Source organism: Nocardioides alkalitolerans (assembly GCA_038184435.1).
GTDB classification, from domain to species: Bacteria; Actinomycetota; Actinomycetes; order Propionibacteriales; family Nocardioidaceae; genus Nocardioides; species Nocardioides alkalitolerans_A.
On record CP116227.1, the window covers coordinates 1860969 to 2091654 of the forward strand.

Sequence of the window (230686 nt, forward strand, 5' to 3'; positions counted from 1 at the left end):
TCACCGGGCGGGTCGTCGTGCGCCAGGGCGAGACCGAGGTCGCCTCCGCCGACCTGGTCGACGGACGGGCCAGCCTCCAGGCCGCGCTGCCGCCCGGCCGCCACACCCTGATGGCGACCTACGTCCCGGCGGAGGGCGCGCACGCCGCCGGCTCCTCGTCGACCTCCACGGACGTCACCGTGCTCACGTCGTCGACGACGCTCCTCACCGCGGTGTCCTCCGGCGCCGGCCGGGCCCAGCTGCGGGCCGTGGTCACGCCGCGCACCGAGTCCCCGGTGCTCGGCAACGTCGCCTTCTTCGAGGGCGTCCAGCTCGTCGGCGTCGGCCCGGTGGTCGACGGCCAGGCGACCGCCGACCTCACCGGCGTCAGCGGTGGTGCCCACGCCTACACGGCGATGTACGTCCCCGCGGGCGAGAGCTTCGTGGCCTCCTCGACGTCGGCGGAGGTGGAGCTGGGCGTCGGTGCCGTGACCTCGCTCTACGTCGGAGCGACGCCGGTCGACGCGCCGTACGGCCGCACGCGGACCGTCGGCGTGAAGGTGACCGGCGGCGAGCCGGTCGACGGCGTGGCGCAGGTGCACCTCGGCGGCATCCGCTGGAACGTCACGCTGGTCGACGGCACCGGCCGGATCACCATCCCGGCGGGCCTCGCGGTCGGCACCCACACGGCGCTCGCCGTGTTCGCCGGCGACGAGACCCACGGGGCATCGTCGGGCACGATCGACCTCGTGGTGCGACCCGCGGGGACGCGGATCGACGAGGCGCTGCCCGGCACGATCACGGCCGGCCGGTCGGTGACGAGCTCGTTCTACGTCACGGCGCCCGGGTCGCAGATCCCGGCGCGGGGTGCGCTCCGCATCTACCACGGCGGCCGCCACCTCACCACGGCCGAGGTGCGCAACGGGCGGGCGACGGTGACGCTGCCGGGCCTCGCGCGCGGCACCTACGACCTGCGCGCCGAGTTCGACGGCGGCGGCACGTTCGCCCGGTCGCAGCTCGGGTTCCGCACGGTCGCGCGCTGACCCCCGCGCCCCCCACCCACCCGGGACGTCATGCGGCGCGGTGCCTCGCGCCGGCGGTGCGCATGACGTCCGCGAGGTGGGTGGGTGGGTGGGCGGCGCGCGGACCCACCCGGGACGTCATGCGGTGCGGTGGCCCGAGCCGGCGGCGCGCATGACGTCCGCCGGCTGCGGTGCAGCCACCCCGCTCCTAGGCTGGGCGACGTGGACGCCGCCCCCGCTCCCGCCCCGACGTCGGAACCCGCGCCCGGCCACGCCCTCCTCGACCTCGTCGGCGTGATGGCCCGGCTGCGGCGGGAGTGCCCGTGGAAGGCGGAGCAGACACACCGGTCGCTGGCGCGCTACCTGCTCGAGGAGGCCCACGAGGTGCTGGAGGCCCTCGACACCGACGACCCGGCGCTGCTGCGCGAGGAGCTCGGGGACCTGCTGCTGCAGATCTACTTCCACGCGGCGATCGCCGCCGAGCGGACCGACGCCACCGCCTTCACCATCGACGACGTCGCCGCCGACCTCACGGCGAAGCTGGTGCGCCGGAACCCGCACGTGTTCGCGGCCGATCCGGCCGACGGCACTATCGACGCGGCCGCCGTGAACGAGAGGTGGGAAGCCGTGAAGGCCACGGAGAAGACCCGCACCGACCCCACCGACGGCCTGCCGCCGACGTTGCCGGCGCTGCTGTGGGCCGACAAGGTGCTCGACCGCTCGTCGCGGGCCGGTACGCCGCTGGACCTCGCCCCGCGCCGTACCGGCCCCGCCGCTGACGCGATCGGCGACCGGCTCCTCGGGCTCGTCGCCGAGGCGCACGCGGTCGGTGTCGATCCGGAGCAGGCGTTGCGCGACGCCGTGCGGGTGCGGCTCTGATGGCCGCGTCCCGACCCGTCGGGCCGGTGCGGCGCCTGCTGCCGCGTCCCGGGGTGAGCGAGCGGCACGTGCGGGTGGACGTGCCCCTGGCCGACGCGTGGCGCGTCGTCGCGGCTCCCCCGGCACCGGGCAGCGGGCGCTGGTACGCCGACGCCGCGCCCCTCGTCTTCCGCGGCCGGCTCGACGACGCTGCCCGGACCGTGCTCGGCCCGCCCCCGGCGGCGCCCGTGGCGCCACCGGGCCCGGCCGCCGGCGAGGGCCTGCTGCGGCCCGGCGACGAGGCGGGCTTCTGGACCGTGCTGGAGGCGGACCCCGCGGCGTACCGGCTGCGGCTGCACGCCCGCGTCCACGCCCCGGGGACGGTGCGGATGAGCGCCTGGCTCACCGGCCTGTCGGGGATGCCGGGCGCGTGTCGCGTGCACGTGCGGATCGGGTTCCGGCCGCGGGGCCTCGTGGGTGCCGGCTACCTCGTCGCCGACCTGCCGGCGCGCGAGGTCGTGGTCGAGGGCGTCGCCCGGCGCCTCGCGGCGGACGTGGCGGCGGGCGCGGCCTGACCCCCTCCGCGGGACGTCATGCGGGGCGGCGGCCCCGAGCGCCGCAGCGCATGACGTCCCGAGGGGGTCAGAAGTCGACGACGTCGCCGACGGCGCGGTTGCCCTCCGCGACGCGGACGACGGCGGACTCGCCGACCAGCCAGATGCGGTCGTCGGCGACGAGCACGCGGCGTACGCCGGCGTAGCCGCTCGGCATGCCCGTGGCGTCGATGGTCGGACCGCGCTCGAGCAGCCCGGGCGCGACGTCCACCGACTCGACCGTCGCCTGCGGTCCGCGGCCCCAGCCCTGGGAGGGCAGGTAGGCCCGGTCCTGCCACAGCAGGAACGCGCGGTGGTCGCCCTCGACGGGCGACTGCCGTCCCTCCCACGTCACCGTGGTGACCTGCCGCGGCGTGCTCGGGTCGGTGATGTCGAACAGCGACGCCTGGAGGCCGGTGGTGCGGCCGTCCTCGGTCGCGTGCTGCCCGACGCCGAGGAGCATGCCGTCGTCGAGGGGGTGGAGGTACGCCGAGTAGCCCGGCACCTTCAGCTCCCCCGCCAGCGTCGGGGCCGTCGGGTCGCTCGTGTCCACGAGGTAGAGCGGATCGATCCGGCGGAACGTGACGACCGCGGCCAGGTCGGGTGAGAGGAAGCGCACCGCCTGGATCTGCTCCGTCAGGCCCAGCCCGTCGACGCGTCCGGTCTCGACGAGACCCTCCCCCGGGCGCTCGGCGAGCACGACGAGCGAGGAGCTGGGCGCCTCGCCCTCCTCGTTCCGCGTCACGGCGACCCGCACGACGCCGGCGGCCTCGTCCACCGCGAACTGGTTGACGAGACGCCCACCGACGCGGCCGGAGCCGACGTACGTCGTCGCGCCGGGCTCGCTGATGTCGAAGGCGTGCAGGTCGGACGAGGGCTCGTCGTCGGCGTCGTCGGCGCCGCGCACGGCGGACCACGGCGACGAGGCCACGATCATCCGGTCGGTGGAGGCGTAGACGGTGTCGCCGGAACCGACGACGCCCGCCGACGAGGTCGGCGCGGTGCCGCCGCCGATCTCCAGGCTCGCCACGGAGACGGTGGTGAACCCGCTGAACGCGGTGGGCACGCCGACGTCGCCGCAGCCGAGGAGCGGTTCGACGTCGCCCCCGTCGGTCGAGAGCTGCGGCAGCCAGTCGGCGATGGTGCTGGCCTCGATCAGGTCGCGGTTGGCCTCGAGCGCCGCGTTCTCGTCCGCGAGCGAGCGACCCTCCGGCTCCACCCAGTCCAGGCCGGGGGGTTCGCTCACCATGACGAGCCGCACGGTGTCGCCGACGAGGCGGGCGCTGCGGTACTCGCCCTCGACCCGCGTCGAGCGCACCACCTCCGGTGCGGCCGGGTCCGTGAGGTCGACCTCGGTCAGCACGGTGCGGGCCGGACGCCCAGCCGGGTACGCCGAGTCGCCGACCTCGGTGTCGAGCGGGACGTAGCCCGCTCCCTCCTGCCCCAGGACGAGCAGGGTCGAGTCGCGGAGCAGCAGCTCCGACGGGAGACCGTCGTCGGGAAGGTCGAGGGTGGCCAGCGCCTCCGCCGACGCGACGTCGACCACCCGCACCTCGCCGCCGGCGATCGCGACCAGCACCTCACCGTCGGTCTTGACGATGTCGGCCTCGTCGACGCCGTCCTCCTGGGTGTTGGTCGCCGACGTGCCGTGGTCGGGACCGATGTAGCCGCCGCGCGGGAGGACGCCGGACCGCGGGGCGACGGAGTCGGCGCTGGCCGCGAAGTCCGACTCGAGGCTCGCGCCGAGGGCGGCGTGCTGCCGGAGCATGCCGATGCCCTCCAGCCCCCACGCCGTGACGCGCTCCAGCGCGTTCTCCTGGAAGTACCCGAGCAGGTCGTCGCAGCCCGCGAAGCGGACGAGGCTCGCGACACCCGTCGGGCCCGCGGGGTCCGGTGCGGCGTCGGGCGTCGACGTACAGGCGACGAGGAGCAGCGGGGCGGTCACCACCGCGGCCATGCCACCGCGGCGCAGGGTGTCGGTCGTGCGGTTCATGCCCCGGGGACGCGGGAGGCGGGCTGGTCGGTTCCCCGGCTGACCGGGGAAAGTGTCGCTTTGACCATCAAATTTGATGGTCAAAGCGGCGTGTTCCCCGGCTGACCGGGGAAAGTGCCGCCCGATCGTTCGCTCGGTCTAGAGCACCCAGAGGTCGAGCGCCTGCAGCCCGAAGCCCGCGAACACCGACGCGAACCCGACGACGTGGAGCCGCTTCGACGCCGGCGTCGTGTGCCGCACGGACGGGTGCCGCGGCCACTCGCCCGAGCGCTCCTTGGCGTCGCGGTAGCGGCTGTCGAGCACCTGTCCCCGCCACACCAGCGACCACCCGGTCAGGATGCAGACGAACGCGGTGATCGGGACCAGGGTCGCGGCGCTCACCCCGCGGAGCCGCCGCACCGCTGCGCGGCGGGCAGGGCGGCGACCTCCTCGGGCGTGGGCGGGTCGTCGAGGCTGAAGGTCGCGCCGAGGGCGGTGTCGCTCGCGGCCACGCTCACGCCGTCGCCGCCGGTCGACACGGCGCCGTCGGCGTAGCTGCCCACCGCCGGGTTCACCGTCACGTCGAGGTCGGCGAGGGTCGAGGAGGCCACCTGGCCGACGGTCGGGTCGGACAGCGCGTTCGACACCGTCAGAAGCCGCACGGTGAACGAGGCGACCTCCGCCTCCGCGCCGGCGGCCTGCATCTCGCGGGCGATCTCGTCGGCGGCCGGTGGCCGGTCGAGGGCATCGGGGCCGGCCGCCTCGGTCAGCGCCGCGTCGTAGAGCCACAGCTCCGTCAGCCCGCTCCGCACGATCGCCCGCGGCACCGCCTCAACGCCGACCTGCGCGACGTAGTCGCAGTACGCCGCGGTGGCGGCGTCCAACCGGTCCACCGTCAACGTCGCGTCGCCGGCGGTCGCCGCGGTGCGGGGGTCGCTGTCGCACCCCGCGAGGAGACCCCCGCCGAGGAGCACGACGGCGGTGGCGGCCAGGACGCGGGTGCCGGCACGGGCGCGGGACGAGGTGACCACGCTCACACCGTAGCGGCCCCCTTCCCGCAGGTCACGCGTCCCTCAGGTCACGCGTCCTTCGGGTCGAGCACCGTGTCGATCACCTTGGCCGCCCACTCGAGCAGCGCGAGGCCGGTGATGGGCTTGCCCGCGACCACGGCGGTCTGCGGTCGCGGCACCAGCACGGTGTCCGTCGCCGGCTTGACGAGCGACTTCGGGTAGAGCCGCTGCAGCCGCACCGCGCGAGACTCGGGCAGGGAGACCGGCGCGAACCGCACGTTCTTGCCCGCCGACGTCACCTCCCGGATCCCGGCTGCCCGGGCCCGGGCCCGGAACCGCGCGACGTAGAGGAGGCTCTCGACCTCGACCGGGGGCTCGCCGTACCGGTCGACGAGCTCCTCGCGGATCGTGTCGACGTCCTCGTTGCTGCGCACCTCGGAGAGGCGCTTGTACATCTCCAGCCGCAGGCGCTCGCTCGGCACGTAGTCGTGGGGCAGGTGCGCCTCGACGGGCAGCTCGATGCGCACCTCCTCGAGCTGGTCGTCCGGGGCGCCCTTGAAGTCGGCGACGGCCTCGCCGACGAGCCGCACGTAGAGGTCGAAGCCGACGTCGGCGATGTGACCCGACTGCTCGCCGCCGAGGAGGTTGCCGGCGCCGCGGATCTCGAGGTCCTTCATGGCGATCGCCATGCCGCCGCCGAGGTCGGAGTGCTGCGCCAGGGTGGCGAGCCGCTCGTGGGCTGTCTCCGTGAGCGGCTTCTCGCTCGGGTAGAGGAAGTAGGCGTAGGCCCGCTCCCGCGACCGGCCGACGCGCCCGCGCAGCTGGTGCAGCTGCGAGAGGCCGAGGGTGTCGGAGCGCTCGATGATCATCGTGTTGGCGTTGGACACGTCGAGACCCGACTCGACCAGCGTCGTGCAGACGAGCACGTCGAAGCGCTTCTCCCAGAAGTCGAGCATCACCTGCTCGAGCTGCTTCTCGTTCATCTGGCCGTGGGCCGTGGCCACCCGCGCCTCGGGCACCAGCTCCGTCAGGTGCTGCGCGGCCTTCTCGATCGACTGCACGCGGTTGTGGATGTAGAACACCTGGCCGTCGCGCAGCAGCTCCCGCCGGATGGCGGCGATGACCTGGCGGTCCTCGTACGCGCCGACGTACGTCAGCACCGGGTGCCGCTCCTCCGGGGGCGTGGTGATCGTCGACATCTCGCGGATGCCCGTGACCGCCATCTCGAGCGTGCGCGGGATCGGCGTCGCCGACATGGCGAGCACGTCGACGCTCGTGCGGAGCCGCTTCATCTGCTCCTTGTGCTCCACGCCGAAGCGCTGCTCCTCGTCGACGATGATGAGGCCCAGGTCCTTGAACCGGATGTCGGGGTTGAGCAGGCGGTGGGTGCCGATCACGATGTCGACCTCGCCGGTGGTGAGGCCCTCCAGCACCGCCTTCGCCTCCTTGTCGGACTGGAAGCGGCTCAGCGCCTTCAGCACGACGGGGAACCCGCTCATGCGCTCGGCGAAGGTCGAGAAGTGCTGCGTCACGAGCAGCGTCGTGGGCACGAGCACGGCGACCTGCTTGCCGTCCTGCACCGCCTTGAACGCCGCACGCACCGCGATCTCGGTCTTGCCGTAGCCCACGTCGCCGCAGACCAGGCGGTCCATCGGCACCCGCCGCTCCATGTCGCCCTTGACCTCGTCGACCGTCGACAGCTGGTCGGGCGTCTCGGCGAAGGGGAACGCGTCCTCCAGCTCGCGCTGCCACGGCGTGTCGGGGCCGAAGGCGTGGCCCTGGGTGGCCTGGCGCGCGGCGTACAGCTTGATGAGCTCCGCCGCGATCTCCTTGACCGCCTTGCGGGCGCGCGCCTTGCGCTTGGTCCAGTCGCCGCCGCCCAGCCGGTCGAGCGCGGGCTGCTCGCCGCCGACGTAGCGCGTCACCTGGTCGAGGGCGTCGGCCGGCACGTAGAGCCGGTCCGGCGGGGCGCCGCGCTTGGAGGCGCCGTACTCGAGCACGAGGTACTCCCGCACCGCTCCCTGCACCTCGCGCTGCTTCATCTCGATGAAGCGGCCCACACCGTGCTGCTCGTGCACGACGAAGTCGCCGGCCTTGAGCTCCAGCGGGTCGATCTGGCGCTTGCGGCGGGCGGGCATCTTGCGCATGTCGCGCGTCGATGCCTTCTGGCCGGAGATGTCCTCACCGGTGAGGAGGGCGAGGCGGTTGGGCTCGTCCACGAGCCCGTGGGTGAGCGCGCCGCAGGTGACCGTCACGACGTCGGTCGGCGGCAGGGTGTCGACGGCGTCGACGAGACGGGCCGGTACGTCGCGGTCCGCCAGCGCCTCCACCGTGCGCTGGGCGGGACCGTGGCCGGGGTGCACCACCACGACCCGGTAGCCCTGCGTGAGCCAGCCGCCCACGTCGGCGAGCGCCTTCTCGACGTCGCCGCGGTAGGCCTCGGCGGGCTTCACCGACAGCGGTCGGCTCGGCACACCGGCGATGGCGGCCTCGGTGGCCGGGGCGTCGGCGGGGGCGCCGTCGTCCGCGATGCCGAACGGGCTGACGCTCCACCAGGCCTGCCCACGGGCCAGGGCGTGCTCGCGCACGTCGGCGTAGGAGCGGTACGACGCCGCCCCCAGGTCGATCGGCGCCTGGCCCCCGCCGGCGGCGGCCGCCCAGGAGGCCGCGAGGAACTCCTCGCTCGTCGCGACCAGGTCGGCCGCGCGACGGCGGCCGCGCTCGGGGTCGAGGACCACCACGTGGGCGTCGCTCGGCAGCACGTCGAGGAGCAGCTCCAGCTCGTCGACGAGCACGGGCGCGAGCGACTCCATGCCCTCCACCGCGATGCCCTCGGCGAGCTTCTCGGTGAGCTCGCGCAGCTGCGGGTGCGCCTCCCCGAGCGCCCGGGCACGTTCGCGCACCTCGGGCGTCAGCAGCAGCTCGCGGCACGGCGGCGCCCACAGGCGCTCCACCTTCTCGAGGGTGCGCTGGTCGGCGACCGAGAAGGTGCGGATGTCCTCGACCTCGTCGCCCCAGAACTCGACGCGCAGCGGGTGCTCGTCCGTGGGCGGGAAGACGTCGACGATGCCGCCGCGCACGGCGTACTCCCCGCGCTTCTCGACGAGGTCGACCCGCGAGTACGCCGCACCCTCCAGCCCGCGGACCACACCCTCGAGCGACGCCTCGGCCCCGGGGGTCAGCTCGACCGGGACGAGGTCGCCGAGGCCCTTGACCTGCGGCTGCAGCACGCTGCGCACCGGGGCCACCACGACGGAGAGCGGACCGTTGGCCGTGTCGTCCCCCGGGTGCGCGAGGCGGCGCAGCACGGCGAGCCGGCGGCCGACGGTGTCGCTGCGGGGGCTCAGGCGCTCGTGCGGGAGGGTCTCCCAGCTGGGGAAGTAGCCGACCGTTGCGGGGTCGATCAGGTCGCCCAGCGCGGCGACCAGCTCCTCCGCGTCGCGGGTCGTCGCGGTCACGGCGAGGACGGTGCGACCGAGGTCGGCGAGCCCCTTCACGACGAACGGCCGCACCGCGGCCGGACCGGTCAGGTCGAGGACCCGCTCGGAGCGGTCCCGCGCCCCGGCCAGCGCCTCGTCGAGGGTCGGATCGGCCAGGACGGCGTCGGCGAGCCCGGAGAGTTGCACGAGGAAGGAGCCTAGTCCGGGCCCCAGCACGTCACCATTCGAGGACGGGTGGGGCGGGGCTCGGTCCCGGTCGGGGAAAACGCGGACCGGGTCGAGGACGGGCGAAAGAGAACGCGGACCCGAGCGGCCGGGCCCTCGGCGTGTCGCGGACCCGGGTCCGCGTTTTCCTCCTCCGCGTCGTACGGCCCGCGCACTTTCCTCGCTGTCCGCGTTTTCTTCCCCCGACGGACGCGCCCGCGAGGCGGCTCAGCCGGCGGAGGCGGCGTAGCCGCTGGCGGCCGCGTACACGGCAGCGACGTAGGCGTCGTCGTGGTTGTAGGAGAAGACGGCCTCGGCCCAGCCCTCCCCCGTCGCGAGGTCGTGGCCGTCGTGGCAGAGGTAGCGGGCGGCGGCGTAGGCCGCGTCGTCGAGGTCGTTGGGGTCCATCGCGCCGTCACCGTCACCGTCGGAGCGCCAGCGGTCCCACGTCGACGAGATGAACTGCAGCGGGCCGACGGCGTGGTCCCACGTCGGGTCCCCGTGCCACTCCTCGAGCAGCGGGTCGGACGGGATCGCGGCGAACCCGCCGGTCCCGTCGAGCGCCGGGCCCACGATGGGAGGCTCCGCGCGGCCGTCGAGACCGAGGATGCTGCCGTGGATGGAGCCGTGGTGGGACTCGACCCACCCGATGCCCGCCAGCGTCGACCAGCCCATCGAGCACGACGGCGCCTCGGTGCGCAGGCGCAGCTCGGCCACGGCGTACGCGTTCACCGCCACCGGCGGGATCCCCGTCGCCTCGGCGACCTGGGCCGTCCAGGCGGCGTCGACGACCGGGATGACCGGGCGGCCGGCGGGCACGATCGGCGCAGGGTCGGAGGCCGGCGGCACCACGCCGCCCGGCGCTGACGTCCCGGCCTCGGGCGCCGGCGCCGGAGTGTCCCGGCCGAGCCACCACGCCGTGCCGACGAGGGCGAGCCCGAGGACGGCGACGACGAGGGGTACGGCGAGGCGCCGCGCCCGCTGGCGCCGCTGCGCCGCCCGGCGTCGGCGCTGGGCGGCGGTGGGCGTGCGGCCCGACGCGCGCGGTGCGGCCTTCGTCGCCGGGGCCTTCTTCGCCGGGGCCTTCTTCGCCGCGGTCTTCTTCACCGCGGTCTTCTTCACCGCGGTCTTCCGCGGCGTCGGTCGGCTCCGCGGCGCCGGCCGCCGCGGACCCGGCGGGGTCACCCGAAGCGGCCGTTGACGTAGTCGCTCGTGCGCTGGTCGCGAGGTGTGGTGAACATGGCGTCAGTATCCCCGTGCTCGACGATCACACCGGGAGTGCCCTGCGCGGCGAGGAAGAACGCGCAGGTCTGGGAGACCCGCCGCGCCTGCTGCATGTTGTGGGTGACGATGACGATGGTGATCTCGCGGGCGAGCTCCGTCATCGTCTCCTCGATGACGCGCGTCGAGGTGGGGTCGAGCGCGGAGCACGGCTCGTCCATGAGCAGCACCTCGGGCCGCACCGCGAGCGAGCGCGCGATGCACAGCCGCTGCTGCTGACCGCCCGACAGGCCTCCGCCGGGCGCACCGAGGCGGTCCCGCACCTCGGTCCACAGACCGGCCCGCACGAGCGAGCTCTCGACCAGCTCGTCCTTCTCCGTGCGCGACGCCTTGGTGCCGGTGAGACGCAGCCCGGCGAGCACGTTCTCGCGGATCGACATGGCCGGGAACGGGTTCGGCTTCTGGAACACCATCCCGATCGACCGACGGGCGTCGGTCAGCTTCCGTCGAGGGTCGTAGACGTCCTCGCCGTCGAGGAGCACCTCGCCGGCCAGCGCCGCCGAGGGCACCAGCTCGTGCATGCGGTTGAGGATCCGCAGGAAGGTCGACTTGCCGCACCCGGAGGGTCCGATGAGCGCCGTGACGCTCCGCGCCGGCATCGTGAGCGACACGCGGTCGAGCACCAGGCGCTCGCCGAACCACGCCGACACCTCCCGCGCCTCGAGCTCGCCGCCCGTCGCGACCCGGTACGCCGCGGGCGCACCGCCCGGCACCTCCCCGGGGACGGCCGGGATGACGGTGGTGGCCTGGTCGTCGGCGTACAGGTCGAAGGCCGCCGGGGCGGGGACGACGGAGTCGTGGCGCATGGCTCTGGTTCCTCTCACGGGGGTGGCCCGCCGTCGTCGGAGGTGCTCCGACGACGGCGGGCCGGGATGTGCGGTGGGGCGGTCCGGCGGGTGGGTCAGCGACCGGTGACCGTGAAGGTCTGGCTGCGACCGTTGACGCTGCGGTCGCCGGAGTAGACGGCGCGCAGGGTGTGGGTGCCGCGGCCGACCTTCGGCAGGGTGATGGCGGCGACGCCGCGGCTCACCGTGCCGCGGGCGAAGACCTTGGTGCCGGCGTAGATCGTCACGGTGCCGCTGATGGCCTGCTGCACGCCGGGCACGTTGACGACGAGGGTCCCGCGGGTGCCGGACGCGCTGGTGGAGACGGCCGACGGGAAGGTCTCGCCGATGGCGGGCGTCGCCTTCTGGATGGTGTGGGTGCCCGACGCGGAGGCGGGCACGAGCAGCCCGCTGCCGAGGTACTCCATCTTGATCGCGTAGGCACCGGCCGGCGTCGAGGCGCCGGCGGTCAGCGTCGCCTTGCCGTTGGCGTCGAGGGCCACGGTGGTGCGGGCACCGCCGAAGGTGAAGCGGACCTGGCCGGTGGCCGGTGCGCCGCTCGGCGTGGTGACCACGGCCGACAGCACCCGGGCCTGGCCGAAGCTGCTGCGGGTCGGCGAGACGCCGGCGCGGAGCACGGGCGCGACCCGGACGACGACGGAGGCCGCCGCGGAGGTGGAGCCCTCCTGGAGCACGCCCGACGCGGGCACGTAGCGCGCCGTGTAGGTGTGGCTGCCCGCAGCGACGCCGGTCAGCGTCGTGGCGAAGCGGCCCTGCGCGAAGCGCGCCGTCGCGACCTTCGTCGTGCCCTCGAGGAGCTCGACGGTGCCGGCGGAGACGTCGGCGCCCTTCGCGTCGACCGTCGCGGCGAACGCCACGCTGCCCGCTGCCGGGGAGGACGCCGTGAGCGTCGTGCCGGTCACGACGACCTCGTTGGTGGTGAAGTTGGACGTGGCGCTCTGGGTCGCCTCGCCGCAGACGCCGCCGAACTCGTCACGGGCGAGCTGGTCGAAGCCGGCGGCCTCGATGAGCGGCCGCGCGTCGGTGGAGCACACGAACCCGTCGGCGCCGAAGACACCCGCGAGGCGGGTGCGGTCGGCCGCGCGCACGACGTTGTAGAGAGCGCGCTTGGCGGTGAACCCGCCGACGATGGTGACGGTCCCGGCCAGCTCGGCGCGGCCGGTCGAGAACGGCGCGATCGCGTTCGGGTTCGACTTCACGGTGGCGTCGTCGTGCTCCTGCACGTCCACCACCGTCGAGGCCAGCGTCACGTCGACGCCTCCGTTGAGCTTCTTCAGCTCGGAGGTGAAGAAGGAGCGCGTGCCGGAGCCCGACTGCGGGATCTGCGGGACGATCGTTCCCGCCTTGCCGCCCACCTCGCTCCAGTTCTTGATGGTGCCCTGGTAGATGCCGACGATCTGCGCGGAGGTCAGGGTGGCGGGGGCGTTGGTGGTGCGGGCGGTCGCGAGCCCCAGGCCGTCGACGGCGAACGGGTAGGCGTAGAGCCCCGCGTTGACCTCGGCGTCGTTGAGCGCCGAGGAGGAGCGCGCGAAGTCGATGTTCGGGTTCGAGGGGTTGTAGAGCGTCGCCTTGCCCTGGCCCGAGCCGTTGGGCCGGTTGATCGGCTGCGTTCCCTGGCGCACGACGATCTGCGCGCTGGTGCCGGCCGTGAGGGCGTGGAAGCTGCGGAGCTTCCCGGTGGTGGCGGTGGCGTTGTAGCCCGGCACGACGGACCCGGCGACCGTGGCGCCGTCCGCCAGGTTGTCGAGCACGAACTGGCTGGTGTCGGAGCCGACGCCGACGATGTCGCCGGCGGCGGGCGGGGCGGCGGGGTCGGCGGACGCAGGGGCGAGCGAGCCCAGCGCGAGCGCCGCGGTCGCCAGCGACCCGGCGAGCACGGTGGAGAGGAGCGGACGAGCGAACATCGGGTGGATCTCCTGTCATCGGCTGCGCACCACGGTCGCGGTGCGTCCTTCTCGGGTGGGGTGGAGCGGGAGGAGCGGTGGTGCGGGTGGTGCGGCGGAGTGGTCAGAGGAGGTTGGGGAGGAGTCGCGAGGCGCTGTCGGCGGTCGCCCAGGAGAGCGCGAGCACCACGGGCGAGCTCACGACCCACACGAGGGCGCCCGGCACCCGGCGTCGGAGGAGGGCGATGCCGACGACCGCCGCGCACAGCCCCCCGAGCTGCAGCCCGAGCAGGGGCAGGGCCGCCGTGTCGACGCGCTGCGGCTTCTCCCCCTCCGGTACGGCACTGGGCACGCCGCCCGGCGCGGCGAAGCCCTCGCCGTCGACGGGCACGGTGGACGTGTCGACGTAGAGCACCTCGCCCGTGCTGAGCCGGCCGAGCGCCGTGTCCGTCGCCGCCGTCACGAGCGTGAGCCGCGCCTCGCCGTCGGCGAGCGGCCCGGGCAGCGGGTCCCCCGCCCGGCGGAGCCCGGTCACCGCCAGGCGCTGCCGCCCCTGGGCCCCGACGACCTCGACGGTGTCGCCGACGGCCAGCTCGTCGAGCCGCGCGAAGGGTCCGCCGAACGTCACGGCGCGGCCCTGCACGACGCTCACGCCCACCTGTCCGGGGAGCACGGTGTCCCGCCGGTGTCCGGGGCCGGCCCGCAGGTCGCCCGAGGCGGTGCCCTCCACCACGACCTGGGAGACGTCGATGGCGGGGATCGTCAGCAGCGCGACGGGCGAGCCGACCTCGGCCGTCGGCCCGACGGAGACGAAGCCGCCCGCGACGTCGGCGCGGAACGCGTCGTACAGCACCGCCTGGTCGCGCGCGTGGGAGACGCCGGAGAGCACGAGCAGGTGCAGCAGCAGCGTCAGGCTGAGCAGCGCGAGGGTGAACGCGGCGGACGAGCCGACCTCGAGCCGGCTGCCAGGGCCCCTGCCGGGGCCGCCGCCGGGCGCGCTCCCCGCCGTGGCGCGCTCCGCCACCGTGGCGCTCACGACCGCACCCGTCGGGCGATGAGCACGACCCGTCCGACGGCTCCCCCGAGCGCGCCGACGAGGGTGAGCACCAGGAGGAGCGGGAGCAGGGCGCTCGACGTCCAGGGCGAGCTCACGGGCGCGGTGGCGGCGGTGGTGGCCGTCGTGGGTCCGCCCGCCTGCGGGGTCGCACCCCCGGCGGCAGCGGCGTCCGCCGCCGGGACGGCGCCCGGCGGCGCGCCGGCACCCCCGCCGGGGAAGGACGGTCCTCCCGCGTCGGTCCCGGGGACGACCGGCGGCGCGACCGCCGGCGCCTCCTGGGCCGCGATGAGCTCCGCCGCCCGCTGGGCGCTGCGCCAGAGCGGGGCGGTGGCGCCGGCGTCGGTGATCGGCAGGTACCCCTCCGGCAGCGTGCCGTTGCCGCGGCCGGGCCGCTGGCCCTCGGTCGTCGCCACCTCGAGGAACTGCGCGACGTCGGCCGCCTGCTCGGCCGGCAGGCCGTGGGTGCGCGCCACCGTGTGCACGACGAGGGTCCCCGGGTAGGCGTCGCCCTCCTGCCGCACGGCCGCCTGGTCGACCACGTACGGCGCGACCGCCGCCTCCGCCACACCGACGGTGTCCGTCGCGGGACGGGCCAGGGCGACGGCCTTCGTCAGCCCCTCCGTCGTCGGTCCGACGAACGTGCCGTCCCGGGTCTCGAGCTCGGCGACGGCGAGGCCCAGGCGGGCGGCGTCGCCGAGGCTGACGATGCCGAGCATGAACCGGGTGCCGAGGCCCTGCCGGTTGACGCGTCCCACCCGCCACGGGTCGCTGGCGGAGGACCGCTCGCACCTCGTCTGCACGTTGGGCCAGGCGTCGAGCACGGCCTCGGCCACCCGGCGCAAGGTCGTGACGGGCGCGGCGACCTGGTTGAAGTAGACGGACGGGTTGGCCTTGAGGCAGTCCTGCTCGCTCGTCGGCACGTAGGTGTCGAGCAGCGGGAAGTCGCGCACCGGCAGCGTCATCCCGGCGTAGGACGGGTTCACCCGCATGCCCCAGGGGTCGGGCTCGCCCCGCACGAACGCAGCCGCGTCGGGGTCGGCCGCGACGTACGCGGTCAGGGCCCCGATGACGTCCGAGGACTCCGAGATGGAGAGCACCGTCGCCGCGGCCTCCCGGGCGATCTGGTCCAGGTCGGGGTTGAGGGCGACGAACTCCGGGTCCTGGTTGACCGAGGTCGGGTTGTCCCCCATGCCGGGGTGGCCGCGTCCGAGCTCGGACGCGACGTAGGACTGCGTCAGGAGCTTGGCCACGAGCCGCGCGTTGAGCCGCAGCTCGTCGACGGTCCCGGCGTTGTCGGGGCGGTCGACGACGTACGCGATCCCGAACCCGGTGACCGCGGTCGGCCCGTAGGCCGTCGCGGTGCCGCGGCGCGCGTCGTGCGGACCCGACACCAGCGCCGCCGCGCCCTCGCCGCTCTCCATGAGCGCGAAGCCCGCCTCGTCGCTCATCCGGTTGTGCTGGAACTTGAAGCGGCCGTCCTCGAGGCAGTAGGCCGGCGCCCACTGCAGCGACGCCTGGGCGAGCAGCTCGGAGCCGTAGAACCCGACCGGTGCCCGCGGGTCGAGCACGTCGCACACGTTGGGCGCGAGGCCGAAGGTCAGCGGCACGGAGAACCGGTGCTGCCAGTTCGACGCCGACCACCACAGAGCGGGCGAGACGGCCAGGTCGACGCCCTCCGCGGCGTAGTTGCTCGAGCCCTCGAGCCAGCGGCCGCTGCGTCGGCACTCGGGATCGGTGTCGCAGGACAGGCCCATGATCGGGATGACGACGATCGAGCAGGGTGTCGTCGCGTTGCAGCCGAGGGAGGCGTTCTCGACGTCGGTGCGCACCTCGAGGTCGACCGACCCGCGGCCGTCGGCGTCGGTGAACGCCGCGACCTCGGCCGGCGGGAGCGCGCCGTCGACGGCCGCCTCCGGCGCCATGGACTCCGCGCTGCAGGAGGCGAACCGGTCGCCGTCCGCGGCGGTGAACCCGGTCGCCCATGTCGAGAAGCCGTCGGCGGCGGGGCAGGTCGCCGCGTCCGGCAACGGTGCCGTCCCGGCCCGTGCGGACCGCTCCTCCGCGGTGGCGGCGGTGTCGTGGCGCCAGACGGCGGTGCGGTCGGGCAGGCTCTGCGAGCGCTGGGCCCGGGTCGAGGTCCAGCAGGTGTCGCGCGAGAGCCGCTGCGCGGCGGGCAGGTCGGGGTCGTCGAGGCCCCGGCACTGCAGGACGACGACGGGGTACTCCTGCGCCAGCCCCGTCTCGCCGTAGGGGTCCGCGGCCCGACCGCCGCTCGGGCGCGCGCCCGACCAGCTGACGTGCACCCGCTCGCGCGAGCGCAGCTGCTGCGTCTTGTCGACCGTCACCGTGACCTCGCGGGCGTCCACCACCTCACGCTCGCCGTCGGCGTCGGTGAAGGTGCGCTCGAGCAGCCGGGTCTGCTCGAACCCGCCCGTGGGCGGCGCCGCCTGGGCCGGCGGGACGTCGGCGGACGGCAGACCGACGAGCACCGCCGCGGCGAGCAGCAGGCCGGCCAGCAGCCGAGCGCGGGCGTCCACCGACCGCCGCCTCATCGCGACACCCCGTGGCGACGGCGGAGCCAGACGGTGATCATCGCGGGCAGGAAGACGAGCGCGAGCACCTCGGCCGCCACCAGCCACGCGAACGGGCCCCGGTCCCCCGGCCGGTCGGAGGTCAGCTCGAGCGGGTTGGCGAAGACCGCTCCCCCACCCGTCGCCGCGGCGGCCACCGGCTGACCGGTCGTCGGGTCGAGCTGCACGTCCTGACCGACCGGAGCGGCCCCGGTGCCGGCGCCGGCCGGACCCGCCGCCGTGCCCGCGCCCCCGGCCGCCCCGCCGCTCCCACCCGCGGCGGGATCGTCGGTCGAGGGCTCGCCGGTGCCGGTGTCGGTGCCGCACGGGCCCGCGCCCTGCTTGTCGCAGGCCGCCGGGGCCGGCGCCACGGTCGCGAGCCGGTTCTCGTTGAGGTTGCGACCGTTGAAGGTGGGGTTGTTGCAGGACCGTACGTCGCGGTTGGCGAGCTCGACACCGCTGTCGGCCGTGCCGAGCCGGGCGAGCTGGGTGAAGCCCGCCTGCACCAGGTTGAGCGGGAGCGGCGAGTAGCCGTAGGGGCCGGCCTTCGTCTGGCCCTGGCAGAGCGAGTAGTACATGAAGTCCACGAGCGTCTGGCGCTTCGCGGTCGTCATGCGCCGGTCCTGCGCGCCGACCGGGATGATCATGTAGGAGTACGACGACAGGGGGTAGGCCCGCGGGTCCGTCGCGGTGTAGACGCCCCGCAGGTCCTGGGTCAGGTAGTCGGACGCCGACGGGTCCTCGGTCTTGATCCGGGCCTGCGTCAGCGCCACGGCGACGTTGTACTGGGTCGGCTCGACGTAGTACCCGCCCTCGTTGAGCACCTTGACGACCGGGTAGTCCTCGTTGACGGGGTAGGAGTACTCGACGTACCCGATCGTCCCGTTGCCCGACGAGCTCGCGACCGTGTTCATCACCTGGTCGGACCCGGCCTGGGCGATCGCGCGTCCCTGGCGCGGGAAGTAGGACGTGAGCGTGCCCCGGGGGAACAGGGACTTCCAGGTGCTGCCGTGCCGGGCCGCCAGCCAGGCCGTGAACTGGGCGGTGGTGCCCGAGCCGTCGGCGCGGACCACCGGCGTGATGGGGATCTTCGGGAACGTGCGGCCGTTGTTGTCGGCCTTGATCGCCGGGTCGTCCCAGCTGGTGATCTGGTTGGTGAAGATCTTGGCGATCGTGGCGCCCGACAGCCGCAGGTTGCGCACCTGCTGGTCGCCCACCTTCAGCTGGTAGGTGAAGGCCGTGCCGCCCGCGACGATCGGCAGGTAGGCGAACTGCCGGTTGCCGGCGGTGTCGGCGTTCCCGAACTCGTCGACCCCCTGGTAGGGGATCTCCGAGATGGCGAAGTCGGTGCTGCCCTGGGCGAAGTTCTTGCGGCCGAGGGACGAGCCGCCGCCCGTGTAGGCGACGCGCATGCCGGTGGCCTCGACGTCCGCGATCCACTGCTCGACGATGAGCTGGCTCCAGGTCGAGCCGGTGCCCTCGATCTGGGCGTAGACCACCGCGCGCGCGGCGGCCGCGTTGCCGGACGTCGTGCCCAGGAGCAGCAGGAGGGTGGCCACGAGGGCGGCGAACCGGAGTGCCCGGAGGCGGGGTGGGGCGGGGAGTCGCATCAGGACCTCTTCGAGAGCGGGCCACGGGCCAGGAGCCGGGCGGTGACGAACAGCACGAGCACCAGCACGAGCAGCACGCTCGCCGCGGCGAAACCGCGGGCGATGGCCTGCGGCTCGCCGGAGCGCACGGTGCTGAAGACGTAGAGCGGCAGGGAGTTCATGAACCCCGACGTCGGGTCGAGCGTGAGGAACGGCGCCGCGCCCGAGGTGAGCAGCACGGGCGAGGTCTCCCCGACACCGCGGGCCACGCCGAGGATGAGGGCCGTCGCCAGGCCGGGCCGGGCGGTCGGCAGCACCACGTGCCAGACGACGCGCCAGCGGCTGGCCCCCAGGGCCAGGCCCGCCTCGCGCAGCCCGCTCGGCACGACGCGGAGCACGACGTCGGAGGCCCGGGCGATGATCGGCAGCATCATGACGGCGATCGCCAGGCCGGCCGCCAGGCCGGAGCGGGGGTAGCCGAGCGCGACCACCATCACCGTGTAGACGAACAACCCGGCCACGATGGAGGGCAGCGCGGTCATCGCCTCGACCACGGTGCGCACCACCGTGGCGAAACGTCCGCCGACCTCGGTCATGAACACCGCGGTGCCGATGCCGAGCGGCACCGTGATGGCGATCGCGATGCCCAGCTGGATGAGGGAGCCCGCGACGGCGTGGAGGATGCCGCCCCGGTCGAAGGCGTCGCGCGGGCCGATGCCCGCCATGTCGTCGGTGAAGAAGTTGACGTGCAGGAGCGGACGCCAGCCCTTGGCCAGGGTGAAGACCATGACGCTGACGAGCGCCGCCCCGACGACGAGGGCCCCGACCGTGACCGCGGAGCGCACCAGCTGGTCGGCCACCTCGTTGCGGTTGCCGACGAGAGCCGTCGTGAGGGCGACGAGGCCCATGCCGAGCGCGAACCAGAGCAGGAGCAGCCAGCCGATGGAGTCCAGCGGCACCACCCGCTGGGTCAGCAGCCAGGCCAGGGCGAACCCCGCGACCCACGCACCGGTGCGGGCGACGCGCTCCTCGGCGGTGGCTCGCCCCAGGCCCGTCCGGCGCACGGGGGACGGAGCGGTCGGATCGGCCACGGGCAGCACCGTCCGCGGCGGGACGGCGGCGTGGCGGGCCTCGTCGAGGACGGGGCGCTCGGGAGCCGTGGTCATGCGTCCGTCCCCTGTCCCGAGCGGCTGCGGTTGACGATGATCGCGGCGAGCGTGTTGACCGCCAGCGTGATGAGGAACAGCGCGAACCCGGCGGCCAGCAGGGCCGAGAGCTGGGCGGCGCTGGCGTCGCCGAAGCGGGCGGCGATGAGCGCGGCCACGGTGTTGGTGCCGACCTCGAGGATGTGGGGCTTGATGTCGAACGCGGGGCTGATGATCAGGTAGACCGCGATGGTCTCCCCCAGCGCCCGGCCCAGGCCGAGCATCGTGCCGCCGACGATGCCGCCCCGACCGAAGGGCAGCACGACGGTGCGCACCATGCCCCAGCGCGTCGCGCCGAGCGCGAGCGCCGCCTCCTTCTCCGCCTGGGGGGTCTGGCTGAAGACCTGCCGCATGACCGCGCAGGACATCGGCAGCACCATCATCGCCACGGCGATCGCCGCGCAGAACGCGCTGGCGATGTAGCGGGTCTGGTCCCACACCGCGGCGTCCGGGTCGGCGCTCGGGACGTCGAAGAGCGGGATCCAGCCGAGCGTGCCGTGGAGCCAGCGGGCGATCTCCGCGGCGTACGGCTGCACGAGCAGCGCCCCCCACAGCCCGTACACGATGCTCGGGACGGCGGCCATGAGGTCGACGAGCGAGACGAGCGTGGCGCGGACCGAGTGCGGGGCGTACTCGGAGATGAACAGCGCCGTCAGCAGCGCCAGCGGGAACGCGATGACCAGGGCGACCCCCGCGACGGAGACCGTCCCGACGAGGATGCCGGCGATGCCGACCGTGCCCTGCTCGGGGGCCCACGCCTCCTCGGTGAAGAAGGACAGCCCGTAGTGCCGCAGCGTCGGCACGGCCTGCCAGGCGAGGAAGAGCCCGATGCTGCCGGTGACGACGAGCACCGTCGCCCCGATGGCGCGGAAGCCGTGCGCGAACACCCGGTCGCCGCCGGTCGGGCGTCGGGAGATCGCGCGCGGGAGCGCCTCGATCTCGTCGTGCTGCGTCGGAACCGTCGTCACGGGTCGGTGTCCCCCATCGGGTGCGGGCGGCCACCTGACGGCCGCGGACCGACGGGAAATCTGGGGTCGGTCCGCCAACGGACCGACCGCTTCGGGTGAACGTCCGACCAACGCCGTCGGACCCGTCGGAGCAGCAGCCCGACGGGACTACCCCGGACCCCCGGCAGGGGTCAGGAGGGGTGGTCCCGGCATGGCCCGGACGGGCTAGGACCCGCCTCCGACGACCGGCCCCTGGACTGGACCGGTCTGGACGGGCTGGGCCGGCTGGACCCGCTCAGCCGGCCGCGATCGCCGCGAGCACGGCGTCGGCGAGCTCCGCCCGGCAGACGACGAGGTCGGGCAGGTAGACGTCGGCCGCGTTGTAGCGCAGCGGCGACCCGTCGATCCGGCTCGTGTGCAGGCCCGCGGCCCGCGCGACCGCGACGGGCGCGGCGGAGTCCCACTCGTACTGCCCCCCGGCGTGCACGTAGACGTCCGCCACGCCGCGCACCACCGCCATCACCTTGGCACCGGCCGACCCCATGGGCACCAGGCGGGCGCCGATCGCGGCGGCGACGACGTCGCTCACCTCCGGCGGGCGGCTACGGCTCACCACGAGGCGCGGCGCTCCCGCGGCGTACGGCGGGGGCACCGGCACGTCCGCCGTGCTCCAGGTCTCGCCGAGGGCTGCCTGGGCCACCGCCCCGGCCACGAGGTCACCGACCTCGCCGGCGGCACCGGCACCCCGTTCCCACAGCGCCACGTGCACCGCCCAGTCGTCGCGCGGCGGCTCACCGAACTCGCGGGTGCCGTCGAGCGGGTCGACGATCCACACGCGGTCCGCCTCGAGCCGGGCCGGGTCGTCCGCGCCCTCCTCCGAGAGGACCGCGTCGTCCGGACGCAGCTGGGCCAGCAACCCGGTCAGCAGCACGTGCGCGGCACGGTCGCCCGCGTCCTTGAGGTCGCCCGTGTCCCACGACTCGGCCACCGCCGTCGTGCGCAGCTCGACGAGCCGCTCGCCGGCGAGCGTCGCCAGCCGCTCGGCGAGGCGGTGGTCGTCGAGACCCGTGAGCGCGGCGACCAGCGGATCGCCGGCGCGGGGCTGGGGGCCGGGCCGGGGGCTGGACTGGGGGTGGGGCTGCGGGCTCGGGACGTCGGGCACGCCGCCAGCCTAGAGCGCTACGGAGACGCTCTCAGTGCATGTCCGCGGCGAGCACGTCGAGCAGCGCCGTCGCCGCCTCGGCGGCGCGCTGCTCCCCCGCTGCGGCGAGCAGGGCGCGGCGCACGGCCATGTCGAGGAGCAACAGCCGGGCGGTCAGCGGGCTCGTGCCCAGGGCCGCCGGGGAGTCCGACGCGCTGCGCTCGAGCAGCTCCGCCGCCGCCGTGCCGGCCGCGACGCGGTCGACGCTGGTGGCGCGCGCGAACTGCCAGTTGTGGCGGTCGAGGGCGACCGGCGCTTCCGCCTCGCCGAACTCCCAGTCCCACGCAACGAGCCGGCGTCGCCCGCCCGTGCCCGTCCAGCCGAGGTTCCACGGCGACCAGTCGCCGTGCCGCAGCCCGTGGAGGAGGAAGGTGTCGCCGTGGTGACGGTGGTACTCCGCGGCCACCTCGACCGCCCGGCGACCGAGGTGGGCGACGACCGGCCCCACGGGCATCCCGTGGGGCCCCACGCCGTCGCGCAGTCCGCGCGCGTCGGCGAGCAGGCGCCGCAGCCACGGGGACTCCCCGAGGCGGGGCGCCGTGGTCGGGCCGGCCGCCACGAGCCGGTCCAGCACGCGCCACGTCGCCGCGGGGTCCTGCGTGTCGACCGGCGTCACGTCGTCGGGCAGCGGCGTCATGCCCAGCGCGCTCGCCGCGCCGGCCCGGTGCAGCAGCACGGGGCGGGGCACGACGACGCCGAGGTCGCCGCGGTGGCTGCGCGCCGCCGCCACGGCCGTGGCGGCGTGCTCCCGCTCCAGCGCGGCGCGGCGGGCCGCGCCCGCGCCGACCTTGAGGAACAGGCGGGGGCGCCCGCGGTCGTCGGAGACGAGGACGGTCGGCCGCGCGCTGCCCTCCCGATCGATGACCGCGAAGCTGAGGTGCACCGCGTCCTCCTCGCAACCGAGGGCACCCGCGGCCGCCGTGCGGAGACCGAGCGCGTCGTCGTCGCCGGGCACCGCCACGAGGTCTCCGACGCGGTCGCCCGCCCCGAGGAGGAACCACGAGCCGACGACGCGGCGCGCCCAGCGTCGGGAGGGAGCCCGCAGGTCGTTGCCGTAGCGCAGCACGGCGCGGCGGGCCCGGCGGCCGAGCTCAGCAGCCACCACGAAGCGCACCCGGCCGTCGAAGCGCACGAGCCGGTAGTGCCCGAGCGCCTCCGTCGCGCGGGTCCGGCGGTCGGCGGGCCGGGCCGCCGACCGTCCGGGCTCGTCGACCGACGGCCACACGACCGCGGCCGTGCGCGCCCAGGCAGGGTCGGGGCCGGGGACGTGGCCCCGACCCGCGACCTGCTCGGACGCGAACGGCATGGCGAGCGTCACCGTCCTCAGCGCGCCGTGAAGCGCGTGACGTTGGACTGGCGCTGGTTCTGCACCCAGTCGAAGCCGCCGCCCATGACGACCTGCGACCCGTCGCTCGCCAGCGTGCGGGACAGCAGCAGGGAGTCCTGGTTGGCCGTCGTGCCGGCCGTCGTCACCTGGAACCCACTGCGGACCCGGCCCGTGCTGCGGTCGAGCACGTGCATGGCGACGTAGCGCGTCGGGCTCGTCTCGCCGAAACCGCCGGCGGCGCTGCAGTCGTGGGCGTGGGACGCGACGTACACGTCGCTGCCCTGCACGAGCACGTCGAACGTGTCGCCGTAGCAGCGTGCGAACCACCGCACCTGCCCGGTCGACACGGTGATGGCCTGCACGCCCTCCTTGCGGGCCGTCGAACCGGAGCGGTCGTCGCGGCCACCCATGTAGAGCACCCCGTCGGCCACCTCGAGCGTCGTCGCCCAGTTGGTGGGGGCCAGCAGGTAGCTGCGGCCGAAGCCGCTGGCGTTGGCGCCCGTGGTGCCGTTGACGGCCGCGACGCCCTGGTAGGCCACGCCGTTCATCTGCTGGAAGGTGCCGCCGACGAACACCTTGGCGCCGTCGCCGGACACGGCGAGAGCGGTGGGACGCAGGCCCTCGCCGGGCACCGCGACGCTCATCTTCGGCTGCCACGACGTCAGGCCGCCACTGGTCAGGTCGAACGCGGCGAGGCGGTCGCGCGCGCTCCAGTTGGCGGCGCTGAAGATGCCGCCGACGTAGAGCGTCCTGCCGTCGGGCGATACGTCGAGCGCACGGACGCTGCCGTTGACGCCGTTCCAGCCCACCTGGCCGAGGAAGCGCCCCGTCGCGGTGTCGAACGCGGCGAGGTGCTCCGCCTTCTGGCCGTTGACCTCGTTGAAGTCACCGCCGACGTAGAGCGTCGCCTTGTCGGGCGACAACGCCATCGCGTGCACCGTGCCCGGGGAGCCGTCCCACGTGTTGCGCAGCACCGGCGCGAAGCCGGCGATCCGCTGCCCCGTCGAGGCGTCCATCGCCGCCAGGTGCGCCTGCCCGGACTCGTTCGTGCCCGCCGCGGCGCCCGAGGGCCGCGTGGACGTGAAGGCCCCGCCCACGTAGATGCGGCCACCCGCGATCTCCGAGGCCCACACGGGGCCGTTCGTCTGCTCCATCGGCGCCGGGGTCGTCGACACCAGCGCCTGGGCCGGGGGGGTCACCAGCTGCAGGCCCAGCGCCACGCACAGCGCGGCCAGAGCAGCCCACCCGCGTGTCGCCATCCGTGTCGTCATCCGTGTCGTCATCCGTGTCGTCGTCCGTCTCGTCATCGTGCTCACCACCAGATCTCCGTCCCCAGCAGTCGTGCCAGGTCCTTGTTGTGCGGCTCGTAGTGAGCCCTCAGCTCCTCGGCGACGTCGTCGTCGAGGTCGACCCCGGGCGCACGGTTGCGCCTGGTCGACGAGGGTCCGGCCGCCACCGGGTCCATCCCGGCGAAGTCGGTGACCCGGCGGAGCGTGCCCGTCGGGTCGGCGTAGAGGTCCTCGCTGCGCAGCACGAGCACGCGGCCCTCGCCGTACGCGGCCATCCAGGCCGCGACGGGGCCGGCGTACTCGCCGCGGGCGCGGTAGGCGTACCAGTCCCAGGCCCGGGCGTAGTACGCCGGACGCTCGCGCAACCGGTCCAGCTCACCCGCCGTGCGCCCCGGCTCGGCGGCCAGGGCCTCGCGGAAGCCCAGCCCCTCGACGCCGGCCTTGACCCGCTCGCGGTAGTGCGAGTGCGCCCGGGCGACGGGGTCGCGCAGGAGCACGACGACGCGGGCGTCGGGCAGCACGGCGCGCGCCCGGCCCGCGGCCCGGGGGTCGTGGAGGAGCAACGGGTCGGCCTCCACGGTGAACGCCGCACCGGCGCGGGCGGCATGCCGGCGCCGGGTCTGCTGCGTGGGGAAGTGTCCCCGGTACCAGCTCTCCGGTCGGCCCGAGTGCCGCGTGAACCAGTGCGGGCTCTTGATGTGCTGCGCCGCGGGCACGAGCGGGAGCACCTGCGGGTGCGCGAGGAGCGACGACCAGAGGAAGGTGGTGCCGCTGCGCTTCGCGCCCACGACGAGCAGGTCCGCCCCGGGACGCAGGGGCGCGGTCGCCTGGCCGGCAAGACGCACGAGGCCCGCCACGCCGGCCTTCGCCGGCTCGGGCACCAGGTCCTTCGCGCGGCGGACGAGTCGGGTGTCGTCGAGACTGCTCATCGGTTTCTCCGGTTCGGACGGGGTCGGCGGATCAGGGTGCGGACGTCGGGGAGGTCGAGCGGTCGGCGCAGGAGGTGCAGCAGCACCGCGTAGACGGCGAGCCCGCCCACCACGTGGAGCCCGAGCATCGCCACGGTGGGCGCGGCCAGGAGGTGGAGCGCCAGCCCGGGCGCGCCGAAGGCCACCAGGGCCGCTGCACCGGCGAGGGCGACATCGCGGACGGGCAGGCGCAGGCCCAGCCGACGGCCCCGGACCAGGCAGAGCGCGGAGTCGAGGGTCAGGCAGCTCGCCCAGGCGATCGCCGCCCCCATCAGTCCCAGCCACGGCACGAGGGCGAGGTTGAGCGTGATGTTGAGAGCGAGGGCGACCGCCGTGTTCCCGGCGGTGACGACGCTGCGACCGGCCATGAGGAGGGCGGCGTTGACGTTGCCCATCGCGACGTAGGCCAGCATCCCCAGCGCCATCAGGGTCAGCGCCGGAGCCGCCTCCGCGAACTCCGGGCCCACCAGCCCGAGCACGAGCGGCGACCACGTCGCGAGGCCCAGGAACAGCGGCCAGGAGACGAGCACCAGCCACACCGCCGTCACGCGGTAGACCTCGTCGTACCCCTCCCGGTCGCCCCGCGCCCACGCCGCCGCCATGGCCGGCGCGCTCTGCAGGCGCAGGGCCTCCATCGCCATCGTGCCGGTGGTGACGAACCGGCTCGCGGCCGCCCACGCGCCCGCGGCCGCCGGCCCGAGCAGCACGCCCACGATGATGACGTCGGCCCACACGATGGCCAGCTCGAGGCACGACGCGACGCCCCGCGGCAGGTTGAAGCCCCAGAGCTCGCGCAGCTCGGCGCGCACCGGGACCTCGGCGTCCGCGGGGGCCGTCTCCCCCGCCGTACGGCGCGCCCGCGCCAGGCCGCGCACCAGGAGGGTCGTCGCGACGACGTCGAGGAGCACCAGGGGCAGGGCGTAGCTGAGCAGCAGCCACTCGACCGGCGCGTCGAGCAGCCACAGGAGCGCGACGCCCAGCAGGCGGGTGACGGGGAGCGCCACCTGGTAGAGCCACACGAAGGGCAGCACCGACCCGAGCGCCCGGGTGCCGTTCAGCGCGGCCTGGCCGACCGCCGAGACGACGAGCGTCCCGACGAGCACCCAGAGGAAGGCCGCGACCGCCGGCCGGTCGTCGGCGGGGAAGGTGGCCACGACGTGCTCGACCGAGACGCCGAGCGCCAGCGCCACGACCAGGCTCCACAGGAGCACCGGGGTGAGCGTCCAGCGCATCGCGGAGAACGCGCGGACGTGGTGCCCCACCGCACGGTGGCCGGAGACGGACCGCACGATGCCGGTGTCGCTGCCCGCGAGGGCGACGCCGTTGAGGATCATGAACACCGCGACGGCCTGGTAGTAGAGACCCGCGACGTGGGCACCGAAGAGCCGCCCGACCAGCACCGTCAGCGCGAACCCGCCCGCCGCGGCGAACACGGCACCCACGAGGGAGACCGCGCCGCTGCGCGCGAGGTCGCGACGCCCGCCGGCCGCGACGGGCGCGACCGGCTGGGCACCGGAGAGGACGGACGGGGCGGACATCGGCTCAGATGCCCCGTCCGCGGGCGTGGAGGGCGTCCTGGATGCGGTCCGGCGTGACGCCGGCCAGCACGAGGGCGGTCAGCGCGAGCCGGGGCTCACGACGGTTGTCGCTCCAGGCGCGGCGCATCCACGTGCGTGCCTCGGCACGCTCGCCCGCTGCGGCGTGCGCAAACGCGATCTGGCCGCTGATCCGCGCGCGGCCCCGAGGGGACGCGGCGAACTCGGGGAACGCCCCGAGCAGGGTCGACAGCGCCGCGGAGACGGTGCGCCAGCGGCTGAAGAAGTGGGAGCCCCCGTTCCAGTGGACGTCGGCGACGACGTCGTCCACCAGCCCCAGCGAGCCGCACCGCGCGAGCCGCAGCAGCAGCTCGTAGTCCTCGGCGTAGCCACCCGGGATGTCCTCGTTCCAGCCACCGACGACCCGCAGCGGCCGCGTGCGGTAGAGCAGGGCCGAGGGGTGCAGCTCCATCACGCGGGAGTCGAGCAGGTCCTGGAGGTGCACGCGGTGCCGCGGCGCGCGTCGCACCGTGTGGACGTCGCCGCGCACGATGCGCACGCTGCCGCCCACGGCGAGCAGGGCCGGGTCGGCGTCCAGCGCCCGCACCTGGCAGTCGAGGCGGCCCGGCAGCCAGGCGTCGTCGTCGTCGCACGTCGCCAGCAGCTCGTGCTCGGCGAGGGCGAGCGCCGTGTTCCGCGCGCCCGCGACCCCTTGCCGACGGTCGTTCACCACGACCCGCAGCGTCTGGCGCGACGGGTCCAGCGGAGCGGGCAGGTCGAGGTCGGCCGGCGCCCGCGCGTCGTCGATGACGACGACGACGTCGATGCGTCCGCGGTAGGTCTGCGCCCAGATCGCGTCGACCGCCCGCCGCAGCGTCGCCGTGCGGCCCCGCGTCGCGATGGCGACCGAGACCGGCGGGAGCGGGCGCTCGGAGCGCGCCCCCGCCGGGCGGACGGACGTGGTCGTGGTGGCCTCAGGCATCGGTCGCCACCCGCACCAGTCCGAGCACCTCGACATCGACCGCAGCCAGGTGGAGGCGTGCCACCCGGAGGGCGTCGTTGGACCAGCTGGTCGAGCCGACGAGCACGACGACCGCGTCGCAGGCCTCGAAGTCCACCCGCCAGGAGGGACGGCCGAGGTCGATGGTCTCGACCTGCAACCGGTTCTCGGCGCCCACGACCCGCAGGCCGCGCCGCACGACCTCGGCCGCGTCCTCCGGGAGGTCGGGCGTCACGTAGACACCGAGGCGGAACTCCTCCCCCGGGTCCTCGGCCTCCCGCTCGAGCAGCCACGGCGCGATGGCCACGCCGACGGCGACGACGTCGCTGCCGTCGCTGCGGGTGTCGCGCACCTCGGCCAGCACGGGCAGACCGGTGTCGTCGAGCGGCTCACCGCCGTTGCTGCCCCGCTCGCGGAAGAAGGTCGCCAGGCCGCCCGTCGGACGGCGGGTCGCCGACGTGCCGTCCCGCTCCTCGCGGGGACGGTCGTGGCGGTTGCGGGGGGCGTCCGACGTCGGCTTCGCCGGGAGCGGCGGGGCCGTCGCGACGGCTGCCGCCGCCGGCACCGCCGCGGCGGGGGCGGTGCGGCGCGGGTTGCGCACCTGGGCCAGGTACGCCGAGGCGACGCCGACCAGCAGGCCGCCGGCACCGCCGGCGAGCACGTGGGCGGCGGCGGGCAGCGACGACTTCTCCGCCGTGCCGGCGGCCTCGCTGGCCACGCTGCCCGGGTCGACCACCGTCTCCTCGAGCCGCATGCGCTCCAGCACGAGCTGCTGGCCGCGGTTGCCGTCCGGGTCCGTCTGCTCCTGGAGGCCGGCCAGGCGCGCGTCGTGGGCGCGCCAGCGCTCGACGGCCTGCGCCTCGGCCTCCTCCAGGTAGACCTCGGCCGCCGCCTCGGCCCGCGACTCGGCGCGGTCGGCCGAGTCGTCGGTCCAGGTGAAGACCAGGTAGTTGCTGCTCTCCTCGACCGTGACGGACAGCCGCTCCGCGACGTCGTCGAGGTCGACCCCGTCGCCGATGCGCTCGGCGACGGCGCGACGGACCGGGTCCGTGCGCGTCAGCGCGACCTGGTCGTCGGCCCAGAGGGTGTTGGTCGTGAAGTCGCCCACGGCCACGAGGCCGCCGCCGACGCGGACCGTGGCCTGCGCGTGGTACGCCGGCGCGGAGGTCGCGGCCACGGCGACGCCGAGCAGCAGGCCGACGGCGAGGCCGACGACCACGTGGGTCCAGCGCCTGCGGACGGCGCCGGCCAGGCTCGGTGGACGACGCAGCTCGGAGCCGGGTCGCGTCTCCGAGGCGAGCTCGGTGTCGTCATGCATGGGTGATCACCTTTCTGGTGTGCGAGTGGTCGAGAGCGCGACGCCGGTGCACGCCGGCGACGGCGAGAGCGAGGAGGGTGACAGCCAGCGGCACGGGCAGCACCTCGTAGAACGCGATCTGCACGAGGAGCGCGGCACCGGTGGCGTGGAGCCACACGTCGGGTTCGCGGCCGGAGACCGGTCGGGCGTGCCACCAGATGAGCAGCACGGCACCGACGAACAGCGCGAGACCGGCGATGCCCTGCGAGACCAGGATGGTCCAGAGCTGACCGTGCGTCCCGATGGAGACGTCGTTGCTGTCGGCGAGGCCCGCCGACGACTGCGGTGCGCCCCAGCCGAAGAGGGGCGAGCGGAGCGCCAGCGACCACGACGCCTCGTAGAGGGTCGCGCGCGTGCTCGTGTTGCCGTACTCGAACCGTGCCGTGATGACGCGCCGCACGGGCTCGACGGCGAGCACCGTGCCGACGATCCCGACGACGCCGACCACGACCGCGGCCAGGGCCCGGAAGTCGCCCGCCGCGGCGCGGCGGGCCACCACGTAGGACACCGCCACCCCGATCGTGATCCAGCACCCGCGGTTGAGCGAGACGAGGATCGGCGGGACGGACGCCAGCACGAGACCGCCGAGGAGGAGCCGCTCGGCACGTCCGCGGGCCGTGACCAGCGCGTGGACGGCGACGGGGAAGCCGATGCCGACGGCGGCGCCCCAGTCGTTGGTGTAGGCGAACAGGGGGCTCGGTCGGGGCGAGCCGTAGAGCCCGTCGTACTCCGAGAACTCCGGGTGGGTCAGCGCCGTGACGAAGGGGTCCGAGAGCCCGGCCACGCGGAGCACGGCCTCGAACGGGCTCGTGAACTCGAGGTTGTTGACGAGGATGCCCGGATAGGCCAGCAGCACGGCGGCACCCCACAGGGCCACCACCCACCGCACCACCGTGCGGCCGGGCAGGCCCCGGTCCACCGCGTTCCACACCGCGACCGCGATGACGACGACGGCCGTGTAGAGCACGAGACGGAACCCGTAGGCCGCGAGGTAGCGCGGACCCGAGAGCATCACCGCCGAGATGCCGACCCAGCCGAGGAAGAGCAGGAGCGCGACGTACCCGGGCGGCAGCACCAGGACGCGGCGGTTGAGCAACAGCCACATCCCGACGGGCAGCGCGACCAGCGCCCACGCGGGCACCTGCACCCCCAGCGCCCACCACAGCGGGTAGAGCAGGAAGAGCGCGGCGACCGGGCGCAGGGCGCGGCGCAGCTCGGCGGTGTCGTTCACGGGCGCGCCTTCCCCCCGGTCGTCACGACCTCGGCCGGAGCCGCGGAGGTGGAGCCGTCGACCCGGCGGGCGGGGACGCCCGCGTAGGTGCCGCCGGAGGACAGGCGACCCCGCACGACCGCACCCGCGGCGACGACGGCACCGCGCTCGACGACGGCACCGGGCAGCACGGTGACACGCGCGCCCAGCCAGACCTCGTCCTCGATCCGGGTCGTCAGGTAGTCGGCGACCTTCGCCGCCCGGCCGCCCGCGTCCCGCCCGTGGGTGGCGGTCAGCACCATGACGCCGGGGCCCAGGTGGCAGTCGTCGCCGATCTCGACACGACCGCGCGCCACGTCGAGGTAGCAGTCGTGGTTGACGAAGGTGCGCCGACCGATGCGGAGGCCGCGACCCGTGATGCGGACGCCGCTGAACACGTTGGCGGTGCGGACGTCGAGCCCTGCGGCCCGGTAGACGGCCCAGCGCAGCGGCCGGGGCACGAGGGCGGAGCCCGCCAGCAGGTCGAGCAGCACGTGCCGCAGCGCGATGGCGAGGTCGAGGCGGAGCGCGCCGAGCGCGCGGCCGAGGATCCCGGGGCGCGTCATCGGGTCACCCGCGACAGGAGGGTGCGCCGGACCGAGCGCACACGTCGGACGCGCCGACCGACGACGGGGTCGATCTGGCGCGCGAACCGCTCGGCGGACTCCTCGGCGGCGGTCTCGATCTCCGCCGCGTCCACCTGCGGACCGCTCGCGCTCAGCGCCGCCGAGACCCCGTCGGCGAGCGCGGGGAAGTCGGTGGCGAGCCGGACGACACCGGCGTCGTCGACGACGGCGGCGAACCGCTCCTGGTGACCGTCGACGTGCTCGCCCCGCGAGGGGTCCCGCGGCACGCACACGGGCACGTGCCCGGCCCGGCGGGCGTCCATGATCGTGCCCGGTCCGCCGTGGCACACCACGACCGCCGCACGCCCGAGCAGGTCGGTCAGCTCATCCTGGTCGACGAACTCCACGCCGCGCGCGACCTGCGGCCGCGCGCTGTGGCCGTGCTGCACCACGATCTCCACGCGCGGTCCCAGGGACGCGGCGAGGCGGTCGAGCCAGCCGACGAGACGGTCGAACGGGTGGTGGTCGGTGCCCACCATCGCGACGACGAGCGGCGCGCTCACAGGAGCGGTCCCACGACGACGGCGTCCGGGTAGACGTCGAGCTGCGTGTCCCACTGCACGACGCGGCGCGTGGTGAACGGACCGACGAGCCGTCCCGTCATGGTCGGCGAGTCCACCCGGTCGTAGACCTCGACGAACACCGTCGGGATGCGGAGCACCCAGGCCAGCACGAAGAACGGCACGGCCACGCCCGCCCCGGCGCTGACGACCACCGCGGGCCGCTCGCGCCGCAGCACGCGCCAGGCGAGCACGAGGTTGCGGAGGAGGTTGGGCACGTTGCGCGTGGTCGGCGAGTAGGACGTGACGACCCGCTCGTCGGCCAGGCGGTCGCGCACGTCCGGGGTGTCGGGGCACACCCACACGCGGTCGCGGATCGTCCACCACGGGCGAAGGGCGAGGAGCTGGGCGAGGTGACCGCCCTGGGTGCTCACCAGCAGGGCCTTGCCCCGCGGGCCGTCCTCGGGTCGCGCTCGCGCGGCCTCGGCGAGGAGTTCGGACATCAGTACGCTCCCTTCCCGCGCAGCACCGCGGAGACGGTGCGCGCACAGATCACGAGGTCACCCGCGATGGTGTGGTTGTCGGTGTAGGTCAGGTCGAGGTCGACGCTGGTCGCCCACGAGAGGTCGGAACGGCCGCTCACCTGCCACAGCCCGGTGAGGCCCGGCTTCACCCGCAGGCGGCGGCGCTCGGTCTCGTCGTACGCCGCGACCTCCTCCGGCAGCGCCGGGCGCGGGCCGACGAGCGACATCTCCCCCCGCACGACGTTCCAGAGCTGGGGCAGCTCGTCCAGCGACGTACGGCGCAGGACGCGGCCCACGCGGGTGACGCGGGGGTCGGCACGGATCTTGAAGAGCACGGCGTCGGAGTCGTTGAGGTGCACGACGTCCGCCCGCACGACCTCGGCGTCGACGGTCATCGTGCGGAGCTTCACCATCACGAAGGGCACGCCGTCGCGCCCGACGCGGACCTGCCGGAAGAACGCGGGACCGGGGCTGTCGGCGCGGACGGCGAGAGCGAGGACGAGGAGGACCGGGGCTACGAGGACGAGCGCGACCGCGCCGAGGACGCGGTCGAGCACGCCCTTGGCGACCGCCCGGGCCCGCGACGCCTGGGGCGGCGCGACGGAGACGATGCCGCGGCCGGCCAGTCGGCCGACACCCATCCGGTGCGGCGCGACGGGCGGAGCGGGGAAGCCGAGCGGCACCCCGGTCGGCTGCAGCTCCCAGGTCAGCTGGCGGAGACCGTCGGCCCCCAGCCCCAGGCCGGGGTCGACCAGCACGATGTCGGCGTGCTTCTCGGCGACCTCGTGCGCCAGCGGTGTGTCGGTGAAGCGGGCCGCGCTGCCCATGACCCGGCCGGTGCGGCGCTCGACCGGGAGTCGACCGACGACACGCACGTCACGCTCCGTCGCGGTCACCTCGTCCAGGTCGTCCGGGTCCACCAGGACCAGCGCCCGCGGCCGCCCCCGGAGGACGCCGGCCACGGAGCGCACGACGACCACGACGGCGACCAGCAGCACGAGCGGTGCCCACCGCTCGCTGGTCGGCACGCCGGGCAGGACCGCGTCGGCCAGCACCAGCACCCCGAGCGCCACCAGCCCGGACGTCGCGACGCCCGTCAGGTCCGTGCTCGAGAGCGCCGGGTGCGGACGGGTCACGCCGACGATGCCGCGGGCGACGGCCCAGGCGGCTCCGAGCACGACGGCCGCACGGAGGTCTCCCCCGGTCACCGCCAGCACCAGCAGCACGGCGACCACTGACACCACCTCGGCGCAGCGCGGCAGGGCGACGCGACGTCGCGGCGCGACGGCGGAGGCCCGCCTCGCTCCCGGACGCGCGACGGTCGGGCCCGGCATCGGGCGCGACGACGCGTCGCCGGGCGACGGGGCGAGTGCGCGGGGCACGGCGGCTCCTTCCTCGGGGTGGCGGGTCGGTGGACTAGACCGGTCTAGTGAACAGTGTTCTCCCTAACGACCAGGCGACGCAAACGTGACGTGTGTTTCTTTTACTCTTTCGGGTGGCCCTCCGTCGGCTCGGCGCGGTGCACCGGGCGACCCGAGCCCCGTAGGGTAGGCGCGATGGACACGAGCACGGACCACACGCCCGGAGAGGTGATGTCCGACCCCTCGGCCGCCTCCGACGGCGCGGGGGGTCTGTCGCGTCGGGACCGCCTCCGGCTCGCCACCATCGAGGAGATCAAGTCCGCGGCCCGCGAGCTGCTCCTGCCCCTGCCGGGCGGCGGCGACCTGTCGTTGCGCGCCGTGGCCCGCGAGATCGGCATGACCCCGTCGGCGATCTACCGCTACTTCGAGTCGCGTCAGGACCTCATCGAGGCCCTCGCGCGCGACGCGCTGGAGTCGGCCGGCGCCGCGCTACGGGTGGCCGACGAGGCCGACACGCACCCGAGCGCCTTCGCCCGGGCGGTCGCGCTGGCGTCGGCGTACCGGCGGTGGTGCCTCGACCACCGTGCCGAGTTCGCGCTGGTCTTCCGGGACGGCCAGGGCACCGACGCCGTCCGGGTCGACACCATCGCCTTCTACAGCGTGCCGCTGCAGGTGCTGGCCGAGGAGCTCCAGGCCGATCGCATCCGGATCCCCGAGCACACCGACGTACTGCCGACGGTGCGGGCCGAGGTCCTCGAGCTCGCCGCCAGCCTCGCGCCCCAGGGGGTCGAGCCGGCGACGGTCATCTACCTGGTGTCGGTGTGGGCCGCCGTGCACGGCTTCGTGTGCCTCGAGCTGTTCGGGCACGTGCCGGGCATCCTCGAGGACCCCGGGGACGCCTTCGAGCGCCACGTGCGGCTCGTGCTGCGGTCGGTGCTCGTCTTCGATTCGTGACGGACCCGCGACCGGGCGACCGCGGCCGGCTCAGCCGAGGCGCGGCGCCCGCGGGAAGCCCAGTGCGACCTGCACGGCCGCGGAGAGGCCGACCTGCGCCTGGCGGAGGTCGGGCGACGTCGCGTCGCCGACCAGGGTGAGCATCCACTGCCGTGCGTCGAGGTCGTAGCCACCGGCGGCGACCAGCGTCTCGAGCTCGCCCCAGGACTCCAGGATCCGCGCGACCTCGGAGTCCTCGCCCCGCCACGCCACGACCGAACCGCCCTCGAGGGCCGCTGAGGTCAGGGGCGAGCGCCAGGTGATCTCCGGTCCCACGTCCCTGCCGCGCAGCCATCCCCGGACGCCGGCCACGCTCTCGTTGCGCCGCACGCCGGTCATCACGGTCTCCATCGTCCACTCGCCCGCGCGTCGGCCGAGCCACCAGGCCGACGCGTCGAGCCGCGACGCGAACCGGTTGCCCACCATGGCCAGACGGTCGACGAGCGGTGCGGCCACCATGTCGTCGAGGTCGTGGAGACAGCGCTCCAACGCGTCGACCACGTGACCCTGCGGCAACGGAGCCGGAGGCGGCTGGGCGTCCTCGCGGGCCGCGCGCTCCAGTGCCTCCAGGATGCTGAGGGCGAGCCGCCTCTCCACCGCCGAGAAGTGGCGCCCGACGCGCCGCAGGATCAGCTCGACCGGCCGTCCGATCGGGTCGACGTGGCGCAGCACGAGGATGTCGCCCTCGTGCGTCGCGAGCGGCCCCGCCTCGGCGCCGTCCCGTCCCCCCGGGCCAGCCGCACCGGCCGCGTCGAGCTCGCCGCTGTCGGACGGCGTCAGCACCGCGACGTGGTCGACCTCCAGGGCCCCGCGCAGCGTGCGCTCGACGAGGTCGGTCCACTCGGTGACGCGGCGGTGCGTCGTCCTGCTCTGTCTCACGGTGGTGCTCCTGCCCGTCCTCGCGCCTCCGGCGGTCGTCCCGCCGATCGTCGGCTCCGTGCGAGCTCACGCACCGTGCCGGTGGTAGGGCGCGGTGCCTGGTGCACGCCGAGAATCGAGCCAGCCGTCACCGATCGGGTGACGGCCACCTGTTGAACGAGAGTTCCGTCACCGCGTCACGACCTGGCGGACCGATGCGGTACGGATCACGTTCCGCTCCAGCGTACTCAGCGGTTGAAGCGCTGCTGGGCCTGCTCGAGCCCCTCCGCCACCAGGCACTCCACCGCGTCCGCGGCGTCGCCCACCTGAAACGGCAGCTCTTTCTGCTCCGTGCGGGAGTAGTCCGCGAGCACGAAGTCGGCCACGTCCTGGCGCCCCGGCGGACGGCCGATCCCGGCCCGTACCCGGTGGAAGTCACCCGTGCCGAGCGACGACCGCATCGACTTCAGGCCGTTGTGTCCGTTGTCGCCGCCCCCCAGCTTGAGACGCAGGGTGCCGAACGCGATGTCGAGCTCGTCGTGCACCGCGACGACGCGCTCCGGCGCGATCTTGTAGAAGGTGGCGAGCGCCTTCACCGGGCCGCCGACCTCGTTCATGTAGGACCGCGGCTTCGCGAGCACGACGCGGGGGCCGGGGCTGCCGGGAGCACCGACCCGCCCCTCGACGACGTCGGCGCGGCCCGTCTTGTGCGCCCGGAACCGGCTCCCCCACCGCTGGGCGAGCTCGTCGACCACGAGGTAGCCGACGTTGTGCCGGTTGCCGGCATACGAAGGGCCGGGGTTGCCCAGCCCGACGACCAGCCACACCTCGGTGGACGTGTCGGACATGCGGCAACCCCGGCCTCTCGTGTCGTGCGGGTGCCGGCCCGCGGTTCGCGGGCCGGCGGAGGATCACTCGTCGTCGGAGGAGGCCTCGTCGTCGGAGCCGCCCTCGGCGTCGGCCTCGTCCTCGGGCGCGTCGCGCTCGATGCCGACCTCGGCCTCGGCCTCGGCGAGCTCGGCCTCGACCTCCTCGGCGGTCGCCGCGGCGGTCACGTTGACCACGAGCACGTCCGCCTCGGTGAGGAGGGTGGAGCCCGACGGGATCTCGAGGTCACCGGCGGTGATCTGCGTGCCGGCCTCGGCACCCTCGACGGAGACCTCGATGGCCTCGGGGATGTGCGTGGCCTCGGCCTCGAGCTCGACGGTCGCGTTCTCCGTGACGACCAGCGTCTCGGGAGCGGCCTCGCCGACCACGGTGACGGGCACGTCGACCGTGACCTTCTCGCCGCGCTTCACGGCGACGAAGTCGACGTGCTCGATGACGCGACGCAGCGGGTCGACCTGGATGTGCTTGGTGAGCGCGAGCTGCACCGTGCCGTCGACGTCGAGCTCGAGCAGCGCGTTGGCGCCGCCGTGCTTGAGGGCGAGCATCGTCTGGTGGCCGGGGAGGGTCACGTGGATCGGGTCGATGCCGTTGCCGTAGACCACGGCCGGGATCTTGTTCTCACGACGGATGCGGCGCGCGGCGCCCTTGCCGAACTCGCTGCGGACCTCGGCGGCGATCTTCTCGCTGGACATGCTGTGACTCCTCGTCGGACTTCGTCTGCGGCACCGCGAGGTGCCAGGTCGGTCGCGCCACGGCAGCACAGCGCGGCGAACCAGAGGTCCGGCCGGCCCTGTCGATCACGGAACCCCGGGGGTTCCCTCGCCGAGGCAACCGCAGGAGTGTAGCGACGTCGCCCCCGCAGGGCCAAAACCCCCGGACGGTCCGCGTCCGGGATCCCCGGGGTCGTCGACGCCCGGGCCTACCGATGGTGGCGCCCGAGATGTGCGGCTGCGACAGGCCTCGCGCGACCCCGGCCGCACCAGGCGCACAGTTCCGCTCCCACCCGCGCCCACCCGCCGGACGTCATGCGCCGCGGCGGCCCGGGGCACCGGGCCGCATGACGTCCCGGGACACGCACCGCGCCGGGCCAGGTCGGGGCCGACGGGGCAGGCGCCGCGCCGTACCCCTCAGCGACTGACCGTCACCACGGCCGGCGCGCTCTCGAGGGCACCGAGGACGGCCGACACCTCGCAGCGGGCGGAGGGCTGCTCGGCGAGCAGCCCGCCCGACGCCTGGGGCGTGAGCGCGGCGCAGGCTCGCAGGGTCGGGGGTCCGCCGCCGAGCTGGCGTGCGGCGTCGGTGAGGGAGGCCGTGCCGGTGGCGCCGCTGTCGTAGACGGGCTCCGCGCCCCCCGCGAACACGACGTCCACGAGCACGTCGACCGACTCGCCCTGGGTCACCGCCCCGCGGTCCACGCGCAGCTCGATCCCGCGGGTCTGCTGCAACGGGAACGCCAGCCGGTTGTTCGACGCGTCGGCGAGCGCGGCGTCGAGGTCCGCGCGGGCCTCCTCCTCCCACCGCTGCAGGGCGTCCTCCTCGGTGCCGAGGTCGAGCTCGATCTCCGCCGCGACCGTGGTCTGCGACCCGCTGAGCGGCACCTGCACCCGCCAGGCGCACGGCTGCTGCACCCCGGCGTCGGTGGGCGCGAGATCGGCCTCCACACCGGGATCCCAGGTCACGCCCGCGCGCGGGCACCCGCCGGACGCGGCCGCCGGGAGGAAGGTCAGCAGGGTCACCGCGTCCCGCGACTCCCCCGGCCGGGTCGGCAGCGTCACCGTGAGCTCGACGTCGACGGTGCGGTTCTGGGGGTCGTACGACGCGGCGCGGCTCGTCGTGAGGCCGCTGGGGTACGACGCGGGTGGCGACTGCTCCCGCTGGACGGGCAGCGCGGTGCGGGCCTCTGTGCCGGCGCCCGGGTCGGGATCGCCGCCGCCGCGCACGATCTGGAGGACCAGCCCCGCGACGACGACCAGGGAGACGGCCACGACCAGCACGAGGGCCCAGGTCGGCACCCGGGACCCGGCCGCGTGGGCGCGACGCCCGGCCGTCGGCTCCGCCGGGGGCGGAGGGCCAGCGGTCGGCGGAACCGGAGGAGCCGGAGGAGCCGGAGGAGCCGCGGCCGGAGCAGACGCAGACGCAGCCTCCGGCACCGCAGCAGCCGCCGCCGCGGGCACCGGCCCCGGCAGCACCGGCCGCAGCTCGGTGCCGCCGGTGGGGACCCCGCGCCCGTCGTCGACGACGGCCGGGCCGACGTGGTGCCGCACGACGGTGCGCTGCGCGGTGTTCCACGACACCGGTTCGGACTGGGCGGGCAGCGCGGGGGCGTCGAGCGCGTCGTCCGGGAGGTCGCGGAGCGCCTGGGCGGTCGCGGCGGCCGACAGTCGGGTGGCGGGGTCCTTGGCGAGGGTGATGGCCAGGACGGTCCACAGCAGCGGGTGGACGGGGAGCGCGGGGGGCTCGACCGTGACGTGGCGGTTGCCGATCGTGTGCACGGTGCCCTTGCCGGCGAACGGCGTACGGCCCGCGAGGAGCTCGTAGAGCAGCACGCCCGCGGCGTACACGTCGGAGGCGGGGCTGAACCGGCCGTACTGGAACAGCTCCGGCGGCATGTAGCCCGGGGTGCCGATGAGCCCCGTGGCCTGCACCGTCGACTCCTGCGCGAGCCGGGCGATGCCGAAGTCGGAGAGCCGCACGCCGCTGCCGTCGCCGGGCACGCCGCCCTCGAGGAGGACGTTGTCGGGCTTGATGTCGCGGTGCAGGAAATTGGCGGCGTGGGCGGCGGCGAGCGCGTCCAGCACGGCGCACGTGACGAGCACGGCCTCGCGGGCGGGCAGCGTGCCGACCTCGCGGAGGTGACGCCGCAGGTCGCGACCCTCGACGAGGTCCATGACGATCGCCAGGTCCGTGCCCTCGACCACGAGATCGCGCACCTGCACGATCCGGGGGTGCTTCAGGTTGAGCAGGATCGAGCGCTCCTGGATGAAGCGTCCGACGATGTCCGCGTCGTACACGTAGGTCTCGCGCAGCAGCTTCGCCGCGACGTGCTCCCCCGACGTGCGGTCGACGGCACGCCACACTTCGCCCATGGCTCCCGCGCCGAGCCGTTCGCGCAGCTCGTAGCGGCTGCCCAGAGCCCGCGGGCTCCCCTCCTCCACCGGGGTCACGCCCCCGTGGGGACGGCGAGCCAGTACAGTCGCTGGGCCTCGGGGGCTCCGGTGGCGACGACGCTGCGCACCCCCGGGTCCTGGGTCGTGGACGTCAGGGCCACCACGGCGTCGTCGGGCAGCGCCTGCTGCGTGGCGAACGACAGGGCCGGGCCGGCCAGGCCGTCCCCCGCATCGAGCGCGAGCGCGGGCAGCGCCGCGGCGACGTCGCCGGGGTCGCTGCTGCCGGCGGACTCGACGGCGCGCACGAGGGCGACCACCGCGTCGTGGCTGGCGAGGTCGGCGTCGCCGCCGTTGACGTCGAACGGGCGGCCGAGCACGTCCACCGCGTCGGCGTCGGCGGTCAGCGAGCGGAGCGCGGCGAAGTACGCCGCAGCGCTGTCCCCCGCCGTCCCATCGGCCAGCGTCGTGGCGTCGCCGGCGTCGGGTCCCGCGGTGAGGAACGGGGCGGAGAGCACGCCGCCGCTGTCGGCGAGCACGTCGGCGAAGACCGGGCTCAACGCGTCGGGCGTGAGCACGACGGGCACGTCGGCCACCGTCTGGATGCCCTGGACGAACCGGGCCTGGTCGGCCGCGGCGCCCGCCAGCACGACGCTGTCGATCGCCCGCTCGTCCACGGCGTCCGCGACCGCGGTGACCGCGGCGCCCACGCCGTCCGCCCCGAAGGTGGCGGCGCGGGCGCCCTCCACCTCGGGCTGCTCCGCGGTGCCGATGGTGAGCACGAGGGGACGCGACGCCGCGACGGCGGCGAGGGCATCGGTCATCCCCTCGTCGACCGCGGCCGACGACGGCGCCGTGCTCCAGGTCGTCCCGGGCAGCCCGCTCCCGACGAGGTACGGCGCGACGACCGGCACCCCGGCCTCGGCGGCCCGCTCGAGCGCGGCGCTCGTGTGGGCGCCGGCCGTGCCGAGGACGATCCCGCTGACCCCGGCGTCGACGAGCTCGTCGACGACGGCGACCGCACCCTCGGCGGTGCCGCGGTCGTCGCGCCCCAGGACCTCGACGTCGACACCGCCGTCCGCCAGGCGACGCTGGGCCACCATCGCGCCCTGCGCGAGCGGGAGCACGTCGGTGCCCTCCGCGCCGGAGCCCACCGAGCTGACCACGACGCCGATGCGCACCGGTCCGTCCACGGCGGCCTCGAGCGTGACCTGGGCGGGCGGCACGGGCTCGACCTCGGTCGCGTCGTCGTCGCGCTCGTCCTCGTCGTCGCTGCAGGCCGCCAGCGGCAGCACGAGCAGCGTGGCCGCGAGCGCGGCCACGGCCCGGCGGTGCACCGGTCCGGACCCCACGGACCTCACTGCGGCACCACGTGGAGGGTGTAGACGGTGAGCACGCTGCCGTCGGCGTCGACGCCGCCGGTGTTGAGCTCCTCCTGCCGGTCGACCCCCAGCTCGAACTGCCGCTGCTGACGCGCCACGTCGCGCAGGTCGAGGCGCCGCACGGCGGCGAACCCGGTCGTGCTGCCGAGCTCCTCGAAGACCGTGCGCTGCGACTGGCCCGCCGACGTGGCGTTCGACGAGAGCGCACCGAGGATGCCGCGGCCGGAGTCGGCCGAGCCGAACTGCCGCAGCGCCTCGTCGAGCGAGGCGACGAGGGCGGTGCTGGTGCCCCCGAGGTCGACACCGGTGGCCCCCATGTCGGCCACCAGGGCGTCGCCCGCGGCGCCGAGCCGGCCCTGCAGCAGCTCCGCCGCACCGGTCAGTCGCCGGTCGGCACGGCCCTCGAGGTTGCCCGCGACCTGCGACCCCCAGTCCTCCACGGCACCGCCGTCGGTCTCCAGGCCCGCGGCGTACCGCGCGATGAAGTCCTGCAGCAGGCCGTCCACCGACTCCTGGGCGTCCGCGAGGTCGAGCAGGTTCCCGTCGAGGTCGCCCCCGACCGCGGTGAGGGCGTCGTCCGCGGCCTCGAAGTAGTCCCCGACGTCCTGCGTCAGCGCCAGGTTCTGGCAGTCGAGCGCGGCCCACGCCGCGGCCAGCAGGTCGAGCGCGGTCGAGCCCGCCGACGTGCCGGGCTCGGGCAGGGTGGCGCAGTCCGTCGTCGGTGCCGTGGCGCCGATGCCGCCGGCGGTGCGTGCGGCGTCGATCTCGGTCTGGAGGGCGGTCACCGCGGCGACGACGTCGTCGTCGCCGTCCGTGCCCGCCACGAGCGCCTCGTCGACGGCGTCGAGCGCATCGGCGAGCAGGCCGACCTGCTCGTTGATGCCCGCGAGGGCACCGGGCACGTCGACCTCGACGAGGCCACGCACCTCCGTCCACGCGGCCGCCAGCTCCGCGAGCCGGGTCTCGAGGACTGAGGTCCCCTCGGGCGTCGCCGGGCAGAGGTCGAGGCCCGTGACGCCGCCGAGCACCTCGTCGAGGAGGCCGCCGACACCGCCGCCCGGAGTCCAGGTGCCCTCCCAGAGCGGCGCGCAGACCACCCCGAGGAGGTCGTCGATGCCGGAGCCGAGCGACGCGAGCGTGCTCGGCACGGTGCCGTCGCCGTCGAGCTGCTCGGTGGCGATCTGCTGGATCGTGCTCACGCTGCCGGCCAGCGCCCCGCCGTCCGCGACGAGCGCCTGGAGGTCGACCAGCTCGCCCCGCAGCGCTGCGAGGGCTGCGGCGAGCTGCGTGCGCAGCTCCTCCACCTCGGTCGTGACGCCGGCGGTGCTGAGGGCGGTGAGCAGACCGTTGAGCGCGGCGACGGCGTCCTGCACGTCGCCGAGCTCGGTCGCGACGTCGCCGAACCCGGCAGGACGCACCTCGCCCGCGAGGTCGGTGGCGAGGGTCGCGAGCTCCGCGGCGGTGCCCTCGAGGGCGTCTCCGGTGGCCGCGAGCTGACAGGTGACGGAGCGTGGCGTGCCGGCGGCCACCTGCGCCGGGGTCGGGCAGCTCGTGGCCGGCGACTCGGCCTCCGCCCGCGTGCCCACGAGGGCGGTGAGCGCCTCGGTGGTGACGGCCGCGCACTCCCCCGACGCGTCGGCGTACGCCGCGAGCAGCGCCCCGACGGAGGCGAAGAGGTCGCGGAGGGTCGCGTCGCCGCCGGCGGCCAGCGAGGCGTCGACGGCGCAGCTGCCGGCCACGGGACGCACCGTGATGAGCTCCCGCGGCGCGACGCCGGCCGGGCCGACGAGCGCGCCCAGGTCGCCGAGCGCCGTGTCGAGGTCGATCGCGCCGGAGCGGCCCGCGGCCTCGAGGGTGCGGTCGATCTCGGCGCTCTTGGTGCCGAGGTCGGCGACGATGGTCTCGATCTGCGCGGGGATGTCGCCGCGGGAGCCCTGCAGCTGGCCGACGGCCTCGGCGCCGACGCCGCTCGCGGTGCTCTCCAGGTCGGCGCGGATGTCGGTGAGCACCGTGCTCGCGCCGGTCAGCACCTGGTTCACCGCGTCGATGGTCGTGATCGTGTCCTGCTGGAGACGCCGGGCGCTGCCGGCGCGGTCGACGAACGCCGCCTGCACCAGGCCGTCGATCGACGGGTCGCTCACGAGGCCGGGCTGCACGCTGAGGTCGAAGGTCGGCGGCGCGAAGTCCTGGGCCTCGAGCACGAGTCGGAAGGTCGCGGTCGTCGCGAGACGCGGCGGGGCGAGCATGGCGGCCCACTGCACGACCGGTGCGCCGTCCGCAGCCCGCCCGAGCACGCCGTTGGTCACGTCCTCCCCGTCGGCGGCCGCGGTGACGACACGGGTGTCCTCGTCGAGGGCCACGCCCCCGACCACGGTGAGCGGGCTGCCGACGAGGGCGACCTCGTCGTACTGGCGGCCCTCCGAGGAGTACGCCACCTGCGTGGGACGCACCGTCGTGTTCTGCACGGTGACGTCGATGGTGACGGGCCCGTCGTGCCCGGCGAGGTCCGCCAGGTCGGTGCCCGAGCGGCCGTCCGCCCGGTAGGCGGTCAGCACGCGCACCGGCAGGTCGGCGTCGGCGGGGTCGACGGACTCCTTCGTCGTCGTCACGTCGCCGTCGCCACGGTCGGTGACGAGGCGGTTCGACACCCCGGCCACGCCCCCGTCGCCGGTGAGGGTCACGTCGATGCTGCGGAGGCTGCGCGGCTCGTCCGCGGACGCCGTCTGCGGCGCCGACACGAGACCGGCGGCCAGCAGGGCCACCGAGCCGAGGAGGGCGACCCGTCGCACGGCGGGCGTGACGAGGCGACCGCGCGACGGCGCGCGATGCGTGGGTGCCATGCGGCAACCTCCGAGAGGCTCCGCCCCGGGCGGCGCTCCCCCCGGGGCCGTGGACGTGACGATGACCCCGGCAGCCTAGGACGACCACGGGGCGACGGGGGTACCTTCGCCCAAGTCGGACAGTGGTCCAAACCACTCGGACCCCGGTCTAGACCAGGGGTTCCTGGTCCGGGCCGGGGTCCGGGGCGGGTGGTGCCGCTGGGCCTGCCGCGCTCAGGCGTGGCCGTCGAACATCGACGTCACGGAGCCGTCCTCGAAGACCGCCTGGATGGCCTGCGCCAGCAGCGGCGCGATGGAGAGCACGGTGAGCTTGTCGAAGCTCTTCTCCTCCGCGAGCGGCAGCGTGTTGGTGAGGATGACCTCCACCGCCGGGCTGTTCTTCAGGCGCTCGGCGGCCGGGTCGGACAGGATGCCGTGGGTGGCCGCGATGATGACGGCCTTCGCGCCCTGCTCCATGAGGGCCTCGGCGGCCTTCACGATCGTGCCACCGGTGTCGATCATGTCGTCGACCAGCACGCAGGTGCGGCCCTCGACCTCGCCGACGACGCGGTTCGCGACGCTCTCGTTGGGGCGGTCCGTGCGACGCGTCTTGTGGATGAACGCGAGCGGCACGCCGCCGAGACGGGCCGACCAGCGCTCGGCCACCTTGATGCGACCCGCGTCGGGCGACACGACGGCGAGCTGGGACTCCGCGCCGTACTTGTCGCGGACGTAGTCCGCCAGGATCGGCAGCGCCATCAGGTGGTCGACGGGGCCGTCGAAGTAGCCCTGGATCTGGTCGGCGTGCAGGTCGACCGAGATGAGCCGGTCGGCGCCGGCCGTCTTGAAGAGGTCCGCCACGAGGCGGGCCGAGATGGGCTCGCGGCCCCGGTGCTTCTTGTCCTGGCGGCTGTAGCCGTAGAACGGCATGACCACGGTGATCCGCTTGGCCGAGGCGCGCTTGAGCGCGTCGACCATGATCAGGTGCTCCATGATCCACTCGTTGATCGGCGCCGTGTGGCTCTGCAGCACGAAGGCGTCGCAGCCGCGCACCGACTCCTCGTAGCGCACGTACTTCTCCGAGTTGGCGAAGTCGTACATCGACGAGGGCACCAGGCCCGTGCCGACGAGCTCGGCGACCTCCTCGGCCAGCCGGGGGTGTGCCCGCCCGCTGAAGACCATGAGGTTCTTCTCGCCTGCCAGCTTCATTCCGCTCACGCCGGATGCGCTCCTACCGCTCGATGCCGTCACGGCCGGCTTCCCTGCGTCGGCCCCGGCGATTCTCGCGCACCCCCGCGGCGACGCCAACTCAGGGTCGGCCCCGGCTCACACCGTGGGCACCTCAGCGGTCACCTCACGAGAGCGGGGGCTGCCCGTCCGCGGGCTCGTTCTCGACGTCGGGGGCCGCGTCCGCTCCGCCGGGGTACGCCGCACCCTCCGCGCCCTGCGCTGCCGCAGCCGCCTCGGCCTGCGCCGTACCGGGGCGGCGGCGCGCCACCCAGCCCGCGATGTCGCGCTGCGGGCCGGCCGAGACGGCGAGGGCGCCGGCGGGGACGTCGGAGCGGACGACCGTGCCCGCGCCGGTGCTCGCACCGTCGCCGATCGTGACGGGCGCGACGAAGGTGTTGTTGGACCCGGTGCGCGCGTGCCTGCCGACGACGGTGCGGTGCTTGGCGACCCCGTCGTAGTTCGCGACGATCGTGCCCGCGCCGATGTTGGTGCCGTCGCCGATCTCGGCGTCGCCCACGTAGGACAGGTGGGGCACCTTGGCGCCGTCCCCGATCACGGCGTTCTTGGTCTCCACGAAGGCGCCGATCTTGCCGGCGGCCCCGAGGCGGGTGCCGGGCCGGAGGTAGGAGTACGGCCCCACGGTGGCGCCGCCCCCGATGACGGCCAGCTGGCCGTGGGTGCGCACGACGCGCGCGCCGGCGCCGACCTCGCAGTCCTCGAGCGTCGTGTCGGGGCCGATGACGGCGTCCTCCGCGACGACCGTGGCCCCCAGCAGCTGTGTGCCCGGGAGGATCGTCACGTCGGGGGCGAGCACGACGTCGCTGTCGATCCAGGTGGTGTCCGGGTCCATGATCGTGACCCCGACCTCGGTCATCCAGTGGTCGAGGATGCGGCGGTTGAGGAGCCGGCCGAGCTCCGCCAGCTGGGCGCGGTCGTTCGCGCCCCGGGTCTGGGTCTCGTCGTCGATGCAGTAGGCACCGACGGTGAGGCCGGTGTCGCGGGCGATCCCGACGGCGTCGGTCAGGTAGAACTCGCCCTTCGCGTTGTCGTTGCGGATCGCCGCCAGCGCCTCGACGAGGAACGCGCCGTCGAAGGCCAGGATCCCGGAGTTGATCTCCCGGATCTCGCGCTGGACGTGGTCGGCCTCCTTCTGCTCGACGATGGCGAGCACGTCGCCCTCCTCGTCGCGCACGATGCGGCCGTAGCCCGTCGGGTCGTCGATCTCGGCCGACAGGATGCTGACCGCCCGCTCGGCCGCCTCGTGGTCGGCGACGAACGCCGCCAGGCTCTCGCCGCGCAGCAGCGGCGTGTCGCCGGTGAGCACGACCACCGTGCCCTCGACGCTCCCCCCGAGCGCCTCCACGGCGACCCGCGCCGCGTGCCCCGTGCCGTCCTGCGACTCCTGGACGGCCAGCACCGCGTCGGGCTCGAGCTCGCGCACGTGGGCCCCCACGGCCTCCCGCTGGTGGCCGATCACGGCGACCACCCGGTCGGGCTCGACGGCGCGCGTCGCGGCGAGCACGTGGCCCACCATCGTGCGCCCGCCGACCCGGTGGAGCACCTTCATCGTCTTGGACCGCATGCGGGTGCCGCCACCGGCGGCGAGGACGATGACGGTCACCTGGCTCATGGGGGGACACCCTAGACGGCCCGGAGGACGCCGGGGTCACCTAAGGTGGTGCCTCGCCCCGCCCTGCGCGCGGGCGGTCCCCGGTTGCTCTGCTGGCACGGGCGGGCGGACTTTGAATCCGTCTTTCGTTGGTTCGATTCCAACCCGGGGAGCCCCACGCCGCCCCACGCCGCCGCGCGCTCCGGCGCTGGGGTCCGGTCCCCCGCGCCCCGCGCACCTTCCTCAGCCGAGGATGGCCGCGACCTCGTCGGCGGCGAAGAACGGCGCGAGCCGCGCGCGCACGATCCGCTCGAGCTCGCCGCTCTCGCGGGCCACGGCCAGCAGCCGCGGGCCGGCGGTGGACACGACGGCGGCGATCTCCTCGGGGCCCACGGCGAGGTCGTCGAGCACCTCGGCGAGCGTGTGGGGTCCGTACGTCGCGACGAGGCTCCGCACCACGCCGTCGGCCACCTCCCGCGCGGCCTCGGAGGCGAGCACGCCGATGACGAGGTCCTGGACGGTGCCGGCGACGCGCCGTACCTCCTCGACGTCGCCCGTCGGCCGCGGCAGCGGTCGGTCGGCGTAGGTCTCGAGGACGCCCACGAGCGCGTCGCGCGTGCCGGGGTCGCGCAGCGTGGCGAGCAGGACGGCGTTGAGCCGCCGCATCGCGATGACGGCGCCCTTGCCGGCGGTGCCGCCGACCAGCTGCTCGACCTGGCGGTCCGCGGCGCCCATCACCCTGCCGGCCGCGCTGGCGCCGAACGACACGAGGGAGCCGACGCCGGGGATCTTCTCGGCCACGGCCCGGTTGGCCTGCACGACCTCGGCCACCACCCGGGTGAGGAACGTGGCCGCCAGGCCCGCCGCCTCCGGGCTGCGCGTCAGGTCGTCGAGCAGTGCCTCGAGCTCGTCGGTGCGCGCCAGCAGGGCGTCGAGGATCGCCACCAGCTGCTCGCGGTCCACGAGGTCGTCGAGGGTCACGGGGCCGGACGGACCCGCGTGCACGGCGTCCGCGACCGCCTCGACCACCGTGCTGACGAACGCGCTGCCCGGGGCGGTGGTGAGCAGCGCGTGGACGGCCGCTGCCACCTCCTCGGGCTCGACGACCTGCTCGACCCGCACGACGGCGGCGACGGCGAGCACGTCGTCGACGTACCCGGCCAGACGGCCCGCGGCGTCCGGGCCGGTCAGCTCGTCCAGCACCCACGCGACCTGGGCGTCGAGGAGCCGCTCGGCGACGGTGGGGGTCTGCTTGTCGGTGGCGACCATCCGGGCAGCATAGGGCGGTCGGGCGACGGAGATAGGGTCGTGCCGTGGACCTTCCGGTGATGCCGCCCGTGCGGCCGATGCTGGCCAAGTCGGTCGCCGGCGTCCCCGACCCGGCGCGACACCCCGGCGGCCTGTCGTTCGAGCCCAAGTGGGACGGCTTCCGCTGCCTCGTCTTCAAGGACGGCGACGAGGTCGAGCTGACGTCGCGCAACACGAAGCCCCTGACGCGCTACTTCCCCGACGTCGTCGCCGCGGCCCGCGAGCAGCTCCCGGACCGGTGCGTCCTCGACGGGGAGCTGTACGTCGCGACCCCGGCCGGCGCCGACGGCACCGGTCTGCCCCGGCTCGAGTTCGAGGTGCTCCAGGAGCGCATCCACCCCGCCGACTCGCGCGTGCGCATGCTCGCCGCGACCACGCCCGCGGGCTTCGTGGCGTTCGACCTGCTCGCGCTTGGGGACGAGTCCTACGTCGAGCGCCCGTTCGCGGAGCGCCGGGCCGCCCTCGAGCAGGCGCTGGCCCACCTCGCGGGGCCGTCCGACGCGACGGGCGACGGTCCGGGGCCCGCCCTCACCGGCTGCCACCTCGTCCGCACGACGACCGACCCCGACGAGGCCCGCGCCTGGTTCGAGCAGTTCGAGGGGGCCGGGCTGGACGGGGTCATCGCCAAGCCGCTCGACGCGCCGTACACCGAGAACGGCCGCACGATGTTCAAGATCAAGCACGCGCGCACGGCCGACGTCGTCGTCGCGGGCTACCGGGAGCACAAGACCTCGACGCCGGAGCAGCCGCTGCTCGGGTCGCTGCTGCTGGGCCTGTACGACGCGGACGGCTCCCTGCAGCACATCGGCGTCTCCGCCTCGTTCACCGCCGCCCGGCGGGCCGAGCTCATCGAGGAGCTCGCGCCGCTCGTCTGCCCCCTCGGCGAGCACCCGTGGGGCGCCTGGGAGGAGTGGGCGGTCGCCAACCCCGACCGGGTGCCCGGCACCCAGTCGCGGTGGAGCGCCGGCAAGGACCTCTCCTTCGTGCCGCTGCGGCCCGAGCGCGTGCTCGAGGTGGGCTACGACCACATGGAGGGGCGCCGGTTCCGCCACACCGCGCAGTTCAAGCGGTGGCGCCCCGACCGCGAACCCACGTCCTGCGGCTACGAGCAGCTCGACGAACCGGTGAGCTACGACCTGACCACCGTGCTCACGCCCCGGACCGACCAGTGACCCACCACGCGACCGACGCACCCCAGGAGACGCCATGACCTACCACGTCGTGCTGCTCGTCGAGCAGCCGCTGACCGAGCTGGACGCCCGCCAGGTCACCTCGCTCCACGTGGAGCTCGGCGAGGAGGTGGTCTACGACGTGCTGCTGCCCGTCGACGACGCCGCCGAGCGCATGGCGACCGCCGTCGGCACGCTCGGCTCGGGCGACCTGGTCGGCTCCCCCAGCTACGCCCTCGCGAGCATCGACTTCGACGAGCTCCACGAGCAGAGCGAGGAGGAGGCCCACGAGGGCCTCGCGCAGACGCTCGCGCAGCTGCGGGCCACGGGCGCGAAGGCCCAGGGCGCCGTCGTGGCCGACGACCCGATCGGCGCGCTGCTGTCGACCGTGTCCACCGTCGACGCCAGCGAGGTCATCGTGCTCACCAGCTCGCACGCGGTCGCCGAGTTCTTCGGCGTCGACTGGACGTCGCGCGCGCGGCGCCACCTCGACGTGCCCGTGCTGCACCTGCTCGAGCACGAGACGTTCGCCGAGCAGGCCGACGGCGCGGGCGAGGGCGTCACCGGGCTCTGACCCCCCTCGGCCCCTCACCCCGCACGGGACGTCGTGCGCCGCGGCGGGCGGGGCCGCCGCTCCGCATGACGTCCTCACGGGGTGGGAGGACCCTGCTCAGCCGGGGCGGCGGTTGCCCGCCTCGTCCCAGTGCTCGGCCACCTTCTTGCTGGGCTGCACCCGCGGCGGCTCGCCGGGCATCTTCGGGTGGTCCGGCGGGAAGCTCAGCTCGCCGCCGGGCAGCGTCTCCCACAGCTCGAGCAGCGGCTCGAGGGGGAACGCCTCATCGTCGATCCCGGCCCAGGGGTCGCCGTCGGCGAGCCGCTCGGGGACCGAGAAGAGGTGGAGGTCGCGGGAGTCCTCGAGCTCGGCGAGCTGATCCCAGGTCACCGGGGTGCTCACGGGAGCCCCCGGCCGCGGTCGCAGCGACCAGGCGCCCGCGACTGTCCGGTCGCGGAGGTTCTGGTTGAAGTCCAGGAAGACCGATCCCGCCGGGCGCTCCTCCTTCCACCAGCTCGTCGTGGCACCGACGTCGCGGCGCTCGAGCTCGCGGCCGAGCCCGATGGCCGCGTGCCGGACCTCCTCGAACCCGTAGCGGGGCTCGATCCGCACGTACACGTGGACGCCGCGGTTGCCGCTGGTCTTGACGAAGGGCCGCAGGCCGCGCTCCTCGAGCAGCTCCCGCGTCGCCGCCGCCACGCGCCGCGCGTCGGCGAACGTCGCCCCCTCCTGGGGGTCCAGGTCCACGCGGAGCTCGTCGGGGTGCTCGACGTCGGACGCACGCACGGCCCAGGGGTGGAACGTCAGGGTCCCCATGTGCGCCGCCCAGACGGCGGCGGCCGGCTCGGTGAGGCACAGCTCGTCGATCGGACGTCCGTTCGGCGTGGTGACGCGGCAGGTCTCGACCCAGTCGGGGGCGCCCTTCGGCAGTCGCTTCGAGTAGAAGCCGTCGCCCTGCTGCTGGCCGGCGGGCCCGACCGTCAGGGTCATGCCCTCCCGCCACCCGTCCGGCCACCGCTCGAGCGCGACGGGCCGCTGCCCGTTGGCGTGCATGAAGACGTCGCCGACGGCGGCGAAGTACTCGCACACCTGCAGCTTCGTGACCTCCGGCGTGCGGTCCGTGGCCGCGTAGACCACCCGGTCGGGGCTCGAGACGCGGACCTCCCGCTCTCCTACGACGACGTGCGCGGCGGGCGTCTTGGCCATGGCTCACCGTAACCGCTCCGGCCGCCGGCGCCCGTCTGGCACGATGCGCCCGTGCCGACCTGGTCGATCGTGCTGCTCGTCGTGCTGCAGGTGGCGTCGCTGGCCGCGGCCGTGACGTTCGGCGTGCTGCTGACCGTCAGCCGCCGGCGGGTCCGGCGCCTCGACGCCGAGGTCGCCGCTCTCCGAGACGCCGCCGCCCTGCCGCCCTCGTCGCGCCTGCGGCTGCCCCGTCCCCGCGAGGCCGTGCGCGCGGTGTGGGAGACGGTCGAGCTCGTGCGCGACCGGGGCGTCGGTGGTGCGCTCCGCTCCTCCATCGAGGAGCTCGCGGGCTGGGCGCAGGTGGAACGGCCCGACCTGGTGCGGCTCGCGACGCACGACGGGCGGGTCACCATCCTCTTCTCCGACATCGAGGGGTCGACGACGCTCAACGACCGCCTCGGCGACCGCGCCTGGGTGCGGCTGCTGGCGCGTCACGACGCGCTGGTGCGCCGTGCCGTCGAGGCCCACGCGGGCCAGGTGGTGAAGACGCAGGGCGACGGCTTCATGGTGGCGTTCGGCCCCGCCACCGACGCCGTGGGCGCCGCCCTGGAGGTGCAGCACGCGCTGGCCGGCTGGCGCTCCGAGCCGCGCGTGCGCGTGCGCATCGGGATCCACCGCGGCTCCGTGCTGCACCGCGACAACGACCTCTTCGGCCGGAACGTCGCGTACGCCGCGCGCGTGGCCTCCCTCGCCGACGGGGGCGAGGTGCTCGTCAGCGAGGCCGTCGCCGACGCGCTCGACGCCGACGAGCGCGCCACGCTGCTCGACCCCGAGGGCAGCCGGGAGGTGGAGCTGCGCGGCATCACCGGCACCCAGGTCGTGCACCGCCTCGTCCCGCCCACCGCGGCCGGGTGAGCCTGGACCGCGGCAGTACCATGGGACCCATGGGTCACAAGGTCGAGAGGTCCGACGCGGAGTGGAAGGCGCAGCTCTCCCCGGCGGAGTACGCGGTGCTGCGCCAGGCAGGCACGGAGCGTGCCTTCACGGGTGAGTACACGGACACCGAGACGGTCGGCGTCTACCACTGCAAGGCCTGCGACGCGACGCTGTTCGAGTCGGAGACGAAGTTCCACTCGGGCTGCGGCTGGCCGTCGTTCTACCAGCCGGTGACGGACACGATCGAGTACATCGAGGACAACTCCCACGGCATGAAGCGGGTCGAGGTGCGCTGCGCGAGCTGCGGCTCCCACCTCGGGCACGTCTTCCCGGACGGGTACGGCACGCCCACCGGCGACCGCTACTGCATCAACTCGATCGCCCTCACGCTCGAGCCCCGTCCGGAGTCCTGACCGGCATCCCCTGACGGCGCCAGGCGGCGAAGCCCCCGACCACGTCGGTGGCCGCCGTCAGCCCGAGCCGCTGCAGCGAGTCCGCCGCCAGCGACGACGTGGTGCCCTCGGCGTCCACGACGACGACGGGGAGCTCGTACGACGCGGCCTCGATCCGGCTCGGGCTCCGCGGGTCGAGGCGCCACTCGAGGTCGACGCGCTCGAGGACCAGGGCCCCCAGGCGGGGGTCGATCTCGCCCTGCTCCCGTCGCTGGGCGGCGGGCCGCACGTCGACGAGCAGGGCCCGCCCCCAGAGCACCGCCTGGTAGGCCGCCCGGGGGCTCAGGCGCTGGAGGCGCGCCCGGGCGTCCGCGAGCATGTCGTCGACGCCGTCGAACCACACCTCCTCGAAGCGGCTGCCGACGGGCTCGACGAGCCGGAGGGTGCGCGAGGGGCGGGCCGTCGCGTGCCAGACCTCGATCGCCGCCGCGCTCACAGCTGCACCCCCGCCTGCTCGACGCCGACGACCTCGAGGCGGCCGCGGGACGCGACGTACCGGGTCATCGTGGTGAGCCGCGGCGCGTAGGCGTGCACCGAGAGCGCCGTCGTCGTCGTCTCGTTGCGGACCTCGTGCACGTGGCCCGTCGTGTAGGCGCGGGACTCGCCGCGGCCGACGTACCAGGCCGTCGGGTCCCCCAACGCCCAGGTGCGCTCGGTGAGCCGGCCGCGCAGCGTGGCGTAGGCGCCGCGCGACTCGCCGTGGTCGTGCCAGCCGGTGCTGAAGCCGGGTGGCCAGGTGAGCAGCCAGACCTGGAGGTCGGGCGTCGAGCGGAGCTCGAGCGACTGGCGCTCGGGATGCTCGAGGTCGACGAGCTGGTGCAGGTCGGGGTCCGCGGCGATCTCGCGGAGCGTCTGCAGGAGGGGCAGGAGCGCGAGGCCGGGCGGTACGTCGGCGGTGACGGGCGCGGCGGTCGAGGATGCAGGGCTGTGCGTGGTCATGGCTGGTCCTGGAGGCTGTGTCGTCGCCCGACACGGACGCGGCGGTCCGGGGCGACAGGGGTGTGGTCGGTCAGCGGGGGCGACGACAACAGCGACACAGCGTGAGCACGAGCCAATTCCTACCAGAGGGCTCGACTTGGGACCGGCGCAGCGCCCACATGGTGGGACGCGCGGGCGGGAGGCCCGACGCGGAAAGGGGCACGGACGACGTCTCCGGAGCGATCCGGGATGTCGTCCGTGCCCCTTTCCGGGCAGGTTCCGAGCGGGACCCGAGCCGGGTCAGGCCAGCGTCACGGCAGGCGCTCGACGAGCTCGCGCACGGGGGTCAGCGCGCCGGTGTAGAACGGGATCTCCTCGCGCACGTGGCGCCGGGCGCCGGAGGCCCGCAGCTCGCGCATGAGGTCGACGATGCGACCGAGGTCGTCGGCCTCGAAGGCGAGGAGCCACTCGTAGTCGCCCAGGGCGAACGAGCTCACCGTGTTGGCGCGCACGTCGGGGTAGGGGCGGGCCATCTTGCCGTGCTCGACGAGCAGGGCGCGGCGCTCCTCGTCGGGCAGCAGGTACCACTCGTAGGACCGCACGAACGGGTAGACGCACACGTGCTTCTTGACCGACTCGTCGGCGAGGAACGCCGGCACGTGGCTGCGGTTGAACTCGGCCGGACGGTGGAGGGCCATCTGCGACCAGACGGGCTCGAGCCGGCTGCCGAACGTCGTGCGCCGGAAGCGGTTGTAGGCCGCCTGGAGCTGCTCCGAGGTCTCCGCGTGCCACCACACCATGAGGTCGGCGTCGGCGCGGAGGCCGCTGACGTCGTAGACGCCGCGCACCACGACGTCGTCGCCCGCGAGGTCGGCGAACAGCTTCTCGACCTCCTTCGCCTCACGACGACGCTTCGCGTCGGGGCCGAGCACGCGCGCGAGGCGGAACACCGACCACATCGTGTAGCGCGACATCTCGTTGATCTCGCGCAGCTTGGCCGCGTTCGTCTTGACGTGCTCCTGCGGGTCGGCGGCCGACGCGGCAGCCGTGGTCTCCGTGGTCTCCGTGCTGGTCTCGGCGGGCTCGGTGCTCATGACCGCCATTGTCGCGCAGCGGCTCCCGCGGACGATCCGGGGGCCGGGTCCCCGCGGGGTCAGGCCGGGTCGAGCCCGAGCGCCGCGACCGCCAGGTCCGCCGAGGCCACCACGGCGGGGATCCCGACGCCGTCGTACGACGCGCCCGCGACCGCGAGGCCGGGGACGCGCGCGACGGCGGTGCGCACGCGTCGTACCCGGTCGGTGTGGCCCAGGGCGTACTGGGGCAGCCCGTCGGGCCAGCGCTGCACGTGGTGGGCGACGGGCTCCGCTTCGAGACCGACCGCCGCCGCGAGCTCGGCCCGCGAGTCGGCGACGAGGTCGGCGTCGGGGCGCGCGGCGTCCGTGTCGCCGGCGCGCCCGATGGAGGTCCGCAGGAAGCGCAGGCCGGCGTCGGCACCGGCTGCGGCGACCCAGTCCCACTTGGCCCAGGAGAAGGTCGACGCCTTGATCCGGCGGCCCTCGACGGGCGGCACGAGGAAGCCGGACCCCTCGGCGCGGGAGCCGGCGACGTCGGCGCTGCGGAACGCGAAGGTCACGACGGCGACCGAGGCCGCGGTGAACGAGCGCAGCCCCGCGGCCGCCGCGGGGGCGACCTCCGCCAGCAGGTCAGCCGACGGCCCGGCGGGCGTCGCCACGACGACGGCGTCCGCGCGGAGGTCCTCCGCACCGGGACCGCTGGCGAGCGTCACGACGAGACCGTCGCCGTCGCGCCGCAGGCCGGTCGCCCGCGTGCCGGTGCGCACCGTCCCCCCGGCCGCCATGACGGCGGCGGCGAGCGCGGCCGGGAGCCGTCCCATGCCGCCCGGGATGCCGGCGAACACGGGCGCGTCGTAGGTGCGCGGCAGCGCCGCGGCCTGCTCGAGGATCGACCCCCGGGCGGCCATGGTGAGCAGCTGCGGCATCGCGGCCCGGGCGGAGATGCGGCGCGCGTGCCCGGCGTACACCCCGCCGAGCAGCGGCTCCACGAGCAGGTCGGTGACGGCCGGACCGAACCGGCGGTCGACGAGGTCGCCGATGGTGATGTCCTCCCCCGTCTCGACGGCCTCGGCGGGCAGGGTCGGCTCCGCGGCGACGCGCGCCAGGTCGGCGTCGTCGAGCAGACCGGAGGCCCGGAGCTCCTCGAGGTCGCTCGGCACCCCCATGAGGCTGCGCGGCAGCGGCCGCAGCTCGCCCCGGCTCCAGATGCGGGAGGACGCGAGCGCCGGGTGCACGACGTCGAGCCCGACGTCGCGCGCCAGGTCCACGCCCTCCGGGCGCCGGTTGAGCATGGCCTCCGCGCCGACGTCGACGGTGGTGCCCGCGACCTCCGCCGTGCGCAGCTTGCCCCCGACCCGGTCGTCCGTCTCGAGCACGGTCACGCGGTGGCCCGCGCCGGAGAGCCGGTACGCCGCGGCCAGCCCCGCGATGCCGCCGCCGACCACCACCACGTGCGTGCTGCGCCCGTCGACCGTCATGCCGACCAGCCTGCCAGAGCCCGGCTGCGGCCGAGCCCTGGCCCGGCCCCGACCCGGCCCCGACCCGGCCCCGACCCGGTCCGAGCTCAGACGAGGGCGCTGAACCCGCTCCGGTGGAACACCAGCGGACCCGGGACGACGGCGTCCGCGGGCGCCAGGGTCGGGTCGACGTGCTCGACCGCGTGCAGGCGCAGCAGCACGATCGTGTGGTCGCCGGCGACGACCTCGTTGTAGATCGTGCAGTCGAAGCTGGCCAGGCCGTCGGCCAGGGTCACCGCGCCGGCGTCGGTGACCGTGACGTCCACCCCGTCGAAGCGCGACGCGACCGGCCCGGCGAGCTGACGGCAGACCACCCCGTGGTGCTCGGCCAGGATGGTCACGCCCAGGTGCCGGGCGCGGCGCAGGTCCGGCCAGGTCTTCGAGCCGTTGGCGATGGAGAACGACACCAGCGGCGGGTCGAGGCTCACCGAGGTGAACGAGCTCGCCGCGAGCCCGACGAGCTCGCCGTCGACCTCCGCGGCCACGGCGACGACGCCGCTCGGGAACACCCCGAACGCCTGGCGCAGCCGCGCGGGGTCGAGGTCCTGGTTGGTGGCGAAGGGCGCGAGGAGGGGGGTGAGGCTCACTGGGCCGACACCTCACGCGTGCGACCGGCGGCCGGGGACGGCGCCGGGGCCGCACCCCCGAACGGCACCGACGACAGCACGGGACGGGCACCGAGCGGGTTGGTCCAGAGCCCTCGCCGCTCGAGCACGGGCAGCACGCCCTCGCCGAACCAGTAGGCGCCCTCGAGGTGGGGGTAGGCCGAGAGCACGAACTCGTCGATGCCCACCGAGCGGTACTCCTCGATGCGGTCCGCGATCTCCTCGTAGGAGCCCACGAGCGCCGTGCCCGCGCCGCCCCGCACCAGGCCGACGCCCGCCCAGAGGTTCGGCGAGATCTCGAGGCCGTCCTTCGTGCCCCGGTTGAGGTCGAGCATGCGCTGCTGGCCGACCGACTCGCTGCGCCGCAGGCCCGCCTGCACCCGGGCGATGGTCTCCTCGTCGATGCCGGCCAGCAGGCGGTCGGCCTCGGCCCACGCCTCCTCGGCGGTGTCGCGCGGGATGACGTGGAGCCGGATGCCGAAGCGGATCTCGCGACCGCGACGGTCGGCCAGCTCGCGGATCCAGCGGATCTTCTCGGCGACCGCGGCCGGCGGCTCGCCCCAGGTGAGGTAGACGTCGGCGTGCTCCGCCGCCACCTCGCCGGCGGCGGGCGAGGACCCGCCGAAGTAGATGCTGGGGGTCACCTCGGGGACCGAGGCGAGGGTCGCGCCCTCGACCCGCAGGTGCTTGCCCTGGTAGGTCACCGTCTCCCCCTGCCACAGGCGGCGGACGACCTCGAGGAACTCCCCACCCCGGGCGTACCGCCCGTCCTTGTCGAGGAAGTCGCCGTAGGCCCGCTGTTCGCTGCTCTCGCCGCCGGTGACGACGTTGAGCAGCAGCCGGCCGCCGGTCAGGTTCTGGTAGGTGGCGGCCATCTGGGCCGCCAGCGTCGGCGAGGTCAGCCCGGGGCGGAAGGCGACGAGGAACTTCAGCCGCTCGGTCACGGGCGCGAGCATGGCGGTCGTGATCCACGCGTCCTCGCACCAGGCGCCGGTCGGCGTCAGCGCGGCCTCGAAGCCGAGCTGCTCCGCGCTCCGTGCGACCTGGCCCAGGTAGGCCACCGAGGCCGGCCGGCCCCCGCCGACCACGTCGGCGCCGTGGCCGCCGCCGACGACGTAACGTCCGTCGCCGCCGTTGGTGGGCAGGAACCAGTGGAACTTCAACGACATGGTGCTTCCTCAGATCTGGCCGTGGTTCGGGGGCAGGGTTCCGTCGACGGCGTGGCGGCCCAGGTGCTGGACCTTCCACGCCGCCGGGTCGTGCAGGGTGTGGGTGCGCGCGTTGCGCCAGTGCCGGTCGAGGTTGAGCCGGGCCAGCGCCGACCGGGTGCCGGCCACCTCGAACAGCCGCGTGCCGGCCTCCAGCGACGCGGCGGTGGACGACGCCCGCGCTGCCGCCACCGCGAGGCTGGCGGCGCCCGCCGAGGCCTCGGTGAGGTCGGCCTCCGCGGCCTCGACCGCGCGGGCCGCCTCGCGCAGCAGCGCCTCCGCCGACCGCACGGCGAGCTCCACCTCGCCGAACGCGTGGACCACGAGCGGGTCCTCGGCGGCGCGCTCGACCCCGGCGTCGGGGTACGGGCGGCTCTTCGTGGTCACGAAGGCCGCCGCGTCGCTGACCGCGGCCCGCGCGATCCCGGTGTCGATGGCGGCGTGCAGGAGCTGCGCGAACGCGCCGTACACCTGGGGACCGTCGAAGGTGAGGTGCCAGGGCGTCACGTGCGCGTCGGGGACGCGGACGCCCTCGAGCCGCACGGTCCCGGACGCGGTCGTGCGCTGCCCGAGGCCGTCCCAGTCGTCGACGACGCTGACGCCCGCGGCCTCGCGCTCGACCCACGCGACGTGCAGCGGTCCGGCCGTGCCGTCCTCGCCCACCCCCCGGTGGGCGAGGACGGGGATCCAGTCGGCGAAGAGGGCGCCGGTGGCGTAGCCCTTCTCCCCGTCGAGGCGCCATCCCCCGCCCTCGGCGGCGGGCACCGCGGTCAACGCCGTGCGGAACTCCCGCACGTGGCGCGTGCCGACCTCGGACTGCGCGTTGCCGAAGCGGCGTCCCGCCAGCACCTCGCCGAAGAAGAACGCCCGCTGCGCGTCGGAGGCGGCGTGCCGCAGGGCGTTGACGTAGACGAAGTGGCTGTGCGGGACCTGGGCGACGTTGGGGTCGCCCACCGCGAGCAGCCGGGTGACCTCCGCCGCCGCCACCGCACCGAGCCCCGGGCCGCCGAAGGCGGTCGGGACGGTGATCCCCTGCAGCCCGCTCGCCGCGAGGCGGTCGAGCGGCTCGGCCGGGAGCACCCGCTCGGCGTCGCGCTCGGCCGCCCCCGCGGCCAGGTACGACGCGAGCCCGGCCGCCACCTCGAGCGCCTGGTCGGCGTCGAGGACGGGCGGTCGATGCCCCGCGGGGAGGGAGGAGATCGGTGCGGTGCCGGCGGCGGTCACTCCTCAGCCCACCCGCTCCAGCTCGGCGGCCTCGAGCTCCCGGACGAGCGGCAGGATGCGCTCGCCGAAGTACCGGACGTCCTCGTGGTAGTGCAGGAAGCCCAGGAGGAGCAGGTTGGCGCCCTGCCGCTTGTAGGTGAGGATCCGCTCGGCCACCTGCTCCGGCGTGCCGACGAGCCCCGTGCGGAACCCGTCGTTGTACTGCACCAGGTCGGCGAACTCCGAGTCCTGCCACATGCCCTTGCCGTCGCCCGTCGAGCGGCCGGCCTGCTTGACGGCCTCGCCGAAGCCCTCGACCGCCTCGCGGTCCGCCTTGTCGACGATCTCGCGCAGCACGTCGCGGGCCTCGGCCTCGGTGTCGCGGGCGACGAGGAAGCCGTTGACGCCGAACTTCACCGTGCGGCCGTGGACGTGGGCGACCTCCGACACGTCGCGCACCTGCTCCGCGATGCCCTCGGGCGTGTTGCCGTTGGCGAAGTACCAGTCGGAGACCCGGCCGGCCTGACCGCGGGCGGCCGTCGAGTTGCCGCCCTGGAAGATCTCCGGGTGCGGCCGACCGGGCAGGTCGAGCGGCTTGGGCTTCAGGTCGAAGTCGTGGAGCCGGTAGAAGTCGCCCCGGAGCTCCGCGTGCTCGCTGGTCCAGATCTCGCGGAGGTAGCGGATGAACTCCTCGCTGCGCCGGTAGCGCTCGCCGTGCTCGAGCCACGGCTCGCCCAGCTTGATGAACTCGTCCTTGAACCAGCCCGACACCACGTTGGTGGCGATCCGCCCGCCCGTGAGGTGGTCGGCGGTGGTCAGCCACTTCGCCAGCACGCCGGGCTGCCACAGCCCGGGGTGGACGGCCGCGATGACCTTCAGCCGCTCGGTGGCCAGGGCCAGCGCGAGGCTGAAGCTCGTCGACTCGTGCTGGTACGCCGCGCCGTACGACGCGATGTAGCGCACCTGGCTCAGGGCGTACTCGAACCCGTTGTCCTCGGCCAGCCGGGCGAGGGTCTTGTTGTAGTCGTAGGACCAGTCGGTGCGCTGCTCGATCTTGCTGACCACGAGGCCGCCCGAGACGTTGGGCACCCAGTAGGCGAACTTCAGCGGCTCGGCGTGCGCCCGGCGCACGGCCTCCGCGTGGACGTCGGTCATGAGACCTCCTCACGTGCGTGGTCGACGAACTCGACCGTAATAGTTGACTTTGGGCGGACCACGACGGGTCCGCCATGTGGACGGATGTCCCGATGGTCGGACAGCGCGGGGCTCACCCGACCACCTCCGGCACGGGGACCGCCCGCGGCCTCCAGTCGGCGCGGTCGCGCTCGGTGCGACCGATCGCCCAGGCGTAGGGCGGCGGCGTGCCGTTGACCTCGGCGTCGCCCACGACGCGGGCCTTGAGGATGCGCGGGTTGTGGGAGGCGACCGTGCGCGCGTTGCGCCAGTGCCGGTCGAGCCCCTTGTCCTGCGCGGTCCCCGAGGCGCCCAGCGCGTCGAACAGGTCGGACGTCGCCCGCAGCACCAGGTCGGTGACCACGACCTGCGCGGCCGACGACTCCAGCTCGGCGGCCTCGGCGCGCGACGCCGCCTCGGCCGCCCCGAGGGTCGCCGCCCCGTGGGCCGCGTCGAGCGCGTCCGCCACCCGCAGCGTGACGGCCTCCGCGGCGTACACCGCCGAGGCGATCTCGCCGACCCGCGCCAGCACCTGCGCGTCGTCGCGGACGCGCGGGGCGTTCGCGTGCGAGTACGTGCGCTCGCGACCGCGGACGTGGCGCACCACGTCGCCCAGGGCCGCGCGCCCGATCCCCGCGAGCGTCGCCAGCAGGTTCAGCTGGTAGAGCGCCGTCTGGTAGGGGAACCGCTCCTCGAAGGCCAGCACGTCGGAGGCGGCGACGCGGGCGTCGACGAAGACCGCCGTGCCGGAGCCCGTGCCGACCTGGCCGAAGCCGTTCCAGTCGTCGTGCACGGAGACACCCGCCTGGTCGGTGTCGACGACGGCGATGGCGAACCCGCCGACCTCGTCCCCGCGACGCACGTAGACGTCGGCCCACTCGGCGAAGATCGTGCCGGTCGTGTAGTACTTCGTGCCGTCGAGACGGAACTGGCCGTCGCCCGCCGGGCGGAGCACCGTGCCTTGCGTGTCGATGGCCGTGGCGCCCACCTCCGACCACGCGTTGCCGGCGATCTGGCCCCGCACGAACCGGTCGAACCAGACCTCCTGCCCGCCCTCCCGGGCGTGGTGCCACAGCCGGTCCTCCGCGAACGCGAAGTGACCGCGGAGCACCTGCGCGAGGTTGTTGTCGGCCGCGGCGAGGTCGATCCAGAGCTGGGTCAGGTCGGCGAGCGAGGCCCCGGCGCCCCCGTGCTCCCGGGGCACGCGGACGGCCCCGAAGCCGGACTGCTTCAGCAGCTCGACCTCGTCGACGGGCAGGCGGCGGTCGAGCTCACGCTCCAGCGCGCCGGCGGCGATGGTGGCGAGGACGGGCGCGAACCGGGCGCGCAGCTCCTCCAGTCCCGGCGAGCGCCGGGTGCGATCGAGGGTCATGTCCCGCTCCTCACGTGTACCAGGTCGGCTCGGGCAGCTCGTCGAGCAGCACGTAGCGGCCGACCTCGGCACGCTTGTGCGCCACCGGGTCGTGGAGCGAGTGCGTGCGGACGTTGCGCCAGAAGATGTCGAGGCCGACGTGGTTCGCGCTGGCCCGGGCGCCGGTGACCTCGAAGACCTTCGTGCCGATCTCGAGACCGACGTCGATGGCGACCTGCTTGGAGGCTGCGATGACCACGGCCGCCTCCCCACGCTCCTCCGGCGTCACGGCGTCGGCGTGGTCGTTGATGCGCTCGAGCAGCTCCGCTGCGCGGTCCGCGAGGGCCTCCGCGGCCCAGAGCTTGGCGGTGAGGTCGCCGTAGGTCTCCTGCACGTGGAACTCGTCGACCGCCCGCTCCTTCACGTCCTTGGCGTAGGGCCACGCCCGCGTGGTCCCCCGCGTGTACGTCGCGGCCGTGCGCAGCGCGCCCTGGGCGATGCCGAGGTAGAGGTTGGTGAAGATCGCCTGGATGATCGGCACGTTGAGGGTGTTGTAGACCCGGGGCACGAACTCGTGGCCGGTCTCCGTCGCGACGTACCCCGCGGCCGAGGCCCAGTCGACCCGCACGTCCTCGATCTCCACCGAGCCCGACTCGGTGAGCCGCTGCCCGAGGTTGTCCCAGTCGCCCGCGAAGCGCAGGCCCGGCTGGTCGGTGGGGACGATCGCGAAGACGTGCTGGTCGGTGCCCTCGATGACGCCCTCGAGCACGGTCACGTCGGAGACCCGACCGCCGGTGGAGAACGACTTGCGGCCGTTGAACGACAGCTGCTCGCCGTCGGGACCGCCGACGAGCCGGATCACGAGGTCCTCGTCGCGCGGGTTGACCGCACCGCCGAAGAACCACTCCTGCTCCCCCGCGGCCTGCTCCACCGCGGCGATCTGCTCGGGCGTGCCGACGAGGCGGGCCGCCCACGCCCACAGGTAGTGGTACCCGAGTAGCTGCCCGATCGAGCCGTCGCCCGCGGAGACCGCGCGCACCACCTGCAGGGCCGTCGTCCAGCTCTCGCCGGCGCCGCCGTGGGCGGACGGCGCGAGGAGGGTCACCAGGCCGGACTGCTTGAGCAGCCGCACCTCGGCGTGGGGCGTCGCTCCGCGCCGGTCACGGTCGACCGCGTCCAGGGAGAGACGGTTGGCCACGGCGTGGGCGCGCTCGACCCACCCGGCGGACGTGGTGGGCGTGGGCCCCCACTCCGGGGCGCGGGTCGCGTCCACCGGGGCGGCGGACGTCGTGGGGAGGGACATGGTTGCTCCTTCTCGTCGGGTACGACGGGGGCCCGATCCCCCGCCGTCGTTCAATGTCGAGCAACCTAAGCGAGTTTGTGGAGATGGAGTCGTCGTCCCACATCGCGAACGGGGTTGCGGACGGCCACGGAACCGTCGGGGAACCGTCCGTGCACCACCCGGCAACCACCCGGGAACCACCCGGGGGCGTCCCGCGTCGAAGCCGCATGAACCGCACCGGAACCCTCCTCGCCCTGGCCCTCACCACGACGGTCGCCCTGACCGCCTGCAGCAGCGGTGGCGACAGCGTCACCAGCAACGACGAGTCGTCGAGCTCGGAGCGCCTCGAGGACCGCTCGGGAAGCGCGGGATCGCCCCAGGCGGCCCCGTCGGAGGGCGCCGACGCGGATGCCGGCGGCTCGAGCGAGGCGAGCGGGTCGGCCGAGGGTGCGTCACCACCCGATGCCGCTCCCGAGCCCTCGGCCGTGATCGCGACGGGCACCGTCGACCTGGTCGCCGACGACGTGGCCGAGACCCGCCGCGACGTGCAGCGTCTCGCCGACGAGGCCGGCGGCCGCGTGGCGGGCGAGGAGACCACGACCGACCGCGACGGGGTGATGGACGGCAGCCGGCTGGTGCTCGAGGTGCCCAGCGCCACCTTCGACGACACGATGACCGCCGTCGAGGAGGTGGCCACGACCGCGTCGAGCACCCGCTCGCTCGAGGACGTCGGCACCGACATCGTCGACACCGAAGCCCGGATCCGCGCCCAGGAGCAGAGCCTGACCCGCATCGAGGCCCTCCTCGCCGAGGCGGAGGACCTCACCGAGCTGGTCGCCATCGAGAGCGAGCTGACCTCGCGCCAGGCCGCGCTCGACAGCCTGACCTCGCAGCTCGACTACCTGCAGGACGCGACCGCGTACTCGACCATCACCGTCTACGTGGAGCGGACCGACGAGGCCGCGACGGACACGGAGGACGACGACGAGGGGCGCGACGGCTTCCTCGGCGGGCTCGCAGACGGCTGGGACGGCCTCACCGGCACGTTGGGCGCCGCCGCCGTCGCCGTCGGCCTGCTGCTGCCGTGGCTGCTGCTGCTCACCCTGGTCGGCGTGCCGGTGACCTGGGGCGTGCGGCGCCTGCGTCGTCGCCGGACCCCGGCGGGGGCGGCAGGAGCGACCGGGGCGACCGGACCGTCGGGGCCGTCAGGGATGACCGGGGCGGGCACGGAGCGACCCGACTCGGGCCTGCCCACGCGTCCCGGGCGGCCCTGATCCCCCTGCCCGCCGCGTCCGCGAGCGGAGCGGTCCTCGGAGGGTCCCGAAAGGCTTGGACAGAACCGGCACCAGCGCCGCGCACGATCCAGCCCGGACCGACTCGCACCAGCCTGATCGAGGCTGCACCGGGCTCGATCGGCGCACATCGGGCCGTGCGCGACCGATCACGAGGCGGTCGGCGCGCCGGATCTGTCCAAGCCGATGTCGACCTCCGTGGCCCTGCTCAGGGGGCGGGGTGCACCAGGTCGTTGCGCAGGGCGGCCTCGACGGCGCCGGCGACGCTGGCGGGGTCGTCGCCGGCGTGGGCCACGACCACGACGGTGGCGCCTGCTCCCCCACCCGCTCCCCCGCCCAGGCCCTCGCGGCGGTCGCCGAAGAGCTCGACGACCTTGGTCATGGCGGCGTCGAACTCGGCGACGGGGTCGTCGGCGAGCCCGCGAAGCCACCGCCGGAGCACCACGTTGTGGGCCGTGATGACGCTGCCCGCCATCAGCTCGGCCCGCAGCTCGTCGCCCATCCAGGTGCGGATGTACTCCCGGAACGCCCGCTGGTACTGCTGCATCCCGGCGATCTCGCGCTCGCGCAGGCTGGGCACGGAGCGGGTGAGGTCGTAGCGGCGCTGGGCCAGCTCGCCCTCGTTGAGGTAGTGCTTGAGCACGAGGCGCGACGCCTCGAAGACGGCGACGAGGCTGTGCCGCTCCGAGGCTGCGTCCAACCTTCCTCGCACCTGCTCCAGCAGCTCGTCGTGGTGGGGGAAGATCACCTCCTCCTTCGAGCGGAACGCCCGGAAGAAGGTCGTGCGCCCGACCCCCGCGCGCTCGGCGATGGCGTCGACGGTCGTGCCGTCGTACCCCTGCTCGTCGAAGAGCTCAAAGGCCGCCTGCTGGAGGCGCTCGCGCACCGTCGGCCGCGGCCGTCCGCTCTCGCTCGTCGCCATGCTCCGCATCCTAGGCACCCCTCACCTCAGCCTCGTCCCCTCGCCTCGCGCCTCCGACGGCCTGTGTACGCCGGACCACGTGTACGGTACTCAGTACCGTTACTTCGAGGAGGACCAGGGTGAACCACACCAGTGCCACCAACGTCGGCGTCGTGGGCTGCGGGCTCATGGGCGCGGGCATCGCCGAGGTCGCCGCCCGCAGCGGGCACGACGTCGTCGTCGTCGAGTCGGACGAGGCGCGTGCGAGCGCCGGACGCGACCGCCTGGAGGCGTCGCTCCGGCGCGCCGAGGCCAAGGGCAAGATCCCCAGCGCCGCCGACGTGCTGGCGCGCATCCGCGTCGTCACCGTCATGGAGGAGCTCGCCGACCGCGACCTCGTGGTCGAGGCGATCGTCGAGGACGAGGACGCGAAGACCGCCCTCTTCCGCCAGCTCGACGCCATCGTGACGTCACCCGACGCGATCCTGGCCTCCAACACGTCGTCGATCCCGATCATGAAGCTGGCGGTCGTCACCTCGCGCCCGACCCACGTGCTCGGCATCCACTTCTTCAACCCGGTGCCGGTGCTCAAGCTCGTCGAGATCGTGCCCAGCCTCCTCACCGACCGGGAGACGGTCGCCCGCTCCCGCACGTTCGTCGAGGGCCTCGGCAAGGAGCCCATCGACTGCCAGGACCGCGCGGGCTTCGTCGTCAACGCCCTCCTCATCCCGTTCATCCTCTCGGCGATCCGCATGTTCGAGTCCGGGTTCGCCACGGCCGAGGACATCGACCGCGGTCTCGTGCTCGGCGCAGCCCACCCGCAGGGCCCGCTCGCACTGGCGGACCTCATCGGGCTCGACACGACCAAGGCGGTGGCGGAGTCGCTCTACGAGGAGTTCAAGGAGCAGCTCTACGCCCCGCCGCCGCTGCTCGCGCGCATGGTCGAGGCCGGGCTGCTGGGTCGCAAGACCGGCCGAGGCTTCTACACCTACGACAAGTGAGGAGGCGGCGATGAGCTCGTTCGACCTGTTCCGCACCAACGAGGACCACGAGGAGCTGCGCGCCGCCGTGCGCGACGTGGTCGAGGCCAAGGTCGCGCCCCACGCCGCCGCCGTCGACGAGGAGGCGCGCTACCCGCAGGAGGCGCACGACGCCCTGGTCGCCGCGGACTTCCACGCTCCCCACGTCGGCGAGAAGTACGACGGTGTCGGGGCGGACGCCCTCGCGACCTGCATCGTCATCGAGGAGGTCGCGCGTGCGTGCGTCTCGTCCTCCCTCATCCCGGCGGTCAACAAGCTCGGCTCGATGCCGCTCATCCTGGGCGGGTCGGACGAGCTGAAGCAGCGGTACCTCCCGCCGCTCGCCCGCGGCGAGGGCTTCTTCTCGTACGGCCTGTCGGAGCGCGACGCCGGTTCCGACACGGCGTCCATGAGGACCCGGGCGACGGCGGACGGCGACGACTTCGTGCTCTCGGGCCAGAAGTCGTGGATCACCAACGCCGGCGTCTCGGAGTTCTACACGGTGCTCGCCGTGACCGACCCCGACGCACCCCGCGGCAAGGGCATCAGCGCGTTCGTCGTGGAGAAGTCGGACGCAGGCTTCACGTTCGGCGAGAAGGAGAAGAAGCTCGGCATCAAGGGCTCACCCACCCGGGAGCTGCTCTTCGACCGCGTTCGCATCCCCGGCGACCGGATGATCGGCGAGCCGGGCACCGGGCTCCAGCTCGCGCTCCGCACGCTCGACCACACCCGCGTGACCATCGGCGCCCAGGCCGTGGGCCTCGCCCAGGGAGCCCTCGACTTCGCGGTCGGCTACGTCAAGGAGCGGAGCCAGTTCGGCAAGCACATCGCCGACTTCCAGGGCATCCAGTTCATGCTCGCCGACATGGCGATGGAGCTGGAGGCGGCCCGCCAGATGGTGTACGTCGCGGCCGCCAAGTCGGAGCGGGGCGACGCCGACCTCTCCTTCTTCGGCGCCGCCGCGAAGTGCTTCGCCTCCGACGTGGCGATGAAGGTGACGACGGACGCGGTGCAGCTGCTCGGCGGCTACGGCTACACGAGCGACTTCCCGGTCGAGCGCATGATGCGCGACGCCAAGATCACCCAGATCTACGAGGGCACCAACCAGGTGCAGCGCGTCGTGATGGCACGGCAGCTGCTCGCGTCGCGCTGAGTCCCGCGACTTGAAGACGACGTGCGGTCTCCCCACACTGGAGCACGTGAGGGGAGTACCCCGCTCCACGACGCATCGTCACCACGGTCGCCCCTGAGCGGCCCGGTGCGTCGGCCACCGTCACCGCGGTGGAGGGGGAGACCTCCGGACGACCCGCCTCGTGCGGGTGGACTGGAGGTGTCCGATGGACGTTCCCCTGTGGGCATGGGCCGCTGTGCTGGCCGTCATCCTGGCCATGCTGGCCGTCGACCTGTTCGCGCACCGCGACGCGCACGTCGTGTCGGTGCGCGAGGCCGCCGCCTGGTCGGCCGTGTGGGTCTCGCTGGGCCTCGCCTTCGGCGGCGTGGTCTGGTGGGCGTACGGCGCGCAGGCAGGCGGCGAGTACTTCGCCGGCTACCTCATCGAGAAGTCGCTCGCCGTCGACAACGTGTTCGTCTTCGCCCTGATCTTCACGTACTTCGCGGTGCCCCGGGAGTACCAGCACCGGGTGCTGTTCTACGGCGTCCTCGGGGCGCTCGTGTTCCGCGCCGTGTTCATCGCCGCCGGCTCGGTCCTCATCAGCAGCTTCGCCTGGATCCTCTACCTCTTCGGCGCGTTCCTGGTGGTGACCGGCTGGAAGATGTTCAGGCACCGCGACGGGGAGACCGACCTCTCCCGCAACCGTGCGCTCGCCTGGGCCCGCGCCCGCATCCCGTCGACGGACCAGTACCACGGTCAGCGCTTCTGGGTGAAGGAGGCCGGTCGGTGGGTGGCGACCCCGCTCTTCTTCGTGCTCCTCATGGTGGAGACGACCGACATCATCTTCGCGGTCGACTCGATCCCGGCCATCTTCGCCGTCACCCAGGAGCCGTTCCTGGTCTTCGCGAGCAACGCGTTCGCGATCCTCGGCCTGCGCGCGCTCTACTTCCTGCTGGCCGACCTCATCGACCGCTTCGTCCACCTCAAGGCGGGCCTCGCCGCGATCCTCGTCTTCGTCGGCATCAAGATGCTGCTGCTCGACGTCTACAAGATCCCGCTCTGGCTCTCGCTCGGCGTCATCGGGCTCTGCCTGGCGGTCTCCATCGGGCTCAGCCTCTGGCAGACCCGGGCCGGCGCCGCTGAGCGATCCCCCCGCGCCCGGACGTGACGAACGCCCGCCCCGCTGCTGCAGCGGGGCGGGCGTCCCACGTACGTCGCGGGTCGGCCGTCAGTCGATAACGGCGGGCCCGGTGTGGTCGTCGTCGAGCCACTCGTCCTCGCGCCCGAGGAACGAGCGCGGGTCGTCCTCGTCGCGGTCGCGACGGCGTCCACCGGTGCCCCGGCCGGCCGTCGCTCCCCCGCCGGTCGCACCGCGGCCGCCGGCGCCCCCGGGGCCACCGGCCCCGCGACCACCGCGTCCACCGGCACTACCGCGGGCACCGGCGCCGCCCCGGCCGTTGGCGCCCGCACCGGCCATGCCGCGCCCGGCAGTGGCGCCGCCACCGCGGGCACCGCCAGCAGCCTGGCCGCCGCCCGCCACGAAGGGCCGGCTCGACCCGGCGGCGGAGCCGCTGCTCCCGAGCAGGCCACCACCGCGCATGGCCGCGGACAGGCCGGCGCCGGCGGCCACGCCACCCGCGACGGCGCTCCCGGCGAGGCCACCCCCGCCGCCCGCGCCGACGACGCCCGGTGAGGCCCCGCCGCCCAGGGCGGGCGGGACGCCCGGTCGGGCCTCGAGCAGACCGTTCTCACCCGGGGCGCCGGGCGTGAAGGTGCCCGGGCCGACGGGCTGCACCGGCGTGGTGGGCCATTCCGGGTCGACGGGCGTCGGGCGGACGTCGTCCGGGTCGCGGTCCGGGTCGTCCGGACGATCCGGATCGCGCGGCTCCCAGACGACCAGGTCGACCTCGCCGTGGTCACGGCCACCGGGCCGCGTCGGCCGGTTGATCCCGGGCCCGACCGGACCGTTGCCGCCGCCCTCGTTGCCGGGGCCGGCGGGCGACTGCGCGTTGATCTTGGCGTACTCGTCCGCGGCCGCGTCCAGCTCCGTCTGGAGGCTCTGGTAGATCTGGCGGCACTGCTCCTCGCGCGCCGCGACCTGGGCGGCGTGCTGGCTGGCCGCCTGCTGGTTCGACTGCTCGATCGACGTGCGCTCCTCCGGCGTAGCGAGCGGCAGCGGGGTCTCCGGGGTCGGAGCCGGCGGCACGCTGGAGACGGCCGCGAACTGCGTCCGCGCGGTCGAGAGCGCTCCGGCGGCGGCGGTCGCCGCGCCCTGGCCGATGGCCAGCCGACCCGATCGGTAGTTCAGCGCCTGCTTCATCGAGGCCACCGAGGCGGCCATCGCCTGGCGGGTGTTCTCACCGAGCGCCTCGTCGTCGAGCACGTCCTGCAGCGCCTGCTCCAGGCCCTCGCCCACCGTGACCGCGCCCTCGGCACCGGTCTGCCACACGACGGGGTCGTCGTCCACCGCGACGTCGTCGACGCCCGTCAGGGCCTGGACGAGGCGCGTCTCCCAGTAGCCCGCGCTCATGCCAGCATCGCCCTCAGGCTGCCGCCGGCCCCCGCGACCGCGGCGGCGACGGCGCGCACGGTCGCCTCGGCGTACTCGTCCGTGAGCCGCAGCTCGGCGGCCGCCTGGTCGAAGGCCTCGATGAGCCCCTGGATCTGGCCGAGGTCGCGCTGGATGGCGGTGCCCTGGGTGGAGACGGCGCCCGTGCGCTGCGTCGCCACGCGGGCCGCGGCCGGAGAGCCGCCGAAGCTGATGCTCGGCAGCGCCCCGACGTCCATGAGCTCCAGCTGGCCCTGCTGGCTCATGCTGAGGAGCAGGTTGCGGATGCGCTGGATCGAAGCCTCATCCAGCGTCGTGACGTTTCCCATGACGTCTCGCCCTTCCCGAAGAGTGCGGCGCCCCCCGTAAGGCGCCGCGAGGGGTTGTATCCGTCCCGCCGGGCGGGTAAACCGGCGGGCTCCGCCCGATGGCGGATCGGTCGCGGGTCAGTAGAGCTGCTGCACCGTCTCGTCCACCTTCGCGCCCCAGTAGCGGATCGTGGGCAGGTCGGAGGAGTAGCCGTAGGCCGCGTCGGCGGCGCCGACCGGAGCGGTCACCTCGCAGCCCACGTCGTCCACCGGCAGGAAGTCGGCCGACGAGAAGGGCTCGCCCTCGACGAGCACCTCCGCCGTCGTGGGGTCCACGACCGAGACGACGTAGTCGGCCGACCAGACCTCCCAGGCGTCGGGCTGCAGGTCCGGGTAGACCGGCGCGTCGCACTTCTTGCGGACCTCGACCGAGTCCGGCACGACCGACATGCACACGATGGCGTTCACGTTCGTGAGGTCCGTGGCCCCCGGCACGCTCCAGTCGAAGGAGGTCGTGACGGGCACGAAGGGCTCGTCCGTGGTCGCGTCGGGGAACGGCAGGGTCTCCTGCAGCAGCAGGGCGGAGATCTGCGCGGGATCGTCGGGGAAGGGCTGCGTGCCCGCCAGGGTCGCCTCCCCGCGGCACACTCCCCCGGCGGTGAAGCCGTTGTCCGGGTCGACCTCGGGGAGGTCCTCCGCGGGCTCGTCGCCCCCGGTCTCACCGTCGGTGGGCTCCGCGTCGTCCGTGGGGCCCGAGGACGACGCGGACGACGACGCGTCCTCCGCCTCGTCGCCGTCGCCGTCGCCGCCGCCGTCGCCGCACGCCCCGAGCGTCAGCACCAGCGCCGCCGCCACGGCCGCGGCGGCGCGCGACCGCCGTCCCTGCATCGTCCTGCGCACCTGCACCCTCCCGAGACCTCAGCAAGTCGACCCGCGGGCCCACGCGAGCCCGCGGGCGAGGATAACCACGGCGGGTGACGGTCAAACGGCCTCGATCCGCCTGCACCGGCACCTCGTCGAACGGGCATGATGGGCCGGGTGACCGACCTCACCCGCGCGCACACCGTCGATGCCGTCCTCCACCGCAGCGCCGCCCGGCACCCGCGCCGTACGGCGCTCGTCGTCGGCGCCGACGACCCGACCACGTGGACCTACGCCGAGCTCGACGCCGCCGTCACCGGCGCGGCGCGCGCCCTGCGGGGCCTCGGCCTCCGGCGCGGGGACCGGGTCGCGGCGTACGGGAAGAACTCCGACGCCTACCTCGTCGGCTACCTGGCCTGCGCCCGCGCGGGCCTCGTGCACGTGCCGGTCAACTTCGCGCTGACGGGCGAGGAGCTGCGCTACCTCCTCGACCAGTCGGGAGCGAGCGCGGTGCTGGTGGACCCGGCGCTGCGGCCGGCGTACGACGCGGTGGTGGCCCACCACGGCGTCGACGTCGCCCACGTCGTGCCCCTGCGCGACGCGCCCGGGAGCCTGCTCGACCTGGCGCGCGAGGCGGGTGACGGACCGGTGCTGCCCGACGGGGAGGACCCGGTGGCGGACGACGAGCTGGTGCAGCTGCTCTACACGTCGGGCACCACCTCGCGACCGAAGGGCGCGATGATGACGCACCGGGCGCTCGTGGCGGAGTACCTCTCGGCCATCACGGCGCTCGACCTCGCGGCCGACGACGACCCGCTGCACCCGATGCCGCTCTACCACTCGGCCCAGATGCACGTGTTCCTCCTGCCCTACCTGGCAGTCGGGGCGACCAACCACCTCGTCGAGGCGCCCGACGTTCCCGTGCTGCTGCGCCTCGTCGAGGAGCGCCGGCTCGGCACGCTCTTCCTGGCGCCCACCGTGTGGGTGCCGCTGGCCGGCCACCCCGACCTCGAGCGGCGCGACCTCTCGTCGCTGCGCAAGGCGTTCTACGGCGCCTCGATCATGCCGGTCCCGGTGCTGCAGCGGCTCCAGGAGCGCCTGCCCGACCTCGGGTTCTACAACTGCTTCGGCCAGTCGGAGATCGGCCCCCTGGCCACCGTGCTCCGCCCCGAGGAGCACGCCGCGCGGCCCGACTCCTGCGGCCGGCCGGTGCTGCTCGTCGAGCTGGCGGTCCTCGACGAGGAGGGCCGGCCCGTGGAGCCGGGCGGCCAGGGCGAGGTCGTCTACCGCTCGCCGCAGCTCTGCGTCGGCTACTGGGACAACCCGGAGGCGACGGCCGAGGCCTTCCGCGACGGGTGGTTCCACTCCGGCGACCTGGTGCGGATCGACGAGGAGGGCTACATCACCGTCGTCGACCGCATCAAGGACGTCATCAACACCGGCGGCGTGCTCGTCGCGTCGCGCGAGGTGGAGGACGTCCTCTACACCCACCCCGACGTGGCCGAGGTCGCCGTGATCGGCACCCCCGACGAGCGCTGGATCGAGGCCGTCACCGCGGTGGTCGTGCCGCGGGAGGGCGCCGAGGTGGACGAGGCCGCCCTCGTCGCCCACGCGCGGGAACGCCTCGCAGGCTTCAAGACCCCCAAGCACGTGCGCTTCGTCGAGGCACTCCCCCGCAACGCGTCCGGCAAGCTGCTCAAGCGCGAGCTGCGCGGGGACTGAGGGGTGACGGGGCCGGCCGGGGCGCCCCGGCTCGTGGCGCCCGGCGTCCGCGCCCTCGTGGCCACCACGACGGACGTGCTCACCGCGGCGGGCGGGGCGGAGCCGGCGCGGGCGCTGCTCGCGCCGTACGAGCTCACCCGGGTCGACCGGCTCCGGCGCCCCGGCGACCGTGACGACCACGTGGCGGCCCACGTGCTGGTACGCCGCGTGGCGGCCGCCCTGCTCGCCGACGGCGGCAGCTCCGTCGCGGCCGGTGACCTCGTGCTCGAGCAGCGCTGCCCCGGCTGCGGCGGCGACACCCACGGGCGCCCCGCCATCGTCGGTGTGGACGACCTCCACGTGTCGCTGTCCCACGCCCGCGGCTGGGTGGCGGCCGCGGCCTCCGACCGGTCGTGCGGGATCGACGTCGAGCCGGTCACCCCCGTCGTACCGCTGCGCGGGGTGCTGACCCCGGGCGAGGCCGCCGAGCTCGAGGCGTGCGCACCCGGCGAGCGGAACACCGCGTTCCTCCGGCTGTGGACCCGCAAGGAGGCCGTCGTGAAGACCGGGGCGGCGGGCCTGGAGGACCTGGCCCGGCTCGACGTGCGCGGCGCGGACCCGGTCGCCGGGGTGCGGGTGCTCGACCTCCCCACGCCCCCGGCGGTGGTGGCCGCTATCGCGCTCGGGGCCTGAGCGGACCCGGCGCGGTCGGGGTGCGTCGCGACGACGCCGTGCGCCGCGCGTCGGCCACCGCGAGCCGACCCGCCTTCTCGAGCCACGCGGCGCGGTCGGCGGCGTCGGTCGTGCGGACGCCGGTGAAGCGGGTGACGCGGACGGGACGCATGCCGATGAACGACAGCGTCCCTCTCCGCAGGGCGCGCACCCCGGCGTTGCGTCGGACGAGCGAGAGGTACCAGCCCGGCGAGTCCGACGTGACGAGCACGCGCGCGCTGCGGCCGGCCAGCAGGCCCTGCGGCAGGTTGCCCCGGTAGCGGTAGGCCCAGCCCGACTGGAGCACCCGGTCGAGGAAGCCCTTGAGGAGCGCGGGCGTGGACTCCCACCACAGGGGGGTGGCCACGACGAGGTGGTCGGCAGCCGCGATGCGGGCGGCTGCGTCGACGAGGTCGGGCTCGAGCGGCTGGTCGCTCCGCAGGCCCCGGTGCAGCACGAGGTCGATGTCGAGGTCCCGCACGGCGAGCAGGTCCGCGTCGGGGTGCGCGGCGACGTACGCACGGGCGAGCGCCGCGGTGAGCGAGTCAGGATCGGGGTGGCCGTCGATGACGAGCACGGGCATGGCGGTCTCCTGGTTCCACAGGGAATCTGGACAGTGTCCAGAATGATGACAGCGCCAAGATGGCCTAGAGTCTTGCGGGTGTCAAGATCCAGCGCGGGATACCACCACGGCAACCTCCGGCCGGTGCTGCTCGCGGCCGCCCTCGACCTGCTCGAGACGCAGGCCCCGGGCACCGTGAGCCTGCGCGAGCTCGCGCGACGCGCCGGGGTCAGCCACAACGCGCCCTACCACCACTTCGGCGACCGCGCCGGGCTGCTGGCTGCGGCCGGAGCCGAGGCCATGCGGCGGTTCGTGGACGCGCAGCGCGCCGCGGCCGAGGCGGAGGAGGACCCCGTCGCCTCCCTGGTCGCGCTGGGGACGGCGTACGTCGGGTGGGCCGTCGCGCACCCGGGCGCGTTCGCGGTGGTCTTCGACCCGGAGATCTGCCCGCCCGGCGATCCGTCGCCCACGATGGGGGGGCTCATCGCCGAGAACGAGGAGTTGCTGCGTGCCGCCGTCGCCCGGGCGTGGCCGGACGCGCCGGAGGCCACGCGGAGCGCGCTCGAGACGGCCCTGTGGAGCACGACGCACGGTCTCGCGACGCTCGTCGCGGCCGGCCACGTGCCCGCCTCCGAGGTGCGTCCCGCGCTGGAGGCGATCCTCCGGCGCTAGGGCCGGCGCCGGGGCCGGCGCTCGGCTCAGTCCTCGCGGTCGGCGAGGTCGCGCTGCTCCTGGGCCCAGCGCTCGTCCTCGGCCTCGTCCTCGGCCTGGCGCCGCACCTTGCGGATGTGGCGGGCCATGCTGACGAGCAGCAGCGCCACGGCCACGATGAGGCCGATGAAGACGGCGAACCCGGTCCAGCCGGCCTTCACGTCCTCGGGCTCGGGGCCCTCCTCCCGGTCCGCCGCCAGGCCCAGCACGTCGGCCGGGATCTCGGCGAGCAGGTGGGTGACGTCGTGGACGAGGGCGGTCAGCAGCACCGGCCCATCATGCCACCGGCGTCGGGATCCCCGCGAAGAGGTCGTCCTCCGGCAGCTCGGTGGCGACGTGGGCGACGACGAGCTCGTAGTCCTCCGTCGGCCACGCCTCCCGGGCGATCTCGAGCGGCACCGCGAACCACGCGCCGTCGGGGTCGATCTGGGTCGCGTGGGCCAGCAGGGCCTGGTCCCGCACCCCGAAGTAGTCCGCGCACTCGACCCGCGTCGTGATCCGCGCGTCCCACTCGGGCTCGGGGGTCCAGCTCGCGAGGCGCTCGGCGTAGGGCGACTCCAGGCCCGCGGCCAGCATCGCGTCGTTCAACGCCTGCGTGCGCGGCCGGTTGAAGGTGTGGTGGTAGTAGAGCTTCGCGGGCTGCCACGCCGGGCCGGCGTCCGGGAACCGCTCGGGGTCGCCCGCTGCCGCGAACGCCGCGACCGACACCTCGTGGCACCGCACGTGGTCGGGGTGCGGATAGCCCCCTCGCTCGTCGTACGTCGTCACCACGTGGGGACGCACCGACCGGATGAGGCGCACGAGCCGCTCGACGGCCTCGTCGAGCGGGACCAGGCCGAAGCAGCCCTCGGGCAGCGGCGGCTTCGGGTTGCCCTCCGGCCAGCCGGAGTCGACGAAGCCCAGCCAGTGCTGCGTGATGCCGAGGATCTCGCGGGCCGCGTCCATCTCGGCGCGGCGGATCTCGGTGATGTTCTCCAGCACCTCGGGCCGGTCCATCCGCGGGTTGAGCACCGACCCCCGCTCGCCGCCGGTGCACGTCACGACGTGCACCTCGGCTCCCTCCGCGACGTACCGGGCCGTCGAGGCGGCACCCTTGCTGGACTCGTCATCGGGGTGGGCGTGCACGTGCATCAGGCGCAGACCGGCGCGGTTGGGCATGCGGGGAATCCTAGTGGCGGGCCGGATGGCACCATGGAGGGGTGAGCACGAGCGCCCCCGCCCTGGCCGAGAGGTACGGCAAGAAGCGTCGCTCCCGGCGCGGGCCCGTCGTGGCGGTCGCGCTCGTCCTCGCCCTCGTGGGGGGCGGTTGGTTGGTGTGGACGGCATGGTTCCACGGCTCCCCCGCGGTGTCCTCGCAGCTGCTGCGCTGGGAGGTCGTCGACAGCACCACGGTGCGCATCACCTTCGACGTGTCGCTCGGCGGCGACGAGGTCGCGACCTGTCGGGCCCGGGCGCTCTCCGCGAGCCACGAGGCGGTCGGCGACCTGGTGCTCCAGGTGCCCACCGACGCGGGCGACGCGGACGGCGGCCAGATCACCACCGAGTTCCGCACGATCTCGGAGGCGACCTCCGTCGAGCTGGTCGGGTGCACCACCCCCAGCCAGAACCGCCCGCGCTGAGCCCCCGCTGAGCCCCCCGCCCGTCCCCGCGCCGGGCGGTGACGCCCCGGTCCTCACCGGGTCGTGGTTACACTGAGCGTTCTGATCTGCCCCGCCGCGGGGCGCCGCCCCGAGGGCGGCGCACCGACACCCGGCGGGGCTTCGCACTACACGGATCGGCCGGGTCGGCGAGAGCCCTCCCGGCCGTGCTGCTAGGAGAGGTTATGACGCAGTCCAGCGACACCGATGTCATCTGGCTGACCGCCGATGCCCACGAGAAGCTGGTGGCCGAGCTGGAGCACCTGAAGGGCCCCGCGCGTCAGGAGATCGTCGAGCGCATCTCCGCTGCTCGCGACGAGGGGGACCTCAAGGAGAACGGCGGCTACCACGCGGCGCGCGAGGAGCAGGGCAAGCTCGAGGGACGCATCCGCCAGCTCGAGGACATGCTGGCGAAGGCCCAGGTCGGCGAGACCCCGGCCGACGACGGCATCGTCGAGCCCGGCATGAAGGTCACCTACAAGTTCGTCGGCGACGACGACGAGGCCGAGGAGTTCCTGCTCGGCGCCCGGGAGATCGAGCCCGAGGGCCTCAAGGTCTACTCGCCGCAGTCGCCGCTCGGCGGTGCGATCCTCGGCGCCAAGAAGGGCGACGAGGTCAGCTACGAGGCGCCGAACGGCAAGACCCTCAAGGTCGTCATCCTCGACGCGACGCCCTACACGGGCTGACCCGCACGTCCTCCCCCGGTCCTACCAGGGCTGGGTGACCCGGAGGCCCTGCTCACCGAGCCTGGTGAGCAGGGCCTCCGTGTGTGCGGGGCCCCGCGTCTCCAGCTGCACGCGCACCTGCACCTCGTCGACCCCGAGCGCCGGCGAGGTGCGCTCGTGGGCCACCTCGAGCACGTTGGCCCCGGCGGCCGCCAGCTCGGCCAGCAGCCCGGCGAGACCGCCGGGGCTGTCGCTGAGGGTGACGCGCAGGAAGAGGTAGCGGCCCGCTGCCGCCATGCCGTGCCGGATCACCCGGCCCATGAGCAACGGGTCGATGTTGCCGCCCGAGAGCACGGCGACCGCCGGGGTCGCGAAGCGTCCGGGGTGCTCCAGGAGGGCCGCCACGGCGACCGCACCGGCCGGTTCCACGACGAGCTTGGCGCGCTCGAGCAGACCGACGAGCGCGCGCGAGATGCCCTCCTCGCTCACCGTGACGACGTCGTCCACCTGGGCCTGCACGACGGCGAAGGGGACCTCGCCCGGGCAGCCCACGGCGATGCCGTCGGCCATCGTGGTCATCGCGCCGGCCGGCGTGGGCACGCCGCGGGAGAGCGACGCCGGGAACGCGGCGGCCCCCTCGGCCTGCACCCCCACGACACGTACGTCGGGGCGTCGGCCCTTCACGGCGACCGCGATGCCCGCGACGAGACCGCCGCCGCCGGTGGGCACGAGCACGGTGGCGGCCTCCGGCAGCTGGTCGACGATCTCGAGGCCGCAGGTGCCCTGGCCGGTGACCACGTCGACGTGGTCGAAGGGGTGGATCAGCACCGCCCCGGTGCGCTCCGCGTGCTCGCGGGCCGCGACGAGGGCGTCGTCGACGTAGCGGCCGGCGAAGACGACCTCCGCGCCGTACCCCCGCGTCGCCCGCTCCTTGGGGATGGGGGCGCCCTCGGGCATGTAGACCCGGGCGGAGATCCCCAGCATCCGCGCGGCCAGGGCCACGCCCTGCGCGTGGTTGCCCGCCGAGGCGGCGACGACCCCGGCCGCGCGCTCCTCGGGGGAGAGCCGGGCCATGCGGAGGTAGGCGCCGCGGATCTTGAAGGACCCGGTGCGCTGCAGGTTCTCGGCCTTGAGCCACACCGGGCCGCCGACCAGGTCGGCGAGCCACCGGGACTCCTCCATCGGCGTGCGGGTGACGACGTCGGAGAGCACCGCGTGGGCGGCCTCGACGTCCGCCAGCGTGACGGTCGGGATGGTCATCCCGCGATCATTCCGGACGACCGCCCACGACGTCGAAGTCGCCGACGGTGCCGGGGTCCTCGCCGAGCTCCTCCCCCATGTCGTCGTCACCGGTCGGCGGTGGTGGCGCGGTCTCGTCGGCGAGGTGCAGCACGACGGCGTTGACCGCCGCGGCCAGCGGTACGGCGATGAGGGCGCCGGCCACGCCGGCGACGAGCACGCCGATGCCGATCGCGACGATGACGCCGAGCGGGTGCACGGAGACGAAGCGGCCCATGAGGAACGGCTGGAGGATGTGGCCCTCGATCTGCTGCACGAGGATGACGCCGCCCAGCATGAGGAGGGCGACGAGCGGTCCCTGGTCCACCAGGGCGACGAGCACGGCCACGGAGCCGGCGATGGTCGCCCCGATCATGGGCACGAAGGCACCGATGAAGACGAGCACGCCGATCGCGGCCACGAGCGGCACGTCGAGGACCAGGGCGACGATCATGATGCCGACGGCGTCGACGAGGGCGACGATGACGGTGGCGCGCATGAACTGCGTCAGCGACACCCACGCGACCCGGCCCGAGCTGTCGATCTGCTCGCGCGCGCCCTTGGGGGCCAGCCGCACGCACCACGACCAGATGCGCGGGCCGTCGGCGAGGAAGAAGAACGACGCGAACAGCACGATGAAGAAGCCGGCCGCGATGTGCGTCAGCGTCGTGCCGACCTCGGTCACCTGCCGCACGAGCTGCTGGTTGTCCCCGGACTCCGTGAGGTACTGCTGGGCCTGCTTGATGTAGCCGTCGATCTGGGAGTCGGAGGCGTTGAGCGGCCCGTCCTTCAGCCACGTGCGCACCTCACCGAGCCCCATGACGACCTTGTCGGCGAGGTCGGTCATGCCGTCGATCACCTGCTGGCTCACGAAGGTGATGAGCAGGGCGATGAAGCCGAGGCCGCCGACGACCACGAGGATCGCCGAGAGGCTGGCAGGGACCCGGATCCGGCGGCCCCACCGCACGACGGGGTGGCCGAGCGAGGCGACGAGCAGGGCGATGAGCAGCGGAAGGGTGACGACCCGGACCTGCCAGAACGCGTAGACCAGCACCACGGTGGCGGCCGCGATGACGAGGAAGCGCCACGCCCACGCGGCCGCGAGGTCGAGGCCCCACGGCACCTCGGCGCGGGCGAGGTTGGACTCCCCCGCGGCGATCGGGAGCGGCGCGGCACCGACCGGCCGTCGCTCGGCGCGGGCGGCCGCCCACTGCGCGGTGAGCTGTGCGCGGAGGTCGCGACGCAGCGCCTCCTCGTGCTGGCGCTCCTCGTCGCGGCTGCGCCGTGCGAGCAGCGCCGCGAGACGACGTCGCAGCTCGCCCACCTCGCCGTCGTCCGGCTCCTTCGTCACGGGGTCGCCAGTCGGCTCCCGCCCGTCCTCGACCTGCTCGCCGGCGGTCCTGTCCCCGTCCACCCGCGCCACGTTACGTTGCCGGACCGGCCGCGAGGGAACGGACCAGGGAACGTGCCACCTCCGGGTGGTCCGCGGCCAGCAGACCGACGGCGGCGAGCACGTAGGAGGCGTCGATCCCCATCCGGGGCGCGACGGGCACGAGCCACCCACCGGGCCCCGTCCCGATGTCGCCGGTGGCGGCGCGGAGCACGGCGCGGGACCGGTCGGCGCCGGCGTGCCGCAACACCCCGCCGGACCCGACGAGCAGCGCGGCCTCCCGCAGGTCGGTGCCCCCGCCGTCGGTGCGGTCGCGGTCCACGAAGCGCCCGGCGTGGCGCCGTACGGCTGTGCGCACGGCGACCTCCGCGATGCGCAGGTCCAGGGCCTGGTCCTCGGGGATCGCGGGCAGCAGTGCGGGGTCGTCGGCACGGCGCTGCGCGGCCGCGACCAGCGCCGGGTCGTGGGTCACCCCCGGGTCGTCCGCCGCCGCGACGGTCGACGGCGCGGACCACCGCATGCCGAGGTCGCCCTCGACCGTGCGGTTGAGCCGCGTGCGGGCGACGACCTCGCGGCTCGCGTGCTCCGGGTCGACCTCGGTGGCGGAGTAGACGTCGGTCGTCGCGCCGCCGACGTCCACGACGACGACGTCGCCCACGACGTCGGCGAGCAGGGCCACGCCGTCGAGCACGAGGTCGGGGGTGGCGCCGCGGAGCAGCCGCGGGAGCTCGGGCCGGCGGCTCAGGCGACGTCCGCCGATGACGTGCGCGAGGAAGAGCTCGCGCACGCGGGCCCGCGCGGAGGCGGGCGCGAGCACGCCGATGCGCGGCACGACGTTGCCCGCCGTGCGGTGCGCCAGCCCGGCCTCCTCGAGCACCGCGGCCGCGGCCGGCGCCGCGTCGACGTTGCCGGCCACGACGACCGCTCCGTCCCACCCCTGACGTGCCAGCGCGGCGAGCACCCGCGCGCCCTCGACGAGGGGCGTCGGGTTGCCGCCGTCCGTGCCGCCGGTGAGCAGCACGACGTCCGGACGGGCCGCGGCCAGCGCACGGGCGTCCGCGCCGTCCTGGGCCAGCGCGTGCACGGCGACGACGCGGCCGCCGCTGGAGAGCGCCACCCGGCGACCGGCCTCGGCCGTCACCAGCGCCTCGTTGCCGAGCACGCCGATCCGGAGGCCACCGCCGGCCGACGAGCAGGCGAGCACGACGACGTCGTCCGCCCCCGGGTCGAAGGCGTGCTGCGTGCGGAGGGCGGCCAGGCACGCGTCGTACCCGTCGAGGAGGTCGCCGCGGCCCGACGCGTCGGGGAGCGTCGTGGGGTGGCTCGCGCTCGCGAGGACCGTGCCGGCGGGCCCGGCGCCGCCGTCGGCCAGCGCGACGAGCAGCGCCTTGGTGAAGGTGGAGCCGAGGTCGACGCAGACCGCCAGGTTCACCCGGCGACCCGCTCCAGGGCCTGGTCGAGGTCGGCGATCAGGTCGGCGCCGGTCTCGATGCCCACGGAGAGGCGTACGAGGTCGCCCGGCACCTCGAGCTCCGTGCCGGCGACCGACGCGTGCGTCATGCGGCCCGGGTGCTCGACGAGGGACTCGACGCCGCCGAGCGACTCCCCGAGGGTGAACAGCTCGGTGGCGGCGCAGAGGTCGAGCGCGGCCTGCTCGCCCGCGGCGACGCGGAAGGAGACGATGCCGCCGAAGCGCTTCATCTGGCGGGCGGCCACGGCGTGGCCGGGGTGAGACTCCAGGCCCGGGTAGATCACCTCGGCCACGGCCGGGTGGGCCGCCAGGTGCGCGGCGACGAGCTCGGCGTTGTCGCAGTGCCGCTCCATGCGCAGCGCCAGCGTGCGGAGGCCCCGCAGCACCAGCCACGAGTCGAACGGCCCGGCGACGCCGCCGATGGAGTTCTGGAAGAACGCCAGCTGCTCGGCGACCTCGAGGTCGCGCACGACGAGGGCGCCGCCGACGACGTCGGAGTGACCGCCGGCGTACTTCGTCGTCGAGTGCACGACCACGTCGGCACCCAGGGTCAGGGGCTGCTGCAGGTACGACGAGGCGAAGGTGTTGTCGACGACGAGGAGCGCACCGGCCTCGTGGGCCACGCCCGCCAGCGCCTCGATGTCGCCGATGGAGAGCAGCGGGTTGGTCGGCGTCTCGACCCACACGAGCTTGGTGGCACCCGGCCGGACGGCCGCGCGGACGGCGTCGACGTCCGAGACGGGCGCCGGCGTGTGCTCGAGGCCCCACGGGCGGGCGACCTTGTCGACGAGACGGTAGGTGCCGCCGTACGCGTCGTCGGGGATGACCACGTGGTCGCCGGGCCGGGCGAGGGCACGCAGGAGCGTGTCCTCCGCCGCCAGCCCGGACGCGAACGCAAAGCCCCGCTCCCCCTCCTCGAGGGCGGCGAGGTTGGCCTCCAGCGCGGTGCGGGTCGGGTTGCCGGAGCGGCTGTACTCATAGCCGTTCCGCATCCCGCCCACGCCGTCCTGCTTGTAGGTCGAGGTCGCGTAGATGGGCGGGATCACCGCACCGGTCGTCGGGTCGGGCTCGTAGCCCGCGTGGATGGCGCGGGTCTCGAAGCCGTGCTTGCCGCTCTGCTCGCTGCTCACCCGCCCGAGCCTACGACGGGAAGGTCCGCGGGCCTCGCGGTGTTGGGCATCATTGGACGACACCGTCGAGACCCGGGAGGACCCGTTGTTGTTCGGATCCAGCACCAAGACCACGCTCCCCACGCCCGACAAGGCCCTCGCGGGTCGGGACGAGCCGTGGTTCACGCTCGGCGAGCACGTCGTGCTCGGCACCCCGGTCGTGACCGACGACGTGCCCGACGGGCTCGAGGTCGCCGTGTTCGGCCTCGGGTGCTTCTGGGGCGCCGAGGAGATCTACTGGCAGAAGGACGGCGTGTGGTCCACGTCGGTCGGCTACGCCGGTGGCTACACGCCGCACCCGTCCTACGAGGAGGTCTGCAGCGGGCGGACGGGCCACACCGAGGCCGTCCGGATCGTGTTCGACCCGGCCCGCATCTCGTTCGCCGACCTCGTGAAGACCTTCTTCGAGGTCCATGACCCCACGCAGGGCATGCGGCAGGGCAACGACGTCGGCACGCAGTACCGCTCGGCGATCTACTACACGACGCCGGAGCAGGAGACGACCGCGCGCGAGCTCACCGACGTGTACGCCGCGGAGCTGCGCCGCCAGCGCCTCGGGGACGTGACCACGGAGATCAAGCCGGCGGGCGACTACTACTACGCGGAGCCGGTGCACCAGCAGTACCTGGCGAAGAACCCGAACGGCTACCGCTGCCACGCCAACACGGGTGTGCGGTTCCCTCAGGTGTGAGCCTGTCCCGGGACGGGCTGTCCCGGGCCGGCGGGCGTAGTCCCTGACGTTTCTGACCGTTGGATCGATCCAGAACGACCGAAAGGTCAGGGACTACCCACGGACGGCCGGAACCGCGCGACCGTCAGCGCGCGATGACGGTCTCGCCGGCCCGCACGCGGATGCCCTCGGCGACGGCCGGCTCCACGCCCTCCGGCAGGAGCAGGTCGACGCGGGAGCCGAAGCGGATCAGCCCGATGCGGTCACCGCGCGCGACCTCGGCGCCTGCACCGACGTAGGGCACGATGCGGCGCGCGGCGGCGCCGGAGAACTGCACCATCTCGAGCTCCCCGTGGGGGGTGTCGAGGGTCCACTCCATCCGCTCGTTGACGTGCGCGTCGTCGGCGAAGGCGAGCTTGTGGGGTCCCTCGACGTGGGTCTGCGTCACCACGGTCGCGTCGCAGGGCATCCGCGTGACGTGCACGTTGTAGAGCGCGAGGTAGGTCGAGACGAACCAGCGGCCGTCCCGGAGCTCGACCTGCCGGACCAAGCCGTCGGCCGGGGCCAGCAGGCCCTGTCCCTCCGCCGCGCGCTCGGGGTCGCGGAAGAACGCGGTCATGCCCGTGGCGAGCGCGAGCGCGCCGACCCGGGGCAGCCCCCGCAGGACGAGCGGCGGGAGCCAGGAGAGGCCGATCCACCAGGGTGTGCCGCGGGCGGGTGCGAGAGCCATGCGGCTCAGTCTCCCAGGCGGCGACCTCAGCGCTGCTGGTGGGCCAGCCGCAGCCGAAGGCGACGCCGGGCCTCGCGGTCGGCGTCGACGTCCTCGTCGTCGTCGGCGCGCCCGCGCGAGCGGGCGGCCAGCACGGGGAGCACGAGCAGCACGAGCACCCACGTGGCGGCGACGACCAGGGTCGGCTGCACGGCGTCGAACGCGGCCAGCGCGGCGAGCACCCAGCCGCCGATCGCGAGCGGCAGCATGTCGCGCCCCTGGTGGGGGAACCGCAGCCGCGACACCATGAGGGCGCCGACCAGCAGCAGCACGAGCCCGAGCAGCAGCGGGTCGACCGTGGTGTACGCCGCGGAGACGGCCAGCAGCGCCGCCAGCGGCGAGGGCAGTCCGACGAAGTCGGTGTCCTCGTCGCGCACCGCGCAGAAGTCCGCCAGGCGCAGGAGCGCCGCGGAGAGGTAGACGAGGAAGCCGGCCACGGCGACCGCCACCTCGAGGTCGCTGCCACCGCCGGCGAGGGCGATGGTGACGAGCAGGGCGGCGGGCACGAGACCGAAGGTGATGCCGTCGCTCAAGGAGTCGAGCTGGCCGCCCAGCGACGAGCCGCCGAACCTGCGCGCCGTGGCGCCGTCGAGGCTGTCGAAGACGGTGCCGAGCACGAGCAGCAGCGACACCAGCTGCAGCGTCGACAGGCCCGCCCAGACGTCCTCGGCGTAGCCCGCGCAGACCAGCGTCAGCAGTGCGATCGCGCCGCAGGACGCGTTGCCGAGCGTGAAGGCATCGGGAACGCAGGGCCGGGTGATCCCCCACATCCTCATCGTCGTTCCCCTCCTGGTGGCGCGTGCATCGGGGCAACGGTAGGTGCAGAAGGCGTCCAGTGCGCGATCCGCGACACTTCTCACCCCCGTTCTCACCCGCCCGGGGCCGTGGGCGGGGCCCGTCGTTCGGTGCCGTGGTCCACCATGGAGGGGTGGACGAGAAGCCCCGCGACACCCGAGGTCTGCCCCGCCGCACGGCCGCCCGCACGGCTCGGCTCGCCGCGCTCCCGCTCGGCTACGCCGGGCGCAGCGCGCTGGGCCTCGGCAAGCGGCTCGGAGGTCGCACCGCCGAGCAGGTCAGCGCCGAGGTGCAGCAGCGCACGGCCGAGCAGGTGTTCCGCACCCTGGGCCAGCTCAAGGGTGGCGCCATGAAGTTCGGGCAGATGCTCTCCGTGCTGGAGGCGGCCCTGCCCGAGGAGTCGATGGCCGGCTACCGCGCCGAGCTCACCCGCCTGCAGGACGCCGCTCCCCCCATGCCGACGGCGGAGGTACGCCGCGTGCTCGACGAGGAGCTCGGCGGCGCCGGCATCGCCTGGCGGGAGCACCTCGTCAGCTTCGACGGCGGCCCGACGGCCGCCGCCTCCATCGGTCAGGTCCACCGCGGCCGCTGGCGCGACGACCCCGCCGACCCGGCGACGGAGCGGGACGTCGCCGTCAAGGTGCAGTACCCCGGTGCGGGCGACGCCATCGCCTCCGACCTGCGGCAACTGGGGCGGCTCGCCCGCACCCTGGCGCCGATCCTCCCCGGCATCGACGTGCGGGCCCTCGTGGCGGAGCTGCAGGACCGCATGGCCGAGGAGCTGGACTACCGCCTCGAGGCGGAGGCGCAGCGGACGTTTGCCGCGGCGTACCGCGACGACGAGCGGTACGTCGTGCCCGACGTCGTCGCCGGCACCGAGAAGGTGCTGGTCTCGGAGTGGCTCGAGAGCACCGGGTCGCTGGCGAACGTGATCTCCTCGGGCTCGCCCGAGGAGCGGGACCACTACGGCCAGCTGCTCGTGCGGTTCCTGTTCGACGGGCCGGAGCGCACCGGCATGCTCCACGCCGACCCGCACCCCGGGAACTTCCGCACCATCCCCGGGCCCGACGGCGAGCCCGGGCGGCTCGGCGTGCTCGACTTCGGCGCCGTCGCGCGCCTCCCCGAGGGCGGACTGCCGGAGGCGATGGGCCGACTGCTCCGCGTCGCCGGGCAGTCCGACCTCGACGGCCTCGAGGCGGGGCTGCGAGCCGAGGGGTTCATCCGCGACAAGGTGCGGATCGACCCGCAGCTGCTGCTGACCTTCCTCGGCCCGTTCGTCGAGCCGACGCTCGTCGAGGAGTTCACGTTCACGCGGGAGTGGATGCGGGAGCAGTACGACCGGCTCAGCGACCCGCGCGATCCCGTCGCCGCCGTGGGCCTGCGGCTGAACCTGCCCCCGTCGTACCTGCTCATCCACCGCACCTGGCTCGCGGGGGTCGGCGTGCTGAGCCAGCTCGGCGCCACGGCACCGTTCCGCCGGATCCTGTCCGAGTCGCTGCCCGGCTTCGCCGCGGACTGACTTCCCGACCCCCCGGCGCCTGTGCCAGAGTTCCGCGCATGGGCACCTGGGGAACCGGCCCCTTCGACAACGACGGGGCGGCCGACCTGCTCGGCGAGATCGAGGACGGCACGTTCTCGTTCGACGCGGTCGAGTGGGCGTTCGACGACGGCCACCTGACGACGGACGGCGGCGAGTTCGCGGGCGCGCTCATCGAGCTCGCGCTGATCGCGCTCGAGGCCCGCGACCCGTCGGAGGAGGTCGCCGACCTCGACCTCGACGACTTCCGGTCGGCGCTCACGCCGGACCGCCTCCGCTGGTTGGTGCAGCAGGGCGAGCGCGCCCTGTCCGAGGAGTCCTCGGAGGTCTACGAGCTGTGGGCGGAGGCCGGCGAGGACGAGCTGGAGGAGTGGCGCGCCGCGATCGCGCGCAGCCTCACCGAGCTGCGCGAGCTGGTCTGAGCCCCTCCCGGCCTCAGCCCTCCAGCCGCGACGCGAGGAACGTCCACTCCAGCGCCGCCTTGTGCGCCGCCTGCGCGTTGGTGGACGCGCCGCCGTGGCCGCCCTCCACGTTCTCCCAGTAGGTGACGTCGGCGCCCACCTCGCGGAGCCGGGCCGCCATCTTCCGCGCGTGGCCGGGGTGCACCCGGTCGTCGCGGGTGGACGTCGTCAGCAGCACCGGCGGGTAGGTCACGTCGTGGGCCACCCGGTGGTAGGCCGAGATCTCCTCGACGAACGGCCGGTCCGCGGGGTCGTCGGGGTCGCCGTACTCCGCGATCCACGACGCGCCGGCGAGCAGCTGCGGGTAGCGCAGCATGTCGAGCAGCGGCACCGTGCACACGACCGCGCCGAGGATCTCGGGGTAGCGCACGAGCATGTTGCCGACCAGCAGGCCGCCGTTGGAGCCGCCCATGATGCCCAGCTGCCCGACCGTCGTCGTGCCGCTCGTGACGAGCGCGCGGGCGACCGCGGCGAAGTCCTCGTAGGCGCGGTGCCGGTTCTCCCGGAGCGCCGCCTGGTGCCACGCGGGGCCGTACTCCCCGCCGCCGCGGATGTTCGCCACGACGTACGCGTTGCCCCGCGCGAGCCAGGCCCGCCCGATGCTCCCCGAGTAGGACGGCGTCAGGGAGATCTCGAAGCCGCCGTAGCCGTAGAGCAGCGTCGGCACCGGGCCGTCCTGCCCGCGCGGCGCCACCACGAAGTAGGGCACCTGCGTGCCGTCGTCGGAGATCGCGAACCGCTGCGTGACCTCGTGGGTGGAGGCGTCGAACCGCGCGGGGCTCTCCTTGAGCACGGTCGGCTCGCCGGGCGCGCCGCTGGCGTGGAGGTCGACCAGGGCGAGGCTCGGCGACGTCAGGTAGCCGGAGACGTCGAGCCACGCGAGGTCGCCCTCGGGGCCGTCGTCGGTCGCGTCGACAGCGCGCACCCCGACGGTCGTGTACGGCGGGAGCCCGGTCAGCGGGTACCGCTCCCAGTCCCCGTCGCGCGCCGTCGGCGGCGTCAGCACCTCGACCTGCTGCACGACGTCGGAGAGCGTCACCAGCACCACGCGGTGGCGCGTGCGGGTCCACCCGGCCAGCGACGTGCTGGCGGTCGGCGTGAACAGCGGCGTGAAGCGGGGACGACCCGCGTCGTACGCCGCGAGGTCGGTGACGAGCAGCGAGCCGGCCGGGTACGTCGCGGTGCCGTCGCCCCCGGGCGTCCAGTCGTCGCGGAGGTGGACGAGCAGGTGGTCGCGCCACACGGCGGGCTCGGCGGAGTCGGGGACCGCGACGCGGTGGAGAGCCGTGCCCGTGCGGGCGTCGTCGAGCAGCAGCGTCTCCGAGGTGTAGAAGCCCATCATCCGGAAGACGTAGCCGCGCTCGTGGCCGGGCGTCGCGTCGTACCCCACCCCGACGGCCATGTCCTCGGGCCCGGCCTCGAAGAGCACCTCGGACTCCGTCAGCGGGGTGCCGCGCCGCCACCGGCGGGCGATGCGGGCGTAGCCCGACGTGGTGAGCGACCCGGGCCCCGTGTCGGTGGCGACGAGGACGGTGTCCTCGTCGACCCAGGCCATGCTGCCCTTGCCCTCGGGGCGCAGGAAGCCCCCGTCCTCGGGCGCCACGAAGCTGCGCGTCTCGAGGTCGAGCTCGCGGGTCAGGTCGGCGTCGGAGCCGCCGGGCGACAGCGACACCAGCGCGCGGCGGAACGCCAGCGGTCCGGTGCGGAGCACCTGCGCGCCGTGCCAGACCCACAGCGTGCCGTCGGCCGCGCTGAGGGCGTCGAGGTCGAGCAGCACGTCCCAGGCGGGCGTGTCCGAGCGGTAGGACTCCATGGTCGTGCGTCGCCACAGACCGCGCTCGTTGGTCGCGTCGCGCCAGAAGTTGTAGACCCAGTCGCCGGCGCGGCTCACCAGGGGGATGCGGTCGTCGGCGTCGAGCACCTCGCGGATCGCCTGCTCGGTGGCGGCGAAGCCGTCGACGGCGCCGATCGCGGCCTCGGCCTCGGCGTTGCGCTCCCCCACCCACTCCAGGGCCTCGTCGCCGGTGACGTCCTCGAGCCAGAGGTGGGGATCGACCATGCTGCGAGGCTACCGTCGGGGCCGTGCGCATCGTCTCCCTGCTCCCGTCGACCACCGAGATCCTCTTCGCCCTCGGCGCGGGCGACGACGTGGTCGGGGTGACGTTCGAGTGCGACCACCCGGCCGAGGCCCGCTCGAAGCGGATCGTGTCGACGTCGGCGATGCCGGCCGGGCTCGCCCCGGCCGAGATCGACGCCTTCGTCGCGGCGGCGCTCGGGCGGGGCGAGGACCTCTACCGGCTGGACGCCGGGGCCCTGGCCGACCTCGACGCCGATCTCGTGGTGACGCAGGACCTGTGCGCCGTGTGCGCCGTCGACGTCAGCGTCGTCGACGACGCCCTGGCCCACCTCGGCTGCCGCGCCGACGTGCTGACCTGCGACCCGCACACCGTCGCGGAGGTGCTCGACTCGGTCCGCCGGATCGGTACGGCGGTGGGTCGCGTCGCCGAGGCCGACGCACTCGTCGCCGGGCTCGAGGCCCGGCTCGCGGCGGTGGCGGCCGAGGTCGCGGCCGGGGTCGCCGCCCGGCCCGGCCCCCGGCCGCGCGTGGTCGTGCTCGAGTGGACCGACCCGCCCTTCGCCCCCGGCCACTGGATCCCCGAGATGGTCGAGCTCGCCGGCGGTGACTGCGTCCTGGGCACGACCGGGGAGAAGTCCGTCCGGGTGCGCTGGGAGGACGTGCACGCGGCCCGACCGGACGTCGTCGTCGTGGCGCCGTGCGGCTACGACCGCGCGGGGGCGCAGGCGCAGGCGGACGGGCTGGTGGCGGCAGGGCTCCTGCCCGCCGGCGTGCTCGTCCACCCGGTCGACGCCGACGCGCACTGGGCGCGCCCCGGCCCGCGGATCGTCGAGGGGGTCGAGGAGCTGGCGGGGGTGCTCGCGACCCTTCGCCCGGTCGTGGTGTGAGGCCACGGGTTTCCGCCGGCCTGGCACCACGACCCGGGAGGGAGGATCAGCCCACCCAGCCGCCGCGGCCCCAGCCGCCGCCCCAGCGGCCGAAGGTCTCGCCGACGGAGCCCGACCCGCCGTACGGCGAGCGTGATGCCCGGTCGCCGAGGTAGGAACCGACGACGGCGGCGCCGAGGTCGTCGAGCTCGGGCGCGATGACGCGGCCGCCCGCGCGCTTCGCCAGGGCGTCGAGGAACCGGGCCAGGCCGGGGTCCTCCCCCAGCCGGAAGAACGTCGTCTGCGCGCCCATGCGGGTCGTCCCGTCGAGCTCGCTGACGGTGCGGGCGAGGGTGACGGGGTGCGGCGGGTACTCGAACCAGACGTCGCCGCTGGACTCGAGGTGGGCCGTGGGCTCGCCGTCGGTGACGACGAGGAGCACCGGCTGCATGCCCGGGTGGCGGCGGAAGTGCCGCTGCGCGAGCAGCAGCCCGTGGTGGAGGTTGGTGCCCTTCTGCCAGATCGCGTCGAGGCCCGTCAGCTCCTCGATGGCGAGCGTCTCCGCCAGGCGACCGAACCCGATGAGCTCGAGGCGGTCGCCGCGGAAGCGCGTCGAGATCAGCTGGTGCAGGGCGAGCGCCGTCCGCTTCATCGGCACCCACCGGCCGTCCATGGCCATCGAGAACGACGTGTCGACGAGCAACGCGACCGCCGCCTGGGTGCGCTGCTCCGACTCGACCACCTCGACATCGGCGATCTCCAGGCGCACGCCGCGCGCGCCCGGGGCGCGGCCACCGGAGGCGACCTCGCGGCGTACGGCGTTGAGGACCGTGCGGGGCAGGTCCCACGGCTCGGTGTCGCCGAAGGCCCACTCCCGCGTGCCGCCGGTCGCGTCCGCGGAGCCGCCGCCGGCCTGGAGCTCCCGCGCCCCCTGGCGGCCCGACAGCCGCTCGGCGGCGTCGCGGAGCAGGGCGCGGCCGAGCTGGCGCATGGCCTTCGGCGACAGCCGGAGCTGGCCGTCGGAGCCCCGCTGCAGGTAGCCCGAGGAGCGCAGCGCGCGCTCGATCTCCGCCAGGGTGCGGGCGTCGACGGCGGCCTCGTCGCCGAGCTGGCGGGCCAGGGCGTCGAGGTCGACGTCGTCGAGGCGGGCCCCGTTGTAGGACTGCTGCAGCTGCTCGGCCAGCGCGTCGAGCTCGGCGATGTCCTGGAGCACGCCGGTGCCGTCGCCGAGGCCCAGCCCCTCGCCGTCGCCGAACTGCTCGGAGCCCGCCCAGTCCTCGCCGGGCCGCAGGCCCTGGAGGTTGCCGTCGAGCCGCGCCAGCTGGTCCATGAGCGCCGGGGACCCGAAGGCCTGCTGCGAGAGCTCCATGAGCTCCGCCCGCTGCTCCGGCGTCATCGAGTTCATCATCCGCTGGGCGGCGGCGGCCCGCTGCGCGAGAGCGTCGATGAGCTCGTCGACGTCGCGCGGCCCCTCCGGGAAGAAGTCACCGTGCTTCGCCATGAAGTCGGCGAAGTCCTCGGGCGTGTCCTCGCCGCGCGCGTGCTTCTCCAGAAGCTCGTTGAGGTCGGCGAGCATCGCCGCGATCGCGGCCCGGTCCTCCTCGGTCGCCCCCTCGAGCGCCTGCTTCATGCCCGCGAAGCGCTGCTCCAGCAGCTCCCGCCCGAGCAGGTCCTTGATCTGCTCGAACGTCTCCCGGGCCTCGCTCGAGGCCCACTCGTAGGACGACAGCTCGCTCACCGCCGCTGCGGGCGAGGGCGGCAGGTTGTCGAGCTGCATCTCGCGGAGCGCGCGGTCGCCGTCGTCCATCTCGACGTCGCGGGCGAGCTGGCCGCGCTCGGCAAGCACGGCCTTCTCCAGCAGCTCCTGCACCTCGCGCAGCGTGCCGTCGAGGTCGTGGCGCTCGAGCAGCTCCCGGCGGCGCTCGGCGATGCGCCGGGCCAGGTCGTCGAGACCGCGGCGGTCGGCGTCACCGCGCCGCAGGTACTCCCGCATCGCGCGCTCCGGCGAGTAGCCGGCCATGACGTCCTCACCGATGGCGTCGAGCGCCTCGGCGAGGTCGACGGGCGGGGCCAGCGGATCCCCGCCCTCGTAGCGCTGGTACCGGGATCCGCGGGCCATCAGTCGATGCCGTACGTCGTGACGCCGGTGGCACTGTCCTTGCCGACCTTGCGGGCGAGGAAGAGACCCTCGAGCGCCAGCTCGACGGCGGCCGCCCGCGTGCCCGGCGTCGTCGCGCCGAGCCGGGCCGCGACCGCGTCGTACAGGTCGCCCTCGCCGGCCTGGTCGGGCGGCAGTGCCGGGAGCCCGTCGAGCAGCTCGGCCGCGCTCACCTGCTCGCCCGTCGTCACCGAGCCACCCTCCTCGAGCGCCGCGACGAGCGGCGCGAGGTCGAGCCCGCGGAGGTGCCGGCGCACGGTCTCGGCGGTCGAGGTGCGCAGGAGGTGCTCGAGCACGGCGCGCTCGCGGCCCTCCTCGCCCGACTCGAACTCGACCTTGCCGCCGAGCACGTCGACGGCGGTCTCGAGGTCGACGACGCGTGCCACCGCCTCATCCTCGCCCTGGCGCGTCGCGCGGTGCAGCGCGGCGGCGGCGATGGTCTCGGCGCCGGCGATGGCGAAGCGGGCGGAGACGCCCGAGCGCTGGTCGACCGACGACGACTCGCGCAGGGCGCGGGTGAAGCGGGCGAGCACCTCGAGCAGGTAGTCCGGCACCTCGGCGACCAGCTCCGCCTCCTGGCGGACGACGGCGATCTCGTCGTCGAGCTCGGTCGGGTAGTGCGTGCGGATCTCGGCGCCGAAGCGGTCCTTGAGCGGCGTGATGATGCGGCCGCGGTTGGTGTAGTCCTCCGGGTTGGCGGAGGCGACGACCAGCACGTCGAGGTCGAGGCGCACCACGTAGCCCCGGATCTGGACGTCGCGCTCCTCCATCACGTTGAGCATCGCGACCTGGATGCGCTCGGCGAGGTCGGGCAGCTCGTTGATGGCGACGATGCCGCGGTGGCTGCGCGGGATGAGCCCGTAGTGGATCGTCTCGGGGTCGCCCAGGAGGCGTCCCTCGGCGACCTTCATCGGGTCGACGTCACCGATCAGGTCGGCGACCGAGGTGTCGGGGGTGGCGAGCTTCTCGGCGTACCGCTCGCTGCGGTGCACCCAGGCGACCGGCAACGCGTCGCCGTGGGTCTCGACGAGGCGGACGGAGGCGGCGGTGACCGGCGCCAGCGGGTCCTCGCCGAGCTCGGAGCCCGCGATGACCGGGGTCCACTCGTCGAGCAGCCCGACGAGCGTGCGCAGCAGGCGGGTCTTGCCCTGGCCGCGCTCGCCGAGCAGCACGATGTCGTGCCCGGCGATGAGGGCGCGCTCGAGCTGCGGCAGCACCGTGTCGTCGAGGCCGTGCAGGCCGGGCCACGGGTTCTCCCCCGCCGCCAGCAGCGCGAGCAGGTTGGTGCGGATCTCCGCCTTCACCGAGCGCGGCCGGTAGTCGGTCGCCCGGAGCTCCCCGAGGGTGGCGACGGCGGGCGGTGTGGCAGTCGGTCGGGTCACGTTCACACGCTAGACCCGGAGGCAAGCACCCGCGACGGCGCGACCGTGCGCCGCGACACCGGCACCGTGCGCGGCGTCGGCGCCGCCGGGCCCCGGGTGTCGGGGATCGCGCACGCCGCGACGGCCGCGAGCACCATGCCGCCGGCGATGAGGGCGAACCCGATCACGTAGCCGCTCTCCTCCGGGAGACCGCCCAGGCCGACGTGGGCGGTGACGACGCCCGCCATGACGGCCGAGCCGATCGAGCCGCCGATGGTGCGGATGTTGGCGTTCATGCCCGAGGCGACGCCGGTCTGGGACGCCGGCACCGAGGCGATGACGACGCCCGCCAGGGAGCCGAAGACGAGACCGTTGCCCACGCCCTGGAGGCTCGTGGCCGCGACGATCTGCCAGACCGCGTCGTGCCAGAGCGCGATCGAGGCGAAGGCGACGGCGGTCATGAGCGTGCCGCTGACGATGACGACGCGCGCCCCGACGCGCTTGACGAGCGGTGCGGTGACGAAGCCGATGAGGAAGCTCGCGATCGCCGACGGCACCAGAATCTGCCCGGACTCCGCGATGCTCGCCCCGAACCCGTAGCCCGCCGCCTCCGGCGTCTGCAGGAACTGGGGCAGGAAGCCGAAGCTGGAGAACATGCCGAAGCCGACGAACCCGCCCACGAGGTTGGTCGTCCAGATGCCGCGGCGGCGCATCATCTGCATGTCGATCATCGGCACGCGGGCGCGGTTCTCGACCGCGATCCAGCCGGCGGCCAGCACCACCGAGCCGGTGAGGAGCGCGAGCACGATCGGCGAGCCCCAGCCCCACTCGTTGCCGCGGCTGATGCCGAGCAGGAGGGCGACGAGCCACGACGCCAGCAGCACGGCGGGCATGAGCGGGAGCCGCGAGCGGTCGGCGACGGGCGACTCGGGCACGAAGAGCGCGGTCGCGACGGCGGCGAGACCGGTGGCGATCATCGGGAACCAGAACAGCCAGTGGTAGCTGAGCCCCTCGACGATCGGCCCCGCGACGACGATGCCCACCGCGAAGCCGACGGAGGCGAGCGCCGCGATGATGCTGAGCGCGCTGGCCCGGTGCCGCTCGGGGAACTCGTCGCGGATGATGCCGAAGGCCAGCGGGAGCACGCCACCGCCGGCGCCCTGCAGCACGCGCGCGAGGATCAGCACCCAGATGTTGCCGGCGAGCGCGGCGACGAGGGAACCCAGGGTCAGGGCCAGCATGGTGACGACCAGCATCTTCTGCTTGCCGACCACGTCGCCGACGCGCCCGAGCAGCGGCGTGCAGATCGAGGCCGAGAGCAGGTAGGCCGTCAGCACCCACGTCGCCGTGGACATGTCGGTGTCCATCTCGTCGGCGATGAGGCCGAGCACCGGCACCACCATCGACTGCAGCAGCGTGAACGAGGAGACCGCCACCGTCAGCACCGTGAACGTCACCGCCCAGTGCCCACGAACCGTCCTCCGCTGCTGCTCCGCCACCACGTCCTGGTCCTGCCCTTCGTCCACGCCACAGTTGGTTGCTCTCGACAACCGTTGCCGTGGGCAACGATATTCCCCCGCACCAGCGCGGGACCACCACAGCGAGGTGACGGTCGACACCCGTCCCTGCGCCGTGTGACGCGGTGTCCGGGTCACCGTGCACGTGGTCTACCCCTTCCACAGTGACCCGGACACCGCGTTACAGCTCGGGAGGACCCCCGCTACCGTCGGCCCGTGCAGCTCGAGCGCCCCTGTCCCTGCGGCCTCCCCGCGACCTACGACGCGTGCTGCGGCCGCCTCCACCGCGGCGCCGCACCCGCGACCACGGCCGAGGAGCTGATGCGGTCGCGCTACGCGGCGTACGCGGTCGGAGGCCGGACCGGCGCCGACCACCTGTTCCGCACCTGGCACCCGCGGACCCGCCCCGACGACACGACACCCGACCCCGACCTCACGTGGACGGGCCTGACCGTCGAGGCCATCGAGGCCGGCGGCGCCGACGACACGACCGGCGTCGTCGTGTTCACGGCCCGCTTCGCCGACCGGGACGGCCGCGCCGGGCAGCTGCACGAGCGCAGCCGGTTCACGCGACGCGCGGGCCGCTGGGTGTACGTCGACGGCGACGTCGACGACTGAACCTCCTGCTCAGGCGTCGACCCAGGCCTCGCCGACGACGACGGGCCGCGCCGCACCACCCGTCAACGCCGCGACGGTCGCCGTGAGCCCGGCGACCTCCGCGGGCGGTACGGCGAGGCGCAGCGTCACCTCCGCGCCGTACTCGGCGCCGCGCACCCCGACGCCCCGTGCGCGCAGCTCGCTCTCGACGCGGCCGGCGTCGGCGTGGTCCACGTCGACGGCCACCTCCGCCACCCGCGCCCGTGGGCGCAGGCCGACGGCGTCGAGCCCCGCCCGGGTCGCGTCGCCGTAGGCGCGGACCAGACCGCCGGCCCCCAGCAGGACGCCGCCGAACCAGCGCGTCACGACGACCACGACGTCCGCCACCTCGCGACCGCGGAGCACCTCGAGCATCGGGGCGCCGGCGGTGCCCGACGGCTCGCCGTCGTCGCTGGAGCGCTGCACGGCGCCCGGGCCGCCCCACGGGCCGAGCGCGAAGGCGGAGCAGTGGTGCCGCGCGTCCCAGTGGCGGCGGCGCAGCTCCTCGACCACGGCGCGCGCCGCGGTCTCGTCCTCGACGCGACGCACGGTCGCGAGGAACCGCGAGCGCCGCACCTCGATCTCGGCCGCGCCGTCGGCGGCCGGCACGAGGTACCGGGTCACCGCTCCCCCGTCTCCCCCGGCAGCTCCTCGGCGCGCAGGGTCGTCATCGCGACGGTGTCCGCGTCGTCGCGCTCGACCGGCTTGAAGACGACGGTGACCTCCTCGAACCCCTTGTGGCGCTGTGCCCGCGCGTAGGCCGTGTAGGCCCGCTTGTCGGCGTCGGTCAGGTCGACGTCGTCGGTGAACGGGGTGAGCAGCGCGCGGGGGTAGAGCCGGCGGGCCAGCACGACGTTGACCTCGATCGCGAGCACCACGACGATCGAGGCCACGTAGATGAGGCCCATCAGCCCGAGCACCAACCCGAAGGTCTGGTTCATCTGCGAGGTGCGACCCAGCACGTGGGTCACGTAGGCAGCGCCGGCGTACTGCAGCCCGTGCCACGTCGCCGCGGCGAACAGCCCACCGGGCAGGGCGGCGAGGAGGCTGTGGCTCCGTGCCGCGGAGAGCCGGAAGAGCACGCTGAGCACGAGCCCGGTGGCGAGGATGGTGGCCAGGCTGATGAGCAGGCGGCCGACCAGCCCGAGGGCGCCGAACACCTCGGTGTTGTTGCCGATGACGGACACGGCCGTCACGGCGAGCACCGAGATGCCGCCGGCGGCCAGCAGCACCAGGCTCTTGAAGCGGAGCAGGAACGGGTTGGGGCGGCTGTTGCGCGGCACGGCCCAGGCGATGTTCATCGCGTTCTGCAGCGCGAGGCCGAGGCCCATCGAGCCGTAGAGCGCGGCGATCGAGCCGACCACGATGGCCGACACCGAGCCCTGGATGCCCTCCGGGCGGCCGAGCTGGTCGCCCACGATCGGGAAGTTGCTGAGCGCCGAGTTCAGCACCTCGGCCCGCAGGTCGGGCTGGTCCTGCAGCACGAAGCCGAGGATCGAGGTCGCCAGGAGCAGCAGCGGGAAGATGCCGATGAAGGCGTAGAACGAGATGATCGCGGCCAGGTAGGCGCCCTGGTCGTCGCCGTACTTGTAGATCGTCGCCAGGGGCATGGAGACGGGCGGGAAACGCCGCTGGAAGCGGTCGATACCCCCCACGATGCTCACGCCGCGACCCTAGGACACCGCGCCAGCGCTCATCCCCAGAACCCCAGGACCTCGCCGCCGATGCGCACGACGAAGCCGCTGACGATGACGACGAAGAAGACGCGCACGAAGCCGGCGCCCCTGCTCACCGCGGTGCGCGCGCCGAGGTAGCTCCCGACGATGTTGGCCGCACCGACGGCCAGCCCGACGCCCCACAGCACCGCGCCCTGCGGGATGAAGACGACGAGCGCCGCGATGTTGGTCGCCCAGTTCGCGAGACGGGCGTTCGCCGAGGCGGTGAGGAAGTCGTAGCCCACGAGACCGACGAGGGCCAGCACGAAGAACGAGCCCGTGCCGGGGCCGAGCGCGCCGTCGTAGAAGCCCACCAGCAGGCCCACGAGGACGGCCGCGACGAGGTGGCCGCGACGCTCCCACCGCAGCCGCGTCTCCGCGCCCAGGTCCGGGCGGAGGAGCACGTAGGCACCCACGCCGACGAGCACCACCAGGATGATCGGCTGGAAGGCCTCGCGCGGGATGAAGGACGCGACGGCCGCGCCCCCCATCGACCCCAGGAACGCCATGAGCATGAGCGGCCCGAACGTCGCCGGGTCGGGCCGCACCCGCCGGAAGTACGTCGTCGCGCTGACCGTGACCCCGAGCGCGGACGCCAGCTTGTTGGTCGCCAGCACCTGCACGGGCGTGGCGCCGGGCAGCGCCAGCAGCAGGCTCGGCAGCTGCACGAGCCCGCCGCCACCGACCACCGCGTCGACGTAGCCGGCCGCGAACCCGGCGACGACCAGCAGGGCGAGGACCTGACCGGAGACGCCGAGATCGATCACCGGCCGCGCACGCGGCGGTGCAGCACGTCGGGCGAGAAGCCCTTGTCGAGCGCCCAGAGCACCGCCTGGCTGCGACGGTTGACGTCCGCCTTGCGGTAGGCGTGGCGGAGGTAGGTCTTCACCGAGTTGATGCTCACGTGGAGCAGCTCGGCGATCTCCTGGTTGCTGTGGCCGACCGCGAGCAGGGCCATCACCTCCGACTCCCGCTCGGTGAGGCCCTCGGCACGACCGGGCCAGTCGCGCACCGCCTCTCCCGACCGCACGCTGTCGACCGCCGCCGGCGCCGCGTGCCCGGGATCCGGGGCGTCACCGCGGTGGATCGCCTCGAGGGCCGCCACGAGCCGCGCGGCGGACAGCGTCTTCGACAGGCACGCCACGGCGCCCCAGTCGAGCGCGCGCTGCCAGACGTCGGCCTCGCTCTCCCACGTGTAGGCCACCACCGGGACGCCGGCCGGGGCCACGTCCTCGACCTTCACGTTGTCCATCGACTGCGCGAAGGTGTCGAACAGGACGAGGTCGGCGTGGTCGCTCACCGGGATGTTGGCGGCGATCTCGACGACGCGCACCTGCGCGGCGTACGGCGCGAGCATGCGCGTCAGCCCGGCGACCACGACCTCGTAGTCGTTGACGAGCGCGAGCCGCAGCGGGCCGCGCATCAGGCACCCGCCAGCTGGGCCAGGAGGTCCTGCCGCGTGACGACACCGACGGGCTTGCCGTCCTCGTGCACGAGCAGGGCGTCCGCACCCTCGAGCAGGGTCACGGCGTCGCTCGCCGCGGCCGAGGAGCCGATCGTGGGGAGGGCCGGCGACATGTGGTCCTCCACGCGGTCGGTGAGGCGCGCACGACCCGTGAAGAGGGCGTCGAGCAGATCGCGCTCGGAGACCGAGCCGGCCACCTCGGCCGCCACCACGGGCGGCTCGGCGCGCACGACGGGCATCTGGCTCACGCCGTACTCCTGCAGGATGTGGACCGCCTCGGCGATCGTCTCGCTGGGGTGCGTGTGCACCAGGTCGGGCAGCTGTCCGCTCTTGCCGCGCAGCACGTCCCCCACGGTGCGGTCGGAGCTGGGGGCGAGGAAGCCGTACTGGCCGAGCCACTCGTCGTTGAACACCTTCGTGAGGTACCCACGACCCGAGTCCGGTAGCAGCACGACGATGATGGCGTCGCGCCCCTCCGGCGTCCCCTCCAGCTCGGCGGCCACCTGGGCGGCCGCGAAGGCGGCCATGCCGCTGGAGCCGCCGACGAGCAGCGCCTCCTCGCGGGCCATGCGACGGGTGAAGGCGAACGAGTCGGCGTCGGAGACCTCGATGACGCGGTCGGCGACGGAGCGGTCGTAGGTCTCGGGCCAGAAGTCCTCGCCCACGCCCTCGACCAGGTACGGCCGTCCCGTGCCCCCCGAGTAGACCGAGCCGGCCGGGTCGGCGCCGATGACCTGGACGTCCCGGCCCCCACGTTCGGCGGAGCGCTCCTTGAGGTAGCGGCCGACGCCGCTGATCGTGCCGCCCGTGCCCATGCCGGTCACGAAGTGGGTGATCCGCCCCTCGGTCTGCCGCCAGATCTCGGGGCCGGTGGTCTCGTAGTGCGAGCGCGGGTTGTGCTGGTTGGCGTACTGGTTCGGCTTCCAGGCGCCCGGCTGGGAGGAGAGGCGGTCGGACACGTTGTAGTAGGAGTCCGGGTGTTCCGGCGCGACCGCGGTGGGGCAGACGACGACCTCCGCGCCGTACGCCCGCAGCACGTTCCGCTTGTCCTCGCTCACCTTGTCGGGGCAGACGAAGACGCACTTGTAGCCGCGCTGCTGGGCGACCATCGCCAGCCCGACGCCGGTGTTGCCGGACGTCGGCTCCACGATGGTGCCGCCGGGCTGCAGCTCCCCCGACGCCTCCGCGGCGTCGATCATCCGGGTCGCGATGCGGTCCTTCACGGACCCGCCGGGGTTGAGGTACTCGACCTTCGCGAGCACCACCGGGCCCTCGCCCGGGACCGCCGGCGGGCGGTCGAGCACTCGGGAGAGCTGCACCAACGGGGTGTCGCCCACGAGATCGAGGACAGAGGTCACGAACTCCATGGGTGCAATCTACTGTCGCCGGGTCCGTAGAGTGGCGGGGTGGGGAAAGCAGCAGCAGCCAGGAAGCTCGCGGCCGCCGCTGCCTACGGGGGCGGTGGGCTCTCCGTGGTGGGCGCGGGACTCTACGGACTCCTGCGCGCCGAGGCGACGATCGCGCGCAAGACCATCGGGGAGCCGCGGCAGGATCCCCCTCCCGACGCGACCGGTTGGTACGGCCGCGGACGCCCCGGCCCCGCCTTCAAGGTGGTGCTGCTGGGCGACTCGCTCGCGGCCGGGTACGGCGTGGAGCGGGTCGAGCAGACCCCCGGCGCCCTGCTGGCCTCGGGCCTGGCCCACCACGCCGACCGCCGGGTCTACCTGCGCAAGCTCGCCGTCGTCGGCGCGCAGTCGAGCGGGCTCGCGCCCCAGGTGGACCGCGCCCTGCCCATCGAGCCGGACGTCGCGATCATCGTCATCGGCGGCAACGACGTGACCCACACGGTCAAGCCGTCCGACTCCGTGCAGCACCTCGCCGAGGCCGTGCGCCGGTTCCGGGCCGCCGGCTGCGAGGTGGTCGTCGGCACCTGCCCCGACCTCGGCACCATCAAGCCGATCCCCCCGCCGCTCAAGCAGATCGCCCGGTCCTGGTCGCGCCGCCTCGCAGCCGCCCAGACGGTCGCCACCGTCGAGGAGGAGGGTCGCTCCGTGTCGCTGGGCTCCGTGCTCGGTCCGGAGTTCGCCTCGGCCCCGGCGCTCCTGTTCGGCCCGGACCAGTTCCACCCGTCGGCCGACGGCTACCAGCAGATGGCGGCGCTCATGCTGCCCTCGCTGCTCGCCAGCCTCGGCCAGGAGCCCGACGACGAGCGCCTGCCCGAGGCCTTCCGCGGCGAGCGCGTGCTGCCGATCGCGCAGGCCGCGATCGAGGCCGTCCGCACGCCCGGCACCGAGCTGGGCGGCACGGAGGTCGCGGGCAACCGCCGTGGCACCCGCGGGCGCTGGGTCGAGCTGCGCCACCGCCGCCGCCGGGCCGACGGCCCGTCCGACGGGCCCGACGAGCGCGAGCACGACCCCGTGCCGGTGGACGGGCAGGCGGCCGGCGCCTAGCGCTCGGGGTGGTCGGCTCGCCTCCGGCCGGCTGTCCGGCCGGCTGTCCGGCCGGCTCTCGAGCCGGTGAGAGGAAAACGCGGACCCGACGGGCCCGGCCTCGGCGTGTCGTGGCCTCGGAGTCCGCGCGTTCTTTCCCCCGAGCGGAGCGCGCCGCCCGCCGGACGTCATGCGCCGCGGTCGCCCGGGGCGCCGGACCGCATGACGTCGCGGGTACGGCGGCGGTCCACCAGCGCCGTACCCCAGCCCGGAGCTGGGCCGACGGCCCCGGGGCCGCGGTCCCCCGATGTTCGGCTGGGGAAGGTCCCGCGCGATCCGGGCCGCACCAGCCGCACAGTTCCGGCGCCCCCGCTGCACCACCCGCCGGACGTCATGCGTAACGGTCGCCCCGGGCGCCGGACCGCATGACGTCCCCGGGGCACGACGAGCGAACCGCCCCCGCACGCGACGACGGCGCCGACCCCGCGGGGTCGACGCCGTCGTGGTGCTGCGGGTGGGTCAGTCCTGGCTGAAGATCGCCAGGAGGCGGAGCAGGTTGGTGTAGATCCAGACCAGGCTCACCGTCATGGCGAACGCCGCACGCCACGACTCGCGCTCGTCGATGCCGAAGCGGATGCCCTGCTCGACGTAGTCGAAGTCGAGGATCAGCATGAAGACACCGAGCACGAGGCCGGCGACGGCGAACAGGATGCCGAGGCCACCGAAGCCGAAGAGGCCGAGCTGCGCGCCGAAGGCGGAGAGCAGCAGCTCCATCAGGCCGAGGCCGAGCATGCCGAACATGGCCGCGACGACGAACTTGCGGAACTTGTCGCCGACCTGGATGTTCAGCACCTTGTAGGCCGCCAGCGTGCCGGCGAAGGCTGCGAACGTGCCGATCACGGCGCCGGTGACGACGCCGCCACCCGCGAAGCTGTCGAACACCTTGCTGATCGCACCCATCGCGACGCCCTCGGCGACCGCGAAGACGAGGACCAGCGCGGGGCTGACCGTGCGCTTGAACGAGTTGACCAGCGACAGGCCGAACGCCGCGATGCCGCCGACGAAGGCGAGCATCATCGCGCGGGAGGCGCCGACGTTGGTCGCCACGTCCCCGATCACGATCCAGGTCGCGAGGGCGCTGAGGATGACCACGCCGAGCGTGATCGCGGCGCTCTGCACGACCGAGTCGATGGTCATGCGGCGCGTGGGCGTCGAACCAGGGCCCGTGGCGCGGGACATGTCCCACGTCGACGGGTCACCGTTGCCGTACTGCCCCTGGCCGTAGCCGTAGCCGGCACCGCCGGCGTAGGTCTGCTGTCCGTGGGCGTTGGCGGCCGACCCGTTGAACTCGGCCGAACGCCTGAACACCGGGTTGTTGCTCTGCATGGGGAGTCACTCCTTCATAGGGGCTCGTGCCTTCATCAACGCACGAGTCGTCTCCGACGTTCCCGAGAACGCCGGACGGTCAGGTCCTCAGCCGCCCGCCTTCGCGCTGCGGCGCACGCTCAGGTAGCCGAGGAGGACGAAGACGGCGGTGAGGCCGCCCAGGACGAACAGGTCGAGCACCCACTGGTCGACGTCGCCGGCCCAGAGCGCGTCACGCGACTCACCGTCGAGCAGGGTGCCCTCGGTCGTCTCCTTGGCGCGGTTGAGGTCGACGGTGGAGGCCGCCGCGGCGTACCCCCACCGGGCGGGCGCGAGCCACGACAGCTGCTCGAGGACGGCGCGACCGTTGACCGCGATGATCGCCCCGGAGAACACCAGCTGCGTCATGACGACGCCGATCACGGCGGGCATGCCCTGCTCGGAGCTCGACAGCAGTCCGGAGATGGCGAGACCGAGGATGGCCACCGAGGCGCACGTCATGCCGACGGCGATGGCGATCTCGAACCACCCCAGGCCGACCACACCGCCGCCGTCGGGGCCGGGGAGCCCCACCGTGCCGACGAACGCGGTGATGACGCCCTGCCCGAAGCAGAGCACGCCGTAGACGCTCACCTTGCTGAGGAGGTACGTGCCGGGCGAGAGCCCGACGGCGTACTCCCGTTGGAAGACCGCCTTCTCGTTGACCAGCGCCCAGATGGTCATCACCGCCCCGATGAGCGCCGCCGCCACGATGAGCACCGTCAGGCGTTGCGTCACCTCGGCCGGCACGTAGACCCCGCGGTCGGCGTCCGCCGTGGCGTCGAGGCCGAAGCCGGCGTCCCCCACCGCGAGCCGGCTCAGTGCGCCGATGATCGGCGGCGTGAGCAGCAGCATCGCGAGCAGCATCTTGTCGGAGGCGATGACCGAGAGCGTCCGCTTCACGAGGGTCGCGAACTGGCGCGCGAACGACTGCCGCGGCGGGGCCGGCAGCGGCGCGTTGGCAAGCGCCGGCATCGCCCCCGTCCCGGCCCGTCCGCCGGGCGGCGGCGGGATCCGGCGCCACAGGTCGGGCTCGTCGAGGAGGTCGAACACCTGCGGGTAGTCCGCGCAGCCGAAGTGCGGCAGCACCCCGCTCGGCGGGCCGAAGTAGGCCACCCGACCGCCGGGCGCGAGCACGAGCACGTTGTCGCAGACGTCGAGCGCGAGCACCGAGTGCGTCACCACGACGACGACGCGACCCTCGTCGGCGAGGCCGCGCAGCAGGTGCATGACGTCGCGGTCCAGGCCCGGGTCGAGGCCCGAGGTGGGCTCGTCGAGGAAGAGCAGCGGAGGCGCGGTCAGCAGCTCGGTCGCGATGGAGACGCGCTTCTTCTGCCCGCCGGAGAGCTGGGTGCCGATCCGGTTGTCGACCTGCCGCTGCAGCTGCATCTGCGCCACCACGTGGTCGACCCGCTGGGCCCGCTCCTCCTTGGTCGTGTCGGGCGGCAGCCGCAGCCGTGCCGCGTACCCGAGGCCCTGCCGCACCGTCAGCTGCGGGTGCTGGATGTCCTGCTGCGGGACGAGCCCGATCTGGTGGCGCAGCTGGTCGTAGTGGGTGTAGAGGTCGTGGCCCTGCCAGATGACGTTGCCGTACGTCGCGGGGCGGGTGCCCGTCAGGGCCCCGAGCGTCGTCGACTTGCCCGAGCCCGAGGGCCCGATGACCGCGGTCAGCGACGCGGGACCGAGCTCGATCGAGACGTTGTCGAGGAGGCGTCGGCCGCCCTTGACCACCGTCGTGAGGTTCTCGACGACGAGCGTGCGGTCGGAGGTCGAGTTGCGGGCCAGCAGGTTGTCGCCCGTGAACGTGAAGGTCTGGTTGCCGAGGATGACCTCGTCGCCGGGATGGAGCAGCACGCCGCCCTCGAGGCGCCGACCGTTGACGAACGTGCCGTTGAAGGCCCCGAGGTCGCGGAGCACGACCCCGGCCGGGGCCACCTCCACCTGGACGTGGCGGCGCGAGACCAGCGGGTCGTCGATGACGATGTCGCAGGCGTGGTTGCGGCCGATGACCAGCGGCTGCCCGTGCCGGGGACCGCGCGGGAGCAGGGGCTGGCCGTGGGCGAGCTGGCCGGGCGCCGTGCGGGCCGCGGCGCGTCCCCCGCCGGGGGCGGGCGCGTTGGCGGCCATCGTGCGGTCGGCGGGGGGCGGCGGGGGCGGACCCGGGCGCGGGGGCCCGGCGGGACCACCCGGCCGCTGCGTGACCGGGGGTCCGGTGGGCGGCCCCGCAGGCGGCCCGGACCGCGGACCGGACGGCGGTCCCTTCGGCCCGGTCGGACGCCCGCCGGGCGCCACGGGCGCCGTCATCGGCGGCGGCCCGGCGGGCCCCGGCCGGGGCGCGGCACCCGGGGCCGTCGCCACCTGCACCTGCACCGCCACGCCGCGGTTGCCGCCCACCATGACGTGGAGCGGCTCGCCGGGCGCCAACGGGATGGACGCGATGCGCTGCCCGTCGACGAGCGTGCCGTTGGTGCTGCCGAGGTCCGTCAACCACCACGAGGCACCGTCGTGGTGGAGCTCGCAGTGGTGGCGCGAGATGTCGCCGTGCGCGAGCACGAGGCTGGACGCCTGGTCCCGCCCGATCGTCACGACGGTCCCGGGAGCGAAGGAGCGGAACTCACCCCCGACCCCGAGCCGCAGGGTCGGACCACCTGGTCCAGCCGTCAACGTGACCAGTCCCCTCTGAGCGCCGGAGCCCCGACGAACCGGCTCGGGGCAGGTGGGACTGCCTCGACGCGGCTCAGGGGGCGGTGTCGGACGACACGGTAGTCCACGCCGAACCGCCGTGGGTGCGCGCACGCGCCCACCCGTCGAAGGTCGCCACGATCTCCGCCGCGGCGCGACCGCCGGCGGAGGCGGTCACGACGAGGTCCGGGGTGGTCCAGCCCTGGTCGTCGAGCTCGCCGTGCGCCGGCCGCACGGCATGGTCGGCCGCGGCCAGCATCCCGGCGTCGAGCCACGAGTCCCCCGCCGCGGCGACGGCGCCGGCGCCGACCCGTCGGGCGACCTCCGCGACGGCCGCCTCCTTCGTGAGGCCCGGCGGGATGACGTAGACCTTGCGGCCCTGCACCGACACCACCCACCCGAGGTCGCGGGCGGCGCCGTGCACCTCGTCGTACCACTCCGCCGGCGTCTCCGCCGGCTCGACCACGGCGTAGCAGAAGCGCTCCTCCGCGTCGCGCACCTTCCGCACCCACGGCTGGTCCCAGACCGGCGCGAGCCCGCGCAGCGCCTCGGCGAACGACGCGCCGTCCGCGCAGCGTCGGCGCACCTCGGCGTCCCAGTCGCCGCAGGGACGGCCGTCGACGAGCACGACGGCGCCGTTGGTGGTGACGGCGTGCTCCACCCGCACCCCGGGCAGCACGATCCGGCCGTACTGCTCCTGCGTCCGCGTCGTCACGGGCACGAACGGCACGGCGGCAGCGAGCTCGGCGAGCGCCGCGAGCGCGGCAGGGTCGATGAAGCTCGTGGGCGCGTCCGCGTAGATCTCGACGCAGACCGGGTCGGTCACCGCGCGGCCCAGCCGCATCGCGGCGGCCGAGTAGATGAGCGTCCGGTCGAGGTCGGACGCCACGAGCAGCGGGGCGCTCACGAGCCGTCCTGCTCGGTCGGCCGGATGATCCCCACACAGCTGTAGGGCAACGACGGGTCCTCCACCACCGGTACGCCGCGGTCGGCCGCCAGCAGCCGCACGTGGCGGAGGTCCTGCTCACGACCGGGCGCCACCACCACCCGCCACGGCACGCGACGGAGCAGCACGCGGGTCGTCTCGCCCACACCCGGCTTCACCAGGTTGACGCTGGGGAGCCCGAGCTCGACCTGCAGCTTCTCGGCGGACGCCCAGCCCGACCACGTCGGGGTGCGGTCCGTGCTCCGGAGCCGCTCGGCGTCGGCGACCGCCGCCTCCTCGACGTCGTCGAAGCGGGCGCTGACGGCGTCCAGGTACGCCGCGGAGACGTCCTCGTCGGCCAGCTCGGCGTAGAACTTGGCGCCGTGCAGCTGGTGCGGGCCGATCAGCTCGTCGTTGAGCACCGTGCGGGAGACGAGACCCGACACGGTGCTGTTGAGGCAGGCCGACGGGATGAGGAAGTCGTCGCGGGTGCCGTGCAGCGGCACGCACTCGCCCGGGTCGGCGAGCACCGCGAGGTCCGCGGAGAACCCGGCGCCCACGCCCGATCCCGCCGCGCCGAGGCGCAGCACGTCGTTGGCGCCGCCCTCCCCCTCGATCGCCGCGAGGAGCTCGCGGGCGATCGCGCCCTTGCCGGTCCACCCGTCCACGACGAGCACGCGGGCCGGGTCGTAGCGGTCCGCGATCCAGCGCAGCGCCACGAGGTCGATGCCCCGGTCGCGCACGATCGAGACGGCGTGGTGCGGCCAGTCCCAGCCCTGCCGCGCCGCCCAGCGGCGCATCAGGATGCCGATGGGCGTGCCCGCCCGCGCCAGCGACACGAGCACGAGGTCGTCGCGGCCGCGCTCGCGCCGGGCGAGGTCGCTCACCGTCACGACGGCCGCCGCGACGCGGTCGGCCACGGCGACGACCTGCTCGTCGTAGAGCTCGCGGTACGCCGCGTCCGGCCGGTACTCCGTCGGCAGCGACTCCGCGTAGTGCGCCTCCCCCGACTGGATGCGCCGCTCACGCTCCTCACGGTCGCCCTCGAGGCGCACGTGGGAGAGGTCCTGCAGCAGCCAGGCCACCTCGTCGGCGGCGTAGGACCCGAACTCCGGGCCGCGCAGCGGACGGGCACCGGGCGGGTCGACGGGCAGCACCACCGGGAGCACGTGCAGCGCGTGGGGTGCCAGGGCGGCGAGCATCCCGCCGGGGCCGGCGAGCGCGGCGGTCGCCGTCGGGCGGTCGAGCACGACGACGATCGCCGCCCAGTCCCGGGCGGCCACGTTGTAGGCGAAGCGGTCGGCCTCGCCGTACCCGTCCGCGTCGCGGTCGTGCGCGAGGAAGCGCACGCCCGAGCGCACCGCGTACCCGGGCACGTCCCGCACCTGGACGGGGCTGCGGGTCGTGGTGGAGAAGTACGTCGCGCGTCCGGCCCGGCGCAGCGCCTCGGCCACGGCGAGCGGTGCGTACATCAGCTCCTCGGTGCCGAGCACGAGGACGTCCCCGGCGGCTTCCACTCCCGCCGAGTCGAGGCGCTCCCCGACGCGTGCCGCCACCGCGGCAGCGGCGTCGGCGAGGGGGGCTTCGTCGGAGGGGACGAAGCCGTGACGGCCCGACGTGCGCACCCCGACCGGCCACGCGTCGCCCGGGTCGGCGCCCGGGACGAGCGCACCCGACGGGCGGGCATCGACCACGGCGTCGTGCTCCGGCTGCGACTGCGGCTGCGGCTCCGGCTCCGGGGCGACGGCGGCCTCGGGCACCCGCACCTCGCCCTCCGCCAGAGCGACGACGGAGATCCGCGCGCCGAGCTCGTCGGCGACCCGCGCGATGTGCTCGCGGTCGGCCGCGCGACGGGCGTCGACGAGCGCCGCCACGACGTACTCCGCCCGTGGCGCGTGGGCGTGCAGCGCCCGGATCGTCGCGAGCGCCGTGCGCCCGGTGCTCAGCTCGTCGTCGACGAGCACGGCGGGACCGGGGGTCGCCAGGAGCGCGGGGTCCTCCGCGAGCACGAGGTGCGTCGTGGCGTGGGAGTGCGACTCCTCGAAGCCCAGCACGCTGGGCACGCCGGGCACGACGCGCCGGGTCGAGTGCACCGACGGGAGCCGCAGGGCCCGCCCGACGAGGTGGCCCAGCGCGGTCGCGGTCTCGGCGTAGCCGAGCACGACCCCGTCGCCGGGCTCGACCGCGGCCAGTGCCGCGTCCGTCGCGGTGGCGAGACCGTCGAGGTCGGCCGCGGGCTCCTCGGCGCCGACGGCCAGCGCCGACCGCAACCGGGCGGCGACGTCGGCGCTGCCGTCCGCCTCGAGGCGACTGAGGTGCTCGGCGACGCGGAGGCCGAGCAGGTGGCCGGCCGCCCGCACGAGGCGGGGGTCGGTCGGCACGTGCTTGGCCAGCACGGTCGACACGAGCAGGTGCGGCCGCTTCGGGTTCACCCGGAGGGCGAGCCCGACGAGGTCGGCGAGCGCCAGCGGCGCCCGGCCCGGCGCGTCCTCGAGCTCGATGCCGAGCCGGTCCGCGACCCAGGTGCCGTTCCAGCCGCTCACAGGCACAGTCCGGCCTCGAGCAGGTCGACGAAGGTGACGTCCTCCGCCGCGACGCCGAACGCGCGGGCGCGCAGGAGCGTCGCCTCGGCCCAGGCGAGGTGGGGGGCGGACTCGTTCATCTTGTTGCCGTACTGCGACGCGGCGACGCCGCCGCCGCGCTGCGCCCGGACGATGTCGAGCGCGTCGGTGTGGTCCTCGCGGGTCACGACGCTCAGCGCGTGCACCGCGGCCACGTGGGTGGGGTGGATGACGGTCTTGCCGAGCATCCCGTTGGCGTGGTCGAGCGCGACCTCGCGGATGAGGCCGTCGAGACCGCGTCGGATCAGCCGACGGCGGAGGACCTGCTCGGCGGGCGCCGTGAACGGCGTCTCGCGGAGCTGGGGCTTGAACATGCGCTCACCGTTCTCGAAGTGCTCCCACACGGGGCCGGTGACGACGAACCCCGTGCCGTCGCGGCGGCCCATGACGTTGACGATGTCGCCGATGACCGAGGCGATGGGCGCGACGTCGTACACCGTGATGTCCGCCGGGCGACGCAGGCCCAGCATCGAGGACAGGTCGGTCGCCCCGATCCGGACGGCGAGGACCGGCGCCTCGTGGCTCTGCAGGAGGTCGCGCGCCGCCAGCAGGGCCTCGAGGCGCGTCTCGAGGCGGAACACCTCGGGCGACTCGATGACGGGCATGACCCACAGCCGGTGGTCGAGCCGCGCGGACGCGGCGGTGACCGCGTCGAGGTAGGGCCGCGAGGCGGCGGTGAACTTGGGCACCACGAACCCGTCGAGGTGTCGCGCGAGGTCGCCGAGGCCGTCGACGACCCGCTCCACCTGCTCGGGCTCGCGCACGCGCACGAAGACGAGGGGACGGGGCGCCCCGCTCTCGATCGACGCCGTCAGCTGGTGCACGAGGTTCTTCTCGGCGAAGGCGACGTCCGCGTCGGCGATCGCGTCCTCGAGGCAGAGCACGGAGCAGACCACGCCCCGCTCGCGCGCCTTGCGCAGGTCGACGTCGATCGCGGGACGGGTGGCCGGCGTGTAGAGCGTCGCGCCGAGCGCGACCGCGAGCAGGTCGCGGTCGGCCGAGCGGTCGAACGACTCCGGCTCGACGCTGAACAACCCCTCCCGCTGGCTCGGGTCGAGGTGGTCGAAGTGGCGCACGTGCCCTCCCTTGGGCGCAGGAGGAAACGCTCCCCGCAGCGTGCTGGGCAGGATACGGGTGCCGCGGAAACGCCCGATGACGCACGGATGTCCATCGGAGGCGTCAGGCCGCGCTCTCTACGCTCGGGGCCATGACGATCTCGTTGCAGAAGGGTCAGACGGTCTCGCTGGCGAAGCGCGGAGGGGGCACCCTGACGCGCGTCCGGATGGGTCTCGGGTGGGACGCGGTCACGAAGAAGGGCTTCTTCCGCTCCAAGCAGGCCGAGATCGACCTCGACGCCACCGCGGTCCTGTACGACGCGCGGGGCGCCGACGTCGACCAGGTCTGGTTCCAGCAGCTGCGGAGCAAGGACGGCTCCGTCGTGCACACCGGTGACAACCGCACCGGGGCGGGCGACGGCGACGACGAGTCCATCGTCGTGGAGCTCGGGCAGCTGCCCTCGCAGGTCACCACCATGGTCTTCGTCGTCAACTCGTTCACCGGGCAGGACTTCACCCAGATCGAGAACGCGTTCTGCCGGCTCGTGGACGAGACGAACGGCGAGGAGCTGGCGCGCTACGACCTGACCGGCTCGGGCACCCACACGGCCCAGATCATGGCCAAGGTGACCCGCGACGGTGCCGGCTGGTCGATGACCGCCATCGGGGCGACGGCGACCGGCCGCACGTTCCGCGACCTGCTGCCGGCGATCGCGCCCCACGTCTGAGGGTCGTCGGGCGGCGCGGCTCAGCCGGCCGCGCCCGCTCGGCTCGCCCGGAAGTCCGCCACCAGGCGGTCGACGCCCTCGTGCAGGCGGTCGATCCTCGTCAGCAGCGCCCAGTAGTCCGGGTGCGTGGCCTCGAGCAGCGCCTCGAGGGCGATGAGCTCGCGGGCGAAGGCGTCGAGACGGCCGCCCCACGGCTGCGGCGGGCCCGAGCGCAGCAGCAGCCGGGTGTCCCGCAGCACGAACCGGGCCCGGTCGAACAGCGCCCCCGGATCGCGCTTGACGTCGCGCAGCCGCTCGAGCCGGCGGCGGGGTGCGTCGACCAGGTCGGAGGCGGCCGCGACCGCGGCCTCGACCTCCTCCAGCGCGACGAGCGCGGCGGGCTGGTCGCCGGCCGCGTGCAGGGCGCGGAGCCGGTCGAGGGCGCTCCGTGCCTCCGCGACGTGGGCCTCCAGCCGCCCCTCGGCGTCCGCGATGTCCTTCCAGCTCTCGTAGGAGAACTCGCGCCGCAGCCCCGACATGAACTCCGCGGTGCGCTCCGAGCGCGTCACCACCGCGTCGATCCGGGTGGCCAGCGACGGGATGCGGTTGCCGACGGCCGCTGCGCGACGCGGCAGCTCGACGGCCAGCTCGCGGGCCTCCGCGGCGAGCCGCTCGACGACGGCCGCGGGCTCGTCCACGTCGTCGGGACCGAGGCGGTCCCCCACCTCGGCGAGCTTCCGACCGGCGACGCGGGCCCGCACGACGGCCTCGTCGGCCGCGGGGAAGGAGCCGCCGTCGGCGGTCATGGCCCGCCACGCGGCCTCGGCGGCGGCCACCGCCTCCTGGGCCTGCTCCAACCGCCGCGCGACCCGCGCCCGCACCTCGCCGACGCGCCCGAGCTCCGCGCCGTACGACGAGGTGAAGCGCTCCATGTCGTCGGCGAGCGTCCGCAGCGAGGGGACGCCGCGCTCGAAGGCCGCCGTCGCGGCGGCCACCTGGTAGGGGTCGAGGTCCTCGACGGGGTCGTGCTGGTCGAGGATGCCCAGGTACTCCAGCACCGCGGCCTGGGCCCGCTCGTCGAGGTGCCGCCAGGACGGCACCACCCCGGTCGATCGGGCGCGGTCGGGCAGGAGGGCCGCGTAGGAGGCCACCGTCTCCCCCACGTCGCGCTGGAGCTGGTCGACCCGGAAGAACTGCTCCTGCAGCTGGCCGCGGACGTCGAGCGCCCGCTCCAGCGCTCCGCCGTCCCCGCGCCGACGGCGGCGGTCGGGACGCGAGGAGCTCATGCGCTCATCGTAGGAGCCACGCCCCCGCGACGACGGAGGGGCGTCAGCTCGCGTTCACCCCGAAGTCCTGCACGATGCCGAGCAGGCCCGACGCGTAGCCCTGGCCGATGGCGCGGAACTTCCAGTCGCCGTCGCGCAGGTACAGCTCCCCGAAGACCATCGCGGTCTCGGTGCTCGCGTCCTCGGTGAGGTCGAAGCGGGCGACCTCGCTGCCGCGCACGGCGTCGACGACGCGGATGAACGCGTTCGTCACCTGCCCGAAGCTCTGGCCCCGCGCGTGCGCGTCGTGGATGGAGACCGGGAAGACGATGCGCTGCACCTCCGCCGGCACCAGGGTCAGGTCGACCTCGATGACCTCGTCGTCGCCGTCGCCCTCCCCCGTGAGGTTGTCGCCGGTGTGGTGCACGGAGCCGTCCGGGGAGGTCAGGTTGTTGTAGAAGACGAAGTGCTGGTCGCTCAGCACCTTGCCGGACCCACCGAGCAGCAGCGCCGACGCGTCGAGGTCGAAGTCCGCGCCCGTCGTCGAGCGCACGTCCCAGCCCAGCCCGATGCTCAGCTTCGTGAGCGGCGCCCCCGCAGCCTTCGCCAGCGAGACGTTGCCGCCCTTCTGCAGCGTGATCCCCACGGTGCTCGTCGCCCCTCTCCCTCGTCGACCAGGTCCGTCCACGAGCCTAGTGGGGGCGACGAAGCACTCAGACGAGGACGTCGTGCTTCTCCTCCGGGTGCAGGCGGTTCTCGCGCACGCTCCACCCGACGGCGGACAGGATGATGACGACGCCGATCAAGCCGGTGACGACCTCGGGGATCTCGACACCCATGGTGACGAAGAGCAGGATCGCCAGCGCGCCGATCGCCCAGTGGGCGCCGTGCTCGAGGTAGCGGTACTCCGACAGCGTGCCCTTGCGCACCAGGTAGACCGTGATCGACCGGACGTAGAGCGCGCCCACACCGAGACCGATCGCGATGACGATGGGATCGGTCGTGATGGCGAACGCGCCGATGACGCCGTCGAACGAGAAGCTGGCGTCGAGCACCTCGAGGTAGAGGAACATGAAGAACGCCGCCTTGCCGGTGGCCAGCACGACCTCGCCGGTGCCGACCTCGCGCTGCGGGCCCATGTCCTCGTCGTCCGCCAGGCCCGACGACCCCTCGAACGCCTCGCCCAGGCCACCGACCACGAGGTAGGTCAGCAGGCCGAGGATGCCGGCGAGCAGCACCGAGCCGAACTTGTCGTCCGGGAGCTTGTCGGGGGCGATGTTGCGGAACAGCTCGGCCACCAGCACGAGGGAGCCCAGGGCGATCGCCACGGAGACACCACCGACGGCGCTGAGCCGCTGGAAGGGCCGCTCGATCGGGCCGAGCCAGTGGTGCTCCTTCTCGTCGTCGATGAAGAAGTCGAGGAAGATCATCATGAGGAACATGCCGCCGAAGGCCGCGATGATCGGGTGGGCGTCGTGGAGGATGTGGGCGTAGGTCTCCTGCCCCTCGGGCACGTCGTTGCCCTGCATCGCCAGGTCCCAGGCGTGCACGGGATCGAGCCCGGCCGAGGCCCACACGACGATGAACGGGAACACCAGCCGCATGCCGAAGACGGCGATGAGGATGCCGACGGTGAGGAACATCTTCTGCCAGAACGGCGACATCCGGCTGAGCACCTTGGCGTTGACCACGGCGTTGTCGAAGGACAGCGACACCTCGAGCACGATGAGGATCGCGGCCACCGTCATGGCGGCCAGGGCGGCGGAAGCGCCGTCCTTCCAGCCGTAGAGGAACGCACCGGCGAGGCCGGCGACGGTGATCGCGAACGACCACCCGAAGGTCTTGAGGATCACGGGTCACGCCTTTGCTGGAGGAGCCGACGCCCGGGGGCCGTCCGCCACCCGAGCGGCGACACGCTACCTCCCGCCGTACGCGATCCCGGCATCGGCCAGCGCGGCGCGACCCCCGTCGACGGCGGTCAGCACCCAGAGACCGTCCGGCGTCGCGGTCACCGTGTGCTCGAAGTGCGCGGCGACCTGGTGGTCCCGCGTCACGACCGTCCAGTCGTCGTCGAGGGTGTCGTTCGCCTGGTCCCCCAGCGTCACCATGGGCTCGATGGCCAGCACGAGACCCTCCGTGATGCGGAGGCCGCGCCCGGGCCGCCCGAGGTTCGGTACGTCGGGAGGCTGGTGCAGCGCCGTACCGATGCCGTGGCCGGTGAAGTCCTCCACGATGCCGAAGTCGCTGCGGCCCCGGACGTGGGACTCGACCGCGTGGGAGATGTCGCCCACGCGACCCCCGAGCCGGTACGCCGCGATCCCGGCCCACAGCGCACCCTCGGTCACCTCGAGGAGCTCGCTGACGCGCGCGGGAACGTCCCCGAGGGCGACCGTGACCGCCGCGTCGCCGTGGTAGCCCTCCACGATCGCGCCGCAGTCGATGGAGACCACGTCACCCTCGCGCAGCACGCGCTCCCCCGGGATCCCGTGCACCACCTCGTCGTTCACCGACACGCAGAGCGTGCCGGGGAACCCGTGGTAGCCCAGGAACGACGGCGTGGCGCCGTGACCACGGATGTGGTCCTCGGCGATGCGGTCGAGGTCGCGCGTCGTCATGCCCGGCGCGACGCGCTCCGCGAGCAGCTCGAGCGTCAGGCCGACCACGAGGCCGGCCTGACGCATGAGGTCGAGCTGTTCCGGCGTCTTCAGCTCCGCACCGCGGCGCAGCAGACCCACGACGTCGGGACCCGGCGGGTCAGGCGCGGACGTCGTCGAGCTCGGCGGCGATGCGCTTCGCCACGTCGTCGACCTCGCCCATGCCGTCGACGGTGCGGAGCAGCCCGCGGTCGGCGTAGACCTTGATGAGCGGGGCCGTCTGCTCGTTGTAGACGTCCTGCCGGTGGCGGATGACGTCCTCGGTGTCATCGGTGCGGCCGTCGGTCTGCGCGCGACGCACGAGGCGCTGCACGAGCTCCTCGTCGTCCACCGTCAGCACGAGCACCGCGTCGAGGGAGACACCGGCCGCCTGCAGCATGCCGTCGAGCTCGTCGACCTGGGCCAGCGTGCGCGGGTAGCCGTCGAGCAGGAACCCGTCGGTGGCGTCGGCCTCGGCGAGGCGGTCGCGCACCATGTTGTTGGTGACCGAGTCGGGCACGTAGTCGCCGGCGTCCATGTAGCGCTTCGCCTCGACCCCGAGCGGCGTGCCCTGCGAGACGTTGGCCCGGAAGATGTCGCCCGTCGAGATCGCGGGGATCTCGTAGCGCGCGGCGATCCCGGCAGCCTGGGTGCCCTTGCCGGCCCCGGGGGGGCCCATGATGATGAGACGCATCAGCGGAGGAATCCTTCGTAGTTGCGCTGCTGGAGCTGGCTCTCGATCTGCTTCACCGTGTCGAGCGCGACACCCACCATGATGAGGATCGACGTGCCGCCGAACGGGAAGTTCTGGTTCGCACCGATGGCGGCGAACGCCATGAGCGGCACGAGCGAGATGAGACCGAGGTAGAGGGCTCCCGGCAGCGTGATGCGGGACAGGACGTAGGACAGGTAGTCCTCGGTCGGCTTGCCCGCCCGGATCCCGGGGATGAAGCCGCCGTACTTCTTCATGTTGTCCGCGACTTCCTTCGGGTTGAAGGTGATCGAGACGTAGAAGTACGTGAAGAAGATGATGAGCGCGAAGTAGACCGCCATGTAGAGCGGGTGGTCTCCGCGGACGAAGTGGTCGTTGATCCAGTTCACCCACCCGGAGTCGGAGCTCTGGTTGAACTGGGCGGCCATGGCCGGGAGGTAGAGCAACGAGCTGGCAAAGATGACCGGGATGATGCCGGCCTGGTTCACCTTGAGCGGGATGTAGGTCGAGCTGCCGCCGAACATGCGGCGCCCCACCATGCGGCGCGCGTACTGCACCGGGATGCGGCGCTGCGCCTGCTCGATGAAGATGACCGCCGCGACGAGCGCCAAGCCCACCACCATCACGATGGCGAAGGTGCCCCAGCCCTGCGACTGGCGGACCGCCCAGAGCGAGCCCGGGAACGTGGCGACGACCTGGCAGAAGATGAGGATCGACATGCCGTTGCCGATGCCGCGGTCGGTGATGAGCTCGCCGAGCCACATGATGACGGCCGTGCCGGCGGTCATGGTCACGACCATCACCAGGAACGTGAGCTTGCTGTCCTGGTTGTGGAGCAGCGGCTCCGTGCAGCCCTGGAGGAGCTGCTGGCTGCGCGCCAGGGCGACGATGCCGGTGGCCTGCAGGACCGCGAGCGCCAGGGTGAGGTAGCGCGTGTACTGCGTGATCTTGGCCTGGCCGGACTGGCCCTCCTTCTTGAGGGCCTCCAGCCGCGGGATCACCACCACCAGCAGCTGCAGGATGATGCTCGCCGTGATGTACGGCATGATCCCGAGCGCGAAGATGGTGAGCTGCAGGAGCGCTCCACCGGAGAAGAGGTTGATCAGGGTGTAGAGCCCGTCGTCCTCGACGCGGTTGAGGCAGGTCTGCACGTTGTCCACGTGCACACCGGGCGACGGGATCTGCGAGCCGAGCCGGAAGATCACGACGACGCCCAGGACGAAGAGCAGCTTGCGTCGCAGGTCCGGCGTCCGGAAGGCGTTGGCGAAGGCGCCGAGCACAGGGTCCTCTTTCTTCAGGGGCGGCACACGGCCGCTGGCCAGCCTCCCCCCTCAGGAGAGCCGCGGCTGAGCCTAACAGGCTGTTTGTTGCACTCAGGTTGGAGTACGACGAGAGGGCGCCGTCGGGCTCATCGCCCGACGACGCCCTCGTCGATCAGTCCTTCGTGGTCACGCACCGACGACGGTGACGCTGCCGCCGGCCGCCTCGATCTTCTCCTTGGCGGACGCCGAGACGGCGTCCGCGGAGACCTGGACCGCCACGGAGATGTCTCCCGTGCCCAGCACCTTCACGGGCTGGTTCTTGCGCACCGCACCCCGGGCGACGAGCGCCTCCTTGGAGACCTCGCCCCCCTCGGGGAACAGCTCGCCGATACGGTCGAGGTTGACGACCTGGAACTCCACCTTGAACGGGTTCTTGAAGCCCTTGAGCTTCGGGAGCCGCATGTGGATCGGCATCTGGCCACCCTCGAAGGCGACCGGAACCTGGTAGCGAGCCTTGGTGCCCTTGGTACCGCGGCCCGCGGTCTTGCCCTTCGAGCCCTCACCGCGACCCACACGGGTCTTCGCGGTCTTGGCGCCCTTGGCGGGACGCAGGTTGTGGATCTTCAGCGTCATGTCAGTCGACCTCCTCGACGGTCACGAGGTGACGGACCGCGTTGACCATCCCGCGGATCTCGGGACGGTCCTCCTTGACGACGACGTCGCCGATCCGCTTGAGACCCAGCGAGCGCAGGGTGTCGCGCTGGTTCTGCTTGCGGCCGATCCCCGACTTCTTCTGCTCGACCTTGAGGTGCGCCATCAGTCCGACACCCCCGCCGTGGCCGGCGCCTCGGCGCGGGCCTTGAGCAGTGCGGCCGGAGCGACGTCCTCGACCGGCAGGCCGCGACGAGCGGCCACCGACTCGGGCTCCTCGAGGAGGCGCAGCGCCTCCACCGTGGCGTGCACGATGTTGATCTGGTTGGACGAGCCGAGCGACTTGCTCAGCACGTCGTGGATGCCCGCGCACTCGAGCACCGCGCGCACCGGGCCGCCGGCGATGACACCGGTACCGGGGGCCGCCGGGCGCAGGAAGACGACGCCAGCCGCCTTCTCGCCCTGGACCGGGTGAGGGATCGTGCCCTGCACTCGGGGGACGCGGAAGAAGCTCTTCTTCGCCTCCTCGACGCCCTTCGCGATGGCGGCGGGCACCTCCTTGGCCTTGCCGTAGCCGACGCCGACCAGGCCGTCGCCGTCACCGACGATCACGAGGGCGGTGAAGCTGAAGCGACGACCACCCTTCACGACCTTGGCGACACGGTTGATCGCGACGACGCGCTCGATGTAGGCGGTCTTGTCGGCGCCGCCACCACGACGATCGTCGCGGCCGCGACGGTCACCGCCCTGGCGCTCGCCGCCGGCGCGTCCGCGCTGGGGTCCGCTCATGAGACTTTCCTCTTCTCTCTCTGGCTTGTCTTCGCGATCAGAAGGTCAGGCCACCCTCGCGGGCACCGTCCGCGAGGGCCGCGACGCGACCGTGGTACTTGTTGCCGGCCCGGTCGAACACGACCGAGTCGACACCGTTCGACTTCGCGCGCTCGGCGACGAGCTCGCCGACCCGCTTGGCCTTCGCCGTCTTGTCGCCGTCGAGCGAGCGGAGCTCGGTCTCGAGGGACGACGCGGAGACGAGGGTCTTGCCGACCACGTCGTCGACGACCTGCACCGAGATGTGCTTGGCGCTGCGGGTCACGACCAGACGAGGACGCTCCGCCGTGCCCGAGACGCGCTTGCGTCCGCGGGCCTGGCGACGCAGGCGCGCCTTGACGCGCGCCGCGGTGTGCTTGTTGTTGGCAAGGGAGATGGCCATCGTCACTTACCTGCCTTTCCGACCTTGCGGCGGACCTGCTCGCCCGCGTAGCGAACGCCCTTGCCCTTGTAGGGCTCGGGCTTGCGGAGCTTGCGGATCTTGGCCGCGGTCTCACCGACGAGCTGCTTGTCGATGCCCTGGACACCGAGCTTCGTCGGGCCCTCGACCGCGAACGTGATGCCCTCGGGAGCGTTGACCGTGATCGAGTGGCTGTAGCCGAGCTGGAACTCCAGCTGGGTCGGGCCCTTCGACAGGACGCGGTAACCGACGCCCACGATCTCGAGCTTCTTCTCGTAGCCCTCCGTCACACCCGTCACCATGTTGGCGACCAGCGTGCGGGTGAGGCCGTGCAGCGAGCGGCTCTCGCGCTCGTCGTTCGGGCGCTTCACCTCCAGCGTGCCGTCGGCCTTCTCGACGGTGATCGGCGCGGGAACCGTGTGGGTCAGGGTGCCCTTGGGGCCCTTGACCGTCACCAGGCTCGCGTCGATCGCGACGTCGACTCCGGACGGGACCGGGATGGGGAGCTTGCCAATGCGCGACATGCTTCGTGTCTCCTCTCTCGGTCTCTCGTCACCAGACGTAGGCGAGGACTTCCCCACCCACGCCCTTCTTGTTGGCCTGACGGTCGGTCAGGAGGCCCTGGCTCGTCGAGATGATCGCGACGCCCAGGCCACCGAGGACCTTCGGCAGGTTGGTGTGCTTGGCGTACACCCGCAGACCGGGCTTGCTGATGCGCCGGACACCGGCGATCGAGCGCTCGCGGTTGCGGCCGTACTTGAGCGTGATGCGCAGCGTCTTGCCGACGGCCGGCTCGCCGGTCTTCGGGTCGAGGTTGTCGGTCACCTCGAAGGAGGTCACGTAGCCCTCCTGCTTCAGGATGGCGGCGACGCCCTCCTTCAGCTTGCTGTACGGCATCTCGACAGCATCGTGGTACGCCTGGTTGGCGTTGCGCAGACGCGTGAGCATGTCTGCGATCGGGTCAGTCATCGTCATGGCCACAAGGCCTTTCTCCACCGTGGTTTCCCACCGCCGTCACGGCGGTGGGACCTACAGCGACTCGTGCTGGAACGGAAACGGCTGGTGCGGGAGGGGCTGGGTCACCAGCTCGACTTGGTCACGCCGGGCAGCTCGCCCCGGTGCGCCATCTCGCGCAGGCAGATGCGGCAGAGGCCGAACTTGCGGTAGACCGCCTTCGGCCGGCCGCAGCGCTGGCAGCGGGTGTAGCCACGAACCGCGAACTTCGGCTTGCGCGCGGCCTTGACCTTCAGCGACGTCTTCGCCATGTCAGTTCTCCTTGAAGGGGAAGCCGAGCTGCTTCAGCAGCGCCCGACCCTGCTCGTCGTTCGTGGCGGTCGTCACCACGGTGATGTCCATGCCGCGCGAGCGGTCGACCTTGTCCTGGTCGATCTCGTGGAACATGACCTGCTCGGTCAGACCGAACGTGTAGTTGCCACGACCGTCGAACTGCTTGGGCGAGAGGCCCCGGAAGTCGCGGATGCGCGGGAGGGCGAGCGACAGCAGCCGGTCGAGGAACTCCCACATGCGGTCGCCGCGCAGCGTGACGTGCGCACCGATCGGCATGCCCTCGCGCAGCTTGAACTGCGCGATGGACTTGCGGGCCTTCGTGACCTGCGGCTTCTGCCCCGTGATCGCGGTGAGGTCGCGGATGGCGCCCTCGATCAGCTTCGAGTCGCGGGCAGCCTCGCCGACACCCATGTTGACCACGATCTTCGTCAGACCGGGGACCTGCATGACGTTGGCGATGTCGAACTCCGACTTCAGCGCGGGGAGGATCTCCTCGCGGTACCGCGTCTTCAGACGCGGCGTCGGCACGGCGACGGTGGTCTCGGTCATGTCAGATCTCCTCGCCGGTCTTGCGCGACACGCGCACGCTGCGGCCCGCGGCGTACTCCGAGCCGTCGGCGCGACGCTTGGTCGCCTCGACGCGCTTGAAGCCCGCGCGGGTCACGCCGTCGCCCTCGACCAGCATCACGTTCGAGATGTGGATCGGGGCCTCGGTGGTGATGATGCCGCCGGTCGCGTCGCCGCCCTGCGGCGCCGCCTTCGTGTGCTTCTTGACGCGGTTGACACCCTCGACGATCACGCGGTCCTCCTCGCGGAGGACGTTGATGACCTTGCCCTGGGCACCCTTGTCCTTGCCGGCGATCACCTTGACGGTGTCACCCTTCTTGATCTTGAGCTTCGCCATGTCAGAGCACCTCCGGCGCGAGCGAGATGATCTTCATGAACTTCTTCTCGCGCAGCTCGCGGCCCACGGGGCCGAAGATGCGCGTGCCGCGCGGCTCGCCGTCGTTCTTGAGGATCACGGCGGCGTTCTCGTCGAAACGGATGTAGGAACCGTCCGGACGGCGGCGCTCCTTGACGGTGCGCACGACGACCGCCTTGACGACGTCACCCTTCTTCACGTTGCCACCGGGGATCGCGTCCTTCACGGTGGCGACGATGACATCGCCGATTCCGGCGTAGCGCCGACCCGAGCCACCGAGAACGCGGATGCAGAGGATCTCCTTCGCACCCGTGTTGTCGGCGACCTTGAGTCGCGACTCCTGCTGGATCATCTTCTCTCCTGGATGTCGTGCCGGTTCTCCCCCTCACGAGGAGGGGGAGCCTGGCCGAACTAGTGGGGTTTCTGGCTCGCCGTGAGGCGAGAGGTCACTTCGCCTTCTCGAGGACCTCGACCACGCGCCACCGCTTGGTGGCGGACAGCGGGCGGGTCTCCATGATCAGGACGCGGTCGCCGGTGCCGCACTCGTTGGGCTCGTCGTGAGCCTTGAGCTTGCTCGTGCGCCGCATGACCTTGCCGTAGAGCGCGTGCTTCACGCGGTCCTCGACCTCGACCACGACGGTCTTGTCCATCTTGTCGCTGACCACGATGCCCTCGCGGACCTTGCGCGCGCCCCGAGCGGGAACGTCCTGGTTCGTCTCGGTGCTCATGCAGCGCCGTCCTTCGTGATCTCGTCGGAGCCCGGCGCGGTGCGGATCCCGAGCTCGCGCTCACGGAGCACCGTGTAGATCCGGGCGATGTCCTTCTTCACCGTGCGGAGACGGCTGTTGTTCTCGAGCTGGCCGGTGGCCGCCTGGAACCGGAGGTTGAACAGCTCCTCCTTGGCCTCCCGCAGCTTCTCCGCGAGATCCGCACCCTCGAGCTCGTCGAGCTCGAAAGCCTTGCTGACCTTCTGCGACATCAGAATTCACCTGCCTCGCGGGAGATGAAGCGGCACTTCATCGGGAGCTTGTGGATCGCGCGGCGCATGGCCTCGCGGGCAACGTCCTCCGACACACCGGAGAGTTCGAACATGACACGACCAGCCTTGACGTTGGCCACCCACCACTCGGGCGAGCCCTTGCCGGAACCCATGCGGGTCTCGGCGGGCTTCTTCGTGAGCGGACGGTCCGGGTAGATGTTGATCCAGACCTTGCCGCCACGCTTGATGTGACGGGTCATCGCGATACGGGCCGACTCGATCTGGCGGTTGGTCACGTAGTGCGACTCGATCGCCTGGATACCGAAGTCGCCGAAGTTCAGCGACGTACCGCCCTTGGCGGCACCGGTCCGCTTCGGGTGGTGCTGCTTGCGGTGCTTGACGCGACGGGGCATCAGCATGGGGATCAGCCCTCCGTGGCTGCCGGAGCGGCAGCGGTCTCGGCGGCAGCCGGGGCCGGAGCCTCGGTCGCCGCAGCCTCGGCGGTGCCGGCGTCGCGGCCCGCACGCGTCGGACGGTCGCCGCGCGAGCCACGGCCCGGACGCTCCCCGCCACGCGCCGGACGGCCACCGCGGCCGGGCGCACCGGCACGGGCCGCAGCCTGCGCCTCACGCTCGGCGCGGGTGCCCGCGACCTCGCCCTTGTAGATCCAGACCTTCACGCCGATGCGGCCGAAGGTCGTGCGGGCCTCGTAGAAGCCGTAGTCGATGTCGGCGCGGAGCGTGTGCAGGGGCACGCGGCCCTCGCGGTAGAACTCCGTGCGCGACATCTCGGCGCCGTTGAGGCGGCCCGAGCACTGGATCCGGATGCCCTTGGCACCGGAGCGCATCGAGGTCTGGATCGCCTTCTTCATGGCGCGACGGAACTGCACGCGACCGGAGAGCTGCTCGGCGACGCCCTGGGCGACCAGCTGCGCGTCGATCTCGGGGTTCTTGACCTCGAGGATGTTCAGCTGCACCTGCTTGCCCGTGAGCTTCTCGAGCTCGCCACGGATGCGGTCGGCCTCGGCGCCACGGCGACCGATGACGATGCCCGGGCGCGCGGTGTGGATGTCGACGCGGACGCGGTCACGCGTGCGCTCGATCTCCACCTTCGAGATGCCGGCCCGCTCCATGCCCTTGCTGAGCAGCTTGCGGATGGCGACGTCCTCGCCGACGTACGACTTGTAGAGCTTGTCGGCGTACCAACGGCTCCGGTGGTCGGTCGAGACGCCGAGGCGGAAGCCGTTCGGGTTGATCTTCTGACCCATCAGGCGGACCGTCCCTTCTTCTTCGTGCCGGCCACCACGTCGGCGGGCTGAACGGCGAGGGTGATGTGGCTGGTGCGCTTGTTGATGCGCGTGGCCCGGCCCTGGGCCCGCGGCCGCCACCGCTTCATCGTGGGGCCCTCGTCGACCTGCGCGACCGAGATGACCAGGTCGGCGGCCTTGAGGCCCTCCGTGGTCTCGGCGTTGGCGATGGCCGACTCGAGCACCTTGGCGACGGTCTCGGAGGCCGCCTGCGGGGCGAAGGCCAGGATGGCCTGCGCCTCGGCGACGGGGAGACCGCGCACCATGTCGACGACGCGACGCACCTTCAGCGGGGTGATGCGGACGAAACGGGCGCTGGCGAACGCACCCGGCTGGTCGCCGAGGAGGGACTCCCGGCGCGCGCTCGTGCGCTGACGCTCGGTGGTGCTCATCGACGACGCCCCTTCCGGTCTTCCTTCACGTGCCCGCGGTAGGTGCGGGTCGGGGCGAACTCGCCCAGCTTGTGACCGACCATCGAGTCGGTGACGAACACGGGGACGTGCTTGCGACCGTCGTGCACGGCGATCGTGTGACCGATCATGTCCGGCACGATCATCGAGCGGCGCGACCACGTCTTGATGACGTTGTGGGTGCCCTTCTCGTTCTCGGCGTCCACCTTCTTGGTGAGGTGGCCGTCGACGAAGGGGCCCTTCTTCAGGCTGCGAGGCATCTCGTTACTTCCCTATCAGCGCTTCTTGCCGGACTTGCGACGACGGATGATCTGGGCGTCGCTGGCCTTGCGCTTGCGCGTGCGGCCCTCGGGCTTGCCCCAGGGCGAGACGGGGTGGCGACCACCGGACGTCTTGCCCTCACCACCACCGTGCGGGTGGTCGACCGGGTTCATGACGACACCACGGACGGTGGGGCGACGGCCCTTCCAGCGCATGCGGCCGGCCTTGCCCCAGTTGATGTTCGACTGCTCGGCGTTGCCGACCTCGCCGATCGTGGCGCGGCAGCGCACGTCGACGAAGCGCATCTCTCCCGAGGGCAGACGCAGCGTGGCGCGCGAGCCCTCACGAGCGACCAGCTGGGCCGAGTTGCCCGCGGAGCGGGCCATCTTGGCGCCGCCGCCGGGACGCAGCTCGATGCAGTGGATCGTCGTGCCGACCGGGATGTTGCGCAGCGGCAGGTTGTTGCCGGTCTTGATGTCGGAGTTGGGACCCGACTCGACGACCGTGCCCTGCGTCAGGCCCTTCGGCGCCACGATGTAGCGCTTCTCGCCGTCGACGTAGTGCAGCAGCGCGATGCGCGCGGTGCGGTTCGGGTCGTACTCGATGTGCGCGACCTTGGCCGGCACGCCGTCCTTGTCGTAGCGACGGAAGTCGATGATGCGGTAGGCGCGCTTGTGACCGCCACCCTGGTGCCGGGTGGTGATCCGGCCCTGGTTGTTGCGGCCGCCCTTCTTGGGCAGCGGGCGCGTCAGCGACTTCTCGGGCGTCGTGCGGGTGATCTCGACGAAGTCGGCGACCGACGAACCGCGACGACCGGGCGTGGTCGGCTTGTACTTACGGATAGCCATAGTGTCTGTCCTTGTCTTAGGCAGCCCCGGTCAGGAGACCGAGCCCCCGAAGATGTCGATGGAGTCACCCTCGGCGAGGCTCACGATGGCCCGCTTCGTGCTCTTCCGCTTGCCGATGCCGTTGCGCGTGCGACGCGTCTTGCCCGCGCGGTTCAGCGTGTTGACCGAGGTCACCGTGACGCCGAAGACCTTCTGCACCGCGATCTTGATCTCGGTCTTGTTCGCGTCCGGGTGCACGAGGAACGTGTACTTGTTCGCGTCGAGCAGGCCGTAGCTCTTCTCGGAGACCACGGGCGCGAGCAGGATGTCGCGCGGGTCCTTGTTCAGGGCGCTCACTTGGCATCCTCCTTCTGACCGGCGAGGCGTGCGACGAGCTGGTCGTAGGCCGCCGACGTGAAGACCACGTCGTCGGACACGAGCACGTCGTAGGTGTTGATCTGGTCCTGGGCGACCACGTGGACGGTCGGCAGGTTGCGCAGCGAGAGCCAGGTGACGGTCTCGTCGCGGTCCAGCACCACGAGCACGCGGCGACGGTCGGAGAGCGACGCGAGCGCCGTCTTCGCGGCCTTCGTCGAGGGCGTCTCGCCCGTGACGAGGCTCTCGACCACGTGCACGCGACCGTTGGCAGCCCGGTCGGACAGCGCACCCTTGAGGGCGGCGGCCTTCATCTTCTTGGGCGTGCGCTGGTCGTAGCTGCGCGGCTGCGGGCCGTGCACGACGCCACCGCCGACGAACTGCGGCGCGCGGGTCGAGCCCTGGCGGGCGCGGCCGGTGCCCTTCTGCTTGTAGGGCTTGCGGCCACCACCGCGGACCTCGGCCCGCGTCTTCGTGGCGTGCGTGCCCTGGCGGGCCGCAGCCTGCTGGGCCACGACGACCTGGTGGATCAGCGGGATGTTGACCGCGACGCCGAAGACCTCGGCGGGCAGGTCAACGGCGACCTTCTTGACGTCGCTCACTTGCTCGCCTCCTGCTTCTTGGCGGCCGAGCGGAGCACGACGACGCTGCCCTTGGGGCCAGGGACGGCACCCTTCAGGAGCACGAGGCCCTTCTCGGCGTCCACCGCGTGGACGGTGATGTTCTGCGTGGTGACGGTCGCGCCACCCATGCGGCCCGACATGCGCGTGCCCTTGAAGACACGGCCCGGCGTGGCGCAGGCGCCGATGGAGCCCGGCTTGCGGTGGTTGCGGTGCGCACCGTGCGAGGCGCCCACACCCGAGAAGCCGTGGCGCTTCATCGTGCCCGCGAAGCCCTTGCCCTTGCTCGTGCCCGTCACGTCGATCTCGTCACCGGGGGTGAAGACATCGGCGGGGCTGAGCTCCTGGCCGACCGAGTAGGTCGTGGCGTCGGCGGTGCGGATCTCGACGACGTGACGACGGGGTGTGACGCCCGCCTTCGCGAACTGGCCGGCCTCCGGCTTGTTGACCTTGCGGCCCTCGATCTCGCCGAAGCCGACCTGGATGGCGTTGTAGCCGTCCACGTCGGGGGTGCGGATGCCGGCGACGACGTTGGTCGACGCGGCGATCACCGTGATGGGGACGATGCGGTTGTTCTCGTCCCAGGTCTGGGTCATGCCGAGCTTCGTGCCCAGCAGGCCCTTGACGTTGCGTTCGATGGTCATGGCTCTGTTGTCTCCGTCCTGCCCGAACTCAGAGCTTGATCTCGATGTCGACACCCGCGGGGAGGTCGAGTCGCATGAGCGAGTCCACCGTCTTCGGGGTCGGGTCGATGATGTCGATGAGGCGCTTGTGGGTGCGCATCTCGAAGTGCTCGCGGCTGTCCTTGTACTTGTGGGGCGAACGGATGACGCAGTAGACGTTCTTCTCCGTCGGCAGCGGCACCGGGCCGGCGACCTTCGCGCCCGTGCGGGTGACCGTGTCCACGATCTTGCGCGCCGAGGTGTCGATGACCTCGTGGTCGTAGGCCTTGAGCCTGATGCGGATCTTCTGTCCCGCCATAGGTCTCTCTCGTCCTTACTCGTTCGTACCCGCGCTGGGGCACCGCGTGCTGTCCTGTCACGATGCCTCCCCGGGTGGGGCCGCACCGCCGGTCGCTCACCGTGACATCTCCGACCCACGCGGTCGGGCGTGTCGCAGGCTTGGCACAGAACTCTGCGCCAGGCGCGACAGGACCGGGGTCCTGCGATGTCGTTGTCGGCACCCGACCGGTTCGTCGGGCTGATCGGGTCCCCAGGTGCGGTGCGGCTTCACGCTCGAGCACCGGACGCACGCCAGGGCGAGCCCGGCAGGAGACGCGATTCAGTGATCAAGATGGAGCCACACGTGCCCGACGACCCGTCGAAGCAACCGGGCTATCTTGGCAGACACCTGCAGGTGACGCCAAATCGGGTCCGTCCCCGCGTGCGCGAGGCGTTCCCGAGCCACCCGGTAGCATGCCGCACGACCACGGGGGAGGCCAGACGGCGCTGCCCGCACCGAGCGACGGGGGCACGATGACGGGGACCCAGGGCGCGCCCGGTGCCGTGCCCGGTGTCGGCCCGGGTGTCGCGCCGGGAAGCGCCGGCCCCGCGTCGCGCCGCCCCTCGCCGTACGCCGCGGAGCTGGCCCACCTGCTGGGCCCCGAGGCTCCGGGACGCGCCGGGGCGCCCGACCGTCGTCCGGTGCTCGACCCGCAACCCGGTCCGGTCCCCCTCCGCCCGCTCGGGCTCGGTGACGTGCTCGACACGGCGCTCACGATCGTGCGGCGCGCGCCCGGCCCCACCCTCGGTCCCGGCTTCGTCGTCGCGGCGCTCGCCCTCCTGGTGCCGACCGCGGTCGTGGCGCTCGTCGACGGCCTCGGGGGACGGCTCCCCCGCGGCGACGGTGCGTCGGCCTCGATCGTCGCGCTGCTGGAGTCGAGCGTCGTCGTCGTGGCCAACGGCGCGCTGTCCTTCATCGGCACGGTGCTCCTCACCGGCGTCGTCGCCCACGTGGTGCACGCGGCCGCGACGGGACACCTGCTCAGCCTCGAGGAGGCGTGGCGCCGCACGCGAGGACGCCGCTGGGCCATGCTCGGCGCCTCGCTCGGCCTCACCCTCGCCCTCGGCGTGCTGCTCGCCGCGGCCGTGGCGCTCGCCGTCGCGGTCGGGACGGTCGTGGACGTCGGCCTCTTCCTGCTGCTCTGCCTGCTGGGTGCTCCCCTCCTCTTCGTGGCCGCCTCCTGGTTCACCGTGCGGCTGACCGTCTACGTGGTGCCGGCCATCGTGGTGGAGCGGACCGGCGTCGTGGCAGGCGTCCGCCGCGGGTTCCGCCTGAGCCGGGGCGGGTTCCTGCGCACCTGGGGCGTCCTCGTCCTCGCCAGCATCGTCGCGGCCGTCGCGACCACGCTCCTCGCCGTCCCGCCCCTCCTCGTCGCGGAGCTGGCGCCCGGCGCCGGCGGCGGTGCGGGCGAGGTGGTCGCCACGGTGGCGCTCGTCGTGGCCACCGTCGTGCCGCCAGCGCTCGCCGCGCCGTACCTCGCCGCGGTCATCGCCGTGCTCTACCTCGACCGCCGCATCCGCACGGAGGGCTACGACGTCACCCTCCGCGCCGAGGGCGCCCGGTGACCGGGTCCCCGCGGTGGGACCCGCCGCTCGAGCCCACGCCCGAGGAGGCGCGCGACGCGCTGCGCGAGGAGCTGCTGCGCCCCGAGTACCGGGAGAGCGACCTCCTCCAGCGCATCCGTGACTGGCTCGCGGAGCGGTTCACCGGCCCGACCCGCACCCCGGACGCCGGCGGGTTCGCCGTCGCCCAGTCCATCGCCTCGTGGGTCGTGCTCATCGTGCTGGTCCTCGTGCTGGCCTGGCTGATCAGCCGCGCGCGCTGGTCGCGCTCGGAGCACGTGGCCCGCCGCCGCTCGCTCTTCGGCGAGGAGGTCGTCTCGGCGGCCGACCTGCGTCGTCGGGCCGAGCGGGCCCTCGCGGAGGGCCGGTACGCCGACGCGGTCGTCGACGGCTACCGCGCGCTCGCCCTGCGTCAGATCGAGGTCGGCGTGATCGAGGACGTGCCCGGGGCCACCGCGGGCGAGGTGGCCCGCGCCCTGGCCGCCGAGCTCCCGGCGCGCGGCGCCGAGGTGCTGGCCGTGGCCCACCTCTTCGACGAGGTCATGTACGGCGAGCGTCCGGCCGACGCGGACCGCGCGCGCGGCGTGCTGGCGCTCGACGACGACCTGGCGGGGGTCCGATGAGCACGACGACCCCGGCCGCGCCCACGGCGGCGGGAGCCACGGCGGGGGCGTCGGGCGGCCGCCGTCGACGCCGGCCCCGCCTGACCACCATCGTGGTGCTGGTCGCGCTCGTCGCCCTGCTCGTGGGCGGCCTGCTCGTCGGCACCCAGGAGCCCGGCGAGGGCCGTCTGGACCCCGACGAGGCCGGTCCCGACGGTGGGCGGGCCCTCGCCCGCGTGCTCGCCGACCAGGGCGTGGAGGTCGAGGTCGTGCGCGACGCCGAGGCGCTGGCCGACGCCGACGTCGACCAGGACACGACCCTCCTCGTGAGCGACCCCGCGGCCCTGGGACGCGCGGCCGCCGAGGACCTCGCCAACGGCCACGGGGCGGCGCGGCTCCTCGTGGCCGACCCGCGCCGCGGCGTGGCCGAGCTGTTCGGGTTCACCGACGGTCGCCGGGTCGGCGCCGCCGACGGCGTCACCGCGAGCTGCGACGGCGACGGCGACGGCGACGGCGCCGCCGGGGTCGACCTCGACGGCCTCGAGGTCGCCGTGGAGGCCGGCGTCGCGTTCGACGACGTCGCCGGTTGCTTCCCCACCGACGACGGCGTGCTCCTCGCCGTGGACGGCGACGTCGTGCTGCTCGGCCTCGACGAGGTGCTGACCAACGACCAGGTGCTCGAGGCGGACAACGCCGCGGTGGCCCTCCGCCTGCTCGGCGCGGAGGACCGGCTGGTCTGGTACGTGCCCGACCCCGCCGACATCTCCGACGACGAGGGCGCCTCGATCGGCTCGTTCCTCCCCGACTGGGTCGTGCCGGCCGTCTGGCTCGCCGCCCTCACCGTCGTGGCCGCCATGGTGTGGCGCGGACGCCGCTTCGGGCCGCTCGCGACCGAGCCGCTGCCGGTCGTCGTGCGCGCCATCGAGACCACCGAGAGCCGTGGCCGCCTCTACCGCCGCAGCGGGGACCGCGAGCACGCCGCGCGGGCGCTGCGCGACGCGACCCGCGAGCGGCTCGCGCAGCAGGTCGGCTCCACCCGCGGCGCCCCGGCCGCCGCCGTCGTGCACGAGGTTGCCCGCCGTTCCGGCTGGCCCGTAGGGCTCGTCGGGCTCCTGCTCGACCCCGCCGCCCCGGTCCCCACCGACGACCAGCAGCTCCTGCAGTTCGCCCACCAGCTCAGAGACCTGGAGAGAGAGGTACGTCGCGCATGAGCGAGACGCCCCCGCCCCCGCCCTTCACCCTCGGCAAGCCCGGCGGCGACGCCCGCGAGCGGCTCGCCGCCGTGCGGCGCGAGGTCGCCAAGACCGTGGTCGGACAGGACGCTGCCGTCTCCGGCCTCCTGGTCGCCCTCCTCTGCGGGGGCCACGTGCTCATGGAGGGCGTGCCCGGTGTTGCGAAGACGCTCCTGGTCCGCACCCTGGCCGCGTCGCTCGAGGTGGACACCCGGCGGGTGCAGTTCACGCCGGACCTGATGCCCGGCGACATCACCGGCTCCATGGTGATCGAGTCCGGTGGCGGCGAGCTGGTCTTCCGCGAGGGGCCGGTCTTCACCAACCTCCTGCTCGCCGACGAGATCAACCGCACGCCCCCCAAGACGCAGTCCGCGCTCCTCGAGGCGATGGAGGAGGGCCAGGTCTCTGTCGACGGCGTGTCGCGTCGTCTGCCCGCCCCGTTCCTCGTCGCGGCCACGCAGAACCCCGTCGAGTACGAGGGCACCTACCCGCTGCCCGAGGCCCAGCTCGACCGCTTCCTCCTCAAGGTCGTGCTCCCCGTGCCCGACCGCGGCTCCGAGATCGAGGTGCTGCGGCGGCACGCGGGCGGGTTCGACCCCCGCGACGTCGCCGGCGCCGGGGTGGCCGCGGTCGCGGGCCCCGCGGACATCGTCGCGGGGCAGGAAGCCGTGCGCTCGGTGCAGGTGCGGGACGAGGTGCTCGGCTACGTCGTCGACATCGCCCGCGCCACGCGGGAGTCGCCGTCGCTCGACCTCGGCGTCAGCCCCCGTGGCGCCACCGCCCTGCTGCGCACCTCGCGGGCGTGGGCGTGGCTCCAGGGCCGCGACTACGTGACGCCCGACGACGTCAAGGCGCTCGCCCACGCGACGCTCGCCCACCGGCTCACCCTGCGGCCCGAGGCCGAGCTCGAGGGCGTGCAGGTCGGCCAGGTGCTGGCGACGGCCCTCGCCAGCGTGCCCGTCCCCCGCTGAGGCTCGCGTGACGATCACCGGCCGCGTCCTCGTCCTGCTCGCCCTGGGCATCGTGCCCGTGGTGCTGCAGCCGGACCCCGTCACGCCCTGGGCCTGGGCGCTGGTGGTCGCGGTCGTGGTCGCCGTGGACGTGGCGCTCGCCCCGTCCCTGCGCGACCTCGAGGTCACCCGCTCCCCCGTCGGCAGCATCCGCCTCGGCACCGGGGCGACCAGTCGCCTCCTCGTCCGCAACCGCGGGAACCGCGCCGTACGGCTCGCGCTGCGCGACGCCTGGCAGCCCACCGCGGGCGCCTCCGACAACCGGCACCGGCTGAAGGTCGCCGCCGGGGGCGGCGCCCGGGCCGTGACGCCCCTGCTCCCCCGCCGCCGGGGCGACCTCCGGGCTGCCGGGGTGACCTTGCGGGTGCGCGGCCCCCTCGGCCTCGGCGTCCGCCAGCGCACGCTCGACGTGCCCGGCTCGGTGCGCGCGCTGCCGGCCTTCGACTCGCGCAAGCACCTCCCCAGCCGGCTCGCCCGGCTGCGCGAGCTCGACGGTCGCTCTGCGCTGCGGGTGCGCGGCCAGGGCACGGAGTTCGACTCGTTGCGCGAGTACGTGCGGGGCGACGACGTGCGCTCGATCGATTGGCGCGCCAGCGCCCGCACCCGCAACGTGGTCGTGCGCACCTGGCAGCCGGAGCGCGACCGGCGGGTCGTGGTCGTGCTCGACACCTCCCGCACCTCGGCCGGCCGCGTGGACGACGTGCCCCGCCTCGACTCGGCCATGGACGCCGCCCTGCTGCTGGCCGCCCTCGCGTCGAGGGCGGGCGACCGCATCGACTTCCTGGCCGGCGACCGCGTCGTGCGGCGCCGCCTGCGCACGGGCGGCGGCACCAGCGTGGTGCACCCGCTGTCCGAGGCGATGGCCGACCTCGGCCCCGTCATCGCGGAGGCCGACTGGCGCACCCTGGCAGGGGGCGTGCAGGAGCTCGGCCGCCGCCGTGCCCTGGTCGTGCTGCTCACCCCGCTCGAGCCCGCCTCCATCGAGGAGGGCCTGCTGCCGGTGCTGCCCACGTTGACCCGCCACCACCGGGTCGTCGTCGCCTCGGTGCGCGACCCCGCGCTCGACGCGCTGGCGGCGGACCGCTCCGACGTCGACGCCGTGTACGCCGCGGTGGCGGCCGAGCAGACCGCGGCGCGCCGCCGGGCCACGGCCGACCTGCTCCGCGCGCTCGGGGCGGACGTCCTCGACACGGACGCCGAGCGGCTGCCACCGGTGCTGGCCGACCACTACCTCGCGCTCAAGGCCCGCGGGCAGCTCTGACGCGTCAGGCCGTCAGGCCGTCAGGCGGCCGTGGCCAGGCGGTCGCCCGCCACGCTCTCCGCGACGTCCCCGTCGTGGCCCTGCGCCGCCGCGCGGCGACCGAGCACGAACACGTACGCCAGGAACGTCAGCTCCGCGAGCACGCCGATGCCCACGCGGATCGGCGTGGGTAGCGGCGAGGGCGTCACGACGGCCTCCAGCACACCGGAGACGAAGAGGACGACGACGAGCCCGAGGGCCACGGTCATCGCGGTGCGTCCCTCCCGCGCCATCGACTGCCCGCGCGTGCGGGCACCCGGTTCCACCCACGACCAGAAGAGCCGCAGGCCCACGCCGCCCGCGACGAAGATGGCGGTCAGCTCCAGCAACCCGTGGGGCAGGATCAGGCCCCAGAACTCGGCGCCCGCGTCGTACCGGGTCATCAGCGCCGCGGCGAGCGCGACGTTGGCGACGTTGAGGAAGAGCAGCAGGACGACGGGCACGCCGAGCACGCCGAGGGCGAGGCAGAGGCCGGCCACCCAGGAGTTGTTGATCCAGACGAGGCTGCCGAAGCTGGTCGGGGCGTGCTCGCTGTAGTAGTCGGCGAAGTCCTCGTCGACGTACTGCTGCACCTGCGCAGGGTCGAGCAGCGACCGCTCCACCTCGGGGTTGGCGAGCAGCCAGAGAAAGCAGACGAGGAACAGCACGACGTTGGCCGCGATGGTGCCGCCCCACCACCAGCGCAGGCGGTAGAGCGCGGCCGGGAAGCGGTGGGTGAAGAAGCCCGCGACGGCCTGCCAGGTGGTCGTGCGGGTGCCCACCGCCCGGTTGCGGGAGCGGGCGAGGAGGGTGGAGAGGAAGCCCACGACCTCGGCGTCCGGCGCGGCGGCGCGCACCACGCTCAGCTGGGTGCTGACCCGGTCGTAGAGCTCCATCAGCTCGTCGACCTCGGCGCCCGAGAGCCGCCCGGCGCGCGACAGCTGGTCGAGGCGGTACCACTCCCCCGCGTGCATCACGGCATAGGCGTCCAGGTCCACGGCGCCCACCCTATGCTGGGCCGCGATGAGCGCACCGACCGCGAACCCCCCGACCTCCCCGCGCCGGGCGGGCGTGCGTCCCTGGCCGCGGTCGGGCCGCGTCGGCGACGCCGGCACGCTGTCCGCCCTCGGCGACGACGACCTCGTCACCGGCGAGGCGGTGGCCCTGCAGCTGCGACCGGCGACCATCGGGTCCCGCGTGCTCGCCGGGTTCATCGACGTGGCCTGCGTGGGCGCCGCCTACGTCGCGATCTCGACGGTGCTCGCGCTCGCGACGATCGCGACCGACCCGGCGCTGTTCGAGGCCGCCACGATCCTGTCGCTCGTCCTCGCCGTGATCGTGACGCCCGCGACGATCGAGACGCTGACCCGCGGGCGCTCCGTCGGCAAGATCGCCCTCGGCCTGCGGGTCGTGCGGGACGACGGCGGGCCGATCGTCTTCCACCACGCGTTCACGCGGTCCCTGATCGGCGTGGTCGAGCTCTACGGGCTCGTCGCGGCCCCCGCCTTCCTGACGGCGCTCCTGCACCCCCGCGGCAAGCGTCTGGGCGACCTGGCGGCCGGCACCTACGTCATCTCCGACCGCGCCAGCCTGCGTCTCGCGCTCCCCGCGCCCATGCCGCCGCCGCTCGCCCCGTGGGCCGCGACCGCGGACATCGCCCCGCCCCCGCCGCACCTCGTGCTCGCCGCCCGGCAGTTCCTCGCCCGGGCCCACACGCTGGAGCCGCGCTCCCGCCACGTGCTGGCGCTGCAGCTCGCCGACCAGCTCCACGCGTACGTCGCTCCCCCGCCCCCGCCGGGCACGCCGCCCGAGGCGTTCCTCTGCGGCGTGCTGGCCGCCCGACGCGAGCGGGACCTCCAACGGCTGCAACGCGAGACCCGCCTGCGGCTGCGGTTGCTGCAGCGCAGGCGGGCCTGACGATCCCGAGGAGCGCGTCGCTCAGCGGACCGAGACGTCGTCCACCAGGAACGAGGTCGCCAGCGACGAGTCCTCCGTGCCGGTGAACGTCAGCGGCACGGTGCCCGAGACGCCGGTCAGCGTGACGGTCCGCGTGACGTAGCCCGTGGAGGCGTCGGCGTTGCTGAAGCTGGCCACCCGCGTGCCCCCGACGGAGACGCGCAGGTAGTCGTACGGCGTGCGTCCCTCCTGGGTGGTGACCCGCAGCTTGAAGGTCAGCGTCGCGGTGCGCCCCGAGGGGATCGTGACGGACTGGGTCAGCGACTCGGTCGAGCTCGCGCCGTACCCGCCGAACCAGGCCTTCCAACTGCCGGTCGCGGCGGCGGCACCCGAGGTCGTGACGACGTCGGTGTTGCCGGACCAGCCGGACGGACCCGACTCGAAGCCACCGTTGGTCACGAGCTCGCCGCCGGGCTCGGGCTCCGGCTCGGGGTCGGTGCCGCCACCGCCGGCACCGGTCTGCAGGAGCAGGTTCGGCGAACCCTTCGGGTCGGCGATCTTGCCCGGCACCGCCGCGCCGAGGAGGCCGCTGGTCACGCTGGCCGGGCTGGCGCCGGGGTGGTCCTCGAGGTAGAGCGCCGCGGCACCGGCCACGTGCGGGGAGGCCATCGACGTGCCGCTGATGGTGCGGGTGCCGCCACCGGTCCAGGCCGACGTGATGTCGACACCCGGAGCGAAGACGTCGACGCAGCTGCCGAAGTTGGAGAACGACGCGATGCGGTCGGAGCGGTCGCTCGCCGCGACGGTGATCGCCGAGGCCGCCCGCGCCGGCGAGACGTTGCAGGCGTCCTGAGTCTCGTTGCCCGCCGCGACCACCGTGGTCACGCCCGCGGCCACCATGCGGTTCACGGCGGCGTCGGACGCGGAGTCCGCACCGCCGCCGAGGCTCATGTTGGCGACGCTGCCGGCCGGGGCGTTCTGCGCGACCCAGTCCATGCCCGCGATCACGCCGCTGTTGGAGCCCGAGCCCTGGCAGTTCAGCACCCGGACCGCGACGAGGTCGACGTCCTTCGCCACGCCGTACGTCGTGCCGCCCACGGTGCCCGCCACGTGCGTGCCGTGGCCCTGGCAGTCCTCCGTGCCCCGCCCGTCGTTGATCGACGTGAACCCGGAGGTCACCCGCCCGCCCAGGTCCGGGTGGTCGGAGTCGATGCCGGTGTCGATGACGTACGCCGTCACCCCCGCACCCGTCGCGTCGTAGGTGTAGCTCCCGTCCAGGGGCAGGCTCGGCTGGTCGATCCGGTCGAGACCCCAGGTGGCGCCGGACTGCGTCGCCGCGGCGTCCACCTCCGAGGTCGTCACCACCGAGTCCTCCTGCACGAACGCGACCGACGGGTCGTTCCGCACGGCGGCGAGCTCGGAAGCGGTCAGGTCCGCGACGTACCCCCCGAGCGCGTCGTACCGGGCGACGACCTCGCCTCCCGCCGCCTGCGCCCGCGAGCCGGCCTGCGATGCCGTGGCGCCGTCGGCGAGGAACACGATGTAGCGGCCCGCCACGGCGTCCTGCGCCGTGTAGAGCGGGGCGGTGTCGTCGGCCGCCGCGGTGGCCGCCGGTGTGACGGCGAGCGCCGCCGTGCTGAGCCCGACGGACGCCACGACGGCACCCGCGAGACCCGTGCGCGTGATGGAGCGCATGAATGGTCCTCGATCCTCTGCGAGACGCGCCCGTGGGGCGGGCGCGCGAGCCGGACCGTCCCGAGAACGGACAGTCACCGACGGTCGCTGCTCGGACCGCGGTGCGAGGAGGCTAGCGAGGCGGTACGCCGCGGGGAACGGCGCCGGAGCGTTCACATTTGACGCAGCGAAACGGCGCCGTCACCCGCCCGGTCACGAGGACCGGGCGGACGACGGCGCCGGAGGATCGACGGCGCTCGCAGGCGCTGTCAGGTGCTCACCGGGTCACGGCACCTGCAGGAGCAGGTTCGGCGACCCCGCGGGGTCGGCGATCCGGCCCGAGGCGGCCGAGCCCAGCAGACCGCTGGTCACGCTCGCCGGGCTGGCGCCCGGGTTGCCCTCGAGGTAGAGCGCCGCGGCACCGGCCACGTGCGGGGAGGCCATCGACGTGCCGCTGATGGTGCGGGTGCCGCCACCGGTCCAGGCCGAGGTGATGTCCTCGCCCGGGGCGATGATGTCGACGCAGTCACCGAAGTTGGAGAAGTAGGCCAGCTCGTCGTCGATGGTGCTCGCGGCGACCGTGATGGCCTCCGGGGCCGCCGCCGGCGAGCTGCTGCACGCGTCCGTGGACTCGTTGCCCGCGGCCACGACGGTAGTGACACCGGCGTCGACGAGACGGGTGACGGCCTCGTCCGTCGCCGAGTCGGCCGGACCGCCGAGGCTCATGTTGGCGACGCTGCCGGCCGGGGCGTTCTGCGCGACCCAGTCCATGCCCGCGATCACGCCGCTGTTGGAGCCCGAGCCCTGGCAGTTCAGCACCCGGACCGCGACGAGGTCGACGTCCTTCGCCACGCCGTACGTCGTGCCGCCCACGGTGCCCGCCACGTGCGTGCCGTGGCCCTGGCAGTCCTCCGTGCCCCGCCCGTCGTTGATCGACGTGAACCCGGAGGTCACCCGCCCGCCCAGGTCCGGGTGGTCGGAGTCGATGCCGGTGTCGATGACGTACGCCGTCACCCCCGCACCCGTCGCGTCGTAGGTGTAGCTGCCGTCCAGGGGCAGGTCCGGCTGGTCGATCCGGTCCAGGCCCCAGGTGGCGCCGGTCTGCGTCGCGGTGGCGTCCAGGTCGGCGGTGGTCACGATGCCGTCCTGCTGGACCAGCGCGACCGACGGGTCGTTCCGCACGGCGGCGAGCTCCGTCGCGGTCAGGTCCGCGACGTACCCGCCGAGCTCGTCGTACGTGGCGACGACGTCGCCGCCCGTGGCGGTGGCGGTGCGCTGGGCGCCGGCCGCCGAGGCGCCGTCCTCCAGCATGACGATGTAGCGGCCGGCGATGGCGTCGCCCTCGGCCAGGTAGAGCGGGGCGACCTCGTCGCCCGTCGTCGTGGCAGCCCCCGCGGGGGCTGCGGCCAGTGCTCCGGCGGCTCCGGTGGCGGTGGCCGCCAGGATGCCCGCCAGCGTGGCGCGCGTGGTGGTGCGCATGTGTCCTCGATCCTCCCTGCGGCCGCGTCGAGCGGCCGTCGTTCGGCACCGTCCCGAGATGGACAGCGGGTGACCTCCGAGCAGGTCACTGCCAGGAGGCTGGCACGAGGAGCCGGACCGGGGGAACCCTCCCGGCGCCTTCCACTTTTGACGGGAGCACGTCGCTCCAGGTCAGCGGCGCCGGTAGGCGAGGTCGGCGATGTCGCGCCCGACCGCGAGGCCCTTGCGCTCGAACTTCGTCACCGGGCGGTCCGCCCAGCGCTCGACCCGGCCACCGACGAGGGCGGGCTCGGCGTCGAGCACCTCCTGCATCCGCTCGGCGTACTCGGCCCAGTCGGTCGCGAGGCGCCACGTGCCGCCGGGCACCAGGCGGGACGCGACGAGCGCCGCGTGCGGCGGGGTCACGAGCCGACGCTTGTGGTGGCGCGTCTTCGGCCACGGGTCGGGGAAGAACGTCCACACCTCGCTCAGCGTCCCCGGAGCGACGACGTGCTCCAGGAACCACACGGCGTCGACACTGCAGAACCGCACGTTCGCGGCGCCGGCCGCGGAGACGAGGCCGAGGCTGTGGGCGACGCCCGGGCGCCAGACCTCGAGGGCGAGCACGTCGTAGGTCGGGCGGGCGGCGGCGAGGGCCGCGGTGGCCTCGCCGATGCCGGACCCGATCTCGATGATCAGGCCGTCACGCTCCGCCGCTCCACGACCGAACCAGTCGTCGAGGCGGAACTCGCCGTCCACCGCGTCGTCGGGGATCACCCACGCCTCGTGGTGGGCGTCCCACGACTCCTGCTGGCTGGGGGTGAAGCGGCTGCCGCGGCGGGAGTAGGTGAGCACCTCGCGCAGTCGGCGTCCGTCGGGCGTCGTCTTGAGGTGGGGCCGCGCGGGCGGCAGGTGCGGCTCGGCGCCGGTCATGCGGGTCCTCCGGGGGTCGGCACGGCGAAGGCCCCGCTCCCTGGTGGGAGCGGGGCCTCTCTGTGGTGCAGGTGCCGTCAGGTGACGGCCAGGATCACTTGGTGATCTTGGTGACGCGACCGGCGCCGACGGTGCGGCCACCCTCGCGGATCGCGAACCGCAGACCCTCGTCCATGGCGATGGGCTGGATCAGCTCGACGGCCATCTCGGTGTTGTCGCCGGGCATGACCATCTCGGTGCCCTCGGGCAGCGTGACGACGCCGGTGACGTCCGTGGTGCGGAAGTAGAACTGCGGGCGGTAGTTGTTGAAGAACGGCGTGTGACGGCCGCCCTCCTCCTTGGAGAGGATGTAGACCGACGCCTCGAAGTTCGTGTGCGGGGTGGTCGTGCCCGGCTTGATCACGACCATGCCGCGCTCGACGTCCTCGCGCTTCGTGCCGCGGAGGAGCAGACCGACGTTCTCGCCCGCCTGGCCCTCGTCGAGCAGCTTGCGGAACATCTCGACGCCCGTGACGGTCGACTTCTGCGAGCCCTCGCGGATGCCGACGATCTCGACCTCCTCGCCGACCTTCACGATGCCGCGCTCGATGCGACCCGTGATGACGGTGCCACGACCGGTGATCGTGAAGACGTCCTCGACGGGCATGAGGAACGGCTTGTCCGTGTCACGCTCGGGGGTCGGGATGGCCTCGTCGACGGCGGCCATGAGCTCGGCCACCGACTCGCCCCACTTGGCGTCGCCGTTGAGGGCCGGGAAGGCCGCCACGCGCACGACGGGGATGTCGTCGCCCGGGAACTCGTACTCGGAGAGGAGCTCGCGCACCTCCATCTCGACGAGCTCGATGAGCTCCTCGTCGTCGACCATGTCGCACTTGTTGAGCGCCACGACCAGGGCCGGCACGCCGACCTGGCGGGCGAGCAGCACGTGCTCACGCGTCTGGGGCATCGGACCGTCCGTCGCCGCCACGACCAGGATGGCGCCGTCCATCTGCGCCGCACCCGTGATCATGTTCTTGATGTAGTCGGCGTGACCGGGGCAGTCGACGTGCGCGTAGTGGCGCGCCTCGGTCTGGTACTCGACGTGCGCGATCGAGATCGTGATGCCGCGCTGACGCTCCTCCGGAGCCTTGTCGATCTCGTCGAACGGCGTGAAGGGGTTCAGGTCCGGGTACTTGTCGTGCAGGACCTTCGTGATGGCCGCCGTCAGCGTCGTCTTGCCGTGGTCGATGTGACCGATGGTGCCGATGTTGACGTGCGGCTTGGTCCGCTCGAACTTCGCCTTAGCCACTGGGGGCTCCTCCTGGTGTGGTTGTTACTTGACTCGTGGATGGTGCTGCGGTGTGCCGAGGATCCGGGCTGGGACTTACTCGCCCCGGACCTTCTTGATGATCTCGTCGGCGACGTTCGTGGGAACCTCGGCGTACGAGTCGAACTCCATCGAGTACGACGCCTGGCCGGAGGTCTTGGACCTCAGGTCGCCAACGTACCCGAACATCTCGGAGAGCGGGACGAGGGCCGTCACGACCATGTCGCCGTGACGCTCCTCCTGCGTCTGGATCTGCCCACGACGCGAGTTGATGTCGCCGATGACGGTGCCCAGGAACGTGTCCGGGGTCGTCACCTCCACGGCGAACATGGGCTCGAGCAGGACCGGCTTGGCCTGCCGCGCGGCCTCCTTGAACGCCTGGATGCCGGCGATCTTGAACGCGAGCTCGGACGAGTCGACGTCGTGGTAGGCGCCGTCCTCGAGCGACATCTTCACGTCGACCATGGGGTAGCCGGCCAGGACGCCGAACTGCATGGCCTCCTGCGCACCCTGGTCGACCGAGGGGATGTACTCGCGGGGCACGCGACCGCCGCTGACGTTGTTCGCGAACTCGTAGCCCGCACCGGTGCCCGTCTCGGGGTCGATGTTGGGCTCGATCGAGATGACGACCTTGGCGAACTGACCCGAACCACCGGTCTGCTTCTTGTGGGTGTAGCTGTGGTTCGCGACCTTGCGACGGATGGTCTCGCGGTAGGCCACCTGCGGCTTGCCGACGGTCGCCTCGACGCGGAACTCGCGCTTCATGCGGTCGACGAGCACGTCGAGGTGGAGCTCGCCCATGCCGGCGATGATCGTCTGACCGGTCTCCTCGTCCGTCTTGACGGTGAAGGTGGGGTCCTCCTCCGACAGACGCTGGATGGCGACGCCCAGCTTCTCCTGGTCGCTCTTCGTCTTCGGCTCGATGGCGACCTCGATCACCGGGGCCGGGAACGTCATCGACTCGAGGACGACCTGGTTGGCCGGGTCGGACAGCGTCTCACCCGTGGTCGTGTCCTTGAGGCCCATGACGGCCACGATCTGGCCGGCGCCGACCGACGCGATCTCCTCACGCTTGTTGGCGTGCATCTGGTAGACCTTGCCGATCCGCTCCTTGCGGCCCTTGACCGAGTTGATCACGGTCGCGCCGGCCTCGAGCTTGCCCGAGTAGACGCGCACGAAGGTCAGCTTGCCGAGGTGCGGGTCCGAGGCGATCTTGAACGCCAGGCCGGCGAACGGCTCGCTGTCGGCGGGCTTGCGCAGGATCGCGGTGTCCTCGTCGCCGGGCTTGTGGCCCTCGATGGCGTCGATGTCCAGCGGCGACGGCAGGTACTTGATGACCGCGTCGAGCAGGGGCTGCACGCCCTTGTTCTTGAACGCCGTGCCGGTGAGGACCGGGTTGAGCTTGTCGGCCAGCGTGGCGCGACGGATGGCGACCTCGAGCTCCTCGACGCTGAAGACGTCGCCCTCCTCGAGGTAGCGCTCCATGATCTCGTCGTCGGCCTCGGCCAGCGTCTCGACCAGCTTCTCGCGCCACTCGGCGGCCTGGTCGGCCAGCTCGGCCGGGATCTCCTCGACCGTGTAGTCCTCACCGATCGTGGTCTCGCCGCGCCACGTGAGCGCGCGCATGCCGACGAGGTCGACGACACCGAGGAAGTCCGACTCCGCGCCGATCGGGATCTGCAGGACCAGCGGGGTGGAGTTGAGGCGCTCGACGATCATGTCGACGCAGCGGAAGAAGTCCGCACCGGTGCGGTCGAGCTTGTTGACGAAGCACATGCGGGGCACCGAGTACTTGTTCGCCTGGCGCCACACCGTCATGGACTGGGGCTCGACACCGGCGACGCCGTCGAACACCGCGACCGCACCGTCGAGGACGCGCAGCGAGCGCTCGACCTCGACCGTGAAGTCCACGTGGCCCGGGGTGTCGATGATGTTGATCTGGTGGTCCTTCCACCAGCAGGTCGTCGCGGCCGACGTGATCGTGATGCCGCGCTCCTGCTCCTGCTCCATCCAGTCCATCGTGGCGGCGCCGTCGTGGACCTCACCGATCTTGTAGCTGATGCCGGTGTAGAACAGGATCCGCTCGGTGGTGGTGGTCTTGCCGGCGTCGATGTGCGCCATGATGCCGATGTTGCGGACCTTGGTGAGGTCCGTGGTGATGTCGACAGCCACTGAAGTCAGTTCCTAACGAAGTGTGGGCTGGATGGTGCAGGGCGTTGGTGGGCGTCGGCGCCCCGGCAGACCGGGGCACCGACGCGCGATCACCAGCGGTAGTGCGCGAAGGCCTTGTTGGACTCGGCCATCTTGTGCGTGTCCTCGCGCTTCTTCACAGCGGCGCCGAGGCCGTTGCTCGCGTCGAGGATCTCGTTCATGAGGCGCTCGGACATCGTCTTCTCGCGACGGTCCTTCGCGTAGCCCACGAGCCAGCGGAGGGCCAGCGTCGTGCTGCGGCCCGGCTTGACCTCGATCGGCACCTGGTAGGTCGCACCGCCGACGCGGCGGGACTTGACCTCGATGGCCGGCTTCACGTTGTCGAGCGCGCGCTTCAGCGTGACGACCGGGTCGGTGCCGGTCTTCTCACGAGCACCCTCGAGGGCGCTGTAGACGATGCGCTGGGCGACCTGCTTCTTGCCGTCGATGAGCACCTTGCTCACGAGCTGCGAGACCAGGGGCGACCCATAGACCGGGTCGACGTCGATCGGACGCTTCGGGGCGGGACCCTTGCGCGGCATCAGCCCTTCTCCTTCTTCGCGCCGTAGCGGCTGCGCGCCTGCTTGCGGTTCTTGACGGCCTGGGTGTCGAGCGCACCACGGATGACCTTGTAGCGGACACCCGGGAGGTCCTTCACACGACCACCACGGACGAGCACGATCGAGTGCTCCTGGAGGTTGTGGCCCTCACCGGGGATGTAGGCGGTGACCTCGACCTGCGAGCTCAGACGCACACGCGCGACCTTGCGCAGCGCGGAGTTCGGCTTCTTGGGGGTCGTGGTGTAGACGCGGGTGCACACACCGCGTCGCTGGGGCGATCCCTTCAGGGCAGGCGTCTTGTTCTTCGACACCTTGTCCTGGCGGCCCTTGCGGACCAACTGCTGAATGGTGGGCACCTGGTGGTTCCCTCTCTTGTTCGCTCTCAGTGCCCGACACTCTGCCGGGCACGACGGTGATGCGTGATGGTGCGTCGCCCGGCGCCACCGAACCGTCCCCTCGCGGAGTCGCCCCCGCGGTCGGGCGTGTCGGATGAGTTCACGGCACGCTGGACGGCCTGGTCGTCCCAGACACGAGGACCGAGGCTACCGGCTCGCCGGAGAGGGGTCAAAACGCGTCCCCCCACCCCCCGGAGGTGCCCGAGGAGGGCCAGCGAGAGCAGCACGCCGAGCACCGTGGCGGACCCGCCGACGACGAGCGTCCAGCGAGCGCCGTACTCGCTCCCGATCCACCCGATGACCGGCGCGCCCAGGGGCGTGCCCCCCATGAAGATCATCATGTAGAGGGCCATGACGCGACCGCGCAGCGGGGCGTCGGTGGCGATCTGCATGCGGGCGTTGGCCGCGGTGATCATGGTCAGCGCGGTCAGGCCGACGACGGGCGCGAAGACCACGTAGGTCCAGTACGTCGGGAGCAGGCCCGACAGGATGACGGTCGTGCCGAAGACCAGCGCGGCTCCGACCACCAGGCGCAGCCGCACCGTCGTGCGGCTCGCGGCGAGCAGGGCGCCGGACAGCGAGCCGACGGCGACGGCCGAGCCGACGATGCCGTAGGCGGCCGAGTCGCGCCCGTAGACCTCGGTGACCATGAGCGCCGAGGTGATGGAGAAGTTGAGCCCGAAGGTGCCCGCGAAGAAGACGACGGCGAGCACGAGCATGAGGTCGGGCCGACGGCGCACGTAGCGCAGGCCCTCCCGCACCGCCCCCGGGCCGCGCGGGGTGCGCTCCGGGCTGTGCAGCGCGGCGACGTCGAGGCGCTGGAGCACGGCGACCACCGGCAGGTAGGTGAGCGCGTTGACGAGGATGACCCAGCCGGTGCCCTCCACTCCCCCGCCCAGGGCGGCGATCAGCACGCCGGCCAGCGCGGGCCCCACGAGGCGCGCGGCGTTGAACGACGCGGAGTTGAGCCCCACGGCGTTGGTGAGGTCGTCCTCGTCCACGATCTCGCTGACGAACGACTGGCGGGCCGGCGCGTCGAACGCCGTGCCGATGCCGAAGACGAAGGCCAGCACGTAGACGTGCCACACCTCGACCGTGCCCGTCACCGCCAGCACGCCGAGCGCCAGGGACGGCGCCGCCATCATGATCTGGGTGACCTGCAGCAGCCGGCGCTTGGGGAAGCGGTCGGCGACCACGCCGGCGTACGGCGAGAGCAGCAGGATCGGGAGGAACTGGAGCGCCGTCGTGATGCCGAGGGCCGTGGCCCCGTTCGCCGCCACGGCGAGCACCAACCAGTCCTGCGCGATCCGCTGCATCCAGGTGCCGGTGTTGGAGACGATGCCGCCGGCGGCGTACAGGCGGTAGTTCGGGTTGCGCAGGGAACGGAAGGTCGGGCTCACTCGGTGGGGGCTCCTCGCAGGTCGGTGACGGCGTTCGTGGTGATCAGTCCTCGGCAGCCAGGCGGTCGAGGATCGGGGCGGCGGCGCGCAGGGTGGCGCGCTCCTCGGGTGTCAGCGCGCGGAGCCGGCTCGCGAGCCACTCGTCGCGACGGCGGCGGTCGGCGAGCACGAGCGCCCGCCCCTCCTCCGTCAGGGAGACGAGCACGAGGCGGCCGTCGGTCTCGTGGGACCGGCGCGCGACGTACCCCTTCTCCTCGAGCTTGCGGACCGCCCGGGTCATCGACGGCGGCTGCACCCGCTCGAAGGCGGCGAGCTCGCCGACGCTCAGCTCCCCGTTGCGGAGCAGGCAGCCCAGCACGGCCATGACCCCGATGCCGAGGTCGTTCCCCGGCTCCCGCTCGTTGGCGAGCCGCCGGCGCAGGCGCATCACCGAGACGCGGAGCTCGGCGGCGAGACCCGCGTCGGTGCGCGCGACACGTTGGATGGTGGGAGGCATGACGATGAGCCTAACTCATTACCTTGGGCAACTATTCCTCGGCACTCGTCCATGTCCTACGCTGGCGGACGTGGAACTGCGCGACGAACAGCCGGCCCAGCACGAGATCGGGCGGCGCACCTACATCGTGGCCGACGTCGAGCCCCTCGACGTCGACGGCGTGTGGACGGTGCAGATCGGCTGCGCGCTCTGGGGCCTGGCCTTCGTGGGCCTGCTCCCCTTCTACTCCCGGCTCGCCGAGTCGGACGACGTCTGGGTGCTGTGGACGTGCCTCACCGGGCTGGGCCTCGGGCTGCTCGGCCTCGAGTACTGCCGGCGCCGGCGACGCACGCGGGCAGACGCCGACGGCATCGACGGCGCCGACGGCGCGGACGCGGTCGGGGCCCCGGCGACGGGCGACTGAGCCCCGGTCAGAAGCGCTCGAGGTCGTCGAGCGTCAGCTCGTCGACCACCGGGTCCGGCAGGGGGGCCGGCAGGTTCTTGCGCGCGATCCGCACCTCGGAGTGGGCGCCGCAGCCGTGGTCGAGGGACACCACACGTCCGTCGTCGTTGGCGTTGCCGTTGGCGCAGACACCGAACATGGTCGACAGCGGACCCGCGAGACGGACGAGGAAGCCGCACGACGTGCACGCGTCGGGCGCCGCCTTCGCGATGGGGGCCTCCGGCCCGCCGTCGCCCTGGTACCAGCGCTCCGCCGCGAGGTCCCGACCCTCGACCGACAGGGTGCGCACGCGCCCGAGGCCGAGCTCCTTCGCCACCCGCCGCACCTGGCCGCGGTCGTCCTCGTCGAGCGTGGCGTCGAGGGTCTCGTCGACGTCGTCGCCGAAGGCGTAGGTCGGCACGAGGCGCGGGTCGTCCTCGTCCACCGGGAGGAGCACGCCGGGGGTGAGGTCGCCGGGGCGGACCCGCTCGTTCCAGGGCACCCACGCCGGAGCCACGATGGCCTCGTCACCGGGGAGGAGGACGACCTCGTCCACGGTGGCGGTGCGCTGGCGGGAGGCGCGGGCGATGGTCACGGACCAGCGCCAGCCCCGGTAGCCCGCACGGCGGCAGGAGAAGGAGTGCGTCACGACGCGGTCGCCCTCGGGCACGGCACCGAGGTGGTCCCCGACGTCCGCCGCCGGGACCTGCTCGAGCAGCGCGGCACGGGCGACGTCGACGGCACGCGCCAGCGCGCCGTCCACCGACCGCGAGCGGGCGGGCTCGTGCGACGCGTCGTGGGACGGCTCGTGCTCCAGGGCCTGCGAAGGTGCGGTCGTGCTCACGGGTCCGATCATGACGCATCCCGCGTGACCGTGTCCCGTCGGGGCCGCAGGACCGGCCGCCCCACCCGACCAGGTGGCAGGATGGGGCGCCAAGACGCGCACCCGTCGCGGCTGCCGGTCGTGGCGGTCCGACGGCCCCTGACGAGGAGGGCTCCGCCATGAGCACGCCGTACGGCGACCCGCCCCCGCCCGGTCAGCAGCCCGGTCAGCAGCCCGGTCAGCAGCCCGGTCCCGAGCTCCCCCCGGTCCCCGCGGACCCGGGGGCCGGGACGTCCGGGGGGTCCGGGCCAGCCGGGACCGCGGGCTCGGGCGAGGCAGCACGCCCGGCCGAGATCGCCGCGCGCACCGCCAAGGCGACCGGCCACGGAGTGGCGGTCGTCGCGCGGGCCACCGGCCGGTTCGGACGGTTCACGTTCCTCCAGGCGCGGCGCGCGTCGCACGCCGAGGGCGCGGGCGACAGCGGGCTCTCGCGGCTCATCGAGCTGCACGCGGTCAACGCCGCCGGTGACGCGGCGGTCGCGATCTCGCTCGCGGGCACGCTGTTCTTCCAGGTGCCCACCGGGGAGGCCCGCGGCCAGGTGGCCCTGTTCCTCGGGCTCACCATGCTCCCGTTCGCGATCGTCGCTCCCCTGATCGGCCCGTTCCTCGACCGGTTCAGCCACGGACGGCGCTGGGCCATCGGCGGCACGATGGCGATCCGTGCCTTCCTCTGCTGGGTGCTGGCCGGGGCGGTGGCGACCGAGTCGACGTGGCTCTTCGCCGCGGCGCTGGGCGTGCTGGTGTCGTCCAAGGCCTACGGCGTCGCCCGCAACGCCGCCGTCCCCCGCCTCGTGCCGACCGGGCTCACGCTCGTGAGGTCGAACGGACGGGTGTCGCTGGCGGGCGTGGTCGGCGCCGCCGTCTCGGCCCCCTTCGCCGGTCTGGCGTCGCTGGCGGGCGCCGAGTGGTCGCTGCGCTACGCCTTCGTCGTGTTCGTCCTCGCGACCGTGCTGGCCATCCTGCTGCCCGCGCGGGTCGACTCCGACGCGGGCGAGACCCGGCTCTCGCTGCGGACCGACGAGTCGACGCAGAGCATGGCCAAGGACCCGGGCAACCGCCGCCGCGCGGCGCTGCGGATGCCCGCCTCGGTCGCCTTCGCGCTGCGCGCGAACTGCGGACCCCGCTGGCTGTCGGGCTTCCTCACCATGTTCATGGCGTTCCTGCTGACGACCAACCCCTTCGAGGGGTGGCGCACGGAGGTGCTCTTCGCGCTCGTCGTCGGCGCGGCCGGCCTCGGCAACACGCTCGGCATCGCCCTGGCGTCGCTGCTGAAGAAGGTGAACCCGGCCATCACCGTCGTGATCGCGCTCGTCGCGGCGGCGACGATGGCGACGACGGCGGCACTCTTCTACAGCGTGCTGACCCTCTCGATGCTCGGTCTGACCGCCGGGCTCGCGCAATCCCTGTCGAAGCTGTCCCTGGACTCGACCATCCAGCACGACGTGCACGAGCGCGTGCGCACGAGCGCGCTCGCCCGGTCCGACACGACGCTCCAGTTCGCGTGGGTGATCGGCGGCTTCGTCGGCATCGCCGTGCCGCTCGACCCCGGCGCCCTCGGGCTCTGGATCGCCGCGGCGGTGCTCATCGCCTGGGCGGTCTTCGTGCTCGGCACGCGCGCCCTCGACGCCTCGAACCGCCGTCCGGGGCGCGTCGACCAGGCGGCCGCTGCGCCTGGTCCGGCTCCGGCACCGGCTCCGGCACCGGGCCCCGCCCCTGCTCCGCGACCGGCGCCGACCGCGCCGTACGAGACCGACGTGCCGACGCAGCCGTACGACGCGCGCTGAGCCCGCGTCGTACGGCTGCGTGAGCGGCGGGTCAGGCGCTGCGGTCGAGCTCGTCGGCGAGCGCGCGCAGCAGCTTCGCCGTGGGCGCGGCGGTGCGCGCGTCGGGGTGACGACCGTGGCGGTAGGTCTCGCCGACCCGGTCGAGCAGCGTGATGAGGTCCTCGACGATCGTCGTCATCTCGTCGGGCTTCTTGCGGGCGGCGCGGGCGACGTTGCGGGACACCGAGGCGGGGGCGTCGAGGAGCCGCACCTGCAGCGCCTGGTCACCGCGGCGACCCTGCGCGATGCCGAACTCGACGCGGGTGCCGGCCTTGAGCGTGGTGACCCCGGCCGGCAGCGCCTCGGCACGGACGTGGACGTCCTGCCCGGCGTCGGTCGACAGGAACCCGAAGCCCTTCGCCGCGTCGTACCACTTCACCTTGCCGGTCGGCACCGTCCTCCACCCCTCTCGAGCTCACCCGGACCGCCCGGGACGCACAGCAGCCGGGCACACGAGCCCGGCCGCAACCCGAGCCTATCCGGTGAGGCCGAGGACGTGCTCGTCCAGCCAGGCGGGGAACGCCCGCAGGTCGGGGAGCACCACGTCGGTGCCCGCGGCGCGGAGCTCGGCCTCGTCGCAGCCGCCGGTGAGCACGGAGACGCTGGTGACGCCGGCGGCGTGGGCGCCCTCGACGTCGTGGACGTGGTCGCCGACGTACACCTGCGCCCCGTGCTCGCGGAGCGCGCGCCCCTTGAGGACGCCCCAGACCCAGCCCTCGAGGTGGTCGACGTCGAGCCCGAGGTGGTCGACGTGGCGCTGGGCGTTGGGCGCGTACTTGCCGGTGACGAGGAGGGTGCGGCCGCCGTGGCGGCGCACGGCGGCGAGCGCCTCGTGCGCGCCGGGCAGCACGGGGACGCTGGTCACGGCGAGGTCGGGGTAGAGCGCCCGGAACCGGTCGCCGGCCTCCGCGAGCCGGTCGGCGGGCAGGTAGGGGCCGAGGATGACGTCGAGGGGCGGACCGAGCCGCTCGGTGAGCTCGGCGATCGGCAGCTCGACGCCCAGCTCGGCCCCGAGGGCCTCGAGGGTCGCGGCGAAGCCGGGAACGGTGTCGATGAGGGTCATGTCGAGGTCGAAGCCGACGACGAGAGGGGCAGCCACGCCGCCAGCCTAGGGACGCTCCCCCGCCGTCGAGGACGGGGTAGCGTGCGCTGTCCCCGCCACCGGCCCCCTCGGGAGTGACCATGTCGACGTCGACCGCCGCCCCTCCGTCCCGCTCGTCCCGACCATCACCCGCGAGCATCGCCGTCTGGGTGCTCGTCGCCGTCGTCGGCGCCGCCTGCTGGACGGTGCTCGCCCTCAGCCGTGACGAGGAGGTGTCCGCGCTCTGGATCCTGTTCGCGGCGCTGGCCTCCTACGCGATCGCCTACCGGTTCTACGCGCGCTTCATCGGGCGCAAGGTGCTCAAGCTCGACGACACCCGGGCCACGCCCGCGGAGCGGCTCGAGAACGGCGCCGACTTCGAGGTGACCGACCGCCGCGTGCTCTTCGGGCACCACTTCGCGGCGATCGCCGGCGCCGGTCCCCTGGTAGGCCCCGTGCTGGCCGCGCAGATGGGCTACCTGCCCGGCACGATCTGGATCATCGTCGGCGTCATCTTCGCCGGTGCCGTGCAGGACATGGTGGTGCTGTTCTTCTCCATGCGGCGCGACGGCAAGAGCCTCGGCCAGATGATCCGCGAGGAGATCGGCGTCATCGGCGGCACCGCGGCGCTCATCGCGGTGTTCGCCATCATGATCATCATCCTGGCGGTGCTCTCGCTGGTCGTGGTCAACGCGCTCGCCGAGTCGCCCTGGGGCGTCTTCTCGATCGGCCTGACGATCCCGATCGCGCTCTTCATGGGCTTCTACCTGCGCTACCTGCGGCCCGGACGGGTGCTCGAGACGACGGGCATCGGCGTCGTGCTGCTGCTGCTCGCGATCATCGGCGGCGGGTACGTCGAGACGTGGGGCCTCGGCGAGGCGCTGACGCTCGACAAGGAGACGCTGACGCTGCTGCTCGTCGGCTACGGCTTCGTCGCCTCGATCCTCCCGGTGTGGATGCTGCTGACGCCCCGCGACTACCTGTCCACCTTCATGAAGGTCGGCGTCATCGTGCTCCTCGCCGTCGGGCTCGTGCTGGCCAACCCGGTGCTGTCGACCGACGCCGTGACGCCGTTCGCGTCGTCGGGCGAGGGTCCGGTCTTCGCGGGCAAGCTGTTCCCGTTCCTCTTCATCACCATCGCCTGCGGCGCACTGTCGGGGTTCCACGCCCTCATCTCGTCGGGCACGACGCCGAAGCTCGTCGCCAAGGAGCGGCAGGTCAAGATGATCGGCTACGGCGGCATGCTCATGGAGTCGTTCGTGGCGATCTCGGCGCTCATCGCCGCGTGCGTCATCGACCCGGGCCTCTACTTCGCGATGAACTCCCCCGTCGGTGCGACCGGCGGCGACGCCGCGTCGGCCTCGGAGTTCGTGGCGACGCTGGGCTTCTCGATCACGCCCGAGGCGCTCAACGCCGCGGCCGCCTCCGTCGAGGAGGAGCTGATCTCCCGCACCGGTGGCGCGCCGACGCTGGCGTTCGGCATCTCGCAGATCTTCGACACCGCGTTCGGTGGCGGGCTGGCCGCGTTCTGGTACCACTTCGCGATCATGTTCGAGGCCCTCTTCATCCTCACCGCCGTCGACGCCGGCACGCGGGTGGGCCGCTTCATGCTGCAGGACACGATCGGCAACGTGTGGCCGAAGTTCGGCGACACGTCGTGGAAGCCCGCCGCCTGGGGCGCCTCGGCCGTCGTCGTCGCCTGCTGGGGCTACATGCTGTACGTCGGCGTCACCGACCCGCTCGGCGGCATCAACCAGCTGTTCCCGCTGTTCGGCATCGCCAACCAGCTGCTCGCGGCCATCGCGCTCACCCTGTGCGTGACGCTCTTCCTCAAGCACGGCTGGCTGAAGTGGGTCTGGGTGCCCGGCATCCCGCTGGCCTGGGACCTCGTGGTGACGATGACCGCGTCGTACCAGAAGGTCTTCTCGGACAACCCGGCGATCGGGTACTTCGCGCAGGCCGACGCGACCCGCACCGCCCGCGACGCCGGCGAGCTCCGGGGCGCGGCGACGAACGCCGACCAGATGGACGTCATCATCCGGAACTCGACGACGAACGGCGTGCTGCAGGCGACCTTCGCCCTGCTGGTCATCGTCATCGTCGCCAACGCGGTCGTCGTCTGGGTGAAGGCCGTGCGCGCCGGCTCGCTGCCGACCACCGAGGTGCCGGCCGTGCCGTCGGAGATCGTGGCGCCCGCCGACTTCGTGGCGACGAAGGAGGAGAAGGCGGAGCTCGCCGCGTGGGAGGCCGAGCGCTCGACGACGGTCGGGACACGGTCGTGAGCGCGCTGCGTCGCGCCGTGGCGGGGGTGCGCTGGTACCTCCGGGAGTTCAGCGGCGAGTCGCGCTGGGACGCGTACGTCGCGGGCTGCGCCGCCGACGGCACCGCGCCGATGTCGCGCCGGGAGTTCGAGCGGCACCGCGACCACCTGCGCGAGCACTCCGCGCAGGGGCGGTGCTGCTGACGTCCCTGCTCGCTCTCCTGGTCGTGGCCCCAGCGCGCGGGTGTCCGTGGCGCTGGGGCCACGGCTGCGTCAGGCGGCGGTGAGCGCTCCGACGCCGACGGTCGCGACGAGCACCGGCACGGCGAAGCCCCGCGGGACGAGGCGGGTGTCCCAGGGCTCCTCGGCGCCGTCCAGCTGACGCAGGATCTGCGCGGACCGCAGGTCGGTCCACCGCGACCAGTGGCGGTCGAAGGACAGCGGGTGCACCACCCGCCCGCGGGCCTGCTGCCCGGCGATCGCCTCGTCACGCGTGGCGTCGACGAGCAGCAGGGTGGGGCGCCAGCCGCGCCGTACGGCCGCCCGGAGGAGCAGGCGGCGACGGGTGTGGCGGGTCGCCGTCTCGTGGACGAGGAGCACGCGGGCCGCTCGCCCCGGCCAGTGCCGGAGCAGGCGCGGACCCACCAGCACGACCGCCCAGGCGAGGACCGTGTGCACGGTGTGGACGGCCCAGCGGTAGGCGCGGTACGGCAGTGCGGGCCACCGCCGTGCCACCGGTGCGCGGAGGTGGTCGGGATCGAGCGCCGCGACGCCCGGCGCCTGGGCGACGCTCGCGATCACCGTCGACTTGCCGGCGCCGGGGACGCCGCCGACGACGACGAGGTCGCTGTGGTCGCTGTGGTCGGCCTGGCGCGCGGCGGGGTCGGGCGGGGCGGGGAACGACGTCATCGGGGCTCCTCGGTCAGCGGGGTCGGGTGCCCTCGACGGTGCCGGGTGATCCTTCAGGTCCGCTGAGACGGGCGTCGGGGTGTGCTGTGAAGTGCTGCGCCGCCGGATCCCGAAAGGGTCACGGACGACAGTCGCTGGGGCTGATCCGACGTCGTTCGTGACCCTTTCGCGGAGCCTCCGACCGTCACACCGACCAGAGATAGACGGTGTGCGCCTCGAGATCGAACAGGTCCTCGGGCAACGTCACCCCGGTCCAGCGCAGGAGCATGGCCACTGCCGTGCCCTCCCAGGACGGACCGACGTCGGGGTCGATCCACGGACCCTCCTCCGGCGGCTCGGGCAGCGTGCGGAACGGGGCCAGCAGGTCGTCGAGCTCCGCGGCCTCCGGTGGCGTGGGCTCTCCGTAGCGCACCTCCTCCGACGGGACGACCGTGCGTCCTCCCTCCGCCGCCCCGAACCTGACCACCGCGTTGACGTTCCAGAAGGCCGATGCCACGCGCGCGCCGCCCGACTCCGCGCTGAGGCGCGCCAACAGCTCGTCCTCGTCGCCCCGGAAGCCGTTCTCCTCGACGACGAGAGTGTGGTCCCCGGCCCGGATGAACCAGAGATACCCGTGCAAGGTCCGCCCGGAGGGGTCGTACGGGGGGCCGTCAGCGGTGACCTCGACCGGCGCGTCGAGGTCGATCCTCCAGTGCGCTGCCAGCGCTGGGACACCCAGCGAGGCGGGTACGACGGTCAGGCACGCCGCGTCGCACTGGCTCTTGAGCTCACCGAGACGTTCGACCTCGTCGGTCCCTCGTGTCCGCATCGCGTCTCCTCCCGTCGGGCCGGTCCGCACAGCATCCCGCACCGACGCGCTGAGTCCTGCGGAACGGATGCAGTCCAGGGCGCCTTCGCACGGCATCCGTTCCGCAGGATCCATCACCCGTGACGGCCGGCGGTCCCGATCAGCTCCACCACGCCGGCCCGGCGACCGTCCGCCACCGCCGACGGCCCGTGCGCGCGGCCTCCGCCCGGTCGGCGTCGGCACGGTCAGGGTTGGACGTGGACCACCCCTCGAGGGTCACCGTCCTCGACCACCCGTCGCCGGACTCGTGGACCAGCACGCCCGCCACCACCGAGCCGATGACACCGTCGATCGCGTCGAGCAGGCCCTCCGACCCGCCGTCGCAGGCGTCGCAGCCGCAGTGCGGGACCACCGCCACCTCCACCGCCGGCTCACCGACCCCGATCCGCACCTGGTCGCCCTGCACGTCGGTCGAGCCGACGTCGAGCAGGAGCGGCAGGGCGCCGTCGACGACGGGGCGCAACCGGGTGAGGTCCTCGGGCCCGTTCGTGGGCGACCAGCCCCACGGCGCGACCGCCGGGTCCCGCACGGCGAGACCCGCGTCCACGAGCACCCGGCACCAGGCCGCGACCCGCGCGGCGATGGTCCGGTAGCGCTCGGGTCGCGTGACCCGGCGATAGGCGTCGTCGGGCGGCGGACCGTCCCACGGCTCCGGCCACGTCGCGAAGCGCGGGTCCGCGGCGTGCACGGCATCGACGGCCGCCAGCAGCACGTCGAGCTCGGCCGGTCCTTCGGGCCCGTCCCTCACCCGTCCGCCCCCGGCGCCCGCAGCAGGTAGGCGTCCATGACCCACCCCGCCTCGGCCTTCGCCGCCGCGCGCGCGGCGAGCACCTCGTCGAGCACGTCGCCGACCCGTCCCGCGACCAGCCGCTCGCTGGGCGCGGACAGGTTGGCGGCCCACCAGATCGTCCAGTCCTCGAGCCCGGCCAGGTCGAGCGAGGCGTTGAGCATGACGAGCACGTTGTCGGCGCCGGCGTCCACCGCCTCGCGCAGGCGCCGCCCCGTGGTGACGGTGATCGGCTGCCCCACCTCGTGCAGCACGATGCGGTGGGCCGCGGCCAGCAGCTGCAGGCTCGAGATGCCCGGCACCACCACGACCTCCGCCGTCACCGCACCCCGCGCCAGCACCGCGTCGACGATCCGCAGCGTCGAGTCGTAGAACGCCGGGTCCCCCCACACCAGCAGCGCCACGTCGCCGGGCCGCTCGAGGAGCACCCGCTCGTAGGCCGCCGTCCGCGCCGCGTGCCAGTCCGCCACCGCACCCCGGTACGCCGCGGCGTCACCCGCGACGCGCGCCGACCGGTCGCGCTCGGGGTCGGCGACCTCGACCACCTCCAGGCCGGGGGCGACCTCGGCGAGGAGGGCGCGCCGTACGGCGAGGAGCGGGTCGCCGCCGTCCCCGCGGTCCTTGCGCGGCGCGAGCGCGTAGGCCGCCCCGCGCAGCGCCGCGACCGCCTGCCCGGTCAGCTGTGCGGGGTCGCCGCAGCCGAGGCCGACGACGTGGAGGCGGCGCGGGCTCACGACGGGCTCACCGGTCCTCGATCTCGCCCTCGACCTCGAGGTAGACCTTCTGCATCGCCGCCACGACCTCGGGGTCCGGCTCGGCCCACATGCCGCGGTCGGCCGCCTCGGAGAGCCGCTCGACCATGCCGCGCAGCGCCCACGGGTTCGACTGGCGCAGGAACGCCTGCACGTCCTCGTCGAGCACGTAGGCGCGGGCAAGCGACTCGTACATGTCGTCGCGCACCACGCCGGCCGTCGCGTCGAAGCCGAAGAGGTAGTCCACCGTCGCCGCGAGCTCGAAGGCGCCCTTGTAGCCGTGGCGCTGCATCGCGGAGATCCAGCGCGGGTTGACGACGCGGGCCCGGAAGACGCGGGCCGTCTCCTCGGCGAGCGAGCGGGTGCGGACGGCGTCGGGCGAGGTCGAGTCGCCGACGTACGCCCGCGGTGCGGTGCCCGTCAGCGCGCGGACGGTGGCGACCATGCCGCCGTGGTACTCGAAGTAGTCGCCCGAGTCCGCGATGTCGTGCTCGCGGGTGTCGAGGTTCTTCGCCGCGACGGCGATGCGCTTGTAGTTCTCCTGCATGTCCTCCGTCGCCGCGACGCCGCCGAGGTCGCGGCCGTAGGCGAAGCCGCCCCACGCCGTGTAGACCTCCGCCAGGTCGTCGTCGGTGCGCCAGTTGCCCGACTCGATGGCCTGCAGCACGCCGGCGCCGTAGGCACCCGGCGCGGAGCCGAAGATGCGGGTCGTGGCCCGGCGCTTGTCGCCGTGGCGGGCGAGGTCGGCCTGGGCGTGGGCCCGCACGAAGTTGAGCTCGGCCGGTTCGTCGAGCTCGGCCACCATGCGCACCGCGTCGTCGAGCATCTCCACCACGTGCGGGAACGCGTCGCGGAAGAACCCGGAGATGCGCAGCGTGACGTCGATGCGCGGGCGGCCCAGCTCGTCGAGCGGGACGGCCTCGAGGCCGTTGACGCGGCGCGACATCTCGTCCCAGGTGGGACGCACGCCGAGGAGCGCGAGCACCTCGGCCACGTCGTCGCCGCTCGTGCGCATCGCCGAGGTGCCCCACGCGGAGAGTCCGACGGAGGCCGGCCACTCCCCCGTGTCCTCGCGGTGGCGGGCCAGCAGCGACTCCGCCATCGCGGCGCCGGTTTGGTAGGCCAGGCGCGACGGCACGGCGCGCGGGTCGACCGTGTAGAAGTTGCGGCCGGTCGGCAGCACGTTGACGAGGCCCCGCAGGGGCGAGCCCGACGGACCCGCGTGCACGTACCCGCCGCCGAGCGCGTGCAGCACCGCCGTCAGCTCGTCGGTGGTGCGCGCCAGGCGCGGCACGACCTCGGTCGCGGCGAACGTCAGCACCTGCGCGACCGCCGGGTCGGCGTCGCCCTCGAGCGCCGCGACGACCTCCGGCACGGCGGCCGGGTCCCAGCCCCGCTCCTCCAGGCCGAGCACGAGGGCCCGGGCCCGCGTCTCGACAGCGTCCACCTCCGCGGTGGTCGGCTCCTTGCCGGCCCCCGTCGGGAGGCCGAGGGCCGCCCGCAGGCCCGGTACGGCGCCCGCCTGGCCACCCCACACCTGGGTGGCCCGCAGGATCGCCAGCACGAGGTTGACCCGCGCCTCGCCCTCGGGGGCGCCACCGAGCACGTGGAGGCCGTCGCGGATCTGGGCGTCCTTCACCTCGCAGAGCCAGCCGTCGACGTGGAGGATGAAGTCGTCGAAGTCGTCGTCCTCGGGACGCTCGTCGAGCCCGAGGTCGCGGTGCATCTGGGCGGCCTGCATGAGCGTCCAGATCTCGCCGCGGATCGCGGGCAGCTTGCCCGGGTCCATCGCGGCGATGTTGCCGTACTCGTCGAGCAGCTGCTCGAGGCGGGCGATGTCGCCGTACGCCTCGGCCCGCGCCATCGGCGGCACGAGGTGGTCGACGATCGTCGCGTGGGCGCGGCGCTTGGCCTGCGCACCCTCGCCCGGGTCGTTGACGAGGAACGGGTAGATCAGCGGCAGGTCGCCCGCGACCGCGTCGGTCGCGCAGTCGGCCGACAGCGCGGCGTTCTTGCCCGGCAGCCACTCCATCGAGCCGTGCTTGCCGAGGTGCACCACCGCGTGCGCCCCGAACCCGCCGTCCGCCTGCGCGGCCGCGATCCAGCGGTACGCCGCCAGGTAGTGGTGGCTCGGCGCCATCTCCGGGTCGTGGTAGATCGCCACCGGGTTCTCGCCGAACCCCCGAGGCGGCTGGATCATGACCACGACGTTGCCGGCCCGCAGCGTGGCGAGCACGACGTGGCCCTCGTCGTTGACGAAGAGCTTGCCGGGCGCGGGGCCCCAGGCCCCCTCGATCTCCTCGCGCAGCGTGGGGCTCAGGTCGGCCGTCCACGCGGCGTACTGCTCCGGCGTGATCCGCACGTGCGCGTCCGTCAGGTCCGCGTTGGTCAGCCACTCCTCGTCCTGGCCGCCGGCCGCGATGAGGGCGTGGATGAGCGCGTCGCCCGCCGCGGTCTCGTCGGGCAGGTCGAGCAGCCGGGTGATCTCGCCGTCCGCCGGGCCCAGGTCGTAGCCCTCGGCCCGCAGGGCGCGCAGCAGCCGGATCGCGGAGACCGGGGTGTCGAGACCGACGGCGTTGCCGATCCGGGAGTGCTTGGTCGGGTACGCCGAGAGCATGAGCACCAGCCGCTTCTCGGCGGCCTCGGTGCGCCGGAGGCGGGCGTGGGCGGTCGCGATGCCGGCGACACGGCGGCAGCGCTCGGCGTCCGCGACGTACCGCGGCAGCCCGTCCGCGTCGACCTCCTTGAAGGAGAACGGCGCCGTGATGATGCGGCCGTCGAACTCGGGGATGGCGATCTGGGTGGCGGAGTCGAGCGGGGTGACGCCGTCGTCCGACTCCTCCCACTCGGCGCGGCTGCTCGTGAGGGCCAGGGCCTGCAGCACCGGGATGTCGAGCGCGGCGATCCGCTCGACGTCCCACGACTCGTCGGCGCCGCCGGCGCTGGCACCGGCCGGCGTCGACCCGCCCGCCGCCAGGACGGTGACGATCAGCGCGTCGAGGGAGCCGAGCGCGTCGTACAGGGCGTCGGGAGCGGTGCGCAGCGACGAGGAGAAGATCGGCAGGCCGACGCCGCCCGCGGCGTCGACCGCGTCGGCCAGGTCGTGCACGAAGGCCGTGTTCCCCGACGCGTGGTGGGCGCGGTAGTAGAGGATGCCGACCCGCGGACCGTCCGTGGTCGGCGCGGCGTCCGGGCGCTCGGCCCAGCCCCAGGCGGGCAGCACGACGGGCGGCTCGAAGCCCTCGCCGGTGAGCAGCACCGTGTCGGAGAGGAACGCGTGCAGCTGCGCGAGGTTCTCCGGCCCGCCCTCCGCGAGGTAGCGGTGGGCCTCGGCGGCCACGCCGACGGGCACCGTGGAGCGCTCCATCAGGGCGGCGTTGGGCACCTGCTCGCCGCCGAGGACGACGGTCGGCACCCCGGTGCCGACCACGCGGCGGAAGCCGCTGCAGAGGTCGTCGGGGCCGCCGAGGATGCGGGCGACGACGAGGTCGGCGGCGGCCAGCTCCTCCCCCATGCCCTCGTGGGCGGGGCGCGAGGGGTTGGCGACGACGAAGTCGACGCCGCTCGCGCGGGCCGAGAGCAGGTCGGTGTCGGACGTGGAGACGAGCGCGATACGCGGCACGGCGGAGCTCCTCCTCGGGGTTCTCGCCCCGTCGGATCGGACCGCCGTCGGTCAGTGTCTGGCTGGACGCCGCGCGTCGCGGCGTCGTTCACAGTGGCGGAACCGCCCCGGAGTCACACCGGGTTCCTGGGTCCGTCGGCGGAAGGTCGGAGGCAGCCTAGGCCACCGTGCCGGGACCCTCGTCGCCCGATAGGGTCAGGACCCGTGGTGACCCTCGCCGACCTGCAGGTCAAGACACTCGGTGCGCCGAGGTTCGACTCCCCCCTCGCCTCGTACGTCGAGGGTCGGGCGACGAACCAGTACTACGTCGCCGAGAGCGACCGCATCCTCATGGACGACACGGTCGAGCTCGTGCAGGGCCGGGACGTGCCCTGGGAGGAGATCGCGACCTTCGAGGCCGGCGGCCCGCGGGCCCGGCTGTTCTTCCCGCCCCGCACGACCCGCGCCGCGATCGTCACCTGCGGCGGGCTCTGCCCCGGCCTCAACAACGTCATCCGCGCCGTCGTCCGCGCGCTCGACGACCACTACGGCGTTCCCGAGGTGCTCGGGTTCCGCAACGGCTACGCGGGCCTCGACCCGGCGGCCGGGCTCGAGCCGGTGGTGCTCACCCGCGAGTCGGTGGCCGACATCCACGAGCGCGGCGGCACGATCCTCGGTTCCTCCCGGGGGGCACGTGACCCGGGCGTCATGGTCGACACCCTCGTGCGTCACGGCATCGACATCCTCTTCGTGGTCGGCGGCGACGGCTCCATGCGCGGCGCCCACGTCATCCACGAGGAGGTCGAGCGCCGCGGTCTCGAGATCGCGGTCGTGGGCGTGCCCAAGACCATCGACAACGACATCCCCCACATCGGTCAGAGCTTCGGCTTCCAGACCGCCTTCGCCAAGGCCGCCGAGTCCATCACCGCGGCGAAGGTCGAGGCACAGGGGGCGCTCAACGGCGTCAGCATCGTCAAGACGATGGGGCGCCACGCCGGCTTCATCGCCTGCTACGCGGCCTTGGCCTCGCAGACCGCGAGCTTCGTGCTCATCCCCGAGGTGCCGTTCGCGATGGACGGGCCCAACGGCCTGCTCGCGCACCTGCGGCGCCGCGTCGCGGACCGCGGGTACGCCGTCATCGTCGTCGCGGAGGGCGCCGCGCAGGAGCTGCTGGCCGAGGCCGGCGCGGGCGGCACCGACGCGTCGGGCAACGCGGTGCTGGCCGACCCGGCGCGCTACGTGCTCGAGCGGATCAAGGCCGACTACGCGGCGCGCGACGAGGTCGTCACGCTGCGCTACTTCGACCCCGGCTACACGATCCGCTCCGTGCCGGCCGACCCCGCCGACGCGGTCTACTGCGCGCGCCTGGCCCAGACCGCCGTGCACGCCGCCATGTCGGGACGCACCGACATGGTGGTCGGGCGCCGGCGGCACCGGTTCGTCAACGTGCCGATCCCGGCCGTCACGAAGCGGGCGCACAACGTCTCCCCCGACGGCGACCTGTGGCTCAGCGTGCTGGAGTCGACGGCCCAGCCGCTGTCGATGACCTGACCCGCGGCAGCCGCAGGCGGTCCACCGGACGGTCGGCGAGCAGGTGCTCCGCGACCAGCTCCGGTACGTCGTCCGGCTGGACCGCGCCGTACCAGACGTCGTCGGGCTGGACCGTCACCAGCGGTGCCTGGTTGCAGGGGAACTGGCACGCCGTGCCCGTGACGAGGACCATGTCGTCCCCGATGCCCTCGCGCTTGAGGTGGGCCGACAGCACCTCGGCGAGCCGGTCGGCGCCGCGGGCGCTGCAGCGCGGTCCCCGGCAGACGAGCACGTGGTGGCGGTGGGTGGGCACGTCCTCCCAGGCGTCGGAGGTCAGGCCCACCTCGTTGCCGTGGATCGGGCGGGTGACGTCGAGCGGACCGCGCTCGAGGTCGGACTCGTCCCGCACCAGCGTCGTCGCGACCGCCACCTCCGGACGGTGCTCGCCGGCCTCCCCCCGCTCGCGCCACCAGTGGGCGGCGACGCGGCGCAGCCAGGAGTTCGCCGGCGCCAGCGTGCCGAGGCTCGCACCGAGCAGCACGACCCGGGTGGCGCCGGCGTCCGCCAGCCGGGTCAGCGCCGCCGACAGCGACGGGTCGCCCACCTGGAGGTGCGCCACCTCCGCTCCCAGCGTGGCGGCGATCGCCCCCATCCGGTCCGCTGCGGCGGCCTCGCGGGCGGACATGCCGACGAGCAGGACCGGGTCGGTCGTCGGTTCGGTCATCGTGGGCTCTCCTGGGGGTCGACGACGAGGTGCCAGCGTCCCGTGACCGGGTGCTGGAGCCGCACTGCGGCCACGCCGAAGACGTCGGCGAGCAGGGCGGGAGTGAGGACGTCCGCGGCCGGTGCCGGCGCCGACACGGTGCCGGCGTCCACGACGGCCACGTCGTCGAAGTAGCGACCGGCGAGGTCGAGGTCGTGGATCGCGGCCACCACCGTGACCCCCAGGTCGCGCACCGCGGCGAGCAGCTCGTGCTGGTGGCGCAGGTCGAGGTGGTTGGTCGGCTCGTCGAGGAGGAGCACGTCCGCCTCCTGGGCCAGGGCGCGCGCGACGAGCACCCGGCGCAGCTCACCACCGGACAGGTGGTCGACGGCCCGCCCGGCGAGGTGGGCGAGCCCGAGCCGCTCGAGCGCCGCGTCCGCGTGCCCGTCACCGTCGTCGGACCGCCACGGCGAGCGGTGCGGCAACCGGCCGAGCGCGACGAGCTCGCGCACCAGCAGGTCCGCCGGGGGCAGCTCGTGCTGGGCGACGACGGCCAGCCGCCGGGCACGCTCCCGGGCGGGTACGGCGCGCAGCGGGCGCCCGTCGAGCTCGACGACCCCCGCGTGCGGCGCGTCGAGCCCGGCGAGCACGCGCAGCAGCGTCGACTTGCCCGCTCCGTTGGGGCCCACGAGCGCGAGGCTGCCGCCGCGGCGTACCGGCAGGTGGACGTCGGCCAGGACCGGGCGTCGTCCCCGCCCGCACGCGACGCCGCGGGCCGTCAGGACGGGGGCGTTCACGACTCGCCCCCGAACCGGTAGCGGCGACGCCCGAGCAGGAGCAGGAACACGGGTGCCCCCACGATGCCGGTCACCACGCCCAGCGGGATCTCCTGCGGGGGCGCCAGCACGCGCGCGGCCACGTCGACCCAGACGAGGAACAGGGCCCCGAGCACCGCGGCGACCGGCAGCACCCTCCCGTGCAGGGGACCGACGAGCATGCGGGCGAGGTGCGGCACCACGAGCCCCACGAAACCGATCCCCCCGGCGACCGCGACCGTCACCCCGACCAGAAGGGCCTGCAGGACGAAGAGCACCACGCGGAGCCGGCGCACCGGCACCCCGAGCGCCCGGGCGACGTCGGCCCCGGCGAGCAACCCGTCGAGCCAGCCGCGCACGGCCACGAGGACGACGACGGCCAGGACGAGCGCGACCGCCGGGAGCAGCAGCTGGTCCCACGCCGCCCGCGCGAGCGAGCCGAGCAGCCAGAACAGCACGCCCTGCGCGACCTGCGGCTCCTCGCTGCGGAACACCAGGTAGCTCGCCGTCGCGGAGAACGCGGACGCCAGCACCGTGCCCGTCAGCACGAGCCGGAGCGGTGTCAGCCCGCCCTGCGCGAGCGTGACCCCGAAGACCACGACGGCGGCGAGCACCGCGCCGGTCATCGCGCCCGCGGTGAGCGCCCACGTGCCCAGAACGCTGAGGACACCGAGGGTGAGCACCGCGGTCGCCCCGACGCTCGCCCCGGCGGAGACGCCCAGGAGGTAGGGGTCCGCGAGCGGGTTGCGCACGAGGGTCTGCACCACCGTCCCGGACACCGCCAGGGCGGCACCGACGAGGGCGGCGAGCACCACCCGAGGCGCCCGGATGTTCCAGACGATCGTGTCCGCCGACGACGCCAGCGGGGCGCCGCCGAGCCGGGCCCGCCACACGTCCACCACCACGCCGAGGTCGAGGGTCGTCGTGCCCCACACCGTCGCGACCGGCAGGCTGACGAGCAGCGCCGTACCGGCGACGAGCAGGAGCGGCGCGGTGGGGACGCGGCGGGCGACCTCGGTCGCCGCCCCCGTCACGGGAGGGCGTCGAGGTCGATCGTGCCCGTGATCCCGGAGTCGGGGAGCAGGCCGAGCCGCTCGAGGCCGGCCCGCAGCTGCTCCGCCGCCTCGACGTTGCCGTAGCCGCTCGTGAACAGCGCCAGCGGGAGCACGATGATGCGGTCCTCCGCGACCGCGGCCGAACCGGCGAGCGCCGCCTGGTCCCGGATCGTCACGATCTTCTGCTCGACCTCGTCGGCCGCGTCGCTGCGGTAGTCCATGACCACGACGACGTCGGGCTCGCGCTCGGCGACCGCCTCCCACGAAGCGCGGAACCACGTCGTGTCCTCGTCGTCGAAGACGTTGGTCGCGCCGGCCGCCTCGATGATCCCCTGGGGCGGGCCGTTGCGACCCGACGTGTAGAGGTCCGTCTCGCCGGAGTCGAAGAGCAGGACGCTCGGCGGGGCGTCGCCACGCGGGGCGTCGGCCAGGGCGGCGAGGCGCTCGTCGAGCTCCGCCCGGGCCGCGGCGGCCTCGTCCTCGTGGCCGGTGAGCGCGCCGTAGTTCGCGAGGTCCGCGCGCACGGCGTCCCAGGGATCCATCGTGCCGAGGGCCGAGGAGGCGCCCGCCGCGGGGTCCTGGCGGCAGGAGTCGGAGATGACGTAGGTCGGGATGCCGCGCTCCGCGGCGTCCTCGCGGGTGACACCGGACGAGCCCGAGAAGAGGCCCGAGTAGGACCCGACGAGCAGGTCGGGCTCCGCGCCCACGACCGCCTCCATCGAGATCGGGCTGACGAGCCGCGGCACGTCGCCGACCTCGACGTCGAAGAGGGCGTCCATGAGCGCGTCGTTGCCGGCACCGAGCGACATCGCTGCGATCCGGTCGATCGCTCCGACGCGGAGGAGGGTCCCGACGTTGGCGGAGTTGCTCGTCGCCACGATCCGCTCGACGGGCGCGTCGTAGGACGCCTCCTCGCCGCAGTTCTCCAGGGTCACCGAGCCGGCCGCGTCCTCGGCCTCCGAGGCCGCGCACCCGGTGAGGACGAGCGGGGCGGCGACGAGGGTCGCGACGAGCGCCGGCAGGGCGCGGGTGGGCAGGGTGCGGGCAGGGGTGGGCATGGCCATCCTTCGTGTCGTGGCTCGGTCGCGGAGCCAGGCGGACAGGTGACGCGACGGCCCGCTCGGAACGCGGACGCCGCGGCCAGCAGGTCTTCGGACTCGGGCTCGTCCGGACGGGACGCCTTCCCAGGCCGGGGCCCAGTGGCGTGTGTCCCGCCCGTCACCCTCACCGCTGCGCGTCAGTCCCGGATTCGCACCGGGTTCCCTGGCTCTGCGTGAGCACGACTGGCGCTCCGGAACCTAGCAGCACGCGACCGCCCCGGGTCGTGTGGCGTACGTCGCACGAGCGCCAGCGGCTAGCCTCGCCCGCCGTGACGCCCTCGGACCCCACCCCCGCACCGGCGCCGGTCTCGCCCCACGCCTTCACCGCCGACGAGCGCGCGGCGGTCTACCGGGCCATCGGCGAGCGGCGCGACATGCGCCGGTTCCTGCCCGGGGCGACGGTGCCCGCGGACGTGCTCGCCCGCCTGCTGGCCGCCGCGCACGCCGGGCCGAGCGTCGGCCTCATGCAGCCGTGGCGGTTCGTGCGCATCACCTCGCCGGAGCTGCGGAGCGGCATCCACGCCCTCGTGGACGAGGAGCGCCGCGCCACGGCCGCGGCCCTGGACGAGCGCGCGGCGGAGTTCCTGCGGCTCAAGGTCGAGGGAGTCCGGGAGTGCGCGGAGCTGCTCGTCGTGGCGCTGCGCGAGGGCCGCGAGCCGCACGTGTTCGGCCGGCGCACCATGCCCCACATGGACCTCGCGTCGGTCGCCTGCGCGATCCAGAACCTGTGGCTCGCCGCCCGTGCCGAGGGTCTCGGCATGGGGTGGGTCTCGCTGTTCGAGCCCGACGCCCTGGCGGAGCTGGTCGGCATGCCCGCCGGGGCCGAGCCGGTGGCGGTGCTGTGCCTCGGTCCGGTGCCCGCGTTCCCCGACCGCCCGGCGCTCGAGCTCGACGGATGGACCACCGCGCGACCTCTCGCCGACTTCGTCACCGAGGACGGTTGGTAAGGTCACCGCCGCCAGTCGACCCCCGCGAGGGGGCAGGGAACCCGGTGGGAGTCCGGGACTGACGCGCAGCGGTGTGGGCGACGGGCGGGGCACGCAGCCACTGGAGGGCCCTCCGGGAAGGCGCTCCGCTCGGACGACCCCGAGTCCGAAGACCTGCTGGCACCGGGCGGCAGCCGCCACCCGGTCGAGGACGACGGGCTTCGCGAACGGGCCCGCTGACCAGCGAGGACCCGCATGACCACGCGCACCCGCACCGACCTGTGTCCCGGCGTCTCCCGTCCCTGGCCCGCCGAGGACGGCGGGCTGGTGCGCCTGCGCCTCGTGGGCGGGGCCGTGACCGTCGGGCAGCTGCGTGCACTGGCGGCGGTCTCCGCGACGTACGGCGACGGGGACCTCCACCTGACCCGCCGCGCCAACGTGCAGGTGCGGGCGCTGCCGCTGGTCGGCGACGTGCTGCCCGCCGACGTGGTGGCTGCGCTCGCGGCGACCGGGCTGCTGCCCTCGCCCAGCCACGAGCTGGTCCGCAACATCCTGGTCTCGCCCCTCACCGGGCTCGTCGGTGGACGCGCCGACCTCCGCGGGGTGGCGGCCGACCTCGACGCCGCCGTCCGCGCCGACGCCGACCTCGCCGACCTCTCGGCGCGCTTCCTCTTCGTGCTCGACGACGGCCGGGGGGACGTGCTCACCCGCGGCGCCGACGTCGGCCTCGTGGCCCTCGGGGGCGACACCGTCCAGCTGCGCTGGGGCACGACCTGGGGCCCGGTGGTTCCCGTCGGCGACGCGGTGCCCGCGATGGTCCGGGTGGCCCACGCGTTCCGCGCCGCGCGCGCCGCGCTCGACCTCGGCGCCGAGGCGCCGTGGCACGTCGACGAGCTGCCCGCGGCCCTCGTCGTGCCGGGGCTCCCGGCATCCCCGCCCGACCCGCGGCTCCCGGCGGCGACGGAACCGCCGGCGTACGGCGAGCTCGACACCCCCGCCGGTCTCCACCGGCACGTCGAGGTGCCCGACGGGCGCCTCGAGCCGGGCACCCTCGCGATCCTGCTCGACGGCCTGGCCGACGACGCCCGCGTCGTCGTGACGCCGTGGCGCTCGCTGCTCCTGCCCGGCGCGGGCGCGCCCGTCGTGCCGGACGCGGACGAGCCCGAGGAGCCGGTGCGGCCCACGCGTCGCTATCCCTACGAGGGCGACGGGCAGGCGATCTACGTCGACTCGTTCGCCACGATCCGCGCCGAGGCCGACCTGTCCCACGTGCCGTCCGACGCCGAGCGCGTCGTCGTGCGCATGGTGCACGGCACGGGCCAGACCGACCTCGCCCCGATGGTCGTGGTCTCCCCCGACCTCGTCGGGTCCGCCCGCCGCGCCCTCGCCGCCGGCGCGCCCATCGTCGCGGACGCCCACATGGTCGCCTCCGGCGTCACCCGTCGCCGCCTGCCGGCCGACAACGAGGTGCTGTGCGCGCTGCACGACCCGCGGGTGCCGGGCCTGGCCCGTGCCTGGGGGACGACGCGCTCGGCTGCCGCGCTCTCCGTGCTCGCCGACCGCATCCCGGGCTCCGTCGTCGCGATCGGCAACGCACCGACGGCGCTGTTCCACCTGCTGGAGATGCTGGCCGACGGCTGCGCTCCCCCGGCCGCGATCGTCGGCTGCCCCGTCGGCTTCATCGGCGCGGCGGAGTCGAAGGAGGCGCTGGCGGAGTACGCCGCGGCCCACGGCATCCCGTTCCTCACCGTCCACGGCCGGCGCGGTGGCTCCGCGATGACCGCGTCGGCCCTCAACGCGATCGCCCAGGAGGCGGAGTGAGCACCCCGGCCCCCACCCCCGGTCGCTTCTACGGCGTCGGCGTCGGTCCCGGCGACCCCGAGCTGGTCACCCTCAAGGCCGCCCGGCTCATCGGCGCGGCCGACGTCGTCGCCTTCCACGCGGGCCGCGGCAAGCAGTCCAACGCGCGGCGCATCGCCGCGGGGCTGATCCCGCCGACCGCCGTCGAGGAGGAGCTCGTCTACCCGGTGACGACGGGCGGCACCGACCACCCGGGCGGGTACGCCGGGGCGATGGCCGACTTCTACCTGGAGTCGGCCGCGCGCCTGGCCGCCCACCTCGAGGCCGGTCGCGACGTCGTGCTCCTCGCCGAGGGCGACCCGATGTTCTACGGGTCGTACATGTACATGCACGACGCCCTGTCGGAGCGCTTCGAGACCGAGGTCGTCGCCGGCGTGCCGGCCTTCGCCGCCGCCACGGCGACGATCGCCTCGCCCCTGGTGCGGCAGACCGACGTGCTGACGATCCTCCCAGGCACGCTGCCCGAGACGGAGCTCGCGCGGCGCCTGGCCGACACCGACGGGGCGATCATCATGAAGCTCGGTCGGCGCTTCCCCACGGTGCGGCGGGCGCTGGCGACGGCGGGGCGGCTGGAGCACGCGGTCTACGTCGAGCGGGCCTCGATGGACACCGAGCGCCACCTCCGGGTCGCGGACGTCGACCCCGACAGCGTGCCGTACTTCTCGCTCATCGTCGTCGCGGGCGACTCCCTGCAGGGGGTCGGACGGCGCACGGGCGAGGCGGCGACGGCCTCGCCGTCGGCGGAGGCGGTCCCGGTGGACGCTCCCGCCGAGATCGTCGTCGTCGGCCTCGGTCCCGGCCCCGCGCACTGGCTGACGCCCGAGGCCTCCGCGGTGCTCGCCGAGGTGGACCACGTGGTCGGGTACGCGCCGTACGTCAAGCGGGTCCCCCACCGCGAGGGCCTCACCCGGCACGCGAGCGGCAACACCGTCGAGGTCGACCGCGGCCGGCTCGCGCTGGACCTGGCGCGCCGCGGCGAGCGCGTCGCCGTCGTCTCGGGCGGGGACGCCGGGGTCTTCGGCATGGCGACCGCCGTGCTCGAGGCGCAGGTCGCGGCGGCGGCCGAGGACGCGACGTACGCCGCGGTGCCCGTCCGCGTCGTCCCGGGGGTCTCGGCGGTGCAGGCCGTGGCGGCCCGCGCGGGGGCGCCGATCGGCGGAGACTTCGCCGTCGTCAGCCTGTCGGACCGGCTGAAGCCGTGGGAGGTGCTGGAGCGGCGCCTGCGCGCGGTCGCGGAGGCGGACCTGGTGCTCGGGATCTACAACCCGCGCTCGGCCAGCCGTCCCGACCAGCTGGGCGACGCGCTCAAGGTGCTGCTCGAGGTGCGCGACGCCGCCACCGTCGTCGTCGTCGGCCGCGACGTCGGCCGCGACGAGGAGGAGCTGCGCGTGACGACGCTCGGCGAGCTCGACCCGACGACCGTCGACATGAAGTGCCTGCTCATCGTCGGAGCGACGTCGACCCGGGTCGACCACGGCCGCGTCTGGACGCCGCGGACGGTGGGCTGAGCCGGTCCGGCCTCAGCGGATGCCCCACGACTCCTCGAACGTCGGGGCGTCGAGGTGGTGCAGGTGGTCGTGGACGTGCTGCAGCAGCCGCTCCGCCTCGGGGTCGGCGCCGGCGTCCATCCGCAGCGCCTCGCTGCCGTCGTCGCGGCGTCGCACGACGATGTCGCCGCGGCTCTGCAGGGGCGTCTCGCCGAGCAGGCCGCCGAGGACCGCGTAGAGGACGAAGCCCAGGCGGTAGCGCCACGAGCGGCGCACCGCGACGAGCTCGAGGGTGTAGACGTCAGCGGCCAGCACCGGCGTTCCCGAGGACATGCGCGGCAGCGTAGTGGGCGTGCCCGTCGCTCAGGCGTCTCGCGTCGGGTCGAGGACCGCAACGCCGAAGCGCGTGAACCCGCGGTCAGCCGTCACCATCGTCGCCCCCACCTCGAGCGCGATCGCGGCGAGATAGGCGTCGGGGACGTCGTTGCCACGGAGCCGGTGGGTCGAGACGAGGTCGGCGAAGATCGTCCAGTGCCGCGGACCGGGTCTCACGACGGACACCGCAGGTGAGCCGAGCAGCGCGTCGGCGAACTCGGCCGCGTGGGCGGGCGCGGACGGGGAGACGAAGACGCGGGGGTTGGTGACGATGCGGACCATCGACGCGAGGACCTGCTCGGCGACGCCGACTGCTTCGTGGCCACGGAGCGCGCCGTCCAGCCAGCGTCGCATGGCGCGGGCATGGGGGCTGTCGTCGTTGCGCTGAGCGCCGACGACGACGTTGACGTCAAGAAAGAGCATGGCGGTCGTCGTCGTGGAGGAGCGTCGCCATGACCTCGCGGTCGTACAGGTCCACGCCCGGCTGCAGTCCTCCCTCGTAGTCGAAGTCAGGCAGGACGGTGGTCTCCTGCGTGGCGCCGTCCTCGGAGAGGTGGCGACGCAGAGCCTCCTCGAGCACGGACCCGATCGTGCGGTGCGAGCGGGCCGCCAGCTCCTTCGCCCGACCCAGCAGCTCGGCGTCGATGTTCACCGTCGTGCGCATGCCGTGCATCATAACATCACGCACCTGTCATCACGGTGCGCGCTCAGCGGACGCGGCCACCGACCAGACGAACGCCCGCCCGCGCCACCGAGGGGGTGGCGGGGGCGGGCGCTGGGTGACGCCGGGTGACGCCGGGTGACGGCGGACGCCGTCGGGCGTCGTCAGGCGTCGTCAGGCCGGCGAGGTCAGGCGACCTCGACCTCGGTGACGACGTCGACGTTGCCCTTGGTGGCGTGGGTGTAGGGGCAGATCGAGTGGCCGACCTCGACCGCCTTCTCCGCGTCCTCCTGCGAGACGCCGCCGCCGAACTCGGCGATGAGCTTCACCGCCAGGCCGAAGCCGTTGTCCTCACGCGGGCCGATGCCGACCTCGGCGGTGATGGCGACGTCCTGGAGCTCGATGCCGTGCTGCTTGGCGCCGGCCTTGAGCGCGCCGAGGAAGCACGCGGCGTAGCCCGTCGCGAAGAGCTGCTCGGGGTTGGTGCCGCCGCCCGCGCCGCCCATCTCCTTCGGCACGACGAGCTCGACGTCGATCTGGCCGTCCGAGGTGCGCGCGTGGCCGTTGCGGCCGTCGCCGGTGGCCGTGGCAGAAGCGGTGTACGCGATCGAGGTGGGCATCGCGATCTCCTTCCGGGAGAGGTAGAGTGACTAGTACGTCTACATCAGGTTGACAGGTCCGGGCCCCAGACACAAGCCCCGGTTCGAGGAAGGACGAGATCGATGGAGGACACGGCGACGACGACGGTGCGACCCAGCGCCGTCCGGCAGCGGATCCTCGGCGCCGCGCGTCGCCGCTTCTACCGCGACGGCATCCGCACGGTGAGCGCCGACCGGCTCATCGCGGACGCCGAGGTCTCGAAGATGACCTTCTACCGGCACTTCCGGAGCAAGGACGACCTCGTGGTCGCCTACCTCAACGAGGTCGTCGCGGAGGAGCGCGCCGCCCTGGCGGAGGCGCACCGCACCCACCCGGACGACCCCGCACAGGTCCTGCGGGCCTACGCGCGCCGGGTGGGCGCCCTCACCTGCACGGAGGGCTTCCGCGGGTGCGCGTTCCTCAACGCCGCCGCGGAGTACGCCGACCCCGCCCATCCGGTGCGCACCGTGGTCGCGACCCACCGCGCGTGGCTGCGGGGCGAGCTGGCCCGGATCCTCACCGACCTGGGCGTGACGCCGGCGCGGGTGGACGAGGCGGCCGTGCAGCTGCAGATGCTGCGCGACGGCGCGATGGTGGCCGGCACGCTGGACACGGAGCCCGTGCGCGTCGCCCAGCGGCTGGTGGACGCGGGCGCGTCGGTCGTCCGCGACGCGCTGCGGGACTGACCAGGTCCCTCAGGCCCCACCCGCGGACGCCGGCCGCGCCGTCGCGCGGTTCGCGAGCACGGCCCCCATGTTGTCCTGGGCCCAGGCGCGCAGCGACCGCGTCAGCCCGTGGAGGGAGGACCCGAGGTCCGTGAGGGCGTAGCTGACGGTCACGGGCACGGTCGCGACCACCGTCCTCGTCACGAGACCGTCCTCCTCGAGGGCCCGGAGCGTCTGCGTCAGCATCTTGGGGCTGACCCCGGCGATGCGGCGCGCGAGCTCGGAGTAGCGCAACGTGCGCGGCGCCCCGTCCTCACCCCCCTCCCCCAGGGCGCACAGCACGAGCACCACCCACTTGTCGGAGATGCGGTCGAGCAGCTGGCGGCTCGGGCAGGCGGCGAAGAACGCGTTGTAGGCCGCCTTCTCCTCCGCACGACGTTGCGCTGCGGTCCTCGTCATCGCTGCCTCCTCGTCCCTGTCTGGTCCCCCGTGGTGACCAACGCACTTCCAGGTGCCTACTTCCCAACAGAGAGCACCGCTCCCAGCATGGAGCACGGCGGTCGCGACCGCCAGCCCGTCCCCGCGAGAGATTGGAGCAGCACCATGACCACCGCCCCCACCCCGCCCGGCGGCACCTGGACCCTGGGCGACACCCGGGTCACCCGCTTCGGCTACGGCGCCATGCAGCTCGCCGGGCCCGGCGTCATGGGTCCGCCGGCCGACCGCGACGGCGCGCTCGCCGTGCTGCGCGCTGCGGTCGACGCCGGCATCACCCACATCGACACGAGCGACGCCTACGGACCGGGCGTGACCAACGCCCTGATCCGCGAGGCCCTGCACCCCTACGGCCCCGACCTGCTCATCGCCACCAAGGTCGGCGCCCACCGCGACGCGTCGGGCGGCTGGCCCACCGCACGCCGGCCCGAGGACATCCGTCGGCAGGTCGAGGCCAACCTCGAGGGCCTCGGCGTCGACACGTTGGGGCTGGTCAACCTGCGGATGGGGGACGCCACCGGGCCGCAGGCCGAGCCACTCGGCGAGGCGTTCGAGGCGCTGGCCGGCCTGCAGCAGGAGGGCCTGGTCCGCCACCTCGGCGTCTCGAACGTGACGGCGGACCAGGTCGACGAGGCGCGCCGCATCGCCCCCGTGGTGTGCGTGCAGAACCTCTACAACCTCGCGCACCGGTACGACGACGCGCTCGTCGACCGGCTCGCGGAGGACGGCATCGCCTACGTGCCGTTCTTCCCGCTCGGGGGGTTCAGCCCGCTGCAGTCGACCGCGCTCGCCCGGGTGGCGGCGCGTCTCGGCCGGACGCCCATGGCGGTGGCGCTGGCCTGGCTCCTCCAGCGCTCCCCTAACATCCTGCTCATCCCGGGGACCTCGTCGGTCGCGCACCTGCACGAGAACCTCGCGGGGGCGGCCGTCGCCCTCACGCCCGCAGACGTCGCCGAGCTCGACGACATCGGCGGTGCCGCTACGCCCCCGGTCCCGTCCGCTTGAGCGACCGGTCGCGCTCCGCGTCGTAGAGGTACGACTCCCCCGCGCCCGTCGCCGTCGGCCCGGCGAGCGCACGCCCGACGAGGATGACGGCAGCCTGACGCAGGCCCGCCGCCTCGACCGCGTCGGCGATGTCGCCGAGCGTGCCGGTGAGCACCTGCTCCCCCGGCTGCGAGGCGCGGTAGACCACCGCGACGGGACAGTCCGCGCCGTACGACGCGCTCAGGTCCGCCGCCAGCGCGCGGGTGCGCGTCACCGCGAGGTGGAGGACGAGCGTGGCGCCGGTCGCCGCGAAGGCCTCCAGCCGCTCGCCGTCGGGCATGGCCGTCGACCGCGCCTGCGTGCGGGTCAGCACGACGGACTGGGCGACGAGGGGCACCGTCAGCTCGCGCCCGACGCGGGCGGCGGCGGCGGCGTACGCCGGGACCCCGGGCGTCACGTCCCACGCCACGCCCGCCGCGTCGAGCCGTCGGGTCTGCTCGAAGAGCGCCGAGTAGAGCGACGGGTCGCCGGAGGTCAGGCGCACGACGTCCGCGCCGTCGCGGTCGGCCTCCACGAGCGCGGTGGTGATGGCGTCGAGGTCGAGGTCCTGGGTGTCGACGAGGCGCGCGCCCGCGCGGCAGTGGCCGAGCACGGCGGCGTCGAGGTAGGTGCCCGGGTAGAGCACGACGTCCGCCGCCTCCAGCATCCGCGCGGCGCGGAGCGTGAGGAGGTCGGCCGCGCCGGGCCCGGCGCCGACGAAGTGGACGGTCACGAGGACTCCTCCCGGGTCGTGGTCCAGGCCCACTGGGTCACGGCGCGGGCGGGGGTGAAGCCGCGGAACGAGCCGATGGGGGTGGCGGTCTCGACGCTGGTGCGGGTCAGCTCGCCCCCGAGCGCGCCGTACCACCGGGCGAGGAGCGCCTCGGTCTCCACCGTCACGCCGTGGACGACGAGCCTCCCGCCCGGTCGCAGGGCCGCCACGCACGCCTCCAGCACGCCGGGACGGGTGGCACCGCCGCCGACGAAGACCGCATCGGGTGCCGGCAGGTCGACGAGGGCGTCGGGGGCACGGCCGGTGACGACGCGGAGGTCGGGCACGCCGAGGCGGCCCGCGTTGCGCCGCACCCGGGCGGCGCGGGTGGGGTCCGACTCGACGGCGACCGTGCGACAGGTGGGGTGGGCCCGCATCCACTCGATGCCCACGCTGCCGGCGCCGGCACCGACGTCCCAGAGCAGGCCCCCCGGCGCGGGGGCCAGGCGAGCGAGCGCCGCGGCTCGCAGGTCGCGCTTGGTGAGCTGGCCGTCGTTCTCGAACGCCTCGTCGGGCAGGCCGGGCGCCCAGCTCACGACGGCTCCCTCGCCGTCGGCCCGGGCCTCGACGGCGACCACGGTGAGGGCCGGGAACGCCGGCGGATCGTCGGCCCACGCCGCGGCCGTGGCCTCGAGCCGCGACTCGTCGTCGGCCCCGAGGTCACCGAGCACCGTCATCCGCGACGGGCCCCAGCCGCTCATCGTCAGCAGGGCGGCGAGGTCCGCGGGCGTGCCCGCGTCCGACGACAGCACCACGACACGACGGCCGGGGGCCAGCTCCCGCAGCACACGGCGTACGTCGCGGGCGACGGCGCTCACGACGACGGTGCTCTCGGTGGCCCAGCCGAGCCGGGCGTGCGCGAGGGCGACGGAGGACACGGCGGGCTCGATCCGCACCGCGTCGGCGCCGAGGTGGTCGACCAGCGTCGTACCGATCCCGGAGACGAGCGGGTCGCCGGAGGCGAGCGCGACGACACGCCGACCGGCGTGCTCGTCGAGGAGCCCGGGCAGCCCGGCGCGCAGGGGCCGTGGCCACGCCGCGCGCACCTGGCCGGCGACCGGCGGCACGAGCGCGAGGTGTCGCTCCCCGCCCAGCAGGACCTCGGCGGACGCGACGAGCGAGCGCAGCCGCTCGGGCACGCCGGGCCAGCCGTCGGCACCGACCCCGACGACGGTGACGACGGGACGGGAGTGGTTCACGGTGCTGAAGGCTAGGCCAACGACGGGCTAGGGTCGCGAGCACCACCGTCCCCGACGACGCAACGGAGGCCTCGTGCCTGCTCTCGGACCACGCTCGCTCCGCATCCTGGGGACGGGCGCCGCCCTGCCGGCCGACGCGGTGACCAGTGCCGAGCTCGACGACCGTCTCGGCCTCGCGCCGGGAACGGTGGAGTCGACGACGGGCGTGCGGGTGAGGTACGTCGAGAAGGGCTCGGCCGCCGCCCTCGGCGCGCGGGCGGCCCGGCAGGCGCTGGCCGCCGCGGAGCTGACGCTCGACGACATCGACCTCGTGGTGGCAGCCAGCGGCACGCCCGACCAGCCGCTGCCGTACAACGCGGCGCTGCTGCACGAGGAGCTCGCTCCCCCGCGGCCCCTGCCCTCGTTCGACATCGGCGCCAGCTGCCTCAGCTTCCTCACCGCCGTCGACCTCGTCGCGACGCTCGTCGACGCCGGGCGCTACGAGCGGGTGCTCGTCGTCTCCAGCGACCTCGCCTCCGCCGGGCTCGACTTCGCCGACCTGGGCGCGTCGGGCATCTTCGGCGACGGTGCCGCGGCAGCCGTGCTCGGCCCGGCCGGCGCCACCGGCTCGGCCGTGCTGGCCGCCGGGTTCGAGACCCACAGCTCCGGCGCGCACGCCTGCGAGATCAAGGGCGGCGGCTCGCGCTTCGCCCCCGACCGGGTGGCGGGCGAGGGCGACTACGCCGACTGGTGCCGCTTCCGCATGGACGGCGGCGCGGCGCTGCGCCTCGCCGTACGGCACCTGCCGCCGCTCGTCGCGCGCCTCACGGCCGAGGCGGGCGTGGCCGTCGCGGACACCGTCGTCGTGCCCCACCAGGCCAGCCACCTCGGGCTCGCGTGGCTGCGCCAGGCCCTCGCGCTGGGCGAGGACCAGCTCGTCGACGTCTACGCCGAGCACGGCAACCAGGTCGGGGCCTCCCTGCCGTTCGCCCTGCACACCGCGGTCGCGACGGGGCGGCTTCAGCGCGGCGACCACGCGCTGCTGCTGGGCACGGGCGCCGGGATCAGCATGGGCGGCGTGCTGCTGTGCTACTGACGGACCTGCTCGCCGGCCAGCCGCGGGTCGAGCTGCACCTCCTGCGCGTCGGGCACTGCCGCCAGCTCGACGCGCTCGCGCACCGCGACGGGCGCCGGCGGATGATCGAGTTCCCGTCCTACGCGGCCCTCATCCGTCACGTGGACTGCCCGGAGCTGGGGTGGACCCTCGTCGACACCGGCTACGCATCGCACTTCCGCACTGCGACGGCGCGGCTCCCCGAGAAGCTGTACGGCGCGCTCCTGCCCGTCACGCTGCCGCCCGAGGAGGAGCTCCCCGGCCAGCTCGCCGCCCGCGGGATCGACCCCGGCGACGTCCGCCGGGTCGTCGTGACCCACTTCCACGGCGACCACGTGGCCGGCCTCCGCGACTATCCCGCCGCGCGCATCCACTGCGGGGCGGCCGGCTTCCGGCAGGTGCGGTCCCTCTCGCGACTGGCGGCGACCCGGCACGGCCTGCTGCCCGGGCTCCTGCCCGACGACGCCGACTCCCGCGTCGCGACGGTCGAGTCGGCGACGCCGCTGCTGCTCGAGGGCGCCGCGACCCTGCGCGGCTGGGACCTCCTCGGCGACCGCAGCCTCGTCGCGGTCGACCTGCCCGGCCACATGCCGGGGCACGTCGGGGTGCTCCTGACGGCGCAGGACGGCTCCCCGGTGCTGCTGGCGGGCGACGCCGCGTGGTCCACCCGCGCCGTGGTCGAGGACGTGCCGCCGTCGCGGCTCGCGGGCGTCGCGTTCGACGACTGGACCGCCGCGCTCGGCACGCTCGGCGACCTGCACCGGCTGCACCGCGCCCACGCCGACGCCGGGCTGCTGGTGCTCCCGGCGCACTGCGCGGACGGGTACGCCGCGTGGCAGGCCCGCGCCGACGGGAGCGCCGGCTAGGTGGGGGCGTCGCCGACGACCCTCGCCGCCCTGGCGCGCGAGCGCTGGTGGCTGCCCCGCCACCACGACGCGGCCCGGGCGCGCGGCCTGGAGACCTTCCTGCGACGCGACCTGCCCCGGGCGGCGTTCTACCGGGACCGGGCGGGTCGGCCGCTCGCCGACCTGCCCGTGGTCACCAAGGCCGACGTGCTCGCCGACTTCGCGGCGTTCAACCGGTACGGGATCACCCTGGACGAGGCCCTCTCCGTGGCCGAGGCCGCCGAGCGCTCGCGCGACTTCGCCCCGACCCTGCCGCACGACGTCACCGTGGGGCTGTCCTCGGGGACCTCCGGCACGCGCGGGGTCTTCCTCGTCTCCCCGGCCGAGCGGAAGCTGTGGGCGGGCATCCTCATGGGGCAGGTCCTCGCGCCGGCCTCCCTGCGCGCGATCGCGCGGCGCCCGCTGCGGGTGGCGCTGTTCCTGCGGGCGGACTCGAACCTCTACCAGACCCTCGCCAGCCGCAGGGTCCACTTCTCCTGGCACGACCTGCGCGCGCCACTGGAGGAGCACCTGCCGCGCCTCGTCGGCGTCGACGTGCTCGTCGCGCCGGCCAGCGTGCTGCGGGCGATCGCCGAGCGGACGGGCCCGACCGAGGGCGTCGCGCCCCTGCAGGTCGTCTCCGTCGCCGAGACGCTCGACCCGCAGGACGAGGCCGTCGTGCGCGCGACCTTCGGACGGCCGGTCGAGCAGATCTACCAGGCGACGGAGGGCCTGCTGGCCACGAGCTGCGGTGCCGGCCGGCTCCACCTCAACGAGGGACACGTGCACGTCGAGCCGGAGTGGCTCGACCACCGGCTGTTCCACCCGGTCGTCACCGACTTCACGCGCACGACGCAGCTCGTGGTGCGTCACCGCCTCGACGACGTGCTCGTGGCCGCACCCGGGCCCTGCTCGTGCGGCCGCCCGGGACGCACGATCAGCGAGGTGCTCGGCCGGGCTGACGACGTGCTCTCGCTCCGCGCGGCCGACGGGTCCGACGGGGCCGGGCGCAGCGACGTACCGGTGCATCCGGACGTGCTGCGGCACGCGCTCGCCCTGGCGGGCGACCTCGGCGACCACCGGGTGGAGCAGCACGGACGGCAGTGGCGGGTGGCGCTCGGGCGGCCGGAGCGGCTGCCGGCGGTGGCGGCCGAGGTCGGACGGCTCGCGGAGCGGCTCGGTGCTCGGCCACCGGAGGTCGTGGCGATGCCGTGGCCGACCGAGGACCCGACGGCGAAGCGGCGACGGATCAGGCGTGTGAGCGAGGGGGACGGATGAGGATCGTGGTGACCGGGGCCTCGGGCTTCGTCGGCCGACGGCTGGTGGAGCTCGCTCGCGCGGCGGGGCACGACGTGGTCGGGATCGGCCGACGCCGGCTCGACGCGGAGGGCTACCTGAGCGTCGACCTCGGACGCGCCCACGGCGAGGAGCCTCCGCCCCTGCCGTGGCGGCCGGAGGCCGTGGTGCACTGCGCGGCGCGGGCCACGCCGTACGCCCGCCGTCGGGAGTTCGAGGCCGACAACATCACCGCGACCCGCACGGTCGTCGACTGGTGCGCCCGCTCCTGGGGGCGTCCTCGGCTCGTGCACGTGTCGTCGAGCTCGGTGCTCTACCACGACGGCGACCAGCTGGACCTCACCGAGGAGTCCCCGGTCGGTCCGCCCTTCGCGAACGACTACGCGCGCACGAAGGCGGCGTCGGAGGAGGTCGTGGCGGAGTACGAGGGGTCGTGGGTGGTTGCCCGCCCCCGCGCGGTCTTCGGGCCGGGCGACACGGTGCTGTTCCCCCGCATCCTCGCGGCGGCGAAGGCCGGGCGGCTGCCGCTGCTGACCGGCCGCGCGACCCCCGCGGTCGGTGACGTGATCTACGTCGACAACCTCGCCGACTACCTCCTCCTGCTCGCCGAGCGCGACGACCTGGGGGGCGTCTACCACCTGACGAACGCGGAGCCGGTCGAGATACAGGCGGTGCTCACCGAGGTCGTCGAGCGGCTCGGGCTCGAGCCGCCGACGCGCCGCGTCAGCATCCGGTCCGCGATGCGCGCCGCCCGCGTGCTCGAGGCGCTCTGGAGGGTGGCGCGGCTTCCCGGCGAGCCCCCGATCACGCCGTACGGCGTCGGGGTGCTCACCTGGTCGAAGACGTTCGTGCCCGACAGGATGCTGCGTGACCTCGGCCCGCCGACGGTGTCGGTGGCCGAGGGCATCGAGGAGTTCGTCGCGTGGCAGCGCGCGGAGTGGGAACGGGAGGGCGCGTGAGGGTCGGGACGGCGGCGGCCGTCGGCTACGTCGCGCTCCAGGGCGGCAAGGCCGCGTGGGCCCTGCGGACGGCGCGCGTCGTGCCGGGACCGCGGGCGCCGCGGCCCGAGGAGACGGCCCGGGTCGTGGTGGCGCAGCCGATCCTGTCGGGCGACCCCGGGCTCGAGGACGCACTGCGGGACAACCTCCTGGCGCTCGAGGGCGTGCGGTTCGTCTGGCTCGTCGACGAGGACGACCCGGAGGGACGGGCCGTGGCGGAGCGGCTGGCGGCGCAGGCGGCGGCCTCGGTGCGTCCCGGCACCGCGCGCGTCGACGTAGTGACGTGCCCGGTCACGCCCGAGGGCACCAACCCCAAGCTCGCCAAGCTGCAGGTCGCGCTCGACGGGTGCGCCGACGACGAGGTGCTGCTCGCCCTCGACGACGACACCCGGCTGCCGGCCACCAGCCTCGGGGCGCTCCTCGACGGGCTCGAGCGGGCGACGATCGCGACGGGGCTGCCGGGCTACCTGCGCGGGGCGACGCCGTGGGCGGCCCTCGTCGACCAGTTCGTCGACGCCAACGCCGCGACGACCTACCTGACGCTGGCGCCGGTCACGATCAACGGGATGACGTGGGCGATGCGCGCCGGCGACCTGCGGGCGCTCGGCGGGTTCGCGCCCATCGCCCACGCGCTCACCGACGACCTCGCCCTGGCCCGGCTCGTGCTGGGCAGCGGCGGCTCGATCTGCCAGACGGCCGCGCCGCAGTGGATCACGACGACGGTCGACGGCCCGCGGCACTACGTGGCACTGATGCACCGCTGGATGCTGTTCGCCACGCTCCTGCTGCGCCGCCAGCCACCGTCGACGGCCGCGGCGATCACGGTGCTCCACGGGCTGCACCCGACGCTGCTGGCGATCGTGCTCGGTGACGCGGTGCGGCGTCGTCGGCCGCTCGCGGCGCTGGCGGTGCTCGCGGGGCGGGGGTTCCTGCTGCGCCGCCTCCAGCGGAGGATCCACGGACGGGTGCTCCACCGGCCCGTCGCGTCCGTCGTCGCCGAGCTCGTGCAGCCGCTCCACCTCGTGCACGGTGCGGTGCGGCCCACGATCCGGTGGCGCACGCGCACCTACCGGGTGCGCGCCGACGACGACTTCCGCGACGCATGACCTCGCCGTCCGCCTCGTCCGCGCTGCAGGTCCTGTTCTGCACGGGGCAGAGCGACCCGCGCAGCTGCGCGCTGTCGCCCGAGCAGCAGGCGTTCCTCGACGCGCTCGACCTGCCGGACGGGGTGGGGGTGCCGTTGAACTTCCCGTACGACGCGGGACTGGCGCCGCACCGCGCCGTACCGCTGTGGCTGGCGAGCCTGCGCCACCTGGTGCTGGCGGTGCGGATCCGGCTGCCGGGGTGGGCGTCTGCTCATCGGGCTCAGGTGGAGGCGCAGCTGCGGCAGGCGGACCGGACGCTGGTGCTCGCGGGGAGCATCGGGCTGGACCTGCTGGGTCGGCTGGACCTCCCCCGCGAGGTGCGGGAGCGCCTCGTGGTGGTGGCCTACGGGGCCGTTGCCACGAAGCCGCCCGGCTGCCGGACCGTGCGCGTGGCGAGCCGCCACGACTGGCTGGCGCGCTGGTGGGCCGCCGACGTCGAGGTGGAGGCGGGGCACCTCGACTACCTCGCGGCGCCGGAGCTGCTCGCCGTCTGCCGCGAAGTGGTGGCGGAGCTGCTGCCGCGCTCCGGGGGTGCACGGTGAGCGCGCGGGTGGACCTGGTCGCGCCACCCATGGCCGGACACCTGCACCCCGTGCTGGGCATCGCGGCGCGGCTCGTGCAGGAGCCGGACCTCGCGGTGCGGGTGCTGAGCACGGCGGCGGCGCTGCCGGCGATCGCCGGGACAGGAGCGGTCGCGGTCGAGCTCCTGGCCGGCGCGGACGCCGTGGTCGCGGAGGTCGTCGACCCGCCGTACCGCGTCGGGAGCGACCCCCGCCTCCTCGTCCGCCAGCTGCGGGCGACGGCCGCGTTGCAGGTGCGGCTCGCGGCCGAGCTGCGGGAGGTGTGGCGCGACGACCCGCCCGACCTCGTGCTCGCCGATTTCACGATGGCCGCGGTCGGGCCGACCGCGGACGCCCTCGGACTGCCGTGGTGGACCACGCACCCCTCCCCCTGCGCGATCGAGGCGCGGAGCGGCCCGCCGTCGTACGTCGGCGGGTGGCGCCCCGGGCGCGGACCGCTCGGCCTTCTGCGGGACGCGGGTGGCCGGCGGTTCGTGCGGGGGTTCAAGTCGGTGGCGCCACGGCTGGCCGGGGCGCGGCTCGACGACGTGGGCCTGTCGTCGTTGTACCGGGCGGACGGGTCGGAGGCCATCTACTCCACCGAGCGGATCCTGGCGCTGGTGCCGGCGGCGATCGAGTACCCGCGGGCGCTACCTGCTGCCGTGCGCTACGTGGGGCCGGTGCTGTTCACGCCGCCGTCCTCGGTCCGTCGTCCCGGGTTGGCGCCGGGCCGGCGGCACGTCCTCGTCACCGCCGGGACGCACGTGGCGTGGCACCGGGAGGCGTTGGTGGCGGCGGCTGCGCGGGCGGCGTCGGTGCTGGCCCCGCGAGGGGTGGAGCTGCACCTCAGCCTGGGGCGGGCGGGGGCGGCGCTCCCGTCCGGGATGTCGGTGCCCGACGGGCTGGTCGTGCACGACCTCGTCGACTACGCGCGGGACCTCGCGCGCTTCGACGCGGTCGTCCACCACGGCGGCTCCGGGGTGCTCGGCCACACCCTGGCCGCCGGGCTGCCGGCGGTCGTGTGGCCGGTGGACTACGACCAGCCGGACCACGCCGTGCGGCTCGTCGACGCGGGCGTGGCGGTGCGGCTCGAGCGGCCCGAGGGCCTGGCCGAGGCCGTGCTGCGGGTGCTGGCGGAGCCGGGGTTCCGGGACGCCGCGCAGGCGATCGCCGCCGACATCGCCGCGCGCCCCGCGATCGAGACCATCACCGCCGCCGTGCGCACGCGGTTGGGGGTGTGAGGGCGTCGAGTTGGGTTGGACGGCGCGGCGGGCGCGTCGAGTTTGGTCGGACCGTTTCACCAAACTCGACGCGAGAACCGGTCATCCACAGATCACCACCAAGAGGTGGTGATCGCACGTCTGTTCGACTAGAGTCAGAGGCATGGATCGGGGGACCCAGACGACGGCGACCGCGTTGATCGACGCGCTCCGCGAGCGCACTGTTGCCGCTCGTGTGGCGGAGGCGGCTGCGTTCGTCGCGGTGGGCGATTGGGCGGCTGCGCACACCTCGGATGCGGTGGTCGGGGATCCGATCACGGTGCTGGGTGAGTGGCACGGAGCCGAGCACGCCGAGGCGTTGGCGGGCGATCAGTTCCTCGAGCTGGGTGGTCCTGGTTCGCCGGTGGTGGCGGAGTTCTGCATCGGTGAGGTCGCGGCCGCCCGTGGGTGTTCGTTCGATGCTGCGCGGCGGCTGGTGGGGGATGCGGTCGAGCTGCGCTGGCGGCTGCCGCGGGTGCATGCGCGGGTCGCGGCGGGTGAGGTCGATGTGTGGCGGGGCCGGCGGATCGCGCAGGCCACGCGAACGCTGACGTTCGAGGGCGCGGGGTTCGTCGACCGGCACGTCGCGTACGTCGCGGGCAAGGCCACCGGTCCCGAGGTCGACCGGCTGGTGGCCGAGGCGGCAGCTCGGTTCGACCCCGAGACCACCGAAGCCGAACGCCACGCGGCTGACGGCGACCGCTACCTGGCGATCGACCTCGGCGACCTGGCCTACGCCGACCCGCTGACCGGGACCCTGCGCGGCACCGTGAACGTCCACGGCTCCCTCGACCTCGCCGACGCGCTCGACCTCGAACGGACCGTCGCCCACATCGCGCGTCAACTGGGTGAACTGGGGTGCGACCCGAACCTCGACGTACGCCGCTCCATCGCCCTGGGCGAGATCGCCCGACGGTGCGACGGGGTCGCGACGTTGGAGTTCGACGCCGGCGAGCCGGCCACTCCGACGCGAACGCGCCGCGAGGTGGTGCTGTTCGTCCACCTCGACCGAGCCGCCATCACGGGTGTCACGACCGGCGCCGGCCCCGGCATCGACGCCTGCACCGGCATGACGGGCATCGACCTCGCCCGGCTCGACACCCCGGGCGCGCCTCGGGGGGCCGTGACGGTCGAGCAGGTCCGGGCCTGGTGCGGATCGCCCGACACCCGCGTGACGGTCAAGCCGATCATCGACCTCAACCACGACGACGCCGTCGATGGCTACACCCCACCCGCCCGCATCGCCGAGCACGTCCGTGCGCGTTGGCCCAGGTGCGTCTTCCCCTACTGCACCCGCTCCTCGCGGACCGCCGACCTCGACCACTGCGACGCCTACGAACAAGACGGCCCACCCGGCCAGACCTCGACGCGGAACCTGTTCCCTCTCTGCCGACGCCACCACCGCATGAAGACCCACCGCGAGATGATCACCGGCAACAGATGGACCTACCGCCCCACCGACCCCACCCAGAACGAACCACCAAACGCCCTCCTCTGGACCAGCCCCCTGGGCCTGCGCTACCTCGTCGACCGCGACGGCACCCACCCCTGGCCCGACGACCCGGAACCCGGCTGACAGCAGGCATCAACCATCCCGCCGCCCGCCCACACACCCGTGGCCGGGCGGCGCAGCATGCCCCCACCACGCATGCAGCAGAGGTCAGACCGCGGGCGGCCGCCCCAACAACACCGGTACGACCTGGTGCTCGAGCAGCGGTGCCAGCGGCAGGTCCGCAGGCAGGTCCTCGGGGTCCACCCACCGCACCTCGGCGATCTCGGCGCACGCAACGGGCTCCCCCAGTGCGCGGGCGGTGAACACGGTCGACTCGAGCGTCGCCCCCGGCTCGTTGGCGGCTGCACCGCGGAACTCCCCGAGCAGCTCGACGTCAGCGAGCTCGACGCCGACCTCCTCGCGGATCTCCCGGATGGCGGCGTCACGCGCCGACTCACCGGGCTCCAGCTTGCCGCCGGGCAGCATGAACCGCGCCGTACCTTCCTTGCGCACACTCAGCAGCCGACCGCGGTCGTCGCGGAGGCAGACGGCCGCGACGACGAAGTGGAGGGTCTGCTCGGGCACGACCGGCAGGCTACCGGGCCTGGCCGCGCCCAGGAGGGTCGGTGCCCCGCACCACGACGACAGCACTGGCGGCCGCGACGGCCGCCCCGACGAGCGCGAGGAGGGCGGGCCACCACCACGCCCGCGAGGGGACCAGGGTGGCCGGGTCCTCGGGGTCCATCCATACGGTGACGGACCGGTCGGGGTCGCGTGCCAGGCAGGAGGCCCGTGGTGGCAGCAGTGAGACGGTCCGCTCGACGCCGTCCGGCGTCAGCACCCGCGCGGACGTCACGCACCCCGGCTCGCCCACCGTCACCCCGGTCAGGGGGACGTCGGCGCGGACGCGGTCCACGGCGTCCTGGCCGAACAGCACCGCGGCGGAGCCGAGGACCAACCCCATCGCCAGTGCGAGCAGCCGGACGACGACGCCGCGCGACGTACGCCCGCCCCTCTCGTCCACGCCGCAACGATGACAGAGCCACCTCGACCACCACGACCGCCGACGGACCGACCCGACTAGGGTGAAACCGATCGTGAGGTGCCCCGCGAGCGCGGTCCGGAGAGACAACCGGGACGCGCGGGGAGAATCTGGGAAGCCGGTGAGAGTCCGGCACAGGGCCCGCTGCGGTGACCGTCGCCTGCTCGCGCAGGACGGCGGAAGTCCGAAGACCGGCCTCGCGACGCATCCATCCGATGGCAGAGCGAGCGGGAGCCCCACATGCCACAGCACTATCCCTTCACGGCCGTCGTCGGCTCCGACGACATGACCCTCGCGCTGCTGTTGACGACGGTCAGTCCCGAGATCGGCGGCGTCCTCGTCCGCGGCGAGAAGGGCACGGCGAAGTCGACCGCGGTCCGCGCGCTCGCCGCCGTCCTGCCCCCGATCGACGTGGTGGCCGGCGACCGCTTCTCCTCGGACCCGACCGACCCGAGCCCCCTGTCGCCCGACGCCCCGTTCGCGCCCGACGCCGGCGTCGAGACCCGCCCTGTGCGGCTCGTCGAGCTGCCCGTCGGCGCCACCGAGGACCGCCTCCTCGGCTCCCTGCACCTGGAGAAGGCGCTGTCGGCGGGCGTGGCGGAGTACGAGCCCGGCCTCCTCGCCCGCGCCCACCGCGGCATCCTCTACGTCGACGAGGTCAACCTCCTCCACGACCACCTGGTCGACCTGCTGCTCGACGCCGCCGCGATGGGCCGCGCGACCGTCGAGCGCGACGGCGTCTCCGTCGTGCACGCCGCACGGTTCGTGCTCGTCGGCACCATGAACCCCGAGGAGGGCGAGCTCCGCCCCCAGCTCCTCGACCGCTTCGGCCTCACCGTGGAGGTCGCCGCGCCGCGGGAGCCCGCGCTGCGCACGGAGGTCGTACGGCGCCGCCTCGCCTTCGACGCGGACCCCGCCGCCTTCGCGGAGCGGTACGACGCGAGCGAGGCCGCCCTGCGTGACCGCATCGCCGCCGCCCAGGTGCTGGTGACCGAGGTGGCGCTGGGCGACGGTGCCCTGGCGAAGATCGCCGAGGTGTGCGCCGCGTTCGACGTCGACGGGCTGCGCGCCGACATCGTCACCGCGCGCACCGCCATCGCGCACGCCGCGTGGAACGGCCGCCGCCACGTGCTCCGCGAGGACATCCGGGCGGCCGCCCTGCTGGCGCTGCCGCACCGTCGCCGCCGCAACCCCTTCGACGCGCCCGGCATCGACGAGGAGCTGCTCGACCGCATCCTGGGCGACGACGAGCCCGACCCCGACCCCGAGCCCGAGCCCGAGCCACCCACCGAGCCCGAGCAGCCGCACCAGCCCGACCAGCCCGGCCCCGAGGACGGCCCGTCCGAGGGGGGACCGGAAACCCCGGGCGACACAGCCCCACCGCCCACCGACGGTGGCCCCTCGCGCGAGGCCCCGCAGGACACGAGCACCCCGGCGGAGGCCTCGGACAGCGCGGACAGCGCCGACCGCCCCGACAGCGGGACCACCCCGGGCAGCGCCGAGGTCACGATGGTGGGAGCGGGCGCGCCGTACCGTCCCCGTCTGCTCCGCGTCGCAGGCACCGGCGAGGGCGAGGCGGGGCGCCGCTCCCGGGCGATCACGTCCAACGGCCGCCGGATCGGCAGCACGCCGGGCACGGGCGCGGGCGGGATCGACCTGCCGGGCACCGTCCGCGCGGCGGCTCCCCACCAGCACGGCCGCGGCCGGCGGAGCGGCGCCCTCGTGCTGCGGCCCAGCGACCTGCGCGGCGCGGTGCGCGAGGGCCGGGAGTCGAACCTCGTGCTGTTCTGCGTCGACGCGTCCGGCTCGATGGCCGCGCGCAAGCGCATGCAGCAGGTGAAGACGGCGATCCTGTCGCTGCTGATGGACGCCTACCAGCGGCGCGACAAGGTCGGGTTGGTGACGTTCCGCGGGCTGGAGGCCGCGCTGGTCCTCCCGCCGACCGGCTCCGTCGAGGCGGCTGCCCGCCGGCTCGAGGACCTGCCCGCGGGCGGGCGCACCCCGCTCGCCGAGGGCCTCCTGGTCGCTGCGGACGTGCTCCGACGTGAGCGGATCCGCGACCCGCGCCGCCGTCCGCTGCTCGTGCTCGTGACCGACGGCCGCGCCACGGCGGGCGCCGACCCGGTGGCGCGCTCCCGCCAGGTCGCCGCCTGGCTGGCCGACCAGGGCATCGAGACGGTGGTGGTCGACTGCGAGGCCGGTCCGTTCCGCCTCGGGCTCGCCGCCCGCCTCGCGGTCGAGCTGCGCGCGACCCACCTGCCCGTCGACGAGGTCAGCGCAGAGGCCCTGGCGGGCGTCGCCCGCGCCGCCACGGCGGCGTCCGGAAGCGGCCAGCGGGGGGTGGCCTGATGCCGAAGGGTGTCCCGCTGACCGTCCCCGACGACGGCCTCACCACCGCGCAGCGCCGCAACCTGCCGCTGCTCATGGTCAACACCGGCGACGGCAAGGGGAAGTCGACGGCCGCGTTCGGGCTCGCCATGCGCGCCTGGAACCAGGGCTGGGACCTGGGGGTCTTCCAGTTCGTGAAGTCCGCCAAGTGGCGCATCGGCGAGCAGACGGTGCTCGAGCGCCTCGGCCGGCTCCACGAGGAGACCGGCGAGGGCGGTCCCGTCGACTGGCAGAAGATGGGCTCCGGCTGGTCGTGGAGCCGCAAGGAGGGCTCCGCCGAGGACCACGCGCGCGACGCCGCCGAGGGCTGGCAGGAGATCAAGCGCCGGCTCGCCGAGGAGCGCCACGACCTCTACGTGCTCGACGAGTTCACCTACGTCATGGAGTGGGGCTGGGTGGACGTCGACGACGTCGTCGAGACCCTCGCGAACCGGCCCGGCCGGCAGTTCGTCGTCGTCACCGGCCGCCGCGCCCACCCGCGCCTCGTCGAGATCGCCGACACCGTGACCGACATGGGCAAGGTGAAGCACCAGATGGACCGCGGCCAGAAGGGCCAGCGAGGGATCGAGTGGTGAGCACCGGCAGCACCGGGAGCACCACGCTCCCCCGCCTCGTCGTCGCCGCGCCCGCCTCGGGCCACGGCAAGACGACCGTCACCGCCGGCCTCATGGCGGCCCTGTCCCGCCGCGGGCTCGAGGTGTCGGGCCACAAGGTCGGGCCGGACTACATCGACCCCGGCTACCACGCGCTCGCCACGGGCCGCGTCGGCCGCAACCTCGACCCCCACCTCGTGGGCGAGCACCGCATCGTGCCGCTCCTCCTCCACGGCGCGCGCACCCCGCGGCCCGCGGACGTCGCCGTCATCGAGGGCGTGATGGGGCTCTTCGACGGCCAGATCGGCGGCGACGGCTTCTCCTCGACCGCGCACGTCGCCGGGCTCGTGCAGGCGCCCGTCGTGCTCGTCACCGACATCTCGTCGGCCTCGCGGACCGTGGGTGCGGTGCTGGCCGGGCTCGCGTCGTACGACCCCGGCGTCCGCGTCGCGGGCGTCGTGCTCAACAAGGCGGGCTCGCCGCGGCACGCGGAGGAGGTACGGCGCGCGGTCACCGGCGTCGGCATCCCGGTGCTCGGCGTGCTGGGCCGCGACGACGCCATCGTCGCACCGAGCCGCCACCTGGGCCTCGTGCCCGCCGCCGAGCGGGGCGACGCGGCCACGGCCCTCGACCGGCTCGCCGCGCAGGTGGCCGAGCGGATCGACCTCGACGCGGTGCTGGAGATCGCGCGGAGCGCCCCCGACCTCGACGCGGAGCCCTGGGACCCGCGCGCGGAGGTCACGGCCCCGAGCGGCCCGCCGACCACCGAGCGCCCCCGCATCGCCGTCGCCGGCGGCCGGGCGTTCACGTTCACCTACGCGGAGACGACCGAGCTGCTCGAGGCCGCCGGGTGCGAGGTCGTCGTCGTCGACCCCACGAGCGACAGGGCGCTGCCGGAGGGCGTGCAGGGCATCTACCTCGGCGGCGGCTTCCCCGAGATGCACGCCGCCGCGATCAGCCGCAACGCCGCCCTGCGCGACGACCTGCGGTCCGCCGTCGCCGCCGGCGTGCCGACGGTCGCGGAGTGCGCGGGGCTGCTCTACCTGGCCGACCGCCTCGACCACGCGCCCATGGTCGGCGCGCTGCCCGCGACCGCGGCCATGACGGGCCGGCTGTCGCTGGCCTACCGCAGCGCGACGTCCGCGACGCCGACCCTGCTCGGTCGTCCCGGCGAGACCGTGACGGGCCACGAGTTCCACCGCACCCGCGTCGATCCGCCGGCCGGCACGGGCGACACGCACGACCCGGCCTGGACCCTCGAGCCCACGGCGGCCCACCCCCGCACGGACGACGGCTACGCGACGGCGACGCTGCACGCGTCGTACCTGCACGTCCACTGGGCCGGCCACCCCCACCTGGCCCAGCGGTTCGTCGACGCGGTGCGGGCGGCGCAGCCCCACCGGGGCGACCGTGCGGGCGCGGCGCCCCGCGGACCCGCGCCCGTCGTGACGGCACCCACCGACGCGCCGCGCGACCCGCTCCGCCACCACGGCGACGTGGAGACCTCGGCCCCGGACGGGACGCCGCTCGTCGACTTCGCGGTCAACACCTACGACGCGCCCCCGCCACCGTGGCTGCTCGACGCGCTGCGGGCGTCGCTGGAGGACGTGGGGGCCTACCCCGACGTACGCCGCGTGCGCGCCGTCGAGGCCGCCATCGCCCGGCGGCACGGTCGCGACCCCGCCGAGGTGCTCGCCGTCGCCGGGGTCGCGGAGGCGTTCACGCTCGTGGCGCGCGCCCGCGCCTGGCAGCACCCGCTCGTCGTGCACCCGCAGTTCACGGAGCCCGACGTCGCGCTCGCCGCGGCCGGCACCTCGGCGCGCCACCTCGTGACGCGGGCGGAGGACGGGTTCGCGCTCGATCCGAGCCGGGTGTCCGAGCAGGCCGACCTCGTCGTCGTCGGCAACCCGACCAATCCCACCGGTCGGCTGCACCCCGCGGCGACGCTGCGCTCCCTGACCCGGCCGCAGCGGCTCGTCGTGGTCGACGAGGCGTTCATGGACGCCGTACCGGACCAGCGGCACGCCCTCGCCGACGCCCCCGTGCCCGGCCTGCTCGTGCTGCGGAGCCTCACGAAGCTGTGGGGCATCCCGGGGGTGCGGGCGGGCTACGTGCTCGGAGAGCCCGCCGTGCTGGACGCCCTCCGCGCCGTGCAGACCCCCTGGTCGGTGTCGTCGGCCGCCCTCGCCGTGCTGCGCGCCACGACGGAGCCGGAGGCGCTGGCGGAGGCCGCGGCCCGGGTACGCCGCCTGGCCACCTGGCGCGGCGTCCTCACCTCCGGCCTCGACGACCTCGGCATCCCCCACCTGCCGGGCGCGGCGCCGTTCGTGCTGGCCCGGCCGGGCGCCGGGGTGCGCGAGGCGCTCCGCGTCGACGGGTTCGCGCTGCGTCGCGCCGACACCTTCCCGGGTCTCGACGCGAGCTGGGTGCGGATCGCCGTGCGGCCCCCCGAGCGGACCCGGCCGATGCTCACGGCGCTGGGGGCGCTGACGAGCGGCGTACCGATGCTCTAGGGTGCGCGTGCGGGCCCGATGAAGCCGGTGTGATTCCGGCGCAGTCGCGCTACTGTGACGCCCCTCCTCGCAGCACCAGGACGATCCCTGGCGGCGGAGGTGGGACGGAGCCAGACCTGACGGCCCGCTTCCATCCCCACGACCAGGGACGCACGTATCCCTGAGGAGGAACGACCATGTCGATCTCTGCTCCCCTGCCCGCCTCCACCGACGTCGAGGCGCCCTCGATCCCGCTCCGCGCGCTCGCGCCCTGGGCCCTGTTCTTCGGCCTCCTGGCCCTGCTGGCCCTCTTCTTCGTCTCCGCCGACCAGGGCGCGGTGTCGATCCCGGCCGGCACGGCGATCCACGAGTGGGTCCACGACGGCCGGCACCTGCTCGGCTTCCCCTGCCACTGAGGGCGGGTCGACGATGACGACGATCCAGGGGACCCGTGCGCCCTCGTCCGGGCGCACCCTGCTGACCCCGCGTGCCCTGCTGGTGCGCGGACTGCTCGCCGGCCTCGTGGCCGGCCTGCTCGCCTTCGCCGTGGGCTTCGCCGTCGGCGAGCCGGCCATCGACGACGCGATCGCGCTGGAGGAGTCCGCCTCCGCCGGCGCTCCGGTCGACGAGCCCGCCGCGGACCACGACCACGCCGAGGGCACGGCGGCGCACTCCCACTCCGACGCCGGCGCCGACGGAGCCGCGGACGAGGGCCACGCGCACGGTGAGTCCGGCCCGAGCCGCACCACGCAGAAGACCGCCGGGCTGCTGACCGCCACGGTGGTCGTCGGCACTGCGCTGGGCGGCCTCGTCGCCCTCGTCGCGGCGGGCGTCATGGGTCGCCTCGGTCGGCCCGGGCGACGCATCCGTCCCGTCGAGGCGGTCGCGCTGGCCAGCGTCCTCGGCTTCGTGGCGGTGGCGCTCGTGCCGTGGATGAAGTACCCGGCCGCTCCCCCCGCCGTCGGCTCCGGCGACACGATCGGCGAGCGCACCGGGCTCTACTTCGCGTTCCTGCTGGTGTCGGTGCTCGCGGCGATCGGCGCGACGTACCTGGGCCAGCGGCTGTGGGGCAGCGTCTCGCCGTTCGCGGGCGTGGTCGGCGGTGGGCTGGCGTACGTCGCGGTGGTCGGCGTCGCGGCCGCCGTCATGGCGCCGGTCAACGAGCTCGGGGACTTCCCGGCCGACGTGCTGTGGGAGTTCCGGCTCTCGTCGCTGCTGACGCTGGCGGCGCTGTGGGCCGGCATCGCCGTGGTGCTCGGTGCGCTCGTGGGTCGTCTCGTGGCGGCCGACGACGCCGACCGGGCCCGTCGGGACCTCGCGGCCTCGCTCTGATGCCCCGACCGTCCCGCGGTGCGGCACGGGCCGCGGGGCTCGCGCTGGGGGTCGCGCTCGACCGGCTCCTCGGTGACCCCCGTCGCGGTCACCCCGTCGCCGGCTTCGGCCGGGTGGCGGGGGCCCTCGAGCAGCGGATGCACGCCGACTCCCGGGCCCGAGGCGCGGCGTACTCCCTGCTCCTCGTCGGCTCCACGACCGTGCTCGGGGCGGCCGTGGAGTCGCGGGCCCGCCGTGGCGTGCCCGCGCTGGAGACCGTCGCCGTCGCGGTGGCGACGTGGGCGGTGCTCGGCGCGCGGTCGCTGGACCGGGAGGCGGCGGCGGTGCAGGAGCTGCTGGTGGCCGGTGACCTGGCGGGGGCGCGGCAGCGGCTGACGCACCTCGTGGGGCGACGGACCGCCGAGCTGTCCCCCGAGGAGGTCGCCCGCGCCGTCGCGGAATCGGTCGCGGAGAACACCTCCGACGCGGTCGTCGCGCCGCTCGTCTGGGGCGCGGTGGCCGGGGTGCCGGGGCTCGTCGGCTACCGCGCCGCGAACACGCTCGACGCCATGGTCGGGCACCGCAACGCCCGGTTCGAGCGCTTCGGCTGGGCGTCGGCGCGGCTCGACGACGTGCTCAACGTTCCGGGCGCGCGGTTGGCGTCGCTGCTGGCGGCGGCGTGCGCCCCGCTCGTGGGCGGGCGGCCCGGGGACGCCCTCCGGGCCTGGCGCCGCGACGCTGGCGCGCACCCCTCCCCCAACGCCGGTCCGGTCGAGGCGTCGTTCGCCGGCGCGCTGGGGGTCAGGCTCGGCGGGCGGACGGTGTACGGCGCTGCCGGTGCGCCCGCGCGCGTCGAGGACCGCCCGGTGCTCGGCGACGGCCGCCCGGTCGAGGTCCGCGACATCGCCCGCGCCCGCCACCTCGCCCGCCTCGTCGACCTCGGCGCTGCGGGGGTGGCGGTGGTGGCGGCGTCGAGTTGTCACGTACGCCGCGTCTGAACACGCCGAGTTGTCACGTACGCAGCGTTCGGTCCCGCTGCGACGCTGCGTACGTGACAACTCGGCGCGCCGAACCCGACGCGCCTCAACCGGAGGGACGCGCAAGCCAGGCGAGGGCGGAGGGGACGTCGGGGGCGAGGGGGCCGGGGTGGTGGGCGCTCGGGCGGCGCACCACGACCACCGGCAGGTCCAGCTCCCGGGCCGCGTCGAGCTTCGCCCGGGTCAGCGGGCCGCCGGAGTCCTTCGTCACCAGCACGTTCGCGCCGTGCTCCGCCAGCAGCGCCCGCTCGCCCTCGAGCGTGTACGGCCCCCGGTCGAGCAGCACGCGCCACGTGGCCGGCACCGCGATCTCCGGCGGGTCCACCACCCGCGCCAGCACCGCCGCCGCGCGCAACGGCTCCACGCACTCGTCCAGCCCCTGCCGGCCGATCGTCAGGAACGGCCGCTCGCCGATCCCCGCCGCGGCCCGCGCCGCGCCCGCCACGTCGTCCACCCAGGTCCACCCGTCCGCCCCCGGCAGCGCCGCCCACCCGGGCCGCTCCAGCCGCAGGAGCGGTACGCCGCGGGCGGCGCAGGCCGCGACCGCGTTCGCCGAGATGACCCGGGCGAAGGGGTGCGTCGCGTCGACGACCGCCGCGACCTGGTGCTCCTCGAGCCACCGGCCGAGGCCCTCGACGCCCCCGAACCCCCCGACCCGGACCTCGCCCACGGGCAGCCGCGGACGGGCGACCCGACCGGCGAGCGACGACACCACGGTGCGGCCGTCCGCGACCAGCCGGGCGGCGAGGTCCCGGGCCTCGGCGGTGCCGCCGAGCACGAGGATCACCGCTCGCTCCCCGGGGGCAGCAGCCGCAGGTCGGCGGGCGGACCGGACGCGACCAGGTCCAGCAGCGCGTCGACGTCGAGGTGCTCCTCGACGAGGTCGCCGAGCAGGTCGAAGCGACGCTCGCGCGCGGCCGCGAACGACACGTCCGACGGAGTCCACGCGACACCGACCGCGGCGCCCACCTCCCGCAGCAGCGCCCGCCGCAGGCCGTCGGACTCCAACGACCCGTGCCACATCGTGCCAAGGACCGCCCCGGACCGAGCGCCGCCGAGGAACTCCTCATCACCGCCCCGGGTGATGCGTCCGTGGTGGATCTCGTAGCCCGACGCGGGCTCGCCCAGCGCCGTACCGGTCGGGAGCCGCAGTGTCTTCTCGGCGTGGAAGGTGGTGGTGACGTCGAGCAGGCCCAGGCCCGCGACGTCCGCCCCGGGTGCGCCCTCGACGCCCTCGGGGTCGTGCACCCGCGTGCCGAGCATCTGGAATCCGCCGCAGATGCCGAGCACCGGCCGGCCCTCCGCGGCGTGCGTGGCGATCGCCCGGTCGAGCCCACGCTCGCGGAGCCAGGCGAGGTCCTCGATGGTCGCGCGCGTGCCGGGCAGCACGACCAGGTCCGCGTCGGCCAGCGCCGCCGCCGACGACGCGAAGACGACGTCGACGCCGGGCTCCAGCCCGAGCGCGTCGACGTCGGTGAAGTTGCTGATCCGCGGCAGCCGCACCACCGCGACCCGCAGGGCGGCGCGACCGTCGCCCGCGCGCCGGCCGGCCAGGTCGAGCGCGTCCTCCGAGTCGAGCCAGACGTCGGGCCGCCAGGGCAGCACGCCGTACGTCGGTCGCCCGCTCAGGCGCTCCAGCTCGGTCAGTCCCGGCGCGAGGAGGACGGGGTCGCCCCGGAACTTGTTGACGACGAACCCCGCCACCAGCGCTTGGTCGGCCGCCTCCAGCAGGGCGACCGTGCCGTGGAACGCCGCGAAGACACCCCCGCGGTCGATGTCGCCCACCACCACGACGGGCATGCCCGCGTGGCGGGCCAGGCCCATGTTGACGTAGTCCCCCGCCCGCAGGTTGATCTCGGCGGGGCTGCCCGCCCCCTCCGCGACCACGACGTCGTAGCGGGACGCGAGGTCGTCGTACGCCGCGTGCGCCGCCTCCGCCAGGTGCCGCCGACCGGTCTCCCAGTCGGCCGAGGAGACCGTGCCGCCGGGGCGCCCCATGACGACGACGTGGCTGCGCCGCTCACCGCCCGGCTTGAGGAGCACCGGGTTCATCGCGGCCTCGGGCTCGGCCCGCGCCGCGAGCGCCTGCGTCCACTGCGCGCGCCCGATCTCGGCGGTCTCCGCGCCGCCCGGCACGCGGGCGCACACCATCGAGTTGTTCGACATGTTCTGCGCCTTGAAGGGCGCGACCCGCAGGCCGCGGCGCGCGAACGCACGGCACAGCCCGGTGGTGACGACCGACTTCCCGGCGTCCGACGTCGTCCCGGCGACCAGCAGCGACCCTCGCACCGGGCGAGGCTATCGGCCCCCGTCGGAGGTCAGCCCTCGCGGGTCACCCGCATCTCGCGGTCGCCGAACCGCACCACGTCGCCGTCGACGAGCGTCGCCGCCCGGCCCGCGGTCAGCTCGCGCGCGACGCCGCCGCGGTTGATGAACGACCCGTTCGTCGAGCCGCGGTCCATGACGACGAGGGACCCCTCCGGCGACAGGTGGAACTGCGCGTGGGTCTTCGACAGCGACATGTCCGTGGACTGCAGCGGCACCAGGTGCGCGACCTGCTCCCCCGGCCGTGCGTCCGGCTTGCGGCCGACGAGGCCGAGACCCGCGACCACGAAGCTCTCGCCGCTGTCGAACGTGACCCGCCAGCGCGTCATCGCCTTCCCCGCCCGCGTCGAGTCGCCGTCGACGGACGGCCGCTGCGGTGCCGGGGGTGCCTGCGGTGCGCGCGGCGGCGCGGTGTCCTCGGGTACGTCGCGGCGACGCCGCCCCTGCTGCTCAGGCCGCTGCGGGCCCGGTGCCCCGGCGAGGCCCGGCTGCGGCGAGGCCGGCGGACGCTGCTCGAGCGGGCGCCGCCCGCCGGGCTGCTGCGGCGCGGGCGACTGCTGCGGGGGTCGCTGCTGGACGGGCGGCCGCTGGACGGGGGGCTGCTGCTGGACGGGTGGCTGCTGCTGGGCCGGCGGCCGCTGGACGGGCTGCTGCGCAGGCGGGCGGACCGTGGCCGAGGCCGCCGGGGCGGGGTCCGCCGCACCGGGGCGCTGGCCCGACTGGCCGGCCGGTGCGGCGGGGCGGCTGGGCGGCGCCGTGACAGGGGCCGGCCGCAGCCGCATCGCGGTGAGGTTGACGACGTGGCGCGGCCCGTCGTCGGCGTCGGGCTCCTCCTCGATGGCGCGCGGACGCACGTCGAGCACGACGGAGCTCGCGATCACGTCGTGGAAGCCCCGTCGCTGGCGACCGGGATCGGTGACCACGGTCCAGGCCAGCGTGACGAGGCCGAAGCCGAGCGGCACCGTTCCGGCGGCCACGATGAGGGACCGCATGATGGCCGGGCCGATGCCGATCGGCGTGCCCGTGCCGTGGTGCACGACGCGGAGCCCGAGGAGTGCCTTGCCGGGCGTGAGGCCCCGCAGTCCGGTGAGCACGGCGAAGAGCAGACCGACGAGCAGCACGCCGAGCACGACGACGATCCAGCCGAGGACGGCCTGGCCGGCGTCGATGAGGAAGAACCACGACGCCACGCCGATGCCGGCCATGAGACCCCAGCCGAGCAGCCGGTCGACGGCCAGAGCGAGGAACCGGCGGTCGATCTCGGCCGCGGGGGCCGAGGTGCCGTCGGAGGAGGCAGTCGTCATCAGGGATTGGCCACCTGGATCGTGAGTCCGTCACCGAGGTCGATGATCGCGCCGGGGATGAGCTGCACGGCGATGCCCGGCTGGAGGTCCTCCGGCGGGAGGCCCGGCTGCACCAGCACGGTGCCGTTGGTGGAGCCCATGTCGGTGACGATCGCGCTGCCGTGGTCGACACCGGAGCCGGGACGCACCTCGAGGTGGGTCGAGGAGATCTCCTGCTGCGGGCTCGGCACGGTCACCAGGCGCGGCTGCTCCGCGGAGGTGAAGCGTCGCGCCTCGGGGGCGCGACCGACGAGGATCGCCCGGTCGACGTCGACCGTCTCGCCGCTGGAGAAGACGAGCCGCGCGACCGGACGCGCGGTCACGCTGGGCGCGGGCGGCTGGCCCGGGATGCCGCGCGGCGGGGCGAGCTGGCCGGGGTCGAACCCGGCACCGCCACCTCGCGTCATGCCGTCGTGGGTCTGGGCGTCCTCGTCCCGCTCGCCGGCCGGCGCAGGAGGCGCAGGGGCCCAGCTCGGCGGCGCGGGCGGAGGCGGGGTCGCGGCGGCCCACGACGGCGGCGCCGGCAGCGCGCCGGTGTCGGAGTCGTCCGGCTCCGGCTGCGCGGGACCGACCCCGAGCGGGTCGTCACCGGAGTAGTCCGGCGCCGACGGCACGTCCTCGGACTGCATGCCCGGTCGCGACGACAGGTGGAACCCCGCCATCGTGCGGTCGTCCTCGTCCGCGTCGGGCAGCCCGAAGGGCGGCGCCGGCGGTGCGGGCGGTGCGGGCGGTGCCGGCGGTGTGGGCCGGGCGTCGGGCAGGACCGGCGAGAAGGAGGTCGCGCCGTCGTCCGGCTCCGCAGCAGGCGCCTCGGACAGCACCGGCGAGAACGACGTCGCGCCGTCGTCCGGCTCCACCAGGGGGGCCTCGGGCTCGGCAGGCTCGGCGTCACCGGGCACGCCGAAGGGAGCCGCCGGCGCCTCCGGCGCGATGAGGGGCGGGGACACGATGGTGGCGTCCTCGGCGGGCCCGTCGACGAACGGGTACGGCGGGGGCTCCGGCGCCGGCTCCCCCTGCGGCTCGGCGATCAGCTCGGCCGCGGGCTCAGCGGGCTCGGCGGGCTCGGCCTCGGACTCAGCGGCGGGCTTGTCGAACGACAGCGGCTCCGGCTCCACCACGGGCTCCGGCTCCGCCACGGGCTCCGGCTCGGCCAGCGCGGCCTCGTCGGTGGCGGCGCCCTCCGCGGGGGTGTCGCCGAGCGGCCCCACGGCGGCGGGCACGGCGGGGGCGGCGGCCAGGGAGGCGGCGGCCGCGCCGTACGCCCCGTCCTTGCGCGCCTCGTCCACCTCGTCGAGGGCCGCGTCGTCCGCCGGGGCCTCCGCGGGCGCCTCCGCGGGGGCGTCGACCGGCACGGCGGGGGCCGCGTCGTCGACGGCGGCCGGGGCGACCACGGCGGGGGAATCGACCCGCGACACCCGGACGAGGCCGGAGCCGATCGGCAGGTCGGCGGACGCCTCGAGGCCCTCGGGCTGCTCGACCGTCACGGTGACGGCGGTGACGGAGGAGACGGTGCGCTCGACCCAGGTGCCGCCCGCCGTGCCGGACACCTCCGACTCGTCGTCGCCCTGGCGCAGCAGCACGGTCGCGGCGCCGCGCACGACGACGCGCACCTCGCCGTCGTCGCCGTCGCTGAGCAGCACGAACGCCGGCAGGTCGCGCAACCCCGACGCGATGAGGGCGTCGAGCACCTCGTCGAACGCGGCGCCGTCGTCGACGAGCTCCCAGAGGGCGGCGACGCGGTGCTTGTGGGTGGGCGGGAGGAGCACGCTGGCGCCGGTCCCGAACACGGCGAACCAGGCACCGGGACGGTAGGACCGTGCGGCGCCGGCGGTGACGACGTCTGTCATGGAAGTGCTCCCAGCTTCTCCTCGAGACTCATCCGCTGCTGCTCAGAGTCGTAGACCTGCCCGGCCCTCGCCAATCCCACCACATCGACCACCACGGCCGTGGCGTTGTCCTCGCCACCTGCCTCCACGGCGGCCTGGACGACCCGCTCGGCCGCGTCGCGGGGATCGGGGGCGTCGCGCAGGATCCGCCCGATCTCGGCGTCGTCGATCATCCCGTTCACCCCGTCGCTGCACAGCACGATCCGCTCGGCGGAGGTGAGCGGCAGGAGGAAGAAGTCGGGCTGGGCGAAGCTCGCGCCCCCGAGCGCCCGGGTGATCACGTTGCGCCGCGGGTGGGTGCGCATCTCGGCCGCGGAGATCTCCCCGGCGTCGTGGAGCTCCTGCACGAGGGAGTGGTCGGTGCTTACCTGGTCGAGCTCGCCGTCGCTCAGCTTGTAGATCCGGGAGTCGCCGAGGTTGGCGAGCAGCCACTTCGGGCCGCCCTCGTCCTCGACGACGAGCGCGACGACCGCGGTCGTGCCCGAGAACCAGTCGGGCTCGCCGGCGGCCCGCTTGGCCTGCGCCAGCTCGAGCAGGCGGTCGTGGCAGGCGCGGAGGGTCGCGATGACGAGCTCGGCCCCCTCGCGCGAGCTGCAGCTCGGGCTGCCGAGCCGCGTGAACTCCTCGATGACGAGACGGCTGGCGACGTCGCCGTCCTCGTGGCCGCCCATGCCGTCGGCGACGACGAAGACCGGTGGCTGCGCCAGGAAGGCGTCCTGGTTCTGCGACCGGACCCGACCGACGTCGGAGGCGGAACCGTGGTGGAGCTCGACTTCGTTCACGCCTCGGATCCGTCCTTCGACCGTGCTGCGCGGGGGCAGACCAGTAGCGTGGAGGGGATGTCCTCGCAGACCGCACCCCCGGCGTACCGCAGCCTCGCCGACCAGCTCCGCGCCTGGTCGGACGACCGGCTGGGTCGGCTGCTGCGTGAGCGCCCTGACCTCGCCACTCCTGCTCCCCACGACTCCCGGCAGCTCGCCTCCCGAGCCGCTACCCGTGCCTCCGTGCTGCGCGCGCTCGACCGGCTGGACGCGGCCGAGCTGCGGGTGCTGCATTCCCAGGCGCTCGTGACACAAACCCCGCACTGGACGGCGGCCGACGTGCTCGGCGCCGACCCGGCCGACGTGGCCCCGGTGCTGGACCGCCTGGTCGACCTCGCCCTGGTCTGGCAGGCGCCCGACGGGCTGCGTCCGGTGACCACGGTCCCCGACGCGTTGTCGGTGGGTCCGCCCGAGACACGGGTGCCGATCGAGCCCTTGACGGCCGAGGCGTGGGACCGCGCCAAGGTCGAGGAGCGGCTGGCCGGTCTCTCCGGCCCCGCCGGGGCCCTGCTCGACCACGTCCACGCCCACGGCGGGCGCGGCACCACCAAGGAGGACCCCACCACGGCGTCCCGCTCCGACAGCCCCATCGGGGAGCTCGTCGCCGCCGGCCTGCTGGTGCCCAAGGGTCGCGGCGAGGTGCGCGTGCCGGGCGAGGTCGGGATCGTGCTCGGCGTCGACGCCGGTCCGGCCGCGGCGCCGGAGCTCCTCACCTCCGAGCGCGCCGCGGCCGTCGTCGACCGCGCGGGCGCCGGCGCGGCGTTCGAGCTGGTACGGCGCGCGGAGCTGCTCCTCGACACCTGGGGCACGCGGCCGCCGGGCCTCCTGCGGGGCGGCGGGCTCGGCGTGCGCGACCTGCGCAACGTCGCCGGTCTCCTCGGCGTCGCCGAGGGCGAGGCCGCGCTCCTCGTCGAGACCGTCCACGCCGCCGGCCTGCTCGCGGAGGGGGCCGACGGCGACGGCGATCCCGTGTGGGTCCCGACGGACGCGTACGACGCGTGGTCGACCCGGTCCGTCGCGGAGCGCTGGCGCGGGCTCGTCGAGGCGTGGCTCGGCTCGCCCCGGCTCGTGGGCCTCGTCGGCCGCCGGGACGAGCGGTCGAAGAAGGCCACCAACGCGCTCGAGCCCGACCTCACCCACCCGGTGGCGGTGGAGACGCGCCGCACGACGCTGGAGGTGCTCGGCTCCCTGCCCGACGGCGCGGTCCTGGCCACCGGCACCGGCGTGCCGTCCCTGGTCGCCCACGTCGCGTGGCTCCGGCCGCGCCGTCCCTCGCTGCGGGACGACGTCGTCGCCTGGACCCTGGAGGAGGCGGCGGTGCTCGGCGTCGTCGCGCTCGGCGGGCTCACGCGCGCCGGCCGCGCGCTGCTGGCCGGCGACCCCGCCCGGGCCGTGGCGGCCCTCGACGAGCTGCTGCCCGACCCGGTCGACAAGGTGCTGCTGCAGGCGGACCTCACGGCGGTCGCGCCGGGCCCGCTCGAGGCGGAGGTCGCCCGGAGGCTGCAGCTGGTCGCCGACCTGGAGTCGGCGGGCGGGGCGGGGGTCTACCGGTTCACCAAGGGATCGGTGCGGCGGGCCTTCGACGTCGGCTGGTCGGCCGCCGAGGTGCACGCCTTCGTCGCGGACGTCTCGGCGACGCCGGTCCCGCAGCCGCTGAGCTACCTCGTCGACGACGTCGCGCGCACCTTCGGCACGCTGCGGGTCGGGCACGCGGAGGCGTTCATCCGCACCGACGACGAGGCCGCCCTCACGGCGCTGGAGCGTGACCCGCGGGCGGCCTCCCTGGGCCTGCGGCGCATCGCACCGACCGTGCTCATCAGCACGACGCCGCTCGACGTGCTGCTCCCCCGCCTGCGCGAGCTCGGCACCGCACCCGTCGTCGAGGCACCCGACGGGACCGTGCGCGTCGCCCGCCCGGACGTGCTGCGGGCGCGGACGGCTCGCGCGCGTCGTACCGCCGCCGGGGCGACCGCCGCCCGCGAGGCCGCGCAGGTCAGTGCCGTCGTCACCGCCGTGCGGGCCGGGGACCGGGCCGCGGACTCACGGCACGCGCCCGCCCCCGGCGAGCGGGCCGCGCCGTCCAACGGCCCCACCAACCCCGCCGCCGCGCTGACGACGCTGCGCGAGGCGGTGGAGGCGCGGGCGACGGTGCGGATCGCCTACGTCGACAACCACGGCAGCTACCTCGAGCGGGTCGTCGACCCCGTCCGCGTCGAGGGCGGGCAGCTCACCGCGTGGGACCACCGCAGCGAGGAGCAGCGGCTCTTCGCGGTGCACCGCATCACCGCGGTCGACGCGGTCTGAGGAGGGCCTCCGTACCCTTGTCGGGTGAACGGCCCCCTGATCGTCCAGTCCGACAAGACGCTGCTCCTCGAGGTCGACCACGAGCAGGCGGCCGAGTGTCGCAAGGCGATCGCCCCCTTCGCCGAGCTCGAGCGCAGCCCGGAGCACATCCACACCTACCGCCTCACGCCTCTCGGCCTGTGGAACGCCCGCGCCGCCGGCCACGACGCGGAGCAGGTGGTCGACACGCTCCTGACCTACAGCCGCTACCCGGTGCCCCACGCCCTGCTCGTCGACGTCGCGGAGACCATGGCGCGCTACGGCCGCCTCCGCCTCGACAAGCACCCCGTGCACGGACTCGTCCTCGCGACCACCGACCGGCCCGTGCTCGAGGAGGTGCTGCGCGCGAAGCGGGTGCAGGGCATGCTCGGCGAGCGCGTCGACCCCGACACCGTCGCCGTGCACCCCTCCGAGCGCGGCAACCTGAAGCAGGCGCTCCTCAAGATCGGCTGGCCGGCGGAGGACTACGCGGGGTACGTCGACGGCGAGGCCCACCCCATCAGCCTCGTCACCGACGGGTGGGAGCTGCGGCCCTACCAGCAGGAGGCGGCCGAGTCGTTCTGGCACGGCGGCTCCGGGGTCGTCGTGCTTCCGTGCGGCGCCGGCAAGACCCTGGTGGGCGCCGCCTCGATGGCGCAGGCGCAGGCCACGACGCTCATCCTCGTCACCAACACCGTCAGCGCCCGGCAGTGGAAGGACGAGCTCGTCAAGCGCACGTCGTTGACGGAGGACGAGATCGGCGAGTACTCCGGATCCACCAAGGAGGTCCGCCCCGTCACGATCGCGACCTACCAGGTGCTCACGACGAAGCGGAAGGGCGTCTACCCCCACCTCGAGCTGCTCGACGCCCGCGACTGGGGCCTCATCGTGTACGACGAGGTGCACCTGCTCCCCGCCCCGATCTTCCGGATGACCGCGAACCTGCAGGCGCGGCGCCGCATCGGGCTCACGGCCACCCTCGTGCGCGAGGACGGGCGTGAGGGCGACGTCTTCTCGCTCATCGGGCCGAAGCGGTACGACGCGCCCTGGAAGGACATCGAGTCGCAGGGCTGGATCGCGCCCGCGGACTGCGTCGAGGTGCGGGTGACCCTGCCCGAGGACGAGCGGCTGGTCTACGCGACGGCCGAGCCGGAGGAGCGCTACCGCCTCGCGGCCTGCACCTCGCGGAAGACCGCCGTCGTCCGAGACCTCGTCGCGCAGCACGAGGGCCAGCCGCTGCTGGTCATCGGGCAGTACATCGACCAGCTCGACGAGCTCGCCGCCGCCCTCGACGCCCCCGTCATCAAGGGCGAGACGTCGGTGAAGGAGCGCCAGCGGCTCTTCGAGGCGTTCCGCAGCGGCGAGATCAGCCGACTCGTCGTCTCCAAGGTCGCCAACTTCTCCATCGACCTGCCGTCCGCGGAGGTCGCGATCCAGGTGTCGGGGTCGTTCGGCTCCCGCCAGGAGGAGGCCCAGCGCCTCGGCCGCCTGCTCCGCCCCGGTACGCCGCGGCCCGGCGAGGACCGCAAGGTCGCGCGCTTCTACACGGTCGTCTCGCGCGACACGGTCGACGCCGACTTCGCCGCGAACCGCCAGCGGTTCCTGGCGGAGCAGGGGTACGCGTACCGGATCGTCGACGCGGACGAGCTGGGGGTCTGAGGTCAGGCCGCGCCACGCAGCGGCACACTCGACCGACTGACGAGCCGCGGCGTACCCGTTGAGCAGGATCTGCCAACGGGTACGCCGCGGCCGTCACGCGATGGTGACGGAGCGGGCCGGAGAGTGCGTCCGCGACAACGTGGCCGCAACGAGCGTGAAACGCACGTCGCAGAGGGTGAGGACCTCCCCGACCCCCGTTTCAGGAGCCCTCGATGCCCCTCCGGATCCCCGCCCGCCTCGGGACCACCGCCGCCCTCGTCGCGCTGCTCGGCAGCACCGTCGCCTGCACGTCGACCGGCGGCGGTGACGACGACGAGGTCACCACCGTCACCATCGGCACCCTTCGCGGCCAGCCGCACTTCTACGCGCCGTTCCTCTACGAGGACCACGCCACGGGCGACATCGACTACGAGGTCGTCACCCTCGACACCGCGCCCGCCCTCAACGACGCCCTCCTCAGCGGCACCGTCGACATGGCGGTCGGCTCCATCACCGCCACCGTCGCCGGCGCCGCCCAGGGCCGTGAGGTCAAGGTCGTGGCGGCGGCGTCCGACGGCGGCAGCGGCTTCGTCGCCACGGAGGGCATCGACGACATCACCGACCTCGAGGGGCGGCCGGTGGGCTACCTGGAGTCGAGCTCGCAGTACGTCGTGCTCCAGCTCCTCCTCGAGGAGGCCGGGATGACCACCGACGACGTCGAGCTCGTCTCGCTCTCCGCACCCGACTTCTTCAACGCGTTCAGCACCGGTCAGGTGGACGCGTTCCTCGCGCCCGAGATCGGCGTCTCCCTCGCGCTCGGCGCCGGCGGTGTGGAGCTGGCCTCGCCGTACGAGACCGAGATCGGCCGCGTCAACATCGGCCTCCTGGCGAGCCAGGAGTTCATCGACGAGCACCCCGAGGCGGTGCAGGAGGTCGTCGACACCCACGCCGCGACCACGGACTACATGGTCGACAACCAGGACGAGTGGCTGCCGGAGCTGGTGGAGGAGTACGGCGGCGACGAGGACGTCTTCGCCACCGCGCTCGACAACTTCTGGCTGCGCTCCGACCTCTCCCCCACCTACGAGGAGCAGATCGCGAACCTCGCCGCCCAGATGGAGCGGCTCGGCATGATCGACCAGGCGCCTGCGATCGAGGACGTCGTCGACACCTCCTTCGCCTCGCGTGACGAGCCGGAGGACTCGTGAGGGCCGCGCTCTGGCGGCGCCGGATCGGCCACACCGCGCTCGGCCTCGGCTTCGTCGCCCTGCTCCTACTGCTGTGGGACCTCGGCGTCCGCGGTGAGTGGGTGCTGCTCTTCGACATCAAGATGGGGTTCCTGCCGGCTCCGGACGTCGTCGCGCGGCTGCTGTGGGACTTCGCCTTCGGCGGCCTGTACGACGACGCCTACTCCGGCACGCTCCTGGAGCACCTCACGGCGAGCGCGCTGCGGGTGCTCGCCGGGTTCGGGCTGGCGGCGGCGCTCGCCGTCCCCATCGGGGTGCTGATGGGCCGCTTCCCGCTCGTGAACGCGGCGCTGGACCCGGCCGTCAACCTGTTCCGGCCCGTGCCCGCCACGGCGTGGGTGCCGCTGGTGCTGCTCATCATCGGGTTCGGCAGCCAGGCCACGATCTTCCTCATCACGCTGTCCGCGTTCTTCCCCATCCTGCTCAACACGATCGCGGCCACCCGGGAGGTGCCGCCGCGGCTCGTCGAGGCGGCGCGCATGCTCGGCACGACGCGCGTCGGCGTGCTGATGAAGGTGGTGGTGCCCGCGGCGACGCCCGGCATCGTCAGCGGGCTGCGGATCGGGCTCGGCCTCGGCTGGGTGATCCTCGTGCTCGGCGAGGCCAACGGCATCGACACCGGCCTCGGCAGCATGATCATGCTGGCCCGCGAGCAGGTGCGCACGGACCGCGTGGTCGTCGGCATGATCGTCATCGGGCTCGCCGGCTTCCTGTCCGACCGCATCCTCGTGCTCGGGTTCAAGGGACTGTTCGGCCGTCGGCCGCTGGTGCGGGCATGAGCGCCGTGCGCGGGTCGGTCACGGCCGACCGGACCGCCGCCCCTCCCGTGGTCGACGAGTCCGGTCGCGTGTCGCTGGCCGGGGTCGGGAAGCGCTACGAGACCAGGCGGGGGCCGGTCGACGCCGTCGCCGACGTCGACCTCGAGGTCGCCCCCGGCGAGTTCGTCGCCATCGTCGGCGCGAGCGGCTGCGGCAAGTCGACGCTGCTCCGAATCCTCGCGGGCTTCGAGGGCCACACCTCGGGCATCGTCGAGGTCGGCGGGTCCCCCGTACGCGGGCCCGGGCCGGCACGCGGCGTCGTGTTCCAGGACTACGGCCTGTTCCCCTGGCTGACCGTCGCCGAGAACGTCCGCTTCGGCCTGCGCCAGCAGCGCTGGTCCCGGGCGCGAGCCAAGCGCCGCGCCGCCGAGATGATCGAGGTCGTCGGGCTGACCCGGTTCTCCGACCGGTTCCCCGGCGAGCTGTCGGGCGGCATGCAGCAGCGGGTCGCCATCGCCCGGGTGCTCGCCGCCGACCCGGCGCTGCTGCTCATGGACGAGCCGTTCGGGGCGCTCGACGCCCTGACCCGCACGACCATGCAGCACGAGCTGAAGCGGCTGCGGGCCGAGAGCGGCGCGACGGTGCTGTTCGTGACGCACTCGATCGAGGAGGCGGTCTACCTGGCGGACCGCGTCGTGGTCATGGCCGGCGGCGCCTCCCACGGCAAGCCCGGGCACATCGCCGCGATCGTGCCCGTCGACCTCGGCGACGAGCGGGACGTCAACGGGCCGGCGTTCAACGACCTCGAGCGTCGGATCGGGGCTCTCGTGCACGGGAGCTGAGCCCCGGCGGGTGGCCGGCGCCGCGGCGTACGGCGTCGGCCACCCACCCCCCTGGCACAGTCGCTGCATGGCCATCACCACCACCGGGTTCAGCCACGTGCGGCTCACCGTGCGGGACATCGAGGCGTCGCGACGCTTCTACGACGCGGTCTTCGGCTGGGAGGTGGCCTACGAGCTGCCCGCCGACGCCGACGAGGAGACGCGCGAGCAGCTCTGGTTCCTGTTCGGCGGCGTCATCTACTCCGTTCCCGGGGGTCTCCTCGGCCTCCGTCCCGTCGCCCCCGGCGACGACACCTTCTCGGAGAACCGGGTCGGTCTCGACCACGTGGCGTTTGCCGTGCCGACCCGGGCCGAGCTCGACCGCGCGATCGAGGTGCTCGACGAGCTGGGGGCCTCCCGGGAGGACGTCAAGGACGCGGGCGCGATGTGGATCCTCGAGTTCCGCGACCCCGACGGGATCGCGCTGGAGCTGTCCGCGCCGAAGTGAGGGAGGAACATCGATGGTCGATCTGACGAAGCGCACCGAGACGGCGACCGCGTCGCTCGTCAGCCTCATGAAGAAGGCCCAGGACGACGGCGTCGACCTGGGCGAGGTGTCCGCGGCCTGCGTCCTGGTGATGGACCACTCCGGGTCGATGCGGAAGCTCTACAAGAGCGGCCACGTGCAGGACATCGCCGAGCGGGTGCTCGCCCTGTCGCTGACCGGGCTCGACGACGACGGCGACATCCAGGTCGTCTTCTTCGACCACCAGCCCTTCCCGGCGGAGACGGTGAACGCCGACAACTACGCGGGGTTCGTCGACCGGTGGGACCGGGGGCGGCACTACGGCACGACGAACTACGGGGACACCATCGCGACGGTGCTGACCGACGTCCCTTCGGGTGGGTCGCCCGCGCGCGGTCTCTCGCGGTTCTTCAAGAAGGCAGCTGCCTCGGGGCCGGCCGCGATGCCGACCCTCGTCTTCTTCGTAACGGACGGTGCTCCCGACTCCGGTACCAAGCAGCGCGTCAAGCAGCTGCTCGTCGACGCCGCCGACAAGCCCGTGTTCTGGCAGTTCATCGGGGTCAACGGCTTCAAGCCCACGTTCCTCGAGGAGCTCGACGAGATGCCCGGCCGGGTGGTCGACAACGTCGGGCTGACGGCGTTCGACGGCGAGACGGCCACCGACGAGGCGTGGTTCGGCGAGGTGCTGCGGGAGTTCGTGACGTCGTGGCTGCCGGCCGCGCGTCGCGCCGGGGTCGTCGCGCCGGGCGCCTGATGGACCCGTTCGTGCTGCTCGCCGGCTTCGCGGTCGCGTGCGTGCTGTTCCTCGTCGTGGTGGTCGCCGTGCTGCTGGCGTTCGGGTTCCGGCCCCAGCGCGGACGACGGTCACGCTCGCACTTCGGCCACAACGGCGGGGTGGGCGACGGCTCGGGGGGTACGACGCCCTGAGGGCGTTGCGCTGCCCGGACGTCATGCGGGGCGGTCGTCGGAGGCGCCGCTCTGCATGACGTTGTGGGATCCAGGCGGGTGCCCGCCCGAATCGGGCCCGGAAATGTGAGGCTGGGGCGGTCCCCCGGCCCGGGGACCAGTCCCAGCCGCACAGTTCCGGCCCGTCCTCCGCCGACGCCAGCAGCTCGCGCGGGCGTCGGCGGCCTGGTGCTGACCGGTTACGAGCACGTGCCGATCTGCGAGGCGCGATGTGGGACTCGCCGCGGGCGGCCCAGCACTGCGCGGGCCGGGGCGAGGAGTCTGCCTTCGCCGCAGAGTGCTTCGGGGCACCGTGCGATCGCGCACCTGTGTCAGCCGTGCTGGCTCGGAGCAACGCTCCGTCGGGACCTGCACCCGCTGCGAGTAAGGCCGGACGTTGGCACCGCGGATGGTGTGGCGCATCCGTTGGGCGATTTGGTCCGCCGGCTGTGGGCGACCACAGAACCCTTCATTTGAGTGCGACTGCATCCACAGATCACCATCGGGAGATGGTCATCGCACGTCTGTTCGACTAGAGTGGGCGGCATGGATCGGGGGACCCAGCACACGGCGACCGCGTTGATCGACGCGGTCCGCGAGCGCACGACGGCGGCTCGTGTCGCGGAGGCGGCCGCATTCGTCGCGGTGGGTGACTGGGCGTCGGCTCACACCTCCGATGCGGTGGTCGGGGATCCGATCACGGTGCTGGGTGAGTGGCACGGAGCCGAGCACGCCGAGGCGTTGGCGGGCGATCAGTTCCTCGAGCTGGGTGGTCCGGGGGCGCCGGTGGTGGCGGAGTTCTGCATCGGCGAGGTCGCGGCCGCCCGCGGGTGTTCGTTCGATGCGGCGCGCCGGTTGGTCGGGGATGCGGTGGAGCTGCGCTACCGGCTCCCGCGCGTCCACGCCCGCATCGCTGCGGGCGAGGTCGACGTCTGGCGCGGACGGCGGATCGCGCAAGCCACTCGCACCCTGACCTTCGAGGGCGCGGGGTTCGTCGACCGGCACATCGCGTACGTCGCGGGCAAGGCCACCGGACCCGAGGTCGACCGACTCGTCGCCGAGGCCGCCGCGCGGTTCGACCCCGAGACCACCGAAGCCGAACGGCACGCGGCTGACGGCGACCGGTACCTGGCCATCGACCTCGACGACCTCGGCTACGCCGACCCACTGACCGGCACCCTGCGCGGCACCGTGAACGTCCACGGCACGCTCGACCTGGCCGATGCGCTCGACCTGGAACGGACCGTCGCGCACGTGGCCCGTCAGCTGGGCGAGCTGGGCTGCGACCCGGACCTCGACGTCCGCCGCTCCATGGCCCTTGGCGAGATTGCGCGGCGCTGCGACGGCGTGACCACGCTGGAGTACGACGCTGGTGACGGGCCAGCCGGCACCGAGCCGCGACGGGTGCAGCGGGCGCGGCGTGAAGTGGTGCTGTTCGTCCACCTCGACCAGGCCGCGATCACCAACAACCTGAACGGGTTCGGGCCGGGCATCGACGCCTGCACCGGCATGACGGGGATCGACCTGGCCCGGCTCGACACTCCGGGCGCGCCCCGTGGCGCAGTGACGGTCGAGCAGGTCCAGACGTGGTGCGCGAGCCCGGACACGACGGTGACCGTCAAGCCGATCATCGATCTCAACCGCGACGACGCCGTGAACGGCTACAGCCCGCCCGATCGGATCGCCGACCACGTCCGTGCCCGCTGGCCGAAGTGCGTCTTCCCGTACTGCACCCGTTCCTCGCGGACCGCAGACCTCGACCACTGCGAGCGATACGACGAGAACGGCCCACCCGGCCAGACTTCCACTCGCAACCTGTTCCCGCTGTGCCGACACCACCACCGCATGAAGACCCACCGCGAGATGACCACCGGCAACAGATGGACCTACCGCCCCACCAACCCCACACGAGGCGAACCACCCAACGCCCTCATCTGGACCAGCCCCCTGGGCCTGCGCTACCTCGTCGACCGCGACGGCACCCGCCCCTGGCCCGACGACCCAGAACCCGGCTGACAGCAGGCATCAACCATCCCGCCGCCCGCCCACACCCCTGGTCGGGCGGCGAAGCATGCCCCGAAGATCTCAGCTGCTCTCCCGTCGCGCCGATGGACGGCGCATGATCACCCGGGGGCAGCAGGCTGCGATCACCACGCTCAGATGTCCGGTGTGCCGGTCGGACGTGGCGCCGACCTCGGCCGCTTGCCGGTCGTGCCACCTCCCGATCCGCGACGTTGTCGCCAACCAGCGGACGGGCCGGTCCCGCACCAACCGTCAGGTCCTCACACGCCTCTGGGGCATCCCGATCTACGGCGGCATCCTCGCGTGGTGCCTGCTGCAGCTGCCGACGGCGGCCGTGTTCGTCGTACCGGCGGTCGTCGTCGGGGCCGTGCTGCACGTCCTGCGCGGGCGGCCGTACCTCGGCGCCCTCGCCTTCCTCGTCATCGTCGTCGTGGCGCCGGCCCTCTTCTGGCCGTCCATCGCGACGGATGCGTTCGACGGCCTGACGTCGCGGCTCTGAGCCTCACATCGACAGGTACGGCGCGAACAGCCGCACGGGGCCCTCGCTCATCCGCGCCCGCAGCTCGTCGCTCGGGCGACCGAGGGTCTCGCCCTCGACCGTGGTGGCCGTGGCCAGCACCTCCTGCATCAGCTGCGGCCCGATGTTCTCGAGGTGCTCGATGAGCGCGGCGGAGTCACGGTAGCGCTCCACCACCACGGCGCCGGTCTCGTCGTCGTCGAGGTAGACGTCGTACTGCAGCGTGCCCGAGTCCTGCGTCCGCACGATCTCCATGCACCGCGCGGACAGCCGCTTGAAGGTGGCCGCACCGCCCTCGACGAACGTGAAGCGCGCGATGCCGAGGAGCTGGTCGTGGCGGTCGGTCGAGAAGTCCTGCACGGCGTTCCTCCTTGAGGTGATTTCGTTCAAGCCTGCCTCAAGTCGGCCGAAAGAGAGGCAGAATCCCCCCGCAGCATCACTCCCCCGTGCACCTCGCCTCCCCCGCAGCCGCACGGCCCACCGAGAGGTCGTCGCCGTGTCCTACCCTGTCTCCCCGCCTCCCCGCACCGTGTCCCGCCGCGCCCTGCTCGGCGCCGCCGGCCTCGCGGCCGCTGCGCTCGCCGTACCCGCCCTCGCCGCACCCGCTCGTGCCGCGTCGGGGACCACGGACCGCGGCTACGGCGTCTTCCTGCCGGCCTACCCCGGCAACCTCGACGCCGTCCGCACCGCCGGCGCTGCGGTCGGGCGGATGCCGGAGCTCGTGACCTGGTACGTCGCATGGTCCACCAAGGCGGCGTTCCCCCTGGCCCAGGTGCAGGAGGTCACCGGCCTGGGTGCGCTGCCGGAGATCACCTGGGAGCCCTGGGACCCCGCGCGCGGGACCGCCCCGTCGACGTACTCCATGGCCTCCATCGCCGCCGGCCGCCACGACTCCTACATCCGCTCGTGGGCGCGCGCCGCCGCAGCGTGGGGTCGGCCGGTGCGGCTGCGCTTCGCGCACGAGTCGAACGGGTCGTGGTACCCCTGGGCCGTCGGCGTCAACGGCACCACCGCGAGCCAGTACGCCGCGGCCTGGCGCCGCGTCGTGACCCTGTTCCGCTCGGCGGGCGCGCGCAACGTGCAGTTCGTGTGGTGCCCCAACATCCCCTTCGCGGGCACGCCCGCGCTCGCCTCCATCTACCCGGGCGACGCGTACGTCGACGTGGTCGGCCTCGACGGCTACAACTGGGGCACCAGCCAGGACTGGTCGCAGTGGGGCACCTTCACCGACGTGTTCGGCGCCGGTGTGAACGAGCTGCGGTCGTTCACCGCCAAGCCCCTCGTGCTGGGTGAGGTGGGCTGTGCCGAGGCCGGTGGCGACAAGGCCGCCTGGATCGCCGACATGTTCGCCGTGCTCGACGCCCACCCCGAGGTCCGGGGGTTCACCTGGTTCAACGCGGCCAAGGAGACCGACTGGCGCGTCGAGTCGACGCAGGCCTCGCTCGACGCCTTCCGCACCGGCGTCGCCTGAGGCACGAGCGGTCGGATCAGTCGCGCCGACGCGTCAGGAAGAGACCGCCACCGCCGACGATGGCCAGACCGGCACCGCCGAACGCGAGCACCTTCCACGTCGTACCGGCGTCCTGGATGCGCGTGTGGAAGTACTGTCGCCCCGAGGCGTCGATGCCGACCAGGCGGCTGCCGTCGTAGAGACCGTCGACACGCTTGCCGTCGACCAGCTCACGCCGGTCGGAGTCGCTGAGACCGTTGATGCGCTCCTTCTCCCCGTCGTCCCACGGTACGAAGTTGCGCGTCTTGCTGTTGCGGGTGGGCTTCTCGATCTCGCCCTCGACCGCGACGAGGCAGCCGGAGGTCTCCCCCGGGCCACAGATCGGGGTGTTCCTGAGGACGCGCTCCTGGAGGAACGAGGCGCCGAGGAAACCGGTCAGGCCGAGGACCAGCCCGCCGACCAGCGTTGCTGCGGCGACCCATTGGAGGGGTGAGGTGAAGGTGCGAGGGTCGAGCATCGTGACAGCTTTGAACCGGGCCATGGGAGGGGTCCTCGGAGCTGGGGAGCGGGACGGCACCCGATCTGCCCAGCCGCCGTCCTAGCCAAACCGCTGCGCCGACCGGTAGACGTCAGGCGACCCGAACCGCTTGTGGTCGCTGCGCTCGTGGCGGCGCTTCTGGACGGCGGAGACCCCGACGGCGGCGGCCCACGAGACGATGATCCCGCCGATGACCAGGATGCGTGCGTCGGCGCCATCACCATCGAGCGTCGAGCTCATCGATAGCCCGACGGCGACAGGGACCATCCCGTGGACGAAGTGCTCGCTCCAGGTCCACGGCCGCTCGCCACGTCGATAGCCGAGCGCCGCGCGCAGCACCCGGGTCTGCTGGCGGGTCTCCGCCATGAGCCGGTAGGCGGTGGCGGAGAGGACGGCGGCGAGCCCGGCCGCCACCGTCACCACCAGGTATCGATGCGGCATCGGCTCGAAGATCAGCGCCAGCCATGCCACCCCGCCCGCCGCGTAACCGGCGATGCGCGGCACCGCGGCCCGACGCGGGATCGGTACCCCGTGGTCCGTCTTCATCCTGTTGCGCCCGTCCGGGTCCGCGTCACGCCCCTGCGTTCACGGCGCCACTTCTGCGTCGCCGACCACGCGATGCTGACGAGCATCGTGGCGAACAGGACCGAGCCCGCCGAGAAGTACCAGCTCCACGCCTCGGAGCGGATCGCGTTCATGATCTGCAGAGGAAGCATGACCGCGAAGAGCGCCCCGTACCCGGCGTGGGCCCACCACGACCACGGCTGCTCGCCCACCAGGTAGCCACGGTCGCGGCGCGCCTGCTTCACCCGTCGGCGGGTCTCGGACCCCGCGCGCCAGGCGAAGAGGTAGAGAAGCACCACGACCACGGCGAGCACAGCCGCCACGATCCAGCGGGTCGACCCCGTGACCACGTCGGTGACGAGCACAGCCACGAGCAGACCGGCGACGAGGATCGATGCTATCGCCAGCGGAGCAGCACGCGCCGGCGCCTCGACCTCGTAGGGGGCCAGCACCTCCCCCTGGATGACGGCGACGAACTCACGCACGCCCACGACGACGAGCACGATCGCGACGAGGGTGATCAGGCCGAGGGCCGCGACGAGGCCCCACAGCGGGACGCGGTCGTCGGAGTACAGGTCAGACGCAACAGCAGCCAGCACCACCAGTACGACGCCGCCGATGCTCGCCAGCAGCATGAACCGGATCTTGCGCCGTCGGGCGGCTCGGACCTCGGGCGTCATGCGGTCTCCTCGTGCAGAGGGGGCACGGGTGCGGTCCGCTCACGGCGCCACTTCTGCACACCCGACCAGACGACGCTGCCGCCGAAGCCGAGACCGGTCGCGGCTCCCACGCCGTACACCCAGACCTCCGGACCATCGGCGCCGAGCGCGGCTCCGAGATTGCCCAGGCCGACGACGGCGACGATGACGGCGAAGGTCACGTGGGTCGCCCACGACCACGGCTGCTCACCGAGGCGGTATCCACGCTCCCTGCGCACCTCGCGCACCCGGCGTCGTTGCGCTCGCCCGGCCGGCCACGCGATCCCGGCGAACGCCACGAAGACGACGACGATGAAGCCGCCGATCGCCCACCGCGTCCGGCTCGAGAGGTCGAGCGCGATGAGGGGCTGCAGCAGGCTCATCGTCACGACGAAGAACGCCCCACCCGCGCGCGCCAGCCCCCGGTGCTCCGGGAGACCGTAGGGGTTCGCGGCGTTGCTCGTCAGCCACCAACGAGCCAGCCCGCCCGCCAGCAGCGCGAGCAGCACCACCGCAGCGGCGAACAGCGCGACGGCCAGCAGGAGGCCCCACATCGGGAGATCGCCCCGGTCGGCTGCCGCGACCACCTGGGACGTCGTAGCGGCGACGACCGCGAAGCCCACGACGAACAGGACCAGCCCACCGATCCGCCGCGTCGCCGTCACTTCACCCACCTGGGCAACCTAGCCAAGTCGTTCAATGTCCCACCCCTACGCACCGCGGAGAGGCTTCGGAGGAAGCGCCCGGACGACAGGCGGAACGGAGGGCGGGGCCGCGCGCGGCTCGACGGGACCAGGTGCCCTGCGTACACGGCGTTCTCGGCGCCACTTCCCTCTGGTGGACAGCACTGCCACCGTTCCCAGAACGAGCACGTTGAGGATCGCGCGCACCATGACTTCGACGCTGCCGTCATCCAGCGCGAACCACAGCTGGACCACGGCGACGTAGACGACCGCAGCGGTCCATACGCCGTGCCACCGCCACGAGCGCGGCCGTTCTCCCCAGCGGTAGTGCAGGGAGCCACGGACCACCGCTGTCTGTCGCCGTGATTCCGCGGCCGCGAGGTACGCGCAGCCGAGGAGGACGCTGGTCGCCGCCACGATCGGGATGACGACCAGTAGGACGCCTGTCGAGAACTCACTCACCGTCGCGGCGATCGCCGCAAGGACGACGACGCCCCAGCCGGTCCACGATGCGACGACGGTCCATCCGGGCACGGGGACGCCGAGCTCGTTCTTCACGAGGCCGGCGCCTCGGACGTGAGCGGCACGGGCGCGAGGTCGGGGCACTCCGGGGCGGCGCGTCCCTCGCGCTCGCGACGCCGCCCCTGCAACACGGCCACGACGTCCTTCACCAGGGTCCAGCCGCTGCCGGCGAGAGCGATCGCCGTCACTGCCCAGGGCACACCCGATGAGAAGCTCACCACCGCGAGGAAGAGGAGGAAGCTGTGGCGGACGACCTCGATCGTGTGCTCCTTCAGCGGATGCATCGTCTCGCCCCACCGCATGCCGAGGTGGGCCCGCACGACCTTCGTCTGGCGCGACGCCTCCCGGTCGAGCACCCAGGCCACCGCCGACGACCCCAGTCCGCCGGCGATGGCACCGAGCACCCACGGCGAACGCCACGCCGCGACCTCGATCACGATGAGGAAGAGCGGCACGCCGATCAGCCCGAACCCCGCGAGCGACGGCACCCACGACCACGGGTGCACCGGCACGCCGTACTCGTTCGTGACCGCCACGCGAGCAAGGTAGCGAAACGCCGGACCCCACGGGTCCGGTTCGCGTCGACTGGTCCGGTGACCGCTCAGTCCCGCACGAGCCGGTAGCCGTGCTCGTCGAGCTCGATCCACCGACGGCCGGCGTCGACGCCGCGCAGCGTGTGGGTGAGCCCGCGCATCAGCAGCTCGACGCGGGACAGGTCGGCGACGCGGGCCGGGTCGTCGTGGATGGCGATCGAGAGGTCGGCCGCGGTGCGGGGGTGGCCGTCGGCGTACAACAGCACCTCGAGCAGGTCGAACGCCCGCGGGTTCAGCGCGACGGGGCGGGTGTCCACGACGGCGACGGCGTCGTCGGGGTGGACGCGCAGGGGTCCGAACACGACCCAGCCGTCCTCGTAGCCGACGCCGGCCGGCTCCACAGGCACCACCGGCGCCGCCGGAGCCGGCGCGGGAGCCGGTGCCGGTGCCGGATCCGCTGCCGGTCCCGGAGCCGCGGGAGCAGCAGGAGCAGCCGCGGCCGGGGCCGTCGGAACGCCGTCCACCGCAGGACGCACGAACCGGTCGGCGGGCCGCCGCATGACGGCGGCGATCCGCACCTTGAGCTCGCGGCCGCTCAGCGGCCGCAGCAGGAAGGCATCGGCTCCGGCGGCGAGCCCGCGCACGATGTCCAGCTCGTCGTCGCGCTCGGAGTGGAGCACGATGAACGTGGTGCTGCGGGCCCGGAGCCGACGCGCGACCTCGACCCCGTCGGCACCGGCGCCCAGCTGGGCGTCGACCATGACGAGGTCGGGCGCGTGCGCCTCGGCCACGACGAGCGCGGACACCGCGTCGTCGGCGCGCAGCACCTCGAACCCGGACGCCTGGAGCACGCCGGCCACCCACAGCGCGTCCTCGACGTCGGGATCGACGACGAGGGCGACGGGTGTCCGCACCTGCTCCGGGGCTGTCTCATCCACAGGGCACATCGCTCAGCTCCCCGCTCCTCACCTGTTGTCCGCACGCGACCGTCGACCCGCCGTCCCGAGCCGCGCCCACGACCTCCACCGCCGGGTCGGCGGCACCGTCGAAGACGTTGGCGCGCACCGTCGCGCGCCGCCCCCAACCGTCCACGACCTGGTGCACCTGCACGGCGACACCGTCCGCCGCGAACGTGTTGCCCTCCACCACCCAGTCGTTGCCCTTCACGTCGACGAGCGCGTCCACGGCCGCGCCGACCGGACCCTCGAACGTGTTGCCGGAGACACGCCCGCCGCTCGTGCCCTCCTTCACGTCGACCGCCTCGGCGGTCGTCGCACGGATGACGTTGCCCTCGATGACGTTGCCGTCGCTGCGGTCGGGCGCGCAGTCGGTGAGGTCGCACCAGTTGCTCTCGGCACTCCCCACGTAGACCCCCTCCCCGAAGTCCGCCTCCCGGAGCCCGGTGTCGAAGACGGTGCTCCCGCTCAGCGTGTTGCGCGACGACCCCTGCCGCAGGTGGACGGCCTCGTCCCCGGTGCCGTGCACCGTGATCCCGCGGAGGGTGTTGTCAGTGGCGCCGCTCAGCATGACGCCCTTCTTGCCGCCCGTCACCGTCACGCCGCTCACGGCCCACCACGACGCGCCGTCCAGGTGCAGGGTGTAGCCCTCGTCCACGCTCCCCCCGTCGAGCACCGTCGCCGCGCTGCCGCAGAGGGTGATCGGGGCGTCCGCCGACCCGGAGGCCGTCGCCGTGAAGGTGCCCGTGTAGGTGCCGTCGGCCAGCGCGAACGTGTCCCCGGGGCGCGCCGCGGCGAGCGCGTCGCGCAGCTCGTCGGCGGTGCCCACCACCTCGGCGTCGGCGGGACACCCCTCCGTCGCCGTGGACGAGCCGCCGTCGCCGCCCACCAGGCCGCATCCCGCGAGCACCGACGACGCCCCCAGCACCCCCACCAGCGACCGCGCGACGACGACGCTCAGGCGCGCGCGGCCGGTCAGCGCGGTCGGCATCTCAAGAAACCCTCCAGATCGGCCCACCGAGCCGGGCAAGGTTGCGCGGCAGCGCCCTCCTCGGGGCTCCGCCGCGCCGTACCCTACCCACGTCCGAGCGCCGCGTCCGTTGCGCGGCTCACCGGGGTCGGGCACCTCACGAGGAGAGATCGCGGTGCCGTTCGACGTGCCCTGGCTGCTGCCGTTCGGCCTCGTCGGCATCGCCTCGTGGGGCGTGTGGCTGGTACGTCGCGTGCTGTCCGCCATCACCCGTCCGGTCGTCAACGACTTCCGCACGACCACGACGGTCGTGGTGCCGTCCTACCGCGAGGACCCCGACGTCCTGATGCGGTGCCTGGAGACCTGGCGCCGCCAGGGACCGTCGCGGATCATCGTCGTGCTCGACCTCGCCGACACGGAGGCGTTCGAGCGGATCCAGGCCCTAGGCGACCCCGCGGTCGAGGCGCTGCTCTTCAAGCACACCGGCAAGCGCTCCGCCCTCGGCGCCGGTCTCCGCCTCGTCGACACCGAGCTGGTGCTGCTCGTCGACTCGGACACCTCGTGGGAGGCCGGGCTCCACGAGGCCATCCAGATGCCGTTCGTCGACCCCGCCGTGGGCGCCGTCAGCACCCGGCAGAACGTCTACCTGCCGAAGTCGAGCATCTGGCGCCGGGTGGCCGACTGGATCATCGACCTGCGCTACCACGACTACGCCCCGGCGATGGGCCGGTACGGCGGCGTCATCTGCGCGTCGGGCCGCACCGCGGCGTACCGGATGTCCGTGATCGGGCACCGGATCCACGACCTCGAGCACGAGATCTTCCTCGGCCGGCAGTGCGTGGCGGGCGACGACGGACGGCTCACCTGGCTCGTCCTGTCGCAGGGGTTCCGCGTCGCGCACCAGGACAGCGCCCGGGCGCTGTCGATGTTTCCCGACACGTTCCGCGCCTTCGTGAAGCAGCGGGTGCGGTGGAGCCGCAACTCCTACCGCTGCTACCTGACCGCGGTCGCCCGCGGCTGGGTGTTCCGGGCCCCGCTGATCTCGCAGGTCACGATCATGCAGATCCTGCTGACCCCGGTCACGATGGGCACCGCGATCATCTTCATCGGGCTGACCCTGCGGTCCAGCGACCCGGCGACGGCGCTCGTGCTGGCGGTGGTCTGGTTCGTCGTGGGCCGCGGGATCCGCGGAATCTCCCACCTGCAGCGGCGTCCCGAGGACCTCTGGCTGCTGCCCCTGGTGACCGCGGTGGTCGTGCTCGTGGCGTGGCCCATCAAGACCTACGCGTTCTTCACGATGAACAAGCAGGGCTGGCTGACGCGCTCCGCCGACTCGATCGGCGGCGAGGGCCAGACGGAGAAGAGCCTGCGCGCGGAGGCGAGCGCGTGAGCACCGGCGACGACCTGTTCTCCGCCGAGGAGCGCGGCGACACGGTGCCGCGGTGGGTGCGCGTGGCACTGCGGCTCGTCGTCCTCGTCATGCTGCTCGGCGCGACGGCCGGCGTCGTGTGGGGCAACGACTCGCTGCGCGAGCGCATCGGATCGGGTACCGAAGCCGCGGCCGCCGCCCCCGCGGACGACGAGGACACCGGCACCGACACCGCGGCCGCCGCGTCCCAGGTGGAGGCCCTGCGCCGGGAGGACACCCGGCTCCGGTCGGCGGCCGACCTCGCTCCGCCGGCCGGGACGGTGGTGCTGACCGCGCGAGCCGCGCCGTACACGCTCGACGACCTCATCGCCATCGGGTCCGTGACCGGCGGCGTGCTGGTGCCGACGCTCGTGGACTCCATCGTCGTCACCCGCGGCGCCCGCCTCGACATCGTCGCCCCCGGACGCACGCTGCGGATGCGCAGCGACGCCGACGGGTTCGTCAGCATCGTCGCCTGGGCCGGCGACCTGCGCCTGGCCGGCACCGCCGGCCAGCCGCTCCGCATCGTCGGCTGGGACTCGACCACGACGACCCCGGACAGCACGACCGCCGACGGCCGGGCCTACATCCGGGTCAAGGACGGCCGGCTCGACGTCGCCCACGTCGCGGCCAACCACCTCGGCTTCTGGAGCGGTCGCACCGGCGGGATCGCCCTCACCGGCACCTCGGAGACCCTCACCCGGGCCTTCGTCACCGGCCTCGCCGTGAGCGACACCCACCTCGGGCTCTTCCTGTCGGGCGTCAGCGAGGCCGTCGTGGACGGCAGCTCGTTCGCCCGCACGCAGCAGGACGGCGTCGAGGTGACGAGCGGGTCCACCGACGTGCTGCTCCGCTCCGTCCGCCTCGCCGACGTCGGACGCGACGCCCTGGTCGTCTCCCGCGGCAGCTCCACCGTCACCGCGGAGGACGTCACGGTGGACGGTGCGGGGGGGTACGGCGCGCGTGTCGACGGCGCCCCCCTCGCCGACGGACCGAACTCGGCCGGCTGGAGCACCGACCACCACGCGGGCCTCGACGTCGACGGGCTCAGCGTGCGCGGCACGACCCGCGGCGGGGTGCGGATCGACGGCATGGACGACGTCGCGCTGGCGCACCTCGACATCGATTCCCCCGGCACCGCGCTCGACCTCCGCGGCGGCTCCAGCGGTACCACCGTCTCCGACTCCGACCTCGTCGGCGAGGCCCGGGCGCTCCGCGTGGCCGCCGCCACCGCCGTGCGGGTCACCGACGTGGCCGCGTCGGCCCCGGCCACGGCGGTCCTCGTCGAGCAGGGCGCCGAGGTGGAGGTCGACGGCACGGCCATGACCGTCGACGAGGGCCACGCCGCCGTCGCGCAGGGCGCGGGCACGACGCTCGCGGTCGAGGGGGGTTCCGTCGTCGGGCTCGGACCCGGCGCCGTCGTCGCCCGGTCCGGCGCCGAGGCGACCGACACGGACGTCGAGGCGACCGACTGGTCCTACCGACCCGTGCTCGTGTCGTGGGCCCTCGGCAACGTGCACGCGCTCCTGCTGCTCCTGCTGCTGCCCGTCCCGCTCCTGGGGCTCCTCTTCGTCGTGCGGCGACGACGCAGCCAGCGCGAGCTGCGCCGGCTGTTCGCCGACGAGATGACCCGCCTCGGGCGGGCCCGCCTGACGGAGTACGCCGAGGAGCAGCCCGCGAAGCCGGCGAGCCCCGCGGAGCCGGCGCCGCAGCCCGTGCTCGTGCCCGACGGGCCGCCGGTCCCGGCCTGGGCGGTCGAGTCCGCCCCGTCCTACGGGCCCGTGCCCGCTGCCGTCGAGGACCGGCCCGTCCAGCCCGTCGAGCCCGTCACCGCCGCGCCGATGGAGCCGGCGGAGCCGACGACCGTCGAGGCGGCTCCCGCGGAGCCCGACCCCGTCCCGGCGGCGGAGCCCGTCGTCCGGGTCCCCGTGCCGGCCGGGCCGGCGGCGAGCATGCAGGAGCTGGCGATCAACGCCGTGGTCCAGCAGGGCTACCGTGCCAGCGACGTGGCCCGGTCCCTCGGCGTACCGACGTCGCGGGTGCGCGGCTGGGTCGCCGACCACCTGCGCGGCCTCTGAGGCTTCCCGCAGCGGAGAGGCTCAGCCGAGCAGCTCCTCCGCCGCGGCGAGCAGCACGCAGGTGGCGACACCGTCCATCGCGGCCTCGACCTCGGCGAGGGGCGGCAGGGTCGGCGCCAGCCGGATGTTGCGGTTGCGCGGGTCCTCGCCGTACGGGAACGCCGACCCGGCCGGGGTGAGCGCGATGCCCGCCTCCTTGGCCAGCGCCACGACCCGCTTGGCGGTGCCGTCGAGCACGTCGAGGTTGACGAAGTAGCCACCCGCCGGGTCGGTCCACTCCGCGATGCCGTGCTCGGCGAGACGCTCGGTGAGCACGCGCTGGACGGCGGCGAACTTCGGCGCGATGAGCTCGCGGTGCTTCGCCATGTGGGCGCGCACGCCGGCGGCGTCGCCGAAGAACTCGACGTGGCGGAGCTGGTTCACCTTGTCGGGGCCGATCGAGTAGTAGCCGAGGCCCTCGAGGTACGCCGCGACCGTCGCCTCGGAGCCCGCGAGGAACGCCACACCCGCACCGGCGAAGGTGATCTTCGAGGTCGAGGCGAACACGACGACGCGGTCCGGGTTACCGGCCTCCGCGGCGAGCGTGATGATGTCGGGGGTGGTCGTCTCGACCTCGGTCAGGTGGTGCACCGCGTAGGCGTTGTCCCACATGATCGTGAAGTCGCGCGCCGCCGTCGGCATCGACGCCAGCGTGCGCGCCACCTCGTCGGAGCAGACCGAGCCGGTGGGGTTCGCGTAGGTCGGCACGAGCCACATGCCCTTGATGGTGGGGTCGTCCGCGACGAGCGAGGTCACCACGTCGACGTCCGGACCGTCGTCCGACATCGGCACCGGGATCAGCTCGATGCCCAGGCGGTCGGCGAGGGCGAAGTGCCGGTCGTAGCCCGGCGTCGGGCACAGGAACCGCACGACGTCCTCGACGCCCCACGGCTCGACGCTGTTGGGACGGCCGTAGAGCAGGGCCTGCACCAGCGTGTCGTGCATGAGGGTCAGGCTCGACGACCCGGCCGCCACGACGTTGCCGACGGACGTGCCGAGCAGCTCGGCGAAGATCGCCCGCAGCTCGGGCAGGCCCGCGAGCCCGCCGTAGTTGCGCACGTCCGTGCCGTCCGCCGCCGTGTGGCCGGTCGGGAGGCTGAGCAGCCGCTCCGAGAGGTCGAGCTGCTCCGGCGACGGCTTGCCCCGCGTCAGGTCCAGCTTGAGGCCCTTCGCCTTGAGCTCGGCGTACGCCGCGCGCTGGGCGTCGGCGAAGGCGGCGAGGTCGGTGCGGGCGAGGTCGGCCAGGGCCATCGTGGGGCTCACTCTCTCGGGGTAGCAGCAGTGCCGGGGAACGCGGCGGGCCGATTCTCTCAGGCGACCACACCGGGCGGGCAAACGCGTTCCCGCGTCACCATCCCTCGGCGATGCGCGCGGTCGCCCCGGCTCCCGTGAGCGCCTCGCACGCGGCCGCCGCACTGGCCGCCGAGAGCCCGGCGACGAGCACGACGCCCTGCGTGGTGGTGCCCGCAGGAGCCTGGACCGGCGCGGCGTCGACCGCGTGCTTCGCGCGCACCAGGTCCCAGCCGGTCACGCGCCGTACCTCCCGGATCACCGCCACCGGCCGCTCCCCCACCGCGTCGAGCACGACCGCGTGGGTGCCGATCTCCGTGAACGCCGCCTCGGGCCACGGCCGCGTGACCCGACGCCACCAACCGCGCAGGCCGCCGGGCTCGTCGGACGGGTCGGACTGCTGCTGGCGGGACGTCGGCATGGCTTCCATGGTGCCGACCCGCCGCGCCCGACCCCAGCTCGTACGGCGTCACCCCGGTCACGCTGCGCGGCTGCGGCTTGGCGCCGGCCCGGGGCACGGAAATGTGCGGCTGGGACACCCCCGGTCGAGCCAGACCGCCCCCAACCGCACATTTCCCGGCCCCGCCGCCCGCGGCGCGCTCGTGCCCTGAGGGAGGAGCGGCCGCGTCGGAGGAGCGCAGCGGAGGAGACGTGGTCGGGATCGACCGAAGGGCAGGAGCTCGTGGCGCCGCGGGCACGGCCGAGCGGAGCGAGGCCCAAGGGCACCGCGGCCTGATCTGCGGAACGCATGCACCCGGACCACCGTTCAGATCGCATCCGTTCCGCAGAACACGAACCGGTACGCCGCTGGCCCCACCCCGCCGCCCGCGGCGCGCTCGTGCCCTGAGGGAGGAGCGGCCGCGTCGGAGGAGCGCAGCGGAGGAGACGTGGTCGGGATCGACCGAAGGGCAGGAGCTCGTGGCGCCGCGGGCACCGGCCGAGCGGAGCGAGGCCCAAGGGCACAGCACGGCCGAGCGGAGCGAGGCCCAAAAGACATGGCGCAACCCGTTTTCGGGTCCCTACCGTCACCCCGTCCGACCGGCACGGTGCCGGTCGCACGACAGAAAGGACCCACAGGCTCCACGACGATGGACACGATCACCCCGACGCTCCTCAGCTGGGCGTCGATCCTCGAGGACTCCACCCGCGAGCAGGCCCGCACGACGGCCACGATGCCGTTCGTCTTCCCGCACGTCGCCCTGATGCCGGACGCCCACCTGGGTCTCGGCGCCACGGTCGGCTCCGTCATCCCGACGCTGGGCGCGATCATGCCGGCGGCGGTGGGGGTCGACATCGGCTGCGGCATGATCGCGGTCCGCACGACGTACGTGCGGGACGACCTGCCGGCCGACCGGCGCCCGCTGCGGGAGGCGATCGAGCGCGCCGTACCGCTCTCGGCCGGCGCCGCCAACCGCAGCATCGAGCGGGAGCACACGCGAGCGCGACTGCAGGAGCTCACCGAGCTGGCGGAGCAGGCGGGGTTCGAGCCGGGCGACCACGCGGCGCGCTGGGAGCTGCAGCTGGGGACGCTGGGTTCGGGCAACCACTTCATCGAGGTGACGGTCGACGAGGAGGACCGGGTGTGGCTGTTCCTGCACTCGGGCTCGCGGGGTGTCGGCAACCGGATCGCGCAGGCGCACATCAAGGTCGCGCAGCAGCTGGCCGAGCAGTGGTGGATCCCGCTCCCCCACAAGGACCTCGCCTACCTCGTGGAGGGCACGGACGAGTTCGACGCGTACGTCGCGCAGATGCGCTGGGCGCAGCACTACGCGCTGCTCAACCGCGAGGAGATGATGGACCGGGTCGCGGCCGAGTTCGCTGCCTGGGTCGGGGCGACCGGCAACGTGGAGCGGGTGGAGGAGATCAACTGCCACCACAACTACACGGAGCAGGAGCGCCACTTCGGTCGGCAGGTCTGGCTCTCGCGGAAGGGCGCGATCAACGCCGAGGAGGGCCGGCCGGGCCTCATCCCGGGGTCGATGGGCACGGCGTCGTACGTGGTGACGGGCCGCGGGAACCGGGTGGCGCTGAACTCGGCGCCGCACGGCGCGGGGCGGGAGTACTCGCGGGCGGCGGCCCGGCGCACCTTCACCCGTGAGCAGCTGCGGGAGGCGATGGCGGGGATCGAGTACCGCGACACCGACGCGTTCCTCGACGAGATCCCCGCGGCGTACAAGCCGATCGACCGGGTGATGGCGGACGCCGCCGACCTGGTCGAGGTGCGGCACGTGCTGCGCCAGGTGGTGAACGTCAAGGGCGACTGAGCGGTCCTGGAGCAGGCGCCTGGAGCAGGCGCCCGGGAGCGGGCGTCAGGCCGGCGCCTGCTCCAGGAACGTCGCGATGCTGTCCATCGACGCGTCGAACTGGGGGCCGAAGGCGTGGCCCTCGCCCTCGTACCAGTCGAGGCGCACGTCGGCCCCGGCCTCGAGCAGGAGGCCGTGGGTCTCCTCGGCCCAGGCGGGCGGGCAGGTGTCGTCGGCGGTGCCGTGCACGATGAGGACGGGCTCGGTGATCCGGTCGACGTGCGGCCCCGTCGAGGCCGCCGCGTAGTAGGCCGGGTTCTCCTCGGGCGTGCCGACCCGGGCCGCGAGGTCGTCCCAGAAGCCGCCGCCGTCGCTGAACTGCCGCTGGTTGTCGGCGGCGTCGCTGGCGACGGAGGCGTAGATGACCGCGGCCTGGGCGTGGCCGGGCGCCATCTCGAGCGCCTCGAGCACGGCGCCACCGCCCATCGAACGCCCGAACAACGACACCCGGTCGTCGTCGACGGGCACGTCGGCGCTGTCGCGGAGCGCCGTGACGGCGTTGATGACGTCCACCGCGTAGCCGAACCTCTGCGTCTCGTCGAGCGCCGGGTCGTCGTCGGAGCCGGCGTGGTTGCGGTAGTCGACGTGGAACGCGACGTACCCCGCCTCCGCGAGCCGCCCGCGCTCCCGCGTCATGCCCTGGCCCGACACGTAGACCGCCGGGTCGATGTAGCCGTGGGCGAGCACGACCGCGGGGAACGGACCCTCGCCCGCCGGGACGTTGAGCACGCCGGTGACGAGGAACCCCTCGCTGCGGTAGCTCGCGTCGTACGAGGTGTAGCCGCCCGTCGACTCCCGCACCGCCCCGACCTGCAGGTCGCCGCCGGTGAACTCGGCGTCGAACCAGCGCGCGAGCTCCGCGGGTCCCGACGTCGGGGGCGGCGAGGGCTCCACCGTTGGCTCCGGTACGTCGGCGCTGGCGGTCGCGTCGTCGTCGGCAGCCCCGGCGGCGCTCGAGGTCGGGGACGCCGGGTCGGCGGTGTCGTCCCGCTCCCCGTCGGGGGAGCCCGACGAGCACGCCGCCCCCACGAGGAGGAGCGCTCCGGTGGCGGCCACCCGGCCCAGGCGCGTCATGCCCCCAGCATGGCAGCGGTCCCCTACCGACCGAGGTGCATCATGGGCAGCATGGCTCTGCCCGTGGTCAGCACCGCTCGCCAGCGGCTCGGCGAGGCGCTCTTCGCCCGCGTCGCCGGCCCGGACGGCCCGCGCCTGCGGGAGCGGATCCACGGCACCCCGGGCCCGCGCCGGTTCGGCCTGGACGACCCGATCGCGCGCGTGCACGGGGACGCGTCGATGTTCGTCGGCGGCATCCGGGCCCTGATGCTGCAGGCGCTGCACCCGGCGGCGATGGCCGGGGTCGCGGAGCACTCCGACTACCGCACCGACATGTGGGGCCGGCTCAACCGCACGGCGACCTTCATCGCCGCGACCACCTTCGCGACCGACGACCACGCCGACGCGGCGATCGCCGCGGTGCGCCGCATCCACGAGCGCGTGGTCGGCACGCTGCCGGACGGCACGCCGTACTCCGCCTCCGACCCCCACCTCCTCCGCTGGGTCCACGTGGCGGAGATCGACAGCTTCCTCACGGCGCACCAGCGGTACGGCGCGCGGCCCCTCTCCCCCGCCGAGACCGACACGTACGTCGCGCAGACGGCCCACGTCGCGGAGGCGCTGGGCGCGCGCGACGTGCCGTGCACCAAGGCGGAGCTCGACGACGTGCTCGCTGCGTACCGGCCCGAGCTGAGGGGCACGCCCGAGGCCCGCGAGGCGATCCGCTACCTGCTGCTGAAGCCGCCGCTGCCGCTGCTCGCGCGGGCGCCGTACGGCACGCTGACGGCCGCCGCGGTCGGCCTGATGCCGGCGTGGACGCGGGTGCCGCTGCGGCTGCCGTGGCTGCCCGTCGTCGAGGGCACGGTCGTGCGGGCCCTCGGGCAGGTGTCGACCTCGACGATCCGCTGGGCGATGTCGGTGGACCGCGCGGAGGCCGACCGGCTCCGCGCTGGGGTGATCTCCGCCTGACGTTGGGGCGTTCTTGAGGCCCCGTGCGGTTTCGCGCACTAGCGTTGGCGCTGTCGCGGATTCGGCCGCCCTGACCCTCCCGGAGCCTCCCATGCACCCCACCTCGTCCGTCCCCGTCCGTCATGGACGGCACGTCGCCGCCGCGCTGGTCGCGCTCCTCCTCGTGCTGGCCGGCGCTGCCGTCGCCGTGACGGGTGCGAGCACGACGCCCCGCGCCGACGCCGCCACCGCTGCCGCTCCCGCGAAGGGCCGCCTGGTCGGCGCGATCCGCGTCGGCAGCTCGCTCTACGGGGGCACGGTCAAGGTGACGATCTTCGACATGAACTGGAAGGTGCTGGGCTCCACCACGGCACGCTCGACCTACCAGCTCTCGGTCGCCCCGGGCAGCTACCGCATCCAGGTCACCGACACCCGCCCGACCTACGACGTCAACCGGTTCGCCCCGACCGACCTCACCGCGACGGTGAAGTCGGCGCAGACGATCCAGCGCGACGCGTCGATGCGCAAGGGCGCCAGCATCACCGGCACGGTCCGCACGAACGGCGCGATCGCGTCGGGCGCCCGCGTGGTGGCCGCCAACCCCTACGGCCAGTCGTTCGAGACCATCGCCAACCGTCAGGGCCAGTTCGCGATCGCCGGTTTGCCCACCGCGAACTACTCCGTCTTCACCTACGACGCCCGCGGCCAGTGGGCGGACGTCAGCACCTTCCTGCGCAACCGCAAGGTCGGCACGAACACCAACATCGCCATCAACCTCAAGCGCCGCGCCGGCTCGCTCGTCGTCAACATCGTCGGCGGCAACCAGCAGCTGCCCGCCAACGGCTACGTCACGGCGCGCAACAGCGCCACCGGGCAGTGGTACGTCGCCAAGGCGAAGAACGGCAACGTCTCCTTCGCCGGCGTCATGCCCGGCCCCTACGAGCTCACCGTGCCCGACTCCGGCAACTACCTCGGCCGCACCGGCAAGGTCCCCGGCGGCCGCCAGGTGCCTGCCGGCAACGTGCTCTTCACCGCCTTCGAGCTGCTCCAGCGCGGCGGCAGCGTCTCCGGCACGGTCGTCGACGCCCGTGTGCCCACCCGCACGCTCAAGGGCGTGCAGGTGCAGCTCTTCAACAAGTACGGCACGAAGGTCGGCTCCGCCTGGACCACCCCGTCGGGCCGCTTCCTGATCGAGGGTCCCCTGCGCACCGACTCGGGCTACAAGGTCGTGCTCAGCCGTCCCGACGGTGGCTGGATCACCTTCGGCCCCGGCGGCAACGACACCTGCCAGTACGGCACCTTCACCTCGAGCGCGTTCAGCATCAGCGTCGGCAACAACCGGGCCCTCGGCAACGTGCCGCTGAAGGCCATCGGGCACGCGCAGAACCCGCAGTGCATCCCGCAGACGACGTCGCCCACGGCGACCCCGACCACGTCGGCTCCCACCTCGGCCCCCACCTCGGCCCCCACGTCGGCTCCCACCTCGGCGCCCACGTCGGCTGCGACCTCGCCGGCGACCAGCCAGCCGACGTCGCAGCCGACCTCCACCGTGACGGTGACCGTCACGGCGACGCCCACGCCCTGAGGCCGGTTCCGGCCTGGGCCGCTGCGCAACAATGGCCCTCATGACCGACGCCGCGCTGATCGCCGCCCGCGCGACCGTCCTGGCCGACCTCGACGCCCGGGGGTGCGCCGACGCCGAGGGCGTCTCGCTCCTCGAGCACGCGCTCTCCGAGCGCCGGTGGTGGGTCGAGCAGTGGCCCGCCGGGGCCACGTACGTCGCGGGCCTCGTCGCCACCGACGTCCAGGACGCGCTCTTCGACCGAGGCCAGCGCTGGCCGCTCTGCTCGACGTGCGCGTCGCTGGAGGAGCACGCCCTGCGGGTCGATCCCGAGCTCGGCGGACCCGACCCGGTGTGGGTGTGCGAGACCTCGGGCCAGGCGATCGCGCGGCTCGGCGCGCTCACGTCCAGCTAGGGGGCGCGGGTCCGCTCGGCGGTCGGAAATGTGCGGCTGGGACATCCTGGTCGATCCTGACCGTCCCCAACCGCACAGTTCCGGGCCCCGCCGCCAGCTCCGACCCGGGGCCAGCGCCGCGCCGCGGGCACCGGCCGCGCCGAGCGAGGCCCGAGAGCCCGTCAGCCCACGCCGAGGCAGGCCGTGACGAGCGTGGTCTCGGTGATCGGGTCGGTCTCCACCGACCACTCCTCGCAGATCGCGTCGACCATGAACAGACCGCGGCCGCGGATGGACTCGGGCGCGCCCAGTCCGGGCGGGCCGTCGGCGAACTCGGGGTCGTAGCCGGCGTCGAGGACCCGCAAATACACCCGGTCGTCCACGCACCGCCACGACAGGCGCACGGTGCCGAGCATGCCCGGGCGGCCGTGGTCGACGGCGTTGAGCACGAGCTCGCCGGCGACGATGAGGATGTCCTGGAGGAGGCCCTGGGCGGCGTCCATGCCCATCGGGCAGTCGGACGGCAGCCCCTGGTCGTCCCGGGGCCCGTCCCAGGCGTCCATCGCCTCGGTCATCGCCTCCTCGAACGCAGTCCGCAGCGCGTGCCGCGCCTGCGGTCCGGCCTCCGGTCCGTGGGGCAGGTCGAGCTCGGACCAGTCGGCCCCGCGGGACTCGGTGGCACCCCGGGCCGCGGTCACGAGACGCCCTCGGCCCTGGCGGCGGTGGCCGTCTCGAACGGGATGCCGCACACGTGCAGCACCCGGTGGGGCACGGTGCGCTCGCGCACGAGGAGCGTCACGGCCGTCCCGTTGCGCACGGCGTCGGCTCGTGCGCGCGCCAGCGCTCCGATGACGAGGCTGGGGAGGAACGTGACCTCGGTGAGGTCGACCAGCAGGTCGAGACGGTGGTCGTCGCTGGCGGTCGTGAGAACCGCGAGCAGGTCGTCGACGTCGAACGCGTCGATGTCGCCGCGCAGCACCACCCGCCCCGGTTCGGCGGAGGCGACGAACGTGGGAGCGGACATGCGGGAAGCCTACGCGGGTCACCTACCGCCGGCAGCACGCCGCACCCGCGGCGGTGTCGGGACCGCGGGCCGCTCAGCGGTGGTCGACGTCGCGCCCGGAGGCGAGGTCGGCGCAGTCGACGAGGCGTACGTCGCGGTCCGCCAGGTAGCGGCGCGCGCCCCGGTCCCCCGCGGCCGAGGCCCGCACGCCCGCGACGTGCGCCGCGCCGAGGAGGACGGGGTGGCCGGGCTCGGCCGCGCCCGGTGGACCGTAGGCGGCGCGGGCGAGCGTCGTCGGGCCCACCCAGGCGCCGAGCACGCGCCGTACGACGGCGGCGCCCACGTCGGGGAGGTCGACGAGGTGGACGAGCACCCCCGGGCTGTGGTCGGGCAGCCCGGCCAGGCCGGCACGCAGGGAGGCACCCATGCCGTCCGCCCAGTCGTCGGCCACGACGACCGTCGCGTCGGCGGGGACGAGGGGGCGGACGTCGTCGGCCGCCGCGCCGAGGACGACCGTCAGGCGCGCGCACCCGCCCTCGCGGAGCGCACCCAGCGACCGCGGGAGCCAGTCGTCGACGAGCGCCTTCGGACGTCCCATGCGACGGCCGGCGCCGGCGGCGAGGAGGAGGCCGTCGACCTCGGGGAGGACGTCGGGACCGGGGAGCGGAGCGATCAGCTGTCGCCGAGCTGGACGTAGAGCGTGAACCGGTCGCTGCGGTAGACCGAGCGCGACACCTCGACGACCCGGTCGTCGGCGACGGCCCGGCGGGCGACGCGCAACACGGGGGTGCCCATCGCGATCTCCAGCGCCTGGGCCTCCTCGGCGGTGGGGACGTCGGCCGTGATGGAGTCCTCGGCCCAGGTCGGACGCAGGCCACGCATCGCCAGCGCCTGGTAGAGGCTGGTCGGCATGCCGCTCTGCAGGAAGCCCGGCAGCAGCACCTCGTTGAGGTAGGCGTCCTCGACGCACATGGGCTGGCCGTCGGCCCGCCGCAGGCGCTTCCAGTGGATGACCGCGTCGCCCTCGGTGAGCTCGAGGGCACGGGCGACGCCCGGCCCCGCCTGCTCGCGGCGGGCGAGGATCGTCTGCGACTCGGCGTGGAGGCCGCGGCGCTGCATCTCCCCCGTGTAGCTGAGGAGCCGCCCGACCTCGTTGCGCGGCTTGGCGACGAACGTGCCGCGGCCGGGGATGCGCTCGAGCAGGCCCTCGGCGACGAGGGTGTCCATGGCCTGGCGCACGGTCATCCGCGCGACGCCGAACACCTGCACGAGCTCGCGCTCGGAGGGGGCCGGGGTGCCGGGTTCCGCGTCGCGCACGAGCTCACGGACGTACTCCCGCACCTGCACGTGCTTCAGGGGTTCGCGAACGATCGCGACGGAGTTCTCCACGAGAAACACCGTAGGGAATGCGGGGTTCGGTTGTCTCGGACTTGCGGAGAACTTTCCCCTACCAGACGGAAGGGCGTCCGGCCACCGGCGAGCCCTGCGGACCAGACCAGTGCCGGCTCACTCCGTGCTGACCGCGGCGAGCACGTCGAGCCGGGCCGCGCGGCGGGCGGGCAGGGCGGCGGCGAGCACGCCGACCACGAGCGCCGCCGCGGCGAACCCGGCCAGCTGCCCGACCGGCACGCTGATCACCTCCAGCCCCTCCTCGCGCAGGGTGCGCATGAGGGCGAGCCCGAAGGTGGTGCCGAGCACGAGGCCGAGGACCGTCCCGAGGGCCGCGATCACGACCGACTCCAGCGTGATCATCCACCGCAGCTGGCCCCGCCCGAGCCCGACCGCCCGGAGCAGCCCGACCTCCCGCGTGCGCTCGACGACCGAGAGCGCGAGCGTGTTGACGATGCCGAGGACGGCGATCACGAGCGCCAGGCCCAGCAGGGCGAAGACGACCAGCACCAGACGGTCGATGGGGGCGCGTTGCTCCGCGGCGTACTCCGCCTGGTCCTTCACCGTGACCAGCGGGTTGTCGCCCGCCGCCTGCTCGAGCCGGTCCTGCAGCCCGTCGAGCCCGCCGGGCGGGTCCGCGACGGCCTCGACGACGAGCGTGTTGTCGAGGTCGCGGTAGCCCGCGTCGAGCAGCGTGGCCGTCGTCGTGGTGATCGACGGCAGGACCGATCCCGGGTCCACCACGGCCACCACGGGCAGGCGCTGCTCGCCGTCGACCGTGGTGACGACGAGGTCGTCCCCGACCCCGATGCCGGCGTCGTCGGCGTAGTCCTCGTCGACGACCGCCGTGCCGTCCACCAGGTCGGTGACGTCGCCGGCCACCGTCCCGACGCCGAGGTCGCGGAAGGTCGACGGGTCGACGCCGCCCAGCCGGCGGGGGCGGTCACCCGTCTCGGCCAGCCCGTAGCGCACCCGCACCACCGACGCCACGCCCTCGACCTCGCCCATCGCGTCGCCGATGCCGGTCGAGAACCCCTCCCCCACCTGGTTGCTGACCACGAAGTCACCGGGGAAGGTCTGCTCGATGGTGCGGTCGACCGACGCCTTGGCCGAGTCGCCCAGGATCGCCATGGTGGTCGCGAGCGTCAGGCCGATCATGAGGGCGGACGCGGTCGCCGCCGTGCGCCGCGGGTTGCGCAGGGCGTTGAGCCCGGCGAGGTTGCCGACGGTGCCGAAGAGACGCCGGTACGCCGCGTGCGCCGCCACGAGGACCGGACGGCCGATCACGGGACTGGCCGCCGCGACGCCGAGCAGGACCGCGAGGACACCCAGGCCGACCCACCAGCCGGCCCGCGGGACGTCGGCGACGAGCCCGGCCGCGAGCGCGCCCGCGCCACCCACGACGAGCGCGGCGCCGACGACCATGCGTCGCCGGATCGTGGTCTCCGGGAGCGCCACGTCGTCGCGCAGGGCCTCGACGGGCGCGATGCGCGTCGTGCGCCGGGCCGGCCCCCACGCCGCGACCATCGTGACCACGATCCCCACGGCGAAGGCGGCGACGACCGTGCGCGGCTCGAGCACGAGCGGCTGGGAGTCGAGGTCGAGACCCACGCGCGCGAAGACAGCACGGATGGCGAGGGCGAGGAGCACGCCCAGCCCCAGGCCCAGGACGGAGCCGACGAGACCGACCACGAAGGCCTCGAGCTGCACCGAGCGCACGACCTGGCGGCGGGAGGCGCCCAGCGCGCGCAGCAGTGCCAGCTCGCGGCTGCGCTGGGCGACGAGCATCGAGAACGTGTTGACGATGAGGAAGCCGCCCACCACGAGGGCGATGCCGGCGAAGATGAGGAGGAAGGTCGTGAGGAACGAGATGGCCTCCAGCAGGAGCGAGGCCGACTCGTCGGCGGCGTCGTCGCCCGTCACGGCCTCGACCCCGTCGGGCAGGAGGGGCGCGACGGCGTCGCGCAGCTCCTCCTGCGAGACCCCGTCGGCGGCGCGCACCCAGACGTCGGTGTAGGCGTCCTCCCCCTGCAGGAACACCTGCTGCCCCGTCGCCATGTCGACCACGGTGAGGGTGGCGCCGTTGAGCGAGGCGTCCCCGCCGAGGGCCACGAGCCCCACGAGCGTGGGCGTCAGCTCCCCGTCGGCGACGGGGCTGACGAGCCGGACGGCGTCGCCGATCTCGTAGCCCGCCCGCTCCGCGGTCTTCTCGTCGAGCGCCACCTCGGTGAACCCGGAGGGCGCGCGGCCCTCGACGACGTGGAGGCCCTCGGCCCCTCCCGCGGCCGGGGCGTCGTTGAACCCCTGCAGCAGGCCCGGTGCGCCCTGTCCGCCCACGACCTTGCCGTCGTCGCCGATGACGAAGACACCCGGGGCGCTCACGTTGCCGTCCGCCCGCGCCGCCTCGGGCAGGGCGGCCAGCTCCTCGACGAGGGAGGCCGGCACGGTGCGCGACGACCCCTCGGCGGCGCCGAAGGACGTGCCGATCTCCGGACGCACGACGACGTCGCCGACCGTCGCGGAGAACAGCGAGGTGAAGGACCGCTCGAGGGTGTCGGAGAACATCAGCGAGCCGCACACGAAGGCGACGCCGAGCACGATCGCGAACGTGCTCATCACGAGGCGCACCTTGCGCCCCGGCAGGCTCTTCCAGGTCGCGCGCAGCATCAGGGGGCGCCGTCCGGCAGCGCGGACGCCGTCATGCGCGTCATCACCGCGAGCACCTGCTCGCGGTCGGGACGGCGCAGCTCGTCGACGACGCGCCCGTCGGCGAGGAAGACCACGCGGTCGGTGTACGCCGCCGCCACCGGGTCGTGGGTGACCATCACGACGGTCTGGCCGATCTCGTCGACGCTGCGCCGCAGCAGGGTGAGCACCTCGGCACCGGACCGGGAGTCGAGGTTGCCCGTGGGCTCGTCCGCGAACACGATGTCGGGCCGGCTCACGAGCGCCCGCGCGACCGCGACGCGTTGCTGCTGCCCGCCGGAGAGCTCGTTGGGGCGGTGCGACAGGCGGGGCCCCAGGCCCACCGTCTCGACGACCGACTCGAAGACCCCCGGCTCGGCCCGCCGCCCGGCGATGGAGAGCGGCAGCCGGATGTTCTCCTCCGCGGTCAGGGTCGGCACCAGGTTGAAGGACTGGAACACGAAGCCGATCCGGTCGCGCCGCAGGCGCGTGAGCTCCTTGTCCTTGAGCCGGGACAGCTCGGTCTCACCGATCCGCACCGACCCGCTGTCCGCCGTGTCGAGCCCCGCGCAGCAGTGCATCAGCGTCGACTTGCCGGAGCCGCTGGGACCCATGACGGCGGTGAACTCGCCCTGGCCGAGGTCGAGGCTCACGCCGTCCAGGGCGCGGACGCGGGCCTGCCCCGCGCCGTACGTCTTCACGAGGTCGCGCACGCTGGCCGCCGCAGGGGCGGCGACAGCAGGGTCGTCGGTCATGCCACGACTGTGGCACCCCGCACCCACAGTCCACCACCGGGGACGTCCCCGGTCCCCACCCTGGGGAGAACCCCTGGCGGTCGCACACGTGTTCGACTACGGTGGCGGGGTGGACTTCCAGGGCACCCTCTTCGCGACGGACCCGGGGCCGGACGCGGATCGGCTGGCCCCGTTGGCGCCGGGCATCGAACGGCGCCTGCTCGCCCACGGCGCCTGGATCGACGTGCGCCGCGACTGGCTCGGGGCGCTCTCCGACGACGTGATGGAGGCGCTCGTCCACCGCGTGCCGTGGCGGGCGGAGCGGCGGCAG

The 230686-nt window shown here is 74.0% G+C and carries 224 protein-coding genes, 1 tRNA gene, 1 pseudogene and 4 riboswitches (2 of these 230 only partly in view); of the genes and pseudogenes, 74 read left to right on the plus strand and 152 right to left on the minus strand.

Features of this window, described 5'->3' with window-relative positions; all coding sequences use genetic code 11:
* The 3 genes from PIR53_08930 to PIR53_08940 form a co-directional block, all read left to right on the plus strand.
* Positions 1-1022, plus strand: partial view of an esterase-like activity of phytase family protein gene (locus PIR53_08930; GenBank protein WZH54098.1) — the end only. 2731 nt of this gene lie to the left of the window's left edge; 1022 of the gene's 3753 nt are visible here — the last part of the coding sequence; the start codon falls outside the window, past its left edge; the stop codon is at positions 1020-1022.
* Positions 1023-1223: 201 nt separating this feature from the next.
* A complete protein-coding gene (locus tag PIR53_08935) occupies positions 1224-1880 on the plus strand; it encodes a MazG family protein (GenBank protein WZH54099.1) in 657 nt (218 codons plus the stop codon).
* Complete coding sequence (locus PIR53_08940) at positions 1880-2434, plus strand: DUF2867 domain-containing protein (GenBank protein WZH54100.1); 555 nt, start codon at positions 1880-1882, stop codon at positions 2432-2434. The genes PIR53_08935 and PIR53_08940 overlap by 1 nt, the downstream gene beginning before the upstream one ends.
* A 67-nt stretch (positions 2435-2501) precedes the next feature.
* On the opposite strand, the gene PIR53_08945 is transcribed toward PIR53_08940, so the two are convergent.
* From PIR53_08945 to PIR53_09060, 24 genes are all read right to left on the minus strand, one after another.
* Complete coding sequence (locus tag PIR53_08945) at positions 2502-4445, minus strand: beta-propeller domain-containing protein (protein WZH54101.1); 1944 nt, start codon at positions 4443-4445, stop codon at positions 2502-2504.
* Between the two features lie 138 nt (positions 4446-4583).
* Positions 4584-4826, minus strand: a complete 243-nt coding sequence (locus tag PIR53_08950) for a hypothetical protein (GenBank protein WZH54102.1) — start codon at positions 4824-4826, stop codon at positions 4584-4586.
* Positions 4823-5455, minus strand: coding sequence for a hypothetical protein (locus PIR53_08955; protein WZH54103.1), 633 nt, complete (start codon positions 5453-5455; stop codon positions 4823-4825). The genes PIR53_08950 and PIR53_08955 overlap by 4 nt, the downstream gene beginning before the upstream one ends.
* Before the next feature lie 47 nt (positions 5456-5502).
* Positions 5503-9060: a transcription-repair coupling factor gene (gene mfd, locus PIR53_08960; GenBank protein WZH54104.1), complete on the minus strand. Its 3558-nt coding sequence runs from the start codon at positions 9058-9060 to the stop codon at positions 5503-5505.
* Between the two features lie 246 nt (positions 9061-9306).
* Positions 9307-10200 carry a lytic murein transglycosylase gene (locus tag PIR53_08965; protein ID WZH54105.1) on the minus strand — a complete coding sequence of 298 codons (894 nt, stop codon included), beginning with the start codon at positions 10198-10200 and terminating at the stop codon, positions 9307-9309.
* A 59-nt stretch (positions 10201-10259) separates the two neighbouring features.
* Positions 10260-11165, minus strand: a complete 906-nt coding sequence (locus tag PIR53_08970) for a phosphate ABC transporter ATP-binding protein (GenBank protein WZH54106.1) — start codon at positions 11163-11165, stop codon at positions 10260-10262.
* Between the two features lie 95 nt (positions 11166-11260).
* Positions 11261-13108, minus strand: coding sequence for an Ig-like domain repeat protein (locus PIR53_08975; GenBank protein ID WZH54107.1), 1848 nt, complete (start codon positions 13106-13108; stop codon positions 11261-11263).
* 103 nt (positions 13109-13211) lie between these two features.
* A complete protein-coding gene (locus PIR53_08980; GenBank protein ID WZH54108.1) occupies positions 13212-14123 on the minus strand; it encodes a sortase in 912 nt (303 codons plus the stop codon).
* Positions 14120-16681 (minus strand): hypothetical protein, encoded by a 2562-nt coding sequence (locus tag PIR53_08985; GenBank protein ID WZH54109.1) that lies wholly within the window; start codon positions 16679-16681, stop codon positions 14120-14122. Before PIR53_08985 ends, PIR53_08980 begins: the two co-directional genes overlap by 4 nt.
* An 11-nt stretch (positions 16682-16692) precedes the next feature.
* The gene (locus PIR53_08990; GenBank protein ID WZH54110.1) at positions 16693-18324 is read right to left on the minus strand and encodes a phosphate ABC transporter substrate-binding protein PstS; all 1632 of its coding nucleotides are present in this window, start codon (positions 18322-18324) and stop codon (positions 16693-16695) included.
* The gene (gene pstA, locus PIR53_08995; protein WZH54111.1) at positions 18324-19469 is read right to left on the minus strand and encodes a phosphate ABC transporter permease PstA; all 1146 of its coding nucleotides are present in this window, start codon (positions 19467-19469) and stop codon (positions 18324-18326) included. The genes PIR53_08990 and pstA overlap by 1 nt, the downstream gene beginning before the upstream one ends.
* Positions 19466-20476, minus strand: coding sequence for a phosphate ABC transporter permease subunit PstC (gene pstC, locus PIR53_09000; GenBank protein ID WZH54112.1), 1011 nt, complete (start codon positions 20474-20476; stop codon positions 19466-19468). Before pstC ends, pstA begins: the two co-directional genes overlap by 4 nt.
* Before the next feature lie 274 nt (positions 20477-20750).
* A complete protein-coding gene (locus tag PIR53_09005) occupies positions 20751-21617 on the minus strand; it encodes a 3'(2'),5'-bisphosphate nucleotidase CysQ (GenBank protein WZH54113.1) in 867 nt (288 codons plus the stop codon).
* Between the two features lie 31 nt (positions 21618-21648).
* Complete coding sequence (locus tag PIR53_09010; GenBank protein WZH54114.1) at positions 21649-22962, minus strand: hypothetical protein; 1314 nt, start codon at positions 22960-22962, stop codon at positions 21649-21651.
* Positions 22963-22979: 17 nt separating this feature from the next.
* Positions 22980-24242 carry a hypothetical protein gene (locus tag PIR53_09015; protein ID WZH54115.1) on the minus strand — a complete coding sequence of 421 codons (1263 nt, stop codon included), beginning with the start codon at positions 24240-24242 and terminating at the stop codon, positions 22980-22982.
* A 53-nt stretch (positions 24243-24295) separates the two neighbouring features.
* Positions 24296-25201 (minus strand): sulfotransferase, encoded by a 906-nt coding sequence (locus tag PIR53_09020; protein ID WZH54116.1) that lies wholly within the window; start codon positions 25199-25201, stop codon positions 24296-24298.
* On the minus strand, positions 25198-26778 hold the full coding sequence (locus tag PIR53_09025; GenBank protein WZH54117.1) for a polysaccharide biosynthesis C-terminal domain-containing protein: 1581 nt from the start codon (positions 26776-26778) through the stop codon (positions 25198-25200). The genes PIR53_09020 and PIR53_09025 overlap by 4 nt, the downstream gene beginning before the upstream one ends.
* Positions 26779-26782: 4 nt before the next feature.
* Positions 26783-27757: a glycosyltransferase family A protein gene (locus PIR53_09030; GenBank protein WZH54118.1), complete on the minus strand. Its 975-nt coding sequence runs from the start codon at positions 27755-27757 to the stop codon at positions 26783-26785.
* Positions 27750-29093 (minus strand): hypothetical protein, encoded by a 1344-nt coding sequence (locus PIR53_09035; GenBank protein WZH54119.1) that lies wholly within the window; start codon positions 29091-29093, stop codon positions 27750-27752. The genes PIR53_09030 and PIR53_09035 overlap by 8 nt, the downstream gene beginning before the upstream one ends.
* Complete coding sequence (locus PIR53_09040) at positions 29086-30363, minus strand: O-antigen ligase family protein (GenBank protein WZH54120.1); 1278 nt, start codon at positions 30361-30363, stop codon at positions 29086-29088. The genes PIR53_09035 and PIR53_09040 overlap by 8 nt, the downstream gene beginning before the upstream one ends.
* The gene (locus tag PIR53_09045; protein ID WZH54121.1) at positions 30360-30947 is read right to left on the minus strand and encodes a DapH/DapD/GlmU-related protein; all 588 of its coding nucleotides are present in this window, start codon (positions 30945-30947) and stop codon (positions 30360-30362) included. The genes PIR53_09040 and PIR53_09045 overlap by 4 nt, the downstream gene beginning before the upstream one ends.
* Positions 30944-31510, minus strand: coding sequence for a glycosyltransferase (locus tag PIR53_09050; GenBank protein WZH54122.1), 567 nt, complete (start codon positions 31508-31510; stop codon positions 30944-30946). Before PIR53_09050 ends, PIR53_09045 begins: the two co-directional genes overlap by 4 nt.
* Positions 31507-32010 (minus strand): UDP-N-acetylglucosamine--LPS N-acetylglucosamine transferase, encoded by a 504-nt coding sequence (locus tag PIR53_09055; GenBank protein ID WZH54123.1) that lies wholly within the window; start codon positions 32008-32010, stop codon positions 31507-31509. Before PIR53_09055 ends, PIR53_09050 begins: the two co-directional genes overlap by 4 nt.
* Entirely contained in the window at positions 32010-33413 is a 1404-nt protein-coding gene (locus PIR53_09060; protein ID WZH54124.1) for a sugar transferase, read from the minus strand. Before PIR53_09060 ends, PIR53_09055 begins: the two co-directional genes overlap by 1 nt.
* Positions 33414-33587: 174 nt before the next feature.
* Here PIR53_09060 and PIR53_09065 point away from each other — a divergent pair, with 174 nt between their 5' ends.
* The gene (locus PIR53_09065; GenBank protein WZH54125.1) at positions 33588-34346 is read left to right on the plus strand and encodes a TetR/AcrR family transcriptional regulator; all 759 of its coding nucleotides are present in this window, start codon (positions 33588-33590) and stop codon (positions 34344-34346) included.
* Between the two features lie 30 nt (positions 34347-34376).
* Here the strand turns inward: PIR53_09065 and PIR53_09070 are convergent, their stop codons facing one another.
* The 8 genes from PIR53_09070 to glmU all read right to left on the minus strand — a co-directional run bounded on the left by PIR53_09070 (position 34377) and on the right by glmU (position 46296).
* Positions 34377-35264 carry a hypothetical protein gene (locus PIR53_09070; GenBank protein ID WZH54126.1) on the minus strand — a complete coding sequence of 296 codons (888 nt, stop codon included), beginning with the start codon at positions 35262-35264 and terminating at the stop codon, positions 34377-34379.
* 227 nt (positions 35265-35491) lie between these two features.
* Positions 35492-36091, minus strand: coding sequence for an aminoacyl-tRNA hydrolase (gene pth / locus PIR53_09075; GenBank protein ID WZH54127.1), 600 nt, complete (start codon positions 36089-36091; stop codon positions 35492-35494).
* 63 nt (positions 36092-36154) lie between these two features.
* Complete coding sequence (locus PIR53_09080; GenBank protein ID WZH54128.1) at positions 36155-36823, minus strand: 50S ribosomal protein L25/general stress protein Ctc; 669 nt, start codon at positions 36821-36823, stop codon at positions 36155-36157.
* A 435-nt stretch (positions 36824-37258) separates the two neighbouring features.
* Complete coding sequence (locus tag PIR53_09085) at positions 37259-39295, minus strand: serine/threonine-protein kinase (GenBank protein ID WZH54129.1); 2037 nt, start codon at positions 39293-39295, stop codon at positions 37259-37261.
* A complete protein-coding gene (locus tag PIR53_09090; protein ID WZH54130.1) occupies positions 39292-40587 on the minus strand; it encodes a hypothetical protein in 1296 nt (431 codons plus the stop codon). Before PIR53_09090 ends, PIR53_09085 begins: the two co-directional genes overlap by 4 nt.
* A gap of 5 nt (positions 40588-40592) precedes the next feature.
* Positions 40593-43457, minus strand: coding sequence for a hypothetical protein (locus PIR53_09095; protein ID WZH54131.1), 2865 nt, complete (start codon positions 43455-43457; stop codon positions 40593-40595).
* A gap of 213 nt (positions 43458-43670) precedes the next feature.
* Complete coding sequence (locus PIR53_09100) at positions 43671-44654, minus strand: ribose-phosphate diphosphokinase (protein ID WZH54132.1); 984 nt, start codon at positions 44652-44654, stop codon at positions 43671-43673.
* A gap of 136 nt (positions 44655-44790) precedes the next feature.
* The gene (gene glmU / locus PIR53_09105) at positions 44791-46296 is read right to left on the minus strand and encodes a bifunctional UDP-N-acetylglucosamine diphosphorylase/glucosamine-1-phosphate N-acetyltransferase GlmU (GenBank protein ID WZH54133.1); all 1506 of its coding nucleotides are present in this window, start codon (positions 46294-46296) and stop codon (positions 44791-44793) included.
* Between the two features lie 77 nt (positions 46297-46373).
* On the opposite strand from glmU, the gene PIR53_09110 reads away from it, so the two are divergent.
* Positions 46374-46448, plus strand: a tRNA-Gln gene (locus PIR53_09110).
* A gap of 70 nt (positions 46449-46518) precedes the next feature.
* Here the strand turns inward: PIR53_09110 and PIR53_09115 are convergent.
* Complete coding sequence (locus PIR53_09115) at positions 46519-47544, minus strand: hypothetical protein (protein ID WZH54134.1); 1026 nt, start codon at positions 47542-47544, stop codon at positions 46519-46521.
* Positions 47545-47588: 44 nt separating this feature from the next.
* Between PIR53_09115 and PIR53_09120 the strand changes: the two genes are divergently transcribed.
* Entirely contained in the window at positions 47589-48755 is a 1167-nt protein-coding gene (locus PIR53_09120) for an ATP-dependent DNA ligase (GenBank protein ID WZH54135.1), read from the plus strand.
* 34 nt (positions 48756-48789) lie between these two features.
* Entirely contained in the window at positions 48790-49326 is a 537-nt protein-coding gene (locus PIR53_09125; protein ID WZH54136.1) for a hypothetical protein, read from the plus strand.
* A gap of 96 nt (positions 49327-49422) precedes the next feature.
* Here the strand turns inward: PIR53_09125 and PIR53_09130 are convergent, their stop codons facing one another.
* A complete protein-coding gene (locus PIR53_09130) occupies positions 49423-50511 on the minus strand; it encodes an ATP-dependent DNA ligase (GenBank protein ID WZH54137.1) in 1089 nt (362 codons plus the stop codon).
* Positions 50512-50562: 51 nt separating this feature from the next.
* On the opposite strand from PIR53_09130, the gene PIR53_09135 reads away from it, so the two are divergent.
* The gene (locus PIR53_09135) at positions 50563-51405 is read left to right on the plus strand and encodes an adenylate/guanylate cyclase domain-containing protein (GenBank protein ID WZH54138.1); all 843 of its coding nucleotides are present in this window, start codon (positions 50563-50565) and stop codon (positions 51403-51405) included.
* A gap of 29 nt (positions 51406-51434) precedes the next feature.
* On the plus strand, positions 51435-51839 hold the full coding sequence (msrB, locus tag PIR53_09140) for a peptide-methionine (R)-S-oxide reductase MsrB (protein WZH54139.1): 405 nt from the start codon (positions 51435-51437) through the stop codon (positions 51837-51839).
* Here the strand turns inward: msrB and PIR53_09145 are convergent.
* The 10 genes from PIR53_09145 to PIR53_09190 form a co-directional block, all read right to left on the minus strand.
* The gene (locus PIR53_09145) at positions 51811-52314 is read right to left on the minus strand and encodes a rhodanese-like domain-containing protein (protein WZH54140.1); all 504 of its coding nucleotides are present in this window, start codon (positions 52312-52314) and stop codon (positions 51811-51813) included. The two genes, msrB and PIR53_09145, sit on opposite strands and share 29 nt — an antisense overlap.
* Entirely contained in the window at positions 52311-52817 is a 507-nt protein-coding gene (locus PIR53_09150) for a cysteine dioxygenase family protein (GenBank protein WZH54141.1), read from the minus strand. The genes PIR53_09145 and PIR53_09150 overlap by 4 nt, the downstream gene beginning before the upstream one ends.
* Before the next feature lie 290 nt (positions 52818-53107).
* Positions 53108-53770, minus strand: coding sequence for a chlorite dismutase family protein (locus PIR53_09155; protein ID WZH54430.1), 663 nt, complete (start codon positions 53768-53770; stop codon positions 53108-53110).
* Between the two features lie 179 nt (positions 53771-53949).
* The gene (gene hemG / locus PIR53_09160) at positions 53950-55437 is read right to left on the minus strand and encodes a protoporphyrinogen oxidase (protein ID WZH54431.1); all 1488 of its coding nucleotides are present in this window, start codon (positions 55435-55437) and stop codon (positions 53950-53952) included.
* Positions 55434-55973, minus strand: a complete 540-nt coding sequence (locus PIR53_09165; protein WZH54142.1) for a flavin reductase family protein — start codon at positions 55971-55973, stop codon at positions 55434-55436. Before PIR53_09165 ends, hemG begins: the two co-directional genes overlap by 4 nt.
* Positions 55970-57160, minus strand: a complete 1191-nt coding sequence (locus tag PIR53_09170) for an LLM class flavin-dependent oxidoreductase (protein WZH54143.1) — start codon at positions 57158-57160, stop codon at positions 55970-55972. Before PIR53_09170 ends, PIR53_09165 begins: the two co-directional genes overlap by 4 nt.
* Before the next feature lie 9 nt (positions 57161-57169).
* Positions 57170-58423, minus strand: coding sequence for an SfnB family sulfur acquisition oxidoreductase (locus tag PIR53_09175; GenBank protein ID WZH54144.1), 1254 nt, complete (start codon positions 58421-58423; stop codon positions 57170-57172).
* Positions 58424-58426: 3 nt separating this feature from the next.
* Positions 58427-59557: a dimethyl sulfone monooxygenase SfnG gene (sfnG, locus tag PIR53_09180; protein WZH54145.1), complete on the minus strand. Its 1131-nt coding sequence runs from the start codon at positions 59555-59557 to the stop codon at positions 58427-58429.
* A gap of 112 nt (positions 59558-59669) precedes the next feature.
* Positions 59670-60947 (minus strand): acyl-CoA dehydrogenase family protein, encoded by a 1278-nt coding sequence (locus tag PIR53_09185; GenBank protein ID WZH54146.1) that lies wholly within the window; start codon positions 60945-60947, stop codon positions 59670-59672.
* 10 nt (positions 60948-60957) lie between these two features.
* Positions 60958-62229, minus strand: a complete 1272-nt coding sequence (locus PIR53_09190; GenBank protein ID WZH54147.1) for an acyl-CoA dehydrogenase family protein — start codon at positions 62227-62229, stop codon at positions 60958-60960.
* A 206-nt stretch (positions 62230-62435) separates the two neighbouring features.
* Here PIR53_09190 and PIR53_09195 point away from each other — a divergent pair, with 206 nt between their 5' ends.
* On the plus strand, positions 62436-63482 hold the full coding sequence (locus PIR53_09195; protein WZH54148.1) for a DUF4349 domain-containing protein: 1047 nt from the start codon (positions 62436-62438) through the stop codon (positions 63480-63482).
* Positions 63483-63708: 226 nt separating this feature from the next.
* Here the strand turns inward: PIR53_09195 and PIR53_09200 are convergent, their stop codons facing one another.
* Positions 63709-64422 (minus strand): helix-turn-helix domain containing protein, encoded by a 714-nt coding sequence (locus PIR53_09200; GenBank protein ID WZH54149.1) that lies wholly within the window; start codon positions 64420-64422, stop codon positions 63709-63711.
* 119 nt (positions 64423-64541) lie between these two features.
* Between PIR53_09200 and PIR53_09205 the strand changes: the two genes are divergently transcribed.
* From PIR53_09205 to PIR53_09215, 3 genes are all read left to right on the plus strand, one after another.
* Complete coding sequence (locus PIR53_09205) at positions 64542-65402, plus strand: 3-hydroxybutyryl-CoA dehydrogenase (GenBank protein WZH54150.1); 861 nt, start codon at positions 64542-64544, stop codon at positions 65400-65402.
* A gap of 10 nt (positions 65403-65412) precedes the next feature.
* Positions 65413-66573 carry an acyl-CoA dehydrogenase family protein gene (locus tag PIR53_09210; protein ID WZH54151.1) on the plus strand — a complete coding sequence of 387 codons (1161 nt, stop codon included), beginning with the start codon at positions 65413-65415 and terminating at the stop codon, positions 66571-66573.
* A gap of 184 nt (positions 66574-66757) precedes the next feature.
* Positions 66758-67699 carry a TerC family protein gene (locus PIR53_09215; GenBank protein WZH54152.1) on the plus strand — a complete coding sequence of 314 codons (942 nt, stop codon included), beginning with the start codon at positions 66758-66760 and terminating at the stop codon, positions 67697-67699.
* A gap of 60 nt (positions 67700-67759) precedes the next feature.
* Here the strand turns inward: PIR53_09215 and PIR53_09220 are convergent, their stop codons facing one another.
* From PIR53_09220 to PIR53_09230, 3 genes are all read right to left on the minus strand, one after another.
* Positions 67760-69061: a hypothetical protein gene (locus PIR53_09220; protein ID WZH54153.1), complete on the minus strand. Its 1302-nt coding sequence runs from the start codon at positions 69059-69061 to the stop codon at positions 67760-67762.
* On the minus strand, positions 69058-69408 hold the full coding sequence (locus PIR53_09225) for a hypothetical protein (protein WZH54154.1): 351 nt from the start codon (positions 69406-69408) through the stop codon (positions 69058-69060). Before PIR53_09225 ends, PIR53_09220 begins: the two co-directional genes overlap by 4 nt.
* 117 nt (positions 69409-69525) lie before the next feature.
* Positions 69526-70287, minus strand: coding sequence for a hypothetical protein (locus PIR53_09230; GenBank protein WZH54155.1), 762 nt, complete (start codon positions 70285-70287; stop codon positions 69526-69528).
* 138 nt (positions 70288-70425) lie between these two features.
* Here PIR53_09230 and PIR53_09235 point away from each other — a divergent pair, with 138 nt between their 5' ends.
* Entirely contained in the window at positions 70426-71970 is a 1545-nt protein-coding gene (locus PIR53_09235) for an acyl-CoA synthetase (protein ID WZH54156.1), read from the plus strand.
* A gap of 3 nt (positions 71971-71973) precedes the next feature.
* Positions 71974-72642: a 4'-phosphopantetheinyl transferase superfamily protein gene (locus PIR53_09240; GenBank protein WZH54157.1), complete on the plus strand. Its 669-nt coding sequence runs from the start codon at positions 71974-71976 to the stop codon at positions 72640-72642.
* On the opposite strand, the gene PIR53_09245 is transcribed toward PIR53_09240, so the two are convergent.
* A complete protein-coding gene (locus tag PIR53_09245) occupies positions 72623-73243 on the minus strand; it encodes an NAD(P)H-dependent oxidoreductase (GenBank protein ID WZH54158.1) in 621 nt (206 codons plus the stop codon). The genes PIR53_09240 and PIR53_09245 overlap by 20 nt on opposite strands.
* Positions 73244-73321: 78 nt before the next feature.
* Between PIR53_09245 and PIR53_09250 the strand changes: the two genes are divergently transcribed.
* Positions 73322-73894 carry a WHG domain-containing protein gene (locus PIR53_09250; protein ID WZH54159.1) on the plus strand — a complete coding sequence of 191 codons (573 nt, stop codon included), beginning with the start codon at positions 73322-73324 and terminating at the stop codon, positions 73892-73894.
* Positions 73895-73920: 26 nt separating this feature from the next.
* Here PIR53_09250 and PIR53_09255 read toward each other — a convergent pair whose 3' ends face one another.
* A complete protein-coding gene (locus tag PIR53_09255) occupies positions 73921-74202 on the minus strand; it encodes a hypothetical protein (protein WZH54160.1) in 282 nt (93 codons plus the stop codon).
* Between the two features lie 7 nt (positions 74203-74209).
* Entirely contained in the window at positions 74210-75091 is an 882-nt protein-coding gene (gene mca / locus PIR53_09260) for a mycothiol conjugate amidase Mca (GenBank protein ID WZH54161.1), read from the minus strand.
* 41 nt (positions 75092-75132) lie between these two features.
* On the opposite strand from mca, the gene PIR53_09265 reads away from it, so the two are divergent.
* Positions 75133-75552: a DUF4307 domain-containing protein gene (locus PIR53_09265; protein WZH54162.1), complete on the plus strand. Its 420-nt coding sequence runs from the start codon at positions 75133-75135 to the stop codon at positions 75550-75552.
* Between the two features lie 203 nt (positions 75553-75755).
* Positions 75756-76256: a transcription elongation factor GreA gene (greA, locus tag PIR53_09270; protein ID WZH54163.1), complete on the plus strand. Its 501-nt coding sequence runs from the start codon at positions 75756-75758 to the stop codon at positions 76254-76256.
* Between the two features lie 21 nt (positions 76257-76277).
* Here greA and ilvA read toward each other — a convergent pair whose 3' ends face one another.
* Genes ilvA through PIR53_09290 form a run of 4 tightly spaced genes read right to left on the minus strand, consistent with a single transcriptional unit; the run spans position 76278 to position 81504 of the window.
* On the minus strand, positions 76278-77495 hold the full coding sequence (gene ilvA, locus PIR53_09275; GenBank protein ID WZH54164.1) for a threonine ammonia-lyase: 1218 nt from the start codon (positions 77493-77495) through the stop codon (positions 76278-76280).
* A gap of 7 nt (positions 77496-77502) precedes the next feature.
* Positions 77503-78927, minus strand: a complete 1425-nt coding sequence (locus PIR53_09280) for an AI-2E family transporter (protein WZH54165.1) — start codon at positions 78925-78927, stop codon at positions 77503-77505.
* Between the two features lie 10 nt (positions 78928-78937).
* Positions 78938-80335, minus strand: coding sequence for a glutamate mutase L (locus PIR53_09285; GenBank protein WZH54166.1), 1398 nt, complete (start codon positions 80333-80335; stop codon positions 78938-78940).
* Complete coding sequence (locus PIR53_09290) at positions 80332-81504, minus strand: cystathionine gamma-synthase (protein WZH54167.1); 1173 nt, start codon at positions 81502-81504, stop codon at positions 80332-80334. Before PIR53_09290 ends, PIR53_09285 begins: the two co-directional genes overlap by 4 nt.
* Positions 81505-81589: 85 nt before the next feature.
* Between PIR53_09290 and msrA the strand changes: the two genes are divergently transcribed.
* The gene (msrA, locus tag PIR53_09295; protein ID WZH54432.1) at positions 81590-82234 is read left to right on the plus strand and encodes a peptide-methionine (S)-S-oxide reductase MsrA; all 645 of its coding nucleotides are present in this window, start codon (positions 81590-81592) and stop codon (positions 82232-82234) included.
* A gap of 124 nt (positions 82235-82358) precedes the next feature.
* On the opposite strand, the gene PIR53_09300 is transcribed toward msrA, so the two are convergent.
* Both PIR53_09300 and PIR53_09305 read right to left on the minus strand, forming a co-directional pair.
* Positions 82359-82943: a phosphatidylserine decarboxylase gene (locus tag PIR53_09300; GenBank protein WZH54168.1), complete on the minus strand. Its 585-nt coding sequence runs from the start codon at positions 82941-82943 to the stop codon at positions 82359-82361.
* 26 nt (positions 82944-82969) lie between these two features.
* Complete coding sequence (locus PIR53_09305) at positions 82970-83758, minus strand: CDP-alcohol phosphatidyltransferase family protein (GenBank protein WZH54169.1); 789 nt, start codon at positions 83756-83758, stop codon at positions 82970-82972.
* Positions 83759-83910: 152 nt separating this feature from the next.
* Here PIR53_09305 and PIR53_09310 point away from each other — a divergent pair, with 152 nt between their 5' ends.
* Both PIR53_09310 and PIR53_09315 read left to right on the plus strand, forming a co-directional pair.
* A complete protein-coding gene (locus PIR53_09310) occupies positions 83911-85296 on the plus strand; it encodes an AarF/ABC1/UbiB kinase family protein (GenBank protein WZH54170.1) in 1386 nt (461 codons plus the stop codon).
* Positions 85297-85334: 38 nt separating this feature from the next.
* On the plus strand, positions 85335-85736 hold the full coding sequence (locus PIR53_09315) for a DUF4259 domain-containing protein (GenBank protein ID WZH54171.1): 402 nt from the start codon (positions 85335-85337) through the stop codon (positions 85734-85736).
* Between the two features lie 13 nt (positions 85737-85749).
* On the opposite strand, the gene PIR53_09320 is transcribed toward PIR53_09315, so the two are convergent.
* On the minus strand, positions 85750-87834 hold the full coding sequence (locus PIR53_09320; GenBank protein WZH54172.1) for a prolyl oligopeptidase family serine peptidase: 2085 nt from the start codon (positions 87832-87834) through the stop codon (positions 85750-85752).
* A 23-nt stretch (positions 87835-87857) separates the two neighbouring features.
* Between PIR53_09320 and PIR53_09325 the strand changes: the two genes are divergently transcribed.
* Positions 87858-88739 carry an ABC transporter substrate-binding protein gene (locus tag PIR53_09325; GenBank protein ID WZH54173.1) on the plus strand — a complete coding sequence of 294 codons (882 nt, stop codon included), beginning with the start codon at positions 87858-87860 and terminating at the stop codon, positions 88737-88739.
* 46 nt (positions 88740-88785) lie between these two features.
* Here the strand turns inward: PIR53_09325 and PIR53_09330 are convergent, their stop codons facing one another.
* The 3 genes from PIR53_09330 to PIR53_09340 are packed head-to-tail and all read right to left on the minus strand — an operon-like array spanning position 88786 to position 93763.
* The gene (locus tag PIR53_09330; GenBank protein WZH54174.1) at positions 88786-90837 is read right to left on the minus strand and encodes a VWA domain-containing protein; all 2052 of its coding nucleotides are present in this window, start codon (positions 90835-90837) and stop codon (positions 88786-88788) included.
* Complete coding sequence (locus PIR53_09335) at positions 90837-92258, minus strand: magnesium chelatase (protein WZH54175.1); 1422 nt, start codon at positions 92256-92258, stop codon at positions 90837-90839. Before PIR53_09335 ends, PIR53_09330 begins: the two co-directional genes overlap by 1 nt.
* A gap of 2 nt (positions 92259-92260) precedes the next feature.
* Entirely contained in the window at positions 92261-93763 is a 1503-nt protein-coding gene (locus PIR53_09340) for an MFS transporter (GenBank protein ID WZH54176.1), read from the minus strand.
* Positions 93764-93970: 207 nt separating this feature from the next.
* Here PIR53_09340 and PIR53_09345 point away from each other — a divergent pair, with 207 nt between their 5' ends.
* Positions 93971-94372 carry a YchJ family metal-binding protein gene (locus tag PIR53_09345; protein ID WZH54177.1) on the plus strand — a complete coding sequence of 134 codons (402 nt, stop codon included), beginning with the start codon at positions 93971-93973 and terminating at the stop codon, positions 94370-94372.
* 9 nt (positions 94373-94381) lie between these two features.
* On the opposite strand, the gene PIR53_09350 is transcribed toward PIR53_09345, so the two are convergent.
* From PIR53_09350 to PIR53_09370, 5 genes are read right to left on the minus strand one after another with little or no spacing between them, the layout of a single operon-like run.
* A complete protein-coding gene (locus PIR53_09350) occupies positions 94382-95014 on the minus strand; it encodes an IMPACT family protein (GenBank protein WZH54178.1) in 633 nt (210 codons plus the stop codon).
* Complete coding sequence (locus PIR53_09355) at positions 95011-96054, minus strand: YihY/virulence factor BrkB family protein (protein ID WZH54179.1); 1044 nt, start codon at positions 96052-96054, stop codon at positions 95011-95013. Before PIR53_09355 ends, PIR53_09350 begins: the two co-directional genes overlap by 4 nt.
* A 29-nt stretch (positions 96055-96083) precedes the next feature.
* The gene (locus PIR53_09360) at positions 96084-96872 is read right to left on the minus strand and encodes a TSUP family transporter (protein ID WZH54180.1); all 789 of its coding nucleotides are present in this window, start codon (positions 96870-96872) and stop codon (positions 96084-96086) included.
* Positions 96869-97528: a response regulator transcription factor gene (locus tag PIR53_09365; GenBank protein WZH54181.1), complete on the minus strand. Its 660-nt coding sequence runs from the start codon at positions 97526-97528 to the stop codon at positions 96869-96871. Before PIR53_09365 ends, PIR53_09360 begins: the two co-directional genes overlap by 4 nt.
* Positions 97528-98937 carry a cystathionine beta-synthase gene (locus PIR53_09370; GenBank protein WZH54182.1) on the minus strand — a complete coding sequence of 470 codons (1410 nt, stop codon included), beginning with the start codon at positions 98935-98937 and terminating at the stop codon, positions 97528-97530. Before PIR53_09370 ends, PIR53_09365 begins: the two co-directional genes overlap by 1 nt.
* A gap of 39 nt (positions 98938-98976) precedes the next feature.
* On the opposite strand from PIR53_09370, the gene PIR53_09375 reads away from it, so the two are divergent.
* Positions 98977-100020 carry an SGNH/GDSL hydrolase family protein gene (locus PIR53_09375; protein ID WZH54183.1) on the plus strand — a complete coding sequence of 348 codons (1044 nt, stop codon included), beginning with the start codon at positions 98977-98979 and terminating at the stop codon, positions 100018-100020.
* Positions 100021-100518: 498 nt separating this feature from the next.
* Here PIR53_09375 and PIR53_09380 read toward each other — a convergent pair whose 3' ends face one another.
* The 5 genes from PIR53_09380 to PIR53_09400 form a co-directional block, all read right to left on the minus strand.
* Positions 100519-101385 (minus strand): Bax inhibitor-1/YccA family protein, encoded by an 867-nt coding sequence (locus tag PIR53_09380; protein WZH54184.1) that lies wholly within the window; start codon positions 101383-101385, stop codon positions 100519-100521.
* 87 nt (positions 101386-101472) lie between these two features.
* Entirely contained in the window at positions 101473-103989 is a 2517-nt protein-coding gene (locus tag PIR53_09385; protein WZH54185.1) for an FHA domain-containing protein, read from the minus strand.
* Between the two features lie 151 nt (positions 103990-104140).
* Complete coding sequence (locus PIR53_09390) at positions 104141-104992, minus strand: HAD family hydrolase (GenBank protein WZH54186.1); 852 nt, start codon at positions 104990-104992, stop codon at positions 104141-104143.
* Positions 104989-107553 (minus strand): phosphoribosyltransferase, encoded by a 2565-nt coding sequence (locus tag PIR53_09395; protein WZH54187.1) that lies wholly within the window; start codon positions 107551-107553, stop codon positions 104989-104991. Before PIR53_09395 ends, PIR53_09390 begins: the two co-directional genes overlap by 4 nt.
* Positions 107550-108707, minus strand: coding sequence for an HpcH/HpaI aldolase/citrate lyase family protein (locus PIR53_09400; protein ID WZH54188.1), 1158 nt, complete (start codon positions 108705-108707; stop codon positions 107550-107552). The genes PIR53_09395 and PIR53_09400 overlap by 4 nt, the downstream gene beginning before the upstream one ends.
* A 131-nt stretch (positions 108708-108838) precedes the next feature.
* On the opposite strand from PIR53_09400, the gene PIR53_09405 reads away from it, so the two are divergent.
* The gene (locus PIR53_09405; protein WZH54189.1) at positions 108839-109414 is read left to right on the plus strand and encodes a tellurium resistance TerZ family protein; all 576 of its coding nucleotides are present in this window, start codon (positions 108839-108841) and stop codon (positions 109412-109414) included.
* Positions 109415-109434: 20 nt separating this feature from the next.
* On the opposite strand, the gene PIR53_09410 is transcribed toward PIR53_09405, so the two are convergent.
* The 27 genes from PIR53_09410 to rpsJ form a co-directional block, all read right to left on the minus strand.
* On the minus strand, positions 109435-110679 hold the full coding sequence (locus PIR53_09410) for a hypothetical protein (protein ID WZH54190.1): 1245 nt from the start codon (positions 110677-110679) through the stop codon (positions 109435-109437).
* A 43-nt stretch (positions 110680-110722) separates the two neighbouring features.
* Positions 110723-111304 (minus strand): TerD family protein, encoded by a 582-nt coding sequence (locus tag PIR53_09415; protein WZH54191.1) that lies wholly within the window; start codon positions 111302-111304, stop codon positions 110723-110725.
* 67 nt (positions 111305-111371) lie between these two features.
* A complete protein-coding gene (locus PIR53_09420; GenBank protein WZH54192.1) occupies positions 111372-112511 on the minus strand; it encodes a DUF475 domain-containing protein in 1140 nt (379 codons plus the stop codon).
* 63 nt (positions 112512-112574) lie between these two features.
* Positions 112575-113393 carry a type I methionyl aminopeptidase gene (map, locus tag PIR53_09425; protein WZH54193.1) on the minus strand — a complete coding sequence of 273 codons (819 nt, stop codon included), beginning with the start codon at positions 113391-113393 and terminating at the stop codon, positions 112575-112577.
* 19 nt (positions 113394-113412) lie between these two features.
* Positions 113413-113985: an adenylate kinase gene (locus tag PIR53_09430; GenBank protein WZH54194.1), complete on the minus strand. Its 573-nt coding sequence runs from the start codon at positions 113983-113985 to the stop codon at positions 113413-113415.
* Positions 113985-115283 carry a preprotein translocase subunit SecY gene (gene secY, locus PIR53_09435; protein WZH54195.1) on the minus strand — a complete coding sequence of 433 codons (1299 nt, stop codon included), beginning with the start codon at positions 115281-115283 and terminating at the stop codon, positions 113985-113987. The genes PIR53_09430 and secY overlap by 1 nt, the downstream gene beginning before the upstream one ends.
* A 168-nt stretch (positions 115284-115451) precedes the next feature.
* Positions 115452-115898, minus strand: coding sequence for a 50S ribosomal protein L15 (gene rplO, locus PIR53_09440; protein ID WZH54196.1), 447 nt, complete (start codon positions 115896-115898; stop codon positions 115452-115454).
* 1 nt (position 115899) lies between these two features.
* Positions 115900-116082: a 50S ribosomal protein L30 gene (gene rpmD, locus PIR53_09445; GenBank protein WZH54197.1), complete on the minus strand. Its 183-nt coding sequence runs from the start codon at positions 116080-116082 to the stop codon at positions 115900-115902.
* Positions 116082-116705: a 30S ribosomal protein S5 gene (gene rpsE, locus PIR53_09450; GenBank protein WZH54198.1), complete on the minus strand. Its 624-nt coding sequence runs from the start codon at positions 116703-116705 to the stop codon at positions 116082-116084. The genes rpmD and rpsE overlap by 1 nt, the downstream gene beginning before the upstream one ends.
* Before the next feature lie 37 nt (positions 116706-116742).
* Positions 116743-117126, minus strand: a complete 384-nt coding sequence (gene rplR, locus PIR53_09455; protein ID WZH54199.1) for a 50S ribosomal protein L18 — start codon at positions 117124-117126, stop codon at positions 116743-116745.
* A 2-nt stretch (positions 117127-117128) separates the two neighbouring features.
* On the minus strand, positions 117129-117668 hold the full coding sequence (rplF, locus tag PIR53_09460) for a 50S ribosomal protein L6 (GenBank protein ID WZH54200.1): 540 nt from the start codon (positions 117666-117668) through the stop codon (positions 117129-117131).
* 28 nt (positions 117669-117696) lie between these two features.
* Positions 117697-118119 (minus strand): 30S ribosomal protein S8, encoded by a 423-nt coding sequence (gene rpsH, locus PIR53_09465; GenBank protein ID WZH54201.1) that lies wholly within the window; start codon positions 118117-118119, stop codon positions 117697-117699.
* Positions 118120-118223: 104 nt separating this feature from the next.
* Complete coding sequence (locus PIR53_09470) at positions 118224-118409, minus strand: type Z 30S ribosomal protein S14 (protein WZH54202.1); 186 nt, start codon at positions 118407-118409, stop codon at positions 118224-118226.
* A 1-nt stretch (position 118410) separates the two neighbouring features.
* Positions 118411-118980, minus strand: coding sequence for a 50S ribosomal protein L5 (rplE, locus tag PIR53_09475; protein ID WZH54203.1), 570 nt, complete (start codon positions 118978-118980; stop codon positions 118411-118413).
* 1 nt (position 118981) lies between these two features.
* The gene (rplX, locus tag PIR53_09480; protein ID WZH54204.1) at positions 118982-119335 is read right to left on the minus strand and encodes a 50S ribosomal protein L24; all 354 of its coding nucleotides are present in this window, start codon (positions 119333-119335) and stop codon (positions 118982-118984) included.
* Between the two features lies 1 nt (position 119336).
* A complete protein-coding gene (gene rplN / locus PIR53_09485; protein WZH54205.1) occupies positions 119337-119705 on the minus strand; it encodes a 50S ribosomal protein L14 in 369 nt (122 codons plus the stop codon).
* Between the two features lie 94 nt (positions 119706-119799).
* The gene (gene rpsQ / locus PIR53_09490; GenBank protein ID WZH54206.1) at positions 119800-120081 is read right to left on the minus strand and encodes a 30S ribosomal protein S17; all 282 of its coding nucleotides are present in this window, start codon (positions 120079-120081) and stop codon (positions 119800-119802) included.
* Positions 120078-120332, minus strand: coding sequence for a 50S ribosomal protein L29 (gene rpmC, locus PIR53_09495; protein WZH54207.1), 255 nt, complete (start codon positions 120330-120332; stop codon positions 120078-120080). Before rpmC ends, rpsQ begins: the two co-directional genes overlap by 4 nt.
* Positions 120332-120751 carry a 50S ribosomal protein L16 gene (gene rplP, locus PIR53_09500; protein ID WZH54208.1) on the minus strand — a complete coding sequence of 140 codons (420 nt, stop codon included), beginning with the start codon at positions 120749-120751 and terminating at the stop codon, positions 120332-120334. The genes rpmC and rplP overlap by 1 nt, the downstream gene beginning before the upstream one ends.
* A 5-nt stretch (positions 120752-120756) precedes the next feature.
* The gene (rpsC, locus tag PIR53_09505) at positions 120757-121599 is read right to left on the minus strand and encodes a 30S ribosomal protein S3 (GenBank protein ID WZH54209.1); all 843 of its coding nucleotides are present in this window, start codon (positions 121597-121599) and stop codon (positions 120757-120759) included.
* Positions 121599-122030 carry a 50S ribosomal protein L22 gene (gene rplV / locus PIR53_09510; GenBank protein WZH54210.1) on the minus strand — a complete coding sequence of 144 codons (432 nt, stop codon included), beginning with the start codon at positions 122028-122030 and terminating at the stop codon, positions 121599-121601. Before rplV ends, rpsC begins: the two co-directional genes overlap by 1 nt.
* The gene (gene rpsS / locus PIR53_09515; protein ID WZH54211.1) at positions 122027-122308 is read right to left on the minus strand and encodes a 30S ribosomal protein S19; all 282 of its coding nucleotides are present in this window, start codon (positions 122306-122308) and stop codon (positions 122027-122029) included. The genes rplV and rpsS overlap by 4 nt, the downstream gene beginning before the upstream one ends.
* Before the next feature lie 15 nt (positions 122309-122323).
* Positions 122324-123157 carry a 50S ribosomal protein L2 gene (rplB, locus tag PIR53_09520; protein ID WZH54212.1) on the minus strand — a complete coding sequence of 278 codons (834 nt, stop codon included), beginning with the start codon at positions 123155-123157 and terminating at the stop codon, positions 122324-122326.
* 30 nt (positions 123158-123187) lie between these two features.
* Positions 123188-123493: a 50S ribosomal protein L23 gene (gene rplW, locus PIR53_09525; protein WZH54213.1), complete on the minus strand. Its 306-nt coding sequence runs from the start codon at positions 123491-123493 to the stop codon at positions 123188-123190.
* On the minus strand, positions 123490-124113 hold the full coding sequence (gene rplD / locus PIR53_09530) for a 50S ribosomal protein L4 (protein ID WZH54214.1): 624 nt from the start codon (positions 124111-124113) through the stop codon (positions 123490-123492). Before rplD ends, rplW begins: the two co-directional genes overlap by 4 nt.
* Positions 124110-124775, minus strand: coding sequence for a 50S ribosomal protein L3 (gene rplC, locus PIR53_09535; protein WZH54215.1), 666 nt, complete (start codon positions 124773-124775; stop codon positions 124110-124112). The genes rplD and rplC overlap by 4 nt, the downstream gene beginning before the upstream one ends.
* A 28-nt stretch (positions 124776-124803) precedes the next feature.
* The gene (gene rpsJ, locus PIR53_09540; protein WZH54216.1) at positions 124804-125112 is read right to left on the minus strand and encodes a 30S ribosomal protein S10; all 309 of its coding nucleotides are present in this window, start codon (positions 125110-125112) and stop codon (positions 124804-124806) included.
* Positions 125113-125606: 494 nt separating this feature from the next.
* Here rpsJ and PIR53_09545 point away from each other — a divergent pair, with 494 nt between their 5' ends.
* The 5 genes from PIR53_09545 to PIR53_09565 are packed head-to-tail and all read left to right on the plus strand — an operon-like array spanning position 125607 to position 130800.
* The gene (locus tag PIR53_09545; GenBank protein WZH54217.1) at positions 125607-126698 is read left to right on the plus strand and encodes a hypothetical protein; all 1092 of its coding nucleotides are present in this window, start codon (positions 125607-125609) and stop codon (positions 126696-126698) included.
* On the plus strand, positions 126695-127318 hold the full coding sequence (locus PIR53_09550) for a DUF4129 domain-containing protein (protein WZH54218.1): 624 nt from the start codon (positions 126695-126697) through the stop codon (positions 127316-127318). The genes PIR53_09545 and PIR53_09550 overlap by 4 nt, the downstream gene beginning before the upstream one ends.
* Complete coding sequence (locus PIR53_09555; protein WZH54219.1) at positions 127315-128508, plus strand: DUF4350 domain-containing protein; 1194 nt, start codon at positions 127315-127317, stop codon at positions 128506-128508. Before PIR53_09550 ends, PIR53_09555 begins: the two co-directional genes overlap by 4 nt.
* Positions 128505-129500 carry a MoxR family ATPase gene (locus PIR53_09560; GenBank protein WZH54220.1) on the plus strand — a complete coding sequence of 332 codons (996 nt, stop codon included), beginning with the start codon at positions 128505-128507 and terminating at the stop codon, positions 129498-129500. Before PIR53_09555 ends, PIR53_09560 begins: the two co-directional genes overlap by 4 nt.
* Positions 129501-129507: 7 nt before the next feature.
* Positions 129508-130800 carry a DUF58 domain-containing protein gene (locus tag PIR53_09565; GenBank protein WZH54221.1) on the plus strand — a complete coding sequence of 431 codons (1293 nt, stop codon included), beginning with the start codon at positions 129508-129510 and terminating at the stop codon, positions 130798-130800.
* 20 nt (positions 130801-130820) lie between these two features.
* Here the strand turns inward: PIR53_09565 and PIR53_09570 are convergent, their stop codons facing one another.
* Positions 130821-131816 (minus strand): stage II sporulation protein M, encoded by a 996-nt coding sequence (locus tag PIR53_09570; protein WZH54222.1) that lies wholly within the window; start codon positions 131814-131816, stop codon positions 130821-130823.
* A 25-nt stretch (positions 131817-131841) separates the two neighbouring features.
* Here PIR53_09570 and PIR53_09575 point away from each other — a divergent pair, with 25 nt between their 5' ends.
* A complete protein-coding gene (locus PIR53_09575; protein ID WZH54223.1) occupies positions 131842-132735 on the plus strand; it encodes an RDD family protein in 894 nt (297 codons plus the stop codon).
* A 21-nt stretch (positions 132736-132756) separates the two neighbouring features.
* Here PIR53_09575 and PIR53_09580 read toward each other — a convergent pair whose 3' ends face one another.
* From PIR53_09580 to PIR53_09620, 9 genes are all read right to left on the minus strand, one after another.
* Positions 132757-134409, minus strand: coding sequence for a S8 family serine peptidase (locus PIR53_09580; GenBank protein WZH54224.1), 1653 nt, complete (start codon positions 134407-134409; stop codon positions 132757-132759).
* A gap of 264 nt (positions 134410-134673) precedes the next feature.
* On the minus strand, positions 134674-135867 hold the full coding sequence (locus PIR53_09585; GenBank protein WZH54225.1) for a S8 family serine peptidase: 1194 nt from the start codon (positions 135865-135867) through the stop codon (positions 134674-134676).
* A 171-nt stretch (positions 135868-136038) separates the two neighbouring features.
* Positions 136039-136779: a tRNA (guanosine(46)-N(7))-methyltransferase TrmB gene (locus tag PIR53_09590; GenBank protein ID WZH54226.1), complete on the minus strand. Its 741-nt coding sequence runs from the start codon at positions 136777-136779 to the stop codon at positions 136039-136041.
* Positions 136780-136873: 94 nt separating this feature from the next.
* Positions 136874-138067 carry an elongation factor Tu gene (gene tuf / locus PIR53_09595; GenBank protein ID WZH54227.1) on the minus strand — a complete coding sequence of 398 codons (1194 nt, stop codon included), beginning with the start codon at positions 138065-138067 and terminating at the stop codon, positions 136874-136876.
* Between the two features lie 75 nt (positions 138068-138142).
* Positions 138143-140257: an elongation factor G gene (gene fusA, locus PIR53_09600; protein ID WZH54228.1), complete on the minus strand. Its 2115-nt coding sequence runs from the start codon at positions 140255-140257 to the stop codon at positions 138143-138145.
* 89 nt (positions 140258-140346) lie between these two features.
* Entirely contained in the window at positions 140347-140817 is a 471-nt protein-coding gene (gene rpsG / locus PIR53_09605) for a 30S ribosomal protein S7 (protein ID WZH54229.1), read from the minus strand.
* A complete protein-coding gene (rpsL, locus tag PIR53_09610) occupies positions 140817-141191 on the minus strand; it encodes a 30S ribosomal protein S12 (protein WZH54230.1) in 375 nt (124 codons plus the stop codon). The genes rpsG and rpsL overlap by 1 nt, the downstream gene beginning before the upstream one ends.
* 26 nt (positions 141192-141217) lie before the next feature.
* Complete coding sequence (locus tag PIR53_09615) at positions 141218-142630, minus strand: MFS transporter (GenBank protein WZH54231.1); 1413 nt, start codon at positions 142628-142630, stop codon at positions 141218-141220.
* Between the two features lie 43 nt (positions 142631-142673).
* Positions 142674-143126 (minus strand): MarR family transcriptional regulator, encoded by a 453-nt coding sequence (locus tag PIR53_09620; GenBank protein WZH54232.1) that lies wholly within the window; start codon positions 143124-143126, stop codon positions 142674-142676.
* Between the two features lie 70 nt (positions 143127-143196).
* Here PIR53_09620 and PIR53_09625 point away from each other — a divergent pair, with 70 nt between their 5' ends.
* A complete protein-coding gene (locus PIR53_09625; protein WZH54233.1) occupies positions 143197-143529 on the plus strand; it encodes a DUF2530 domain-containing protein in 333 nt (110 codons plus the stop codon).
* 7 nt (positions 143530-143536) lie between these two features.
* On the opposite strand, the gene PIR53_09630 is transcribed toward PIR53_09625, so the two are convergent.
* Complete coding sequence (locus PIR53_09630) at positions 143537-144310, minus strand: DUF3027 domain-containing protein (protein WZH54433.1); 774 nt, start codon at positions 144308-144310, stop codon at positions 143537-143539.
* A gap of 239 nt (positions 144311-144549) precedes the next feature.
* On the opposite strand from PIR53_09630, the gene PIR53_09635 reads away from it, so the two are divergent.
* Positions 144550-146214 carry an MFS transporter gene (locus PIR53_09635; GenBank protein WZH54234.1) on the plus strand — a complete coding sequence of 555 codons (1665 nt, stop codon included), beginning with the start codon at positions 144550-144552 and terminating at the stop codon, positions 146212-146214.
* A 31-nt stretch (positions 146215-146245) separates the two neighbouring features.
* Here PIR53_09635 and PIR53_09640 read toward each other — a convergent pair whose 3' ends face one another.
* Both PIR53_09640 and PIR53_09645 read right to left on the minus strand, forming a co-directional pair.
* Complete coding sequence (locus tag PIR53_09640) at positions 146246-146647, minus strand: cold-shock protein (protein ID WZH54235.1); 402 nt, start codon at positions 146645-146647, stop codon at positions 146246-146248.
* Positions 146648-146728: 81 nt separating this feature from the next.
* Positions 146729-147352 (minus strand): HAD hydrolase-like protein, encoded by a 624-nt coding sequence (locus tag PIR53_09645; GenBank protein ID WZH54236.1) that lies wholly within the window; start codon positions 147350-147352, stop codon positions 146729-146731.
* Between the two features lie 83 nt (positions 147353-147435).
* On the opposite strand from PIR53_09645, the gene PIR53_09650 reads away from it, so the two are divergent.
* A complete protein-coding gene (locus tag PIR53_09650) occupies positions 147436-149616 on the plus strand; it encodes a carbon starvation CstA family protein (GenBank protein WZH54237.1) in 2181 nt (726 codons plus the stop codon).
* Positions 149613-149798: a YbdD/YjiX family protein gene (locus PIR53_09655; GenBank protein ID WZH54238.1), complete on the plus strand. Its 186-nt coding sequence runs from the start codon at positions 149613-149615 to the stop codon at positions 149796-149798. Before PIR53_09650 ends, PIR53_09655 begins: the two co-directional genes overlap by 4 nt.
* 69 nt (positions 149799-149867) lie before the next feature.
* Here the strand turns inward: PIR53_09655 and PIR53_09660 are convergent, their stop codons facing one another.
* The 5 genes from PIR53_09660 to cobN all read right to left on the minus strand — a co-directional run bounded on the left by PIR53_09660 (position 149868) and on the right by cobN (position 156511).
* On the minus strand, positions 149868-150503 hold the full coding sequence (locus PIR53_09660) for a zeta toxin family protein (GenBank protein WZH54239.1): 636 nt from the start codon (positions 150501-150503) through the stop codon (positions 149868-149870).
* A gap of 184 nt (positions 150504-150687) precedes the next feature.
* Complete coding sequence (locus PIR53_09665) at positions 150688-151311, minus strand: DUF6461 domain-containing protein (protein WZH54240.1); 624 nt, start codon at positions 151309-151311, stop codon at positions 150688-150690.
* A gap of 139 nt (positions 151312-151450) precedes the next feature.
* The gene (locus PIR53_09670) at positions 151451-152098 is read right to left on the minus strand and encodes a DUF6226 family protein (protein ID WZH54241.1); all 648 of its coding nucleotides are present in this window, start codon (positions 152096-152098) and stop codon (positions 151451-151453) included.
* Entirely contained in the window at positions 152095-152871 is a 777-nt protein-coding gene (cobF, locus tag PIR53_09675) for a precorrin-6A synthase (deacetylating) (protein WZH54242.1), read from the minus strand. The genes PIR53_09670 and cobF overlap by 4 nt, the downstream gene beginning before the upstream one ends.
* Before the next feature lie 7 nt (positions 152872-152878).
* The gene (cobN, locus tag PIR53_09680) at positions 152879-156511 is read right to left on the minus strand and encodes a cobaltochelatase subunit CobN (GenBank protein WZH54243.1); all 3633 of its coding nucleotides are present in this window, start codon (positions 156509-156511) and stop codon (positions 152879-152881) included.
* A gap of 204 nt (positions 156512-156715) precedes the next feature.
* Between cobN and PIR53_09685 the strand changes: the two genes are divergently transcribed.
* Entirely contained in the window at positions 156716-158041 is a 1326-nt protein-coding gene (locus PIR53_09685; protein WZH54244.1) for an ATP-dependent 6-phosphofructokinase, read from the plus strand.
* Here PIR53_09685 and PIR53_09690 read toward each other — a convergent pair.
* Genes PIR53_09690 through PIR53_09705 form a run of 4 tightly spaced genes read right to left on the minus strand, consistent with a single transcriptional unit; the run spans position 157998 to position 161651 of the window.
* Complete coding sequence (locus PIR53_09690; GenBank protein WZH54245.1) at positions 157998-158744, minus strand: NAD(P)H-dependent oxidoreductase subunit E; 747 nt, start codon at positions 158742-158744, stop codon at positions 157998-158000. The two genes, PIR53_09685 and PIR53_09690, sit on opposite strands and share 44 nt — an antisense overlap.
* Positions 158741-159520: an ABC transporter ATP-binding protein gene (locus PIR53_09695; GenBank protein WZH54246.1), complete on the minus strand. Its 780-nt coding sequence runs from the start codon at positions 159518-159520 to the stop codon at positions 158741-158743. The genes PIR53_09690 and PIR53_09695 overlap by 4 nt, the downstream gene beginning before the upstream one ends.
* Positions 159517-160572, minus strand: coding sequence for an iron ABC transporter permease (locus PIR53_09700; protein WZH54247.1), 1056 nt, complete (start codon positions 160570-160572; stop codon positions 159517-159519). The genes PIR53_09695 and PIR53_09700 overlap by 4 nt, the downstream gene beginning before the upstream one ends.
* Complete coding sequence (locus PIR53_09705; protein WZH54248.1) at positions 160569-161651, minus strand: ABC transporter substrate-binding protein; 1083 nt, start codon at positions 161649-161651, stop codon at positions 160569-160571. Before PIR53_09705 ends, PIR53_09700 begins: the two co-directional genes overlap by 4 nt.
* 66 nt (positions 161652-161717) lie before the next feature.
* Positions 161718-161896: riboswitch (cobalamin riboswitch) on the minus strand.
* 66 nt (positions 161897-161962) lie between these two features.
* Between PIR53_09705 and bluB the strand changes: the two genes are divergently transcribed.
* From bluB to PIR53_09725, 4 genes and pseudogenes are all read left to right on the plus strand, one after another.
* Positions 161963-162640 carry a 5,6-dimethylbenzimidazole synthase gene (bluB, locus tag PIR53_09710; protein WZH54249.1) on the plus strand — a complete coding sequence of 226 codons (678 nt, stop codon included), beginning with the start codon at positions 161963-161965 and terminating at the stop codon, positions 162638-162640.
* A gap of 34 nt (positions 162641-162674) precedes the next feature.
* Positions 162675-162795, plus strand: a riboswitch (cobalamin riboswitch).
* A gap of 79 nt (positions 162796-162874) precedes the next feature.
* Positions 162875-163063, plus strand: a pseudogene (locus PIR53_09715) (nitrite reductase).
* A gap of 774 nt (positions 163064-163837) precedes the next feature.
* Entirely contained in the window at positions 163838-164440 is a 603-nt protein-coding gene (locus PIR53_09720) for a precorrin-8X methylmutase (GenBank protein WZH54434.1), read from the plus strand.
* Complete coding sequence (locus PIR53_09725; GenBank protein ID WZH54250.1) at positions 164437-165987, plus strand: precorrin-2 C(20)-methyltransferase; 1551 nt, start codon at positions 164437-164439, stop codon at positions 165985-165987. Before PIR53_09720 ends, PIR53_09725 begins: the two co-directional genes overlap by 4 nt.
* Before the next feature lie 12 nt (positions 165988-165999).
* On the opposite strand, the gene PIR53_09730 is transcribed toward PIR53_09725, so the two are convergent.
* The 4 genes from PIR53_09730 to PIR53_09745 form a co-directional block, all read right to left on the minus strand.
* Positions 166000-166299 (minus strand): hypothetical protein, encoded by a 300-nt coding sequence (locus tag PIR53_09730; protein ID WZH54251.1) that lies wholly within the window; start codon positions 166297-166299, stop codon positions 166000-166002.
* A 30-nt stretch (positions 166300-166329) separates the two neighbouring features.
* Complete coding sequence (locus PIR53_09735; protein WZH54252.1) at positions 166330-166764, minus strand: PIN domain-containing protein; 435 nt, start codon at positions 166762-166764, stop codon at positions 166330-166332.
* On the minus strand, positions 166751-167005 hold the full coding sequence (locus PIR53_09740) for a ribbon-helix-helix domain-containing protein (protein ID WZH54253.1): 255 nt from the start codon (positions 167003-167005) through the stop codon (positions 166751-166753). The genes PIR53_09735 and PIR53_09740 overlap by 14 nt, the downstream gene beginning before the upstream one ends.
* Before the next feature lie 185 nt (positions 167006-167190).
* Positions 167191-167622 carry an organic hydroperoxide resistance protein gene (locus PIR53_09745; GenBank protein ID WZH54254.1) on the minus strand — a complete coding sequence of 144 codons (432 nt, stop codon included), beginning with the start codon at positions 167620-167622 and terminating at the stop codon, positions 167191-167193.
* Positions 167623-167724: 102 nt separating this feature from the next.
* Between PIR53_09745 and PIR53_09750 the strand changes: the two genes are divergently transcribed.
* Positions 167725-168327, plus strand: a complete 603-nt coding sequence (locus PIR53_09750) for a TetR/AcrR family transcriptional regulator (GenBank protein WZH54255.1) — start codon at positions 167725-167727, stop codon at positions 168325-168327.
* A gap of 9 nt (positions 168328-168336) precedes the next feature.
* Here the strand turns inward: PIR53_09750 and PIR53_09755 are convergent, their stop codons facing one another.
* Complete coding sequence (locus tag PIR53_09755) at positions 168337-168765, minus strand: helix-turn-helix domain-containing protein (protein WZH54256.1); 429 nt, start codon at positions 168763-168765, stop codon at positions 168337-168339.
* A gap of 144 nt (positions 168766-168909) precedes the next feature.
* Here PIR53_09755 and PIR53_09760 point away from each other — a divergent pair, with 144 nt between their 5' ends.
* Entirely contained in the window at positions 168910-169806 is an 897-nt protein-coding gene (locus PIR53_09760) for an oxidoreductase (GenBank protein WZH54257.1), read from the plus strand.
* Here PIR53_09760 and PIR53_09765 read toward each other — a convergent pair.
* Together PIR53_09765 and cbiE are read right to left on the minus strand one after the other, a co-directional pair.
* Positions 169781-170557 (minus strand): SAM-dependent methyltransferase, encoded by a 777-nt coding sequence (locus PIR53_09765; protein WZH54258.1) that lies wholly within the window; start codon positions 170555-170557, stop codon positions 169781-169783. The genes PIR53_09760 and PIR53_09765 overlap by 26 nt on opposite strands.
* Positions 170554-171795 (minus strand): precorrin-6y C5,15-methyltransferase (decarboxylating) subunit CbiE, encoded by a 1242-nt coding sequence (cbiE, locus tag PIR53_09770; protein ID WZH54259.1) that lies wholly within the window; start codon positions 171793-171795, stop codon positions 170554-170556. Before cbiE ends, PIR53_09765 begins: the two co-directional genes overlap by 4 nt.
* 73 nt (positions 171796-171868) lie before the next feature.
* Between cbiE and PIR53_09775 the strand changes: the two genes are divergently transcribed.
* The 8 genes from PIR53_09775 (at position 171869) to PIR53_09810 (ending at position 180606) form a co-directional block, all read left to right on the plus strand.
* The gene (locus PIR53_09775) at positions 171869-172870 is read left to right on the plus strand and encodes a 3-oxoacyl-[acyl-carrier-protein] synthase III C-terminal domain-containing protein (GenBank protein ID WZH54260.1); all 1002 of its coding nucleotides are present in this window, start codon (positions 171869-171871) and stop codon (positions 172868-172870) included.
* The gene (locus tag PIR53_09780; protein WZH54261.1) at positions 172861-173754 is read left to right on the plus strand and encodes an MBL fold metallo-hydrolase; all 894 of its coding nucleotides are present in this window, start codon (positions 172861-172863) and stop codon (positions 173752-173754) included. The genes PIR53_09775 and PIR53_09780 overlap by 10 nt, the downstream gene beginning before the upstream one ends.
* Positions 173755-175050, plus strand: coding sequence for a hypothetical protein (locus PIR53_09785; protein ID WZH54262.1), 1296 nt, complete (start codon positions 173755-173757; stop codon positions 175048-175050).
* On the plus strand, positions 175047-176027 hold the full coding sequence (locus PIR53_09790; GenBank protein WZH54263.1) for an NAD-dependent epimerase/dehydratase family protein: 981 nt from the start codon (positions 175047-175049) through the stop codon (positions 176025-176027). The genes PIR53_09785 and PIR53_09790 overlap by 4 nt, the downstream gene beginning before the upstream one ends.
* On the plus strand, positions 176024-177172 hold the full coding sequence (locus tag PIR53_09795; GenBank protein WZH54264.1) for a glycosyltransferase: 1149 nt from the start codon (positions 176024-176026) through the stop codon (positions 177170-177172). The genes PIR53_09790 and PIR53_09795 overlap by 4 nt, the downstream gene beginning before the upstream one ends.
* The gene (locus tag PIR53_09800) at positions 177169-177753 is read left to right on the plus strand and encodes a hypothetical protein (protein WZH54265.1); all 585 of its coding nucleotides are present in this window, start codon (positions 177169-177171) and stop codon (positions 177751-177753) included. Before PIR53_09795 ends, PIR53_09800 begins: the two co-directional genes overlap by 4 nt.
* The gene (locus PIR53_09805; GenBank protein ID WZH54266.1) at positions 177750-179012 is read left to right on the plus strand and encodes a glycosyltransferase; all 1263 of its coding nucleotides are present in this window, start codon (positions 177750-177752) and stop codon (positions 179010-179012) included. Before PIR53_09800 ends, PIR53_09805 begins: the two co-directional genes overlap by 4 nt.
* 142 nt (positions 179013-179154) lie before the next feature.
* Positions 179155-180606, plus strand: coding sequence for a DUF222 domain-containing protein (locus PIR53_09810; protein WZH54267.1), 1452 nt, complete (start codon positions 179155-179157; stop codon positions 180604-180606).
* Between the two features lie 84 nt (positions 180607-180690).
* Here the strand turns inward: PIR53_09810 and PIR53_09815 are convergent, their stop codons facing one another.
* Together PIR53_09815 and PIR53_09820 are read right to left on the minus strand one after the other, a co-directional pair.
* Positions 180691-181107 (minus strand): NUDIX domain-containing protein, encoded by a 417-nt coding sequence (locus PIR53_09815; GenBank protein ID WZH54268.1) that lies wholly within the window; start codon positions 181105-181107, stop codon positions 180691-180693.
* 10 nt (positions 181108-181117) lie between these two features.
* Complete coding sequence (locus PIR53_09820) at positions 181118-181546, minus strand: hypothetical protein (GenBank protein ID WZH54269.1); 429 nt, start codon at positions 181544-181546, stop codon at positions 181118-181120.
* Positions 181547-181605: 59 nt separating this feature from the next.
* A riboswitch (cobalamin riboswitch) is annotated at positions 181606-181779 on the plus strand.
* Between the two features lie 25 nt (positions 181780-181804).
* Here PIR53_09820 and PIR53_09825 point away from each other — a divergent pair.
* From PIR53_09825 to PIR53_09850, 6 genes are all read left to right on the plus strand, one after another.
* Positions 181805-183913, plus strand: coding sequence for a magnesium chelatase subunit D family protein (locus PIR53_09825; GenBank protein WZH54270.1), 2109 nt, complete (start codon positions 181805-181807; stop codon positions 183911-183913).
* Positions 183913-184527, plus strand: coding sequence for a cob(I)yrinic acid a,c-diamide adenosyltransferase (gene cobO / locus PIR53_09830; GenBank protein ID WZH54271.1), 615 nt, complete (start codon positions 183913-183915; stop codon positions 184525-184527). Before PIR53_09825 ends, cobO begins: the two co-directional genes overlap by 1 nt.
* Positions 184524-187058 (plus strand): cobyrinate a,c-diamide synthase, encoded by a 2535-nt coding sequence (locus tag PIR53_09835; protein ID WZH54272.1) that lies wholly within the window; start codon positions 184524-184526, stop codon positions 187056-187058. Before cobO ends, PIR53_09835 begins: the two co-directional genes overlap by 4 nt.
* A riboswitch (cobalamin riboswitch) is annotated at positions 187041-187193 on the plus strand. It overlaps the preceding gene by 18 nt.
* Before the next feature lie 41 nt (positions 187194-187234).
* The gene (locus PIR53_09840) at positions 187235-187453 is read left to right on the plus strand and encodes a CbtB-domain containing protein (protein WZH54273.1); all 219 of its coding nucleotides are present in this window, start codon (positions 187235-187237) and stop codon (positions 187451-187453) included.
* 13 nt (positions 187454-187466) lie between these two features.
* Positions 187467-188369, plus strand: a complete 903-nt coding sequence (locus PIR53_09845) for a CbtA family protein (GenBank protein ID WZH54274.1) — start codon at positions 187467-187469, stop codon at positions 188367-188369.
* Positions 188369-189346 carry a cobalamin biosynthesis protein gene (locus tag PIR53_09850; protein ID WZH54275.1) on the plus strand — a complete coding sequence of 326 codons (978 nt, stop codon included), beginning with the start codon at positions 188369-188371 and terminating at the stop codon, positions 189344-189346. Before PIR53_09845 ends, PIR53_09850 begins: the two co-directional genes overlap by 1 nt.
* A gap of 85 nt (positions 189347-189431) precedes the next feature.
* Here PIR53_09850 and PIR53_09855 read toward each other — a convergent pair whose 3' ends face one another.
* From PIR53_09855 to PIR53_09875, 5 genes are read right to left on the minus strand one after another with little or no spacing between them, the layout of a single operon-like run.
* Positions 189432-190172 (minus strand): cobalt-precorrin-6A reductase, encoded by a 741-nt coding sequence (locus PIR53_09855; GenBank protein ID WZH54276.1) that lies wholly within the window; start codon positions 190170-190172, stop codon positions 189432-189434.
* Positions 190169-191674, minus strand: a complete 1506-nt coding sequence (locus tag PIR53_09860) for a cobyric acid synthase (GenBank protein WZH54277.1) — start codon at positions 191672-191674, stop codon at positions 190169-190171. Before PIR53_09860 ends, PIR53_09855 begins: the two co-directional genes overlap by 4 nt.
* A gap of 29 nt (positions 191675-191703) precedes the next feature.
* Positions 191704-193014, minus strand: coding sequence for an RDD family protein (locus PIR53_09865; GenBank protein ID WZH54278.1), 1311 nt, complete (start codon positions 193012-193014; stop codon positions 191704-191706).
* The gene (locus tag PIR53_09870; protein WZH54279.1) at positions 193014-194900 is read right to left on the minus strand and encodes a hypothetical protein; all 1887 of its coding nucleotides are present in this window, start codon (positions 194898-194900) and stop codon (positions 193014-193016) included. The genes PIR53_09865 and PIR53_09870 overlap by 1 nt, the downstream gene beginning before the upstream one ends.
* Complete coding sequence (locus tag PIR53_09875) at positions 194897-195721, minus strand: protein phosphatase 2C domain-containing protein (GenBank protein WZH54280.1); 825 nt, start codon at positions 195719-195721, stop codon at positions 194897-194899. Before PIR53_09875 ends, PIR53_09870 begins: the two co-directional genes overlap by 4 nt.
* A gap of 57 nt (positions 195722-195778) precedes the next feature.
* Here PIR53_09875 and PIR53_09880 point away from each other — a divergent pair, with 57 nt between their 5' ends.
* The 10 genes from PIR53_09880 (at position 195779) to PIR53_09925 (ending at position 206538) form a co-directional block, all read left to right on the plus strand.
* Complete coding sequence (locus PIR53_09880) at positions 195779-198064, plus strand: helicase-associated domain-containing protein (protein WZH54281.1); 2286 nt, start codon at positions 195779-195781, stop codon at positions 198062-198064.
* A gap of 24 nt (positions 198065-198088) precedes the next feature.
* Entirely contained in the window at positions 198089-199741 is a 1653-nt protein-coding gene (locus PIR53_09885; protein ID WZH54282.1) for a DEAD/DEAH box helicase, read from the plus strand.
* A gap of 212 nt (positions 199742-199953) precedes the next feature.
* The gene (locus tag PIR53_09890; GenBank protein ID WZH54283.1) at positions 199954-200928 is read left to right on the plus strand and encodes an ABC transporter substrate-binding protein; all 975 of its coding nucleotides are present in this window, start codon (positions 199954-199956) and stop codon (positions 200926-200928) included.
* Entirely contained in the window at positions 200925-201746 is an 822-nt protein-coding gene (locus PIR53_09895; protein WZH54284.1) for an ABC transporter permease, read from the plus strand. The genes PIR53_09890 and PIR53_09895 overlap by 4 nt, the downstream gene beginning before the upstream one ends.
* Complete coding sequence (locus tag PIR53_09900) at positions 201743-202567, plus strand: ABC transporter ATP-binding protein (GenBank protein WZH54285.1); 825 nt, start codon at positions 201743-201745, stop codon at positions 202565-202567. The genes PIR53_09895 and PIR53_09900 overlap by 4 nt, the downstream gene beginning before the upstream one ends.
* Positions 202568-202634: 67 nt before the next feature.
* Complete coding sequence (locus PIR53_09905; protein WZH54286.1) at positions 202635-203054, plus strand: VOC family protein; 420 nt, start codon at positions 202635-202637, stop codon at positions 203052-203054.
* A 13-nt stretch (positions 203055-203067) separates the two neighbouring features.
* On the plus strand, positions 203068-203826 hold the full coding sequence (locus tag PIR53_09910) for a VWA domain-containing protein (protein ID WZH54287.1): 759 nt from the start codon (positions 203068-203070) through the stop codon (positions 203824-203826).
* Entirely contained in the window at positions 203826-203999 is a 174-nt protein-coding gene (locus PIR53_09915) for a hypothetical protein (GenBank protein ID WZH54288.1), read from the plus strand. Before PIR53_09910 ends, PIR53_09915 begins: the two co-directional genes overlap by 1 nt.
* Before the next feature lie 495 nt (positions 204000-204494).
* Positions 204495-206033 carry a DUF222 domain-containing protein gene (locus PIR53_09920; GenBank protein ID WZH54289.1) on the plus strand — a complete coding sequence of 513 codons (1539 nt, stop codon included), beginning with the start codon at positions 204495-204497 and terminating at the stop codon, positions 206031-206033.
* 166 nt (positions 206034-206199) lie between these two features.
* The gene (locus PIR53_09925; protein WZH54290.1) at positions 206200-206538 is read left to right on the plus strand and encodes a hypothetical protein; all 339 of its coding nucleotides are present in this window, start codon (positions 206200-206202) and stop codon (positions 206536-206538) included.
* 3 nt (positions 206539-206541) lie between these two features.
* Here the strand turns inward: PIR53_09925 and PIR53_09930 are convergent, their stop codons facing one another.
* Entirely contained in the window at positions 206542-206916 is a 375-nt protein-coding gene (locus PIR53_09930; GenBank protein WZH54291.1) for an antibiotic biosynthesis monooxygenase, read from the minus strand.
* Positions 206917-207052: 136 nt separating this feature from the next.
* Between PIR53_09930 and PIR53_09935 the strand changes: the two genes are divergently transcribed.
* The gene (locus tag PIR53_09935) at positions 207053-208027 is read left to right on the plus strand and encodes a glycosyl hydrolase (GenBank protein ID WZH54292.1); all 975 of its coding nucleotides are present in this window, start codon (positions 207053-207055) and stop codon (positions 208025-208027) included.
* 16 nt (positions 208028-208043) lie between these two features.
* Here PIR53_09935 and PIR53_09940 read toward each other — a convergent pair whose 3' ends face one another.
* From PIR53_09940 to PIR53_09975, 8 genes are all read right to left on the minus strand, one after another.
* Complete coding sequence (locus PIR53_09940) at positions 208044-208523, minus strand: hypothetical protein (GenBank protein ID WZH54293.1); 480 nt, start codon at positions 208521-208523, stop codon at positions 208044-208046.
* Between the two features lie 81 nt (positions 208524-208604).
* Positions 208605-209048 carry a hypothetical protein gene (locus PIR53_09945; protein WZH54294.1) on the minus strand — a complete coding sequence of 148 codons (444 nt, stop codon included), beginning with the start codon at positions 209046-209048 and terminating at the stop codon, positions 208605-208607.
* Between the two features lie 38 nt (positions 209049-209086).
* Complete coding sequence (locus tag PIR53_09950) at positions 209087-209788, minus strand: hypothetical protein (protein WZH54295.1); 702 nt, start codon at positions 209786-209788, stop codon at positions 209087-209089.
* Positions 209785-210480, minus strand: a complete 696-nt coding sequence (locus PIR53_09955) for a hypothetical protein (protein ID WZH54296.1) — start codon at positions 210478-210480, stop codon at positions 209785-209787. Before PIR53_09955 ends, PIR53_09950 begins: the two co-directional genes overlap by 4 nt.
* A gap of 36 nt (positions 210481-210516) precedes the next feature.
* Positions 210517-211047: a hypothetical protein gene (locus PIR53_09960; GenBank protein ID WZH54297.1), complete on the minus strand. Its 531-nt coding sequence runs from the start codon at positions 211045-211047 to the stop codon at positions 210517-210519.
* Complete coding sequence (locus PIR53_09965) at positions 211044-211547, minus strand: hypothetical protein (GenBank protein WZH54298.1); 504 nt, start codon at positions 211545-211547, stop codon at positions 211044-211046. The genes PIR53_09960 and PIR53_09965 overlap by 4 nt, the downstream gene beginning before the upstream one ends.
* A 65-nt stretch (positions 211548-211612) precedes the next feature.
* Entirely contained in the window at positions 211613-212482 is an 870-nt protein-coding gene (locus PIR53_09970; protein WZH54299.1) for a response regulator, read from the minus strand.
* A complete protein-coding gene (locus PIR53_09975) occupies positions 212475-213491 on the minus strand; it encodes a right-handed parallel beta-helix repeat-containing protein (protein WZH54300.1) in 1017 nt (338 codons plus the stop codon). The genes PIR53_09970 and PIR53_09975 overlap by 8 nt, the downstream gene beginning before the upstream one ends.
* 154 nt (positions 213492-213645) lie before the next feature.
* Between PIR53_09975 and PIR53_09980 the strand changes: the two genes are divergently transcribed.
* Both PIR53_09980 and PIR53_09985 read left to right on the plus strand, forming a co-directional pair.
* Complete coding sequence (locus PIR53_09980) at positions 213646-214860, plus strand: glycosyltransferase (protein WZH54301.1); 1215 nt, start codon at positions 213646-213648, stop codon at positions 214858-214860.
* Entirely contained in the window at positions 214857-216956 is a 2100-nt protein-coding gene (locus PIR53_09985; GenBank protein ID WZH54302.1) for a hypothetical protein, read from the plus strand. The genes PIR53_09980 and PIR53_09985 overlap by 4 nt, the downstream gene beginning before the upstream one ends.
* 21 nt (positions 216957-216977) lie before the next feature.
* On the opposite strand, the gene PIR53_09990 is transcribed toward PIR53_09985, so the two are convergent.
* Together PIR53_09990 and PIR53_09995 are read right to left on the minus strand one after the other, a co-directional pair.
* Positions 216978-218258 carry an aminotransferase class I/II-fold pyridoxal phosphate-dependent enzyme gene (locus PIR53_09990; GenBank protein ID WZH54303.1) on the minus strand — a complete coding sequence of 427 codons (1281 nt, stop codon included), beginning with the start codon at positions 218256-218258 and terminating at the stop codon, positions 216978-216980.
* A gap of 85 nt (positions 218259-218343) precedes the next feature.
* Positions 218344-218706: a ribosomal protein L7/L12 gene (locus tag PIR53_09995; GenBank protein ID WZH54304.1), complete on the minus strand. Its 363-nt coding sequence runs from the start codon at positions 218704-218706 to the stop codon at positions 218344-218346.
* 667 nt (positions 218707-219373) lie between these two features.
* Here PIR53_09995 and PIR53_10000 point away from each other — a divergent pair.
* Entirely contained in the window at positions 219374-220549 is a 1176-nt protein-coding gene (locus PIR53_10000; GenBank protein ID WZH54305.1) for an RtcB family protein, read from the plus strand.
* 45 nt (positions 220550-220594) lie between these two features.
* On the opposite strand, the gene PIR53_10005 is transcribed toward PIR53_10000, so the two are convergent.
* Entirely contained in the window at positions 220595-221662 is a 1068-nt protein-coding gene (locus PIR53_10005; protein WZH54306.1) for a prolyl oligopeptidase family serine peptidase, read from the minus strand.
* A 51-nt stretch (positions 221663-221713) separates the two neighbouring features.
* Here PIR53_10005 and PIR53_10010 point away from each other — a divergent pair, with 51 nt between their 5' ends.
* The 3 genes from PIR53_10010 to PIR53_10020 all read left to right on the plus strand — a co-directional run bounded on the left by PIR53_10010 (position 221714) and on the right by PIR53_10020 (position 224565).
* Positions 221714-222610, plus strand: a complete 897-nt coding sequence (locus PIR53_10010; GenBank protein WZH54307.1) for an oxygenase MpaB family protein — start codon at positions 221714-221716, stop codon at positions 222608-222610.
* A 91-nt stretch (positions 222611-222701) separates the two neighbouring features.
* Complete coding sequence (locus tag PIR53_10015; GenBank protein WZH54308.1) at positions 222702-224174, plus strand: carboxypeptidase-like regulatory domain-containing protein; 1473 nt, start codon at positions 222702-222704, stop codon at positions 224172-224174.
* 40 nt (positions 224175-224214) lie between these two features.
* On the plus strand, positions 224215-224565 hold the full coding sequence (locus PIR53_10020) for a hypothetical protein (protein ID WZH54309.1): 351 nt from the start codon (positions 224215-224217) through the stop codon (positions 224563-224565).
* Positions 224566-224726: 161 nt separating this feature from the next.
* Here the strand turns inward: PIR53_10020 and PIR53_10025 are convergent, their stop codons facing one another.
* The 6 genes from PIR53_10025 to PIR53_10050 all read right to left on the minus strand — a co-directional run bounded on the left by PIR53_10025 (position 224727) and on the right by PIR53_10050 (position 230376).
* Positions 224727-225242, minus strand: a complete 516-nt coding sequence (locus PIR53_10025; protein ID WZH54310.1) for an ATP-binding protein — start codon at positions 225240-225242, stop codon at positions 224727-224729.
* Positions 225239-225568, minus strand: coding sequence for a hypothetical protein (locus tag PIR53_10030; GenBank protein WZH54311.1), 330 nt, complete (start codon positions 225566-225568; stop codon positions 225239-225241). The genes PIR53_10025 and PIR53_10030 overlap by 4 nt, the downstream gene beginning before the upstream one ends.
* 73 nt (positions 225569-225641) lie before the next feature.
* On the minus strand, positions 225642-226220 hold the full coding sequence (locus PIR53_10035) for an NTP transferase domain-containing protein (GenBank protein WZH54435.1): 579 nt from the start codon (positions 226218-226220) through the stop codon (positions 225642-225644).
* Positions 226220-226936 carry a GntR family transcriptional regulator gene (locus PIR53_10040; protein ID WZH54312.1) on the minus strand — a complete coding sequence of 239 codons (717 nt, stop codon included), beginning with the start codon at positions 226934-226936 and terminating at the stop codon, positions 226220-226222. Before PIR53_10040 ends, PIR53_10035 begins: the two co-directional genes overlap by 1 nt.
* A 117-nt stretch (positions 226937-227053) precedes the next feature.
* Positions 227054-229603, minus strand: a complete 2550-nt coding sequence (locus PIR53_10045) for an ABC transporter permease (GenBank protein ID WZH54313.1) — start codon at positions 229601-229603, stop codon at positions 227054-227056.
* Positions 229603-230376 (minus strand): ABC transporter ATP-binding protein, encoded by a 774-nt coding sequence (locus tag PIR53_10050; protein ID WZH54314.1) that lies wholly within the window; start codon positions 230374-230376, stop codon positions 229603-229605. Before PIR53_10050 ends, PIR53_10045 begins: the two co-directional genes overlap by 1 nt.
* A 163-nt stretch (positions 230377-230539) precedes the next feature.
* Here PIR53_10050 and PIR53_10055 point away from each other — a divergent pair, with 163 nt between their 5' ends.
* On the plus strand, positions 230540-230686 hold the 5' end (the start) of the coding sequence (locus PIR53_10055; protein ID WZH54436.1) for an alpha-ketoglutarate-dependent dioxygenase AlkB. 432 nt of this gene lie beyond the right edge of the window; 147 of the gene's 579 nt are visible here — the first part of the coding sequence; its start codon is at positions 230540-230542; its stop codon lies off the right edge, out of view.

Coding starts and splice junctions, on each gene's coding strand:
- PIR53_10015 (WZH54308.1), top strand. CDS start 222,702: ATGCACCCCACCTCGTCCGTCCCCGTCCGTCATGGACGGCACGTCGCC.
- PIR53_09080 (WZH54128.1), bottom strand. CDS start 36,823: ATGTCCAGCGAGAAGATCGCCGCCGAGGTCCGCAGCGAGTTCGGCAAG.
- PIR53_09545 (WZH54217.1), top strand. CDS start 125,607: ATGACGGGGACCCAGGGCGCGCCCGGTGCCGTGCCCGGTGTCGGCCCG.
- PIR53_09975 (WZH54300.1), bottom strand. CDS start 213,491: ATGCCGACCGCGCTGACCGGCCGCGCGCGCCTGAGCGTCGTCGTCGCG.
- rplV (WZH54210.1), bottom strand. CDS start 122,030: ATGAGCACCACCGAGCGTCAGCGCACGAGCGCGCGCCGGGAGTCCCTC.
- rpsQ (WZH54206.1), bottom strand. CDS start 120,081: ATGAGCACCGAGACGAACCAGGACGTTCCCGCTCGGGGCGCGCGCAAG.
- rplE (WZH54203.1), bottom strand. CDS start 118,980: ATGACCGAGACCACCGTCGCCGTGCCGACGCCGCGTCTGAAGACGCGG.
- PIR53_09245 (WZH54158.1), bottom strand. CDS start 73,243: ATGCCCGTGCTCGTCATCGACGGCCACCCCGATCCTGACTCGCTCACC.
- PIR53_09010 (WZH54114.1), bottom strand. CDS start 22,962: ATGCCGTTCGCGTCCGAGCAGGTCGCGGGTCGGGGCCACGTCCCCGGC.
- PIR53_09950 (WZH54295.1), bottom strand. CDS start 209,788: ATGACGCCCGAGGTCCGAGCCGCCCGACGGCGCAAGATCCGGTTCATG.
- PIR53_09220 (WZH54153.1), bottom strand. CDS start 69,061: ATGAGCGCGGGCTACTGGGAGACGCGCCTCGTCCAGGCCCTGACGGGC.
- PIR53_09735 (WZH54252.1), bottom strand. CDS start 166,764: ATGCTCTTTCTTGACGTCAACGTCGTCGTCGGCGCTCAGCGCAACGAC.
- PIR53_10030 (WZH54311.1), bottom strand. CDS start 225,568: ATGTCCGCTCCCACGTTCGTCGCCTCCGCCGAACCGGGGCGGGTGGTG.
- PIR53_10045 (WZH54313.1), bottom strand. CDS start 229,603: ATGCTGCGCGCGACCTGGAAGAGCCTGCCGGGGCGCAAGGTGCGCCTC.
- PIR53_09410 (WZH54190.1), bottom strand. CDS start 110,679: ATGAGCTCCTCGCGTCCCGACCGCCGCCGTCGGCGCGGGGACGGCGGA.
- rplN (WZH54205.1), bottom strand. CDS start 119,705: ATGATCCAGCAGGAGTCGCGACTCAAGGTCGCCGACAACACGGGTGCG.
- PIR53_09055 (WZH54123.1), bottom strand. CDS start 32,010: ATGTCCGAACTCCTCGCCGAGGCCGCGCGAGCGCGACCCGAGGACGGC.
- PIR53_09370 (WZH54182.1), bottom strand. CDS start 98,937: ATGGAGTTCGTGACCTCTGTCCTCGATCTCGTGGGCGACACCCCGTTG.
- PIR53_09740 (WZH54253.1), bottom strand. CDS start 167,005: ATGCGCACGACGGTGAACATCGACGCCGAGCTGCTGGGTCGGGCGAAG.
- PIR53_09020 (WZH54116.1), bottom strand. CDS start 25,201: ATGAGCAGTCTCGACGACACCCGACTCGTCCGCCGCGCGAAGGACCTG.
- PIR53_09025 (WZH54117.1), bottom strand. CDS start 26,778: ATGTCCGCCCCGTCCGTCCTCTCCGGTGCCCAGCCGGTCGCGCCCGTC.
- PIR53_09470 (WZH54202.1), bottom strand. CDS start 118,409: ATGGCGAAGACGTCGCTGAAGGTCAAGGCCGCGCGCAAGCCGAAGTTC.
- PIR53_09560 (WZH54220.1), top strand. CDS start 128,505: ATGAGCGAGACGCCCCCGCCCCCGCCCTTCACCCTCGGCAAGCCCGGC.
- mca (WZH54161.1), bottom strand. CDS start 75,091: ATGCCCAACCGCGCCGGTCTGCGCCTGATGCACGTGCACGCCCACCCC.
- PIR53_09575 (WZH54223.1), top strand. CDS start 131,842: ATGAGCGCACCGACCGCGAACCCCCCGACCTCCCCGCGCCGGGCGGGC.
- PIR53_09810 (WZH54267.1), top strand. CDS start 179,155: ATGGATCGGGGGACCCAGACGACGGCGACCGCGTTGATCGACGCGCTC.
- rplO (WZH54196.1), bottom strand. CDS start 115,898: ATGACGCTGAAGATCCACAACCTGCGTCCCGCCAAGGGCGCCAAGACC.
- PIR53_09915 (WZH54288.1), top strand. CDS start 203,826: ATGGACCCGTTCGTGCTGCTCGCCGGCTTCGCGGTCGCGTGCGTGCTG.
- rpsJ (WZH54216.1), bottom strand. CDS start 125,112: ATGGCGGGACAGAAGATCCGCATCAGGCTCAAGGCCTACGACCACGAG.
- rpsS (WZH54211.1), bottom strand. CDS start 122,308: ATGCCTCGCAGCCTGAAGAAGGGCCCCTTCGTCGACGGCCACCTCACC.
- rplR (WZH54199.1), bottom strand. CDS start 117,126: ATGGCCATCTCCCTTGCCAACAACAAGCACACCGCGGCGCGCGTCAAG.
- rpmC (WZH54207.1), bottom strand. CDS start 120,332: ATGTCGCAGAAGGTCAGCAAGGCTTTCGAGCTCGACGAGCTCGAGGGT.
- PIR53_09665 (WZH54240.1), bottom strand. CDS start 151,311: ATGCGGACACGAGGGACCGACGAGGTCGAACGTCTCGGTGAGCTCAAG.
- glmU (WZH54133.1), bottom strand. CDS start 46,296: ATGAGCCAGGTGACCGTCATCGTCCTCGCCGCCGGTGGCGGCACCCGC.
- PIR53_09065 (WZH54125.1), top strand. CDS start 33,588: ATGGACACGAGCACGGACCACACGCCCGGAGAGGTGATGTCCGACCCC.
- PIR53_09015 (WZH54115.1), bottom strand. CDS start 24,242: ATGGCGACACGCGGGTGGGCTGCTCTGGCCGCGCTGTGCGTGGCGCTG.
- PIR53_09155 (WZH54430.1), bottom strand. CDS start 53,770: ATGTCGCGCTACACGATGTGGTCGGTGTTCCGCCTCGCGCGCGTGCTC.
- PIR53_09380 (WZH54184.1), bottom strand. CDS start 101,385: ATGCAGAGCAACAACCCGGTGTTCAGGCGTTCGGCCGAGTTCAACGGG.
- PIR53_10010 (WZH54307.1), top strand. CDS start 221,714: ATGGCTCTGCCCGTGGTCAGCACCGCTCGCCAGCGGCTCGGCGAGGCG.
- PIR53_09730 (WZH54251.1), bottom strand. CDS start 166,299: ATGTCCTCGGGAACGCCGGTGCTGGCCGCTGACGTCTACACCCTCGAG.
- rpsC (WZH54209.1), bottom strand. CDS start 121,599: ATGGGTCAGAAGATCAACCCGAACGGCTTCCGCCTCGGCGTCTCGACC.
- ilvA (WZH54164.1), bottom strand. CDS start 77,495: ATGACCATCCCGACCGTCACGCTGGCGGACGTCGAGGCCGCCCACGCG.
- PIR53_09195 (WZH54148.1), top strand. CDS start 62,436: ATGAACCGCACCGGAACCCTCCTCGCCCTGGCCCTCACCACGACGGTC.
- PIR53_09555 (WZH54219.1), top strand. CDS start 127,315: ATGAGCACGACGACCCCGGCCGCGCCCACGGCGGCGGGAGCCACGGCG.
- PIR53_09635 (WZH54234.1), top strand. CDS start 144,550: ATGAGCACGCCGTACGGCGACCCGCCCCCGCCCGGTCAGCAGCCCGGT.
- cobO (WZH54271.1), top strand. CDS start 183,913: ATGCCGAAGGGTGTCCCGCTGACCGTCCCCGACGACGGCCTCACCACC.
- PIR53_09845 (WZH54274.1), top strand. CDS start 187,467: ATGACGACGATCCAGGGGACCCGTGCGCCCTCGTCCGGGCGCACCCTG.
- PIR53_09800 (WZH54265.1), top strand. CDS start 177,169: ATGACCTCGCCGTCCGCCTCGTCCGCGCTGCAGGTCCTGTTCTGCACG.
- PIR53_09190 (WZH54147.1), bottom strand. CDS start 62,229: ATGTCCCTCCCCACGACGTCCGCCGCCCCGGTGGACGCGACCCGCGCC.
- PIR53_09580 (WZH54224.1), bottom strand. CDS start 134,409: ATGCGCTCCATCACGCGCACGGGTCTCGCGGGTGCCGTCGTGGCGTCC.
- pth (WZH54127.1), bottom strand. CDS start 36,091: ATGTCCGACACGTCCACCGAGGTGTGGCTGGTCGTCGGGCTGGGCAAC.
- PIR53_09620 (WZH54232.1), bottom strand. CDS start 143,126: ATGCCTCCCACCATCCAACGTGTCGCGCGCACCGACGCGGGTCTCGCC.
- rplP (WZH54208.1), bottom strand. CDS start 120,751: ATGCTGATGCCCCGTCGCGTCAAGCACCGCAAGCAGCACCACCCGAAG.
- PIR53_09850 (WZH54275.1), top strand. CDS start 188,369: ATGCCCCGACCGTCCCGCGGTGCGGCACGGGCCGCGGGGCTCGCGCTG.
- PIR53_10005 (WZH54306.1), bottom strand. CDS start 221,662: ATGACGCGCCTGGGCCGGGTGGCCGCCACCGGAGCGCTCCTCCTCGTG.
- rpsH (WZH54201.1), bottom strand. CDS start 118,119: ATGACGATGACTGACCCGATCGCAGACATGCTCACGCGTCTGCGCAAC.
- PIR53_10020 (WZH54309.1), top strand. CDS start 224,215: ATGACCGACGCCGCGCTGATCGCCGCCCGCGCGACCGTCCTGGCCGAC.
- PIR53_09315 (WZH54171.1), top strand. CDS start 85,335: ATGGGCACCTGGGGAACCGGCCCCTTCGACAACGACGGGGCGGCCGAC.
- rplB (WZH54212.1), bottom strand. CDS start 123,157: ATGGCTATCCGTAAGTACAAGCCGACCACGCCCGGTCGTCGCGGTTCG.
- PIR53_08940 (WZH54100.1), top strand. CDS start 1,880: ATGGCCGCGTCCCGACCCGTCGGGCCGGTGCGGCGCCTGCTGCCGCGT.
- PIR53_09305 (WZH54169.1), bottom strand. CDS start 83,758: ATGAGGATGTGGGGGATCACCCGGCCCTGCGTTCCCGATGCCTTCACG.
- sfnG (WZH54145.1), bottom strand. CDS start 59,557: ATGACCGACGTCCACGCGGAGGCCGTGCGCCGGGCGCACGCCGAGCCG.
- rpmD (WZH54197.1), bottom strand. CDS start 116,082: ATGGCGCACCTCAAGGTCGAGCAGAAGAAGTCGGGGATCGGCCGCAAG.
- greA (WZH54163.1), top strand. CDS start 75,756: ATGACGCAGTCCAGCGACACCGATGTCATCTGGCTGACCGCCGATGCC.
- PIR53_09760 (WZH54257.1), top strand. CDS start 168,910: ATGACCACCGCCCCCACCCCGCCCGGCGGCACCTGGACCCTGGGCGAC.
- PIR53_09095 (WZH54131.1), bottom strand. CDS start 43,457: ATGGCACCCACGCATCGCGCGCCGTCGCGCGGTCGCCTCGTCACGCCC.
- PIR53_10050 (WZH54314.1), bottom strand. CDS start 230,376: ATGACCGACGACCCTGCTGTCGCCGCCCCTGCGGCGGCCAGCGTGCGC.
- PIR53_09210 (WZH54151.1), top strand. CDS start 65,413: ATGAGCTCGTTCGACCTGTTCCGCACCAACGAGGACCACGAGGAGCTG.
- PIR53_09035 (WZH54119.1), bottom strand. CDS start 29,093: ATGCATGACGACACCGAGCTCGCCTCGGAGACGCGACCCGGCTCCGAG.
- PIR53_09130 (WZH54137.1), bottom strand. CDS start 50,511: ATGGCCAAGACGCCCGCCGCGCACGTCGTCGTAGGAGAGCGGGAGGTC.
- PIR53_09660 (WZH54239.1), bottom strand. CDS start 150,503: ATGACGTCGTTCCCCGCCCCGCCCGACCCCGCCGCGCGCCAGGCCGAC.
- PIR53_10000 (WZH54305.1), top strand. CDS start 219,374: ATGGACACGATCACCCCGACGCTCCTCAGCTGGGCGTCGATCCTCGAG.
- rplC (WZH54215.1), bottom strand. CDS start 124,775: ATGACCATCGAACGCAACGTCAAGGGCCTGCTGGGCACGAAGCTCGGC.
- PIR53_09910 (WZH54287.1), top strand. CDS start 203,068: ATGGTCGATCTGACGAAGCGCACCGAGACGGCGACCGCGTCGCTCGTC.
- PIR53_09115 (WZH54134.1), bottom strand. CDS start 47,544: ATGGTCGCCACCGACAAGCAGACCCCCACCGTCGCCGAGCGGCTCCTC.
- PIR53_09790 (WZH54263.1), top strand. CDS start 175,047: ATGAGGATCGTGGTGACCGGGGCCTCGGGCTTCGTCGGCCGACGGCTG.
- PIR53_09745 (WZH54254.1), bottom strand. CDS start 167,622: ATGCCCACCTCGATCGCGTACACCGCTTCTGCCACGGCCACCGGCGAC.
- rplF (WZH54200.1), bottom strand. CDS start 117,668: ATGTCGCGCATTGGCAAGCTCCCCATCCCGGTCCCGTCCGGAGTCGAC.
- PIR53_09170 (WZH54143.1), bottom strand. CDS start 57,160: ATGTCGTTGAAGTTCCACTGGTTCCTGCCCACCAACGGCGGCGACGGA.
- PIR53_09330 (WZH54174.1), bottom strand. CDS start 90,837: ATGGCCCGCGGATCCCGGTACCAGCGCTACGAGGGCGGGGATCCGCTG.
- rplX (WZH54204.1), bottom strand. CDS start 119,335: ATGGCGAAGCTCAAGATCAAGAAGGGTGACACCGTCAAGGTGATCGCC.
- PIR53_09430 (WZH54194.1), bottom strand. CDS start 113,985: ATGCGTCTCATCATCATGGGCCCCCCCGGGGCCGGCAAGGGCACCCAG.
- PIR53_09705 (WZH54248.1), bottom strand. CDS start 161,651: ATGCCCACCCCTGCCCGCACCCTGCCCACCCGCGCCCTGCCGGCGCTC.
- PIR53_09215 (WZH54152.1), top strand. CDS start 66,758: ATGGACGTTCCCCTGTGGGCATGGGCCGCTGTGCTGGCCGTCATCCTG.
- PIR53_09185 (WZH54146.1), bottom strand. CDS start 60,947: ATGACCCTCGATCGCACCCGGCGCTCGCCGGGACTGGAGGAGCTGCGC.
- PIR53_09825 (WZH54270.1), top strand. CDS start 181,805: ATGCCACAGCACTATCCCTTCACGGCCGTCGTCGGCTCCGACGACATG.
- PIR53_09045 (WZH54121.1), bottom strand. CDS start 30,947: ATGACGCGCCCCGGGATCCTCGGCCGCGCGCTCGGCGCGCTCCGCCTC.
- PIR53_09865 (WZH54278.1), bottom strand. CDS start 193,014: ATGACGACTGCCTCCTCCGACGGCACCTCGGCCCCCGCGGCCGAGATC.
- PIR53_09365 (WZH54181.1), bottom strand. CDS start 97,528: ATGCGCGGCCCGCTGCGGCTCGCGCTCGTCAACGACTACGAGGTCGTG.
- PIR53_09995 (WZH54304.1), bottom strand. CDS start 218,706: ATGCCGACGTCCCGCCAGCAGCAGTCCGACCCGTCCGACGAGCCCGGC.
- PIR53_09905 (WZH54286.1), top strand. CDS start 202,635: ATGGCCATCACCACCACCGGGTTCAGCCACGTGCGGCTCACCGTGCGG.
- PIR53_08945 (WZH54101.1), bottom strand. CDS start 4,445: ATGAACCGCACGACCGACACCCTGCGCCGCGGTGGCATGGCCGCGGTG.
- PIR53_09590 (WZH54226.1), bottom strand. CDS start 136,779: ATGACCGGCGCCGAGCCGCACCTGCCGCCCGCGCGGCCCCACCTCAAG.
- PIR53_09900 (WZH54285.1), top strand. CDS start 201,743: ATGAGCGCCGTGCGCGGGTCGGTCACGGCCGACCGGACCGCCGCCCCT.
- PIR53_09755 (WZH54256.1), bottom strand. CDS start 168,765: ATGACGAGGACCGCAGCGCAACGTCGTGCGGAGGAGAAGGCGGCCTAC.
- PIR53_09880 (WZH54281.1), top strand. CDS start 195,779: ATGTCCTCGCAGACCGCACCCCCGGCGTACCGCAGCCTCGCCGACCAG.
- PIR53_09750 (WZH54255.1), top strand. CDS start 167,725: ATGGAGGACACGGCGACGACGACGGTGCGACCCAGCGCCGTCCGGCAG.
- PIR53_09405 (WZH54189.1), top strand. CDS start 108,839: ATGACGATCTCGTTGCAGAAGGGTCAGACGGTCTCGCTGGCGAAGCGC.
- pstA (WZH54111.1), bottom strand. CDS start 19,469: ATGACCACGGCTCCCGAGCGCCCCGTCCTCGACGAGGCCCGCCACGCC.
- PIR53_09585 (WZH54225.1), bottom strand. CDS start 135,867: ATGCGCACCACCACGCGCGCCACGCTGGCGGGCATCCTGGCGGCCACC.
- msrB (WZH54139.1), top strand. CDS start 51,435: ATGGGTCACAAGGTCGAGAGGTCCGACGCGGAGTGGAAGGCGCAGCTC.
- PIR53_09940 (WZH54293.1), bottom strand. CDS start 208,523: ATGCTCGACCCTCGCACCTTCACCTCACCCCTCCAATGGGTCGCCGCA.
- PIR53_09150 (WZH54141.1), bottom strand. CDS start 52,817: ATGACCACGCACAGCCCTGCATCCTCGACCGCCGCGCCCGTCACCGCC.
- PIR53_08990 (WZH54110.1), bottom strand. CDS start 18,324: ATGCGACTCCCCGCCCCACCCCGCCTCCGGGCACTCCGGTTCGCCGCC.
- PIR53_09890 (WZH54283.1), top strand. CDS start 199,954: ATGCCCCTCCGGATCCCCGCCCGCCTCGGGACCACCGCCGCCCTCGTC.
- rpsG (WZH54229.1), bottom strand. CDS start 140,817: ATGCCGCGCAAGGGTCCCGCCCCGAAGCGTCCGATCGACGTCGACCCG.
- PIR53_09690 (WZH54245.1), bottom strand. CDS start 158,744: ATGACCGAACCGACGACCGACCCGGTCCTGCTCGTCGGCATGTCCGCC.
- PIR53_09320 (WZH54172.1), bottom strand. CDS start 87,834: ATGGTCGATCCCCACCTCTGGCTCGAGGACGTCACCGGCGACGAGGCC.
- PIR53_08975 (WZH54107.1), bottom strand. CDS start 13,108: ATGTTCGCTCGTCCGCTCCTCTCCACCGTGCTCGCCGGGTCGCTGGCG.
- PIR53_09225 (WZH54154.1), bottom strand. CDS start 69,408: ATGGGAAACGTCACGACGCTGGATGAGGCTTCGATCCAGCGCATCCGC.
- PIR53_09300 (WZH54168.1), bottom strand. CDS start 82,943: ATGGCTCTCGCACCCGCCCGCGGCACACCCTGGTGGATCGGCCTCTCC.
- rpsE (WZH54198.1), bottom strand. CDS start 116,705: ATGAGCGGACCCCAGCGCGGACGCGCCGGCGGCGAGCGCCAGGGCGGT.
- PIR53_09030 (WZH54118.1), bottom strand. CDS start 27,757: ATGCCTGAGGCCACCACGACCACGTCCGTCCGCCCGGCGGGGGCGCGC.
- PIR53_09840 (WZH54273.1), top strand. CDS start 187,235: ATGTCGATCTCTGCTCCCCTGCCCGCCTCCACCGACGTCGAGGCGCCC.
- PIR53_09200 (WZH54149.1), bottom strand. CDS start 64,422: ATGGCGACGAGCGAGAGCGGACGGCCGCGGCCGACGGTGCGCGAGCGC.
- PIR53_09125 (WZH54136.1), top strand. CDS start 48,790: ATGACCTACCACGTCGTGCTGCTCGTCGAGCAGCCGCTGACCGAGCTG.
- PIR53_09650 (WZH54237.1), top strand. CDS start 147,436: ATGTCGACGTCGACCGCCGCCCCTCCGTCCCGCTCGTCCCGACCATCA.
- PIR53_08970 (WZH54106.1), bottom strand. CDS start 11,165: ATGCGCCACGACTCCGTCGTCCCCGCCCCGGCGGCCTTCGACCTGTAC.
- PIR53_09870 (WZH54279.1), bottom strand. CDS start 194,900: ATGACAGACGTCGTCACCGCCGGCGCCGCACGGTCCTACCGTCCCGGT.